At 67.6% G+C, this 222185-nt stretch carries 239 protein-coding genes, 5 tRNA genes and 3 pseudogenes (2 of these 247 running past the window's edge); 145 read left to right on the forward strand and 102 right to left on the reverse strand.

Annotation, left to right across the window (positions count from 1 at the left end; translation table 11 throughout):
* Positions 1–174, forward strand: partial view of a TlpA family protein disulfide reductase gene (locus tag NO930_RS04145; RefSeq protein ID WP_137784136.1) — the end only. 210 nt of this gene lie to the left of the window's left edge; 174 of the gene's 384 nt are visible here — the last part of the coding sequence; its start codon lies beyond the left edge, outside the window; it ends in the stop codon at positions 172–174.
* Between the two features lie 25 nt (positions 175–199).
* Here the strand turns inward: NO930_RS04145 and NO930_RS04150 are convergent, their stop codons facing one another.
* A complete protein-coding gene (locus NO930_RS04150; RefSeq protein WP_256402585.1) occupies positions 200–1183 on the reverse strand; it encodes an NOG1 family protein in 984 nt (327 codons plus the stop codon).
* 227 nt (positions 1184–1410) lie between these two features.
* Between NO930_RS04150 and arcD the strand changes: the two genes are divergently transcribed.
* The 3 genes from arcD (at position 1411) to NO930_RS04165 (ending at position 3912) form a co-directional block, all read left to right on the forward strand.
* Positions 1411–2904: an arginine/ornithine antiporter ArcD gene (arcD, locus tag NO930_RS04155; protein WP_256402586.1), complete on the forward strand. Its 1494-nt coding sequence runs from the start codon at positions 1411–1413 to the stop codon at positions 2902–2904.
* A gap of 85 nt (positions 2905–2989) precedes the next feature.
* A complete protein-coding gene (locus NO930_RS04160) occupies positions 2990–3511 on the forward strand; it encodes a DUF2240 family protein (RefSeq protein WP_256402587.1) in 522 nt (173 codons plus the stop codon).
* Entirely contained in the window at positions 3511–3912 is a 402-nt protein-coding gene (locus NO930_RS04165; RefSeq protein ID WP_256402588.1) for a DUF7993 family protein, read from the forward strand. Before NO930_RS04160 ends, NO930_RS04165 begins: the two co-directional genes overlap by 1 nt.
* Before the next feature lie 32 nt (positions 3913–3944).
* Here the strand turns inward: NO930_RS04165 and NO930_RS04170 are convergent, their stop codons facing one another.
* Positions 3945–5759: a methyl-accepting chemotaxis protein gene (locus NO930_RS04170; protein WP_256402812.1), complete on the reverse strand. Its 1815-nt coding sequence runs from the start codon at positions 5757–5759 to the stop codon at positions 3945–3947.
* A 315-nt stretch (positions 5760–6074) separates the two neighbouring features.
* On the opposite strand from NO930_RS04170, the gene NO930_RS04175 reads away from it, so the two are divergent.
* A complete protein-coding gene (locus tag NO930_RS04175; protein WP_256402589.1) occupies positions 6075–7385 on the forward strand; it encodes a DNA double-strand break repair nuclease NurA in 1311 nt (436 codons plus the stop codon).
* A 63-nt stretch (positions 7386–7448) separates the two neighbouring features.
* On the opposite strand, the gene NO930_RS04180 is transcribed toward NO930_RS04175, so the two are convergent.
* The 4 genes from NO930_RS04180 to NO930_RS04195 all read right to left on the reverse strand — a co-directional run bounded on the left by NO930_RS04180 (position 7449) and on the right by NO930_RS04195 (position 12387).
* Positions 7449–8174: a CPBP family intramembrane glutamic endopeptidase gene (locus tag NO930_RS04180; RefSeq protein WP_256402590.1), complete on the reverse strand. Its 726-nt coding sequence runs from the start codon at positions 8172–8174 to the stop codon at positions 7449–7451.
* A gap of 58 nt (positions 8175–8232) precedes the next feature.
* A complete protein-coding gene (locus NO930_RS04185) occupies positions 8233–9525 on the reverse strand; it encodes a glucose-6-phosphate isomerase (protein ID WP_256402591.1) in 1293 nt (430 codons plus the stop codon).
* Positions 9526–9586: 61 nt separating this feature from the next.
* A complete protein-coding gene (locus NO930_RS04190) occupies positions 9587–10204 on the reverse strand; it encodes a class I SAM-dependent methyltransferase (RefSeq protein ID WP_256402592.1) in 618 nt (205 codons plus the stop codon).
* Between the two features lie 368 nt (positions 10205–10572).
* A complete protein-coding gene (locus NO930_RS04195; RefSeq protein WP_256402593.1) occupies positions 10573–12387 on the reverse strand; it encodes a PAS domain-containing sensor histidine kinase in 1815 nt (604 codons plus the stop codon).
* 514 nt (positions 12388–12901) lie between these two features.
* Here NO930_RS04195 and NO930_RS04200 point away from each other — a divergent pair.
* Positions 12902–13162, forward strand: a complete 261-nt coding sequence (locus tag NO930_RS04200) for a hypothetical protein (protein WP_256402594.1) — start codon at positions 12902–12904, stop codon at positions 13160–13162.
* A 109-nt stretch (positions 13163–13271) separates the two neighbouring features.
* Here the strand turns inward: NO930_RS04200 and NO930_RS04205 are convergent, their stop codons facing one another.
* A complete protein-coding gene (locus NO930_RS04205; RefSeq protein WP_137783745.1) occupies positions 13272–13454 on the reverse strand; it encodes a hypothetical protein in 183 nt (60 codons plus the stop codon).
* A gap of 300 nt (positions 13455–13754) precedes the next feature.
* The gene (locus tag NO930_RS04210; protein WP_256402595.1) at positions 13755–14858 is read right to left on the reverse strand and encodes a hypothetical protein; all 1104 of its coding nucleotides are present in this window, start codon (positions 14856–14858) and stop codon (positions 13755–13757) included.
* A gap of 586 nt (positions 14859–15444) precedes the next feature.
* Between NO930_RS04210 and NO930_RS04215 the strand changes: the two genes are divergently transcribed.
* Positions 15445–15717, forward strand: coding sequence for a DUF433 domain-containing protein (locus tag NO930_RS04215; RefSeq protein ID WP_256402813.1), 273 nt, complete (start codon positions 15445–15447; stop codon positions 15715–15717).
* A 629-nt stretch (positions 15718–16346) separates the two neighbouring features.
* Here the strand turns inward: NO930_RS04215 and NO930_RS04220 are convergent.
* From NO930_RS04220 to NO930_RS14140, 3 genes are all read right to left on the reverse strand, one after another.
* On the reverse strand, positions 16347–17369 hold the full coding sequence (locus tag NO930_RS04220) for a tyrosine-type recombinase/integrase (RefSeq protein WP_256402596.1): 1023 nt from the start codon (positions 17367–17369) through the stop codon (positions 16347–16349).
* 207 nt (positions 17370–17576) lie between these two features.
* Positions 17577–17750 carry a hypothetical protein gene (locus NO930_RS04225; RefSeq protein WP_256402597.1) on the reverse strand — a complete coding sequence of 58 codons (174 nt, stop codon included), beginning with the start codon at positions 17748–17750 and terminating at the stop codon, positions 17577–17579.
* Positions 17747–18004 carry a hypothetical protein gene (locus tag NO930_RS14140; RefSeq protein ID WP_425601439.1) on the reverse strand — a complete coding sequence of 86 codons (258 nt, stop codon included), beginning with the start codon at positions 18002–18004 and terminating at the stop codon, positions 17747–17749. Before NO930_RS14140 ends, NO930_RS04225 begins: the two co-directional genes overlap by 4 nt.
* 404 nt (positions 18005–18408) lie before the next feature.
* Here NO930_RS14140 and NO930_RS04230 point away from each other — a divergent pair, with 404 nt between their 5' ends.
* The gene (locus NO930_RS04230; RefSeq protein WP_256402598.1) at positions 18409–18648 is read left to right on the forward strand and encodes a helix-turn-helix domain-containing protein; all 240 of its coding nucleotides are present in this window, start codon (positions 18409–18411) and stop codon (positions 18646–18648) included.
* Here the strand turns inward: NO930_RS04230 and NO930_RS04235 are convergent.
* Entirely contained in the window at positions 18609–19415 is an 807-nt protein-coding gene (locus NO930_RS04235; protein ID WP_256402599.1) for a hypothetical protein, read from the reverse strand. The two genes, NO930_RS04230 and NO930_RS04235, sit on opposite strands and share 40 nt — an antisense overlap.
* 172 nt (positions 19416–19587) lie before the next feature.
* On the opposite strand from NO930_RS04235, the gene NO930_RS04240 reads away from it, so the two are divergent.
* Positions 19588–20043 carry a type IV pilin domain-containing protein gene (locus NO930_RS04240; RefSeq protein ID WP_256402600.1) on the forward strand — a complete coding sequence of 152 codons (456 nt, stop codon included), beginning with the start codon at positions 19588–19590 and terminating at the stop codon, positions 20041–20043.
* A gap of 13 nt (positions 20044–20056) precedes the next feature.
* Here NO930_RS04240 and NO930_RS04245 read toward each other — a convergent pair whose 3' ends face one another.
* Both NO930_RS04245 and NO930_RS14170 read right to left on the reverse strand, forming a co-directional pair.
* The gene (locus tag NO930_RS04245) at positions 20057–20314 is read right to left on the reverse strand and encodes a DUF7386 family protein (protein ID WP_256402601.1); all 258 of its coding nucleotides are present in this window, start codon (positions 20312–20314) and stop codon (positions 20057–20059) included.
* 241 nt (positions 20315–20555) lie between these two features.
* Positions 20556–20765: a DUF8053 family protein gene (locus NO930_RS14170; RefSeq protein ID WP_486607623.1), complete on the reverse strand. Its 210-nt coding sequence runs from the start codon at positions 20763–20765 to the stop codon at positions 20556–20558.
* 111 nt (positions 20766–20876) lie between these two features.
* Here NO930_RS14170 and NO930_RS04255 point away from each other — a divergent pair, with 111 nt between their 5' ends.
* The 9 genes from NO930_RS04255 to NO930_RS04295 all read left to right on the forward strand — a co-directional run bounded on the left by NO930_RS04255 (position 20877) and on the right by NO930_RS04295 (position 27271).
* Positions 20877–21287 (forward strand): DUF8023 family protein, encoded by a 411-nt coding sequence (locus tag NO930_RS04255; RefSeq protein ID WP_256402603.1) that lies wholly within the window; start codon positions 20877–20879, stop codon positions 21285–21287.
* Entirely contained in the window at positions 21284–21544 is a 261-nt protein-coding gene (locus NO930_RS04260; protein WP_256402604.1) for a DUF378 domain-containing protein, read from the forward strand. The genes NO930_RS04255 and NO930_RS04260 overlap by 4 nt, the downstream gene beginning before the upstream one ends.
* Positions 21541–22065, forward strand: coding sequence for a hypothetical protein (locus tag NO930_RS04265; RefSeq protein ID WP_256402605.1), 525 nt, complete (start codon positions 21541–21543; stop codon positions 22063–22065). Before NO930_RS04260 ends, NO930_RS04265 begins: the two co-directional genes overlap by 4 nt.
* 48 nt (positions 22066–22113) lie before the next feature.
* Positions 22114–23796: an Env/VP5 family phage fusion protein gene (locus NO930_RS04270; protein ID WP_256402606.1), complete on the forward strand. Its 1683-nt coding sequence runs from the start codon at positions 22114–22116 to the stop codon at positions 23794–23796.
* 1 nt (position 23797) lies between these two features.
* Positions 23798–23977: a hypothetical protein gene (locus NO930_RS04275; RefSeq protein ID WP_256402607.1), complete on the forward strand. Its 180-nt coding sequence runs from the start codon at positions 23798–23800 to the stop codon at positions 23975–23977.
* A gap of 32 nt (positions 23978–24009) precedes the next feature.
* A complete protein-coding gene (locus NO930_RS04280) occupies positions 24010–24564 on the forward strand; it encodes a DUF8063 family protein (protein ID WP_256402608.1) in 555 nt (184 codons plus the stop codon).
* Positions 24561–25340, forward strand: a complete 780-nt coding sequence (locus tag NO930_RS04285) for a DUF8125 domain-containing protein (protein ID WP_256402609.1) — start codon at positions 24561–24563, stop codon at positions 25338–25340. Before NO930_RS04280 ends, NO930_RS04285 begins: the two co-directional genes overlap by 4 nt.
* Before the next feature lie 245 nt (positions 25341–25585).
* Positions 25586–26677 carry a hypothetical protein gene (locus NO930_RS04290; RefSeq protein ID WP_256402610.1) on the forward strand — a complete coding sequence of 364 codons (1092 nt, stop codon included), beginning with the start codon at positions 25586–25588 and terminating at the stop codon, positions 26675–26677.
* A 189-nt stretch (positions 26678–26866) separates the two neighbouring features.
* Positions 26867–27271, forward strand: a complete 405-nt coding sequence (locus NO930_RS04295) for a PD-(D/E)XK family putative nuclease (protein WP_256402611.1) — start codon at positions 26867–26869, stop codon at positions 27269–27271.
* Positions 27272–27305: 34 nt separating this feature from the next.
* On the opposite strand, the gene NO930_RS04300 is transcribed toward NO930_RS04295, so the two are convergent.
* From NO930_RS04300 to NO930_RS04325, 6 genes are all read right to left on the reverse strand, one after another.
* On the reverse strand, positions 27306–27911 hold the full coding sequence (locus tag NO930_RS04300; protein ID WP_256402612.1) for a hypothetical protein: 606 nt from the start codon (positions 27909–27911) through the stop codon (positions 27306–27308).
* Between the two features lie 349 nt (positions 27912–28260).
* A complete protein-coding gene (locus NO930_RS04305) occupies positions 28261–29874 on the reverse strand; it encodes a DUF7845 domain-containing protein (protein WP_321169339.1) in 1614 nt (537 codons plus the stop codon).
* A gap of 106 nt (positions 29875–29980) precedes the next feature.
* A complete protein-coding gene (locus NO930_RS14175; RefSeq protein ID WP_486607624.1) occupies positions 29981–30400 on the reverse strand; it encodes a DUF5658 family protein in 420 nt (139 codons plus the stop codon).
* A 112-nt stretch (positions 30401–30512) separates the two neighbouring features.
* Entirely contained in the window at positions 30513–30755 is a 243-nt protein-coding gene (locus NO930_RS04315; RefSeq protein WP_256402615.1) for a DUF7563 family protein, read from the reverse strand.
* A gap of 172 nt (positions 30756–30927) precedes the next feature.
* A tRNA-Ile gene (locus NO930_RS04320) sits at positions 30928–31001 on the reverse strand.
* Positions 31002–31119: 118 nt separating this feature from the next.
* Positions 31120–31779 (reverse strand): FxsA family protein, encoded by a 660-nt coding sequence (locus NO930_RS04325; protein WP_256402616.1) that lies wholly within the window; start codon positions 31777–31779, stop codon positions 31120–31122.
* 88 nt (positions 31780–31867) lie between these two features.
* On the opposite strand from NO930_RS04325, the gene NO930_RS04330 reads away from it, so the two are divergent.
* A complete protein-coding gene (locus NO930_RS04330; protein WP_137783962.1) occupies positions 31868–32554 on the forward strand; it encodes a DUF1405 domain-containing protein in 687 nt (228 codons plus the stop codon).
* A gap of 76 nt (positions 32555–32630) precedes the next feature.
* Positions 32631–33677 (forward strand): enolase-like domain-containing protein, encoded by a 1047-nt coding sequence (locus NO930_RS04335; RefSeq protein WP_137783961.1) that lies wholly within the window; start codon positions 32631–32633, stop codon positions 33675–33677.
* 77 nt (positions 33678–33754) lie between these two features.
* On the opposite strand, the gene NO930_RS04340 is transcribed toward NO930_RS04335, so the two are convergent.
* From NO930_RS04340 to NO930_RS04375, 8 genes are all read right to left on the reverse strand, one after another.
* Positions 33755–34129 carry a 2Fe-2S iron-sulfur cluster-binding protein gene (locus NO930_RS04340; protein ID WP_137783960.1) on the reverse strand — a complete coding sequence of 125 codons (375 nt, stop codon included), beginning with the start codon at positions 34127–34129 and terminating at the stop codon, positions 33755–33757.
* Between the two features lie 75 nt (positions 34130–34204).
* Positions 34205–34918 (reverse strand): TOBE domain-containing protein, encoded by a 714-nt coding sequence (locus tag NO930_RS04345; protein ID WP_256402617.1) that lies wholly within the window; start codon positions 34916–34918, stop codon positions 34205–34207.
* Between the two features lie 45 nt (positions 34919–34963).
* Positions 34964–36304 (reverse strand): glutamyl-tRNA reductase, encoded by a 1341-nt coding sequence (gene hemA / locus NO930_RS04350; RefSeq protein WP_137784330.1) that lies wholly within the window; start codon positions 36302–36304, stop codon positions 34964–34966.
* Entirely contained in the window at positions 36301–37002 is a 702-nt protein-coding gene (locus NO930_RS04355) for a precorrin-2 dehydrogenase/sirohydrochlorin ferrochelatase family protein (protein WP_256402618.1), read from the reverse strand. Before NO930_RS04355 ends, hemA begins: the two co-directional genes overlap by 4 nt.
* Before the next feature lie 7 nt (positions 37003–37009).
* Positions 37010–38095 (reverse strand): siroheme decarboxylase subunit beta, encoded by a 1086-nt coding sequence (ahbB, locus tag NO930_RS04360; RefSeq protein ID WP_137784154.1) that lies wholly within the window; start codon positions 38093–38095, stop codon positions 37010–37012.
* 54 nt (positions 38096–38149) lie between these two features.
* A complete protein-coding gene (locus NO930_RS04365; protein ID WP_256402619.1) occupies positions 38150–38617 on the reverse strand; it encodes a DUF7112 family protein in 468 nt (155 codons plus the stop codon).
* A 10-nt stretch (positions 38618–38627) separates the two neighbouring features.
* Entirely contained in the window at positions 38628–39029 is a 402-nt protein-coding gene (locus NO930_RS04370; protein ID WP_137784152.1) for a 30S ribosomal protein S6e, read from the reverse strand.
* Between the two features lie 197 nt (positions 39030–39226).
* The gene (locus NO930_RS04375; protein ID WP_256402620.1) at positions 39227–39889 is read right to left on the reverse strand and encodes a lipoate--protein ligase family protein; all 663 of its coding nucleotides are present in this window, start codon (positions 39887–39889) and stop codon (positions 39227–39229) included.
* A 91-nt stretch (positions 39890–39980) separates the two neighbouring features.
* Here NO930_RS04375 and NO930_RS04380 point away from each other — a divergent pair, with 91 nt between their 5' ends.
* Together NO930_RS04380 and NO930_RS04385 are read left to right on the forward strand one after the other, a co-directional pair.
* A complete protein-coding gene (locus NO930_RS04380) occupies positions 39981–41690 on the forward strand; it encodes a sensor histidine kinase (RefSeq protein WP_137784005.1) in 1710 nt (569 codons plus the stop codon).
* Positions 41691–41754: 64 nt separating this feature from the next.
* Positions 41755–42645, forward strand: coding sequence for a DUF8155 domain-containing protein (locus NO930_RS04385; RefSeq protein ID WP_256402621.1), 891 nt, complete (start codon positions 41755–41757; stop codon positions 42643–42645).
* A gap of 134 nt (positions 42646–42779) precedes the next feature.
* On the opposite strand, the gene NO930_RS04390 is transcribed toward NO930_RS04385, so the two are convergent.
* The 3 genes from NO930_RS04390 to NO930_RS04400 form a co-directional block, all read right to left on the reverse strand.
* Positions 42780–44825, reverse strand: a complete 2046-nt coding sequence (locus NO930_RS04390; RefSeq protein WP_256402622.1) for a molybdopterin biosynthesis protein — start codon at positions 44823–44825, stop codon at positions 42780–42782.
* Positions 44822–46126, reverse strand: coding sequence for a molybdopterin molybdotransferase MoeA (locus tag NO930_RS04395; RefSeq protein ID WP_256402623.1), 1305 nt, complete (start codon positions 46124–46126; stop codon positions 44822–44824). Before NO930_RS04395 ends, NO930_RS04390 begins: the two co-directional genes overlap by 4 nt.
* Before the next feature lie 125 nt (positions 46127–46251).
* Positions 46252–47142 (reverse strand): CehA/McbA family metallohydrolase, encoded by an 891-nt coding sequence (locus NO930_RS04400; protein ID WP_256402624.1) that lies wholly within the window; start codon positions 47140–47142, stop codon positions 46252–46254.
* A gap of 123 nt (positions 47143–47265) precedes the next feature.
* On the opposite strand from NO930_RS04400, the gene NO930_RS04405 reads away from it, so the two are divergent.
* The 7 genes from NO930_RS04405 to NO930_RS04435 all read left to right on the forward strand — a co-directional run bounded on the left by NO930_RS04405 (position 47266) and on the right by NO930_RS04435 (position 52037).
* Entirely contained in the window at positions 47266–47781 is a 516-nt protein-coding gene (locus tag NO930_RS04405; RefSeq protein WP_137784196.1) for a nucleoside deaminase, read from the forward strand.
* Between the two features lie 116 nt (positions 47782–47897).
* Positions 47898–48344 carry a DUF7969 family protein gene (locus NO930_RS04410; RefSeq protein ID WP_256402625.1) on the forward strand — a complete coding sequence of 149 codons (447 nt, stop codon included), beginning with the start codon at positions 47898–47900 and terminating at the stop codon, positions 48342–48344.
* A 116-nt stretch (positions 48345–48460) separates the two neighbouring features.
* The gene (locus NO930_RS04415; RefSeq protein WP_137784198.1) at positions 48461–48799 is read left to right on the forward strand and encodes a hypothetical protein; all 339 of its coding nucleotides are present in this window, start codon (positions 48461–48463) and stop codon (positions 48797–48799) included.
* Positions 48800–48931: 132 nt separating this feature from the next.
* A complete protein-coding gene (mch, locus tag NO930_RS04420; RefSeq protein ID WP_256402626.1) occupies positions 48932–49870 on the forward strand; it encodes a methenyltetrahydromethanopterin cyclohydrolase in 939 nt (312 codons plus the stop codon).
* A gap of 8 nt (positions 49871–49878) precedes the next feature.
* Positions 49879–50412, forward strand: a complete 534-nt coding sequence (locus NO930_RS04425) for a double winged helix-containing putative transcriptional regulator (protein ID WP_256402627.1) — start codon at positions 49879–49881, stop codon at positions 50410–50412.
* A gap of 69 nt (positions 50413–50481) precedes the next feature.
* Positions 50482–51687: a potassium channel family protein gene (locus NO930_RS04430; RefSeq protein WP_256402628.1), complete on the forward strand. Its 1206-nt coding sequence runs from the start codon at positions 50482–50484 to the stop codon at positions 51685–51687.
* Entirely contained in the window at positions 51684–52037 is a 354-nt protein-coding gene (locus NO930_RS04435) for a nuclear transport factor 2 family protein (protein WP_137784285.1), read from the forward strand. The genes NO930_RS04430 and NO930_RS04435 overlap by 4 nt, the downstream gene beginning before the upstream one ends.
* Before the next feature lie 274 nt (positions 52038–52311).
* On the opposite strand, the gene NO930_RS04440 is transcribed toward NO930_RS04435, so the two are convergent.
* From NO930_RS04440 to pyrB, 3 genes are all read right to left on the reverse strand, one after another.
* The gene (locus NO930_RS04440; RefSeq protein ID WP_256402629.1) at positions 52312–53172 is read right to left on the reverse strand and encodes a family 10 glycosylhydrolase; all 861 of its coding nucleotides are present in this window, start codon (positions 53170–53172) and stop codon (positions 52312–52314) included.
* 289 nt (positions 53173–53461) lie between these two features.
* Positions 53462–53920 carry an aspartate carbamoyltransferase regulatory subunit gene (gene pyrI, locus NO930_RS04445; protein ID WP_256402630.1) on the reverse strand — a complete coding sequence of 153 codons (459 nt, stop codon included), beginning with the start codon at positions 53918–53920 and terminating at the stop codon, positions 53462–53464.
* Positions 53917–54858: an aspartate carbamoyltransferase gene (gene pyrB / locus NO930_RS04450; RefSeq protein WP_137783974.1), complete on the reverse strand. Its 942-nt coding sequence runs from the start codon at positions 54856–54858 to the stop codon at positions 53917–53919. Before pyrB ends, pyrI begins: the two co-directional genes overlap by 4 nt.
* A gap of 174 nt (positions 54859–55032) precedes the next feature.
* Here pyrB and NO930_RS04455 point away from each other — a divergent pair, with 174 nt between their 5' ends.
* From NO930_RS04455 to NO930_RS04470, 4 genes are all read left to right on the forward strand, one after another.
* On the forward strand, positions 55033–55350 hold the full coding sequence (locus NO930_RS04455; RefSeq protein WP_256402631.1) for an ASCH domain-containing protein: 318 nt from the start codon (positions 55033–55035) through the stop codon (positions 55348–55350).
* 626 nt (positions 55351–55976) lie between these two features.
* The gene (locus NO930_RS04460; protein ID WP_256402632.1) at positions 55977–59144 is read left to right on the forward strand and encodes an adenosylcobalamin-dependent ribonucleoside-diphosphate reductase; all 3168 of its coding nucleotides are present in this window, start codon (positions 55977–55979) and stop codon (positions 59142–59144) included.
* A 317-nt stretch (positions 59145–59461) separates the two neighbouring features.
* Positions 59462–59788, forward strand: coding sequence for a hypothetical protein (locus tag NO930_RS04465; RefSeq protein WP_256402633.1), 327 nt, complete (start codon positions 59462–59464; stop codon positions 59786–59788).
* Positions 59721–60335, forward strand: coding sequence for a hypothetical protein (locus NO930_RS04470; RefSeq protein ID WP_137784694.1), 615 nt, complete (start codon positions 59721–59723; stop codon positions 60333–60335). The genes NO930_RS04465 and NO930_RS04470 overlap by 68 nt, the downstream gene beginning before the upstream one ends.
* A 63-nt stretch (positions 60336–60398) precedes the next feature.
* On the opposite strand, the gene eif1A is transcribed toward NO930_RS04470, so the two are convergent.
* On the reverse strand, positions 60399–60683 hold the full coding sequence (eif1A, locus tag NO930_RS04475) for a translation initiation factor eIF-1A (RefSeq protein WP_049983028.1): 285 nt from the start codon (positions 60681–60683) through the stop codon (positions 60399–60401).
* A 236-nt stretch (positions 60684–60919) separates the two neighbouring features.
* Between eif1A and NO930_RS04480 the strand changes: the two genes are divergently transcribed.
* The 3 genes from NO930_RS04480 (at position 60920) to NO930_RS04490 (ending at position 63188) form a co-directional block, all read left to right on the forward strand.
* Positions 60920–61054, forward strand: coding sequence for a hypothetical protein (locus NO930_RS04480; protein ID WP_255511580.1), 135 nt, complete (start codon positions 60920–60922; stop codon positions 61052–61054).
* Positions 61055–61118: 64 nt separating this feature from the next.
* The gene (locus NO930_RS04485; protein WP_137784376.1) at positions 61119–61799 is read left to right on the forward strand and encodes a carbonic anhydrase; all 681 of its coding nucleotides are present in this window, start codon (positions 61119–61121) and stop codon (positions 61797–61799) included.
* A 93-nt stretch (positions 61800–61892) separates the two neighbouring features.
* On the forward strand, positions 61893–63188 hold the full coding sequence (locus NO930_RS04490; protein ID WP_256402634.1) for a PQQ-like beta-propeller repeat protein: 1296 nt from the start codon (positions 61893–61895) through the stop codon (positions 63186–63188).
* A 207-nt stretch (positions 63189–63395) separates the two neighbouring features.
* Here the strand turns inward: NO930_RS04490 and ndk are convergent, their stop codons facing one another.
* From ndk to rpl7ae, 4 genes are read right to left on the reverse strand one after another with little or no spacing between them, the layout of a single operon-like run.
* The gene (gene ndk, locus NO930_RS04495) at positions 63396–63869 is read right to left on the reverse strand and encodes a nucleoside-diphosphate kinase (protein WP_049983025.1); all 474 of its coding nucleotides are present in this window, start codon (positions 63867–63869) and stop codon (positions 63396–63398) included.
* Positions 63870–64058, reverse strand: coding sequence for a 50S ribosomal protein L24e (locus NO930_RS04500; protein WP_049983024.1), 189 nt, complete (start codon positions 64056–64058; stop codon positions 63870–63872).
* 3 nt (positions 64059–64061) lie between these two features.
* Positions 64062–64286, reverse strand: a complete 225-nt coding sequence (locus NO930_RS04505; RefSeq protein WP_004046478.1) for a 30S ribosomal protein S28e — start codon at positions 64284–64286, stop codon at positions 64062–64064.
* Positions 64287–64292: 6 nt separating this feature from the next.
* The gene (gene rpl7ae, locus NO930_RS04510; RefSeq protein WP_049983023.1) at positions 64293–64655 is read right to left on the reverse strand and encodes a 50S ribosomal protein L7Ae; all 363 of its coding nucleotides are present in this window, start codon (positions 64653–64655) and stop codon (positions 64293–64295) included.
* Between the two features lie 219 nt (positions 64656–64874).
* On the opposite strand from rpl7ae, the pseudogene NO930_RS04515 reads away from it, so the two are divergent.
* The 4 genes and pseudogenes from NO930_RS04515 to NO930_RS04530 form a co-directional block, all read left to right on the forward strand.
* A pseudogene (locus tag NO930_RS04515) lies at positions 64875–65111 on the forward strand (bifunctional metallophosphatase/5'-nucleotidase); the annotation flags it as partial.
* A 1286-nt stretch (positions 65112–66397) separates the two neighbouring features.
* Positions 66398–67294, forward strand: coding sequence for a hypothetical protein (locus NO930_RS04520; protein ID WP_256402635.1), 897 nt, complete (start codon positions 66398–66400; stop codon positions 67292–67294).
* Between the two features lie 671 nt (positions 67295–67965).
* Positions 67966–69261 (forward strand): bifunctional DNA primase/polymerase, encoded by a 1296-nt coding sequence (locus NO930_RS04525; RefSeq protein ID WP_256402636.1) that lies wholly within the window; start codon positions 67966–67968, stop codon positions 69259–69261.
* A 119-nt stretch (positions 69262–69380) separates the two neighbouring features.
* Complete coding sequence (locus tag NO930_RS04530; protein WP_256402637.1) at positions 69381–69707, forward strand: hypothetical protein; 327 nt, start codon at positions 69381–69383, stop codon at positions 69705–69707.
* A 364-nt stretch (positions 69708–70071) separates the two neighbouring features.
* Here NO930_RS04530 and NO930_RS04535 read toward each other — a convergent pair whose 3' ends face one another.
* Entirely contained in the window at positions 70072–70677 is a 606-nt protein-coding gene (locus tag NO930_RS04535; protein ID WP_256402638.1) for a hypothetical protein, read from the reverse strand.
* A 720-nt stretch (positions 70678–71397) separates the two neighbouring features.
* Here NO930_RS04535 and NO930_RS04540 point away from each other — a divergent pair.
* Positions 71398–71601 (forward strand): hypothetical protein, encoded by a 204-nt coding sequence (locus tag NO930_RS04540; RefSeq protein WP_256402639.1) that lies wholly within the window; start codon positions 71398–71400, stop codon positions 71599–71601.
* Here NO930_RS04540 and NO930_RS04545 read toward each other — a convergent pair.
* The gene (locus NO930_RS04545) at positions 71595–72908 is read right to left on the reverse strand and encodes a tyrosine-type recombinase/integrase (protein WP_256402640.1); all 1314 of its coding nucleotides are present in this window, start codon (positions 72906–72908) and stop codon (positions 71595–71597) included. The two genes, NO930_RS04540 and NO930_RS04545, sit on opposite strands and share 7 nt — an antisense overlap.
* Here NO930_RS04545 and NO930_RS04550 point away from each other — a divergent pair.
* A complete protein-coding gene (locus NO930_RS04550; RefSeq protein ID WP_256402641.1) occupies positions 72885–74213 on the forward strand; it encodes a bifunctional metallophosphatase/5'-nucleotidase in 1329 nt (442 codons plus the stop codon). The genes NO930_RS04545 and NO930_RS04550 overlap by 24 nt on opposite strands.
* Positions 74214–74244: 31 nt before the next feature.
* Here the strand turns inward: NO930_RS04550 and NO930_RS04555 are convergent, their stop codons facing one another.
* Complete coding sequence (locus NO930_RS04555) at positions 74245–74589, reverse strand: DUF5802 family protein (RefSeq protein WP_137784525.1); 345 nt, start codon at positions 74587–74589, stop codon at positions 74245–74247.
* 137 nt (positions 74590–74726) lie between these two features.
* Here NO930_RS04555 and NO930_RS04560 point away from each other — a divergent pair, with 137 nt between their 5' ends.
* The 4 genes from NO930_RS04560 (at position 74727) to NO930_RS04575 (ending at position 78051) form a co-directional block, all read left to right on the forward strand.
* Positions 74727–75038, forward strand: a complete 312-nt coding sequence (locus NO930_RS04560) for a zinc ribbon domain-containing protein (protein ID WP_256402642.1) — start codon at positions 74727–74729, stop codon at positions 75036–75038.
* A gap of 99 nt (positions 75039–75137) precedes the next feature.
* On the forward strand, positions 75138–75800 hold the full coding sequence (locus NO930_RS04565) for a sensor domain-containing protein (RefSeq protein WP_256402643.1): 663 nt from the start codon (positions 75138–75140) through the stop codon (positions 75798–75800).
* A 99-nt stretch (positions 75801–75899) separates the two neighbouring features.
* Positions 75900–77606, forward strand: coding sequence for a YcaO-like family protein (locus tag NO930_RS04570; RefSeq protein ID WP_256402644.1), 1707 nt, complete (start codon positions 75900–75902; stop codon positions 77604–77606).
* A 106-nt stretch (positions 77607–77712) separates the two neighbouring features.
* Positions 77713–78051: a cupin domain-containing protein gene (locus tag NO930_RS04575; protein WP_256402645.1), complete on the forward strand. Its 339-nt coding sequence runs from the start codon at positions 77713–77715 to the stop codon at positions 78049–78051.
* Between the two features lie 59 nt (positions 78052–78110).
* Here NO930_RS04575 and NO930_RS04580 read toward each other — a convergent pair whose 3' ends face one another.
* On the reverse strand, positions 78111–79283 hold the full coding sequence (locus tag NO930_RS04580; RefSeq protein ID WP_256402646.1) for a tubulin/FtsZ family protein: 1173 nt from the start codon (positions 79281–79283) through the stop codon (positions 78111–78113).
* Positions 79284–79403: 120 nt separating this feature from the next.
* Positions 79404–80612 carry a YeeE/YedE family protein gene (locus tag NO930_RS04585; protein ID WP_256402647.1) on the reverse strand — a complete coding sequence of 403 codons (1209 nt, stop codon included), beginning with the start codon at positions 80610–80612 and terminating at the stop codon, positions 79404–79406.
* A gap of 156 nt (positions 80613–80768) precedes the next feature.
* On the opposite strand from NO930_RS04585, the gene NO930_RS04590 reads away from it, so the two are divergent.
* The 4 genes from NO930_RS04590 (at position 80769) to NO930_RS04605 (ending at position 84779) form a co-directional block, all read left to right on the forward strand.
* Positions 80769–82109 carry a twin-arginine translocation signal domain-containing protein gene (locus tag NO930_RS04590; RefSeq protein ID WP_256402648.1) on the forward strand — a complete coding sequence of 447 codons (1341 nt, stop codon included), beginning with the start codon at positions 80769–80771 and terminating at the stop codon, positions 82107–82109.
* Positions 82106–83197 (forward strand): sulfurtransferase, encoded by a 1092-nt coding sequence (locus NO930_RS04595; RefSeq protein WP_256402649.1) that lies wholly within the window; start codon positions 82106–82108, stop codon positions 83195–83197. The genes NO930_RS04590 and NO930_RS04595 overlap by 4 nt, the downstream gene beginning before the upstream one ends.
* Entirely contained in the window at positions 83194–84294 is a 1101-nt protein-coding gene (locus NO930_RS04600) for a YncE family protein (RefSeq protein ID WP_256402650.1), read from the forward strand. Before NO930_RS04595 ends, NO930_RS04600 begins: the two co-directional genes overlap by 4 nt.
* Before the next feature lie 101 nt (positions 84295–84395).
* Positions 84396–84779, forward strand: a complete 384-nt coding sequence (locus NO930_RS04605; protein WP_137784555.1) for a SaoD/DsrE family protein — start codon at positions 84396–84398, stop codon at positions 84777–84779.
* Positions 84780–84876: 97 nt separating this feature from the next.
* Here NO930_RS04605 and cmk read toward each other — a convergent pair whose 3' ends face one another.
* Together cmk and NO930_RS04615 are read right to left on the reverse strand one after the other, a co-directional pair.
* Entirely contained in the window at positions 84877–85488 is a 612-nt protein-coding gene (gene cmk, locus NO930_RS04610; protein WP_256402651.1) for a (d)CMP kinase, read from the reverse strand.
* Positions 85489–85664: 176 nt separating this feature from the next.
* Positions 85665–86645 (reverse strand): formyltetrahydrofolate deformylase, encoded by a 981-nt coding sequence (locus NO930_RS04615; RefSeq protein ID WP_256402652.1) that lies wholly within the window; start codon positions 86643–86645, stop codon positions 85665–85667.
* A 179-nt stretch (positions 86646–86824) separates the two neighbouring features.
* Here NO930_RS04615 and purS point away from each other — a divergent pair, with 179 nt between their 5' ends.
* Entirely contained in the window at positions 86825–87076 is a 252-nt protein-coding gene (gene purS, locus NO930_RS04620) for a phosphoribosylformylglycinamidine synthase subunit PurS (RefSeq protein WP_137784387.1), read from the forward strand.
* A gap of 76 nt (positions 87077–87152) precedes the next feature.
* A complete protein-coding gene (purQ, locus tag NO930_RS04625; RefSeq protein WP_137784079.1) occupies positions 87153–87830 on the forward strand; it encodes a phosphoribosylformylglycinamidine synthase I in 678 nt (225 codons plus the stop codon).
* A gap of 48 nt (positions 87831–87878) precedes the next feature.
* On the opposite strand, the gene NO930_RS04630 is transcribed toward purQ, so the two are convergent.
* Together NO930_RS04630 and NO930_RS04635 are read right to left on the reverse strand one after the other, a co-directional pair.
* A complete protein-coding gene (locus NO930_RS04630; protein ID WP_256402653.1) occupies positions 87879–88340 on the reverse strand; it encodes an SHOCT domain-containing protein in 462 nt (153 codons plus the stop codon).
* A 97-nt stretch (positions 88341–88437) separates the two neighbouring features.
* Positions 88438–89271, reverse strand: coding sequence for a halocyanin domain-containing protein (locus NO930_RS04635; protein WP_256402654.1), 834 nt, complete (start codon positions 89269–89271; stop codon positions 88438–88440).
* Between the two features lie 362 nt (positions 89272–89633).
* On the opposite strand from NO930_RS04635, the gene NO930_RS04640 reads away from it, so the two are divergent.
* Positions 89634–92753, forward strand: coding sequence for a right-handed parallel beta-helix repeat-containing protein (locus NO930_RS04640; protein ID WP_256402655.1), 3120 nt, complete (start codon positions 89634–89636; stop codon positions 92751–92753).
* A gap of 142 nt (positions 92754–92895) precedes the next feature.
* Positions 92896–94686 carry a dihydroxy-acid dehydratase gene (ilvD, locus tag NO930_RS04645; RefSeq protein ID WP_256402656.1) on the forward strand — a complete coding sequence of 597 codons (1791 nt, stop codon included), beginning with the start codon at positions 92896–92898 and terminating at the stop codon, positions 94684–94686.
* 63 nt (positions 94687–94749) lie between these two features.
* On the opposite strand, the gene NO930_RS04650 is transcribed toward ilvD, so the two are convergent.
* Positions 94750–95001, reverse strand: a complete 252-nt coding sequence (locus tag NO930_RS04650; RefSeq protein ID WP_137784228.1) for a DUF7999 family protein — start codon at positions 94999–95001, stop codon at positions 94750–94752.
* 205 nt (positions 95002–95206) lie between these two features.
* Here NO930_RS04650 and NO930_RS04655 point away from each other — a divergent pair.
* Positions 95207–95707, forward strand: a pseudogene (locus tag NO930_RS04655) (NYN domain-containing protein); the annotation flags it as partial.
* Positions 95708–95829: 122 nt separating this feature from the next.
* On the opposite strand, the gene NO930_RS04660 reads toward NO930_RS04655, so the two are convergent.
* Positions 95830–96483 (reverse strand): S26 family signal peptidase, encoded by a 654-nt coding sequence (locus NO930_RS04660; protein WP_199242235.1) that lies wholly within the window; start codon positions 96481–96483, stop codon positions 95830–95832.
* 164 nt (positions 96484–96647) lie between these two features.
* Here NO930_RS04660 and NO930_RS04665 point away from each other — a divergent pair, with 164 nt between their 5' ends.
* The 3 genes from NO930_RS04665 (at position 96648) to NO930_RS04675 (ending at position 99750) form a co-directional block, all read left to right on the forward strand.
* Positions 96648–97841, forward strand: coding sequence for a glycine cleavage system aminomethyltransferase GcvT (locus tag NO930_RS04665; RefSeq protein WP_256402658.1), 1194 nt, complete (start codon positions 96648–96650; stop codon positions 97839–97841).
* Between the two features lie 88 nt (positions 97842–97929).
* Entirely contained in the window at positions 97930–98799 is an 870-nt protein-coding gene (locus NO930_RS04670) for a CheF family chemotaxis protein (protein WP_137783784.1), read from the forward strand.
* 63 nt (positions 98800–98862) lie between these two features.
* Positions 98863–99750, forward strand: coding sequence for a hypothetical protein (locus tag NO930_RS04675; protein WP_256402659.1), 888 nt, complete (start codon positions 98863–98865; stop codon positions 99748–99750).
* A 7-nt stretch (positions 99751–99757) separates the two neighbouring features.
* Here the strand turns inward: NO930_RS04675 and NO930_RS04680 are convergent, their stop codons facing one another.
* The gene (locus NO930_RS04680; RefSeq protein ID WP_256402660.1) at positions 99758–100633 is read right to left on the reverse strand and encodes an MOSC domain-containing protein; all 876 of its coding nucleotides are present in this window, start codon (positions 100631–100633) and stop codon (positions 99758–99760) included.
* 84 nt (positions 100634–100717) lie between these two features.
* Positions 100718–101476 (reverse strand): archaeal proteasome endopeptidase complex subunit alpha, encoded by a 759-nt coding sequence (gene psmA, locus NO930_RS04685; RefSeq protein WP_256402814.1) that lies wholly within the window; start codon positions 101474–101476, stop codon positions 100718–100720.
* A gap of 180 nt (positions 101477–101656) precedes the next feature.
* On the opposite strand from psmA, the gene NO930_RS04690 reads away from it, so the two are divergent.
* Genes NO930_RS04690 through NO930_RS04700 form a run of 3 tightly spaced genes read left to right on the forward strand, consistent with a single transcriptional unit; the run spans position 101657 to position 105028 of the window.
* A complete protein-coding gene (locus NO930_RS04690; protein WP_256402661.1) occupies positions 101657–103087 on the forward strand; it encodes a CARDB domain-containing protein in 1431 nt (476 codons plus the stop codon).
* On the forward strand, positions 103080–103838 hold the full coding sequence (locus NO930_RS04695; RefSeq protein WP_256402662.1) for an ABC transporter ATP-binding protein: 759 nt from the start codon (positions 103080–103082) through the stop codon (positions 103836–103838). The genes NO930_RS04690 and NO930_RS04695 overlap by 8 nt, the downstream gene beginning before the upstream one ends.
* Positions 103835–105028, forward strand: coding sequence for an ABC transporter permease (locus NO930_RS04700; RefSeq protein ID WP_256402663.1), 1194 nt, complete (start codon positions 103835–103837; stop codon positions 105026–105028). Before NO930_RS04695 ends, NO930_RS04700 begins: the two co-directional genes overlap by 4 nt.
* A 36-nt stretch (positions 105029–105064) precedes the next feature.
* Here NO930_RS04700 and NO930_RS04705 read toward each other — a convergent pair whose 3' ends face one another.
* The 7 genes from NO930_RS04705 to pyrF all read right to left on the reverse strand — a co-directional run bounded on the left by NO930_RS04705 (position 105065) and on the right by pyrF (position 109590).
* Complete coding sequence (locus NO930_RS04705) at positions 105065–105241, reverse strand: DUF7501 family protein (protein ID WP_196219613.1); 177 nt, start codon at positions 105239–105241, stop codon at positions 105065–105067.
* A 131-nt stretch (positions 105242–105372) separates the two neighbouring features.
* Positions 105373–105969, reverse strand: a complete 597-nt coding sequence (locus NO930_RS04710) for a dihydrofolate reductase (protein WP_256402664.1) — start codon at positions 105967–105969, stop codon at positions 105373–105375.
* On the reverse strand, positions 105969–106997 hold the full coding sequence (gene thyA / locus NO930_RS04715) for a thymidylate synthase (RefSeq protein WP_137784212.1): 1029 nt from the start codon (positions 106995–106997) through the stop codon (positions 105969–105971). Before thyA ends, NO930_RS04710 begins: the two co-directional genes overlap by 1 nt.
* A 312-nt stretch (positions 106998–107309) precedes the next feature.
* Positions 107310–107382, reverse strand: a tRNA-Pro gene (locus NO930_RS04720).
* Positions 107383–107475: 93 nt separating this feature from the next.
* Positions 107476–107898, reverse strand: coding sequence for a CHY zinc finger protein (locus NO930_RS04725; protein WP_256402665.1), 423 nt, complete (start codon positions 107896–107898; stop codon positions 107476–107478).
* On the reverse strand, positions 107879–108508 hold the full coding sequence (gene trmY, locus NO930_RS04730) for a tRNA (pseudouridine(54)-N(1))-methyltransferase TrmY (RefSeq protein ID WP_256402666.1): 630 nt from the start codon (positions 108506–108508) through the stop codon (positions 107879–107881). Before trmY ends, NO930_RS04725 begins: the two co-directional genes overlap by 20 nt.
* A gap of 251 nt (positions 108509–108759) precedes the next feature.
* Entirely contained in the window at positions 108760–109590 is an 831-nt protein-coding gene (gene pyrF / locus NO930_RS04735; protein WP_256402667.1) for an orotidine-5'-phosphate decarboxylase, read from the reverse strand.
* 119 nt (positions 109591–109709) lie between these two features.
* Here pyrF and NO930_RS04740 point away from each other — a divergent pair, with 119 nt between their 5' ends.
* The 11 genes and pseudogenes from NO930_RS04740 to NO930_RS04790 all read left to right on the forward strand — a co-directional run bounded on the left by NO930_RS04740 (position 109710) and on the right by NO930_RS04790 (position 116877).
* Positions 109710–110336 carry a DUF7384 family protein gene (locus NO930_RS04740; protein ID WP_256402668.1) on the forward strand — a complete coding sequence of 209 codons (627 nt, stop codon included), beginning with the start codon at positions 109710–109712 and terminating at the stop codon, positions 110334–110336.
* Between the two features lie 25 nt (positions 110337–110361).
* The gene (locus NO930_RS04745) at positions 110362–111333 is read left to right on the forward strand and encodes an HhH-GPD family protein (RefSeq protein WP_256402669.1); all 972 of its coding nucleotides are present in this window, start codon (positions 110362–110364) and stop codon (positions 111331–111333) included.
* 191 nt (positions 111334–111524) lie between these two features.
* Positions 111525–112217, forward strand: a complete 693-nt coding sequence (gene phoU / locus NO930_RS04750; protein WP_137783292.1) for a phosphate signaling complex protein PhoU — start codon at positions 111525–111527, stop codon at positions 112215–112217.
* 99 nt (positions 112218–112316) lie between these two features.
* Entirely contained in the window at positions 112317–112724 is a 408-nt protein-coding gene (locus tag NO930_RS04755; RefSeq protein ID WP_256402670.1) for an acyl-CoA thioesterase, read from the forward strand.
* Positions 112725–112832: 108 nt separating this feature from the next.
* Positions 112833–113072, forward strand: coding sequence for a glutaredoxin family protein (locus NO930_RS04760; RefSeq protein WP_137783290.1), 240 nt, complete (start codon positions 112833–112835; stop codon positions 113070–113072).
* The gene (locus tag NO930_RS04765; protein WP_137783289.1) at positions 113069–113602 is read left to right on the forward strand and encodes a cob(I)yrinic acid a,c-diamide adenosyltransferase; all 534 of its coding nucleotides are present in this window, start codon (positions 113069–113071) and stop codon (positions 113600–113602) included. Before NO930_RS04760 ends, NO930_RS04765 begins: the two co-directional genes overlap by 4 nt.
* Before the next feature lie 107 nt (positions 113603–113709).
* Positions 113710–113991, forward strand: coding sequence for a DUF7553 family protein (locus NO930_RS04770; RefSeq protein ID WP_137783288.1), 282 nt, complete (start codon positions 113710–113712; stop codon positions 113989–113991).
* 101 nt (positions 113992–114092) lie between these two features.
* Positions 114093–114167, forward strand: a tRNA-Val gene (locus NO930_RS04775).
* Positions 114168–114440: 273 nt separating this feature from the next.
* Positions 114441–114713: pseudogene (locus NO930_RS04780) on the forward strand (Htur_1727 family rSAM-partnered candidate RiPP); the annotation flags it as partial.
* Positions 114714–114727: 14 nt separating this feature from the next.
* Positions 114728–115951 carry a TIGR04347 family pseudo-SAM/SPASM protein gene (locus NO930_RS04785; RefSeq protein ID WP_256402671.1) on the forward strand — a complete coding sequence of 408 codons (1224 nt, stop codon included), beginning with the start codon at positions 114728–114730 and terminating at the stop codon, positions 115949–115951.
* Positions 115952–116043: 92 nt separating this feature from the next.
* On the forward strand, positions 116044–116877 hold the full coding sequence (locus NO930_RS04790; RefSeq protein ID WP_256402672.1) for a geranylgeranylglycerol-phosphate geranylgeranyltransferase: 834 nt from the start codon (positions 116044–116046) through the stop codon (positions 116875–116877).
* 88 nt (positions 116878–116965) lie between these two features.
* On the opposite strand, the gene yciH is transcribed toward NO930_RS04790, so the two are convergent.
* The gene (gene yciH / locus NO930_RS04795; RefSeq protein WP_004596695.1) at positions 116966–117259 is read right to left on the reverse strand and encodes a stress response translation initiation inhibitor YciH; all 294 of its coding nucleotides are present in this window, start codon (positions 117257–117259) and stop codon (positions 116966–116968) included.
* Positions 117260–117366: 107 nt separating this feature from the next.
* The gene (locus tag NO930_RS04800) at positions 117367–118695 is read right to left on the reverse strand and encodes a dihydroorotase (RefSeq protein ID WP_256402673.1); all 1329 of its coding nucleotides are present in this window, start codon (positions 118693–118695) and stop codon (positions 117367–117369) included.
* Positions 118696–118865: 170 nt separating this feature from the next.
* Between NO930_RS04800 and NO930_RS04805 the strand changes: the two genes are divergently transcribed.
* From NO930_RS04805 to serS, 3 genes are all read left to right on the forward strand, one after another.
* A complete protein-coding gene (locus NO930_RS04805; RefSeq protein ID WP_256402674.1) occupies positions 118866–119372 on the forward strand; it encodes a DUF8162 family protein in 507 nt (168 codons plus the stop codon).
* 88 nt (positions 119373–119460) lie between these two features.
* Positions 119461–119697, forward strand: coding sequence for a hypothetical protein (locus NO930_RS04810; protein ID WP_137783491.1), 237 nt, complete (start codon positions 119461–119463; stop codon positions 119695–119697).
* A 132-nt stretch (positions 119698–119829) separates the two neighbouring features.
* Complete coding sequence (gene serS / locus NO930_RS04815; RefSeq protein ID WP_256402675.1) at positions 119830–121203, forward strand: serine--tRNA ligase; 1374 nt, start codon at positions 119830–119832, stop codon at positions 121201–121203.
* Between the two features lie 43 nt (positions 121204–121246).
* Here serS and NO930_RS04820 read toward each other — a convergent pair whose 3' ends face one another.
* From NO930_RS04820 to endA, 4 genes are all read right to left on the reverse strand, one after another.
* Entirely contained in the window at positions 121247–121456 is a 210-nt protein-coding gene (locus NO930_RS04820; RefSeq protein ID WP_137783489.1) for a hypothetical protein, read from the reverse strand.
* A 195-nt stretch (positions 121457–121651) separates the two neighbouring features.
* Positions 121652–122254, reverse strand: a complete 603-nt coding sequence (locus NO930_RS04825; protein WP_256402676.1) for an LURP-one-related/scramblase family protein — start codon at positions 122252–122254, stop codon at positions 121652–121654.
* Positions 122255–122339: 85 nt separating this feature from the next.
* Complete coding sequence (locus NO930_RS04830; protein WP_137783487.1) at positions 122340–122834, reverse strand: hypothetical protein; 495 nt, start codon at positions 122832–122834, stop codon at positions 122340–122342.
* 73 nt (positions 122835–122907) lie between these two features.
* Complete coding sequence (endA, locus tag NO930_RS04835; RefSeq protein ID WP_256402677.1) at positions 122908–124110, reverse strand: tRNA-intron lyase; 1203 nt, start codon at positions 124108–124110, stop codon at positions 122908–122910.
* A gap of 142 nt (positions 124111–124252) precedes the next feature.
* On the opposite strand from endA, the gene NO930_RS04840 reads away from it, so the two are divergent.
* The 4 genes from NO930_RS04840 to NO930_RS04855 all read left to right on the forward strand — a co-directional run bounded on the left by NO930_RS04840 (position 124253) and on the right by NO930_RS04855 (position 130245).
* Positions 124253–126532: an AAA family ATPase gene (locus NO930_RS04840; RefSeq protein ID WP_256402678.1), complete on the forward strand. Its 2280-nt coding sequence runs from the start codon at positions 124253–124255 to the stop codon at positions 126530–126532.
* 110 nt (positions 126533–126642) lie between these two features.
* Positions 126643–127398: a coenzyme F420-0:L-glutamate ligase gene (locus tag NO930_RS04845; protein ID WP_256402679.1), complete on the forward strand. Its 756-nt coding sequence runs from the start codon at positions 126643–126645 to the stop codon at positions 127396–127398.
* 9 nt (positions 127399–127407) lie between these two features.
* Positions 127408–128391, forward strand: a complete 984-nt coding sequence (locus tag NO930_RS04850) for a 5,10-methylenetetrahydromethanopterin reductase (RefSeq protein WP_256402680.1) — start codon at positions 127408–127410, stop codon at positions 128389–128391.
* Between the two features lie 180 nt (positions 128392–128571).
* Positions 128572–130245 carry a methyl-accepting chemotaxis protein gene (locus NO930_RS04855; RefSeq protein WP_256402815.1) on the forward strand — a complete coding sequence of 558 codons (1674 nt, stop codon included), beginning with the start codon at positions 128572–128574 and terminating at the stop codon, positions 130243–130245.
* Between the two features lie 10 nt (positions 130246–130255).
* Here the strand turns inward: NO930_RS04855 and NO930_RS04860 are convergent, their stop codons facing one another.
* Positions 130256–130495 (reverse strand): DUF8024 family protein, encoded by a 240-nt coding sequence (locus NO930_RS04860; protein ID WP_049982979.1) that lies wholly within the window; start codon positions 130493–130495, stop codon positions 130256–130258.
* Between the two features lie 203 nt (positions 130496–130698).
* On the opposite strand from NO930_RS04860, the gene NO930_RS04865 reads away from it, so the two are divergent.
* The 5 genes from NO930_RS04865 to NO930_RS04885 all read left to right on the forward strand — a co-directional run bounded on the left by NO930_RS04865 (position 130699) and on the right by NO930_RS04885 (position 135870).
* Positions 130699–132531, forward strand: coding sequence for a site-2 protease family protein (locus tag NO930_RS04865; RefSeq protein ID WP_256402681.1), 1833 nt, complete (start codon positions 130699–130701; stop codon positions 132529–132531).
* A gap of 77 nt (positions 132532–132608) precedes the next feature.
* Positions 132609–133943 (forward strand): ornithine cyclodeaminase family domain, encoded by a 1335-nt coding sequence (locus NO930_RS04870; RefSeq protein WP_256402682.1) that lies wholly within the window; start codon positions 132609–132611, stop codon positions 133941–133943.
* 113 nt (positions 133944–134056) lie between these two features.
* The gene (locus tag NO930_RS04875) at positions 134057–134482 is read left to right on the forward strand and encodes a universal stress protein (RefSeq protein WP_256402683.1); all 426 of its coding nucleotides are present in this window, start codon (positions 134057–134059) and stop codon (positions 134480–134482) included.
* Positions 134483–134622: 140 nt separating this feature from the next.
* A complete protein-coding gene (locus NO930_RS04880) occupies positions 134623–135495 on the forward strand; it encodes a sulfurtransferase (RefSeq protein WP_137784164.1) in 873 nt (290 codons plus the stop codon).
* A 141-nt stretch (positions 135496–135636) separates the two neighbouring features.
* Positions 135637–135870, forward strand: coding sequence for a YgaP family membrane protein (locus tag NO930_RS04885; protein WP_137784163.1), 234 nt, complete (start codon positions 135637–135639; stop codon positions 135868–135870).
* A 38-nt stretch (positions 135871–135908) separates the two neighbouring features.
* Here the strand turns inward: NO930_RS04885 and NO930_RS04890 are convergent, their stop codons facing one another.
* The gene (locus NO930_RS04890) at positions 135909–136244 is read right to left on the reverse strand and encodes a DUF7113 family protein (RefSeq protein ID WP_137784162.1); all 336 of its coding nucleotides are present in this window, start codon (positions 136242–136244) and stop codon (positions 135909–135911) included.
* A 97-nt stretch (positions 136245–136341) separates the two neighbouring features.
* Between NO930_RS04890 and NO930_RS04895 the strand changes: the two genes are divergently transcribed.
* Positions 136342–138207, forward strand: coding sequence for an ATP-binding protein (locus NO930_RS04895; protein ID WP_256402684.1), 1866 nt, complete (start codon positions 136342–136344; stop codon positions 138205–138207).
* Between the two features lie 99 nt (positions 138208–138306).
* The gene (locus NO930_RS04900) at positions 138307–138756 is read left to right on the forward strand and encodes a universal stress protein (protein WP_137784350.1); all 450 of its coding nucleotides are present in this window, start codon (positions 138307–138309) and stop codon (positions 138754–138756) included.
* 38 nt (positions 138757–138794) lie between these two features.
* On the opposite strand, the gene NO930_RS04905 is transcribed toward NO930_RS04900, so the two are convergent.
* Positions 138795–139082: a DUF8072 family protein gene (locus NO930_RS04905; RefSeq protein WP_137784351.1), complete on the reverse strand. Its 288-nt coding sequence runs from the start codon at positions 139080–139082 to the stop codon at positions 138795–138797.
* 162 nt (positions 139083–139244) lie between these two features.
* On the opposite strand from NO930_RS04905, the gene NO930_RS04910 reads away from it, so the two are divergent.
* A complete protein-coding gene (locus NO930_RS04910; RefSeq protein ID WP_256402685.1) occupies positions 139245–139967 on the forward strand; it encodes a DUF4013 domain-containing protein in 723 nt (240 codons plus the stop codon).
* A 43-nt stretch (positions 139968–140010) separates the two neighbouring features.
* Here NO930_RS04910 and NO930_RS04915 read toward each other — a convergent pair whose 3' ends face one another.
* Positions 140011–140487, reverse strand: a complete 477-nt coding sequence (locus tag NO930_RS04915) for a 50S ribosomal protein L11 (protein WP_256402686.1) — start codon at positions 140485–140487, stop codon at positions 140011–140013.
* Between the two features lie 231 nt (positions 140488–140718).
* Positions 140719–140913 (reverse strand): cold-shock protein, encoded by a 195-nt coding sequence (locus NO930_RS04920; protein ID WP_004046659.1) that lies wholly within the window; start codon positions 140911–140913, stop codon positions 140719–140721.
* A gap of 148 nt (positions 140914–141061) precedes the next feature.
* Here NO930_RS04920 and sdhC point away from each other — a divergent pair, with 148 nt between their 5' ends.
* The 6 genes from sdhC to NO930_RS04950 all read left to right on the forward strand — a co-directional run bounded on the left by sdhC (position 141062) and on the right by NO930_RS04950 (position 145808).
* Positions 141062–141487 (forward strand): succinate dehydrogenase, cytochrome b556 subunit, encoded by a 426-nt coding sequence (gene sdhC / locus NO930_RS04925; RefSeq protein WP_049982967.1) that lies wholly within the window; start codon positions 141062–141064, stop codon positions 141485–141487.
* A 1-nt stretch (position 141488) separates the two neighbouring features.
* A complete protein-coding gene (locus NO930_RS04930) occupies positions 141489–141863 on the forward strand; it encodes a succinate dehydrogenase/fumarate reductase transmembrane subunit (RefSeq protein WP_049982966.1) in 375 nt (124 codons plus the stop codon).
* A 9-nt stretch (positions 141864–141872) separates the two neighbouring features.
* Positions 141873–142763 carry a succinate dehydrogenase/fumarate reductase iron-sulfur subunit gene (locus NO930_RS04935; protein ID WP_137784607.1) on the forward strand — a complete coding sequence of 297 codons (891 nt, stop codon included), beginning with the start codon at positions 141873–141875 and terminating at the stop codon, positions 142761–142763.
* Positions 142764–142816: 53 nt separating this feature from the next.
* Positions 142817–144646 (forward strand): FAD-binding protein, encoded by a 1830-nt coding sequence (locus tag NO930_RS04940; RefSeq protein ID WP_256402687.1) that lies wholly within the window; start codon positions 142817–142819, stop codon positions 144644–144646.
* A 213-nt stretch (positions 144647–144859) separates the two neighbouring features.
* A complete protein-coding gene (locus tag NO930_RS04945) occupies positions 144860–145084 on the forward strand; it encodes a TrmB family transcriptional regulator (RefSeq protein ID WP_256402688.1) in 225 nt (74 codons plus the stop codon).
* Between the two features lie 88 nt (positions 145085–145172).
* Complete coding sequence (locus NO930_RS04950) at positions 145173–145808, forward strand: uracil-DNA glycosylase (RefSeq protein WP_256402689.1); 636 nt, start codon at positions 145173–145175, stop codon at positions 145806–145808.
* Positions 145809–145852: 44 nt separating this feature from the next.
* On the opposite strand, the gene NO930_RS04955 is transcribed toward NO930_RS04950, so the two are convergent.
* Positions 145853–147037, reverse strand: coding sequence for an NAD-binding protein (locus NO930_RS04955; protein ID WP_137784218.1), 1185 nt, complete (start codon positions 147035–147037; stop codon positions 145853–145855).
* 135 nt (positions 147038–147172) lie between these two features.
* Between NO930_RS04955 and NO930_RS04960 the strand changes: the two genes are divergently transcribed.
* The 11 genes from NO930_RS04960 (at position 147173) to NO930_RS05010 (ending at position 157757) form a co-directional block, all read left to right on the forward strand.
* Complete coding sequence (locus NO930_RS04960; protein WP_256402690.1) at positions 147173–148447, forward strand: potassium channel family protein; 1275 nt, start codon at positions 147173–147175, stop codon at positions 148445–148447.
* A complete protein-coding gene (locus tag NO930_RS04965; RefSeq protein ID WP_256402691.1) occupies positions 148444–149772 on the forward strand; it encodes a cation:proton antiporter regulatory subunit in 1329 nt (442 codons plus the stop codon). The genes NO930_RS04960 and NO930_RS04965 overlap by 4 nt, the downstream gene beginning before the upstream one ends.
* A 22-nt stretch (positions 149773–149794) precedes the next feature.
* The gene (locus NO930_RS04970; protein ID WP_256402692.1) at positions 149795–150076 is read left to right on the forward strand and encodes a ubiquitin-like small modifier protein 1; all 282 of its coding nucleotides are present in this window, start codon (positions 149795–149797) and stop codon (positions 150074–150076) included.
* Positions 150077–150118: 42 nt separating this feature from the next.
* Positions 150119–151210 carry a deoxyhypusine synthase gene (locus NO930_RS04975; RefSeq protein WP_256402693.1) on the forward strand — a complete coding sequence of 364 codons (1092 nt, stop codon included), beginning with the start codon at positions 150119–150121 and terminating at the stop codon, positions 151208–151210.
* 123 nt (positions 151211–151333) lie between these two features.
* A complete protein-coding gene (locus NO930_RS04980; RefSeq protein ID WP_137784068.1) occupies positions 151334–151921 on the forward strand; it encodes a DUF655 domain-containing protein in 588 nt (195 codons plus the stop codon).
* A gap of 119 nt (positions 151922–152040) precedes the next feature.
* The gene (locus tag NO930_RS04985; protein WP_256402694.1) at positions 152041–152946 is read left to right on the forward strand and encodes a 16S ribosomal RNA methyltransferase A; all 906 of its coding nucleotides are present in this window, start codon (positions 152041–152043) and stop codon (positions 152944–152946) included.
* Positions 152947–152952: 6 nt separating this feature from the next.
* Entirely contained in the window at positions 152953–154182 is a 1230-nt protein-coding gene (locus NO930_RS04990; protein ID WP_256402695.1) for a mechanosensitive ion channel family protein, read from the forward strand.
* Positions 154170–154754, forward strand: a complete 585-nt coding sequence (locus NO930_RS04995; protein WP_425601440.1) for a HemK2/MTQ2 family protein methyltransferase — start codon at positions 154170–154172, stop codon at positions 154752–154754. The genes NO930_RS04990 and NO930_RS04995 overlap by 13 nt, the downstream gene beginning before the upstream one ends.
* 63 nt (positions 154755–154817) lie before the next feature.
* Positions 154818–155828: a 5-methyltetrahydropteroyltriglutamate--homocysteine methyltransferase gene (locus NO930_RS05000; protein ID WP_256402696.1), complete on the forward strand. Its 1011-nt coding sequence runs from the start codon at positions 154818–154820 to the stop codon at positions 155826–155828.
* Complete coding sequence (locus tag NO930_RS05005; RefSeq protein WP_256402697.1) at positions 155828–156901, forward strand: methionine synthase; 1074 nt, start codon at positions 155828–155830, stop codon at positions 156899–156901. The genes NO930_RS05000 and NO930_RS05005 overlap by 1 nt, the downstream gene beginning before the upstream one ends.
* A 106-nt stretch (positions 156902–157007) precedes the next feature.
* Positions 157008–157757, forward strand: a complete 750-nt coding sequence (locus tag NO930_RS05010; protein WP_256402698.1) for a sugar phosphate isomerase/epimerase family protein — start codon at positions 157008–157010, stop codon at positions 157755–157757.
* Between the two features lie 28 nt (positions 157758–157785).
* On the opposite strand, the gene NO930_RS05015 is transcribed toward NO930_RS05010, so the two are convergent.
* On the reverse strand, positions 157786–158601 hold the full coding sequence (locus NO930_RS05015) for a DUF7547 family protein (RefSeq protein WP_256402699.1): 816 nt from the start codon (positions 158599–158601) through the stop codon (positions 157786–157788).
* Between the two features lie 144 nt (positions 158602–158745).
* Between NO930_RS05015 and NO930_RS05020 the strand changes: the two genes are divergently transcribed.
* Positions 158746–159102, forward strand: coding sequence for a DsrE family protein (locus NO930_RS05020; RefSeq protein ID WP_256402700.1), 357 nt, complete (start codon positions 158746–158748; stop codon positions 159100–159102).
* A gap of 31 nt (positions 159103–159133) precedes the next feature.
* Here NO930_RS05020 and NO930_RS05025 read toward each other — a convergent pair whose 3' ends face one another.
* Positions 159134–160237, reverse strand: a complete 1104-nt coding sequence (locus NO930_RS05025; RefSeq protein WP_256402701.1) for an NADH:flavin oxidoreductase/NADH oxidase — start codon at positions 160235–160237, stop codon at positions 159134–159136.
* A gap of 173 nt (positions 160238–160410) precedes the next feature.
* On the opposite strand from NO930_RS05025, the gene NO930_RS05030 reads away from it, so the two are divergent.
* Positions 160411–160572, forward strand: a complete 162-nt coding sequence (locus NO930_RS05030; RefSeq protein ID WP_199242290.1) for a hypothetical protein — start codon at positions 160411–160413, stop codon at positions 160570–160572.
* A gap of 338 nt (positions 160573–160910) precedes the next feature.
* Here the strand turns inward: NO930_RS05030 and NO930_RS05035 are convergent.
* Positions 160911–160981: transfer RNA gene (locus tag NO930_RS05035), tRNA-Gly, on the reverse strand.
* Between the two features lie 108 nt (positions 160982–161089).
* The gene (locus NO930_RS05040; RefSeq protein WP_256402702.1) at positions 161090–161785 is read right to left on the reverse strand and encodes an enoyl-CoA hydratase/isomerase family protein; all 696 of its coding nucleotides are present in this window, start codon (positions 161783–161785) and stop codon (positions 161090–161092) included.
* A 59-nt stretch (positions 161786–161844) separates the two neighbouring features.
* Here NO930_RS05040 and NO930_RS05045 point away from each other — a divergent pair, with 59 nt between their 5' ends.
* The 3 genes from NO930_RS05045 (at position 161845) to NO930_RS05055 (ending at position 164031) form a co-directional block, all read left to right on the forward strand.
* Positions 161845–162510: a DUF7114 family protein gene (locus tag NO930_RS05045; RefSeq protein WP_137784378.1), complete on the forward strand. Its 666-nt coding sequence runs from the start codon at positions 161845–161847 to the stop codon at positions 162508–162510.
* A gap of 105 nt (positions 162511–162615) precedes the next feature.
* A tRNA-Thr gene (locus tag NO930_RS05050) sits at positions 162616–162687 on the forward strand.
* Between the two features lie 123 nt (positions 162688–162810).
* Positions 162811–164031, forward strand: a complete 1221-nt coding sequence (locus tag NO930_RS05055) for a DUF418 domain-containing protein (RefSeq protein ID WP_137784182.1) — start codon at positions 162811–162813, stop codon at positions 164029–164031.
* A 40-nt stretch (positions 164032–164071) separates the two neighbouring features.
* Here NO930_RS05055 and NO930_RS05060 read toward each other — a convergent pair whose 3' ends face one another.
* A complete protein-coding gene (locus tag NO930_RS05060; RefSeq protein ID WP_137784181.1) occupies positions 164072–165055 on the reverse strand; it encodes a nucleoside recognition protein in 984 nt (327 codons plus the stop codon).
* Between the two features lie 164 nt (positions 165056–165219).
* Between NO930_RS05060 and NO930_RS05065 the strand changes: the two genes are divergently transcribed.
* Complete coding sequence (locus tag NO930_RS05065; RefSeq protein ID WP_256402703.1) at positions 165220–166200, forward strand: HVO_0234 family beta-propeller protein; 981 nt, start codon at positions 165220–165222, stop codon at positions 166198–166200.
* A gap of 70 nt (positions 166201–166270) precedes the next feature.
* On the opposite strand, the gene NO930_RS05070 is transcribed toward NO930_RS05065, so the two are convergent.
* Positions 166271–167221, reverse strand: coding sequence for an aminopeptidase (locus NO930_RS05070; RefSeq protein ID WP_256402704.1), 951 nt, complete (start codon positions 167219–167221; stop codon positions 166271–166273).
* Positions 167222–167288: 67 nt separating this feature from the next.
* On the reverse strand, positions 167289–167639 hold the full coding sequence (locus NO930_RS05075; RefSeq protein ID WP_137784958.1) for a DUF5518 domain-containing protein: 351 nt from the start codon (positions 167637–167639) through the stop codon (positions 167289–167291).
* Between the two features lie 241 nt (positions 167640–167880).
* Between NO930_RS05075 and NO930_RS14060 the strand changes: the two genes are divergently transcribed.
* The 7 genes from NO930_RS14060 (at position 167881) to NO930_RS05110 (ending at position 176823) form a co-directional block, all read left to right on the forward strand.
* Entirely contained in the window at positions 167881–168636 is a 756-nt protein-coding gene (locus tag NO930_RS14060) for a hypothetical protein (protein WP_321169336.1), read from the forward strand.
* Between the two features lie 92 nt (positions 168637–168728).
* The gene (locus NO930_RS05085; protein WP_256402705.1) at positions 168729–170744 is read left to right on the forward strand and encodes a DEAD/DEAH box helicase; all 2016 of its coding nucleotides are present in this window, start codon (positions 168729–168731) and stop codon (positions 170742–170744) included.
* Between the two features lie 106 nt (positions 170745–170850).
* Entirely contained in the window at positions 170851–171327 is a 477-nt protein-coding gene (locus NO930_RS05090) for a hypothetical protein (protein ID WP_256402706.1), read from the forward strand.
* Between the two features lie 71 nt (positions 171328–171398).
* Positions 171399–173021, forward strand: a complete 1623-nt coding sequence (locus NO930_RS05095) for an ABC transporter ATP-binding protein (RefSeq protein ID WP_256402707.1) — start codon at positions 171399–171401, stop codon at positions 173019–173021.
* A complete protein-coding gene (locus tag NO930_RS05100; RefSeq protein ID WP_256402708.1) occupies positions 173018–174343 on the forward strand; it encodes an ABC transporter permease in 1326 nt (441 codons plus the stop codon). Before NO930_RS05095 ends, NO930_RS05100 begins: the two co-directional genes overlap by 4 nt.
* The gene (locus NO930_RS05105) at positions 174336–175352 is read left to right on the forward strand and encodes an ABC transporter permease (RefSeq protein ID WP_256402709.1); all 1017 of its coding nucleotides are present in this window, start codon (positions 174336–174338) and stop codon (positions 175350–175352) included. The genes NO930_RS05100 and NO930_RS05105 overlap by 8 nt, the downstream gene beginning before the upstream one ends.
* A 100-nt stretch (positions 175353–175452) precedes the next feature.
* Positions 175453–176823: a geranylgeranyl reductase family protein gene (locus NO930_RS05110; RefSeq protein WP_256402710.1), complete on the forward strand. Its 1371-nt coding sequence runs from the start codon at positions 175453–175455 to the stop codon at positions 176821–176823.
* A 36-nt stretch (positions 176824–176859) separates the two neighbouring features.
* On the opposite strand, the gene NO930_RS05115 is transcribed toward NO930_RS05110, so the two are convergent.
* The 4 genes from NO930_RS05115 to NO930_RS05130 form a co-directional block, all read right to left on the reverse strand.
* On the reverse strand, positions 176860–177162 hold the full coding sequence (locus tag NO930_RS05115; protein ID WP_137783652.1) for a DUF8036 family membrane protein: 303 nt from the start codon (positions 177160–177162) through the stop codon (positions 176860–176862).
* Positions 177163–177214: 52 nt separating this feature from the next.
* A complete protein-coding gene (locus tag NO930_RS05120) occupies positions 177215–177493 on the reverse strand; it encodes a winged helix-turn-helix domain-containing protein (RefSeq protein ID WP_137783651.1) in 279 nt (92 codons plus the stop codon).
* An 81-nt stretch (positions 177494–177574) separates the two neighbouring features.
* Positions 177575–178855: an amidohydrolase gene (locus NO930_RS05125; protein WP_137783650.1), complete on the reverse strand. Its 1281-nt coding sequence runs from the start codon at positions 178853–178855 to the stop codon at positions 177575–177577.
* 154 nt (positions 178856–179009) lie between these two features.
* On the reverse strand, positions 179010–179342 hold the full coding sequence (locus NO930_RS05130) for an uS10/mL48 family ribosomal protein (RefSeq protein WP_256402711.1): 333 nt from the start codon (positions 179340–179342) through the stop codon (positions 179010–179012).
* A gap of 223 nt (positions 179343–179565) precedes the next feature.
* Between NO930_RS05130 and NO930_RS05135 the strand changes: the two genes are divergently transcribed.
* The 3 genes from NO930_RS05135 (at position 179566) to NO930_RS05145 (ending at position 181441) form a co-directional block, all read left to right on the forward strand.
* Positions 179566–180012: a bis(5'-nucleosyl)-tetraphosphatase gene (locus NO930_RS05135; RefSeq protein WP_049982929.1), complete on the forward strand. Its 447-nt coding sequence runs from the start codon at positions 179566–179568 to the stop codon at positions 180010–180012.
* Between the two features lie 129 nt (positions 180013–180141).
* A complete protein-coding gene (locus NO930_RS05140) occupies positions 180142–181194 on the forward strand; it encodes a DUF5787 family protein (protein ID WP_256402712.1) in 1053 nt (350 codons plus the stop codon).
* A gap of 37 nt (positions 181195–181231) precedes the next feature.
* Positions 181232–181441 (forward strand): hypothetical protein, encoded by a 210-nt coding sequence (locus NO930_RS05145; RefSeq protein ID WP_137782695.1) that lies wholly within the window; start codon positions 181232–181234, stop codon positions 181439–181441.
* Between the two features lie 51 nt (positions 181442–181492).
* Here NO930_RS05145 and NO930_RS05150 read toward each other — a convergent pair whose 3' ends face one another.
* Complete coding sequence (locus NO930_RS05150; protein ID WP_256402713.1) at positions 181493–184555, reverse strand: FAD-binding and (Fe-S)-binding domain-containing protein; 3063 nt, start codon at positions 184553–184555, stop codon at positions 181493–181495.
* A gap of 160 nt (positions 184556–184715) precedes the next feature.
* Here NO930_RS05150 and NO930_RS05155 point away from each other — a divergent pair, with 160 nt between their 5' ends.
* The 3 genes from NO930_RS05155 to NO930_RS05165 all read left to right on the forward strand — a co-directional run bounded on the left by NO930_RS05155 (position 184716) and on the right by NO930_RS05165 (position 187914).
* Entirely contained in the window at positions 184716–185264 is a 549-nt protein-coding gene (locus NO930_RS05155; protein WP_256402714.1) for an LUD domain-containing protein, read from the forward strand.
* Positions 185257–187491 (forward strand): LUD domain-containing protein, encoded by a 2235-nt coding sequence (locus NO930_RS05160; protein WP_256402715.1) that lies wholly within the window; start codon positions 185257–185259, stop codon positions 187489–187491. The genes NO930_RS05155 and NO930_RS05160 overlap by 8 nt, the downstream gene beginning before the upstream one ends.
* A 123-nt stretch (positions 187492–187614) precedes the next feature.
* Entirely contained in the window at positions 187615–187914 is a 300-nt protein-coding gene (locus NO930_RS05165; RefSeq protein ID WP_137784373.1) for a PRC-barrel domain-containing protein, read from the forward strand.
* A gap of 23 nt (positions 187915–187937) precedes the next feature.
* On the opposite strand, the gene NO930_RS05170 is transcribed toward NO930_RS05165, so the two are convergent.
* The 6 genes from NO930_RS05170 to NO930_RS05195 form a co-directional block, all read right to left on the reverse strand.
* Positions 187938–188261 carry a DUF5789 family protein gene (locus NO930_RS05170; protein WP_137784372.1) on the reverse strand — a complete coding sequence of 108 codons (324 nt, stop codon included), beginning with the start codon at positions 188259–188261 and terminating at the stop codon, positions 187938–187940.
* Positions 188262–188323: 62 nt separating this feature from the next.
* Entirely contained in the window at positions 188324–188740 is a 417-nt protein-coding gene (locus NO930_RS05175; RefSeq protein WP_256402716.1) for a JAB/MPN domain protein-containing protein, read from the reverse strand.
* Positions 188741–188764: 24 nt separating this feature from the next.
* The gene (locus NO930_RS05180; RefSeq protein ID WP_137784516.1) at positions 188765–189457 is read right to left on the reverse strand and encodes a hypothetical protein; all 693 of its coding nucleotides are present in this window, start codon (positions 189455–189457) and stop codon (positions 188765–188767) included.
* 80 nt (positions 189458–189537) lie between these two features.
* Positions 189538–190107: a DUF7109 family protein gene (locus tag NO930_RS05185; protein ID WP_137784515.1), complete on the reverse strand. Its 570-nt coding sequence runs from the start codon at positions 190105–190107 to the stop codon at positions 189538–189540.
* On the reverse strand, positions 190104–191321 hold the full coding sequence (locus NO930_RS05190; protein WP_256402717.1) for a glycosyltransferase family protein: 1218 nt from the start codon (positions 191319–191321) through the stop codon (positions 190104–190106). The genes NO930_RS05185 and NO930_RS05190 overlap by 4 nt, the downstream gene beginning before the upstream one ends.
* 176 nt (positions 191322–191497) lie before the next feature.
* Positions 191498–192682 (reverse strand): MFS transporter, encoded by a 1185-nt coding sequence (locus tag NO930_RS05195; protein ID WP_256402718.1) that lies wholly within the window; start codon positions 192680–192682, stop codon positions 191498–191500.
* Between the two features lie 168 nt (positions 192683–192850).
* On the opposite strand from NO930_RS05195, the gene NO930_RS05200 reads away from it, so the two are divergent.
* Positions 192851–193021, forward strand: a complete 171-nt coding sequence (locus NO930_RS05200) for an HVO_0758 family zinc finger protein (protein ID WP_196219610.1) — start codon at positions 192851–192853, stop codon at positions 193019–193021.
* Between the two features lie 136 nt (positions 193022–193157).
* On the opposite strand, the gene NO930_RS05205 is transcribed toward NO930_RS05200, so the two are convergent.
* On the reverse strand, positions 193158–194270 hold the full coding sequence (locus NO930_RS05205; RefSeq protein WP_256402719.1) for an aldo/keto reductase: 1113 nt from the start codon (positions 194268–194270) through the stop codon (positions 193158–193160).
* 145 nt (positions 194271–194415) lie between these two features.
* Between NO930_RS05205 and dacZ the strand changes: the two genes are divergently transcribed.
* From dacZ to NO930_RS05230, 5 genes are all read left to right on the forward strand, one after another.
* Positions 194416–195237 (forward strand): diadenylate cyclase DacZ, encoded by an 822-nt coding sequence (dacZ, locus tag NO930_RS05210; protein WP_256402720.1) that lies wholly within the window; start codon positions 194416–194418, stop codon positions 195235–195237.
* A gap of 4 nt (positions 195238–195241) precedes the next feature.
* On the forward strand, positions 195242–196030 hold the full coding sequence (locus tag NO930_RS05215; protein WP_256402721.1) for a mechanosensitive ion channel family protein: 789 nt from the start codon (positions 195242–195244) through the stop codon (positions 196028–196030).
* A gap of 164 nt (positions 196031–196194) precedes the next feature.
* Positions 196195–196524: an ATP-binding protein gene (locus NO930_RS05220; protein ID WP_256402816.1), complete on the forward strand. Its 330-nt coding sequence runs from the start codon at positions 196195–196197 to the stop codon at positions 196522–196524.
* A gap of 91 nt (positions 196525–196615) precedes the next feature.
* Positions 196616–197290: a metal-dependent hydrolase gene (locus tag NO930_RS05225; RefSeq protein WP_256402722.1), complete on the forward strand. Its 675-nt coding sequence runs from the start codon at positions 196616–196618 to the stop codon at positions 197288–197290.
* Positions 197291–197968: a metal-dependent hydrolase gene (locus NO930_RS05230; protein ID WP_256402723.1), complete on the forward strand. Its 678-nt coding sequence runs from the start codon at positions 197291–197293 to the stop codon at positions 197966–197968.
* 58 nt (positions 197969–198026) lie between these two features.
* Here NO930_RS05230 and NO930_RS05235 read toward each other — a convergent pair whose 3' ends face one another.
* Positions 198027–199067 carry an NAD(P)-dependent alcohol dehydrogenase gene (locus NO930_RS05235; RefSeq protein ID WP_256402724.1) on the reverse strand — a complete coding sequence of 347 codons (1041 nt, stop codon included), beginning with the start codon at positions 199065–199067 and terminating at the stop codon, positions 198027–198029.
* Positions 199068–199172: 105 nt separating this feature from the next.
* On the opposite strand from NO930_RS05235, the gene NO930_RS05240 reads away from it, so the two are divergent.
* Both NO930_RS05240 and NO930_RS05245 read left to right on the forward strand, forming a co-directional pair.
* Positions 199173–200234 carry an amidohydrolase family protein gene (locus tag NO930_RS05240; protein WP_256402725.1) on the forward strand — a complete coding sequence of 354 codons (1062 nt, stop codon included), beginning with the start codon at positions 199173–199175 and terminating at the stop codon, positions 200232–200234.
* Positions 200234–201049: an iron-sulfur cluster assembly protein gene (locus NO930_RS05245; RefSeq protein ID WP_256402726.1), complete on the forward strand. Its 816-nt coding sequence runs from the start codon at positions 200234–200236 to the stop codon at positions 201047–201049. The genes NO930_RS05240 and NO930_RS05245 overlap by 1 nt, the downstream gene beginning before the upstream one ends.
* Before the next feature lie 22 nt (positions 201050–201071).
* Here the strand turns inward: NO930_RS05245 and NO930_RS05250 are convergent, their stop codons facing one another.
* The 4 genes from NO930_RS05250 to NO930_RS05265 all read right to left on the reverse strand — a co-directional run bounded on the left by NO930_RS05250 (position 201072) and on the right by NO930_RS05265 (position 203654).
* On the reverse strand, positions 201072–201275 hold the full coding sequence (locus tag NO930_RS05250) for a hypothetical protein (protein WP_137784905.1): 204 nt from the start codon (positions 201273–201275) through the stop codon (positions 201072–201074).
* A 72-nt stretch (positions 201276–201347) separates the two neighbouring features.
* Positions 201348–202067 carry a J domain-containing protein gene (locus NO930_RS05255; protein ID WP_256402727.1) on the reverse strand — a complete coding sequence of 240 codons (720 nt, stop codon included), beginning with the start codon at positions 202065–202067 and terminating at the stop codon, positions 201348–201350.
* A gap of 120 nt (positions 202068–202187) precedes the next feature.
* Positions 202188–202445 (reverse strand): MTH865 family protein, encoded by a 258-nt coding sequence (locus tag NO930_RS05260; RefSeq protein ID WP_049982912.1) that lies wholly within the window; start codon positions 202443–202445, stop codon positions 202188–202190.
* Between the two features lie 129 nt (positions 202446–202574).
* A complete protein-coding gene (locus tag NO930_RS05265; protein ID WP_256402728.1) occupies positions 202575–203654 on the reverse strand; it encodes an NAD(P)/FAD-dependent oxidoreductase in 1080 nt (359 codons plus the stop codon).
* Positions 203655–203994: 340 nt separating this feature from the next.
* On the opposite strand from NO930_RS05265, the gene NO930_RS14065 reads away from it, so the two are divergent.
* Entirely contained in the window at positions 203995–204309 is a 315-nt protein-coding gene (locus NO930_RS14065; protein ID WP_137783406.1) for a hypothetical protein, read from the forward strand.
* Between the two features lie 68 nt (positions 204310–204377).
* Here the strand turns inward: NO930_RS14065 and NO930_RS05275 are convergent, their stop codons facing one another.
* Together NO930_RS05275 and NO930_RS05280 are read right to left on the reverse strand one after the other, a co-directional pair.
* Complete coding sequence (locus NO930_RS05275; protein WP_256402730.1) at positions 204378–205049, reverse strand: metallophosphoesterase family protein; 672 nt, start codon at positions 205047–205049, stop codon at positions 204378–204380.
* A 63-nt stretch (positions 205050–205112) separates the two neighbouring features.
* A complete protein-coding gene (locus NO930_RS05280) occupies positions 205113–205778 on the reverse strand; it encodes an O-methyltransferase (RefSeq protein WP_137783404.1) in 666 nt (221 codons plus the stop codon).
* Between the two features lie 185 nt (positions 205779–205963).
* Between NO930_RS05280 and NO930_RS05285 the strand changes: the two genes are divergently transcribed.
* Positions 205964–207640: an acyl-CoA mutase large subunit family protein gene (locus NO930_RS05285; RefSeq protein WP_256402731.1), complete on the forward strand. Its 1677-nt coding sequence runs from the start codon at positions 205964–205966 to the stop codon at positions 207638–207640.
* A 24-nt stretch (positions 207641–207664) separates the two neighbouring features.
* On the opposite strand, the gene NO930_RS05290 is transcribed toward NO930_RS05285, so the two are convergent.
* Complete coding sequence (locus NO930_RS05290) at positions 207665–208480, reverse strand: formate/nitrite transporter family protein (RefSeq protein ID WP_137783402.1); 816 nt, start codon at positions 208478–208480, stop codon at positions 207665–207667.
* A gap of 124 nt (positions 208481–208604) precedes the next feature.
* On the opposite strand from NO930_RS05290, the gene mce reads away from it, so the two are divergent.
* The 9 genes from mce to NO930_RS05335 all read left to right on the forward strand — a co-directional run bounded on the left by mce (position 208605) and on the right by NO930_RS05335 (position 213840).
* Entirely contained in the window at positions 208605–208991 is a 387-nt protein-coding gene (mce, locus tag NO930_RS05295; protein WP_137783401.1) for a methylmalonyl-CoA epimerase, read from the forward strand.
* A 51-nt stretch (positions 208992–209042) separates the two neighbouring features.
* Positions 209043–209744: a cyclase family protein gene (locus NO930_RS05300; protein WP_256402733.1), complete on the forward strand. Its 702-nt coding sequence runs from the start codon at positions 209043–209045 to the stop codon at positions 209742–209744.
* A gap of 107 nt (positions 209745–209851) precedes the next feature.
* Positions 209852–210133, forward strand: coding sequence for a 50S ribosomal protein L44e (locus NO930_RS05305; protein WP_008004085.1), 282 nt, complete (start codon positions 209852–209854; stop codon positions 210131–210133).
* Positions 210134–210135: 2 nt separating this feature from the next.
* Positions 210136–210309 carry a 30S ribosomal protein S27e gene (locus tag NO930_RS05310; protein WP_137784620.1) on the forward strand — a complete coding sequence of 58 codons (174 nt, stop codon included), beginning with the start codon at positions 210136–210138 and terminating at the stop codon, positions 210307–210309.
* Positions 210310–210327: 18 nt separating this feature from the next.
* Entirely contained in the window at positions 210328–211128 is an 801-nt protein-coding gene (locus NO930_RS05315; protein WP_256402734.1) for a translation initiation factor IF-2 subunit alpha, read from the forward strand.
* Between the two features lie 15 nt (positions 211129–211143).
* Positions 211144–211329, forward strand: coding sequence for an RNA-protein complex protein Nop10 (locus NO930_RS05320; RefSeq protein ID WP_256402735.1), 186 nt, complete (start codon positions 211144–211146; stop codon positions 211327–211329).
* Between the two features lie 88 nt (positions 211330–211417).
* A complete protein-coding gene (locus NO930_RS05325) occupies positions 211418–212170 on the forward strand; it encodes a proteasome assembly chaperone family protein (protein WP_137784353.1) in 753 nt (250 codons plus the stop codon).
* 81 nt (positions 212171–212251) lie between these two features.
* Positions 212252–213418, forward strand: a complete 1167-nt coding sequence (locus NO930_RS05330) for a thiolase domain-containing protein (RefSeq protein WP_256402736.1) — start codon at positions 212252–212254, stop codon at positions 213416–213418.
* Positions 213415–213840 carry a Zn-ribbon domain-containing OB-fold protein gene (locus NO930_RS05335; RefSeq protein WP_137784758.1) on the forward strand — a complete coding sequence of 142 codons (426 nt, stop codon included), beginning with the start codon at positions 213415–213417 and terminating at the stop codon, positions 213838–213840. Before NO930_RS05330 ends, NO930_RS05335 begins: the two co-directional genes overlap by 4 nt.
* Positions 213841–213873: 33 nt before the next feature.
* Here the strand turns inward: NO930_RS05335 and NO930_RS05340 are convergent, their stop codons facing one another.
* Positions 213874–214641, reverse strand: coding sequence for a VOC family protein (locus NO930_RS05340; protein ID WP_256402737.1), 768 nt, complete (start codon positions 214639–214641; stop codon positions 213874–213876).
* Between the two features lie 67 nt (positions 214642–214708).
* Positions 214709–217708: a type IV pilin N-terminal domain-containing protein gene (locus tag NO930_RS05345; RefSeq protein WP_256402738.1), complete on the reverse strand. Its 3000-nt coding sequence runs from the start codon at positions 217706–217708 to the stop codon at positions 214709–214711.
* 129 nt (positions 217709–217837) lie between these two features.
* Between NO930_RS05345 and NO930_RS05350 the strand changes: the two genes are divergently transcribed.
* Both NO930_RS05350 and NO930_RS05355 read left to right on the forward strand, forming a co-directional pair.
* A complete protein-coding gene (locus NO930_RS05350; protein ID WP_256402739.1) occupies positions 217838–218269 on the forward strand; it encodes an EamA family transporter in 432 nt (143 codons plus the stop codon).
* A gap of 66 nt (positions 218270–218335) precedes the next feature.
* Complete coding sequence (locus tag NO930_RS05355) at positions 218336–219838, forward strand: MATE family efflux transporter (RefSeq protein ID WP_256402740.1); 1503 nt, start codon at positions 218336–218338, stop codon at positions 219836–219838.
* Between the two features lie 32 nt (positions 219839–219870).
* Here the strand turns inward: NO930_RS05355 and NO930_RS05360 are convergent, their stop codons facing one another.
* Both NO930_RS05360 and NO930_RS05365 read right to left on the reverse strand, forming a co-directional pair.
* Entirely contained in the window at positions 219871–220056 is a 186-nt protein-coding gene (locus NO930_RS05360; RefSeq protein ID WP_137784723.1) for a multidrug transporter, read from the reverse strand.
* A 64-nt stretch (positions 220057–220120) separates the two neighbouring features.
* Positions 220121–221338 carry an iron-containing alcohol dehydrogenase family protein gene (locus NO930_RS05365; RefSeq protein ID WP_256402741.1) on the reverse strand — a complete coding sequence of 406 codons (1218 nt, stop codon included), beginning with the start codon at positions 221336–221338 and terminating at the stop codon, positions 220121–220123.
* A 183-nt stretch (positions 221339–221521) separates the two neighbouring features.
* On the opposite strand from NO930_RS05365, the gene NO930_RS05370 reads away from it, so the two are divergent.
* Positions 221522–222185, forward strand: partial view of a hypothetical protein gene (locus NO930_RS05370; RefSeq protein WP_256402742.1) — the 5' portion only. It continues 203 nt past the right edge of the window; only the first 664 of its 867 coding nucleotides appear in the window; its start codon is at positions 221522–221524; its stop codon lies off the right edge, out of view.

Consider the following 222185-nt stretch of genomic DNA (forward strand, 5'->3'; position numbering starts at 1 on the left):
GGACCGGACGGGAAGGAGGGACCGCAGGTGGAGGCGTACGGGATCGATCTCATCCCGACGGTCGTCGTCGAGACCGCTGACGGAGAGGAAGTCGCTCGGTTCGTCGAGGAGGCCGAGGGATCGATCGCCGAGGAACTCGCGCGACAGCTCGCGGACGCGCCCGTCTCGCATTAAGCGACTCGGCCGTCACCGGGACGACTTACTCGCCGTCGCGCGTCGGTAGGTCCGGCTCGAAGGCGGCCGCCTCGACGGCCATGTCGAGGACGGTATCGACGTTCTCGTCTTCGGTGACGCTCATCGTCGCGTCGACGGACTCGGCTTTGACCGCGTCGTACCGGTCGTGTTTGTTCGCCACGGTGAGGAACGGGACGGCCTCCCCGAACAGCTCTCGGACCTCCTCGCGCAGTTCGAGCTGCACGTCGAGCGGGTAGCCGCAGTCGCCGGAGGGGTCGAGCACGAAGACGACGACGTCGGCGAGGTGCTCCAAGGCGCTCACGGCCTGTCGTTCGATATCGTTGCGCTCGTCGGCCGGCCGGTCGAGCAGCCCGGGGGTGTCGACGATCTGGTAGCGGATGTGGTTCCGCTCGAAGTGACCGATCTGGACGCCCTTGGTAGTGAACGGGTACTCCGCGATCTCGTTGGACGCGCGGGTGACGCGGTTGACGAACGACGACTTCCCGACGTTGGGGTAGCCGGCGATCACGATGGCGGGCTCGTCGGGCCGGACGTCCGGGAGCACCTTCAGCTGGTCCCGTGAGTCGCCGATGTACCGCAGGTCGTCTTCGATCTGGTCCATAACGTCCGCCATGCGCGCGAACGCCTGTTTGCGGTGTTTCCGCGCGGTGTCGACGTCGGAGTTCCGGATCTTGGAGGTGTACTCGTCGCGCAGGTCCTCGATCTGCCTGCTCGCCCACATCACCTGCGAGAGCGCCTGCCGGAGGCGGTCCACGTCGACGATGGCGTCGGCCAACTCGTAGTAGAAGGGGTCGACGTCGAACCCGAAGTCGGGCCACGAGACGACGACGTTCTCGAGGTTGTCCGAGAGCACGTTGCCGGCGGTCCGCAGCATCGACTCTTGCGCCTCGTGGCCGCGCTTGGCGCGGCCGGCGCGCGCCGCCCGCGAGAACGCCTTGTCGACGAGTTCCTCCGAGCGGGGCGTCGTCGGGAGGCCCTCAAATATCATGTTGGCGGCTCTTGCCCACCGACGCGTATAAGACCGTCCGTTCGTCCACCGGCGCGACACGGCGGCACACGGTCGGACGCGCGAAGAACGGGCTCTGTGCGGCCGCCGGGACGCCCCGGCCGCCAGACCGCGGCCACGGCCTCGATCTGCTGAGACGCATGAACGATTATTATGCTTTTTGAGCATATTTCGAGATATACTTATGCTTCAAAAGAATATATGCGTCTATGACGAACGCGTTTACCCCCACCACGTACGACGACCTCGACCCGGACCGCCGACCGAGTCTCGCGGCGGCGCTGGTTCCGATCGTCGCCGTCGTGGCGTTCCTCGGCGTCGGGTCGGCCGTGTTGGGGCTCGACCCGCACGCCCCGCTGCTCTGGAGTATCGCCGCGGTCGGCGGGTTCGGCCTCTGGCTCGGCTACGACTGGGACGAGCTGTTCGACGGCATCGCGAACGGCCTCGTGATGGGCCTGCAGGCGTTGTTGATCATCTTCACGATCTACGGGCTGATCGCCACGTGGGTCAGCGCCGGTACGATTCCCGGACTGATGTACTACGGACTGGAGATCCTCTCGCCGACGACGTTCCTCCCCGCGGCCGCGATCGTCGCCGCCGTCGTCGCGTTCGCTATCGGGTCGTCGTGGACCACGGTCGGCACGCTCGGCGTCGCCTTCGTGGGAATCGGCGCCGGCCTCGGCGTTCCCGCACCGATGACGGTCGGAGCCGTTCTCTCCGGGGCGTACGCGGGAGACAAGCAGTCGCCGCTCTCGGACACGACGAACCTCGCCGCGGGCGTGACGAACACCGACCTGTACGCGCACATTCGACGGATGCGGACCGGCACGGTCGCCGCCTTCGGGGTCGCAGTGCTCGGATTTCTCGCGCTCGGCCTCCGCGCGAGCGGCGAGATCCCCGTCGGTCGGATCGCAGAAATTCAGGGCGCGCTCGGCGAGACGTACGCGATCACGCTCGTCGCGTTCGTCCCGCTCGCCGTCACCTTCGGACTGGCGCTTCGCGGGCACGCCGCGCTCCCGACGCTCGTCGCGGGCGTCTTCGCCGGCGTGTTCACGACGGTCCTGGTACAGGGAGCCGGGTTCGTCGCCGCGTGGGACACGTTCATGTACGGGACGGCGCCCGAATCGGGCTCCGACCTGGTGAACGACCTGCTCGCGACGGGCGGGCTCACCGGCTCGGCCTGGACGATCACGGTCGTCGTCGCCGCGCTGTCGCTCGGCGGCATACTGGAGCGCACGGGAGTCCTCGCGGTGATCGCCCACGCGTTCACGTCGGCCGTCCGGAGCGCGGGCGTCCTCGTGGCCGGAACGGGGGCCTCGGCGATCGTCATCAACGCGCTCACCGCCCAGCAGTACATGAGCATCGTCCTCCCGAGCGTCACGCTCCGGAACACCTACGACGAGTTCGGCCTCGACAGCGACCAGCTGTCCCGCGCGGTCGAGGCGGCCGGAACGCCGACCGGCGCGCTGTTCCCGTGGCACGCCGGTGCGGTCTACATGACCGGCGTCACCGGCGTCCCGACGCTCGAGTACGCGCCGTACTTCCTGTTCGCGTTCTTGTCGCCGCTCGCACTGTTCGCGATGGCGGCGACCGGCTACACGATCGAGTCGGCGTCGACCGCAGGCGCAGTCGAGACGTCGGTCGAGGACGCGCCCCGATCGGCGGGGACGGGATCCGCCGGAACCGCGACGGACGACGACTGACGGCCCGGACCGGTCGAACCGGCGGGGCGGTCGCCACACCCGCAGTTCGGTAGGTTTACCGCCGTCGCTACACCCCAGTTCGAACATGAGCCTAGAGGTCGCCGTCGCCGCCCCGTTCAAACAGCGAGCGAAAGAGCGGCTGGGCGAGGGCGAGTTCGTGGTCGCGCTGTCGCTCGACCGCGACTGGTTCTCGCCGGACCAAGCGAAGCGGCTCGTCGACGTCGCCGTCGGCCGCGGGCTCCTCGACGCGGTCGACGGCGACCTGGTGACGCAGTTCGACCCCGACGACGTGGTGATTCCGGAGGGGTTCACGCCCGACGAGTCCGTCCTCCGCGAGCAGTCCACCTTCGAGACGGCGCTCGACGCGATCGTCTCCGCCGGTGTCGAAAAACAGCGCGCGGTCGCCGGCATCAACGAGCGCCAGCGGACGCTCGCGGTCACCATCGAGGCCGCCGCGGTGCTGTACGCGAAAGAGCACGGTGCCCCGGTCGAGCGTCTCGTGGCCGACGTCCGAGACGACCTCGCGCGAGGCGGCGGAGGCGGGGACGAGGAGGGAGCGATCGGCGGTACCGAGACCGGATCGGACGAGCCGCCGGAGGGCGCGTGATGGTCTCGGACCGCCTGACCGACGGCGTCCGGATCGCACAGCTTCTCGCCTCCGAGGTCTCGGGCGACGGAGGACGGCTCCGCGACCTCGCGCTCGCGGACGCCGACCCCGACGTGGAGCCGACGGCCGACGGCGCGCTCGCCTATCGGATCGGTCTGGACGCCGGGGACGGACGCGACCGCGCGCCCGTCGCAGACGTGTACGTGCAGCCCGACCGCGTCCGGATAGAGTTCCGGGCGGCCGTCGAGGAAGCGGCCGACGCGGCCGCGGCCGCCGACCTCCGCGTCAGGCCGAAGGCGGTTCGACCGCCGCGGACGCTCGTGTTCGTCGAAGACGGCGCGCAGGTCAAGCGCGCGCTGCCGGTGCTCGCGGCCGCCGTCGACGCGGTTGAAAATCGGTGACGCGCGAGCCGAACCCGCGGCGAGGCGTCTCTTCAGTCCGACTGACCGCCGTCGCCCATCGCGACGGTTCGCGCACCCGACGCCGCCGGGTCGTCGGGGGAGTCCTCGCCGACGTCGAACTTCCGGAGCAGCGCCCGGAGCCGGTCGGCCTGTTCGGCGAGCGACCCGGCCTCGGCGGTGGCCTGTGACATCGCGGCGAGCTGCTCGTCGGCCGCCTCGCTGACGTCGTCGGCCTCGTCCGCGGTCGACCGGCTGATACCAGCCACCTCCTCGACCATCGACACCGTCTCCTCGGTGCTCGCGGCCTGATCGTCCGTCGCCTTGCTGATCTCGCGGATCCCGTCGTCGGTCTCGCTCGCGTTGTCCGCCACCTCGGCGAAGGCGTCCGCGGCGTCCCTGACGGCCTCGGCACCCTCTTCCATGTGCTCCTCGGCGGTCCGAACCTCCTCGACCGTCGCCTGCGTCTGCGCCTGCGTGCCGGCGATGAGCTCTTCGATCTCCTGGGCCGCCTCCTGGGTCTCCTCGGCGAGCTGTTTCACCTCGTCGGCGACGACCGCGAACCCGTCGCTCCCCCCGCCGGTACCGCCGGCGCGGGCGGCCTCGATGTTGGCGTTCAACGCGAGCAGGTTCGTCTGCTCCGCGATGTCGCTTATGAGGTCGACGATCTCGCCGATGTCTTCCATCCGCTCGTCGAGGACTCTGACCTTTTCGGCCGTCTCGTCGATCGCGTCCTGTGACCCGCGGACGCTGTCGATCGCCTCGCTCGCGGTGTCCTGCCCCTCGTCGGCGATCGACGCCGTCTGCTGGGCCGCGTCCGCGACGGTCTCGGTCGAGGACGCGACCTCCTCGATGGTCGCGGAGAGGTTGTTCATCTCCCCCGAGACCTGTTCGAGCATCTCGCGCTGCTCGTCTGCCCCCTCCGCGATCTCCGTGACGGACCGGCTCACGTCCTCGCTGCGCGCCTCGGCCGTGTTCACGCCGTCGACCGTCTTCTCGCTGGCCTCGGACACCTCGCCGGCGAACGACTGGACGTCCTGCATCGTCGCCTCGATCTCGTCCATCATCTCGTTGAACGCGGCACCGATCTGCTCCATGGCCTCGCTCTCGCTTTCGGCCTCCAGTCGGACCGTGAGATCGCCGTCGGACGCGCGGTCCATCATCGCGCTGTAGTCGTCGGCCTTGGCTTCGAGGTGCTGATTGAGCCACTCGACCTCCTCGCGACGCTTTTCGACCTCCGCTTTCGCCTCCTCTACGTCCTGTATCTCCGACTTCTGCTCTGCGACGAGGTCGAGTTGACGCTGTGCCTCCTCGCGCGACTTCTCGATGGAGTACCAGTTGACGATCAGCGCGCCCACGAGCCCGAGGACGAAGAACGCGTGAATGCCGCCCCAGATGATCGGGTTCTCGATCGCCGCGGTGTGGTTGTAGACGAGGCTCGAATCGATCAGGCTGAACGCGCCGTGGCCGATCGCGACGTACGCGACGCCGACGGCGAACGGGACCCAGTCCTCGTACAGCGCGAGCACCGCGACGAACACGAAGAAGCTGAAGTGCGCCTCGATGTAGCCGCCAGACAGCTTCACCAGCGCCATCGAGACGGTCATCAGGCTGAACGCCGTGAGCACCGTCCGCTGTCGGCGGCTGAGCCGGGACACGTTCGCCAGCGCCGCGGAGCCGAGGATGATGGCGACGAAGCCGCCGAGCATCCAAAGCGGCGTTGCGGGGATCTGCGCCCCGGTGATCGATTCGGTCCCGCTGTACAGCCCCAAGGCGACGAGGAACGGCACCTGCACGAGGATCGCCAGCAAGATATTCCGGTGACGGCCCGCCCACATCTCCTCGGGCATCGAGGTGCCGTCCGGGATGTACCGGACGACCTCGCGTACCTTCTCCCCTATCCCCTGCGGTTGGCCGGTCGTCGTTCCCGACGCGACCCCTGACTCTACCATGGGTGACATCGACCGATTCCGGCAAAGAAGGTTCTCCCCCGAATATCTCGTCTGATACTGCTAGAGCCGCTCTCTCGCCGACAGCCGGTCGAACCGCGGCCGCCGAACCGTCCCTCCGTTCGGGGTGTCGTCGTCCGCCGATTTCGTATCGTCCGGCGATTTCCCGCCTCCCTCAGCGAACGATTTTAAGACCGGTCGGGCCGGAGTACGCCCGTGACGCTCGATCCGATCCACGTCGAGAACATCGCGCGGCTCGCGTACGGTATCGCGAGCGACGTGGACACGACCGACCACGACGACCTCGCTGTGCGGGTGTGGGACGAGTGGCTTCCCGGCCTCCGCCGCGACGGCCGCACCGTGATCGAGCCCGTCGGCGACCACGAGCGGCGACGAGCGCCGATCGACGACGCCGCCCTCACCGAGCGCCCCTTCGAGACGGTCCACGGGCTCGACTCCGGGACGATCAACCCCACGACGTTCAAGAACGGGCTCGTCGTCGACGTGGCTCACGCCGCGATGGCGAGCGAGCCGACCGATCTGGAGCTCCACCGCGACCGCACCATCGTCGCGACCGTCCACGCGGGCGACTCGACCGCCGACTTCGACGGGGACTGGGCCGAGCGCGACGAGGGACACACCCGCCAGCGCGTGCTCCACGCGCCGCGGGTGAACCGGTACGCCGAGGGCGTCGTTCACGCGCTCGCGTTGTACCTCGCCGAGGGCTCTCACGCGCTCGACCACGCCGACCGGGTCGACGACCTGCTCGTGCTCGACGGCCCCATCTATCCCAAAGAGCTGTTCACGTGGGACGACCGCAACCCGGAGCTCGGCGCGCTCGCCCGCGAGGCGAAGCCCCGCGCGGTCGTCGAGAACTACGTCCGGCTCGTCGAGCGGTTCGTCGAGCGCGACGTGCCGCTCGTCGGCTTCGTTAAGAACCCCTCCAGCGGGACTATCGTGCGCGCTCTCGCCCGCGAGGGCGTCGAGCCGCCGTGGCCCGACGACACCGCGCTTTTCACCCGGCTGCTGGAGCGGCGCGACGACGCCGGCGGCGGACCGGTGGACGCCAGCGGGAACGGAGCGCCGGGCGAGCCCGACGCGAGCGGTGATTCCGGCGAGCGCGTCGACGACGAACTCACCTTCACCACCTGGTTTCACAGCCGCGGCGGGGCCGACGAGACGATGGCCGCCGACCGCGACGCGCTCGGTATCGACCGCGAATTCGACTCCGAGCTGTACGAGCCGACGTTCATGGTGCTGTACGACCCGCGAACAGACGTGACCTACAAGCTGGAGGCCCCGTACGCGTTCACTCGCGACCGAGACACCCGCGAGCGGCTCACCCGACAGGTGCTCGCCGACGTGGCGGCGTCTCGCGGCCCGCCGGCCGCCGTGGCGAAGGCCGACGAACTGGCGCGGATCGCGGCCACGGAGAAGTCCGCGCTCCGGCGGGCGTTCGAGGACCGATTCGACAGCGAGCAGCAGTCGACCTACGACGACCACCGGTGGGGAAAAACTCCGTTGTGACGCCCTCTCGGCGCGCTCGCACGCCCGCACCGCGGCACGCACTTCATCGCCGCACGCCCCGCGTCACAGCGCGCCCCAGAGGAGCCCCGCGAAGATGATCGCGTTGTACAGCCCGTGGGCGAGCCCGGGAACCAACACGTTCTCCGTCCGCTCGTAGAGCACTCCGAGGACCGCACCGAGGACGATCGTCACGCCCATGTACGCGACCTGCTCTGGAACGGTCCCCTCGACGCTCCCGTGAAGCGCGCCGAACATGACGGCCGCGATCAGGATCGCCGGCGCGGCGTCGAACGACCGCCGGAGTCCGCCTTGGACGACACCGCGAAGCAGCAGCTCCTCCGCCGGGCCGACGAGGAGGATCGAGACGACGATCATCGCGCCGTAGTACGCGACCGGGTCGCCGGCGGCCACCGTCGCCGGGTTCCGTCCGGTTCCGAGTCCGACCGCTCGGAGCCCGAACAACAGCCCGATCTGGAGGCCGTAAAGGAGGACGGCGGCACCGGCAACGATCCCGATCTCGCGAGCCGACGGCCGCGAGACCGAGACGAGCGTCCGCTGGTCCGTGATCACCAGATACCCGAGCACGCCGGGGAGGAACCCGGCGAAGCTCACGGCGGTCTGGAGGAGCGCGAACGCGTTCGTGTCCGCGGTGACGACGCCGACTCGCAGCGCGAGCGACGTGACCAACTGCGTGATCAGGCTGGTGAGGACGAGCGCGAACACGAGCGCGAACACCGCGCTCACCACGTGGACCAGTCGATCCACCGGGACCGGGAGGTCGTCCGTCATTGCCGTCCGTTGGACACACCGCGTGTTAGTCGCTCCGGAACCGCTCGTCCGTGAGCCGTCAGGACCGCTCGATCCGAAGCTCCCGCTTGTCGGCCACGGCGTCGGCCTCCGGGAAGTCGCCTCCACCGAGCAGCCCTCGGGCCGCCTTCTTCCCCCACTCGACCGCCGGCTGCGTGAACGTCGAGACGCTCGCCAGCTCGCCGTAGAGCACGCAGGCTGCCTCCATGCCGTACAGCAGCTCGCCGAGACTCCGTTCGTCGACGCGGTCGATCTCGACGCGGATGTTCGGAACGTCGGCGGCCGCGAGGCTCGCCTCTGTCGCCTCGAACTCCGCGTCGAGCAGGTCGCCGAGCGACGAGCCGCCGAGGTACGCGAGTCCGTCGAGGTCCGTCTCCGGAATCGCCGTCTCCGCCCGCTCCGCGGGGCGGACGAGCGAGACGAGCTTGTCCGGCGGCCCGGCGCGGTACAGCTGCAGCTGCGAGTGCTGGTCGGTCGCGCCGAGCGCGCGAGCCGGCGTCTGCCCGAGTCCGTCCTTCCCCAGACTCTCCGCCCACAGCTGCGCGAACCACTCCGCGAACGTCTCCAGCGACTCGGCGTACGGCATCACGGCGTTCGTGAGCGCGCCGCGCTCGGCCAGCGCGTACGCGGTCGCGCCGTACGCGTACGCGGGAGACTCGTACAGCGAGCCCGCGAGCGCGTCCATCCCGTCTCGACCGCCGGCGAGCACCGCCTCGATGTCGTGGCCCTGCAACGCCGGAACGGTGAGTCCGACCGTCGAGAGCGCAGTGAACCGTCCCGGAACCCCGTCCGGAACGTCGAGCGCCGGCAGGCCGTGCTCGTCGGCCAGAGAACGGAGGTTCCCCTCCTCTCCGGTGGTGACGATGGTCCGTTCGGTCCAGTCGACGCCGGCCTCGGTCATGGCCTCCCGGACGACGAGGAAGTTCGCGAGCGTCTCGGCGGTCGTCCCCGACTTCGACACGACGTTGACGACGGTCTCCGAGAGCGGCAGCTCCGAGAGCAGCGTCTCGACCGCGTCCGGATCCACGTTGTCGAGGAAGTACGCGTCGACGTCGCTCTCCAGCGCGTCCGCGATGGCCGCCGCGCCCAGCGCGCTCCCGCCGATGCCGACCGTGAGCACGGCCGCGGGCCGGTCGAACTGGTCCGCTACCGCGCGGATCGCTCCCGGATCCGTCGTCTCCGGAAGCGTCAGTGCGGCGTATCCGAACTCGTCCGACTCCATGCCGGCCGTGATCCGGTCGTGTGCGTCTGCGACGCGGTCGTCGAGTCGGTCGAGCGTTTCCTTCGTCACTCCCGGTGTCGTCTCTACCGTGTTGCCCAAGTCGACATCCATACCTCACGTGGCGGGCGACCGGGACTTAAGCGTGGGTCTCTCTCGGAAGAACAGCTATCGGCTACTCCGAAACGCGAAACGTTCGCGTGGTGTCTCTGTCGCCACGGACGACGGCGACTTCGACGAGACCCAGCGAGGTGAAGATGCGGTTCCAGTCGCGGTAGTACAGCGGGGTGTCTTCGTCGACGTAGTTCACGTCCGAGTCGGACGACGTATCGCGCACGGGCTCCTCGATCTCCGCCGTGACGAGGACGGAGTCGGTGATTCGAGCCACCTCCTCAAAGACCCACTCGACGTCGGGGTGGAGGTGCTGTAGCGTCTCGACCGAATACACCGCGTCAAACTGTCCGTCGTCGAACTCCTCGATGATCTCCTCTATCGGGCCGCAGTGAAACGTTCCGTCGTCGGCGAGTGTGGGATACGTTTCCCGCATCGTGTCGAACGCCTCGGGGTTGATGTCGACGCCTGAGAGGTCCTCGAAGCCGCCGTCGGCGAGATGCTTGAGATGACGACCGGGCCCACACCCGAGTTCGAGAACGGCCGCGTCTCGGGGGAGGTGCTCGGTGAGAATCTCGCGAACCACCGTACTCGTCTCGTTCGGACCGTAATGAGCGTAGTACGTTGGTGAGTATTCGCCCGCCCGGTCTGCCCACGCGTTTCGGACGGAATTGAGATCCACACGTATCAACACGAGTACCGATGTAAAACGCCGTCGAACGCCTCCTGATGTCCGACGGGTGAACGTGGCGGAACTCGCTCGGACCTGACTCAACGGCGTCAGTCGCTCCGGCGAGCGTGAAATCGGTGCAGCATCACCTCGGCTAACGCAGATCGGGAGACGGCGGGGACTGCCGGGGTAATCCCTGTCCGGACAAGCCACTCGGAGACGCGATACCGGTGTCTCTAGGGACGCAAAACGGCGAAATCGGGTGTCTGGGGAGTCCCAGCCAACCAATCTCGAACGATAGGTGCCCTGACGCGAACACGCACCCGAGGAACCGCATCCGAGCGCTGAGGAGAAGGGCAAGTACAGGTCTGATGTCTAATCTAGAGGGTGCTTTCTGCAGACTCAACACCAGCGACTTCGAAGCGTGCACCTCCCTCGGTCCCGCTCGTAACCCGTATGTCCCATCCATGAGCCTCAGCGATTCGCTGTACGATACTCAGGCCAAATCCAGTTCCCTCTGCATGTGTTGAATATCCCGGTTCGAACACAGACTCACGGTCATCGTCCGAGATCCCTGGACCGTCGTCCTCAATATAGAATCCATCATCCAATCCACCGACTGCTACGGTCACGTCATCTCCACCGTGTTCGACGGCATTTCGAATGAGGTTCTCGAAGAGCTGTTTGAGACGAGACGCGTTGGCTACGACTGTTCGGTCAGCCTCGATAACCAGCGAGGCATCACCCGTCTCAACGGTCTCCCAACACGTTTCGACGACTGGTGCGAGATCAGCGACCTTGGTATTACTCACAGCCTCTCCCTGTCGGGCCAATCGAAGCAAGTCCTCGATGAGAGTCGTCATCCGGCTGTGCGCTTGCTCGATAGCGTCCAAGTGTGGACTCTCACAGGTGTCCTGAGCCAGTTCGAGATGTCCCGTTGCGACGTTCAACGGGTTTCGAAGATCATGTGAGACAATGCTTACAAACTCCTCTAAGCGCTCGTTGGCCCGCTTTACCTCTTCGCGCTCCGTCACATCGATGTACATCGCTACTGTGCCCACGATCTCGTCCGACGCATCCCGACGGGGAACCGCTCGTAGCAACGTTTCGACGACCTCGCCGTCAGTAGCAATCAACTCACGGGGCTCCCTGGTGAACTCGCCTTCCAACGAGCGCTTGTATCCGCCATCGTCGAGCAGTGCCTCCTGAGAGTCAGGCGTGTAATACTCTGCGAGTTCGGTTCCAGTCAGGCGTTCCTTGTCGACCTCGAGCGTGTCTGCGAAGCCAGTGTTGCAATCTTCGATAACGGGCCGACCGTTCTCTGCTCGCGTAACGACCGCCATGACAGGTGCCTCCTCGAACAGCGTCTGGTACTGCCGTTCAAGCTGGGACGTTAGCTCTTCGAGTTCCGCAGTCTTCTGTTCGAGTTCGCGCTGGTACTGCCTCGACTCATCGACGTCAAGGTGAATACCGACAGCCCGGATCGGGTCGTCATCCGTATCCCGTTCGGTGATCTTCCCCACATCTCGAACCCACTTCCACCCCCCGTCCGCAGTTCGCATCCGATGTTCGGTATCGTAGTACTCCGTTCGCTGTCGGATATGCGCGTCAAGCGCAGCTTTGACGTCATCGAGATCATTCGGATGAACGCGCGTTTCCCACGCACGGAGGTGTGGGTCGATCTCGTCGAGAGTGTGACCAAGCATCTCGGCCCACTGGTCGTTGTACTCAACTTCGTCGGTGGTCATATCCCAGTCCCACACACCGATATTTGCCCCTTGGATCGCGAGTTCGAGACGAGTCGTGGTTTGTTCGAGGCGTTCCTCTCGCTCCTTGGTTGCGGTAATTTCGCTCATACTCACGACGTATCCCCCGAGTATGGTCGCCATCTGAGTGCTTCGCCTCGCTTCAAGCCAGATCCACGATCCATCTCCTCGGCGATAGCGAAACTCGGCGGAGACAGTCCCAGCGTCATCGGATCCGGAAGTCTCTGTGAATATGTTACGGACCGTCTGTCGATCCGACGGGTGGACGTGTTCAAACAGATTCTGTTCAATATCGTCACGAAGGATGTATCCAGTAACACGCTGAACCGATGGGTCTTCGTACAGAATCGCTCCCGACTCATCCACGACAAGAACGCTGTCAGGGAGATTCTCCACGAGTCTTTGACATTGTTCTTGTGACAAATCCATTATTGTCAACACAACTCAAGGACTGCTTAAGAATCCTCGCATTCAACGACTGTGAGCGATTCCGCGTCGTTGAGTTGCCGAGCCGGACCGTGCTCGTTCCCGTCGACGACGGCGACGACGAGTATTAGGCGAGTGAGGTGTCGAGCGACACGAAACGACGACCGGCCGAACCGCTTACGAACCTACCACGAGACACGAAACTATGACAGAGACAACCGACGACACGACCGATCAGATCGGAACGGACCGGCTGAACGACCTCGCCGAAGAGCACGGGATCGACTCGAGGCGGTGCGCGAGCTGGTCGAGACCGCGGACTCGGAGTGCTGGGAGTGCGGGCGGAGCACGGACGAGATAGAACCGATCGGCTCTGTTGACATCCTCTGTCAGTGATATGTTCTTGTAGCCACGCTGAATACGGTGTGCGAATGCGGAACAGTCGACCCTCGTGTTGGTCCTCTGGCTAGGTGGACAATCCGACGGTTAATAACTCCGCGTGTAGATGTCTTCTAGCATGTCGTTACCCCCGTTTATCGACCAAGAATCAGGTGAACTGGACCTCGGACAGATTCGAGCAGAGGTCTTCCCACTTGCCGGGCTGATCCTGTTGTTCGGGGGACTCGCGCTGCTCGTGTTTCTACTCACGCTACTGGCCGCTGGAAACTCGATACTCGGTGCATTTCTCGTCGTCGTTACGCAGTTTATTCTCGCCGTCGGCATCGGCATCGTGTCGATGTACGTCGTCGCGCGTGGAATACAACTTGCCGATGGGTAAGAACGATCTCGGCGTTCGGGCCGGTATTTTTGCCGAGGCAGCTCTGTTGAATTCCTTAGAAACTGATGCGAACTGCGTGAGATACGGAGTGTGTAGGCAGCAGAGGGAATCAAACTGAGTCAGTTTGCCAGCCGATGAACTTCTCGAACCCGTATGTGAATCCAAGGAATATCACGGCGAACACGAACCAACGAAAGGCATCGAACGTACCTGTAAACGCGAGGACGTTGAAGATATACGATAACGACGCTCCAACAAACGCCGCTACATACAGGTTACGCCGGTTGTCCATACTGAACGCTCAACAGGACGTGAATTAATTCTTATCCTACCTATGCTAGATCGTAGCAACCCGATCAATTGAGTTTCACCGTCTAGTGCCGTGAGGTATACGCGCTAGCTCTGTTGAAATACTTAAGAACTGTAGAACTGGCGTGCGAGATACAGAGGGGGTATACAGCACAGAGATACTGTTGCAGTAACTCGGGCCGACACCGGGAGTGCCACGGTGCCACACGGAAAATCAGCGTAATTCAAGGTGGAGCCTCCGACCTCAAGGAGCGACTGAAGGGAGCGAGTAGGGTAGGGTAGTTTACCTCACACTCTTTGACAGCTCCGCCCCCGCCTTGAACTTCACATCCTGCGACGCCCGACTCGCACTCATCAAGTGAAGAACCGGTGCATCCACCGCCACATGCGTCACAAACCGATAATTCTCTCCCGACTCATTATCATCCCCAGTCGCCCTCCCGCCCGGCCGCTTCCGAAGGAGAATGTCGTTACCCTGTGACTCCGAAAGCACTCCACGCTGAACCAACTCATCGACCGTTCCAGAATCAATTCGCGCCCCCCGCCAAGCACGCTCACCAGACACCGACCGCTTCACTAAGTCACCGAACCCATCACCATCACTGTCAAAATCGAAACAGCACTCCATACCAATCACCTCCGTCGGACCAGCCATCGACAACACCGTCACCGACTCCTCATACAACGCAGCATCATCGATAACCCACCCACCCGTGTACACGAGTTGGTCGTTGCTCTCACACCGCTGCACGTACAACAACGCAGGAAACGGCTCCGGACACCGCGGCGGCTGCACCATCACCTGAGACACCAACACACCCGTCGACGAACCAGACCCCGTCGTCCGCGCCCACACACCCGGCCCACACGGGTCATCATCCGCAGCAACGCACACCGTCTCAGACGCACCCTCAGCCGCCGGAGGCGTATTGATCACCGTCACCCTCCCATCCTCACCCCGAACGGCCTCAAGACCCCCACCAGTCGCCACCGGCCCCGTCACCTCCGAAACGAAGTGAGGCGTCGTCCCGCACACCGCACCCGGGTACACGCCAGGGTCTGTATCATCACAATCACCACCACCACGCGACTTCGTCGAAACGCTATTCGAGAGCGATTCGGGGGGACCAGAACTGCCCATCAGGTAGTTGATGAGCCGCTCCGGCGTCACCTCCTCACGAATGCTCCCATTCCCACCCGGAACCTCCGCATCAGGCAAACACACCGAGAACCGCTCAGCAACAATCGGTTCACCACCCAGATACGCGACGAGGTCAGCATCCTCCTCAGAACCGTCACCGACACCATCACCATCAGAATCTGAATCCGTATCCCCCGCCTGCGTCTTCCGCTTGTTGCTCCGCGACGAATTGTAGTCCTGAGCCATCACCGCAGAAGACGTAACCCACCCCTCCAACTCGACATCCCCAAGCTGCCCGGCAGACACCGTTGGAGCCAACCGACTCACGTGCGGGCTCCCCGGAGCCATCATAAACGTGACTTCCGTGTCATCATCATTCCAGTCTGTCCCTGCGAACACTGCCGCAGGCGACGAGCCCGTGTTCGTCACTGACGACGCAACTTGATTCAGACAGCCAGCGAGTCCCCCAACTACAATAACCCCGCTCGCTGCGAGTAGTGACCGACGGCTGACGGTCGTACGTGGCACAGTATCTCGGTGGCTGTTGCGTCTCTCTGAACACATAATCAAACAGTAGAGGGCACGCGCTATCATAAATTTTCTTATACTTGTGACTTGTTAACAGGAAATTCGGAGGCCGACTCGCGCTCTGTATTCATCACGGCTCCAGGAACGTATCACCGGTTGAGGATTTCAACAGAGCCTACGCGCTCTATATTCAGCACAACCGAGAGAACATATAACCGATTAAGGAGGTCAACAGGGCCGCTGAGGCGATGTTTTAACACCCTGTCGTCCTACCGGATGGGGTATGGCGTAGTCATCTATCCGGATCGCGACGGATCTTCACGCCGAGCCGCATATCGAGGGGCAACGCGTGACCGTTCGACGAATCCAAGGGCTCGTCGAGGAAGCAGGACGCCCCGCCGAGGAAGTGGCCGGGCAGTTAGACCTCGATGCCGCCGAAGTCTACGGTGCCCTCCAATACTACCACAGCCATCCGGATGAGATGCGCGAAGCCGAGCGCGAGCAAGCCGAACGAGAGCAGCAGGCCCGAGAGGACGGCGCGAAGACACTCGCCGAACTCAAAGAAGAGCGTGCGTAGACCGGATGGAGTATCGGATTCTCGTCGACATCTCGACGCCGACAAGCGCGGGTCGATACCGGTACTGTACTACGGCGACGACACGATGGACACGTACGAGATCGCGGACCGCGTCGACGAGCTGATTACGTGGGTTCCCGATCCCGAGGATCTTCCGCCGGTTACGAGTTTGACAGAGTGGGAGTAGCCGGCGTCGCACGTGAGGCGACCTGACAAGCTTCCTTCTCGGGGTACCGTCCACGCCCATTCCGTGTTCTATCGGCGAAGAGGGTGCCCTACGGCCATCCTATAGGTTCCACGTGCGGAGCGATTACAGAAGAACTCGCGCTCCTTCTCGGCGGTGAAGGTCCCGGAGTAACCGAGGCTCACGCGCCGACACCTCCGGCTCCGCACGCCGCTGTACGGGACGGACCCGCGTTCGGTGACCTGTTCGGATTACGATTTAGGTCCTCCTTCTCAGGAGTGTTAGAATACCGAAATTGGGTGGCTGGGGAGTCCCAGCCCACCAATTCCGCACGGCCAGAGATCGTGCGTGCAGTAGGTGGGCCAACACGGGTAGCGGCTGAATGATCGGCGATGCCCCTCTTCGGTCGGAATCGAATTTGTCTCGTCGAAAGTCGCGTTCATGGTCAGAAATCCTCCGGCAAGTAGTCGGTCCGGCGGTACATCCGTTCGCGCTTGCTCGCCTTGTCGTAGTGCGTTTCCATCGTCTTCTCAGTCATGTCGACCCGGTCGCCAAGGACCGCTTTCGGCGTTCCCTCGTCGAGATAGGCCGTGACCGATCCTGTCCGGATCGCGTGCGGCGACCGCGAGGATGGACACTTACTCGCTTTGCGCGCCTCGGTCGCCTCGCACTCGTCAGGGTCGCGATCGTGGGGACACTCGACCCCGTACATACAGGGCCGGGTGATCCGGTACATATCCTGTTTCACTGTTCCGCGGGCGACGCGGCCGTGCGTCGTCGTCAGGATCGGAGCGCGATCGTAGTCGTCGACCACATCCTTCCGCGGGCCTTCGATGTACGCGATCAACGCGTCTCGGACCGAGTCATGAATCTGAACATCGCGCTCCGACCACTCGCCGTTTTTCAGCGGTGTCCCACTCTCAGGCCGGTGACGAACTTCGAGAACCGACTCTTCGCGATCGAAGTCGCCCAAGTCGAGCGCCCGGAGCCCACCGCGTCGCATCGACGTGCGCCATAGGAGTAGCAGCTCGACGTGCTCCCGCGAGGCGTACTGATACTGCCCCAGGTATTCGATTGCGGCCTCGGCTGCTCCCTTCTCTAGCAGATCGTCGTTCGACTGTTCCGACTTCGGGACGCTCGGGAGGATGATCTTCTCGTGAAGCCCCTCCTCGACGGCCTCGACGTTCGCACAAACACGGAGGAACTGCCGGAGCGTCGAGAGTTGACCCTGAAGAGAGATCGTTTTGAGCCCATCCTCTTCGCGGCGCTTGATTCGGTAGTTGTGGAGATCGAGCCCATCCAGCTCCGCCATGCTCCGTATCCCATTGTCTTCGCACCACTCGACGAACTGATCGACACGATATCGATGAGATTTGAGCGTCGACGTGCTCACTTCCTCGCGTCGCTGATCGAGGTAGAGATCTCGCGCGACCGACGGCGGTATCTCTTGAAGACCGTCGTCGCTCACTCTGATCCCTCCGTTTTGTCGTCATCCTTGTTATCGCACATCGCAAGCTGCTCTGCGATCCGACGTGCGTGTCCGCGATTCTTGTCGGTCATTCGTTCCTCCAACACCGCTGATTTCCACGGTGTTTCTGAAGGCCGCGAGCCGTCCGCCAAACCGTACCACACGAACACACGAATCGGCCTTCCCACCGGGTAAGACGTGTCTGACTCATGCGGGGTCCATCCATCCCGCAGTGAGTCGATCCCAGCAGTCGACGTGAAGTGCGTACGAGTCGATCCGAGTGAACGACTCTCGTCCGGGCTTCTCTTCTGCGTCGACCCATCTGTGATAGTCGTCCGGCTCGAATCGACCGCCACAGATCGCACAGTAGAGGGTCATCATGACGTTCCCTCATCATCGAGATCGCGGTCGTAGGGACCGAGCGGCGTCACGAGCCGAACTCGCTCACGAGATAAGAGCGCACCCGTCTTGCGATCGCTCAGTGCGTAGAAAACGCCGTCGGCGTCGTCGCTCGACGCGCATTTCTGACACCAGAAATGGTGATTCGTGGGTTCCCACGAGCGGTGTCCGCGAGGGCACACGTATCGCCACCTGTCCTGCCGGTCTTCGATCCGCACGACTTCTTTCGGGACCATCGACTCAGGCCGACGGACGGTCGTTAAAAAGAGCCGATCCTGACGCGCGGAGTGAAACTGAAAGTGGTCGCCTCCGCTGCTTGTGTTGCGGTTCCTCGATCGATCGGGGATTTCAAGCCCCCGTGCGTTGTGTCCGAGCATGGCTTTCGTGGCCTAGACACGGAAGCCCACGCGGACCCGCTGTCTCCAGCAGCGGGGTCCGCTTTTGCGAACAACGGGACCCATCGAGGAGCGACGGGCCCGCGAGAGTGCTTCCGTATCAGACACTCACGGATACAGGGTATTTAATTTTGATGCTGTTCTCTATCAGTACCAAATGAGAAGTCAATCAAACACCGGAGATTACCACACAACTAAGACCTGCCTGACGGTATTTTCAGGCCATGAGGCCCGTGGTGAGTTGGATGACTAAGTCCGATGATGCTATCCTAGAGCTTCTCGACGAGTGCGGGATAGCGATCCCTCCCCGGGCGATCGCGTTCAACATCGAAAACGTGTCACGACCCACAATCGACAGACGGCTTCCGAAACTGGAAGCAGCGGATCTGGTCGAACGATACGACGATCCACAGGGATACACGCGGATCACGGACCGCGGGCATGCCTACCTCGCGGGTGAACTCGACGGCACCGAGCTAGAGTGATCCGACTCCGCGAGCCGGCGAGCAGCTGCCGCAGAGATCGTCACTCGGCCGTCGCCGACGCTCACGGGTTCGCCGGTCACATCAGTTAATACATCACGAAGGTCGTCCAGATACGCGCGTGACCGGTCTTCCTGAATGACTCGCGTGTCTTTCGTCTCGTACGTGAGCGCGCGGTGACTGACGTAGATTCGGGCGAACGATTCACGAACTGGTTTCGGTACGTCCCACACGATCTGCGGGAACGAGTCGAGCCCCGCCTTCTCTCCGACCGGGGCACCGATCGCGACGAGACAGCGACCGAGCACCGACGCGTCGCCGGCCGGAACCACCTCCGTCGCGCGGTTGTCTACGTCGGAGTTGCGGGTGAGAATACCGATATCGAGCGTCTCGAAGACCGAGCGCACCTCATCGGTCGTTACCGAGTCGTCGACGGCTATCGCGGGGACGAACGTGTCGTTGATGCTGCCGCCCGCGAGGACGTGCGCGAGGAGGTCGACGAACGCGGCAGTGGTCGCCTCGTCCGGATCGAGCCAGCCGTGACCGATCGCCGTCTGGATACCTCGAACAGAATCTGGCGTGCTACCGTCGAGCCATCCTCGAACGCGACCGGGAGGAAGGTCGAGGGCGTTTCCGACGCGTGTTCGGCCGTGTTTCGGGTGTTCTGCGGCGTACTCGCGGACGCGGCGATAGTCGAGGACTTTCTGCCACGGGTCGGGGTACTCGCGGTCGCTGTAGGTCCGAGCGAGGGCCTGCGCCGTGGGTGACATACCCACGAGTCAGGGCAGAAACACCTTGAACGTAGCGGGATAGTTTTCAACGCTGAGATTTTGATCAACACGTACATATACCAGATTCGCGTAGTATCAAGTAGCCAGCAACCCGACGGACGCGACCGCGGTAGGTCGTACTCGCGTCTTCGGCCGACGCTGGGTGCAAACCATGAAACTATTCAACCAAAACACAGCGGACGACCGCGCCGTGAGTCCTGTTATAGGGGTTATACTTATGGTCGCAATCACCGTCATCCTCGCGGCCGTTATCGGGACCTTCGTTCTCGGACTCGGCGATCAGCTAGGCGACACTGCGCCGCAGGCGAGCTTTGATGTCGACGAGGCTACTGCCAACACAGCTGATGGCAATGTTAGTCTCACTCTCACGAAAACCGGTGGACAAGACCTAGATGCAAGAGACTTAGTATTGAGTGTTGACGGCACACGGTCCAACAACAGTGTCGAATCTGGACTGAGTTCGAATACGTGGCAGACTGGCCAAGCAGTGAGGTTCACTGACGAGGGTGACGCTACGAGCTACAATTCAGGTGAGAGGGTCACGGTCAGATTGATCCACGACCCATCCGGAAACGCGATTTACTCGACGACGCTCACAGCCGAGTAACTCGCGTCTGAATTCACCGCCACCGGCTTTCTATTTGAGTCCTGTACCGCAACCCAAGCACATCGGTGTTGAACTGCTGGATCGTCGCGGGGGCCAGTTCATCGCGGGCGGTGCAGATGTTTTCTTCTGACTGAATCAGGTGTGCGAGAGCTGCATCAATAACGACACTCATCGGTGGATCGTCGTCGGGACCACTCGCCACGATCTCGCTCGCTTTTTCGAGTTGACGCTCGCGTTCGTCAGTGAGCTTGAGACTTGTTCGACGGCTCATTCATAACTCTCCGTATGCACGGGGGTCACTATCCCGATGATCTGCGGTGACTGAACCCCTTCGCGTTCAAATAGTGGGGAGTGATCACCGGAATGATCACTATGCGAACCCCGCCCGACCCACCTCGGTTTGATGCACCTCTTTCGGTTGGTACCGCTCGCGAGGTGCATAGATCGAGGATCGTGAATACATCTGCGTCGAACCCCACGGGGTCGGTCTGAGATCACCACTGCACGGGGATTCATCCGTGAACACGCTCCGGGAGTTCCGGGATTCCGTCATCGTCGATAGCGCGGACCACATACACGCCGCGACCGAGTCGCTGGACGTGCATATGCTGGTCCGTCGGTATCTCTCCGTCGTCGAGAACTCCGTCCAGGTCTAGCTCGCCCTTGTCGAGTGTCACTCGGGGCGTTCCGTCGCAGTCTACGAGCTTTCTCAAGGCAGACATGGCCGTCGCAGGCACGGTGGGGTACAAAACAGTACCGGCGTATCCACCGCGTGCATACGGGATACCCACAAAACTCGGGTATAAACGTCCCGCCGTGGCCGTCTCGCGCGCATGGCGAAACTGCAATTCGACGCGCTCGACGCTTCCCTCCTCGTTACGGGAATCGCGAGCGCGTTCATGCTCGTCGGTATCGCGACGTTCAACCTATTCGACGTGGACTTCGCCGCGACGGTGTTCGCTCCGGCCGGTCTCCCGCTATCGACAGCGTGGGTGCTCGGCTACGGAAGCATCGTCGGGACGATCGTCACTAACGAAAACACCGAGTTCAACACTCTGAGCGACGACATTCAGGGTCTACAGGGGTACTACCTCATCGCGGCCGTCGCGACGCTCGCACTTCCTATCGCGTTCGTCGTCTTCCCTGACTCCGTCGGGGCGTTCTTCGAGAGCAAGGACCTGTGGGGCGTGCTCTACGTCGTCGTGGTCACGAGCGGTCAGGCCGCGCTGGGGTGGATGCTATGAGTTCGATCTGGGACGGAGAGGATACGATCGCTGGCGCGATCTGGATTCTCACGTCGATCGGCGCGGTCAACTGGGGCCTCGTGGAGTTCGGAGACTACAATGCGGTTGCCGAGCTGGGCGCGGCCGTCGGCGAACCCGCCGTCGCGACCGGCGTCTACGCGGTCGTGGCTATCGCGGGCGTGATCACGCTCGCCGACCACATGGGTGTCTACGACGTGACGGACGTCGTCGACAGCTTCCGGGGTGATGACTCGTGAACCGCAACACAAGCGCACGGCTCGCGGTCGCGCTCGTCGTACTCGTAGCCGGGCTCGGGCTCGGAATCGCGGGCGTCGCCGCACAAGACGACTCGACGACGCTCGTCGACGAACCGATCGATCCGACGAACGAAACACAGTCGATCTATCTCGACGCGACCGGCGTTGAGGACATGAACGGGAGTTCGCCGGTGAACGTGACCGTGACCGTCGAAGGGCTCACAGAGAACGAGACCGCGGGCAACGGGACGCAGATCGACACGGCGACGCTCTCGGTCGCGAACGGCTCGACCGAATCGTACGATTACGCGCTCGCTGAGTCGGATCGTGACTACGACGAGCTGCGACTGACCGCTGAGACGGCGACCGTCGACGACGCGGATCTCATCGCGTCGACGGACTGGGGGACGCTCGAACGAGTGAGCGGCGGCGCGGGGCTCGGTCTCGGCGGTGGCTCCTCGACTGGGCTCCTCGTCGCGATCGTCGCGATCGTCGGCTTCCTCTACTTCCGTGAGGACTGATTCATGACCGCAACACAAGCAGATCGGCGGATGACTCGACGGGGGGTAATGCGAGCGACGGCCGTCGGGATCGGCGCGGCGGCAGGAATGGGCGCGGTCGGATCGACGGCGGGGACGGTCGAAGCGATCGACTGGAAAGACGCGGGAACAATCGCGGCGAGTGGACTCCTCGGCGGTCCGGTTGGGCTCGCGTGGGCAATTCGTGAGGTGACGGTTTCTAACTCGGAGCCGCTCGATGAGGGCCTTACTCCCGATGCGTACAAGCAGGCAGTCCTTGAGGCAGGGAAAGCCGCTCAAAGCCGAAATGCGTCGACGATTATAGACAACCAAAATCTACTGTCGGGCGCAGAGAATATCGCATACACCGAAGGCAAAATAGCGGCTCTCGAAGCATTGAACAATCAAAAAAGCGAATCTGAGGTATTGTCTGCGGCCACTACCGCGGTCGATTCTCACGCGACAATTGTTAAGAAGAATCTGTTAAAATCGTGGAACGAATCGGTCAATCAGGTTGAATCTCTGAATAGTCGCGCGTCCGAATTCACCGATGTTGATCCGCCTCTAACCTTACGCTGGTCGATTGATGGGGGTTCCGCTGGTACCAGACCAATCCTGCACAATACTGTTTCCCATACGCTCCCGGATGGCTCTACGTTCGACCTAGAGCAGATCGAGGGTGAAGATGAAGGATACAAACTGAGTCCTGTGTCTGCTTCGTCTGAATCCGTCGGAGTTGTGTTCGTAGGAGCCAGTGGTATCGATCTTCTCTATCTGGAATTTGCTGATTGGGGTTCTATATTCGACTCCATGACGAGCACGTTCGAAAACGTTCGATCTGGTATCTCCACATGGGTCAGCAGCGTTTACGGCGACGTTCAGAGTGGAGAGATAGAAATATCGGAACTGATCACTCCACAAGATCGCGCGGCGATGCTTTCAGAAGAGGAATCGGAAGCGCAAGCGATCGCAGATCTGGCCGCGCTGAATATCCCAGTTGACTCCGAGCGCGAGGCAACGGTAACGGTCTCAGAGACGGGAGCAACGCTCACGGGGACGCTCGGGCTGACGGACTCGTCGGATGGACCGATCGAAGCGGGAACGACGTACGATCCGAGCACCTTCGCGGGCGACGTGTATCTGACGGCCGACGTGAGTCAAATAACGGGGACGTGGGACGCCTTCGAGACGGGCGTCGACGGCGGGACGATCACTCTCACGAGCGAACCCTACGAGGGGACGGTTCTGGACGTGACGACAACGGCAGGCGAGACCATCTCGATCCCGGCGAGCGACTGGACCGACAACGGGGACGGGACGTACTCGTACGACGCGAGCGGCGACCTAGAGACGGCCATCACCGAGGTTCAGTCAGTCGGGTATGCGTCCGCGTCGAGTGAGACAAACTACGAGACGATCGAACTCTCCAAGACGTTCACCGTCGACGCGCTCACGAACCGAGAGACCGGCGAGGAGGAATCGACGGCGACGTTCGACTCGTCAGAGCCGCAGACCGACTCGAACTACATCACTCAGGAGGAGTGGGACCAGCTCGAAGCACAGAATCAGGAACTCATAGACAAATACGAGGAGTCACAGAACGACGGCGGCGGGGGCGGAGCCGGTGCGGGCTTCTTCGATGGAGGCTCACCGGACATCGGTCTCATCGCCGCGGTGCTCGGCGGGCTCGGCGTGGTGTACGCGTTGTTCGTCGACGGCGGAGGTGGGTCGTAGCATGGTCAACCCGCTGACGCCGTACCTGTCGATTGTCTCGTTCGCGGTTGAGCCCGTCCTGAAGCTCGGCTTCGCCGCGGTCGTCGTCGGAATCGTGATGATAGCGTTCGGCTACGATCCGATCGGGCTCGCGTTCAGCGCGATCGAGTCGGCCGTTCGCTCGGCGATACCGGGTATCTGACCATGCGCCGAATTCTGATTCTTTGTGTTGCGGTGAGCCTCACAGCCGCTTGTGTTGCGGTCGGCGGAGCGGCCGCGCAGGGGACGAACGAGAGTGACGCCGATCCCGGTCTCGAAACGAACACGTCGGTCAACGTCGCGGAGCCCGAGACGTACGCCCAGGAGATCGACGCACAGACGCGTCTCGTCTCGTGGGAGTACGATTACGACCGCGACGGCTTCACGCTGTTATTCGAGACAGACGACTCGACACGTATCACGCTTACTGAAGCGGTCCAGTTCGGTGAAGGGTCCGGTTCCGGCCGGATCTACCAGCATCGACTCCCGGAGGGTCAGACCGAGGTGTTCGTCGCGGTCCCGCTCCGAGCGGGGCAGGCGGCCGTGACCATGACCACGCCCGGATCGATAGCGAACAACCGGTTCAGCTACGTCTCGACGGGACAGACGAGTCCGAACCGTCCGCCGATCGACTACGAGCGAGCGCAGTTACTCGTTATCTTGTCGGCGTTCGGCGGAGCCGGCCTCACGTATCGCGTCGTGAAGTACCGTCGCGAGGACGAACAGAAGGAGGTCGAGCAGATCCTATGAACGTCGACAACGCGAGCGGATGGCTCCGTGAGAACAAGATCCTCGTCGCCGGGCTTGTGTTGCTGTACGTCGCGGGAGCGGAACAACTGGGGTACGCGTACGTGTGGGAGATCGACGGCTTCGGCGTCGTCGCGACCGCGGGCGTCGTGGTCGCCGTCGCAGGATACATCGCCGGTGGCTACGTCGCCAATCTCCTTCCCGACGAGGAGGGAATCTATCTCGTCGCGTTCGACGCGAGCGACGACACCGGCGGCTCAGTCTACGAACTCAGCGAAGACCAGTTCGCGGACATGGAGGTGTTCGCGGGGACGCTGTTCGAGTGGCCGGTCGCCAAGCGCGTGTACGAGGTTCGCGAGTATCGACCCGAGGATAACGTCGCGGTCGCCAACTGGCGGGAGTCGGTCGCCGGTTCACAGCTGGCCGGCGACGTGAACGTGGCCGACGCGTTCGACCAGATCGCGGAACTCCGCGACGAGTTCGAGCGGGACGCGCGTCGAGGGCGACGTATCAAGCGACGGCTCCGGTCGATCACGCGGACGATCGACCGCCGTCGGCTCGAAGACCAAGAGGCGATACTCGATCCGACGCTGACGCCGTCGTTCGACGACGAGGAGGCGACGATCTCGGCGGTTATCGCCGACGAGCTACCCGAGGACCTGAAACCCGAGAGCATGAAAGCCGGAGACACTCCGAACACCGAGACGAACGGCCACGGCGAGACGATCGGCTTCGAGCTGCTAGACGAGGCCGAGGCGCTGGAGGTGGACGATGTCTAGGTTCCAACCCCGCCGGAGCGACCCGTACGGCCCATCCGATGATTCCAACTGGCAGGTGTTCTTTATCACCCTCTCACACGGCCTACTGGTGATTATCGGGTGGTCCGTTATGTCGGGAACGCCAGAAGGGTCGGCACTCAGTACCACCGCCGGCCTGCTGCTGATCGTCGCGATGGTCAACGGAGTCGGGTGGCTAATGGAACTGTTCAATCGATCCATGCTGAGAGTCGAAACGAGGGGGTACGATGAGCGATAAGTCGTCGGCGTACGCGGCGGCTGAACTCGGCTCGAAGCTCCGCGGCGAGGACCCGGGCGAGCACGTCCGCTCGTACGCGGGACTCATCGACGACCGGCAGACGCTCCGCGTGCTCAACTACTACGACGGGCTCCTCGACGAGCCGATCGAGGAAACGCGGATCGGCCGGCTCATCATCTCGAACGCGGCGACCGAGACGATCGACGGTGCGGTGCGCCACGGCTCGGTGTCGCAGATGAAGTCGGCGACCGGGCTCACGGGCCAAGAGCGCGAGGGCGGCGACCTGTACCGCGACGCCGCGGAGGAACTCTCACACGAGGGAGCGATCGGGCTCGTCTTCGGCGCTCCGGGAAGCGGGAAGACCGCGACGACGCTGGACGTGGCGATGGCGTGGAAGATTCGAACGGGCGGCGCGCTCATCGGAAACACGTCGTGGGATGGCTTCGACCGCGTCGTGCGCTCCGACCGCGAGATGCTCGAAGCGATGGCGTCGATCAAAGGCCCGGTGCTCGCGATCCTCGATGAGATCGCACAGGAACTCTCGGGGTTCGGCTCGGGGAACAAGGCGGCCGAGCAGTTCTCTGATTCGTTGCTTTTCATCCGCAAGAAGGAGGCGAAACACGGTCCGCATCCGAAACGCGGGAGCGTGCTGCTCGTCGGGCACACGCGGACGAAAACGGCGAAATCGATTCGTCGAGTCGCGTCGCTCGCGATCGAAAAGCCGTCGCGCTCCGATCCCGGCCGGGCTCGGCTCTTGGAGAGCGAGGGCGGCAAGGACGTATGGGACGATGCGGCCGACTACAAGGGTCTGACCGACACCGCAGAAGACTACCCGGAACACGAGCCCAGCGAGTTCGAGATCGAACTCGTCGACGACGGCGACGACGGTGAGGCGGTCGACGCCGATTCGGTCCGGCGCGAGGAAGCCGTGAGCAAAGCGATCCGCGCGGTGGAGAATCACGGCATGACGTACGCCGAGGCGGGCGATCTCGTGGGATACTCCGCGGCGTGGGTGTCGGACCGCATGGCTGAATACAGGAACGGCGACCACGGCGAGGTGGTGAACGATGCTGTCGCGTGAATCGACAGACGCGACGGCGGTTCACTCGTTCATTCAGACGCCCGCCCCGGCGCATACCTCTGTTTATACGCGTGCGATCCGGGCGGGGTGTGTGTATCCGCGGGGGCCCGCGCGGCCGGGGTTCGATCGATTTTCGATCGCCGACGCCGATCATCTCGACATCCAACCGCAACCCAAACGAGGATCGTCGTGAGCTACGATCCGGCGATCGTCGGTCGGTACGGGAAGCTCGTCGAGCTGTGGGCGACGAATCGCTACCCGCTGACGTTGGATTATCCGGTCGTGGACGGGCTCAAGTTCGACGCGAGCGACGAGGACGGCCGCCCGTGGGATGTGAAGGGCTCGATGACGAACGGCGTCCGACCGACGTTCAAGTTCTGGGAGGACCAACACGAGACGCTCGCGGACGCTGACGGTGGGTATGCGCTCGTGTGGTACCGAGCGGAGGGACGAGAGATAACCGTCGTGTCGTCGCGGACGATTCGCGCTCGGGATTTAGAAATCACGAACTGGACAAACCCCGGCGAAACGCACTATCGGAGTCACTCGCGGGAAGCGCAGATCCCTTCCAAACGACTTCGAGATGCTAAATAAGAGCAATTCTAGTATTTGAGTGGGTTGAGTATAGCTATGATTCTGTTTCTATATCTTTCCCAACATCTACACCTTTGATATATGCAAATCCTATTATAAGAAGAACCATGATTAATGCAAACCCGAGTGGTATTCCGTTTTCGCTTGGTAGATCCAATGACAGTAAAAATTTCAATATACTTGATATTACAAGGAATGCTGTTGTAGCCGGTCCAGCGAAAACAGTCATAATCTTGGTAAAATCTTCGTCATTCGGGATGGCCGGAGAAAGATGCATAACAAGCGCGAAGAGGGCAGTGATAATAACAATCACTGGATAGGGCAACAAGATACCAATCTCTCCTAGTGACACCCCTTGCTCAAACGTGAAGAAGATCGATTGTGAGAATATCCCTATGAAAAATCCTGTTGCGAAATTTATATGTATGCTGTTCTGCTCCCTCAGAGACCGCCCAATATAGTGGCCCGTTCCCAAACCGGCAGCTGCTAGTGTGAATGGCTGGATATACTGATTGAATAATTGTGTCTCAGACACAGTGCCCTGAATAGCTATTCCGATTACTGTAGCCACTAAAACTAGTAGGAATCCGCCAACAATCAATAAAACTCGATCAAAGATGGATAGGTTCTTTTCAGACATATCTCACATCAGGTAATCATATGGTATAAATCATGTCATGGAGACAGTACAAATCCGTGATTCAAAACCTGTCGAATTTTACAGCGGTTCTTGTTCTGTAGCCGATTGGGTTTCTGTGATCTTCGTGGAAACGGTGCAGGTACCTTAGCTGTGTGGCCTTAGCCACACCCCTAACTGTCGACCGACCCCCCGGTGTCGGTTCGGCGGCGACGAGCAGCTCGTCGAGCCCAGATCTGCGCTTGTGTTGCGGTCGAGATCGTCGCGAAGCCGTCGGTCGAGAGGGTCGATCGAGGCGGAAACGGCCGCAAAAAGAGGTGCAGAGTAGTGTTGCCACTCACGAGAGGCCGCGCTACCGGAGGGTTTGGCCCCTCCCCCACGCGCCTCGCGCCGGCCGGATCTTCGGTCCCGCGTCGTCGCGGTAGTGCGTCACCGCCTCTTTCAGCCGCTCCGGATCGCGACCCGCGTCGGTCCAGTACCGCTTGAGCCGAGTGACAAGTTCCGACCACGATTCATCCGCGAGGTTCCCCATCCGCACCCGGAGGTTCGCCTCGCGCTCGTCGATGTGAATCCCGTTCGACTGGCAAAACGCGATGAGTTCGTCCGTGCGGTCATCGAGCGACGCACGCTGCGCGTTTTCGACCGCGTGCGCCGCCGTGCTCACGGCGTTTCTGACGCCCTCACGTGCGTCGTCAACCGCCTCGACAACCTGCTCGGCGACGTAGTGCGACCGCAACGCGACCGAGCCCTGCTCGCGCACGACCATGTCCTCGATCCGCCGGAGCCCCCGCCGCACGCTGTCGGGGTGCCAGTCGTGTTCGTCCGCGATATCCGTGGGCGACACGTCGCCGCCGTCGGAGACGAGCGTTTTCAGCGAATCCCATTCGACCGGCGAGAAGCCGTCGGCGAGCTGGCGCACGACGACGTTCCGCTGGTCGCTCTCGACGCGTTCGAGGTTCAGCGGAAGCACGCGAGACCGGTCGACCGTCGCCGGCTCGAAATACTCGTCCTCGACGAACGTTCGACCGCCCGAGTCATCGTCGAGCGGCTGGGTCGGGAGTCCCGCCTCGTTGAGCGTCGCGAGGACCGCCTCTTCGAGTTCCGTCGAGATCTCGTCGTGGTCGATCGGCCGGAGCGTCTCGTCCCATCGTTTCACTTGATACGCCGCTTCGACCTTCGGGTGCGCGAGCGGGTGATCGTCGGGAAGCGACTCCGCTTGTCGAGAGTAGTAGTGTTTGATCTCCTTCGGTATCCGGTGGTCCGGGAAGCACTCGCGCGTCCGCCTCGGTCCGAGCGTCACCGTGTGCATATACCCGGATCGCTCCGTGTCGTCCTGTTTCAGTTCGCGGTATCCCGACCGGTCGCTTTCGAGGAGATGGCCCATCCGCGCGAGCGGTCCCTCGCGGGCGTGAACCGGTCCAGACACGTCTCTGTGGAGACGGACGTACCGCGCGGCGTCGAGCACGACGCTGTACTCTTCGCGACGGTTCGCGAAGTGCATCGGATCGAGCGTCACCGCGCCGGCCGCGCGGTGGATGATCGTCTCGATCATGTCGAACTCGACGTTCGCCGCGTTCACGCGGACGTTGACCGCGTCGCCGAGATCCCAGAGCGGCCGAGCGACGCTTTTCCCGCTCTTGGATTCAAGCCCGCGCCACCGCGGCTGAATGTGTGCTTTCACCTTGCGCTCGCCGATCTCGTCGTCTGCGGCGACGGCGTTCAGCCGGAACTCACGAAGGGTGTCGAACTCGACGGGCGTCCCGTCGGGTGTCTCGCCGCCGTCGGGCGGGGCGAGCCCGGATTCTTGGTACGACAGCGTGACCTGCCACCGCTCGCCGTCGAGCTGGAAGCTCCCGCGTCGGCTCCCGGTCGCGTCACAGAGGCGCGCCGCACCGAACCACGCGCTGAGTCCGCTATAGACGTAGTTCGCCATGTACTCGTGCGGGGCAGTCTCGACGGCCTTCATCGCGATGGCACCTCTCTGTCGAGATAGCATCCGGCACACTCGGCTCGGTCTTCGGAGCGGACTCGAACGGAGGGGCGAACGCGCCCGCACGTCTCGCACGCACGGCTCACGCGAGCACCATCACGAGATTGACCGCGGCGACGAGCGCGCCGATCGTGGCGAGTCCGAACCCGATCCACGCGGGGGCGTCGACGGCGTCGGCGGCTGTCGGCCACGCGGCGGCCGCGACCGCAACACAAGCACAAATACCGACGACGGCCGCGAGGTCGCCGAACGCGAGCAACTCCCGAACGATCGGGTTCGCTTCCGCATTGGGACCGACCGCTCTCGCTGCAAGGACCGTCGTTACCCCGTCGAGGACGCCGTGCGACGTGAAGATCGCGGCCGCTTCCCCTGTGCGAGAGTCACACCCGATCGAAAGACAGTTTTCACGGCTGCCTGCTATTTCTTTACTGCCGGGGTACGAGGTGTGACTTGTCAGAGGCGCACTGGTCTGCCCGATTCTTTCGTTCCGGTCGGAACTCACGGGGACCGCCCCCGTTTGGCGTCGCGTTCCCAGCGGAGCCGAGCCGCGTCACACACGGAGTTACGCGGACCGCGAGCCGGATCGTACAGCTGGCTCGCGCGAACGAACGGCGTCATCCGGAGAGCCCTCCGTTCCACGGCTCGCCCGCGTTTCGGGACGGGCTCGTTTGTGGATCCGGCGTTGGCACGTCCTTCCCGGCGGCACTCCCCTCACAGATCCGCACCCACGAGTCGCACTCGGGACACCGGTGGGCACGATCGTCGTCGTCACCGTGAACGCGAGCGAAATTCGGCGGGAGGTGTGCGTCACAAGCGAGGCAGTTGCTCCGGCCACTGTGAGATCGGAGCAACATCATGCCGACACCACCTCGGCCAACGCAGATCGGGAGACGGTGGTGACTACCGGCTTAATTCTTGCCCGGACAAGACACGCTAGCGGTGCCTCTAGGGGTGTGAAACGACGAAATTGGGTGGCTGGGGAGTCCCAGCCCACCAATTCATTCGGGCGGAGCCCGAATTCAATTAAGGTGGGCCAACACGGATTTGAACCGTGGACCTCCCGGTTATCAGCCGAGCGCTCAACCTGACTGAGCTATTGGCCCAGGTGAGCGCATTCAGTCGTTGCGCGGGTAGGATTTTAAGGGTTTCCTTTCGATCGTCACCCTGCCGTCTCGCGTTTTCGGCCGGAAGCTGTCGCGCCGTTTCTCGCACGTAGAGCCGTCAGTCGGTCCGCTTCGACCCGTCGTCTTCGACGGTGTAGTCCACGTCGACGACGTCGTCGGCGTCGTCGTCGTGCGTCTCGTGTCCGTCGTCGGGACCGCCCGATCCGCCACCCGCCGCGTCGCGACCGGTCGGGTCAGTCGATCCGGCGACCTCGTCGGCGCCGAACCCGCCGCTACCGCCGCTGTCGCCGAACCCGCCGCCGAAGCTCCCACCCATCGTGAATCCGCCGCCGTCGCCGGGGAACCCTCCCACGTAGACGTTCCCGGTGGTGAAACCGCCGGTCTCGCTGTCGAGGTACGGGACCACGACGTATTTTTTTAGTGCCACGCGGAGCGGGACCCGCGAGAGCGGGAACGCGAGCAGGAAGCCGACCGCGTCGGTGACGAGTCCCGGTGTGAGCAGGAACGCACCGGCGGCGATGAGCAGCCCGCCGTCGAGCAGTTCGTCCGTCGGCGGCTCCCCGCGGGCGAGCTTCCGTTGGACTCGCGCAAGCGTCGCGCGTCCCTCAGCGCGTAAGAGCAGCATTCCGAGCACGGCCGTCAACACGACGAGCGCGACGGTGGTCGGCCAGCCGAACTGCTCCGCCACGACGATCAAAAAGAGGGCGTCCACGAGTGGGACGACGAGTAGCAGCGCGAGCAGCGTTCGCGGGCGCATACCACGGCGTTCCCGCCGGGGACTCATAGCCCTTTTCGTCCTCACTCCCGACCGCCACGGCTTTGAGCGCCCGGTCCGACCCGAACGTATGAATCTCGTCGGCGCGCTCGGGCGCGACCCCCCGGATCGGGAGTCGTTGCCCGGGTGGCTCGCGCCGCTTCCGACGGCGCTCGAAGACGTCGCCTTCCGGTTCGTCTGGGTCATCGTCGCGATCAACCTCGCCGGAACCGCGTTCGGCTTCTGGTACTATCGGTTCCAGTTTCGAGCGCTTCCGGCCGAGATGTGGCTGTTCATCCCCGACAGCCCCGGTGCGACGCTGCTCATCGCCGCCGCGCTCGCGGCGTGGGCCGTCGGTCGGTCGAGCGACACCCTCGCCGCGCTCGCCTTCTTCGGGAACGTCAAGCTCGGGCTGTGGACGCCGTACGTGCTCGCCGTCTTCTATCCGCAGTTCCTCGCGAACTCGGGGCCGGCCATGTACGCGTTCCTCTTCGTGAGCCACCTCGGGATGGTCGTGCAGGCGTTCGTCCTCCACCGGATCACCGACTTTCCGCTGAAGTCGGTCGGCGTCGCGACCGCATGGTACACGATAGATCTACTCATGGACTACTTCGTTCCCGTGACCGGCGGCGTGACGCACACGTCGCTGCCGTACGCCGACTCGATGCCGTGGTTCACGACGACCGTTCTCCAGGTCGCGGCCGGCGGCGCGGTCGTGTTGACCGTCGTGCCGCTGTACTGGGCGCTGGCGACGCGGGTCGCGACGCTCCGGCGGTGACGGACCGCGAACCGAACCCACCCCTCGTGAACCGCGTCGGTCCCCGTTTAAGTTCGTTCGGGACCTCATGGGCGACATGAGCGTCTACGAGCGGATCGCCGAGGTGACGGTGACGATCGAGTCGGTCGGTCGCCGCCAATACGTCAGCGACACGACGAGCGGCTTCGAACGGACGACCACGGAGTTTCGGCTCGCGGGAGACGGGGTCGTCGGCCGCGGCGAGGACGTGACCTACGAGGCCGAAGACCACGACGCGCTCGCCGGGTCCGACCCGATCGACCTCGAAGGCGAGTGGACGATAGACGAGCTGTCGACGCACCTCGACGACGTCGACCTCTTCCCGTCTCGCCCGCCGACGCAGCCGCACTTCCGGCACTACCGACGCTGGGCGGTCGAGAGCGCCGCACTCGATCTGGCGCTGCGCCAGCGCGACGAGTCGCTCGGCGAGCTCCTCGGGATCGAGCCGGACCCCGTCCGGTTCGTGGTTTCGACCCGTCTCGGTGACCCGCCGACGACCGACCGCGTCGAGGAACTGCTGGCGCTCGACGAGGACTTGGAGTTCAAGCTCGACCCGACTCCGGAGTGGCCGGACGAGGTGTTCGTCGCCCTTCGCGAGACGGACGCCGTGCGAATCCTCGACCTGAAGGGCTGGTACGAGGGGACGGACGTCGACGTCGAGGCCGATCCGGAGCTGTACCGCGACGTCTTCGCCGCCTTCCCGACCGCCGTCGTCGAAGACGCCGCCGTGACGCCGGAGACGCGAGCGCTCGTGGAGCCACAGGCGGACCGACTCTCGTTCGATTACCCCGTCGACGGCGTCGAGAGTCTGCGCGGGCTGCCCGTCGAGCCGGGGTGGTGTAACATTAAGCCCTCGCGGTTCGGCACGCTCGAATCGCTGTTCGAGACGATCGACTACTGTTTAGAGAACGACATCCGGCTGTACGGGGGCGGGCAGTTCGAACTGGCGAGCGGCCGGACCGCGATCCAGACGCTTGCCGCGCTGTTTTACCCGGACGCGCCGAACGATGTCGCTCCCGGGGCGTTCAACGACCCCGAGGCGTCGCCGCCGTACCCGACGAGTCCGATCAAACCGCGGTCCGACGCCGTCGGCTTGGAGTTCTGACTCGGGGCGGCAGTCGGCGCAGGGGGAGAGAGGTCGTCGGCAGCGAGGAGATCGCCGACGGCGCGAGACCGCTCCGATCAGTCGTCGTCCGCGGCCGCGTCGTCGACGCCGCCCGTCGCCGCGCCGTCTCCCGACCCGTCGCCGTCGGCCGCGGTCGCCGCGTCGTCCTCGATGCTCGGCGGGTACTGCCCGCGGTCGAGTTTGAGGTCGGATTGCGGCCGCGCCATGCAGGTGAGCGCGTACGCTTCCGCTTCCTCGTCGGTGAGCCCGCGCGCGGCCGGTTGCGTCACCTCGCCTTCGAGTATCTCCGCAGAACAGGCCAGACACATCCCGACGCGACAGGAGTACTCCTGTGCGATCCCCGCTTCGATACACGACTGGAGGATCGTCTCCGTATCGGCCACCTCGATCGTCTCACCGGTGCCGACGAACTCGACGGTGTACTCGGTCATGCAGCGGAGTACCCACCGACCCATCAAAAAGGGATCCCCTCGATCTCGTCGGCGGCGTGGTGACGAACGCGTTCGTCAGCGCGTGTCGGATCCACTCGTCTGACCCACCAGCCGCGTCGCGGTCGCTTTCCAGCGGATTGCCACCTCGTCACCGGGGGTCAGACCCAGCCGCTCCGCGCTCTCCTCGGTCATCAGCACGCGGAAGACCACGCCGTCGACACCGACCCGCGCCGTCGCCACCGTCTCTCCGGTCTCGGTTCCGAGCACCTCCGCGCGCAACCGGTTTCGAGCGCTCGTCTCGTCCGGATCGACTCGACCGTCACCCGCGTACACGGTCACCGCGTCCGCGCCGACACGGACCTGTACCGAGTCACCGGTCTCCACCCCGTCGTGGAGACCCCGAACCGCACCGACGGCGGTGGCGACGGTGGCCAACTCGCCGTCGACGCTCCGCACGGTTCCGTCGATCACCGTTTCGGGGACGGTCGCGGTCGCCGCGAGCACGGCCTGCAGCCGATCGTACCGATCGAGAAGCCTCCTGCCGGCGGTCGTGAGCCGACTCCCGCCGCCGCCTGACCCGCCGCGCGTTCGATCGACGAGCGTACCGAACGCGTCCTCCAACGCCTCGATCCGCGAGAGCGCCCGGGCTCGCGACCGACCCAGATCTGACGCGGCCGCCGCGACGGACCCCGTTTCGTGGATCGCGCCGAGCAGCGCGGCGTCACGGCCGTCGAACTCGACGTCGTCCTCGATGAGCGCCGCTCGGCCTTGTCCGGTCGTCCCGCTCATAGAAGGGTGATCGCCCCGCGGGGTGTTGGCGTTTTCCCTCCCCGCTCAGTCGTCGAGCTCTTCGGTGACCGAATCGGGCGGTGCGTCGAACTCGGCGGCCGCGTCGTGGTTCGGCGCGAACGCCCCGGGCCGGTCGGGAATGGTGTCGAACTCGGGGTCGAAAAGCCGGAGCGCCGTTCGGATGGTCTCCCAGTCGTCCTCGCCGGCGGCGTCGCGCAGCGATCGCGTGGGGGCCGCGAGCAGCTGTCCGACCAGCGCGTCGGCCATGTCCTCGACGGTCTCGCGCTGGGCGTCGGTGAGTTCGCCCTGCGACTCCAGCTTCGAAACGGCGCGGTCGACCTCGCGGGCTTTCACCCGGTCCGCGCCCGCGTACATGGCCGAGATCGCGTCGTCGGCGCGCTTTCGCTTGTACGCCTGGAGGATCCTGTCGAGTTCCTCGTCGATGATCTCCTCGACCGTCCGCGCCTCCGCCTCGCGGCTCTCGCGCGTCCGCCGGGTGACGTCTTCGAGCGCGTCGATGTCGTAGAGCGTCACGCCAGGACGGTCGCCCGCCGCGGGGTCGATGTCTCGCGGCTGTGCGATGTCGATACAGACAGTCCGGCCCGCGTCAGCGAGGTGGTCGGGGTCGACCACCGGTTCCGTGCTCCCAGTCGCAGAGATCACGAGGTCGGCGTCGGGTATCACGGCCGGAAGGTCGGCCAGCGATACCGCATCGGCCGGCGTGTCGACCTCCTCCGCGAGGAACTCCGCGTTCGGCACCGTACGGTTCGCAACCACGATATCGGAGACCGGCGTGTCGTCGAGCGTCCGAGCGGCGAGCATCCCCATCTCGCCGGCACCGATCACGACGGCGGACCCGCCCGTCAAGTCGATCTCGGTCGCGGCCAGCCGGACCGCCGCCGATCCGAGCGAGACGACGCCCTCGTTGATCGACGTCTCGTTGCGGGCGCGTTCGCCGACGTGGAGCGCCTTCGTCACCGCGTCTTTCAGCACGGGACCGATCCCGCCGGCGGACTTCGACTCCTCGTACGCCTCGCGGAGCTGTCCGATGATCTGGTCTTCGCCGAGCACGAGCGATTCGAGACCAGACGCGACCCGCATCAGGTGCTCTAAGCTCTCTTCGTGGTCGAGGCGGCGGACCGCGCCGCCGCGTACCTCCGGCGCGAACGACTCCAGCGCGACCGCTCCGTCGATGGTCCGATCGGTGACGACGAACGCCTCCGAGCGGTTACACGTCTGGAGCGCGAACGCTTCTTCGACGCCGTCGCGCGCGAGCAGGTCAGAGACGGTGGCGCGGACGCCGTCGCCGCCCGCGGCCTCGATCTCGTCGACCGTCGCGCGGGAGTGGGCGACGCTGACGCCGGTGATGGCTCCCGTCTCGTTCATCGGTTGAGTACCTCCTCGATCACGGAATCTGCCTCTTTCCGACCGTAGGATCTCCCCTTTTGTAAAGCCTTCCAAACCCCGTCGGATCGCACGACTCGACGGATCGCCTCCCGTCGCGTTTCGGGGGCGATGTCCCGCCGTTTGAGCTCCGTCCGAAGCTCCCCAGACAGCGACGCCATGGCTCCCGCACCCTCGATCTCCGTCTCGATCCGCTCTCGGAGCGCCTTCGCGAGCGCCGGGCTCGCGCCGCCGGTCGAGAGAGCGACCCGAACGGGACCGTCCTCGACCGTCGCGGGGACGACAACGCTGTTCGCGTCGCGGGCGGTATCGGGCTCGGTCGAGACGTCCGTTCGGTTGACCATGATGTCGCGCTCGTCGGCAGCCGTCTCGACGGCCGCGTTGACGGTCTCGTCGTCGGTGGCGGCTACGGCGAGCACCGGATCGAGCCGGTCGATCCAGTCGCCGACCGCGTCGGCGTCGGGCGCGGCGCGGACGAGTTCGACGCCGGGACGATCGGCGTCGGGACGACCGGCGTCGTCGGTACCCCTCGCGAGCGTGACCAGCCGATCGGCGAACGCGGGACTCACGACGACGACGCGCGCTTCGTCCGCGAACCGCGACGCCTTCCGCGCGCCGACGGAGCCGCCGCCGATCACCAGAACCGTCTCGCCGGCGAGGTCGTGATACAGGGGGATCACGACGCGATCACGCCGTGTTGCTGTCCGCGCGGTCGGCGATGCGAATTCCCGTCTTCTTCAGGATGCGCGTCGAAAACAGCGTGTCCCAGTCGTCCTCGCTCACGTCCCAGTATTCCGCCATCAGGTCTCTGACCTCCGCGATCCGACGCTCGCTCTCGGCCTCCGTCCGTCCGTGCGTCATCGCGAAGAAGTTGTACTCCCAGACCCCGGCGTGACGCGGGCGCTCGTAGCAGTGGGTGACGAATGGCAGATCCGCGATCGCCGGGCCGACCTCGTCGAGGGCGTCTTCGGGCACGTCCCAGACGGTCATGCCGTTTTCCGTGTAACCGAGCGCGTAGTGGTTCGGGATGACGCCGACCCGCCGGACTTTCCCCTCCTGTTCGAACCGTCGTATCGTCTCTATCACCCAGTCGACGTCGGCGTCGATCGCGGCCGCCACGTCGGCGTACGGGGTCTCCGTGATCGGGAGCCCGCCCTGAATCTCGACGACGAGATCGCGTTCGGCGGGAGTCAGCGTCGTCCGATCGGTCGGGGACACGTCCGGCCCGAGCCCCGACAGGTCGACGTCCCCGTCGGCGACCGGCCCGTCGACGAGGAACTTCGCGCCGACGTGGAACTCCCGGAGCTTGGGGAGGTTGTACGTCTCCTGACCGGTCGCCGCCTCGATCTCCGCGAGCACCTCCTCGACCCGGTCGGAGCCGTCCTTGTCCGGGTCCGGGTGGTCGGCGACGCTCACGACGAACCACATGTTGAGGTGCGGGTGCTCGCGCTCGTAGTTGTGCGCGACCGCGGTGAACTCGTTTACCGTCTCCGCGACCGCCTCGTAGCGCTCTTCCGGCGCGTGCATCGCGACGAGGGACGCCGCGCCGCCGATCGCCTCGGCGTTTACGAGCGCGCCGAACCGCGACAAGATCCCCTCCGCGTCGAGGTCGCGGACGCGCTCGCACAGCTCCGCCCCCGTCACGTCGACGCCGCGCTCTCTGAGCGCCGCCGCGGCCGGCTCGAAGGGCCGTTCCGTCACCGGAAACCCTCCCTGGAAGGCGTTGATGATCCCGCGGTCGAGCGTCGTCAGGTCCGCGTCGACCTCTCTCATGTCTCCGGATCGGAGCCGAGCGAGAATAAGCGATCCGACCGCCGGGCCCGGTAGTCAGCCGTCGAGGTTCCGTGCGATGTCCGACAGCGATGACCTCGGTCCGCGGTTCGCGTCGTAGACGGCGCGCTCTCCCGGAATCCGGAGCCCGTACAGCTCGCCGGGGACCACGACGTCGAGGACGACGCTCTCGCCCGGATCGCGGCCGTTGGCGTCGAGCCACGCGACGAGGCGGTTGTCTCCCTCGCCCGGTTCGCGCGCGAGCCGCCGGTTGTCGTACGCGCCGCGGATCAGCCGGCCGCGGCCGTCCGCTCGCACGAGCGCGTACCGCTCCTCGCGGTCGAAGACGAGCCGGACGACGTCGCCGTCGGAGAGATCGAGCGACTCGCAGGTGCCGGACTCGACCCGTCCGGCGAGCGCGTCGTCGTCCGGGAGACGGACGCAGGGACGGCGAGTGCCGCCGCTGCGCGCGAGCGAGACGCGTATCGAAGCGACGCCCTCGTCGTCGGAGGGAACGCGGGGCATCCGCTGGACGTTACTCGTCGTCCGCCGCGTCGTCGTCGCCCTCGCCGAGCGCCGCCGCGACGTCGCCGCCGTCGACGACAGAGACGTTGATCTGTGCGACGTCGTCGTCGATCTCGCGGCCCCGGACCGTGATCCGCTTGCGCTCTCCCTCGCGGGACGGCTTGAACCCCACGCCGCCCTCCAAGAGCAGTTCCTTCAGGCGGGTGCCGGAGACGTCCTCGCGCATCGGCCGCCCGGTCTCGTCGGAGCCGCCCGTGATCTCGACGGTGTGATCCGAGAGTCCGACGGCGTCGCCGCCGATCTCGTCGCCGAGCTCGCGTCCGAGGAATCGGTTCGCGTCCTGTCCGTCGACTTCGCGCTGGAACGTCTCGCCGGTCGCGGGGTCGGCGATGACGACTTTGAATTCGGCCATGCGCGAACCGAGACCCCCACGAATAAAAAGCACGTCGAAACCGTGATCGAAGGGAGAACGCCTCGGAACCGTCACTCGACGCGTGAGACCACTCGATCCGAGCCCGGCCCTCTCCCGGCGACGCGACCGTCACTGAAGTCGTGACTCGACCGTCACCGACCGTCGGAAACCCGTCCGGTCCGACGCCGGCCGTTCCCTCACCGCCCGTCGACGAACGCGTCTTCGACGGCACGTCCGACCACCTCGGGGTCCGCCGGACCGCCCGCGGCCGCGACGCTGCCGACGCTCGCCGGGTCGAACCGAACCGAGAGGGCGTCGTAGACCGGTTCCGTGACGGCGGCGATCGCGTCGGCGTCGGTCGAGGTGACGACGACGCACCCGGAAACGAGCGCGGCGTCGGCGCGAACCCGCTGGGCGAGTCCGGCGAGTTTCCCCCCCTCGGCGACTCGGATCGAGTGCTCCCCGGGACAGAACGACGCATCCGGTTCGCCGGCGACGACGTCCGCCCCGAGTCCGCTGAGCGCGCCGATCACCGCCTCCGTCGCCCGCTCGTAGCGATCGGTTATCGACGCCGAAGCGTCGGCTGTCGGAACCGCGTGCGAGAACGCCAGCGTCTCGCCCGGGTACGCGACCGCCCGGCCGCCGACCTCCCGTTCGATCGGCTCGAACCCCCGAGATTCGGCTATCCCCGCCGCGCGGCCGAATCCGTCGTCTCGGGCGTCGCGGCGTCCGAACGCCATCACGCCGGAGGGGCGCCACACGGAAACCGCGGGAGTGCCGCTCGCCGCGCTCGCGAGCAGGTCATCAGCCGGCGAGCGAGCGGCAACCGGAGGGTCGGCGCGGCTCCGAAACACGTCCATACCCTCCGATACCCGCTGGCACCTGAAACGCGTTGCGGGGGGACGCCGTATGACGCAAGGGTTTTGCTGGGGTCGTCCGAGTCATCAACGGATGAGCGATCTCGGCGCGCTACCGGTACAGGCGTACCTCGTCGCCTGCCTGCTCGCCGGAGTCATCGGCCTCTATCTCGGTCGCGTGGCGTGGCGCGACCGCAGTGAGCCGGGCGGAACCGAGGTCGCACTCTACCTGTGGTGTAGCGGGGGTATCTCACTGTTGTACGCCCTGCTTGTGGCGAGCGGGAGCGAGCTGGTGATGGTGGTCGCGCTCAACCTCGCGACGCCGCTCGTCGCGGCGATCCCCGGCATCTGGATGGGGTTCGTCCTCGCGTTCTCCGGCCGGGACCGCTGGCGGACGGACGATCGGATCGTCGCGGTCGCGGCACCGGCGTTCGTCTGGGTGCTGACCGTGTGGTCGAGCGCGACTCACGGGCTCTCCCGACGGTCCCTCCGCTCCGTGGTCGAGGGCCCCTTCACGCTCTTGGGCTTCGGGCTCGGCCCCGCAGACTGGGCGTTCGTGCTGTACGCCTACGGGCTGTGTCTCGCCGGCGCGCTGGTCGTGGTCGACCTGTACCACCGGACCGGCAACCGGTACCGACTCCAGACGTTCGTCATCCTGCTCGGTACCGTGTTCCCGTTCCTCGCGGGGGCTGTCACGGTGGTCGACGTCGGGAGCTACGCGAACTTGGCGTGGTTCCCGTCCGCGCTCGTCGTCCACGGCGTCTTCCTGTACGGCACCGTCTTCTGGCTCGGCACCCTCGACGCCGCGGTCGTCGCCCGCGATACCGCCGTTGAAGTCATGCAGGATCCCGTCGTCGTCACCGGATCTGACGGACGGATTCGCGACCGCAACCCCGCGGCGGAGGAGATCCTCCCTCCCGACGCGCTCGGCGGATCGCTGTCGACCGTGTTCCCCGACCTGGAGATCGGCGTCGAACACCCGATCACGATCGACGGCAGGCAGTTCGATATCCAAGAGAACCCGATCACGGACCCCCGCGGGACCGACCGCGGACACGTCTTTCTGTTTCGCGACGTGACCGAACGCGAGCGGCGCCAGACGGAGCTCGAACAGCGCGAAGCGGAGCTGCAACGGCAGAACGAGCGGCTCGAAGATTTCGCCGGCGTCGTCTCACACGACCTCCGGAACCCGCTTGCGGCGGCGACCGCGGCCGTGGAACTCGCCAGACACGGCGGGGGAGACACCGACGCGGCGCTCGACCGGGCGGCGGACGCTCACGAGCGGATGGACGATTTGATCGAGGGACTACTGTCGCTCGCGACGGCGGGAGAAGCCGTCGACACGCTCGATCAGGTGTCGCTCGACGCCGTAGTCCGGCGAGTCTGGTCCCGGCTCGAAACCGCGGAGGCGACGCTTTCGGTCGAGGGTGCGGACCCGACAGTGCTCGCCGACCGCGACCGCCTCGAACAGCTCCTCGCCAACCTGTTCCGGAACGCGATCGACCACGCCGGCGACGACGTCTCCGTGCGCGTCACCATCGAGCGGGGAGCCGACGGCGTGACGCTGGCCGTCGGCGACGACGGTCCGGGCGTCCCCCCCGATCGTCGCGAACGCGTGCTCGATCGCGGCGTCTCGCTCGACGGCGGAACGGGACTCGGGCTGGCGATCGTCGCCGACATCGCCGATGCACACGGGTGGGACCTCGCCGTCGAGGCGTCGAACGCCGGCGGCGCTCGGTTCGTGATATCCGGCGTCGAACCGGCAGACTGGGCTGATCGCGCGGATCCAGACCGGAGCGGCTGACGATCCGATCCCGGCCGTCGGTTCCGACGCGTACTTGCCGCTCGGACCCCACGTCGGGACGACGATGGCGATCTCTCTCGCACCGGGTGCCCTCGGCAGATACCGTCGGTTCTCCCGGTTCAACTCCCCGTACCGCGCTCACGACGACGGGAGCGCGATCGACCTCTATCCCGTCGGAGCCACCGCGCCGTCGCCCGTCTCCGGCGTCGTGCGCGAGACGCGGACCGTCGGCTGTCCGGATCGGACGTACGCGGCCGACGAGGACCACCTGATCGTCGTCGATCTCGGCGAGGCGTGGTGCGAGAGGGCAGGAGCGACGCCCGGAACCGTCGCTCGGATCCTCCACGTGGTCCCGGCGGTCGAGGCGGGTGACCGCCTCGCCGTCGGCGATCGGCTCGGCGATCTGACGCGGTCGGGCTTTTTCGGTCGGTGGGTGGACGACCACGTTCATCTCGGGTTCCGATCGCCGGAAGCGAATCCGATCAGGGCGAGCGGGTCGCTCCCGGTGACGGCCGCCGTCGACGTGGAACCGGTCGCGTGGGACGGCACCGGCGTCGTCGCAGAGCGCGGACCGACGCACGTGGTCCTCGACGAGCCCTCACACCCCGCACCCGGAGAGCGGTTCGCGGCGATCGCGAGCGACGAGGGAGTTCCGCTCGACGGCGGACTGACGCACTACGCGGGCGGGGGCGCGTTCGGCGAGCAGCCGCTCGGTGACGGGACGACGCTGTCGCTCCGTGGCAGCCGAGTCGGCGTCGCTCGCGGACGGGGCATCGAGTGGGACGACGTGGCGATCGTCGCGAACGGAGAGCGCGTGACGGGGCTATCGCTTTTCGCCGCGCGCGACGGCGTCGGCGCGAAGGTCGTCTGGCGAGACCCCCCGGTCGGCGTGGGAGACGACGTGCGGATCGAGATCACGCCGGACGACGATCCGGTCCGGCTCGGCGGTCGGTGATGGCGAACAGCCGGCGCGGCCGCTGTCTCGCGGCGGTGCGCCGGGCGACCGTCTCGGCCGCCGCGAGCGGGACGTCAGGTCACGGGACGCGTGGCCGCGGCATGGGATATAGAACATCGCTCTCGTCGCGCCCGTCAGGCGTCGGTCGAGCGGTCCCACGAGTAGCCGGCGAGCGCGCCGACGGGATCGTCCGTGCCGGGGTCGTCTAGGACCGCCGCGAGCGCCTGCACCGCCTCGCGCTCGACGCGGTCGGGCGCGGCGCGAACGACAACCGACTGCGCGCCGAGGCTGACGAACTCACAACCCAACCGGTCCGCCGTCTCTCGGAGGCCGATCCCCGCGTCGGCGTCGCCAGCCATCACCCGTCTGGCCGGGCTCTCGAAGGCGCGGACCGCGCGCTCGTACCCGTCTATCCGCGACGTGAGATCCGCTCGCGATTCCGACCGCTCCGCCGCGAGTTCGCCGAGCGCGTCGTCGAGAGTCCGCCGGAGCCCGGAGTCGGGCGGGCGGTTCACGAACCGGAGATCCTCCTCGACGAGCGAGGCGAGCCCGTCGACGTTCGCGGGGTTCCCCTCGGGGACGACGAGTCCCCACTCGCGGGACCAGCCGCCGAGTTCGACCGAATCGACCTCGCGGTCCGTCGGCCCGGCGACGACGGCGACGTCCGGGACGCCGTCGCGCAGCCGGCGCAGTCCCTCTCTGGAGCCGACGGGGAGGTACCGCGGCGCGTCGAGTCGGTCGAGCAGCCGGTTGAGCGCGGGGTCGTCCTCGCCCGCGCCGAGCAGCGACGGCGGGCGAACGTCGGGCGAGAACAACTGGACCTCGACGGTCTCTCCATCGCCGAGGACCTCGGTGTCGGGGTCGACCGCGACGACGCCGTCGGCCTCGACGAGGCTCGTCGTCGCGCCCGATCCCTTGTCGACCGGGTAGACGAGCGGCAGGTCTCCCGAATCGAGGTCGAGCAGTCCGACGGGCATCAGCCGGAGTCGGCCTTCGCCGTAGCGCTCCGCGACGCCCATCCGTCCCTCGATCGTCGCCGTGGCGGGCTCGGGCTGGCCGGCGGCCTCGCGGATCGCGGGCGCGACGAACGTCCGGAAGATCGTGAGCGCGGAGACGGGATAGCCGGGAAGCCCGACGTACGCGGACTCGCCGGCGTCGCGTCCGTCGTTCGAACCGGTACCGTCGGCGTCGACGTCGGAAGTATCGGTGTCGAGAGCGTCGGCCTCCGACCCGCCGCGGTCGATCCGTCCGATCAGCATCGGCTTGCCGGGCTTGACCGCGACGCCGTGGAGGAGCAGGTCGCCGCGCGCCTCGATCACGCGGTAGATCACGTCGACGGCGCTGGCGGAGGTAGACCCGGAGGAGAGCACGAGGTCGCACTCGTCGGCCGCCCGCCTGAGGAGGCGTTCCATCTCGTCGTAGTCGTCGCCGGCGTGCGGGTAGAGGACGGGCTCGCCGCCGGCCTCCGCGACCCCCGCGGCGATCGTCGTGGAGTTCACGTCGTAGATCTCGCCGCGGTCGGAGTCGATCTCGTCGCCGGGGCGCACGAGTTCGTCGCCCGTCGAGACGATCCCCACCCGCGGTTTCCCCTCGACCGGGACCTCGTCGACGCCGAGCGCCGACAGCAAGCCGATCTCGCGGGGAGTCAGTCGCGTCCCCGGACCGAGCGCGCGCGCGCCGGCGGCGATGTCCGCACCGGCGCTCATCACGTTGTCCCCCGGGGCGACCGCGGTTCGGACCGCGATTCGGTCGGGCGAGGCGTCGCCGTCGTCGCTCCCCGCGTCGCCGTCGCTCCTCCGCACCTCGTCGGTCCGCTCGACCATTACCACGGCGTCGGCCCCGTCGGGCATCACCGCGCCCGTCGAGATCTCCGCGCAGGTCCCGGGCTCGACGGTCACGTCGGGGGCTACCCCGGCGTGGACCGCACCGACGAGGTCGAGTTCGCCCGGATCGACCTCGTCCGCGCCGAACGTGTCGCGGGCGCGGACCGCGTACCCGTCGACCGACGCCCGGTCGAATCCAGGCACGTCGATGGCGGCGTCGATCCGCTCGGCGAGGACCCGCCCGCGGGCGTCCGACAGCGGGACCGCCTCCGACTCGGGCGTGAGATCCAGCGACTCGATCGCCTCGCGGGCGGCCTCGGGAGTGGCGAGATCGCGGAACTCGCGGCGGTCGCTCACGGCGTCACCTCCCAGAGCTGCACGTCGACGGTCGCTCCCGCTTCGATCCCCTCGCGCGGTTCGGGGACGACGACCCAGCCGTCCGCGAGCGCGACGCTGGAGAGTATCCCCGAGCCGCTGGCGCGGGTCGGCGTGGCGACGGGGAGATCGGCGTCTGCGTCCTCCCCGTCCGCGGCGTTAGCGTCGCTCTCGCCGGGCGAGAGGCCGCCGTCGCCGTCCTCGATCGACACGCGCGCGAACGTCCGCGTACCGGGCTCGCTCGGGACTTTCCGCGCGAGTCGAGCACGCCGGGTCGGGAACGGGTCCGCCGTCGTCCCGCCGATCTGCTTTTGAATCGGCCGGAGGAACTGCGCGGCGTTGACGATACAGGCGACCGGATATCCCGGGAGCGACACTACCGGCGTGTCCTCTGCTCGTCCGAGACAGACGGGGTGGCCGGGCTTGAGCGCGACGCCGTGGACGAGCACCTCGCCGATCCCGGCGACGACCTCTGGAAGCAGGTCGCGCTCGCCGACCGACGACCCGCCCGTCGTGACGACGACGTCGGCGTCGAGGTCGCGTTCGACGGCGGCCGCGAGCGCGTCCTCGTCGTCGGTGACGATCTCGCGGTAGCGCGCCTCGCCGCCCCAACGCTCGACGAGCCGCGAGACGGTAAGTCCGTTCGTCTCGATCACCTCTCCCGGGCCGGGGTCCGACTGCACCAGCTCCTCGCCGGTCGGGATCACGGCGACGGTCGGCCGCTCGTAGACCGAGACCGAGTCGATACCCACCGACTTCAACAGCCCCAAATCGGAGGGACGGAGCGTGTGGCCGGCGTCGAAGAGCCGTTGTCCGGCGGCGACGTCCTCGCCGACTTCGCCGACGTTCTCCCCGACCGCGACGGCGTCGAACGCCTCGATCTCGTCGCCGACCGTCTCGGCCTGCTCGACCATCAGGACCGCGTCTGCCCCCTCGGGGACGGCGCTGCCGGTGTGGACTCGCGCGGCCTCTCCCGGTCCGATCGCAGCGACGTCTCCCGGCTCCGCGGTCCCGTCGCCGGCCGTCCGCAGCACCGCCGGCGATCGAGACGACGCGCCGAACGTGTCCTCGGCGCGGACCGCGTAGCCGTCCATCGCCGCCCGTTCGTAGCTCGGGACCGGGGCCGGAGCGTCGACCGGCTCCGCGACCACTCGCCCGTCGGCCGAGGGGAGGGGGACCGACTCGGTCCGGCCGTGCGGCGAGACGGCGTCGAGAAGCGTCGATCGCGCGTCCGCCACCCGGGTCCGCCGCTTGAACCCGGACTCGCGTCTGTCGTGGCTCATGTCGTGTCGTTTCGGGCCCGCGTGCAAAAACCCCGCTCTCCGGGCGGGTTCGTCTCGCGTCGCGGTGGTCCTCCGGGCGTCGCGGCGGTCGCGTCGACGCACGCCGCGTCGGTTTCGGCGGCCCTTCAGGTCACCCACGAGAGCACCCGCGCGGCGCGGTGGGCCCCCTGAGCGACCGCGACGCGGACCGTCGAGACGAGGTCGGCGGCACCCCGCGCCGCGGCGGCCGCGCCTCGGCTCGCGCCGGTCGCGGCGTAGTACCCGGTCTTGCGACCGGCCGCGCCGACGTAGTGTTTCGCGGCCATCCGGATCGGCGCGCGTCGGCCGTCGACGGTCGTCGTCCCGTCGCGGATCGCGTCGAGCACGTCGTCGGCCGTGACCGCGGTGACCGAGTCGCGGTCGGCTATCTCGACGTCGGTGTACGCCCGCCCGACGTACTCCAGGTGATGGGCGTCGCTGGCGGCCACGCCGGGGTAGTCGTGGTCGGCGGCGAACCGCCGCGCGCGCCGGTTTCTGTACCCCGTGAACAGCCACGCGTTGAACACCTCGACTGCGTCGACCTCGTCGACGCCGCCGGCCCCGTCTCCGATCGCGACGCCGTCACCGGCCCTCGCCGCCGAGTCGCCGGCGTCGTCGGGGACGGGGATGTTGCGCTGTCGCACGCCGTGGCGCGACCGCTGGAAGGGGTGCGGGACGATCGCGACGCCGCCGTGCTCGTGGATCCACGCGACCGTCTCGGCGTACGGCTTCCGGCGCGGCGGCATCCGCTCCACTCCGATCGCGAGGAGGTGGCCGTGCGCCGTCGACACCTCGACTCCGGGTATCCCGATCAGCCCGTACTCGTCGGCGATCTCGGCGGCGCGCTTCGACTCGCCGATCACGTCGTGGTCGGTGATCACGACCGCGTCGAGGCCGATCTCCGACGCGTGTTCCAAGATCAGCTCTACTGGCTCGTGGCCGTCGTAGCTGTCGTCGGAGTGGACGTGCGGGTCGATCGAGACGGTGACGCCAGACACGTCGCCCCGTAGCGCGCGGAGGTATATAAAATCGGGAACGCGGCTCGCGTCGACCGCCGACGGGCGGTCCGACCCTCTCGACTCGGTGGGAACCGTTAGGTGTTCCCGGCCGAACACGGACCTATGACCGATCCGACCGACGCGGGTGCGAACGCGACGAGCGGGGAAAACGCGGACGGAGCCCCCGACGACCGCGCGTACGTCGAGCGCGCTATCGGCCTCGCCGAGGAGGCGGTCGCGGCCGGCGACACGCCGTTCGGCGCGCTGCTCGTCGTCGACGGCGAGGTCGTCGCCGAGGACCGCAACCGGACGCGGAGCGACGACGACGTCACCGCCCACCCGGAGCTGTCGCTCGCACGCCGGGCCGCCCGCGAGCTGTCGCCCGACGAGCGGGCGCGCTGTACGATGTACGCGAGCACCGAGCCGTGCCCGATGTGTTCGACCGCGGTCCACTACGCCGGGATCGACCGCGTCGTCTTCGGCGTCGCGGGCGCGACCCTGAGCGAACTCTCCGGGGACGTGGTCGAGATCTCCTGCGAGGAGGTGATCCGACGCGCCGGCGGCGAGACGACGGTGGAGGGCCCGATCGCGGAAGACGCGGCGATGGCCGTCCACGAGTCGTTCTTCGGCGGGAGGTAGCGCTGGACGCACCGACCGCCGGCGGACGGTCCCGTCGACACGGCCGCCACCGACGCGGCGCGTCGGGACCGGTCACCGGCCGCTTATATCGCCGGCGGCCGTACCAGAGCGAGGAGATGAGCTACCCGGTCACCTACTACTGCCCGCGCTGCGGGACCCTCGTCGAACTCGACCGCGACGGCTACCTCGCGGACAAGTCGGTGACGCCGTACCCCTTGGAGGGGTGGGGGTACGTCGCGCCGACGGAGCCGTTCGAGGACGCGGCGGACGCCGACGGCGTCAGGTTCGTCTGCGGCGAGAGCGACGGCGTCGTCTGGGACCCGCACGACGGCGTTCGGGGGACCGACGCCGGCGGCGACGAGCCGGACCGAGAGCCGCGCGAGGACGCGGTCGGCTGCGGCGAGCCGTTCTACCTCTCCTTCGTCCGCTACGAGGAGGGCCGCGAGGTCGACCCGCGCGCCGAGACGGAACTCGTCGAGATCGATCCCGATCCGCGACCGAGCGGACCGCGCGGTCCGGGCGGTCCCGGGCGGGCGAGGGACTCCGACGGCGGCTTCTGGTGATCGAATCGAACCGCGGCTCTCGGCGGCGAACTCCGCGTGGTGTGCCGCACCGGACCGAGAGATCGGACCGCCGGACCGCCCGTAGCGTTATCCCGATGACCCGCGTTTGTGTACGCATGCCGGACACCAAGTCGGGTCGGGAGAAGCAGGCGCGAAAGGCCGAACGGCGACGAGCACGACAGGACATCGCGGAGGCTCGCGAGCGCGCCGACGAGACGGAGCCCCCGGACGACGCGCCGACGGCGTGTTACCGCCGGGGGTGCGACGAACCGGCCGCCTTCTCCGTCACCGAGCGGTATCTGGAGGACACGGGAAAGGGTGCCGTCGAATCGACCGCGCTGCTCTGTGTCGACCACACGGTCGCGGAGGGGCCCGCGAACCTGGACCGCGCCTATGACGAGTACCTGTTCGAAATCGAACCGATCCCGGGCGTCGACGTCGAGGACGTCGCCTGATCGGGAGCTAGTCGTCTGATCGGGAGTCCGTCGACAGGTCGAACGATCGTCGAGATCGTCGAGATTTCCGTCCCGCATCCGCCGGCGGCGACGACAGACAAACCCCTTAATGGGCGAGCGAGAAGGGGCGGTATGGAAAGCATCAACCGGACCGCGATCGAGCTCGTCGACGAGGCGCTCGACTTCTCCGGCGAACTCGACGTCGTCGGCTACGAACTCGACAACGGCGCGACAGTCGTCGATTTCGGCGTCGACGCCGCCGGCGGCATCGAGGCGGGACTGCTCCTCGCAGAGATCCAGACCGCCGGGCTCGCGAACCTGCGGACGCGCATGGGAGAGGTCGCCGACGCGCCGCGCCAGTACGTCGAACTCTCGACGGACCACCCGGCGATCGCGCTGCTCTGCTCGCAGAAGGCCGGCTGGGAACTCGCCACCGACGACGGCTTCGAGGGACTCGGCTCCGGTCCCGCCCGGGCGCTCGTCGGCCGCGAGACGGAGTTCGAGCGCGTGGGGTACTACGACTCCTCCGAGTTCGCGACGCTCGCGGTCGAGTCGACCGCGCTTCCGACGGAGTCCGTCGCAGAACACGTCGCCGACCTCGCAGAGGTCGACCCGGAGGGGGTCTTCCTCCCCGCGTACGCCACCGGCTCGACCGCGGGATCGGTCGCGACCGCCGCGCGCGCGGCGGAACTCGCCGTCTTCCGACTGCTCGAAGTGGGGTACGAGCCCACCGACGTGCTCCACGCCTCCGGCTCCGCGCCGATGGCTCCGGCCACCCGCGACGAGGACCTCGCGATGGGACGGACGAACGACGCGCTGGCGTACGGCGGCGAGGTGCACCTGCAGGTCGCCCGCGACGACGACCGCTTCGAACAGATCGTCTCGACCGCCCGCGACGAGTACGGCACGCCCTTCGTCGAGGTGTTCGAGGAGGCCGACTGGGACTTCTACGAGGTTGACGAGCGCGTCTTCGCGCCCGCGAAGGTCACGGTCGACGTCCTCGACGGGCCGGTGTACACGGTCGGCGAGACGGACGAGGAGCTGTTGGCCGCGTCGTTCGGCTACCGCTGACCCCGGCGATGCGCCTCAAGCCGGTCCCCGAACCGCCCGACTCGCTCGACGTCCTCCGCGAGTACCAGCGCGCGGTTCCGCTCGTGCCGGGCAGCACGGACGACTGCTGTGCGCGCCTCCGCGACCGCTGCGGCCTCCGCGACCGCCAGACCGCGAACGACTGGCTGGCGTTCCTGCGGGCGCTCGGGCTGGTCGAAGAGACGCCGCGGGGGTTCGTCCGGACCGACGCCGAGCCGACCGCGAAGCGCGTCCGCGAGGGGCTTCGCGACGGCGTCCTCCTCGTTCCGGAGGCGCTGTCGGCCCTGAAAGCGGCCTCGCCAGCGGACCCGCTCACGCCCGACGACCTGTTCGCGGCGACCCGGGAGTCGGTCCCGCGTCACGACCGCGCCCGCGACCCGGCGTGGGAGGCGACGTGGCGCGAGCGCGCCGACCGGCTCTTGGGCTGGCTCGCGCTCGTCGATCTGGCCGAGCCGGCCGCGGCCGCCGAGAGTCCGCACGGAGGGGACGACGCGACCGCGTACCTCGCCGGCGACGCGGGCTGACGCGCCGGTTCGAGTCGGACAGCGTCGGTCCGTGACAAGCCTTTTACTCGGAGCCGGAGAGGATGTCGCATGGGACGATTCGACGAGCGGGAGTCGCCGCTCTCGGTCCGCTACGAGCCGGCGAGCGTGAAGGACCTGCTCGTGGAGATGAAAGACACCGCCGAGCTGCTGATCGACCTGTCGTACTCCGCGGTCCTCCACGGGAGCCCGACGGTCGCACACGAGGTCGTCGAGCTCGAACACCGGATGGACGTGCTCCAGATGCGCGCGCGGATGAGCCTCATGCTCGCCGCCCGGAGCCCCGACGAGGCCGAGACGCTCGCGCCGGTGCTCGGCGTGGTCGGCGCGGCCGACAAGATCTCCGACGCCGCCGGCGACATCGCGAAGATCGTCACGGAGGAGATCGGGCTCCCGGACGCGATGCGCGGCGCGCTCACCGAGGGCGTCGAGACGCTGGTCCGGGGAACCGTCGCGGACGATTCCGGCTACGCGGGGCGGACGCTGAAAGACATCGACCTGGAGTCCGTGACCGGCGTGCGCGTCATCGCGATTCGCCGCGAGGACGACTGGATCCTCAACCCCGGTCCGGAGACCCGCCTCGAAGCCGGCGACGTGACGCTCCTCCGCGGGCCGGAGACGGGGGTCGCCGAGGCGTACCCCGAACTGGCCCGAGAGCCGTTCGAGCCGGACGAACCGGTCGAGCCGGCGATCGACGACTTGGAGCGCGCGGTCGACTCGATCGTGTTGATGAAGAACCTCTCCGAGCTGGCGGTCGATCTCGCGTACGGCTCCGTGCTGTTCGACAACGCGGCGCTCGCAGACGAGGTGAACAACTTAGAGATCGAGGTCGACGCTCTCCAGTCGCGGTTCGAGGCGTGGACGCTTCGGGCCGCCCGCGAGGCCGAGGACCCCGTCTCGCTCCGCGGGCTGATCCACCTCGGCGTCGCGACCGAGGAGATCTCGGACGCCGCCTTGGAGATCACGGAGGGCGTCGCCCGCGACATCGGGGTCCATCCCGTCGTGGAGATGGCGGTCCAGGAGTCGGACGAGATCATCACCCGAACCGTGGTCGAGGCCGGCAGCGCCCTCGAAGGGACGCGGATCGAGGAGGGGATCCCGGCGACAGACATCTCGACGAGCGTCATCGCGCTCCGGCGGCCAGAGGAGGGGTGGCTTGTGGGCCACGACATCGACACGACGCTCCGCGCCGGCGACGTGGTGCTCTCGAAGGGGACGCGCACCTCGGCGGCTGAGTTCGAGGCGCTCGCGGCGTGAGCGACCCGGAACCCGCGGAGGGGACGCGGCTCGTCCGCGCGTACTACGACGCGCTCGACGCGGGCGAGTACGACCGGCTCGCGGGGCTGCTCGCGCCGGCGTTCGTCCAGCGGCGCCCCGACCGCACCTTCGAGGGACGCGAGCGCTTCGTGACGTTCATGCGCGACGAGCGGCCGATGACGGACACGACCCACGCCGTCGACCGGGTCTACCCCGCGGGCCCCGGCGTCGCCGTTCGCGGCCGGCTGCTCGACGCCGACGGAGGGACGTTGTTCTCCTTCGTCGACGTCTTCGACGTCGCGGACGGCCGGATCACGGCACTGGAGACGTACGCGGCGACGGACGAGTAGCGGGCGGTCCTCGGCGAGTAGCGCTCGCTCCTCGATTCGGCGGGCGCTCTTCTGTCGGACCGAATATGACGTGGCCGCGGCTAGACGTTGTAGAGCGACCGCCGCTACGGCGCGGACGTTGAAAGGCGACCGCCTCGCGCGAACGCGAGACGACCGGTGTGTCGCACGCCGGCGGCCGGTCACGTGAGTCTCGGCCGTGCCGGTATATAAGCCCTCGTTCACGCGACCGGGGATTCCCGGCCGGCGAGCGGTATCCGGCCGAGTCCGGACTCGATCAGTCGGGCCGGTGGACCTCGCCGTCGCGCGAGTCGGCGTCCTTCCGGCGGAGCGCGGCGGCCGCGTTGTTGGCGTCGTAGCCGAAGAACACGTCCTTCGCGTACGTCTCAGCGACCTCGGCGGCGTGGATCAGGTCGTCGACGTCGACTTCGACCGCGTACAGTTCGAGCGAGAACGGCGTCTCCGGCGGCGCGCCGTGCACGTCGTAGTCGCCCCCGAGCCGCGACCGGAAGCCGCGAGCGATCGTCTCCAGCCAGTAGGTCGTCGCGTACTCGGTGTCGTACAGCGGGACGACGAACTCGTCGACGTGCTCCGCGAGGCGGTCGGCGTCGAGCCCCGCACGCGCCCGGAGGTGGCCCGGATACGGGTCGGGATACAGCGTGAGGAGCAGCCGGCCGGGAACCAGCTCGGCCGCGTCGGCGACGAACTCGGTGATGACGTCGGCGCGCCAGTCGGCCCACGCCTCGCGGTCGCTCTCGGCGAACAGCCGCTCGCAGCGGTCACAGCGACAGAACCCCTCGCGCGGGAACCCCACGTCGTCGAGGCGCACGTCGTCGTTCTCGGCGGCGCAGTCCTCGATGATCTCCAACAGGCCCTCGCGGTACTCCGGGTGCGTCGGGCAGATGTACGCCCAGTCGAAGTAGTCGCGGTCGCGGGTCGCCGGCTCGCCGCGCTCGTCGACGGGGACGAGGTCCGGATTCTCGCTCGCTGCGGCGTTGTCGCCGAAACACGACACCATGTTCACGGCGTTCGGGAGCGGCGCGGCCGCCCGGCCCGTGACGTCTTTCACCTCGTAGAAGCCGAGGTCGAACGGCTCCATCTCGACCTCGTCGGCGTTTCGCGTGACGACCCCGTACATGGGCACGGCTACGCGGTTGCGGGGTAAAAGCGGCGGGTATCCGCCCGCCGGAGGGAGTCGGACACCGATGCGGCCGAGCGGGTCTGCGAAAAGCGGTGCGAGCGCGTCAGACCTCGACCGGCTCTTTATCGCCGGCGAAGAGGAAGTAGGCGAGCGCGACGAGCGACAGCACGAGGACGAGCTTCAGTTTCTTGCTCATACACCGATCATCGAACGGGGGTCGCTAAAATCTACCGGCGTCGGCCGCGACCCGGCGGACAAACCGGTCGACCGGCGCGGCCGGAACGAACTAGACGTCGATGTGTTCGGCGATGTCCGTCCGCAGGATCGTCGAGCAGTAGTCACACCGGACGCCGTCGGCGACGACGTCGAACCGGGTCTCGACGGGCTCGCCGGCGTTGGTGATGCAGTTGCGGTTCGGACACGAGAGCACGCCGGTCACGCTGTCGGGCCGGGTGACGCGGTTCTTCTCTGCAACCTCGAACTCGCGGATGATGTTGATCGTCGCCTCAGGCGCGATGAGCGAGAGCACGTCGACTTCCGACTGCGAGAGTTCGCGGTCCTCGACTTTCACCACGTCTTTTCGCCCGAGCCGGTCGGAAGGGACGTTCATCACGACCGAGACGCCGAGCCCCTCGGAGCCGTCGATGCCGAGGATGGCGAGCACGTTGAGCGCCTGCCCGCCCTCGACGTGGTCGATGACGGTGCCGTTGCGGATCTTGGAGACGCGTAACTCGTGGTCGCTCATCGGTCCACCTCCGGACCCTCTGGGGCCTCCGCGTTCTCGATCAGGGTGTCTAAAAGCGCCATTCGCACCGGGATCCCGTTGTGCGCCTGCTCGAAGTATCGGGCGTGGTCGGTCCCGTCGATCTCGGGTGCGATCTCGTCGACCCGCGGGAGCGGGTGCATCACGGAGAGGTCCTCCGCGGCGTCTTCGAGCGTCTCGGCGTCGATCCGGTACTCGCCTGCGACCCGGTGGTACTCGTTCTCGTCGGGGAACCGCTCCTTCTGGATTCGCGTGACGTACAGCACGTCGAGATCGGGGAGGACCCCGTCGAGGTCGGTGTGCTCGCGTATCTGCGCGCCCGTCTCGTGGAGGTCGAACCGGACCGAGCGCGGAAGTCGAAGCGACTCGGGGCTGATGAAGTGCTGATTCGCGTCGAACTCGGTGAGCGCGGCCGCGAGCGAGTGGACCGTGCGCCCGTACTTCAGGTCGCCCATGATCCCGACGGTGAGGTCGTCGAGCCCGTGGTTCTCGCGGATCGTGTGGAGGTCGAGGAGGGTCTGTGAAGGGTGTTGACCCGCGCCGTCACCCGCGTTGACGACGGGCGTCTCGACGTGTTCGGCCGCCAGCGTGGCCGCGCCCTCGCTGGGGTGTCGGAGCACCAAGGCGTCCGCGTAGCCCTCGATGACGCGGACGGTGTCCGCCAGCGATTCGCCCTTCGAGACGGAAGAAGAGTCGACGTCGCCCATGTCGATCGTGTTCATCCCGAGGCGCTTCGCCGCGCTGTCGAAACTCATCCGGGTGCGCGTGCTCGGCTCGAAAAAGCAGAGCGCGAGCACGCGTCCGGCGTGCCGGTCCGCGTAGGCGGCGGGGTCGTCGGCGACCGCCCGGGCCCGGTCGAGCACCGCCTCGATGTCATCCCGCGAGAGCTGTTTCGCGGTGATGAGGTGGTCCTGACGCATCGTCGAAGAAGGGGATGGGCACGCTCTTGAATCTCCCGGCTCGGACCGCGACGAGGCTGCCCACGTCCGTGCGGATCGGGTGACCGCGGGGCTTCGAGATTCGAAAGGAGAGGGGCAGACGTCGCCGACGCCGTCGGCCGGACACCTAAGCCCGTCCGGTCCCAAGGCCGTCACATGTCCGAGAACGACCCGGCCGATCTGCTGCCGAACGACCGCGTGAAACAGGCCGCCGTCGACGGCGACGTGACTCAACTTCATCGCGGGAATCAGTACGGCGAGGCGGGCGACACCTTCGCGGTCGACGGCGTGACTTTCGAGTTGACCGAAGTGACGGAGCGCACGCTCGGAGACATGACGGACGAAGACGCGAAACGCGAGGGATCGCCGTCGCTCGACGCCTACGAGGAACGGATGGTCAGCGCGCACGGCGGACACTTCGAGTGGGACGACGACGCCGACGTGGTGCGCCATCGGTTCGAGCGCGTGGACTGACATCTCGCACCGCCTGCGGTGGTACCGCTGGTGGCCCGCGTTGTGACCGCGTCTGTGTGACCGTATTGTGACTGCGTCTGTGTGACCCGTATTTTGATCGCATCGGTGAGCAACTGCCGAATCGAGTTCGCGCGTCGGTGCGCCGGTCGACGTCGAGCCGGACCGCTCAGCGGTCCCACCGCCTCACATTTCGGTCTCGTCTGAACACCGCCCGTATTTTATCATTAGAATGTGACACGTGTGCGAAAGGAGGGGGAACCGGCTTCACAGGCGGTCGTCGATTTGCGCGGCCGACACGGAGCGTCGATCGCCGATAGCGCGGTTCGATGGTGCCAATCAATCCCCCCTTCTGTTCCAGTGAAATAGCGCCACAGTGCCGCGATTTTCTCGATATTGAATCAGTTTCACCCCGGTCTGACTACGCTTATGTGTGCAGAACCCGTTCGTTACCGACGAACCCGATCCAAGCGTCAGACGCGCGGAACCGATTTGCATAACTGAACAGACACGTATCCACCGAAACACCTGTCGGGTTCGGACATCCGAACGTACAAGAGTCCGCCTCGCCAGTACACCAACACTACGATGATTCATATCCCACACCGACCGATCGGGGTGACCGTCGAATGAGCAGCGACGGCGTCGCCGCCGACGAACTCGAACTGCCGATCAAACGAACCACGGGCGAGACGATGGAAGAACGCCTCACGGCCAACGCCTACCACAACATCCTCCCCGCCCGCTACCTCCGGAAGAACGCCGACGGCGAAGCGATCGAGGACCCCGAAGAGCTGTTCGACCGCGTCGCGCGAAACGTCGCGCTCGCGGAGGCGGTCTTCGAGGCCGAAAAACAGGGCGTCGAGATCACCGTCACGCCCGATCAGCTGAAGCCCGACCACCCGCGGCGCGACGAGCTCGCCGAGGACGTCTTCGGCGCGGGCGTCACGGCAGACGACGAGGCGGAGACGACGCTCACCGCGCACAACGTCAACAAGTTCGCGTACGACACGGTCGTCCCCGAGCTCCCCGACAGCGTGCGCGACCACGTCGAGGCGACCGCGGACCGGTTCCGCGACGGGATGGAGTCGCTCTCGTTCATGCCGAACTCGCCGACGCTGATGAACGCGGGCGACGAGCTACAGCAGCTCTCCGCGTGTTTCGTCGACTCCCCCGGCGACGACATCACGGACATCCACCAGACCGCCAAGGAGGCGGCCGAGGTGTTCCAGTCCGGCGGCGGTATGGGATACGCGTTCTGGAAGCTGCGCCCCTACGGCGACTCCGTCGGCTCCACGGGCGGGATCGCCTCCGGCCCGATCACGTTCATGCGGACGTTCGACCAGATGTGCGAGACGATCGCACAGGGCGGCGCGCGCCGCGGTGCGCAGATGGGCGTCATGCGCGTCTCACACCCCGACGTCATCCAGTTCATTCACTCGAAGAACAAAGACGTCTCGCTGGCCCACTCGCTGCGGCTCAACGACCCCGACGACTTCACGCACAACTCTTTCGCGGACGCCCTAGAGGAGGCGCGCGAACTCATCGACGAGGACGGCCGCGTCCCCGAACACCTCCGGAACGCGGTCGAGGGGCACCTCTCGAACTTCAACATCAGCGTCGGCGTCACGGACGACTTCATGGAGGCGCTGTACAACGACGAGGAGTTCACCTTCACCAACCCCCGCACGGAGGAGCCGCACGTCGCCACCCCCGAGACGAAGGAGATCTACGACATGTTCGGCCTCGGCGAGCACGTCGAGGTCGGCGAGGAGCTTTCGATCCCCGCACAGGAGCTGTGGGACGACATGATCGAGGGCGCACACGAGAACGGTGAGCCCGGCGTCATCTACCTCGAACGGGTGAACAAGGAGCACTCGTTCGACGTCGAAGAGTACCCGGACCACCGCATCCTCGCGACGAACCCGTGCGGCGAGCAGCCGCTCGAAGAGTACGAGGCCTGTAACCTCGGCCACATCAACCTCTCGACGCTCGCGGCACAGGACGCGCCGGACTGGCGCGTCTGGTCCGACGAACACGCCGACGAGTACGACTCGCGGGAGGCTGCGATGTCGGCGTTCTTACAGGAGGCGATCGACTTCGAGGAGTTCGACGAGCGGATCGACTACGGCACCCGGTTCTTGGAGAACGTCGTCACGATGTCGGACTTCCCGGTCGACAAGATCGAAGAGAAGGTCCGGGACATGCGAAAGATCGGACTGGGGGTCATGGGGCTCGCCCAGCTGTACATCCAGCTCGGTATCCGGTACGGCACCGAGGAGGGCAACGAGGTCGCCCGCCAGCTGATGACCCACATCAACCACGCGTCGAAACAGACCTCCCACGAGCTCGCGACGGAGCGCGGGACGTTCAACGACTGGGAGGAGTCGAAGTACGCGAACCCCACCGAACACCGCGATTGGTTCGAACACTACACCGGACTCGACGCCGACGAGTGGGAAGACGGGTTCCCGATCCGCAACCACAACACGACGACGATCGCGCCCACGGGCACGACGTCGATGATCGGCAACACCACCGGCGGCTGCGAGCCCATCTACAACGTCGCCTACTACAAGAACGTCTCCGACGACGTGCAGGGCGACGAGATGCTCGTCGAGTTCGACGACTACTTCCTCCGAACCTTAGAGGAGAACGACGTCGACGTCGACGCGGTGAAGCAGGAGGCGCAGGCGCAGATGGCCGAAAACGAGTTCGACGGCGTGGACGGGCTCGACACCGTGCCGGACGCCATCGGCGAGCTGTTCGTCGTCACCGGCGACCTCTCGGGCAAACAGCACGCGGCCGTCCAGTGCGCCTGTCAGCAGGGCGTCGACTCCGCCATCTCGAAGACGTGTAACTTCCCGAACGACGCCACCGCCGAGGAGATGGAAGAGGTGTACCGCTACATCTACGACCACGGCGGGAAGGGCGTCACCGTCTACCGCGACGGCACCCGCTCGAAGCAGGTGCTCACGACGCGCGCGAAGAACACGGAGTTCGCCGACGAGAGCGAGGCGGCGGAGACGATCGTCGAACAGATCGGCGAGGTGTTCGGCGGTATCGAGGCGTTCCTCGACAACGAGGACGTGCAGGCGGCGATCGACACGGAGATCGCGGACCTGCTCGAAGCCAGCGAGCAGCCGCAGATCGACTACAGCGAGCGCAGTCCCCGTCCGGACTCGCTGTCGGGCGTGACCCAGCGCGTCGAGACGGGCTACGGCAAGCTGTACGTCACCATCAACGAGGACGAGAACGGCCGACCGTTCGAGCTGTTCGCGAACATCGGCCACTCCGGCGGCTACACCAACTCCTTCACGGAGGCGCTCGCGAAGGTCATCTCGACGGCGCTCCGCTCGGGCGTCGACCCCGAGGAGATCGTCGACGAGCTCCAGGGCACTCGGAGCCCGAAGGTCGCGTGGGACAAAGGCGAGCAGATCCAGTCGATCCCCGACGCGATCGGTACCGCGCTCCGGCGGTATCTCGACGACGACGTGGACAAGGGAATTCCCCAACAGCAGAGCCTCGACGACGTCGGGACCGACGCCGCCACCGAGCCGCCGAGCCAGACCGACGGCGGCGCAGTCGACGCCGGGCCGACGGTCGACGACGCCGGGCCGACGGGGACCGCGGTCCCGGACGGACCGAGTTCCGACAGGGCGGACGAGTCCGACGACGCGATGCAGGAGCTGATCGCCGCGGGCGAATCACCCGAATGTCCCGACTGTGGCGGCATGAACCTCTACTACTCCGAGGGCTGCAAGACGTGCGAGTCGTGCGGCTGGTCTGAGTGTTGATTTCGTCGCCGCCGACACGATAATCCGGCGGCGGCCGCCGGGTTCTCGCGGGCGAGAATCGAGACGCGACCGCGGAGACACTGGCGTTTTGACTGGTGAACTGCGAAACGGTTTTTTTATCGGTGAAAACGGGTGGCCTCTGCACTCATAGGGGTCGTCATCGCTGGTGCCGAGGCAGCTCGGGGCGGTGCATCGTCATCGGCCGGTCGCACGTAGCCGCTCTCCGGATAAAAGGGTATTCGGCCCCGTGTCAGTCGCCGCCGTGACAGGAGCCGGCGTAGGCGTTCCAGCGGTCGGTCCCGTTCGGGAGTCGGACCGTGCTCGACGGATCGAACATCGCTGCCGCCGTCCCCGTGTTCGTCGTCTCGGCCGTCTCGTCGGTCGTCGCGCGCGTGCTCGGTAACTCGGGCCCGCCGGTCGGGTTCGACTCCGAGCTTGCGTTAATCGTGTACTACGGGTGGCACACTCTCCCCGACGAACTGCTATGTAATAATTGTTTATGTTCGTTTATCCGGGAGGCGGCGGGGGCGCTCCCCGGCCTCGCGCTTATACTCTCAGACCACGAAGCGCGTGTCGATGCCCGAAGAGCCCTCCCGTGGCGGGCAGTCAGTCGAGCGATCGGACGGTCGCGACGCCGGCGGTGAAGACGTCGACCACGCCGGCGTTCGGACCGGCGAGGCCGACGGATCCGGTGGAACCGCCGTCACGTCATCGCCGGTCGACGAGTCGGTGCAGCGCCGCCTGCGCGAGGCGTACCTCAACGACGAGGCGGGCGTGTTGGTCGTGACCGAGGTTCGATCCGCCGGCTCCGAGGTTCACGTGGAGTTTCGGCCTCCACACGGCGGGTCGGCGCACGTCGAGCGATTTCCAGCCCCGCGAGACGGCTCGCTGACGGAATCGGCGGCGTTCCTCGAGTTTCTCGAGTCGGCTGGCGTCTCGCCGCTCGGCGTCGACGAGATTGTCGGCACTCGCGTCCCGGCGACCTACGACCCCGACGACGGGTGGCAGATCGACCGACGCTACGGTGGAGACCGAACTGCGACCGAACCGCGGTCGCTCCGGCGGTCGCTGACGGCCGTTCGGGCCCGAGCCGCGTCGTGGGTGTGGCGGTATCGGTACTGGCTGTTCGCGTTGCTGCTAGTTGGCGGAGAGATACTGTTCGTCGTGGTCGTCGTGCTCCTGTACACCTGACCGGTCGCCCGGCCGGTCGGCACGTGACGGCTTCGACAGACGCCTCGGCCCGCGTCAGCGGGATTACTGGATGTGACCTTCGCGACGGAGTTGGTCGGCGTCCTCCTCCGTGTAGCGCCACTCGACGTTCGCCTTCTCGTCCTGCCAGTCCCACGGTTCTGCGAGCACGACGTCGCCCTCGCTGATCCACGTGCGGTATTTCATGCGGCCGGGTATCCGGCCCATACGGGTCTCGCCGTCGACACAGCGCAGTCGGACGTGGTTCCCGCCGAGGTGCTCCGTCACCACGGCGAACACTTCGTCGTCGTTGGGCATTCGGAGGTTCCGACGCCCGGATTCTTCGCTCATACAGTGAGTAAGACGGTCGACCGTATAAGTCATGGGAGACGCGTGTGCGCGTTCCTCATGTGGTACACAGACGCGCGGTCGTTCGCGGTCCGAGCGTCGCCTCCGACCGCAGCGCGCGCGAGTCGACGGCTCCGGCGGACCAGTCTCACCGCGGTCGCTCGACTGCGCGCCGTTGGACCATTCCGTGCGGAGAGACGAGCGAAGCGTTCAAACCGCGCGGCACCGATCCCCTTCGCATGAAAGATATGGAGTCCATCGTCCTCGACGACAACGAGGAGGCCCTCGCTCCCGCGGTCGTGATCGCGACGGTCGCCCTGCTGGCCGTCTTCGCCGTCGGATTCGTGATCCAAGCCGTCGGTCTCGTGGTGTGACGCCTCGCCGCCGCGTCTCGCTCCGGCCCGGCCGCTTTTCACTCACGACCGCGAGTCGGTCCGCATGAGTCGTCGGGTTCTCGTCGACCTACTCGACCGCAACGACGACCACGTCGCGTCACTCGGCGCCGACGCACTCTCGGTACACCGTGACGGGCAGCGCCCGCCCGTCGTCTCCGTTTGCTGTTCCGATTCCCGAGTCTCACAGGAGGGGATGTGGGAGGCGGCTCCCGGCTATCTCTTCACCGTTGGTAACATCGGGAACCGCGTGACCGCCGTCGTCGACGGAGAGCGGGTGCTCTCCGGCAGCCTCGCGTATCCCCTCCGTCACACCGACACGGACGTCGTCGCCGTCGTCGGACACACCGGATGCGGGGCCGTCGGGGCGGCCCTCGACGCGGCGAGAGGTGGAACGCTTCCGGCCGATCCCGGCGTCCGATCCGACGTCGAGGACCTCCTCCCGATCGTCCAGCGGGGACTCGACGCGGCGGTGTCCGAGACCGCCGCCGCCAGCGTCAGAAACCAACTGGTCGAGTACAACGTCCACGAGCAGGTCGCACTCGTCGGCGGAAGCGACGCGGCCGGCGACGCCGACGTGTACGGGTTCGTCTACGACTTCCACGGCGCGTACGGTGACCGAGATGGGACGACTTACCTCGTGAACGCCAACGGCACTGGTGGGGTCGATCGGCTTCGCGGTCTCGTCGACGACTCGCACGCGGACCGCGTCTCCACCCTATTGTGAGCGGCCGGATCCCGCCTCGAAGTTTCACACCGGCGGTCCGACGGAGCGTCGCATCCGACAGCCGTATGCCGCCGCCGCTCGAACCCCACTCCAATGGACCGGCGCGTGCTCTTCGCGAGTCTCATCTTGTTCGCCGGCGGTGCGGCCGGCGTCGGCGTCGCGCTCTTCGCGTTCGTCGGCGTCGACGACGGCGCGACAGAAGCCGAGGTGATCTGGGAATCGGACCCCGTGGCCGGTGACGACGGCAGCGGCGCAGTCGTCGCCACCATGGACGGCGACCCGCTCGTGTTGCAGTCGGTCGCCGTGAACGGCACTCGGTCGGTGCGGGCCACCGCCGTCGGCGGCGGCGTGGAGTGGACGTCGCCGGTCGGGGCCGGAACCGGGGGCGGCGCGGTATCTGCGGACGGTGACGGCGGCGAGGCCGTCGAGGCGATCGAGACGAGCGGGCTCGTTACGGGTACGCTCGGCGGCGAACAGATCGTCGCGCTCACCACGGATTCGGGGTCGCTCGTCGTTTTCAACGCCGGTGACGGCTCCGAGCGGTTCGCCGTGGACGTCGGCGGCCGGAGCGGGGCCCGTCCCGCGATCGGCGACGTGGACGCCGACGGCGACGCCGAGGTCGTCGCCGTCTCGACGAGCGGCGGCGTCCTCGTCGTCGACGACGGCGGCGATCCGGTCTTCGAGACGGACGTCGGCGCGCCGATCGAGCGCCGACCGCTGGCCATCGACTTCGGCGGGAACGGCGCGAGCGGCGACGGTGCGACGAACGGCGTCGCCGTCGCCACCGCCGGCGGCGAGGAGAACTCGGTCAGACTGCTCGACGCCGACGGCGACGTGCAGTGGACGGCCACACCGGGCGTCACGCCGCTGAGCTGGCGGCAGGCGGACAGTCAGAACGGCCCGGTCCTCGCGCTCGGCGGAACGAACGGCAATCTGGAGACGCTGTCGGTCGCCGACGGCTCGACTCGGTACGAGATCGGGCTTCAGGACCTCCCGGTCGCGGTGGGGGACGCCGGGCCGGGACGCGTCTACGTCAGCGGCTCCGGCAGCGTCTGGGCGGTCAGTCTCCTCGACGGCGAAGTATCGTGGAAACAGCAGTACGGAGGCGACACCCGCGTGAACGCGCCGTCTCTGGGCGCGGTCGACGGCGACGACGAGGCCGACCCAGCGGCGATAAACCGCGAGGGGGAACTGCTCGTGTTGAACCGGAACGGCGGCGTCACCGCTCGGGGAAGCGTCGATGCGGTGGTGTACGCGAGCCCGCAGTTCGCCGACGTGACGGACGACGGAACCGACGAACTCGTCGTCGTGACGGAGACCGGGAAGGCGGTCGCAGTCGACGTGAGCGACAGATCGGCCGGCGCACGGAACGCGCTCCGGCTTCCGTGAGTGTGGAGGAGGGGACGCTGGTGAGGTGTGGAGGAGGCAGACGAGAGAGTGAAGTGTGGTCTTTTTAACCGATCACAGATGGCAGATCCGGTGACCGCGTAGGATAGACGATGATAATTCACCGGAAATACGGTGTGTTATCGCTGCGATACCTCTCGGTATGCGGTCGAGGCGTTCGAAAATCGAACCGGTCGAACGGTCGCCGCGTTACTCGTCCTCGTACACCCACGCGGCGGTGTCGAGGCCGTAATCGACGAGTTCGTCCTCGTCGAAGAACAGGTCGATCTCGCGTTCGTTCGCGCCCTCGTCCTCGTGGTCCGACGCGTGGATCACGTTGTGGCCGAGGTCGAGTCCGAAGTCGCCGCGGATCGTTCCCGGGGCGGACTCGGCGGGGTCGGTCTCTCCGACCATCGCACGGACCTGTCGAGTCGCGTCTGCGCCCTCCCAGACCATCGCGAAGACCGGTCCGGAGGTGATAAATTCGACGAGGCCGTCGAAGAACGGCTTGTCCTCGTGCTCGCCGTAGTGGTCGTGCGCGAGGTCCTCGTCGATCTGCATGAACTTCCCGCCGACGAGCTTCAGCCCGCGGTCCTCGAACCGCGAGACGACCTCGCCGATGAGACCGCGCTGCACGCCGTCCGGCTTCACCATCACGAAGGTGCGCTCGTCGTGGTGGCTCATCTACTCGCCACCCTGATTGTGTCCTTCCTCGGTCCACTCGAGGTCTCGGGCCTCGCGGCCGAGGAGGTAGTTCTTCTCCGCCTTCGAGTCGACGAAGTGGAGGATCTGGCCGTCCTTCTTGACGTACATCGTGCCCGTGCCGGGCTCGATCTCTTCGCCGGTGTAGTCGCAGGTGCGTGTCTCGACCATTGGTTATCGGCCTCCGATGGAGTCTGCGTCGCGCTGGGTCTCCCGGAGCTGGAGCACGTCGCCCATGCGGACGGGGCCCAGGACGTTCCGGGTGATGATCCGGCCCTGGTTCGATCCCTCTTGGATGCGGCACTTGACCTGCATGGCCTCGCCGTGCATCCCGGTCTTGCCGACGACCTCGATCACCTCGGCGGTGGTGGAGTCGCCGGTGCCCTCTTCTGCGCTCATGGGTGACTATCGAAGCTCCGCGACCTTCTCGCCGATGTCCTCGACGTCGTCGTCGGCGTCGCCGGCGTCGACGACGGCGGCGGCGGCCGAGCCGACCTCGAGGCCGGCAGCCTGTCCGACCTCGTCTTGGGTGTCGACGAAGACGACCGGAATACCTTTCTCGTCGGCGAGTTCGGGGAGGTGCATCACGATCTCCTCGGGGGAGACGTCCTCGGCGACGACGACGAGGTCGGCGTTGCCGCGCTCGACGGCTTTCGTGGTCTCGTTGGTTCCTTTCTTCACGGTACCGGTGTCTCGGGCGACCTCGAGCGCCTCAAGGGATCGCTCGGCGAGGTCGGCTGGGGTTTCGTAGTCTACGTAAACGGGCATATGTTGGTCTCCTCTCCTCCGTGTGGGCTCGCGTGTCCGTCCCGTGGTCGGTCCCTAACGGAACGGCACATCATCAACCCCACAGAGGCTGTGACCCGACGTAATCCGGACATCCATAAAAGCGCTTTCAATATCTCGCGGGTGTGCGACCGGGGATCACCCTCCGTTCGCCGGCTCCGCGCTTTTTAAGCGCCGCTCTCCCTTTCGCTCGATCAGCGAATGGCTCGTCTCGTCCACTACTCCGACATCGAGAACGTCTTCGACGTCCCCGAGCGAGCGGCCCGCCTCGCCGGACGGATCCGCGCGCTCTCGGGCCCCGACGCCGCGGTCGTCGCGACCGGCGACACGACTGCGCCCGGCGTCCTCTCGCTCGTCGCGACCGGCCGGCAGATCATCGACTTCTACGCCGCGACCGACACGGCGCTCGACACGTTCGGCAATCACGAGATAGGTCACACTACCCGTTCGGAAAACAGAATACCCCCTGAATGGCTCTGCTAATAATGTCCTTTCTCAAAGGACAAGATACGATATAGACCACAATTCTAGATAATACTTGGAATCTAGGATTGTAGGATGGTTTTCGGTTTCACCCTAAAATCACCATACGGCGGGGGGATTATGGTTATATCTATACTTTGTTAACCGAAAAATAGCCTACAAGATATGAGGATAGTATAATATTTCAGAGAGTTAGGATAATTACGTCTGTTGTGTTGATAAGGATAACACAAGATAGGGTGATTAGCTCAAAGTCGGTCGAACCCTGTTTGATGCAATTGGAGGGTAGGGTAGGAGGGGATAGATCGTTATCCAGCTACAATCAGACTCATTTCTCATTCTGAACCTAGCTGATAGACTCATTTCTCTTCTATCCTCATACAAAGCACATAGCAGTAACAATTAGAGACTCTTCTATTCTGTAAGTGGTTTGTATCCTCTTAGGGTAAGAATCGCTTAGAAGACACAGAGCTTTGTTCTCTAAGAGATTGAGAGGATCGTTAAGAGATAGGAGACTAAGACAATAGCAGAGAGTGAGACAATTATTAGACAATTTATCAATTCTTTTGCTTATTGATTAACTTCTTCAAAGTATTAGCAGAACTTTACTAACTTTGTCCATAAGTTGATGACTTTGATTATTTTCAGCTATCTTATGTCAAATATTAGGAGCAAAAGGGGCGGATATTTGAAGCTCAAAATCACCCTGAAAGACTGTATATATCAACTTGTGAACGATAAGCCGACTTAACACCCTTTAGAGGCTCTGTATTAGGCAAATTCAAAAATGGACTTTCAAAGTTTGTCGAAATATTGCATTGCAATAAAACCGGCAAAAACCTCTGCTAAAATTTATGAGAAAAATATCTGTGAACACAAAAGCCGGGACCGTATGCCTCTGACATTCTGTAACATCATCTGATTGATTTAATTGTTACTCATAGTATATTTTTACCTTTTTGCCCAAATAAACAATATAGAAATCCTGTATCTCCAAACTGTAGGGGTTCAGAGTTTAGAATCCTCAAATATATTCGGATTAATTATAAAGATTTAAACCTTTGTAGATACTAAATTACGTTGTAAGCATGGCTGAATCATATACGGCGGTTTCGGTAAAACCCGATACTAGACAAGAGCTACAGATTCTCAAGGCCAAATTAGGCCATAGTAGCTATGACTCTCTGGTTAAAGAGGAATTGTTAGATAAGCAAAATGAAGTAAATGAGGATTGATTTAATATGACGACACAAGGAGCGGGATTTTGTAAGGCAGAGAGAACCGGACGAAATAACAATATCATTACTCCCGAAGGTAGCAGTAACGGACGATCCACGGGAGTAGCAGAGCTTAGTTCGCACGAGGATTTAGAAGAGGCTCAACTTTCAGAGGATGAGGTAGTAGTAGAACTTGAAGAAGGTGGGAAGATTCGGGAGTTAGATGAAGAAGAGCGATTTATCAAAGTAAAGACGGATTCTTTATCTTCGGATCGGCTTGAAAAGTTCTTTACAGATGAGGAAATTGAAGAGCTACAGGAAAAGAAGAGAACCTTAACGGGCGATTCAGAGCCTGAAAAGGACATAGATGAGGTATGGGAAAATATCCGCGAAGGTGTGCGAAAGCATAACAAAGAAGTCGCTAAGAACAAGAAGGAGCTAGAAAAGAAACGGCTCAAGGAGGCATACCGTGATCCGGCGCTAGACAAGAAAATGAAGAACATGACCGGTGAACAAATGCAGAGGGTAATGTCGGACGACTCTAGTTCTACAGTCGATGAAGAAGAGCTTCAAAAATCGTTAGCAGAGGTGGATAAGAAGTATGAATCAATGCTGAATGAGTCTGAACCCGAGATTAACGATCCTTCTAATGAAATTGAAGAGCTTGATAAGGGACTTGAGGCTTGGAGAGAGAAAGGAGAATCTAAGCCATACTGGTACGATTTTGTTGAGGATTTAGAGCAAAGTCGTGAAGATACAATGTATGAGAGTGTCGGACCAAACTCAAAGCGGGTAACGACCCAAGATTCAGAGCTTAAACAGGCTCTTCGTAATCCAGAGGATGAACCCAATTGGACCGGATCGGTTGAACTTGTCGAAGATTCAGGTTCGACAGTTATAGCGGTTGTTAGTGAGGATTGAATCATGGCTGATTGTCCAAGATGCCAGACTGATATTGAGGTGACTAACGACGATCTTAATCTCTCTTTTCTTGGAGACGCTAAGATATGTATGACAATCGTAACTGATTGTCCAAGTTGTGACTTCAATCGCGGCTTTAAAAATTATCTAACAAAATGAGCATAGTTACCACAGACTCCTACTTTACATCGACTGTAGACGACTCTCACTTAGATGAGATAAAGGAGGATCTAAAGAGCGATAAGGAGCTTATTGGATACTCTCACAACGACTTGGAGGGAACCGTTACGGTGATTGTCGATATATCACAATTTGGAGAGGATACCGACTTACGGTATTACCACTAGGATATGAATGAAAGTGACCCACCGGGCAATTTGGTTTTTATTAAGTGGGTCATGTTCATCTAAACAGCCAAATAAGTTAAAACTTTTGATTTATCTTCAATAAAATTGGTCATTTGACGATGAGATAATATATTCACTAATGTACACGATCCTTCATCGGAGAGTATTTCTACCCAATATTGTATTATCGTCTTTAAAAAGCTTTATTAAGTTGAAGATACAAATTAATATACGTAAGCTCTGAACGAATGTTTGAATGCGGTCGAAGTATCTAACGATATTTTGTAAATTAAAACGGATTGTGGTACCAACACAATCCGGGAGATGGAAGTTATGGAAACTTACAATTCATATTTATCTACCTGTAAAGAAAAAGGTTTCGGTGTTAATCGGCGCATTGATTCACAAATACAGAAATATCTAGAAATATTCGGTGAAACCCCGGTATTCAATTCAGTAAGACCGGGCGAAAAAGCCGGGTTCAAGAATTGGGATAATTCTGATAAGCTCAAATCAGCAAATGAGATCGGCTTTCTGTTATCTCGACATCGTAATATCGGTATCAGATTAGGGATTGAGACTGAACGAGGCTATACTGTTTGTTTCGACAAGGAGAGTTACGGTGATATACCTGATAATCTTCTACAGTCAATCTCGAAACTAGCAGTAGCTTCTTGGGATAGTCAATCGGGCGGAGACAATAATCTGCTAACAGTCACACAAGATGCGTATGAGCATTTGGACCAATTCAAACAAAAAGTGACATTTGAAGGTGAAAAACACGATCTTGAGCTTCTTACGTCGGGATATGCTTTGGTTCCACCTTCAAAGATTGACGACAATCACCAATACGATGAATTAGAGACTAACCCCGAAGCTCCTACAGTCGGGATTGATAGTGTAAAACAGCTATTGACCCATATACCCGTTTCTGAAAAGAGTGAGAGTGATAGCACTAACCAGAGCGAAAACGCTCCTACAGCTGTAGAAATCGATACTATACCCGACTCTTTCGATCACAGAGAATACTTTGAGAACAATATACCGGGTAACGACTCTTACCTAGAACGACTGGATACCATGCTACAGAATGAAGAGGTAGCAGAGCTATGGTATGGAAACTATGAAGATCGCTCTAAGGGTGAACTACAGTTACGCTCTTACGTCGCATGGTATTTCCATGCTGATACGAAAATGGTTCAGTATATTTTTGAAAACGAATTACCCAATTGGCGCGAAGAGCCTTTGAAATACGAATTGAACAAACACCATGCGAAAGACGTGATAACAGATATTGAAGATTATATCAATAGACCATACTATACGACGGGTATTTCTTTCACACTATGGAACCAATTAGCAAAACAAATCCATGAGAACGAAACTGTTACTGTAAATGAATTACAGGGAAGATTAGTAAAAGCCGAAAGTGATTCGGTGGATTCTTATAAAGAACGAACGATCCAACACGCTTTACAAACATTAGTTCAGAAAGATATAATTAATAGAAAGTCCAATTGTGTGTATGAGAATAAGAGAATCGATAAAGAATATCTGGATACACTTAACGAATTGATTGATAACTATGAACCTACTAAGTTAGTGTATAATAATGTATAGTATAAGTAAACACTATAATACATGTCCCATAATGTTGCGCTTTTTTCTAAAGTGCTTAGAGAAAGCGTCTATCGGTCGTTTAGAGAGAACAATTTTCGACCCTTTATATACCCCCTATCATGAGTGAACTAGATTACCGTGAAGTAGCTAAAGAAATCGATGAGGATCGACCGGACGGGTTCAGCGTATCAGCTATTCACGTCAATTTTGAAATCATGGACTTGGATATTCAGGATAGGGTAAGAGAGAGGGTATGTGATAGGCTGAAAGATACTGCTACCTACTACCTCAATGACGACTTAGAGATTGTTCAGGATAGCAGTATAGACGACAAATGGACTTACGATATTGTCCATCAATGTGGTACTGAACCCATGTTTGACGCAAAGAACGACGAATATTATTGTCCTATCTGTAAGGACGAACAATCTGTATTTGATTACTAATGAGTTTATCAGTAAACAATAACGACGATGGAACCGACATTAAACTAATTCGCTGTGCTATTCAGGATGAGGATCTTATTGATTCTTTTGAGGATTATACTTACGACAAAAATTATAATGAGAAAATGCTAGTTGAGGTAGCACTTGGCAAATTCTTGGAGGATGAGGGGTATCTATGATTGTATCAGCATTATCTTCTATCGGCTTTGGACTTGGAGCGACTTTGCTATTATTCGGTTCAATACTCTGCTATACCGTGTTTTTCGGTGATAGGGATTTTGGTAATAGTCTGATACCTATGGCTCTGAGCTTCGGATTTTTGAGTATTGGATTAAGTCTGTTATATGGTGTAGTGATCTAGGCACTACAACCTGTCAAAAAACGATTTACACCGTTCGTATATATCTGAATTACTTTTCTTGGCGTATTTTTTGAAGGGGGTTCTATGCTCCGGAGAGAGATTAGGGCTGCTAAACAGAATTGGTGTTATATTTTCAGGGTCCGGGATACGGGTAGTGACTATAGTATTTGTTCGCTCTACACTCAAATCTGAAATATCTTGTTCGACATTTGATTGATAAATGCTAAGATTATCGTAAATATGGTTTAGATTGTATTCTGTGGGTGTAAAACATAACTCAAATGTAGTATGGTGATACGGTTCATAAGATTCGTCTTTGAAAAAATATTCTCTCATTTTATTGAATTGTCGTATAATCTCATTAGCCCCTGTAGATCCACGAATAGCAGATTCAGACTTAATTTCATACACAAAACAACTCCCGTCGCCAAGTTCAGATTTTGTTTCAATATATAAATCCGCAACTCCACGATTTCCGTAGTGATTATAATGCGCTTCGGGATATACTTTACATTTATAATCAATATCTTCCGTATTATCTAACTCTTCGGTTGATTGTTTGTGATATTCAATTAACGCAGATACAATCTCATCCTCTGAAATAGTCATGTAGGTAACTAAGATTAATCACTACTAAAATACTATGGCTTCAAAAGCGCAACATTATTGCCAAAATCGCATGAAGAGAGCCTGATAACACAATGGGGGTTCGTTTGGTATGCTCTCCGGATATTTTTACGTTTCAGAGCTTCTATCTGCTATATTCTATTTTAATTACTATTCGTTATTTTTCTATTTCAGAATATAGATCCGTACTGTTAGGGGATTCAAAGTGTTGTTATCGTTATTATTGGGTTTTATTAATGGGTAATAATTTGTAAAAATGGCGGGTTGACTCTCTGAAACAGTCATTTTCAGGGGATATAGAATACCCTACCCCAAAATCCACCGGAGCGACGTATCGCCTCAATCCCCCTTTAAATACTATCTTTAGACTTATTTAAGCCAAAAATCAGATATATCAAAATCTCAAAACGAAATGAAGGGAGTTAGAAGTGCCTTTTTGTCCAAAAATATCCAAAAGAAATGAACAAATACTTAAGTTAGCAGGTACAAAATGGTGCAAGGGCAAGATTTCTGTCCTTTCGTCCGAACACTCGGGCGATAAAACAAGCCTCTTCCCTCTCTTCAAGCCGGCTTAGACATGACCCAAGGCCTTGGGGGATAATACAAGGCCCATGTTAGGTAGGAGGGTCTTGGCGTCTTTTTCTGTTTTGGTAACACGACTCACGAAAGCCATTTATTTAGTATGCTCGAAGGCGCAAATAGATGAGTGATTTAGAAGAGAAAGCAAAGGAGTATGAAGAGGATCTTCGGGTTGTAGCTAATGCTGATTGTAGTGCATCATGGATAGCACAGACGATCTTAGAGCGTTTCGACATGGACAAAGGGGATACAACGAATGAGCCGAAAGAATCGATTAGCGGTATCTCTGAACCGTCAGAAACAAAAGAGAGTGTATTTGCTTATTGATCCTTAACCTCCTTTGCTAACGCTTTCATTAGTTCAGGATCACTCGTGATTTCTTCAAGCATTTGCTCTTTAACAGTATCTAACGATTCTTCTTCTTCATTTTCCACCTCTCCTTTCGCTTCATACATTGATTCCTCTATTTGTTCTTGGGTAGCCTTTGCGTCCGGTGTATACATCATACCACAGACTGAACAAGCCACATCGTCGTTTTCTAACGGTTCACCGCATATGGTACAAACCGGCGGTGTTAATGGACTATCCTCTTCTTCGGGTTCACGGTATCCAGAATCAATTTCTACAGTCTTTATCCGATCGTCGTCAGTCAAATGGCTGTATGTCGATTCCATAACTGAACTATCCGGTCCATGTCCGATTAGCCAGCGAATTTGATCGTTATCTAACCCATATCGTTTCTTAGCGATAGTAACAAAATAATGTCGGAAATTATGCGGATTCATGGGTTTACTGATTTCAGCATTTTCACCGATTTTCTTAAGTCGTCGTCTAAGCGTCCCCCTATGGAGCATATCACCGGGTTCAGTATCTGGATTATGATTATGGATATTAGTTAGCAGATAAGCGTCCGGATCGTTCGGACATGGGTGATAGTCCATATACCTTCTTACAGAGGCTTTCGCTCCAAGGAGGGGACGTTTACCCTCTGCGTGTTTCAAACCGTCTACAGAATCATTCAGGTAGAATATACCCTCTTCAAGATTCACGTCTTTTATTCGGAGAGTTTGGATCGCTCTGATTCTTTGTCCGGTGTTAATCAGTAGTTCTAGAAGACATCTATCACGAGGGTTCGGACAATTTTCTCTAAGCTCTTGAATTTCGTCCGACGTGAACATATCCCGTTCGTCTACTTTGCTATCCGGTGAATCGATTAAGGTGATTTCCTCTGGTTCGACGTTAAGATCCTCGTGGTAGTTGTATAAGCTTCTCAAGGCCGATTGATACAATCTTACTGTAGAATCAGCATATCCGCCGTCTTTGATTTCAGGATTATCGCCGGACAAGTGTTGAGACATTAGCTCATTTATTTGTTCAGTAGTAGCCTCTGCTAACGTCGAATCTTGGAGCCTAACTGAACTCCATGTGAATCTACTACAATACGATTTCAAAGTAGACGGCTCTTTGCTAGACTCTCCCGCCGGTGGGCTATGGCTCTGAACCTGATTGTCGAAAGCGTCTAGAAATTCAATTATTAGCTCATAGTCCTTTGTAGGTAGTTTACCCTCTTCTTTGCGTTTCGTTAGCCTCTCGCGGGCTACCTCATAGTCATGTCGCGGGCTATCGTTAGCCATATTGTCCATTCTAAGCGCGAATTAGATATATTTTCCGAACGTGTTACTCAACATATTCACGAGTTCGATTACGGGCCCGACGCGCTCCGCGGACTCGTCGCCGACGCCCCTGCCACCTTCGTCTCCGCGAACGTCCGCGACGAGGACGGGGAGCCGTTCGGCCGACGCGAGGGGGCCGTCCCGTGGACGACGCTCGCGGTCGGAGACGCGACGATCGGGTTCGTCGGCGTCACCGACCCCGCGACGAGTTCGCTGAACCCGATGGCCGCCGACCTGTCCTTCGACGATCCCGTGACCGCCGCCCGCGACGCGATCGCCGAGATGCGAGCGGCGATCGCCGACGACAGGGACGGACCGGTCGCCGACGGCGAGGACGGCGCGGCTGCACCCCCGATCGATCACGCGGTCGTCCTCTCGCACCTCGGTGCGGGCGACGACGACCTCGCCCGCGAACTCGACGTCGACGCGGTCCTCGGCGGCCACGTCCACAGCCGCCGCAACGAGGTCGTCGCGGGCACGCGGTTGGTCCGCCCCGGCGTCAACGGCGAGTCGGTCGCGGAAGTCGAGTTCGGGAACGGCGGCACCGCGACCGGCGTTCCGACCGCGACGCTCCACGAACCGGACGGCGCGGACCCGGTCGAGGGGCTCGCGGCCGCCCTCGAAGAGCGGATGGCCGCGGCCGACCTCGGCGAGGTGGTCGACCGTGTGAACGAGCCGATAGAGCGGTCCGGACCGGTCGTCCACGGCGGGGAGTGCCGGGCCGGAAACTTCGTCGCCGACGCGTTCCGATGGGCGCTCGACGCCGACGTGGGTCTGTCGAACGCCGGCGGGCTCCGGCAGGGAGACCCGCTCGCGGACGCGGTGACGAAGGCCGACCTGATCAGCCTGATCCCGTTCGAGGAGCCGGTCGTACTCGCCTCCGTGACGGGCGCGGAGCTTCACGACGTGTTCCGCGAGATGGCCGCGCCGGACGTCGACTTCGGCGAGGACGACTGGTGGCACGGGCACGTCGCCAACGCGCGCGTGGTCTGGGACGCCGACGCCGACCTGGTTCTGGAGGCGACCGTCGGCGGCGAGCCGATCGACCCCGAGCGGCGGTACACGGTGGCCGTCTCGGAGTATCTGCTGCACTCCGAACACGAGTTCCCGACGCTCGCGCAGCGCCACCGAGTCGACGAGGGCCCGATCCAGTACGAGGCGCTCGCCGCGTACGCCAGAGCGGAGGGGATCGACCCCGCCATCGAGGGTCGGATCGAGATCCGCGGTCGGCGGCCGGCGTCGGCGATCACCGGCGGGGACCGGTAGCGAGCGGGGGCGTCGTGACGGGGTTCCGAGCTCACGCGTTCGCGAACGGCTCCCAACCCTCCCACCGGAGCAGCGTTTCTGCGCGGTCGGCGTCGGCCAAGAGCACGTTCCGACGGTCCGGGAGGGCCTCGTCGGCGAGCTCTCGCGGGAGCGCGAGCGTCCCGCTCGGCACGTCGTCGTCTCCGGTGACCGGTATGTGGCCGCCGTCGAGTTTCATCACGAGCGGCGCGTCGAGTCGCTCTACTCCCTCGCCGTCGGCGTACAGCTGCTCGTTGACGCGCTCGTGGTCGACCCGCTGGATGACGGCCCGCTCGCCGTCGTGGGGCTCCACGTACAGTTCCCCCAGGTAGTAGCCGCTCGAAAATCGCTCGAACATTCTATGCATGGTAACGTCTGGCACGATGCGTAATAAGTGTTGCCGGGCTCGACGCGGCGACGGTCGAGTCGCGGTTCCGCGCCGCGTCACACGAGCGGTCACAAGAGGTTTATCCGTGGCCGGAGAGGCACCCGACGATGCCCTCCCAGAACGACGACGACGAGACGGAGTACTCCGTCTTCGGCAACGACGCGGAGAACGCGATCGATCAGTCCGACGACCGGGCCGACCCGGAGGCCGCGGGACTCGGCGACGGCACGAGCGGCTGTCCGAAGTGCGGCGGCGCGGAGACCGAGGTCGACGAGATCGCGACGAGCGGCACCGGACTCACCAAGATGTTCGACGTACAGAACCGCAAGTTCCAGGTCGTCTCGTGTGCGAACTGCGGCTACTCGGAGCTGTACAAGGGACAGTCGACGGGGAACGCCATCGACTTTTTCATCGGCTGAGACGCCTTCTCGACGCGGTGGACGCGGCCGCCGCGCGCCGCCGCGCCGTCGCTTCGGCCGACCGATTTATCCCGCTCCCCGATGCGATTCCGACCGTCTATGGTCTCCCTCCGACCCCTCTCTACGGTCCCGGTGATCGGCGTCGCCGCCGACGGCAAGACGTATCGGAACCTCCTGTACCTCCTGATCGCGGTCCCGCTCGGGTTCGTTTACTCGGCGCTCGTGACCGTCGGCGTCGGGTTCGGGCTCGTGCTTTCGGTCGTCCTGGTCGGATTCGCGCTCCTGTTCGCGACGCTGATCGGGGCTCGGCTGCTCGCCGGCGTCGAGCGGTCTCTCGCGAACGCGCTCTTGGGGACCGACCTGCCGCGCCCAGACGACCTCTCGGACGGCGGGGGTGGGACGCTCGCGGGACTCAGGCGGTACGTCGACGCGCCGTCGACGTGGCGGAGCCTGGGCTTTCTCTCGCTGAAGTTCTGGCTCGCCCTGCTCGCGTTCGCGCCGGTGTACCTCCTCGCGAACGCCCTCCCGCTCGTGGCCGCACCGCTCCGGTATCCGTACGACGTCGAGTTCGGCGAGGTGAACGGCGAGCCCGTCACGTGGGCGATCGACACGCTCCCCGAGGCCCTGATCGCGGTGCCGCTCGGAGCGGTCGGCGTGCTCGTCGCGCTCCACGTCGCGAACGTCATCGCGTACGCGGCCCGCCGGATGGCGGTCGCGCTGCTCGGCGATCAGCGCCGGTCCACGGCGGGCGAGGCGGCGTGACCGCGCGGGATCGTCCCGTCCCGCGCCCGCTCGTCCGGTCCCCAGCACCACTCCGGAACCACCCGCGGCTTTTTTTCTCCCTGTCGCGTCGGGGCAGGTATGGACATCGGACTGGTCGGCGAGGGGCCGGCGGTCGACGCGGTCGAGGCCGCGCTCGGCGACGTCGACGTGAACGTGATGCCCGTCGAGGCGGGCCTGCTGGACGGGTTCGACCTCGCCGTCGTCGTCGACACCGCGGGGTCTGAGACGTTCGCGGCTGCGAACGCCCGTCTCGATCGGTGGGTCGCGGTGGAGGTCGGCGGCGTCGGCGGCGTTCCGCTCGACGCGGTCGACGCCGCGGTGACCGTCTTCGAGACGACCTGCTACGACTGCCTCCGTGCGCGCGTGGCGAGCGGCGACGCCGAGCCGGCGACAGAGACGCGCGGAACGCGGTCGGCCGTCCGGTACGCCGGGGCGCTGGCGGGCCGCCGCGTCGTCCGCCGGCTCTCCGGGGACCCGGTCGCGGACACGGTCGTCGAGGTGTCGGGCGGGGAGGCGTCCGGCGGCGAGCGGACGCTCCTGCCCGTCCCCGGATGCGACTGTGGCGACGATCCGGGCGACGCGCTCCCGCGGGAGGGCGAGGGGCGGTCGCTCTCGGCCGCGCTCGACGCCGCCGAGCGCGCGGTCGATTCCAGGGTCGGGCCGATCGCTGACGTGGGAGAACAGGCGTCGTTCCCGGTCCCGTACTACGTCGCTCGCGTCGCCGACACGACCCCGTTCTCAGACGAACGCGCGGCCGAGTTCGGCGGGGGCGTCGCAGCGGGCTGGGACGCCGCGTTCATGAAGGCGCTCGGCGAGGGGCTGGAGCGCTACGCCGCCGGGGTCTACCGCGAGGAGGCGTTCACGCGCGCCGCCGCCGCGAACGTCCCGAACCCCGTCTCCCCGGACGCGTTCGTCCGCCCCGAGGACGCGGCCGAATACGCCCGCGACGACTGGCTCCCGTGGGCGATCGGCGAGCACCTCTCGACGGGCGAGACGGCGAGCCTCCCGGCGGAGTTCGTCCACTTTCCTCCCCCGGAGAACCGATACCGCCCGGCGATCACGACCGGACTGGGACTCGGGAACACCGGCCCCGAGGCGGCGCTGTCGGGGCTCTACGAGGTGATAGAGCGCGACGCGACGATGACCAGTTGGTACTCGACGGCCGACCCGCTGGGACTGGCGGTCGACGACGACGAGTTCGCGGAACTCGAGAAGCGCGCCCGCGCCGAGTCGCTCGCCGTGACGCCGCTCCTCGTGACGACCGACGTCGACGTGCCCGTCGTCGCCGTGGGGGTCCACCGCGAGGGCGACTGGCCGCGGTTCGCCGCCGGCTCCGGAGCCGACCTCGACCCGGCCGCCGCCGCGCGGAGCGCGCTCGCGGAGGCGCTCCAGAACTGGACCGAACTCCGGTCGATGGGCGAGGAGACCGCCGCCGAGCAGGGAGCAGCAATCGGCCGGCACGCCGACTTCCCAGCGGAGACGCGGGCGTTCTTCGACCCGGAGACGACCGTCCCGGCCGCGTCGATCGGGGAGGAGACGGCGTCGGGGGAGGCGGAGCTGTCGGCCGTCGTCGAGCGCGTCGAGGCGGTCGGCCTCGACCCGTACGTCGCGCGCGTCACCACGCGCGACCTGGCCGCGCTCGGATTCGAGGCGGTCCGCGTGCTCGTCCCCGGGGCACAGCCGCTCTTCACGGGAGAGCCGTTCTTCGGTGACCGCGCGAGCGACGTCCCGCGGTCGATGGGGTTCGAGCCGGATCTCGACAACGAGTACCATCCGTTCCCGTGAGGCGGGCGGGGATCGGATGGCGGCGTTTCTCCTCCTCACGGCTTGCCCCATCCCCACAGCTTGCCCCATCCCCCCGGTTTAAGCCGCTCGCGGTCGCCCGGAAACCATGGACGTCATACCAGACGCGGACGTCGAGGCGACCGAGGCCGTGAAGGGTGTCTTCCTCACGCAGGGGGCCGTCGGCGAGGAGACGAGCATCCAGCGGTTCGTGATCGAGCCGGGCGAGAAGGTGCCCGAGCACGACCACCACCACGAGCAGATCGGCGTGGTCACCGAGGGAACGGCCACGTTCGTCGTCGACGGCGAGGACCTCGTCGTCGAGCCCGGCGACACGTACGTCATCCCGGGCGGCGAGCCGCACGCCGCGCTCAACCGCGGCGACGAGACCGTCGTCGGCTACGACATCTTCGCGCCGCCGCGGGCGAACCCCGACTGGCAGGAGTGACTCGGCCGCGTCGCCCGCGGGGCGACCACGAGACGGGACGGGACGAGACGGGCTCGACATCAAAACAGCGACTCCAACTCTCCGTCGCTGTCCAGCAACGCCGCGAGACGGGTATCGCTGTCGTGGGTGATCTCACCGATATTCTGCTGGGCCTCGATCGCGACTTGCTGGAGTTCTTTCACCCGCGGGACGTTCGTGACGCCGCCGAGTAGCACGACCGCCGCGACGGTCCCCCTCCCCCGCCGGGGGTAATCCCCGCCGCGAACCTCCATCGATCCGGTCTGTTCTTCGAGCCACTTGCGGCCGTGCTCGATTCCCTTCCGGTTGAGGTATTCCGGCGGGCCAGCGACGACGAGGAGGGCCCGCTCCGTCCCGTTCACCTCGCACGGGAGGGTGAGTCGGCCGAGCGTCGCCTTTCGAACGAGGCTCGTGATGCGGGTGAGCGTCTCCGTGCTATCGACGTCGTCGGCGGCGTCACCCCGCAGCCGGGAGAGCAGTCCGTTCCGTTCCGGCTCGTCCACCTCGACCTCGGCGTACCCCACCGAGGATATGCCACCGCCCTTGAGCGTGTTGATGATCTCCGAGGAGTCGACGACGCTCTCTGCGACGTCGCTCCCCTTGGTCACCTCACCGGCACTGAAGAGAACGCCGAACCGCTGCACCAACTCCTCGTTGATCGCGTCGAACCCCTCACCGACGGACTCTCCCGACGTTCGCCACGCGTCGTTGTCGAACAGCATGAGGTTGTCCACCTCGTCGACGAACGTCTTGAGCGACCGCGCGGCGTTCAGGCTGTATATCCCTCCCTCGTCGCTTCCGGGTAAAATTCCCAACCCGTAGACGGGCTCGGTGTAGATCTGCTTGAGGTGCTTTGCGATCACCGGCGCACCCCCCGACCCCGTTCCCCCGCCGAGCCCCGCGACGACGAGGAACGCGTCGATCTCGTGGACCGGAACCGAGTCTAGGGCCCCTTGAATCTCGCCGATGTCCTCGTCGGCGACCTCGGCACCCAGTTCGTTATCCGCGCCGACGCCGTGGCCCTTCACGCGCGATTGCCCGATGAGGATCCGTCGCTCCTCGGGAAGCGTCTCGATCCCCCCGAGATCCGACGTCGCCGTGTTGACGGCGATCGCCCCGCGAACGATGTCCGCGCCCGTCCGGGCGTCGTACGCCAGAAACGCATCGAGTACCTTCCCACCTGCCTGTCCGACCCCGATCAATGCGAGTTTCATGTGAACATACCGCATTTCGATACGCGTCGCAGTCTGATAAAGGGTAGAACGGTGAACTACCTTATCGGGCGGTGGCCGTTCGCGGTACACTCAGATCGCGCAGCCGACTTCGCGGTACACTCAGATCGCGCAGCCGACCTCGCGGTACATGTAGTGAGTCATCGCGTAGACGCCGAGGATGATCCCCGCGCCGGCCAGAAAGGAGTGGACGGACAACAGCGCGACCCCCGAAAAGAGGTTCGCGATGTTACAGCCGGCCGCGAGCCGCGAGCCGACGCCCATCAGGAGCCCGCCGACTGCGTAGTTCGGGACGCGGTTCAGCTTCGGCTTCCGCACCCGGAAGTCGCCGGAGGCGTACGCGGCGACGAAGGAGCCGACGACGAGAGAGGCGATCATCACCATGTCGATGGTGACGGAGATGTTGCCGTCGCGGAACAGCACGGAGCCCCAGTAGTCGACGCTCGCGACGTCGTAGCCGACGGCCGACAGGAGATACCCCGCCCAGCGCGCCTCGCTGCCGGTGATCGCCCAGTGGCCGTGGACGACGAACCAGAGGCTCGCGACGAGCGCCATCGCCACGCCCGCGGTCCGGGCGTCCCACGAGTCGCGCAGGCGGACCTTCACGGGTCGGTCGTCCTCGTGGAACCCGCGGAGGTACGCGACGGTGCCGTCGGCGATACCGCGAAGACCGAGCGCCACCGACGAGAGCAGGCGCGAGCCGCCGACCGACGCCTGCGCTCGCGCGTCGGACGCGACGCCCGAGCCGCCGGACGGGTCGTCGGGGAGCTGACTTCGCCCCTTCACGAACGCGTACGCCAGCGTACCGACGGCGACGGCGAGCGCGCCGGTAACGGCCGGCGGGAGCGGCGACGAGAGGTACAGCGTTCGTCCGTCGAACGGGTTCAGCGTCTGGAAGTAGTACGTCTCGGCGACGGGGAACGCGAACGCGAAGAGGACGTAGCCGACGAACATGAACAGGAGCACGAGCCAGAACTGGAGGTATCCCTGTCCGGCGCGGTACAACGTCCCGGACGCACAGCCGCCGGCGAGGGTCATCCCGAGGCCGAAGACGAACCCCCCGAACAGCGAGCCGAGCCCCCACGCTGGCGTCCAGAAACCGCGGAAGTAGCCGAACGTGGCCTGCAGGCTCCAGAACACGGTCATCACCGCGATTCCGGCGAGCAACCCCTTCAGAACCCGCGTGTCTTTGAACGCGACGAAATCGCGGAAGGCGCTGACGAAGCAGAACCGCGCCTTCTGTAACAGGACGCCGAACGAGAGCCCAACCGCGACCGAGACGGCGACGTAGGCGACGGGCGAGAGCAGCATTACCCGAGCACACCGGTCCCGCACGTAAAGCGACGCTGGACACGGTGAATCCCCCCTCGAATCGGAGTTGGAGGCAAAAACCACTGGTTTTCCTCACACGGGGCAACGACGGGGGCGTTCGGGGGTGCTTTAGGCCTGTACCGCGTGGTGATGGGTATGACCGACGACTGCGGATGCGGGACCACCGGCGCGGCCGCGCGTTCGTCGGAGCCCCGCCCCTCGAAGGGGGGCGACCTGGCCAACGACGACCGAACGAACCCGTTCGCCGACGGGGTCGACCGCCGCCGGCTGCTCCAGACGACCGGCGCGGTCGGCGCGGCGACGGCCCTCGCCGGCTGTTCCGGCGACGGCGCGGGCGGCGACGGGCCGGCTCCGACGGTGTTCGTGTTCAACAACGGCGACCGCACCGTCAGCGTGATCGACGCGGCGGCCGACGAGCTTCTCACGACGTCGTTCCTCGGTACGACCGCCTCCTTCCCGGCCAACCAGTACTCGACGGGCACCGACGCCGACTACGACGTGTCGTGGCTGAACGTCTCCGGCGGCGTCCGGGCGTTCGACCAGCGCACGTTGGAGGAAGTCGCGTACGTCGAGACGGGATACGGTCCGAACTACCCGAACCTGACGCCAGACGGCGACCACCTGCTGATCGCCTCCGGCGGCACGACGGGGATGGACCCCGAGGGCGACGCGAACCACGCGATGTTCCGCGTCGACGCCGACCGCGACAGCGACACCTTCGGCGAGGTGACCGCCGAGATCGAGACCGGCTACGTGGGTCCGTGTGACATGACGCTCGGTCCGAACGGCGACTACGCGTTCGTCGTCGACGTCGCCGACGAGGCGATCCGCGTGCTGAGCGTCGACCCCTTCGAGACCGTGACCCGCGTCGACGCCGGCGAGCCGGTCACGGAGGGGAACGTCCTCCCGTTCATGTGTACCGCCTCCTTCGACGGGGAGCTCCTCCTCGTCGAGAACGGCGAGGGGACGCTCGGCGGCGATCCCGAGGTGCCCCGCGAGGGCTCCGAGAGCGTCTGGGACGTCTCCGACCCCGAGAACCCGGAGGAGATCGCGAAGATAACCCGCGACGACGGCCTGCCCGGCGCGCCGATCACGAGCGAAGTCGCCCCGGACAACACGGCGGCGTACCTCCTCATCCCCGGCGAGGGCGTCGGCGTGATCGACCTGGAGGCGAACGCCTACGAGACGACGATCGACGTCGGCGGCAGCGCCATCTCCGCGGCCTGGGGACCGAGCCGAGAGAAGCTGTACGTCCCGGTGCAAGACGCCAATCAGGTCGCCGTGATCGACCACGCCAGCCGCGACGTCGTCGCGACGGTCGAGACCGGACAGGCGCCCACCGGGGCGGTCGCCGGGACCGTTCGTCCGGAGGGCGACGCGGTGGAGAGCATCCGGGCGTCGCTCGCCTCGCTCGGGATCGCGTTCGGCGACATGGAGGCGACGTACTGCATGGACGACCACTGCTACTGCGGATGACCCGAGACACCGACCCCGCCGCCGACCGACCTGCGGACGCCGACGGCCCGCCCGCGGACACCACCCGGCGCGGGCTCCTGCGGGCCGCGGCCGGAGCGACGGTCGCGGGCGCGGCGAGCACGGCGGGCTGTCTCGGCGTCACCACGCCGGCGAACGTCGCCGCGCAGTACGAGGTCTCGGGGAACGTCGCCCACTTCGTCGGTCCCGAGTGGCTGGCGGACAACCGCGAGGACGCCGTCGTCCTCGACGCGAGAAGCGCGGAGCGGTTCCGGACGGAGCGGATCTACGGTGCCCGACGGGTTCCCTTCGACGCGATAACGAGCCGAACGCAGACCGATGCCGGCGCGGTTCCCGACACCGACGCGATCGCGGCCGCGTTCGGCGAGGCCGGCGTCGCGCCCGACGACGACGTGCTCGTCTACGGCGCGAGCGTCGGGTCGCGGGTGACCCGCACCGCGTTCGCGCTCGCCGCCGCGGGCCACGTCGGCGACATCAAGGTCCTCAACGGCGGGCTCTCCGGCTGGAACGGCCGGATCGGAACCGGCTCCCGGGGCGCGCCGACCGCGACCGACTACGCGCCCGACCCGGCGGCAGAGACGTGGGTCACCCGCGACTGGCTCGCGGAGCGCGTCGGGGCGACCGACGGCGACGGACCTGGGCTCGTCGACACCCGCGTGCCCGAGGCGTACCTCGGCGCGCCCGGGTCCGACGCGCTCGATCCCGACCACGACCGGCACGGCCACCTCCCGGGCGCGCTCAACGTCAACTGGGTGGGGAACGTCGCGGGGAACCGAATGACCGAACCCGGACGGCTGGTCCGGCTGTACGAGGTCGACGCGGAGCTCGACAGGGACGCCACCGTCGTCGTGTACGGCGACGAGAACGTCGATCCGACGTCGACGTGGCTCACCCTCCGGGCGATCGGCTTCGAGGACGTGCGGCTGTACGACGGCGGGTTCGGCGAGTGGGCGAACGCGGACGGCGACCGCGGCCGCTACCCGGTCGAGACCGCCACGAGCGTCGTGATCGAGACGGAGGGGAGCGTCGGCGGCGGCGACGACAGCGGCGACTTCTCCTGTACCGGATGACCGACGAGGGCGGGCCGGTCGCCGACGGCGACCGCGCTCCCGACGCGGCCGACGACGACCGCGCTCCAGACGCGGACGCTGCCCGTGAGCGCGGCCGATCGGGGCGTATCGCCGCCGTCGCCTGCGAGGGCGCGGACGCGCTCGCGCTGTTCGCGCTCGACACCGGCGAGCGGCTCGGGACGGTGCCAGTCGGCAGTCACCCCGTCCACGCGGCCACCGCCGCCGGGCGAACGATCGTCGCGACCATGGGCGAGCGCGCCGTCACCGCGGTCGGTCCGGACGGCGCGGTGACCCGGATCGAGACGGGGGTGCTCGGTCCCTCGCACTTCGCCGCCGCGGACGGCCTGCTCTTCGTCTCCTGTTCGGCCGGAGACGCGCTCGCCGCGGTCGACCCCGTCGAGTCCGCGCTCGTCGGCCGCGTCGCCGTCGGCGGCGAGCCCCACGAGGTCGCCGTCGACCCCGCCGGCGAGTACCTCTACGCCGGCAGCCGCCGAGACGGCGTCGTCGACGTCGTGGACGCCGCGGCCCGCGAGCGGGTCGCGTCAGTCGACGTCGGCGAGGAGGCGCGCGTTCAGGGCGTCGCGCTCTCGCCCGACGGACGCCGCGGGTACGCGATCGACCAGCGCGGGGCCCGAGTCGTCGCGTTCGACCCGGCGGCCGCGGCGGATGACGGGGGCGACTCCGGCCGTGATCCCGCGCCCGACGCGGTCGTCCGAGGAGCGGCCGTCGGCGACGACCCCTACGACCTCGTCGCGACCGACGACCGCGTGCTGGTCCCCGGCCGCGAGGCGGGGACGGTCCACGAGTTCGGTCCAAACCTCGCACTGACCGCGGTTCACGAGGGGTTCTCGCGGCCGGTCGACGCGTTCCGGATCGGCGGCGACTGGTGGGTGCTCGACGCGGCCGATTCTCAGCTTCGCTCGCTCGACGGCGACGCCGGCGCGACCCCGGCACCTGGCCTCGTCGCGACCCGCGTCGGCGACCGGCTGCTCGTCTCCCACTACGACGACGACCTGGTCTCGCTCGTCGACGTCGAGACCGGTCCCGTGTGGACCGCCGAGTCGCCGGCGTACCCCTTCGGTTCGGTCGTGATCTGACGCCCGGAAGCGACCCCGACGGCCACGCGCAGAGCGTCACAGACGTCGGGAAACGCTGCCGGTGTCCGGGGAACGATCACCGCACCGCCCGTGCCCCGGATATGAAGGTTGCGTACGTCTTCGCGACGGCCGGACAGACCATCGACTACGTGCTCGGCGACATGATCCTCCCGCAGCTCGAGGCCGGCGCTCACGGTGCAGACGTCGTCGGCATGTTCTTTTTCCACGACAACACGTACGCGCTCCGGGAGGACGACCCGCTGGGGCAACGGCTCGCGGACGTGGCGGCCGAACGGGAGATGCTCCTCATGCTGTGTGACCAGTGTGCGACGCGGCGGGGGCTCGCGGAGTTCGATCACACGGACGAGCACGGGCGCGACCACTACGAGGCGACGAACACGGTGGAGGGCGCGACGGTCGGCTGCTTCCCGGACCTGTACGAGGCGCTCGGCGAGGTCGGCGTCGACCAGGTCATCACGCTGTGAAGGCGGGGATCGATCGGGCCGTCACGCCGTGAGGGCGGCGACGGCGGACCGTCACGCCGTGAGGGCGGCGACGGCGGACCGTCCCGCGGCGTCGGCCTCAGATCTCGAAGTCGGGCGTGTCGAACGCCCCCTCGTCCGCCCCGATGTCGTACCCGTCGATCGCGGCGAGCGCGATGTCGAGCGTCGTCTCGGCGTCCCAGCGTCCCGTGTTGATCGCGAGGTCGTAGATGGACCGGTCCGACAGGTCGATCCCGTAGTACGACTTGTAGCGCGTCTCCTCTATCACTTCGCGAACCTGCATCTCGGAGGTCATCTCCTCGCGGCTCGCGGTGCGGTCGGCTCGCACCTCGTCGGGGGCGTCGAGCCAGATCCGGACGTCGGCGCGGTTGCCGGCGATCCAGCCGGCGAGCCGCGATTCCAGTACGAACGGCTTGTTCGAGGCACCCCACTTCTCGGCTATCGTCCGGAGCCGCCGGTCGAGCGCGCGGTCGATCTCCTCGGACTCGCCGGTCTTCGCGATCAGCTGTGAGAGGCTCATGTCCCGCTCGGCCGCGATCTCGCGGAACAGTTCGCCGCCGGAGACGTACCCGCAGTCGAGCGCCGCCGCGATCCCCTCGACGAGGGTCGTCGCCCCGCAACCCGGCGGCCCCGAGACGGTGACGAACAGGTTCCCATCGATCTCGCGGTCCACTCCCGGGGTTCCACTCATACACGCGCCGTGACGGCGGGCGGGCGGATAAACCGGGCGGTTCACGCAGTCGTGCGTGCCGAACGGTACCATTCCGCGACGGCGGGCGGCGTCGCGGCGGGCCGTGCCGCGGTGTGTGAGCCGTGCCAGGGTGGACGGCTCGCAGCACGTCCCGAACGCGAGCGGCGGACCCCGCGTCAGTCGTCGCCGGTCTTCGCGGGCTCCGGTCGCGAGAGCGGTTCCCCGTCGACCGGCTCGTCGGGGTTCGCGTCGATCGCCGCGGGCGAGAGCCCGAGCTGGGCGTCGACGTCGACGTCCTCGCGGACGTGGACCGTGCCGCGGTGGATCGCGATGGCGTCGGCGAGGTGGAGCCGAACCGCGTCGAGAAGCACGTCGGCTTCGAGCGGCTGTCCGCGACGCTTGATGTCGTCGACGCTCGCCCCGGCGGGGACGTCGAAGGCGCGCTGAGCGATGACCGGCCCCTGATCGAGGTCGGTCGTCACGTAGTGCGCGGTGACGCCGGCGATCCGGACGCCCGCGTCCTTCGCCTGTCGGTACGCCTCCGCGCCGGGGAACGCCGGTAACAGCGAGGGGTGGACGTTGATGATCCGGCCCTCGTATCGGAAGACGACCTCGGGCGATAAGATGCGCATGTAGCGGGCCAGCGCGATGAGATCGACGTCGTACTCGGCCAACAGATCGAGCAGGCGCTCCTCGTCGGTGTTTCCGTTGCCGTCGCCGACGTCGTAGAAGGGCTTGTCGTACCGCTCCGCGAGCGTCCGGAGATCCCCGCGGTTGCCGATGACGACGGGGATCTCCGCCTCGCCGTCGTCGGCCAGTTCGCCGTTGGCCTCGGCCTCCAAGAGGGCCTCGGGCGCGTGCGTCTCCTTGGTGACCAAAAGCGCGATCCGGCGGGCGTCGCGGTCGCTCGGGAACCGCACCTGGATATCGACGTCGAGCTCGCGGCCGAGCTCGGCGAGCGCCCGGCGGAGCTCGCCGCGCGACGTCTCCAGTTCCGAGGCGTCGACGCGGGTCGTCATCCGGAAGACGCCCTCTCGGACCGCCTGGTCTAAGTCCTCGATGTTGATTCCCCGCTCGAACAGCAGGGAGGTGACCCGCGCGATGAGTCCGGTCTTGTCTCCTCCGACGACCGTGATCTCGGTCAGTTCGCGGGTCATGCGACGATCACCTCCGCGGGTTCGAACGGCTGCATACACCCCCACCAGCGGCCGGAGAGGGTTGTCCCTTTCGCTCCGGACCGGCCGAGGACACGCACGAACGACCGGAATAGATCCACGAATATGTATATAAAAGCCGTTCCAAAACGGTTTTTACACACGACTCCGCACTACCGATAATGACGGCATACACCGCGACGGTGACGGTGCGGCTGAAGCGGGGCGTCCTCGATCCGGAGGCTGAGACGACCCGAAAGGCCCTCGAACGCCTCGGTTTCGAGCTGTCGGACCTCCGGTCTGCGGACCGGTTCGAGCTCGATTTAGACGCCGCCGACGCCGACGAGGCGGCCGACCGCGCCGGCGAGATGGCCGAGCGACTGCTCGCGAACCCGACGATCCACGACTACGACGTCGCGGTCGCGGAGCGATGACGGTCGCCGTCGGCGGGACGACGCCGCTCGTCACCGACGCGGACGCGGTCGCGGCCGCCCACGCGGGGTGGTCGGCGTGACGGTCGCCGTCGTCCAGTTCGGCGGCTCGAACTGCGACCGCGACGCGGTCCGCGCGCTCGCGCACCTCGGCGTCGACGCCGAGCGCGTCTGGCACGCGGACGGCCTCCCGACTGACGCGACGGGTATCGTCCTCCCGGGCGGATTCTCCTACGGCGACTACCTCCGCGCCGGCGCGATGGCCGCCCGCGATCCGATCATGGAGGCGGTCCGCGAGGCCGCCGCCGACGGCGTCCCCGTGATCGGGATCTGCAACGGAGCGCAGATCGGCTCGGAGTCCGGACTCACGCCCGGCGCGTTCACCACGAACGCCTCTGCGCGCTTCCAGTGTGAGCCCGTGTACCTCAGAGTCGAGCGCGCCGACACGCCGTGGACCGCCGCCTATGACGAGGGACAGGTGATCGAGGTGCCCATCGCGCACGGCGAGGGCCGCTTCGAAGTGAGCGAGGACGCCCACGACGACCTCGTCGCAGACGACCGCGTCCTCTTCCGCTACTGCGACGCCGACGGCGAGACCACGGACGCCGCCAACCCCAACGGGTCGACGGACAACATCGCCGGCGTCCTCGGCGACAGAGAACACGTCGCGGTCCTCATGCCGCACCCGGAGCGCGCGACGCTCCCCGACCTCGGCCGGAGCACGGACGGGGCGGGCATTCTGGAAGCCTTCGCCTGATCCGTCCGATCTGGACTTGGCCGGCCGATCTGCGCCCGTCCGAATCGATCAGCGCTCTGCGCTCTGCTCCGACCGCGCGGGTATCGTCTCGCCGTCGTCGTCATCGTCGTCGCCGCCGCTTTTCGTCGTTTGTTCCAGTTCTCGATCCAGCGCGCGCTCGAACTCCGCCTCGGAGAGTTCGCCCTCGGCGTACCGCCGCTTGAGGCGCTCGATCGGGTCCTCTTCCGGTGTGGCCGCCGCGTCACCTCCGTCTTCGTCGGCCGAACGCTGCCGAACGGCGACGTACGCGATCACGAGGAGCGCCGCGACCGTCAGCAGCACCAACGGGAGCGTCGTCATCCACATACCGCCCATTCTGCCCATACCACCCATACCGCCCATTCCGCCCATTCCGCCCATACCACTCATACCACCCGTCATTCCGGCGAGGCCGCCTATCGCGCCGAGCCCCGCTGTGCCGGCGGACTGTCTCTCCGTGAGTCCGCCGTCATCGATAGTCCCACCGGTCATACGCGAGCGTTCGTCGCCCGCGCTCAAATACTCGCCGCAGATTCCCGGATGATCGCACTCCGGAGTGGATTCGTCGGTCTGACGGACGGACCCGAACCTACGTGACGACGATCGCCCCTCGCTGACCGATGCCACGGTGGGGCCGGCAGGCGTATCGGTACACGCCCGGCTCGCCGAACGTGTGCTCGAAGTGGACGCCCGGTGCGACGCTGATCGAGTCCGTGCTGACGTCGACGTCCTCGAACGCGATATCGTGTCCGCCGCCGTTCCCGGTCCACCGCCAGCGGACGGTGGTGTCCGGCGATATCTGCACCGCGTGCGGGTCGAAGGCGAAGTGCCCGCCGTTGCCGTCAGCCCCGGTCGCGATCTCGACGAGCGTCTCGCCCGTTCGGTCCGTGATAGTTCCGTCGTACTCGTTCGTGTCCGCCAGCCACTCGTCGACTGCCGGATACTCGCTGGACGGGACCGGTTCGGCGACGACGACGCCTTTCATTCCCGCGTCGGCCTCCGGTTCGCTCACGTACCGATAGGTCCCCGCCGTCTCGAACGTGTGTTCGAACGTCGTTCCCGCGCCGCTGACGGGCGAGCCGCTGTCGAACGTTCCGTCGGCGGCGACGACGTTGTGCTCGCGATCCTCGGTCGTCCACTCCCACGTCACCGTCGTCTCCGGTTCGATTTTGATCGCCGGAGGCGAGAACGACTTCGAGCCCGACACGTCCAGGTACACGGTCGGCGGGTCGTCGAACCGGAAGTCGCGCACCGTCGGCGTATGCGGGTCGTTGGCGGTGACGAGCCACTCGTCGAGCGACTGGTCGGGGTCGATCGTCTCAGCTACTGCGTCGCCGGATCGGACGTTCCCGAAGCCGACGAGCGCACCGAGACCGACGGCGGTGCTCGCTCCGAGGAACGTTCGTCGGTTGCTGGAGGGCATGTGCACGTGACCGTTGGACACACGTATAATAAAAAGCGATTCCTGTTTTATCTCAGTAAAAATCGCTGATACGATCCGCTCACACCGCCGTCCGTCGCCGTTCTGAAACTCACACGTCGGTCGAGCCTTACCCGCATAGATGGGTCAGGCCTGTTCGAATACACGCGGGGGGTTCTTCGAGATACGCTCTCGTCTCGGGTCGGCTCGGGTACTTTCGGCCGCAGACGGAACGCGAGTCGACCGGACGACTACGGGTCACCCGAAGCAAGCGACGGTCGTCAAAATATCGCGCTGGCTCACTTGCAACCAAACGACTAAGTCGCCTACTCGCTAACGCGAATCATATTCGCAAAGTGATATCTGTGTGTGACACTCGGCTCCGGTGGGCGGCGACGATACTCGTCGGTATCGCTCTCCTCGGAGGCGTCGCGGCCGCGCCGGCCAGCGCCGCGGCCCCGGACGTCACCTTCGTCGAGTCGAACGTCGAGACCGATACGACCTGGACGCCCGCGGACGGGCCGTATCGGATCGTCCGGTCCGTCGAGGTCGAGCCGGGCGCGACGCTCGCGATCGAACCGGGGACCGAGGTGCAGCTCGCGGAGGGCGTCACGGTCACCGTCAGCGGCTCGCTGCGGGCCGACGGCACGGCCGCCCGTCCGGTGACCTTCGGGCGGACCGCCGGAGCGGATCCGGACCGCCGGTGGGACGGCCTCCGCTACAACGGGACGGACGACTCGCGTCTCACGCTTCACAACACCACGCTTCGGGGCGGCACCACGGGGATCGCCGCCGCGAGCGACGCGGGCGAGGTACGGATCGTCGACTCGACGGTCCGCGACTTCACGACGGCGGGGGTGGGCGTCGCGGACGCGACGCTGACCGCGCCGCGGATCGCCCTCGTGCGGTCGACGGTCCGCGACGTCGACGGCCACGCGCTCGCCGTGACTCCCGCGGACGGGGCGACGGAGCGCGTCGAACTCACCGCGGCCAACCCGACGCGAGCGGAGACGACGCGGAACACGCTCGCGCTCGACCCGGGCGTCGGGGTCTCGATGGACGCGCTCCGGCTGCGGTATCCCTCCGACGGCTCGGTCCAAGGGGTCAGCGCCGAGACGCTCGGACGCATCGGCCTCGATGCGGACCGCGACGGCGAGATCGACCGGTCGCTCGGCGGAGCGGTCGCGGGCGTTTCGACCGACGGCCGGCAGATGGAGATCGCGTTCTCGCGGACGGTCCGGGTCTCCAGTAGAGACCGGTTCCTCGTCGAGTACGACGGCGTCGTAAACCCGAGTACGCGAGGCGTGTATCCCGTCGACGTGCGTCCGCTCGACGACGGTGTCCCACAGTTCTCCGACGGCGCACGTGCGGCGTACGTCGTCGGCGAGGACGTGGAGCCCTACGCGTCCGAACCGAGCGCGCCGACGCGCGTCAGCAGCCTCACCGTCGCCGAGTCCACGCTCCGAGACGTCGAGGGTGCGGGCGTCTTCGCCGCCGCCGACACGGTCACTGGGATACGGGTCACTGAGACGCGGATGACCGGAGTCGGCGGCGACGGCGTCGCCGTTCGGGGCGCACAGAGCGAGCTCCGCGTCCGCGACTCCGACTTTCGAGTCACCGACGCGGGCGTTCAGGTCGACGCTCGCACGCAGACGTCGGTCCACGCGGTCGGCAACCGGGTGACGCAGTCGACGAGCGGGATCCGGATACGGCAGTCCGAACGGCGCGAGCGCGTGTCGACGCAGGTGACGCTCCGGTCGAACGTCCTCTCGGAGAACGCCCGCAGCGGCTTCGACGTGCGTTCGACTACGAGTCAGGGCGACCTCCACGTCGAGAACAACACCGCCCGCGGGAACGGACGCGACGGGTTGCACCTCGGCACGTGGGCCGTCCGTACGGGCGAGATAGCGGGCAACGACGTGCGCGACAACGGCGACGACGGGATCGCGGTCGAGAGCAGCGTCGTGACCGACCTCGCGGTGTCGGACAACGAGGTCGTCGGGAGCGACGCCGCGGGTATCGCCGTCCGGACGCGCGGCGGGGCACACGACCTCGCTGTCGGCGACAACACGGTCGCCGACAGCGGCGGACACGGCGTCGCCGTGACGACCGATCTGCTGATCGATTCGGTCGGCGTCGCCGGCAACCGCCTCGCGAACAACGGCGGTGCCGGCCTCCTCGTGTCGAGTCCGATCACACATAACGGGACGCTCGACGTGACCGAGAACGTCGTCGCCGCGAACGCCTACGGGGTCGCGACACGCGGCGTGGTCGACGCCACGATCGCCCGCAACGACATCGTGTTCAACACCAACGCCCACGCCGAGCCGGTCGCGATCGACGGCGTCGACCCCGGCACGGGCGTGTACGTGGCCGAGGGCGACCGGGGTGCGATCCTCGACACCAACGGGTTCGCGGGACGGATCGAAGACCGCGTCGCGAACCAGCGAGTCCGTCGCCAGATCGAGTTCGCGCGGTTCTGGAGCGAGGACACGGTCGTCGTGCTTCGGACCGACGGCGTCAGCCACACCCGTGCGGCGGAGGCGGGCGCGCTCGACGTTCGACGCGTCACCGACGCGCTCCCGACCGCCATCGGCCTCACCGGCACCGAGTCCGCGGGCGCGGGCGTCGCCGTCGTCGACAACGACATTCACGGCCAGCGTCGGGGTCTGACGGTCGACGTCGAGCCGCTCATCGCCGCGAACGCCACCGCTCGGTTCGTCACCGACGCGGTCCGCACCGTCGACGCGGAGTCGAACTACTGGGGCGACGACACCGGCCCCTACCACGCCTCGATCCTCCCCGAGGGAGGCGGCGACACGGTCGTGACCGCGGCGGGCTGGGTCGACGTCGTCCCGTTCAGCGAGACGCCGAGCGGTCGGCGCTACGTCCGCCCGACGCCGCGGCTCGATGCGCCGGAGCGCGCGGCTCCTTCGGCGCGTTTCGAGGTGTCAGGCGCGGGTTCGACGATCGACACGGGGCGCATCGGACGGTACCACTTTTTCACCGACGGGACGGCCACGGATCCGCAACCGACGCCGACGCGCCGCCTCGTGATGCCCGACGACCCGCTCACGGTGGGTCTCGGGGTCGAGAGCGAGCTGGGCATCGACAGCGCGTCGACGGCGACGGCCGAGGTCGCGGTGGCGACGACCGGGACGGCACTCTCAGACGGGTCGCCGGCATCGTCGCCCGAGTCGCTCCTCTCTGCGCTCGGATCGCCGCTCGGAGTGCTCGGTGCCATCAGCTACGTCCTGGCGCTGTTGTTCGGCGGGCACGGACTGGTGCGGACGTTCGGGAGGCGGCGGCCCCCGCTCGACGGCAGGAAGGTTCAAGCGCTCGCGCTCGCCGGCGTGGCGATCTGGCTCGTCGCCGGCGTGCTCGGCTCGCCGCCGCTCGTGACGCTCGGGGTCGTCGCGGCAGTGCTCTGGGCGGGCCTCACGGGCGTCTCGTACCTCGTGGTGAGTCAGTTCTTCGCACAGTAGACCTGCCGTCGTCGACGGACTGGCAAGCCGAGGGGACTCGGCGGCTACGGTCGAGCGAACTCCGGAGGTATCTGTCCCGCGTCGATCCGGAGCAACTTGTTCCGGTGCGTCAGTTTAAGACCCCCGAGCGATAGGGGCGAGTATGAGCGAGCAGCAATCCCGACCCGACGAGGACGCGGCCTCGCGGGGACGCGGCGACGCGGACCGATTCGCGGGCAAGAAAGACGCCGACCTCCGGAGCAAAGACGTCACCGAGGGCGCGGAGCGGGCCCCGCACCGCTCGATGTTCCGGGCGATGGGGTTCGACGACGAGGACCTCTCCTCGCCCATCGTCGGCGTCCCGAACCCCGCGGCCGACATCACGCCGTGTAACGTTCACCTCGACGACGTCGCGGAGTCGGCGCTCGACGGCATCGACGCCGCCGGCGGCATGCCGATCGAGTTCGGCACGATCACCATTAGCGACGCCATCTCGATGGGGACGGAGGGGATGAAGGCGTCGCTTATCTCGCGGGAAGTGATAGCCGACAGCGTCGAACTCGTCTCCTTCGGCGAACGCATGGACGCGCTGGTGACGGTCGCGGGCTGTGACAAGAACCTCCCGGGAATGCTGATGGCGTCGATCCGCACCGACCTCCCGAGCGTGTTCCTCTACGGCGGGTCGATCATGCCCGGTCAGCACAACGGCCGCGACGTGACCATCGTGCAGGTGTTCGAGGGCGTCGGCGCGTACGCCGAAGGCGACATGAGCGGCGAGGAACTCGACGAACTCGAACGGCACGCGTGCCCCGGCGCGGGCTCCTGTGGCGGGATGTTCACGGCGAACACGATGGCGTCCATCTCCGAGGCGCTCGGGATGGCCCCGCTCGGCTCCGCCTCCGCGCCCGCCGAAGATCAGGAGCGCTACGACGTGGCCGAGCGCGCGGGCGAGCTCGTCGTCGAGTGCATCGAAGAGGACCGCCGCCCCTCCGACATCCTCTCGCGGAAGTCCTTCGAGAACGCGATCGCCTTACAGACCGCGATCGGCGGCTCGACGAACGGCGTCCTCCACCTGCTCGCGCTCGCGGGCGAGGCCGACGTGGACCTCTCGATCGAAGACTTCGACGAGATATCGCGGCGCACGCCGAAGATCGCCGACCTCCAGCCGGGCGGCAACAGCGTGATGAACGACCTCCACGAGGTCGGCGGCGTCCCCGTGGTGCTCCGTCGCCTGCTCGAGGCGGACCTGCTCCACGGCGACGCGGAGACCGTCACGGGCCGGACGCTCGCCGAGGAGATCGAAGAGTTGGAGGCACAAGGGAAGCTCCCGGACGACTCGGAGATCGACGCGGACTTCCTCTACACGGTCGACGAGCCGAAGGAGGCCGAGGGCGCGATCAAGATCCTCACGGGCAACCTCGCGCCCGAGGGATCGGTGCTCAAGGTGACCGGCGACGACGCGTTCCACCACGAGGGACCGGCGCGCGTGTTCACGAACGAGGAGGACGCGATGGAGTACGTCCAGTCCGGCGAGATCGAGTCCGGCGACGTGATCGTGATCCACAACGAGGGACCGACCGGCGGCCCCGGCATGCGCGAGATGCTCGGCGTCACCGCCGCCGTCGTCGGCGCGGGCCACGAGGACGACGTGGCCCTGCTGACCGACGGGCGGTTCTCCGGCGCGACCCGCGGCCCGATGATCGGACACGTGGCTCCCGAGGCTGCCGTTGGGGGCCCGATCGGTCTCATCGAGGACGGCGACGTGATCACCGTCGACATCCCGGAGCGTGACCTCTCCGTCGACCTCTCCGAAGAAGAGCTGGCCGAGCGCCGCGAGGCGTTCGAGGCACCCGAGCCGCAGTACGAGGGCGGGATCCTCGCGAAGTACGGCCGCGACTTCGCCTCCGCGTCCGAGGGCGCGGTGACGAATCCGCGGCTCACGCGAGACCTGTAGCGGCGACAAACGCGTCCACCTGCGCGATGCGTCGCGACCGCGACGCGTGGAACGCGCCCGTTCTCACTCCGCGGTACCGCCGTCGGTCCGTGCGGTCCGGACCGACTCGGCGCGCCAGACGTTGCTCCGGCGGCCGGCGCGCGACAGTTCCATCTTCACCACCGACCCGACCGGCAGGTCCGCGACGCGCTCGCGGGCGTCCTCGTCGGCGTAGTCGACGATGTGGTACGTCTCGTTCCGTGGATGTGCACGTACGGTGGTGCATTCGTGATCGTTCTGTTCGGAAATGACGGTGTACGCGTTTGACTTCGACATCATACTCCGTAATAATTGGAAATACTATTTCAAAACTTCGTATATTCACTACGTGTATCGATCAAGATCTAATACGGATATAAGGTCGTTATATTCCGATCCGACGTGGAGTTCGGCGGCGACCGACGAACGGCGGGCTCCCGGCCTCGCGTCGCGCGCCGCCGGCAATCACCATCCATATCTTCGCGGGTCTCGAATCTGAGCCATGGATCAAGGCGGCGAGACGGACGCGGACGCCGGCGGCGTGGCGCTGTTCGTCGACGGACCGAACGTACTGCGCGAGGAGTTCGACGTGGATTTAGACGACGTGCGGCGCGCGGCCGAAGCCGAGGGGCCGCTCGTCACGACCCGGTTGTACCTCGACGAGCACGCGACGCCGGGGCTGATTCAGGCCGCGGAGGCGCGCGGCTTCGAGGTCGTGGTCACGAGCGGGGACGTCGACGTGAAACTCGCGGTCGACGCGGCTCGGTTCGCCGCCGAGGGTCGGATGGCGACGCTCGCTATCGCCTCGCGCGACACGGACTTCAAACCCGTCGTCGAGACGGCGAACGGGTTCGGTATCCGGACGCTCGCGATCGCGCCCGGCGAGTTCGGCCGATCGGACGCCCTGCGAAACGCCGCGAACGGGTCCGTGACTCTCGACGGCGACGTGGAGTTCGGGACCGACGCGGCCGCGGAGACCGTGGGGACTCCGGAGACCGACGCAGCTGCAGAGGCAGACGCGACCGCGGAGGCCGAAGAGCGTGATGCGACTAGAGGGGGCGACGCAGCCGAGGGACCGGGCGTGGGCGGAACGATCCACGAGGACCGAACCCGCTAGCGACGCGGTCAGACCCGACGTTCAGAGCGGATCCGACCGAGGAGCACCGCGCCGATCCCGCCCGTGGCGGCGGCGACGCCGCCGAGTCCGATCGCGGTCGGAACGAGCCCGATGCGGGCGATCGCGGCGTCGACGGCGAGGCGGAACCATCCGAGCTCGGGCACGGCGATCACCGCCTTGGCGCGTATCCACTCCTCGCGGACGACCGGCGCTATCCCCGCGCTCTGGTCGTACTCCCCGTTGGCGTCGCCGTAGGTGATGTACCCGTCGTGCGGGGCGGGACAGGCGTCGAGTTCGGCGCAGTCGCCGTCCAGAAGCGCCGGATCGGCGCGGTCCGTCCAGTCCTCGCCGGCCGAAACCGGGAACGCGACGCGGTGGAGGATCGGCCCGAGACCGTCCCCGGGCGGGTCGAAGACGACCACGTCGCCCGCGTCGCCGAGCCGGGTCGGCGCGCCGGGAGCGACGTGTCCAGTGACGCCGTCCCACGGGAAGCGGTCGGTCGCCGTGACGACGACGAGGTCACCGCGCTCGACTTGCGGGGCCATGCTCCCGCTCTCGACGGCGACGAGCGGGGGCCACGCGCCGACGACCGCGGCCGAGACGAGCGCGACGACGAGGACCGCGACGGCTGGACCGAACGGTCCCGATCGGTCTCCCTGCACGTCGCTATCGGAGGGACCGGTCGGCTTTGAGGCTGTCGGCGGCGTGAGCCGGACGCGTCACCGTCGCCGGACCCGATCTGCGGTGTCCCGCCCGCTCACGGTCCGCCGACGCGGCGCGCCCCGAGGCCACTGGGTTAAAGAGACGTGCCGGCGAGTGTGTTCGCATGACGGACCGACAGCCGCCCCTCCACGGGACGCACGACGCGCGCGGCGCGAAGTTCACCGACTTCGGCGGGTGGCAGATGCCCGTCGAGTTCGACTCGATCCGCGAGGAACACGCCGCAGTGCGGGAGTCGGTCGGCGTCTTCGACGTCTCTCACATGGGCGAGATCGAGGTCTCGGGCCCGGACGCGGCCGCCCTGCTCGACCGCCTGACGACGAACGACGTGACCGCGCTCGACCCCGGCGACTCCCAGTACGCCGCGATCACGAACACAGAGGGGATCATGCTCGACGACACGGTCGTCTACCGGCTCCCCGACGGTATCGAGGCGGGGGCCGCCACCTCGGCGCTCGCCGACGTCGCTGCGGATCCCGACCCCGACCTCGACGACACCTCCGGCGATCCCGCGTACCTCTTCGTACCGAACGCGGGTCACGACGACCAGATGTACGACCGCTGGGTCGCCCACCGCGACGAGTGGGGACTGGACGCGGCCGTCGCGAACGCGACCGACGACTGGGCCATGCTCGCGGTGCAAGGTCCGGAGGCGGCGGCCGCGCTCGACGACGCGACCGGCGGGGGCGCAGTCACGGGCCTCTCGAAGTTCGAGGCGACGGCGGCGGCGGTCGCCGACGCGCCGAGTTGGGTCGCACGGACCGGCTACACCGGCGAGGACGGCTTCGAGATCATGTGCCCGGCCGCCGACGCCGCGGCGGTCTGGGAGGCGTTCGTCGGGGGGGAGGCGAGCGACGGACCGGCACAGCCGTGCGGGCTCGGCTCGCGCGACACCCTCCGCATGGAGATGGGCTACCTGCTCTCCGGGCAGGACTTCGACCCCGAAGGCGAGCCGCGGACGCCCTACGAGGCCGACATCGGATTCGTCGTCGACCTCGACACGGAGTTCGTCGGCCGCGACGCGCTCGCGGCACAGCGCGAGGCCGGCGTCGACGAGCGGTTCGTCGGGGTGCGCCTCCTCGACCGCGGCGTTCCGCGCGGCGGCTACGCGGTCACCGACGGCGACCTCACGCGGATCGGACGGCTGACCTCCGGCACGATGAGCCCGACGCTCGACGAGCCGATCGGCCTCGGCTACCTCCACGAGAGCTTCATCGAAGCGGGGGCGGAGGTGAGCGTCGTCGTCCGCGGCGACGAGAAGCGCGCCGAGATAGTCGTCCCGCCCTTCCTCGACCGGTAGTCGGAACCGCCGGGGGTGAGCGTCGCCCCGTTCGCGTCCCGGCCGCCGAGGGTAACAGTGAATAGCGAACGGCTGATAGGAGCACTCGATGGAAGAGTCCGTCGTCGCCGACTTCGTCGGCCGCGTGCACGCCACCGACTTCGGGAGCGGCGATCCGGTGAGCGGTCGCGTCCTGTTGAGCCAGCGCCGACTCGTGCTCGCGACGGACGACGGGAAGGCGACGATCCCGCTGTCGTCCGTGTTCGACATCGTGGTCGGCACGGTGCCGGGCGACCTACAGTCGTTTTTCAAAGACAGCGTCACCGTCGCGTACGAGCGGAACGGCGCTCGGAAGAGCGCCCTCGTCGAGGGAGAGCCGGACGACATGGATCGGTTCACGCGGCTGCTTTTCACCGCCCTGCTGCGGAACGTGACCGTCACGGTTCGCCACCCGGCGCAGATCGGCGGGCGCGTCACCGACGCCGAGGACCACACGGCGTCCGTCTCGCTGTCGCCGGGCGCGATCGGGTTCACGAACTGTCCGGAGCCGTTTCGGGTCGACCTCTCGACGGTCATCGACTACGAGCGCACGGACCGGACGCTCGGCGGGACGCGGCGGCCGGCGCTCGTGTTTCGACACGTCCCGGACACGCAGACGGTCACGTCGATCGCGACGGTCCCGAACGGGCGGACGCTGAACATCCTCGGCCGGTACATCAAGTTGGAGTACGAGGAGGTGAAAGAGGACGTCGAGTCGTTCGATCCGACGGAAGAGCAGCTGGAGATACTCGTCTCGATCTACTCGGCCGGCGGCGAAGCGAACATCTCGGACGTGGTGACCGGCGACGTGGCCCAGACGTCGATGATCTTGGAGACGCTCCGCGAGGAGTCGCTCGTCGTCGACGGGGAGTCCGGTGCCGCGCTCACTCGCAAGGGAAAGATGATCGTCACGTCGTATCTCGAGTCGGTCAACTCCTGAACGACGCGCGTCCGCGCCGACACAGGGGCAACGTTCAAGCTACTGGGGACGAAGGTGATTCACATGCCAGCCGACCGCCGCAGGCACCGAACGAAACTCGACGCCGCGGCCCGCGACCGTGGGATCGATCCTTCCGGGATCGACGCCCGCGCAGACGCGTCCGGACGATCGCCCGGGCCGCGAGTCGCGCGCGTGCCGGAAGCGCACGACCACGACACGTTCGCCGTCGACGGGATCGACACCGACCGGAGAGAGCGACTCCTCGAGGCCGTCCTCGCGGACCGCGAGCGCGTGAGCGCCGTCTCCGCCACGGCCCGAAACGGTACCGTCGGGATCCACCACGCCCCGTCGCTCTCGCGCGACGATCTCAGAGAGACGCTCGAATCGCTCGGCTTCGTCGTGAGCCCCGGCGACGCGGCCTTCGAGACGCGCCGGGCCTCGCAGTTCGCGTCCGCGAGGGTCGCGGTCGCGGTGCTTTTCGGACTGATGGTCGCGACGCCGTACATCGCGGTGTTGTACCCGACCCGCGCCGAGTGGCTGTTTTACGATCCGGTGACCGTCCAGTACCTGCAGTCGATCCTCGACTCGCAGATGGCGACGCACTTCTTCGTCAACCTCGGCGCGCTCTCCGGAATCGCGTTCCTCGTCGCATGCGGCCCCCGTATCCGCCGGGCGATCGGCGCGCTCGCGGCGGGCCGGGTCACGAACGACGCGGCGTTCGTCGGCGGCGTGACCGCGCTGTTCGGCTACAGCACCCTCGCCGCCTTCACCGGCTTCGAGGGAACCGTCCACTACGATCTCGTCGCCTACGCGGTCGTCGCCGTCACCCTCTGGACGCACTTCGGCGTCGACGAACCCGCCACCGACCCGACGGCTTCCGAAGAACCGGCCCCCGAGGTCGCGAGCGAGGCCGACGAGGAGCCGATCGCCTTGACCGACGGCGGGCGATAGGCTCGCGTCACGCCTCGTCGACTCGTACCACGTCTCCGACCGCGATCGTGTCCCCGACAGCGACGGTGTCGCCCCACGACGTCTCGGGGACGACGGTGTTGACCATCAGCCGGAACGCGTGGTCGAACCGGTCGCCGTCGAGCCACGCCGGGCGCGTCTCGCGGCGCTTGCGGACGAACCGCCCGCGGAAGCCGTCGATCTCCGTGCCCGTGTCCGGGTCCCGAGACGGCACGACGCAGCGCTGACAGGGATTGACGCCGAGGAGTTCGGTCTCGCCGGCGGTGAACCGGACGCCCTCGCCGCGGTCCGCGAAGAGCCGGTCCTCGAAGAAGGCGGGACAGTCGGCGAGCACCACGTTCGGGCGGAGCCGGCGGCGCATCTCGGTCGGGTCGGCGACCTCCTCGAACCATCCGGTGACCGTCTCTAGGGTCGCCCGCGAGACGACGGTCGGGCCGGGCGCGGCGCGGTCGTCGGGGAGTCCGCCGTCCGGCTCGCGAACGAGATCGACCGGATATCCGAGGTACTCGCCGACCCACGCCGCGAGCGCCTCGCCGTCGTCTGGGAGGGCGAACCGTCGCTCGGCGGCGGCGACGCCCGTCTCCGGTCGCGCGGGCCGGTCGAGCGTGACCGCCGTCGGCGTCGCGTCGGGCCCGTCGGCCAGCTCGTAGCTCGCGTTGAGCCCGTGGACGGCGGGCTCGCGCTTCCCGTTGACGTAGCCGCCGTCGCCGCCGACCGAGGCCTCGTGAGGATCGACTCCGGCCTCGACGAGCGCGTACGAACGGTCGCCGCGAAGCGCCCCCTTCGGGCCGAGTTCGGCCCGGTCGATCGAGACGCCGTCTACAGACTTCAGCGGATACGCGACGAGTTCGCCGATACGCACCATGCGCCGGCTTCACGCCAGCAACGCAAAAAGGGTGGGTCCGATCGGGCTCGCCGTCGGCCGGCGATTTCCGGCGGGCTAGGCGGGCTACTCCTCGTCGCCCGCTACGTCGTCGTCTGCCGCGTCGTCGGCCAGTCCGGTGGCCTCGAACGCTTCGGTGACTTCGCCGCCGGGAACGGTCCGGTACCCGTCCTCTGCGGTGATCGTCGCGACCGCGAGGTCGGAGGGGTCGAGATCATCTTCGTGGGCCGCGAGCGCGGCGATCCCGAGTTCGACGCCCTCTCGGAGCGAGAGGTCCTCGCTCCACTCGTCTTCGAGGTGCTCTTGGATCGTCTGGCGGCCGCCGCCGATCACGGTCGCCTTCCACTCGTTCGGCGTGCCGGAGGGGTCGGCCGCGAACAGGCGCGGCTCGCCGTTGTCGATTCCCCCGATGAGCAGCGCCGCGCCGTACGGACGCGTGCCGCCGCGCTGGGTGTTCTCCTGGATGTGGTCGGTGACGAACTTCGTCAGCGTCTCGACGCCGACCGACTCGCCGTACCGGAGGCGGTTCCCCTGTGACTGGCGGCGCGCGAGGTCGATCAGCTGGCGAGCGTCGGCGACGTGGCCCGCGCTCGCGGTGCCGAGGTGGTCGTCGAGCTTGTGGAGCTTCTCGATGCTCTCCGCCTCCATCAGCGTCGACGACGCCCGAGACATCGCGACGAAGACCACGCCGTCCGTGGTCCGGACGCCGACGCTCGGCGCGCCGCGAGAGACGGCCTCGCGGGCGTACTCGACCTGGTAGATACGGCCGTCGGGCGAGAACAGCGACGTGCCGCGGTCGTACGCCTGCTGGTCGTTACCACCCATCATCGTCGATCACCCGCTCTCGCGGTGTCACGCTGGCTCATTACCTCCCATTACGTCGGACGACTGAAAAAGCATCCGTAACCGGTACGTCCGACGCGGGGCCGAGCAGGTACGTCAGATTCGGTTTGAACGTCGGCGGCGGCCGACGCGCTGCGTCCGATCCCCGGCTACGACGGATATATGCCGGTCGGTCCCGTAACAGGGACGACATTGACTCCCACACGAACGACAGCCGCGCTCGTGGCCCTCCTCGCCGTGGTCGGAGCCGTCGGCGGAGCCGCGGCGGTGCCCGACGCTCGGATCACGATCGACGCGGTCGACGCGAGTTCGAACGAGCCCGCGGTCGGCGAGCGGACGACGCTGAACGTGTCGATTTCGAACTCCGGGGGGAGCCCGGCGGCGGCGGACGTGACGAGCGTTCGGCTCCGCGACGCGGACGGCCCCGCCGATGTCCGAGACGAGGCGACCGGTGTCGGCGCGCTCTCCGCCGGCGACGCGACGGACGTCGAGCTTCGGACCACGTTCGAGGAGCCCGGCGAGCACCGACTCACGGTCGAGGTCGTCGCCGATCAGGAGGCGGTCGACGGCGAGGACTCGGCGGAGAGCGTCACCGTCTCCCGCGACGTCGTCGTCGACGTGCAGCCGGCCGCGGTCGACCTCGCCGTTCGCGCTCGCGCGCTCGATCCCGACGACCTCCGGTCCGACGAGAGCGATCAGGCCGGGAGCGGCGGCGTGAGCGTCGGCGGTATCGAAGGCGTCTTCGGCGGCGGTGGCGACCTCGACGCGGGCGAGAACGCGGAGTCGGAGCCGCTCGCGTCGGCCGAGTCGCCGATCGAGGTCACGGTCGTCAACACCGGGACGTCGACCGCAGACCGCGTGAGCCTGACGGCGGTCGGCACGGCGGTGGACGCTCCACCGGGCGGTGATGACGCGTCGAACGACGCCGAAGACGCCACCGTGGAAGCCGGACCGTACGCGATCGACCCCGTCGCGCCCGGCGAGGAACGCCGCGTCGTCGTCGACCTCGGGCCGCTCGACCGCCGGTCCGACGTGACGATCACGGCCGCGTTCCGGTCGGGGACAGACGCGCGAGACGGGGTCGGCGCGGAGCGGACCGCCGAGTCGACGGTCCGCTACCCGACTCGGGGCGGGAGTCCGACGGTGACCGACGCGACCGTCCAGACCGGCCCAGACGGGACCGTCGCCGTCGACGCCAACCTCGCGAACGCCGGGACCGGAGAGATCGAAGGCGTCGTCGTCTCGGTCGCCGGCGCGGACGGCGTCTCGCCGACGCCCGCCGGAGAGGAGTACTTCGTCGGCACGGTCGGTGCGAGCGACTTCGTCGCCTTCGATCTGGAGACGACGGCGAACGCCTCCGTCGCCGACGCCGTCCCGATCCGGATCGCGTACACGGAGCGTGGCGTGCGCTACACCGAAACCGCGGCCGTCGCCCTTCCGGAGTCGGCGGGGAGCGGAACCGAAAGCGGCGGTGACAGTGGCGCGGTCGGGACGCTCGGGTCGCTCGGCGTCGGCGGGATCGGCGCGATAGGCGTCGCCGGGATCGCCGGACTGGCCGTCGTCGGGGGCGTGGCACGCCGACGCGATGTATAGCCTCGAACTGCGCGACGTGGTCAAGCGGTATTCGAGTGGCGGCGAGCCGGTCGTCGCGCTCGATCACGTCGACTTCGCGGTCTCGCCCGGTGAGTTCGTCGCCGTCGTCGGCCCGAGCGGCTCCGGGAAGTCGACGCTTCTCAACGTGCTCGGGTTGCTGGATGACCCCACCGACGGGCAGCGGCTGTTGAACGGGACCGACGTGACGAACCTGTCCGTCGCCGAGCGCACGACGGCGCGAAAGGAGTCGATCGGGTTCGTCTTTCAGGACTTCCACCTCCTCCCGACGCTCTCTGCGGTCGAGAACGTCGCGCTGCCGACCGCGTTCGACCCCGGCGACGCGCGCGACCGCGCGGCGTCGCTCCTCGACCGGTTCGGCCTCGGCGATCGGCTCGACCACGGGCCGTCTGAACTCTCCGGCGGACAGAAACAGCGCGTCGCGATCGCCCGGTCGCTCATCAACGACCCCGCCGTGCTTCTCGCGGACGAGCCGACCGGAAACCTCGACACCGAGACCGGATCGGCGATCCTCGCCGAGTTCGAGCGCGTGAAGTCGGAGGGCGTCGCCGTCGTGGCGGTCACACACGACCCGCTCGTGGAGGAGTACGCCGACAGAGTCGTCGAACTCACGGACGGCGTCGTGGTCGGCGGCGTCCCTGCCGAGGCCGACGCCGACGTCGGCGGTCCCGGCGATGACGGCGTCGACGACGCGAGACGGATCCGTCGTTCGACGGCCTCGGGTGATCGATGAGCGACGCCGGCAGATCGCCGCGCGGCGCCGACCGATCGGGGTGGGTTCGCGGCTGGCGGCCCGCCGTCTCGATGGCCGCGCGGAACCTCCGACGGAACCGAACGCGGACCGTCCTCGCCGTGCTCGGGGTGTGTATCGGCGTCCTCGCGGTGGCCGCGCTCGGGATATTCGGCAACGTGCTCGCGCTCGGCGCGGACGACGCGATCGGTGACATCGGGACGCAAGTCGTCGTCTCGCCGAACGCCGACGCGGGCGTTCAGTCGCTCTCTGAGGCCGACGTGACCGCGATCCGCCGGGCGGTGGACGATCCGTCCGTCGGCGATCCCGCGGTCGTCCCGCTCTACTCGGACAACGCCGTCGTCGCGGGACAGAGCGCACAGACGTTCGCGACGGTCTACGGCGTCTCCGAGCCCGGGCTCGCGTTCGAGGCCGCCGAGGGAGAGCTTCCGGAGCGCCACAGACAGGGCGCGATAGTCGGCGCGGGCGTCGCCGAAGAGTTAGCGGTCGAGCCGGGCGACACCGTCGAGATCGCCGGGTCGCAGGTCAGAGTCGTCGCGGTGCTCGCAGAGAGCCAGACGTTCAGTCCGGTCGCGCCCGACGACGCAGTCTTCCTCCCGGAATCGGCGTTCGCCGCGGACGGGTACGCGCAGGCGCTCGTCGTCTCCGAGTCGGGCGCGACGGCGCAGGCCGCCGCCGACGCGATCCGCGAGGACGTCAACGCCCGCGAGGAGCGCGTCGACCTGTTCGAACTCGCCGCCGTCGTCGACGAGATCAACGGCTTCTTCGACCTGTTGAGCACGTTCCTGCTCGGTCTGGGGGGCATCTCGCTCGTCGTCGCCGGCGTCTCGATCCTCAACGTCATGCTGATGAGTACCGTCGAGCGCCGGCAGGAGATCGGCGTGATGCGCGCGGTCGGCGTGACGCGGCGGGACGTGTTGCGCGTGCTGCTCGCGGAGGCCGGGCTCATCGGCGCGGCGGGCGCGGCCGCGGGAACGCTCCTCACCGTGGTGCTCGTCGCCGGCCTCGTCGCGTCGACGCCCGCGGTCGACGCGTCGCTCGTGCTCGATCCGACGAACGGCTACTACCTGCTGCTCGCGCTCGCGTTCGGTGTCGGCGTCGGGATCGTCAGCGGCGCGTACCCCGCGTGGAAGGCCGCGAACGAGCGCCCCGTCGAGGCACTGCGGAGCTGATCGGGGTTCGCGAAGCCCGGTGCGGCGGCGCTCCCCTCAGCCCGCCCAGCCGCCGCGCATGTCGTCCGTCACGCGGTCGCGCCACGTCTCGAACGCGTCGCGGCAGTCGGGCGCGTCCTCGACGTGGCGGACGAACCCCGCGCCGGGAGACGCGAGCTCCGCGCCACAGAACGGACACCGTCTTGGCTCGATATCGGTCTCTGCCGAAGCCATGGTATGTTGTATCACACCATGGAACAAAAGTGTTGTCTCGATCAGCATTGATCGAAGATAGCACCGATCTGTTCACCGCCTCGCCGAGAGACAGAGCAAATACGCATCCCTATCCTGAGAACGCGCCGCCCTCAGTCCGCGGTCCGTTCGTAGGTGACGAACGCGAGGCCGTCACCGTCGGCAGCAGCGTCGCCGGTCGCGGCGACCTCCCGGTCGACCGCCGCCCACTCGTCCGCGTCCCAGTCCGGGAAGCGCGTGTCGCCCTCGGGTCGCTCCGGGACCTCCGTCAGCACCATCCGATCGGCGCGGTCGAGGAACTGCTCGTAGACGGTCGCGCCGCCGATCACGTACACTGCGTCGACGCCGCGGTCCGCGGCGTCGGCGGCCGCGCGGGCGACCGCCTCGTCGATGTCGTTCGCGACAACGACGCCCTCGGGGAGGTCGCCGTCGTCGAGGTCGCGCGTCGTCAACACGACGCTGGTGCGGTCGGGGAGCGGCCCGCCGATCCGATCGGCGATGCTCTCGTAGGTCGCGCGGCCGACGATCACGGGGTGACCCGTCGTCAGTCGCTTGAAGTGAGCGAGGTCGGCGGGGTAGTGCCACGGCATTCCGCCGTCGTCGCCGATGACGCCGTTGTCGGCGACCGCGGCGACGAGGACGATGTCGAGAGCGGCGGCGGCCGCATCCACGTCGTCGTCGCCGCTCTCGTCGGCGGCGTCGTCCCCCATCACTCTGCGACCGCGAACGAGATACCGTCCGCGGAGTCGTAGTCGACGACCCGCACGTCGTCGTGCGTCAGTTCGTCGAGCGGCTTGTCCGCGATCTCGATCCGCGGGCGCGAGCGCGGTTCCCGCGAGAGCTGTTCGAGCAGTCCCGGAACGTGGTCGTATCCCTCCTCGCCGTCGGCCTCGTCGGGTGCGGTCCGTTCGACCCAGCTCTTCACGTCGAGGTAGTCCGCCTTGCTCTCGACGGCCGCGAGGCGGTCTTGAACGTATTTTAGGTTGTTCGCGTACCACGTGCCGCGCTCCCCGCGGCCGCAGTAGACGTGGGCGTCGACGACGGTGTGCCCGAACTCGCCGACTTCGAAACCGGTCCGCTGGGCGAGCGCGTTCGCCAGCAGCGCGTACGCTGCGATGTTAAACGGGACGCCGAGCGCGATGTCACCGGAGCGCTGCGTGAGATGGAGGTTGAGCCGGTCGTCTTGTACGTTCACGACGAACGTGTAGTGACACGGCGGCAGCGTCGAGGTCGCGGCGTTGGCCGGGTGCCACGCGTTCACCACCATCCGGCGAGAGCGAGGGCTCTCTTCGAGCGTGTCGAGGACGTACTGGATCTGGTCGAACGTCCGGCGCTCGGTCCCGTCCGGAGCCTCCTCGACGGTCACCCACCGATGGGCATCCTCGGGCCACGTCTCGCCGGGCAGTGCGGCGTCGTCGTCCGGAATCGGATACCGACGCCAGAAGCGGCCGTACGCGGTGTCGAGGCGTCCCTCGTCGTCCGCCCACGCGTTCCATATCTTCGTCTCCTCGCGGAGGTTCCGGACGTGTTCTTCGCCGGAGAGGTACCAGAGAACCTCGTGGATGAGCGAGTTCCAGCGATAGCCGTCCATCTTCTTCGTCGTCAAAAGCGGGAAGCCCTCCGCGAGGTCGACGGTGTACTGCCCGCTGAACGAGGCGATGGTGTCGACGCCGGTTCGGTTCGGCTTGTACGTGCCCGTCGAGAGCGTGTCGTCGACGAGGTCGAGATACTGTTGCATGATGTGTCGGGTCGTCTCGATACGGATACCGCCGCGGTACCCCGAGACGGCTGGCTCTGACGACCGAACGTTCGGTGGTGTACTAATACCTTCGAGACGCCCTCAGTCATCGTTCGAACCAGCCTCTGAGTCGAGTATTCTGACGCGTCTCTGTCCTCGTTGTATGTCGAATGCGGGAGAAGTGGGCCGGCACGAATATTGAATCACGGTCGCAAATCGGAGATTTGCTCCCTGATTCAAATTCGCACCCAGCAGTTTCACGCCCACTACGGACTCCTCGCTAGCGCTCGTCGTTGCGAAGTGGGGTGAAAATGGGCCGGCACGAATTTGAATCGTGGTTACGGCCACCCGAAGGCCGAAGGATACCAAGCTACCCCACCGGCCCGCACTCGTGAGAAGGCCGTTGGACGGTTTAATCTTTCCGAAAGTCGGGAACCGCCGGCGGCCGTGCGGGACCAGACCGCTCACGTCTCGTCGCTCAGACCTCGAAGTACCGGTCCACGTGCGCCCGACAGCCGGGGTTGAACGCGACGCCGCAGCGCGGGCAGGCGTCGTCCGCGTCGAGGAACACCCGCGCGGGTAGCGTCGCACGACAGCGTCCGCAAAGCGCCGCGGATTCGTCGAACCGGTCGCGCGGCCACGGCTCGGCCTCGTGGTTCGTCACCGCGTCGTGGCAGGCGTCACAGGGGTAGTACGCCTCACAACAGCCGAACCGGAGCGCGACGACGTCGACGGGCGAGTCCCAGTGAGCACACCGCGTCTCGGAGTCGACAGCCACGCCCCGGAGCGGGACGACGAACCGCCCGTCTGTGTCAGGGATACGCGTCGTCCGCCGGTCACTGTCACCGGTGTCGTCCGCGGTGATATCTCGGCCGTCGGTCTCAGTACGATTCGTATCCATCGGTGTCGAGCCAATTGTGCGCGACGGCGATCGTGTCGTCGGCGTGGAGCAGTTCCGGCCCGACGCGGACTCGCCGGTCCGCGACGTCCGCGATCAGCGTGGCTTCCCCGTCGGTGAAGTCCCGATGGTCGGAGAGCACGAACACGGGGTCGGCAGGGGGAGAGGCGTCGACGAGCGGGTCGCCGTCCTCGTGAAGCTGCACGACCGTCCCGCCGTGGCCCACCCCGTCGGATTTCGTCTCGCGGTCGCCCGCGATCCTGTCGAGGGTCGCGTCGAGTCCCATCCGCCGGAGCTCGACGCCCGGTGAGACGTCGGCCGGCATGTGTCCGATCGCGTCCGGCTTGGCGGCGAGCGCGTCTCGAACGCGCGCGGCGACGTTGCGCTCGTCGGGATGGAGGTGCCGGAGGGTGTCGGCGTCGAAGGTGACGGTAAGCTCGTCGGCGACGACGAGGTGGACTCGAACGTTCTCGCGGATCCCGTGCGAGAGGAAGACGCCCGTCGAGACGCACCGGCACAGCAGATCGAGTCGGCCCGCACCGGGGATGTCGGACAGCGAGATCGCGTCCGGATCGGTCGGAACCTCGTGGCCGACGACGACGAACTGGCGCATACGCGGGAGTCGTCACCGATATTCATAAGCGGTGCGACCCGACGGCCGCTATGAGCGTCACCGGAGTGTGTCAGATATGTGAGGCCGCCCCCGCGAGACACGGCTGTCCGCGCTGCGGCCGCGCCGTCTGCGATGACCACTGGATCGCGGAGGTGAGCGCGTGCACTGCGTGTGCGGCGGGAAGACAGCAGTAGCGCGAGACGGGCCGACAGCGGTGAGGTCCACGTGCAGCGAATCCCGAGTGACGTTACCTACCGATGCCGGTTCAGCCGCTTTTTGAGCCGCTTCGCCGCGTCACCGGCGGCTCCGACGTACGTCCCCTCGTCGTCCGGGCGGCTCGACTCCTCGCCGGCGAAGATGATCCCGCGCGACGAGTTCACCAGCCCGACGTCGACGGACGCGTCCCGACGGGCGGCGAGCCCGTGTTCGACCGCGGCCTCGGCGTCGCCGCCCTGCGCGCCCACGCCGGGAACGAGGAACGGGATGTCGGGGACGATCTCGCGGACCTCGGCGAGCTCTGCGGGAGCGGTCGCGCCGACCACGAGACCGACGTTGTCGTTGCCGTTCCACACGTCGGCGAGCGCCGCGACGCGCTCGTAGAGGGGTTCTCCGGAGGCGAGTTCGAGGTCTTGGAGGTCTTCGCCGCCGGGATTCGACGTGCGACAGAGCACGAACACGCCCTTGTCGGCGCGGTCGAGGAACGGCTGGAGTGAGTCGCGGCCGAGGTAGGGATTCACCGTGATCGCGTCCGCGTCGTCGAGCGCCGCGGCGTAGCGACGCGTGGTGTTGCCGATGTCGGCTCGCTTGGCGTCCAAGAGCACGGGGACGCCTTTGCCGTGGGCGTAGGCGATGGTCTCTTCGAGCGCGCGCCAGCCGTCGGCGTCCTCGTAGAAGGCCGCGTTCGGCTTGTAACAAGCGGCGTGCTCGTGGGTCGCGTCGATGATCCGGCGGTTGAACGCCCACCGCGGGAGGTCGGCGTCGGCGACGAACTCGGGAAGCCGGTTCGGGTCGGGGTCGAGTCCGACCGAGACGACGCTGTCGGCGGCCGCGATCCGGTCCGCGAGCGTCTCGAAGAAGCTCATGTTCGGTGGTGCGGGCGGGGAGGCGCTAAGCGTTGTGTTCCGCTCGTCGCGGGCGAGGCCTCCCGGGAGACGGGACCGACAGCCGCAACGCCGATACCGGTGGGCGACCACGACCCAACATGAGCTTCGGCGAGTGTTTCGGGCGGGCCGCCGGTCGCGGCGTGACCACGGAATCGATACGCACGGCGGTCGAGGACCACCGATCAGGCGGAGCGGAGCGAAGCGACGGTGCCGACGCCGACGGGGACGCCGAGTCGGCCGACCCCGAACCGAGTCCCGCCCGCGTTGTGGCCGACGCCGACGTGCTGGCGGCCGATCTCCTCGCCGGGGGCGACGCGCGGGAGTCGCTCGATCGGTTGCGGTCGCACTCGTGGACGACGCTCGTCGCGAGCGATCCGCTGCTCGACGACGCGACGGCGGTGATCGGCGACCTCGCGGACGCGGACCTCGCGAGCGACTGGCGGGCCGCGGTCGAGTCGTGGCGCGAGCCGGTCGCGCATCCCGCGGGCGACCACCCGGCGCTGGCGTCGGCCTACCGCGGCGGGGCGATGCAGGTCGTGAGCCTCGATCCGTCACTCACGAACCCGCAGGCCGCCGCGGGCCTGCGCGACCGGATGCCGGTGAGCGTCAGGGAGCCGCGGGCGTTCGCGGCCGTCTTCTCGCCCGATCGGCTCTACCCCGAGGTCGTCGGCGGGGAGTATCCCGGTCCCGACCGCGACCCGCGGTCGCTCGAACCGGTACAATGAAACGAGGCCCCCTCCGAGCGTGCCCATGAGCGACACGGACGCTCCCTCGTCGTCGACGGACGGGTCCCCGTCGGCGCTTCGCGAGGGCGACGCTCCCCATCTCCCCGCCGATCTCGACGCGGTCCGGGAGGCCCTCGTCGAGTGGTACCGGACGGACCACCGCGCCTTTCCGTGGCGGCGCACCGAGGACCCGTACCCGATCCTCGTCAGCGAGGTGATGAGCCAGCAGACGCAACTCGATCGCGTCGTCCCGGCGTGGGAAGACTTTCTCGACCGGTGGCCGACGCCGGCCGACCTCGCCGACGCCGATCGCGCCGACGTGGTCGCGTTCTGGTCGGCTCACTCGCTCGGCTACAACAACCGCGCGACGTACCTCCATGAGGCCGCAGGACAGATCGAATCCGAGTACGACGGCTCGTTCCCCGAGACACCGGAGGAGCTACAGGAGCTGATGGGGGTCGGCCCGTACACCGCCAACGCGGTCGCTTCGTTCGCGTTCAACAACGGTGACGCGGTCGTCGACACCAACGTGAAGCGGGTGCTTCACCGCGCGTTCGACGTCCCGGACGACGATCCGGCGTTCGAACGAGTCGCGTCGCACGCGATGCCGACAGGCGAGTCACGCGTGTGGAACAACGCGATCATGGAACTCGGCGGCGTCGCCTGCGGGAAGAAACCGCGGTGTGACGAGGTCGGCTGCCCGTGGCGCGAGTGGTGTCACGCCTATCAGACGGGGGATTTCACCGCGCCGGACGTTCCCACCCAACCGAGCTTCGACGGGAGCCGTCGGCAGTTCCGGGGGCGGATCGTCAGGCTGCTCGGCGAGCACGACGAGATGGCACTGGATGCTCTCGGCCACCGGATCCGCGTGGACTACGCTCCGGACGGCGAGTACGGACGCGAGTGGCTCCGTGGACTGCTCTCGGATCTGGCTGACGACGGGTTGCTTGCGGTTGAGGAGACCGGGGAGGAGACTACCGTCCGCCTTCGGCGATAGCCGCGAGGCGCTCTGTAAGTCGCCGGAGCCGACAGCGTCCGGCGAGTGTCGCGTGGCCCGACAGGTTCCGCCCGTGTTTCGACTATATTGGGCTATGATCTCATGCCCGCGTCTCCCAATTTCCCGTCTTCAGCGGTCCGATCTGCGGCGACGTGTTTTTGTACGTCCGGCGTGCGAACTACGCTAACACGATGCCACGCGAACAGTATCAGACGAAGTTAGAGGAGCTCCGCGACGACGTGCTCTACATGAGCGAGGTCGTCGCCGAGCGGCTCCGGATGGGCCTCGATGCGCTCGAACAGCAGGACGCCGAGCTTGGCGAGAAAGTCATCACCGGCGACGCCGAGATCAACGACCTCTATCTCGAATTAGAGGGACAGTGCACGGACCTGATCGCGCTCCAACAGCCGGTCGCGGGCGACCTGCGATTCATCGCGGCCTCGTTCAAGATCATCACCGACCTCGAACGCATCGCCGATCTGGCGACGAATCTCGGCGAGTACGCGAAAGCCGCCGACCGCGAGGTGTTCCCCGACGTCGACGTTCAGCGGATCGGCGACGACACGCTCGACATGCTCGAGGAGGCGATGGCCGCGTACGCGGAGTCCGACCCCGACCAGTGTTACGCGGTCGCCGAGGCGGACGACGAGATCGACGCCGCCTGCGAAGCCGCGAGCGACCTCGTCGTCCGCGACCTCATCGAGCGCGACGACCTCCGGGCGGCGGGCGACGGCGACAACGACGACGACACCGAAGCCACGATGCAGAACGTCTCTCGGCTCCTGTTGACGATCCGCGACCTCGAACGCGTCGGCGACCACGCGGTCAACATCGCCGCGCGCTCGCTGTACATGATCGAGAACGACGACGAACTGCTGTACTGACGGCGCAGACGAGTTCCCCGCTCTCCCGTCCGCTCGATCCCCGCCATCGCGGCCTGCCAATCTCGACGGCTACATATTCCGCCCCGCGTAGGATCGCGTATGCCCGTCCACTCCACGGAGATCGAGGTTCGGTTCCGCGACATCGACGCGCTCGGCCACGTCAACAACGCCGTGTACGCGACGTACATCGAGCAGGCCCGAACGGCGTACTTCCGCGACGTGCTCGACGCAGACCTCTCGCAGGCGTCGACCGTGCTCGCGTCGACGTCGTTCGACTTTCGGCAGTCGGTCGAACTCACCGACGAGACGGTGACCGTGCTGAGCGACGTCGACGAGATCGGGCGATCCAGCGTCTCGATGAGCTACGAGATCCGCGTCGGAGGCGACGACGGCGATCTCGCCGCCGAAGCGGAGGCGACGATCGTCAGCCTCGATCCGGAGACCCGGGAGCCGACGCCGGTCCCCGAGCCGATGCGCTCGAAGCTGACCGCGTACCACGGGCTCTGAGTCGTACACTGCGTGGGATCTTTTCGGTCGAAAGATCCCGAACAGAACGGCGTACCGCGCGGCCCGCGTGACACCCACCTTCTTGACTCCCGGCACCGATCTACTCGTATGTCCATCCGACTGTACGCACTCGACGGGTGTCCGTGGTGCGAGAAGGCGGCCGACGCGCTCGACGACGCGGACGTCGAGTACGAGACCGAGTGGGTCGACGCGCTTCACTCCGACCGGAACGAGGTCAAGCGGGTCAGCGGTCAGCGCGGCGTCCCCGTCATCGTCGACGAGAAGCGCGGCGTGACCATGTCAGAGAGCGCGAACATCGTCGAGTACGTCGAAAAGAGCCTCGAATGACGATCTACACCGGCCGCGGCGACGAGGGCGAAACCGACCTCAGAGACATGAGCCGCGTCTCGAAGGCCAGCCCGCGGATCGAGGCGTACGGGACCGTCGACGAGGCGAACGCGCTGATCGGCACGGTGCGTCCGACCGGCCACGACGACCTCGACGAACTGCTGGAGACGGTGCAGAACCACCTCCACGTGGTGCAAGCCGACCTCGCGAACCCCGACCCGGACCCCGACGACCCGGCAGTGACGAGCGATCTCGTCGAGACGCTCGAAGCCCGGATCGACGCGTTCGACGAGGAACTTGAGCCGCTACGGTCGTTCATTCTTCCCGGCGGCGGCGAAGTCGGCGCGCGGCTCCACCATGCGCGGACCGTGACCCGCCGCGCTGAGCGTCGGACGGTCGAACTCGCTCGCTCGGAGCCGATAAACGAGACGGTCGTCACGTACCTCAACCGACTCTCCGACCTCTTGTTCACGCTCGGACGGGTCGCCAACGCCCGCGACGGAGAGCCCGAGGAGTCGCCCTCGTACTGAGCGACCGCGCTGATCTCGCCGTCACCGCAGTTGTGAACACTCTGAACCGCGTTCGACCCCGGCCGCACGCCACAAGGGATTTATCTGTCCTTCACCAAAGGGCAGATATGAGCAAACACTTCGAAGACGCACGATACTACCTCGGCCGGGCTGCCGAACACGCGAAAGAAGGTGTCAAAGAGGAACTGGAGCCGGTCGAAGCGCGAGTGAAAGAGCTGGTGGGTCGAGAGGAAGACGAGCCGGAGCCCGAGCCGTCGCGGCTCGATCGGATACAGGCGGATCTCAAGGAGCTAGAGGAGCGTGCGGAGGGCGAAGCCCGCGAAGCGGTCGCGTCGGCGCGCAAGCGCGTTAAAGAGTACCGTGGACACGACGCGGCAGCAGACGAGTAAGGCGTACTCTGCGGAAACTCTCACCGAACGATCCTCTCGCGGCGCGTAATACCCGTATAAAGTAACCCTTAAGTCGCGAGGTCGGATACCTCGACACGAGCGGGTTGGTGGTCTAGCCAGGTTATGACGGCTCCTTCACACGGAGCAGGTCGGCGGTTCGAATCCGCCCCAACCCATACGCTCACTTCGTTTGTGTGAAGTAGTAAACCGCCAGACAGCGGCACGGAGGTCTCTACCCCTGATTCCAACCCACCAAGTCTGCGGTCAGTGGTGTCCAAACTGCTGGATGTGTTTGGCTTCAGTAAGAAGTAGTGCACGCGCCGGTTCGAGAACCGAGCGTACCGAGACGACCGTTCGCACGTTTGACGTCCCCACAAACGTGTTCGGCCGCGTTGCATGGGTGTGGGAACCTGCGAAACGCGTTCGGGTAGTGGATCGTAGATCGCTGTATGGCCAAGAAGACGGACCGGGCTCCCGAGAATGGATCGCGTTCGACGGACGGCCGGCGGTTCGAGGTCTTCGTCCGCGAGGCGGAGGCCGACCCGCTTCGGCACGTCGGCACCGTCGAGGCACCGACGCCGGACGCCGCCCACGAGGAGGCGGGTGCGCTGTTCGCGCGGTACGCCCGCGACATCTGGGTGTGTCCCGCAGACGAGACGCATCGGTACGCCGCCGAGTCGCTCGCCGACCGTTGCGGTGACATCGGCGACAACGCGCCCGACGCGGGGGGACGGCGATGATCTCCGTCAGCAAACTGCTCTGCGGGCTCGACGCCGAGAGCGACGGGCTTCGGTACGACGCCGCCGCCGACTCCTCGAAGCCGCAGATCACGGCGGACAAACAGCGGCGGCCGGTCGTGGTGTGGAACACGACGAAGCGGTGTAACCTTTACTGTGAGCACTGTTACGCCGCGGCCGACTGCGAAGGCGCGTCGAACGAACTGTCGACCGCCGAGGGGAAGGCGATCATCGACGACCTCGCCGAGTTCGGGGCTCCCGTTCTCCTCTTTTCGGGCGGCGAGCCGCTCGTTCGCGAGGATCTCCCGGAACTCGTCGCGCACGCGGCCGACCGCGGGATCCGCCCGGTGCTCTCGACGAACGGGACGCTTCTCACCCGCGAGCGCGCCCGAGAACTCAAGCGGGCGGGACTGCAGTACGCCGGCGTCTCCGTCGACGGGCTCCCCGAGCGCAACGACCGCATCCGCGGGGAGGACGGCGCGTTCGACGCCGCGGTCCGCGGGATCGAAGCGTGTCTCGACGTGGGTCTGAAGACGGGGCTCCGGTACACGATCACCGAACACAACGTCGCGGATCTCGCCGGCGTGGTCGACCTCCTCGTCGACGTGGGCGTCGACCGCTTCTGTTTCTATCACCTCGATTACGGCGGCCGAGGCGCGGACATCTCGGACGTCGACCTCTCGCCGGACGCGACCCGCCGGGCGGTCTCCGACCTGTGTGACCTCACGCGCGAGTACCACGACGCGGGCGAGGAGATCGAGACGCTCCTCGTCGGGAACTACGCCGACGCGGGGTATCTCGTCGAGTACGCCGACCGCGAGCTGGGGACCGACCGCGCCCGCCTGATCTATCGCTATCTCGAACGTAACGGCGGGGATCCGACCGGCGAGCGCGTCGCCGACGTCGACCCCGTCGGCAACGTCCACCTCACGCAGTTCTGGCAGGGCTACTCGCTCGGGAACGTCCGGGACCGCTCGTTCGGCGCGATCTGGTCCGACGAGTCGAACCCGCTTCTCTCGGCGCTCCGCGAGCGCGAAGAGCACCTCTCCGGGCGCTGTGCCGACTGCGCGTACCAGTCCATCTGTCGCGGCGGGTCGCGCCTGCGCGCGCTCGCCGCACACGACGACCCGTTCGCGCCGGACCCGAAGTGCTACCTGACGGAACGCGAGCGCGAGGGCGCGGCGGCCGCGAGCCGGCTCGGCGACGAGTCGCCCGCAGACTGAGCGGGGGTCGGCGGCGTGGGGAGCTAGGGACGGTCCCCGTACGACCGGATCCCGCGTCGTTTATGTGCCGGCCGGCGGTGGTCGGAGACGACGTGCACGACACAGCGCGCGGGGTCGCCGAGCTCGCACGCCCGGGCAACTGCGTCGCGGCCGCGGTCCTCACGGGGACCGGTGCGTTCGTCGCCGGGATCGACGCGGCGGTCGGCCCGACCGCGGTCGCGATGGTCGTCACCGCGGCCGCCGTCGCCGCGGGCAACGCGATAAACGACTACTTCGACCGCGAGATCGACGCGATCAACCGTCCCGATCGTCCGATTCCGCGCGGTGCGGTGTCCCCGCGGGGGGCGCTCGCCGTCTCTGCGGGGTGGTTCGCGCTCGCCGTCGCGCTCGCGGCGCTTCTCCCACCGCTTTCGATACTCATCGCCGCCGTCAACCTCGTCGCTCTCGTCACATACACGACCGTGTTCAAGGGGACGCCGGGGCTCGGCAACGTCTTGGTCTCGTATCTCGTCGGCTCGACGTTCCTGTTCGGCGGCGCGGCGGTCGGCAGACCGACCGAAGTCGCCGTGCTCGCGCTCTTGGCCGGCCTCTCCACGTTCGCCCGCGAAGTGATAAAAGACGTCGAGGACGTGGCGGGCGACCGCGAGGAGGGACTCTCGACGCTCCCGATAGCGATCGGCGAACGACGGGCCCTGTGGCTCGCGACGGGCGCGCTCACCGTCGCGGTCGCCGTCAGTCCGGTTCCGTACCTCACGGGGACGTTCGGCGGCGTTTACCTCCTCGGCGTCGCCGTCGCCGACGCGGTCATGCTGTTCGCCTGTTACGAGAGCTTCGCAGATCCCGCGGCGGCACAGCGGCGATTCAAGTACGGAACCCTCCTCGCGACCGTCGCGTTCGTCGCCGGCCGCGCCGTCGTTCTGCTCTGAGTCGACCGGCGGCGCTCGACGGCGGCAGCGCCGCCGCTCTGCGAACGAGTACGAGAGAAACGCTCGACGGCGGACGGTTAGGTGACGGTCACGCGACGTTGAAGCCCTTGTCGCGGAGGAAGTCCTCCACGCGACCCGAGTGGTTCCCCTGCAGTTCGATGGCACCGTCCTCGACGGTACCGCCGCAGGCGAACTTCGACTTGAGGTCCGACGAGAGCGAACTCAGGTCGACGTCTTTCGGATCGAATCCTTCGATGACCGTTACCTCCTTACCGTACCTGCGCTCGTCGATGCGGATGCTGATCTGCTGGGACTCTTTCGCGACGTCCTCGCAGACGCAGAGTTCCTGGGGCAGTCCGCACGTCGAGCAGACTTCCGACATTACGGTCGAAGGTACATGGTGCCCGTATTAAATAGTGTCGGGAGGGTCAGGGGTGGTGGACCACGGCTCGTCCCGAACGCACGGACGGATCCCGGCTCACGCCCCGATCACGCCTCGCGGACGTTGCGACCGACCGGATCGCCGAACGACTCCGCGCCAGTGACGGGATCGCGCTCGTAGACGACCGATCCCCGGACGACGGTGAGCTCCGGGAACACGCCGCGAAGCCCCTCGAACGGCGTCCAGCCGCAGGCGCTGTGGAGCGCGCCGGCCTCTATCTCCCGCGGGTCGGCCATGTCGACCAACACGAGGTCGGCGTCGGCCCCCTCGGCGATCTGCCCCTTCGAGGGGAGGCCGAATATCGACGCGGGGTTGGCGGCGACGACGTCGCGAACGCGCTCCATCGACAGCTCGCCGTTGCGCACCGATTCGAGGAGCAGCGGGTACAGCGTCTCCACTCCCGGGACGCCGCTCGGCGCGTCCGCGAGCCCCTGCCGCTTCTCCGCGACCGTGTGCGGCGCGTGGTCGGTCGCGACCACGTCCACGTCGCCGTCACGGAGCCGCTCGAAGGCCGCGGTGCGCCGCCTCTCGGAGCGAAGCGGGGGGTTCATCCGGCCGAACGTGCCGAGACGGCCGGCGTTCTCTCGGGACAAGAAGAGGTGGTGCGGGGTGACCTCACAGGTCGCCGCCGCGCCGGACTCGCGGGCGTCGACGACGGCGTCGATCGCCTCCGGCGTCGACGTGTGTGCGACGTGAACCTGCGCTCCGGTTCCGGCCGCGGCGTCGAGCGCGCGCTCGACGGCGGCGATCTCGGCGTCTGCGGTCCGATAGGCCGACCACGCGTCGGCGGTCGCAGCGGTCCCCGCGCCGCCGAGGTCGCCGTCGAGGGCGGCCGCGTCGAACAGCGTCTCGTCTTCGGCGTGGACCGTGACGGGAACGCCGCGGCCGGCGGCCTCCGCGAGCGCGTCCTCGAACAGGTCCGGCGCGATCCCCATGTCGCCGGTCGAGTCCGCGAGGAACACCTCCCCGAGCGCGAACAGGGGGCGCTGAAAGAGGCTCTCGGGGTCCCAATTTCCGGTGACGCCGCCGTTGATCCCGTAGTCGACGAGCGACGCCGCGGCGAGGTCGGCCTTCTCGTCGAAGGCGTCACCGTCGACGGTCGGCGGCGAGGTGTTCGGCTGGTCGACGACGCAGGTGACCCCGCCCGCGGCCGCGCTCTCGGAGCCCGACCGCCAGGTCTCCTTGTGGCTCCCGCCCGGCTCGCGGAAGTGGACGTGGACGTCGATCGCGCCGGGCAGGATGTGGCGACCGCGGGCCTCGACGACGCGTTCGCCCGCCGCGGCGTCGAGTCCGGTCGCGACCGACTCGATCGTTCCGTCTCGGATCCGGACGTCGCGCACGCGCCCGTCCGCCAGCTCCGCGCCCGTGATGAGCATGCGTAGGCGCTCGCGTCGGGGTACATAAACCGTGGCGGTTCGGAACCGGTCGAGGTCGCCGTGACCGGAGCCGAAGCCGGCCGACCGTCCGGGCCGTCGACGACTCGGTTCCGAACCGCGCCGACAGACACCCAAAACGGTTTGTCGCGCGCGCGACCCAGTGTCTGGATATGGTCCCTCCCACGCTCGCCGTCGGCCCCACGCTCGCCGTCGACACCGCACTCGGCTGGCTCTCCGCGCTCGCGCTGTTCGCGGCACCGGGCGTCGCCGCCGCCGTCCTCTGGTCGCCCTTCCTGCTCGCGTCGCGGTTCCGCGCGCTGTTCCGTGCGCTGCCGCCCACGGGTCGGTTCGCGTCCTCGTACCTCGCCGTCGCGCTCGGGCTCTCCGTGCCGTACCTCGCCGGCGTCCTGCTCACCGCCGGACTCGTCGACTCCGCGGGGGCGGGCTGGAGCAACGCCCTCGTGGAGACCGCGATCGTCGGCGGGCTCTGTACCGTCGTCGTCGCGCCCGTCGTCGCCGTCGTCGGGCTCCCCCGGCTCGGGATCGACTGGGACCCGACCGGCTACGGCCCGTCGACGTGGGCGCTCGTCGTGGCCGCCGGACTCTGGTACGCCGCGGTCGCCGCGGTCCCGCTCTTCGCGCTCGCGGTCGTCTTCGCCCTTCCGGGCGGGTACTGACGACGGTGCGCTCTCGGAGCCGGTTCAGGATTCCGCGGGGCGCCCGGCACCGTAACGTTTTGTTGACTCGCGCGAGGACCGCCCGGGTATGCTCCCCGCACCCGTTCGATTGTTCTTCGTCGTCGTGCCCCTCCTCGTCGCCGCGGGCGCGCTGGCGATGGCCGCGTTCCCCCGGCGGCTGACCCGGTGGCAGACGCGCGGTCCGGACGGGACGACGCGGGTCGAACTCGGACGAACGCGTCTCCTGCTCATGCGCGTCGCGGGCGTCGTCGTCGCCGCGATAGCGCTCCTCACGGCGTTCGCCACCGTCGCGGTCATCCCCTGAAACGGCGGGGAAGCGGTCCCCGATCTGTCCGTTCGTCTTCGCACGACCGCCGGGGCGCGCGTTCGACGTTTCACAGCGGCTGCTGCCGACGCTCCGATACGGTTTTGGGGCGGCCGACGGAACCCACGGTAGATGCTGTCTCGACAGTTCGTCCGGGAGAACCCCGAGGTCGTCCGCGAGGCGCTCGACAACAAGGGCGTCGACGTGGACTTGGACCGAATACTCGATGTCGACGAGGAGTGGCGAGAGCTGAAAGGGCGCGGCGACGACCTGCGCCACGAGCGCAACGAGGTCTCCTCGACGATCGGCGAACTGAAACAGGCCGGCGACGAGGAGGCGGCCCAAGAGGCTATCGAGCGCTCACAGGACCTCAAAGCGGAGCTACAGGCGATAGAAGAGCGCGCCGACGAGCTTGAGGCCGAACTGGAAGAGGCCCTGCTCGAACTCCCGCAGGTTCCCCAAGAGGACGTGCCGGTCGGCGCCGACGAGTCCGAGAACGTCGAGGTGCGCCGCGAGGGGTTCGACGACCTGCGGAGCCTCCCGGACGCGGTCGACCCGCACTACGACCTCGGCGAGGAGCTCGAGATCCTCGACTTCGAGCGCGGCGCGAAGGTCGCCGGCGGCGGCTTCTACGTCGCGAAGGGCGACGGCGCGCGCCTCGAACACGCCCTGATCCAGTTCATGCTCGACGTGCACCGCGAGCAGGGGTACGAGGACGTGTTCCCGCCGATACCCGTCAACTCCGCGTCGATGCGGGGCACCGGCCAGCTGCCGAAGTTCACCGAGGACGCCTACCGCGTCGAGGGGACGAACGCCGAGGAGTACGACGACGACGACCTCTGGCTGCTCCCGACCGCGGAGGTCCCCGTGACGAACCTCCACCGCGACGAGATCCTGCTCGGCGAGGACCTGCCGCTCAAATATCAGGCGTACACGCCGAACTTCAGACAGGAGGCCGGCGAGCACGGGACAGAGACTCGCGGGATCGTCCGCGTCCACCAGTTCAACAAGGTGGAGATGGTGAACTTCGTCCGCCCCGAGGAGAGCGACGAGCGCTTCCACGGGCTCGTCGACGAGGCCGAGGAAGTGCTCCGTCGTCTGGAGCTACCGTACCGCATTCTGGAGATGTGTACCGGCGACCTGGGGTTCACGCAGGCGAAGAAATACGACATCGAGGTGTGGGCCCCGGCCGACGACATGGACGAGGGCCCCGAGGCGGGCGGTCGCTGGCTGGAGGTCTCCTCAGTCTCCAACTTCGAGGACTTCCAGGCGCGCCGCGCGCAGATCCGGTACCGCGAGGAGCACCACGAGTCCGCGGAGTTCCTCCACACGCTCAACGGCTCGGGGCTCGCGGTCCCGCGGATCGTCGTCGCGATCTTGGAGTACTACCAGAACGACGACGGGACCGTCACGGTCCCCGAAGCGCTACGGCCGTACATGGGCGGGACAGAACGCATCGAGGGACACGACCCCGTCGGCGAGTCGAAACTGGGCGACGGCGCGTGACGACAGCGGCGGCGACCGCCGACGTCTCGGCCGCGACGGCCGGTCAGTCCGCGTCTGCGGGCACGCCGAGTTCCCCCTTCCACGTATAAAACGCGATCACGACCGACGCCATGACGAAGCCGGTTCCGACGCCGAGGAGGATGCTCCCGCCGGTGGCGTACGAGACGGCCGCGAACACCGCACAGAACGCCACGAGGTACACGGCCGACTGACGGGCCGCAATCGACCGGTCGAACGTCTCGGGCAACACCATGCGCGAAGCTTGATCCGTTTCTGTATAGCTCTTTCCTCTCTAGACAGCAGCCAGCGCGGCCGACGTAATCCCGCCATCGACGCGACTCCGCCATCGACGCGACTCCGCCATCGACGCGACTCCGCCATCGACGCGGCGGACGACGAGGACCGAGCGCCCACGGCGGGCGTACGCCGACCGACTCCGGCGGGCGACCTACTTGTTCTCTAGGGCGTCGAGGATGCACGCGGCGGCGACGACGGCCTCCTTCGGAACGTCGCTCGCGTCGTCGATGGTGACGGTGTAGGCGTCGCGCAGCGAGAACTTCCCCTCGATGTCGCCGACGTGCCCGCCGTCGGCGTCGAATATCTCGTACTTGTTCGGGACGAGGTTCGCGAGGCCGACGAGGTGCCGGAGCGCCGAGAGCAGCTTGTTCTTCGATCGGATGGTCGCGAGCGGCGCTCCCGTCTCGGGGTCCCGGACCGTCCAGTTCTCGACGAACAGCGAGAACTCCTCGTCCAAGACGACGACCTCCTCGCCGGTGCCCGCGTCTCTGATCGCGTAGCTGCCGGCGACGTCCATGATCCCGCCGGCCTTCACGGTAAACGCGTCTTCGCCGTCGCCGGTGACGAACGGGAACTCCTCTTTCAGCTTGAACATCTTCTGTTTCCCGCGCAAGACGACGTCTCCGGCGCTGTCGCGGACGGCGTACTTGTTTCGGATCGCCGATTGTTTCACCTCGTACCGGTCGTCGGCGAGGTCGACCGTGGAGATGTCGTAGGCGTCCGAATCGGACGGGAACACGGAGGACTCTGTCATGGCCGCGACGACGGCGAGCGGTTGGAAAAGGCTTCTGCTGGGCTCCGAGTTCGACGCCCGCGGATGCCGCCGCGTTGAGCGCGCGTCACCCCTCAACGGCGTCGGTCGTCTCCGTCGCTCGGCGGCCGCGGCGTCGGTGGCGGACGTACTCCGTCAGGGTCCGGACGAGGCTCGTCACGAGGACTGTGACGCCGAGCCCGGAGAAGACGAACAGGAGACCGACCGCCCCCGGACCGGCCATCTGTCCACCAGAGACGACCGCGAACACCGCGACGAACCCCACCGTCGCGAGGATTGCGACCGCGGCTTCGAGGAGTCGAGCGCCCGTGTACGCCGGGTCGGCCGAGAGGCGGTCGCCCATCGGTTCGTCGGCGCGGCGGACCCGAACGGCCGCGAGGAGCGTTTCGACCGCGACCACGAGCGCCAGACAGAGTCCGACGAACGAGACGAGAAGCAGCGCCGTGAGCTGCTGATCGGGGACGAGCCGTGCGAAACCGAGCCCCCCGAATCCGAGCGTGCCGAGGGTCACGACGGTTTTGCCGGCCTGGAGGGGACGAGAGAGCGGGAACGAGCGGGGCATGCCAGCCGAAACGTGTCCGCGTCTCGGTATAACGGTTTATGCCGAGAGCCGTCTCGCCGCCCGACCGCTCGACTCACGGCGTCAGCCGACCGATCGAGAGCCACTCCACGTCGGCGTCGGCGATGTCGTTTCCGTCTCTCCTTCCGTCTCCGTTCCCGTTCTCGTCTCCGTTTCTGCTTCCGTCGATGCCGCCGCCCTCCACCGCCGTCAGCGCGAACACCATCTCCTTGCGGACGCCGCCGGCGAGCCGCACGTCGAGCGAGAGCTCGCGCGGCGAGAACCGGTGGTCCGGCTCGACGACGCGCACGAGGTGTTCGGAGTGCGGGAGGTCGTCGACGCTCTCCACGTCCAGATAGGTCCGGAAGTCGGCCCCGAACTTGAACCCGGTCTTCGGGACCGCGTCGGCCCCGCGCAGGGACCGGTAGACCGCGAGCCGGCGGTCGAACCGCGCGCCCTCAACGTCGCGGCCGCGCGCGACGACGGCGGCCGCCGGGTCGTCCGGGACCGGTTGGGGCGTGTCGCTGCCGGCGGCGTCGACGGACGCCGACAGCACCAGGCGGTCGTCGGCCGCCAGCGCAGCGGCCTCGACGAGCGATAACTGGAGCGCGCCGTCCACCGCGGCCGCGCGGCCCGTGAGCGGCTGGCCGTAGAAGCCGCGCTCGTAGAGGTCAGCGGGCGCGTCCCAGACGACGACGCGGTCGGCGAGAAGCACGCCGGTCACTCGCTCCGGCGGCTCGTACGCCGTCTCGCCTTCGATCGCGCCGTCGTCCGCCGCGAAGTAGGTGATGTCCGACTCCTCGTCGACGACCGCGAGGGTGCGCCCCGCGAGCCCCGCCGCCGGGAGCGACTCGCGCTCGCCGACGACCTGGACGGGGTACTTCACGTCCCCGGTGTCGGGCGTCGATCCGCGCTCGTAGGCGACGAAGTCGACCGCGTCGGCGACGGCGGCGTCCCCCCCGGGCCACGGCTCGCGGGCGGGCGAGAGGTAGAAGCCGCGGTCGCGGAGGTCGGCGTAGACGAGATACCGCACCGCGAACCGATCGGCGGCGGCCGCGCTCTCGACGAAGAAGCGCTCGAAGCCGACGGAGTCTCCGCCTTCGGTGAGCGAGATCCCGGACAGGTCGCCGCGGAAGAGCAGGTGAGCGGCCTCGACGCGCGAGAGCGCGATCTCGTCGCCGGAGAGCGGGCGGCCGTACCCCCGAGAGTCGTAGAATCGCTGGCGGGCGTCGCCTCCGACGTGCACGGACTCGCCGCGGAGATGCCCCGTGGGTTGCATGCTCGACAGCGGGAGCGGCTGAGGGAAGGCGGTTGCGGTCGGCGGTCTGCGGTCGGCGCTCGGCGGTCTGCGGTCGGCAGTCTGGGGTCTGCGGTCGACCCCACCGGACAGAGATAAGGGTGCGGCGGCCGCACCGACTGGTATGAACGAGACAGCCGGCCTCCGGCTCACGGTCCGCGCGGCCGAGAAGCGCGACGCGGGCCGGGGGATCGCTCGGCTCCCTGAGTCCGCCCGGCAGCGGCTCGGCCTCCTCAGCGGCGACACCGTCGAGATACGCGGCGACCGCACCGCCGTCGCGAAGGTGTGGCCCGGCGGCCCGGACGCCGCCGACGGCTCCGTCCTCATCGACGCCGACACCCGGGCGAACGCGGGCGTGAAGGTCGGCGACACCGTCACCGTCGGAGCGGTCGACGTCGAGGACGCCCGGCGCGTCGTGCTCGCCGCGCCCGCCGAACTCGCCGAGGTCGACGTGCGCCGCGAGGTCGTCGAGCGCGCGCTCGCCCGGGACCTTCGCGACCGACCCGTCACCGAAGACGAGGCCGTCCACGTCGAGCGACTCGGCGGGATACGGTTCGTCGTCGCCGAGACGGAGCCGGCGGGCACGGTCCGCGTCACGGACCGCACTACGGTGTCGGTGTCGTACGGCGAGGGCGGAGTCGACGGAGCCGCGGACGGCGAGTCCGACGCGGACGGCGCCGGCCGAGGGACCGGCGACGCGTCCGCCGGAGCCGACCGCCCCGGCGACTCCCGCGATCGGGCCGCCCCATCCGGGAGCGACCGCCGACCCGGGAAAGCCGATACCGCCCCCCCTGAGAAGCACGCGGCCGGTGCGACCTACGAGGACATCGGCGGACTCGACGAGGAGCTTGAGTTGGTCCGCGAGACGATCGAACTGCCGCTCTCGGAGCCGGAGGTGTTCACTCGGCTCGGCGTCGACCCGCCGAAGGGCGTCCTGTTACACGGCCCGCCGGGCACCGGAAAGACGCTCATCGCGCGCGCGGTGGCCAACGAGGTCGACGCGACGTTCATCACGGTCGACGGCCCGGAGATCATGTCGAAGTACAAAGGCGAGTCGGAGGAGCGGCTTCGCGAGGTGTTCGAGCGCGCGAGCGAGGACGCGCCGGCGATCGTCTTCTTCGACGAGATCGACTCGATCGCGGGGAAACGCGACGACGGGGGCGACGTGGAGAACCGCGTCGTCGGGCAGCTGCTCTCGCTCATGGACGGGCTCGACGCCCGCGGCGACGTGATTGTCATCGGCGCGACGAACCGCGTCGACACGCTCGACCCCGCGCTCCGTCGCGGCGGGCGGTTCGACCGCGAGATCGAGGTCGGCGTCCCCGGCGAGAGCGGACGCCGACAGATACTCGACGTCCACACTCGCCGGATGCCGCTCGCGGACGACGTGGACTTAGACCGGATCGCGAGCCGGACGCACGGCTTCGTGGGTGCCGACATCGAGGGGCTCGCCCAGGAGGCGGCGATGACCGCGCTTCGGCGCGCCCGGACGACCGACGCGGCCGCGCTCGACGACGTGACCGTGACGAAGGCGGACTTCGAGGCGGCCCACTCCGCAGTCGAGCCGAGCGCGATGCGCGAGTACGTCGCCGAACAGCCGACCACCGACTTCGCCGACGTGGGCGGGCTCGACGAGGCCAAAGAGAAGCTGGAGCGCGCGGTGACGTGGCCGCTCTCGTACGGTCCGCTGTTCGAGGCGGCCGACGCCGCCCCCCCGACGGGCGTCCTGTTACACGGCCCGCCGGGCACCGGGAAGACGCTTCTCGCGCGTGCTATCGCGGGCGAGAGCGGCGTCAACTTCATTCAGGTCGCCGGGCCCGAACTGCTCGACCGGTACGTCGGCGAGTCCGAGAAGGCGGTCCGCGAGCTGTTCGACCGCGCGCGACAGGCGGCTCCGGCGATCGTCTTCTTCGACGAGATCGACGCGATCGCGGCCGACCGCGACGGCTCCGGCGGCGACGGCTCCGGCGTCGGCGAGCGCGTCGTCTCACAGCTCCTCACCGAACTGGATCGCGCGGGAGACAACCCGAACCTCGTCGTGCTCGCGGCGACGAACCGGCGGAACGCGCTCGATCCCGCGCTCCTCCGACCGGGGCGGCTGGAGACGCACGTCGAGGTCCCCGCCCCGGACCGCGACGCGCGGCGGAAGATACTGTCGGTTCACACGGACGCGAAGCCGCTCACCGACGGCGTCGACCTCGACGCGCTCGCCGACGAGACGGAGGGGTATTCCGGCGCGGAGATCGCGGCGCTGTGTCGCGAGGCGGCGCTCGTCGCCATCGAGCGCGTCGCCGACGAGCACGGCGCGGCCGCGAACGACCACGCCGACGACGTCGCGATCACGCGGGCGGACTTCGACGCCGCGCTGGCGTCGGTCCGCCCGGCCGACGGCACGCGGTCGTGAGCGACGCCGACTCGACCGCTGCCGCCGCGCCGCTGTGACGGCCCCCGTCACTACCGTCAAACCGTCCCGGTACCGGCGGGGTTTTTCGTCGCCGAGGCGCAGTGACGTGTATGGAGCTGTTCGCGGTGCCCGACCTCCCGGAGATCCGGGAGGGTGACGACCTCGCGGCCATGATCGGCGAGCGCGTCGACCTCCGTGAAGACGACGTGGTCGTCGTCGCCAGCACCGTCGTCTCCAAGGCCGAAGGTCGCGTCTTCGACCTCGAAGACTTCCCTCCGAGCCCGCGGGCGACCGAGGTGGCCGACCGGCTCGCAGAGATCGCCGGCGAGGAGAGAGACCCGCGGTTCGCGCAGGCCGTCATCGAGGAGTCGACGGAGCTGATCATGGAGTCCCCGTTCCTCCTCACGGCGACCCGGTTCGGTCACGTCGGCGTCAACGCCGGCATCGACCGGTCGAACGTCCCCGACGGCGACCTGCTTCTCCTCCCCGAGCGCCCCTCGGAGAGCGCGGCGCGGATCCGCGAGGGGCTGGCGGCCGACCGCGTGGTCGTCAGCGACACCTGCGGTCGGCCGTTCCGCCACGGCCAGCGCGGCGTCGCGATCGGCTGGGCGGGGCTGCCGGCGAGCCGCGACTGGCGCGGCGAGCGCGACCGCGACGGCCGCGAGATGGGCGTCACCGTCCAGAACGTGATCGACGAGCTGGCCGCGGCCGCCAACCTCGTCGCCGGCGAGGGCGCGGGCGGCACCCCGGTCGTCGTCGTCCGCGACTGGGCGTTCGGCGACCACGACGGCTCGGAGAGCCACTTCCGCGAGGTCGAGGGCGACTTCGTCCGGCAGGCGCTTCGCGAGTGGCAGTTTCAGGCGTAATCACCAACCATGCTCGGAATCGAACTCACCCCCGAACACGACCTGCATCGCCTCGTCGACCTCGGCGTCCGCGCCGAGGCGGCCGGCTACGACGCCGTTTACTCGACGTGTCACTACAACAACCGCGACCCGTGGGCGTTCCTCTCGCAGCTCGCGACGGCCACGGAGACCGTCCGGCTCGGGCCGGGCGTCGCCAACCCCTACGAGACGCACCCCGTCACGCTCGCCTCGCGGGTCGCCACCCTCGACGAGCTCTCGGAGGGACGCGCCGTGTTCGGCCTCGGCCCCGGCGACCCCTCGACGCTGCGGAACCTCGGGCTCGAAGATCAGCGCGGGCTCCGCCCCGTGTTGGAGGCGTTCAAGACGGCCCAGCGGCTGTGGGCCGGCGAGCGCGTCGACCACGACGGGACCTTCGACGCGAGCGAGGCCGGGCTCAACTACGAGCCGCCGCAGGGCGCGTCGATTCCGGTCCACGTCGGCGGCGAGGGGCCGCACATGTGCCGGATGGCGGCGAAACACGCCGACGGCCTGCTGTACAACGGCTCGCACCCGAAGGATCTGGCGTGGGCCCGCGATCAGGTCGACGACGGACTCGACGACCGCCCGGAGAGCCGCGGCGAGTTCGACCTGATCGCGTACGCCGCGGTCTCTATCGACGAGGACGGCGCAGCCGCTCGCGAGGCCGCCCGGCCGCCGGTCGCGTTCATCGCCGGCGGCGCGGCTCCGCCCGTGCTGGACCGTCACGACATCGACGCCGACGCCGCCGCGGAGATCGGCGAGCACGTCTCCGCGGGCGAGTTCTCCGCCGCCTTCGAGCGCGTGACGCCCGCGATGATCGACGCGTTCTGTCTGGCCGGCACCCCCGAGACCGTCCGCGAGCGCGCCGAGTCGCTCGCCGAGCACGCGGACGGCCTCGTCGTCGGGTCGCCGCTCGGCCCCGACCTGGAGGCCGCCGTCGACCTTGCCGCCGAGGCGGTCGACGGGGCGTTCTGACCGTCTCAGCCTATCGATCGCGCACCCGGGAGGATTCTCACCGCGTAGGAATCGAGAATCGATCCTGAGAACTCCGCCACGACATTCATTACCCGCGTTCGCGGAGCCTCCGGTATGTCGACCACACGACAGCGACGTCCGGGGCTCCGCGGGCGATACGAGTCCGCGCTGTGGCGGACGATGGACCTCCTCGGCGTCGACGAGTCGATAGAGCGGAAGGTCGTCGCGGCGGTGGGGATCCAGTTCCTCGTCACCGTCGGGATCTTCCTCGCGCCGTTCGCGCTCTCGGGGACCGCCCTGTACGTCGTCTCGGGCGGGCTCTTCGTGGGCGCGGTCGTCGCGATCTACAACACGCTCCTCATCGTTCGCCGCGACTTCGTCGCGCCGATACGCCGGCTCGACGCCGGAGCCGACGCGATCGCCGCGGGCGACGTGCACGCGCTCGAATCTGACGGCGAAGGCGCCAACGCGGGCGGCCGCACGCTCGTCGGCGGCGACCAGCCGGACGAGATCGGCAACCTCGTGAACTCCTTTTCGGAGGTGCAGGCGTACCTCACGACCGTCTCGGCGCAGGCGGAGGCGCTCGCCGCGCAGTCGTTCGACGACCCCGCGCTCGACGAGGAGGTGCCGGGCGCGTTCGGCGAGTCGCTCTCGCTCATGGCGACGAACCTGGAGTCGTACACGACGGAGCTGGAGTCGCTCGTCGACGCGTTCGACGACGCCACGGAACGCGCCCGCGACGGCGACCTCACGGCGACGATCGACGGCGACGCGCTGGCGACGGACGAGGACCGGTACGCCGAGCTCGTCGAGAACTACAACCGGCTCGTCGCCACGCTCGGCGGCACCGTCGGCGAGGTCCAGTCGTTCACGGGCGACGTGGCCGCCACGAGCGACGAGGTGCGCGCGAGCATGGACGAGGTCGACGGCGCGAGCGAGGAGGTGGCGCGGTCGGTCCAAGAGATCTCCGACGGCGCGGCCGACCAGACGGCGCAGTTGGAGTCCGTCTCCGGCGAGATGAGCACGCTCTCCGCGACGGTCGAGGAGATCGCGGCCTCGGCCGACGACGCGGCGCGGACCGCCCGAAACGCCGCCGAGCGCGGTCAGGCGGGCCGCGAGGAGGCGGCCGAGGCCATCGAGGAACTAGAGACGCTCGAAGCCCGGATCGGCGAGACCGCGACGGCGGTGGAGAATCTCGTCGACCGAGTCGGCGAGATCGACGAGATCGCGGCCGTGATCGACGGCATCGCGGAGGAGACCAACCTGCTCGCGTTGAACGCCTCCATCGAGGCGGCGCGGGCCGACGGCTCCGGCGACGGGTTCGCGGTCGTCGCGGACGAGGTGAAGGCGCTCGCCGAGGAGACGCGCGCCGAGGCGGCCGAGATATCCGGACGGATCGACGAGGTGCAGGAGGCGTCCGCCGGGACCGCCCGCGACGTGGACGCGATGGAGTCGCAGGTGTCGGCGTCGGTCGAGACGATAGAGGAGACGCTCCGCGAGTTCGAGGGGGTCGTCGAAGACGTGACGACCGTCGACGAGACGGTCCAAGAGATAAGCGACGCGACCGACGACCAGGCGCGGACGACGCAGGAGGTCGTCGACATGGTCGACGAGATCGCGGCCGTCAGTCGGCAGACGGCCACCGAGTCCGAGAACGTGGCCGCGGCCGCGGAAGAACAGACCGCGACCGTCTCCGAGGTGACCCGCCGCGTCCACGCGCTCTCCGACCAGTCGGACGAGCTGCGGGCGACGCTCGACGGGTTCGAGGTGCCGAACGCGTCCGAGGTGCCGGACGCGGGCGACCCGTCCGCGAGCGCGACCGGCGGACCCTCCCCAGCGGACGCCGACGACTGACTCCGGGCCGTTACTCCGCCGGGCCGCGCCCGCCGAGCGACGGGAGCGTGACGCCGATCTCGCCGAGGAGCGCGCCGACCGCGGCGTATCCGAGCACGGCCACGGACGAGACGAGAAGCACCTGTCCGACGACGACGAGGAGCGCCGAGATCGGGTCGCCGGCACCCAGGATGAGGTCGTTCAGGAAGATGTCCACGAACCGTCCGACGTCGCCGACGAGCCGGGAGACGAAGTCAACGAGCGCTAGCATATCCGGCCGTTGATCCGCCGGGTACTTGGGTGTTGAGTTCGCGGCCGAATATCGACGGGGCGAGTCCCCGGTCGCGTCCTCAGGGGCGTAGTCTCACTCTCGGGACCGGCTCCCGGTCGCGACCTCTCGGCTATGCCGACCAGCGCTCCGCCGGATGTCGGTAACCGAACGCCTTACACCCGACCGACACGGATCAACTCGGCATGAACACGCTGTTTTGGGTCCTCACGGGGGTCCTCGCGTACTCCGCGGCCATGCTGTGGCTCGACGAGCGGGGGGTCCTCCCCGACTCGATCCGCGTCTCCGGTCCGATACTGACCCTTCGCACCCTCCGCGGGCGGATATTCCTCGACCGACTCGCCCGCCCGAAGCGGCTCTGGCGGGCGGTCGCGAACCTCGGGCTCGGCGGCGCGCTCGTCGCGATGGTCGGCTCGTTCGTGCTCATCATCAACTCCGCGCGCACGACGCTCGACACCGCTCAGCCGGCCGCGATCCAACAGCCCCAGAACTTCCTCATCATCCCCGGCGTCAACGAGTTCCTCCCGCTGTCCGTCGCCCCGGAGATCGTCGCCGGCCTCGCTATCGCGATGGTCGTCCACGAAGGGGCACACGGGCTCCTCTGTCGTGTCGAGGGGATCGACATCGAGTCGATGGGGCTCGTGTTCTTCGCCCTGTTACCCGTCGGTGCGTTCGTCGAACCCGACGAGGAGGCGACGCAGGAGGCCTCTCGCGGCGCTCGGGCTCGGATGTTCGCCGCGGGCGTCACTGCCAACACGGTCGTGACTATCTTGGCGTTCGCGCTGCTCTTCGGTCCGGTCGTCGGTGCCGTCTCCCCGGCCCCCGGCTACGCCGTCGGCGAGGTGAACCCGGGCTCGCCGGCGGCCGCGGCCGACATCGCGCAGGGCGACCGACTCGTCGAGGTCGCCGGAACGCCGGTCGACACCGCCGAGGAGTTCGAGGCCGCCCTCGCCGACGCCGGCGAGACGGTGACGGTGACCGCCGACGACGGCGACGGAGAGCGGACGGTCGAAGTCGATCGGAACCTCCAGATCGTCGGCACCGCCGGCGGGAACCCCCTCGGGATCACCGTCGAGACGGAACCGTACACCGTCGAGTCGGTGAACGGACAACCGGTGGCGACCGAGGGCGCGTTCGTCGAGGCGGTCGGCGACGACGAGCGCGCGACCGTGACGGTCACCGGCGGCAACGAGAGCGGTCCGGTGACCGCCGAGATACCGATCGGGGCGTACGCGCTCGCGGCCCAGGCGGACGGTCCCATCGCCGATGCGGGCGCGACGGTCGGCGAACCGATGACCGTCGTCGCCATCGACGGCGAGCGCGTCCACGACGACGGCGCGCTCTCCTCGGTGCTCTCGGAGCGTGACCCCGGAGAGAGCGTCGAGGTCGTCGCGTACGACGCCGACGGCGAGCGCGAGACGTACGACGTCGAACTCGACCCGCACCCGAACCGCGACGGCGGATTCATCGGCGTCTCGGTGTTCCCCGGTGCGAGCGGACTCGCGCTCGACGACTTCGGCGTCTCCGAGTACCCGGCGGGCGCGTACCTCGAACTGCTCGGCGGCGACGGCGGCGAGGCGGGATCCGACGGGGTCCCGATCGGCGGACTGAGCGGCTCTCCGCTCGGGCTCGCGTTCGTCGCGCTGCTTCTCCCGCTCGGGAGCCTGTTCGGACTCCCGTACAACTTCGCGGGGTTCACGGGGCACCTGACCAACTTCTACGTCGTCGACGGCGCGTTCGCGGTCCTCGGCGGCGGGACGTTCCTCCTGGCGAACGTGCTGTTCTGGACCGGCTGGATCAACGTCCAGCTCGCGCTTTTCAACTGCCTGCCGGCGTTCCCGCTCGACGGCGGGCGGATACTCCGGATGGTCGCAGAGGCGGTCGTCAGCCGGACGCCCGTCTCGAACCGCCACGCCGCGGTCCGCACGATCACGGTCTCCTCGGGACTGGTGATGCTCGCCGGGCTGGTCGCGATGATCTTCGGCAACCAGATCCTCTCGGCGCTCGGGCTGGCCTGATCGGCCTCGGTGCGGGCCGAACGAGTCCGAGACTCCGAGGGGGAAACCGGTTTCTCTCCGGGGCGAGACGGGGGCGTATGACCCACTCGCGAACCGTCGAACTGGAGGGCCACATCATCGACAGCGGGACGCTCCAGCGCTGCTTCGGCGCGGTGATGGATCTGGGCGGCTCCTTCGACGTCGAGCAGTTCGACGTGGGGAAACACGAGACCGAGGTGTCGTACTGTCGGCTGACAGTCACGGCCGACGACGCGGAGACGCTGCGGGCCATCCTCCACGAACTACACCAGAACGGCGCGGTCCTCGAAGATCCGAGCGACGTCGAACTCGTCGCCGCGCCGGCCGACAGGGTCGTCCCGCCGAACTTCTACTCCACGACGAACCACCCGACCGAGGTGCTGTACGACGGCGAGTGGATCGAGGTCGAGCGCATCGAGATGGACTGCGCGCTCGTGGTGGAGCCAGAACCGGACGCGGGCGGGAGAGATGCGGACGCGAGCGAGGAGGACCGAGAAGACGGTGCCGCAGACGGCCCGCGGGCGTACACGAAGGTCCTCAACGCGGTCGAGGAGGGGGACCTCGTCGCGACCGACCAGTCCGGAATCCGCGTTCGACCCCCAGAGCGTCCCCGGAGCGGAGGCGGCGCGTTCGGGTTCATGCAGGGCGGGGTCTCCGCCGAGCGGCCCTCGGAGTCCACGATCCGAGAGGTCGCGGAGGAACTGCGGGAGGTGAGCGAGCGCGGCGGGAACGTGATGGTCGTCGCCGGTCCCGCGGTGATCCACTCGGGCGCGGGCGACGCGCTCGCCGACCTCGTCGAGGCGGGCTACGTCGACGCGCTCTCGGCCGGCAACGGCTTCGCCACGCACGACATCGAGCGGTCGCTGTACGGCACCTCGCTCGGGATGGACGTCGAGACGCTCGAACACCCGCGGAAGGGGCACAAACACCACATCTGGACGATATCGGAGATCATCCGCGCCGGCGGGATCGCCGCCGCCGTCGACGAGGGGACACTCACGGAGGGCGTGATGTACCAGTGCGTCGAAAACGACGTCGACACCGTGCTCGCGGGGTCGATCCGCGACGACGGGCCGCTTCCCGACACGATCACCGACGCGATAGAGGCGCAGAACGCGATCCGCGAACAGGCTCACGAAGCGGACATCGTGATCATGCTCGCGACGCTGCTGCACTCCGTCGCGGTCGGGAACTGCCTCCCGTCGACGACGAAGACCGTCTGCGTCGACATCAACCCCGCGACGGTAACGCAGCTCCTCGACCGCGGCTCGGCGCAGGCGGTCGGCATGGTCACCGACATCGGGACGTTCGTCCCCACCCTCGCGGAGTACGTGTTGGAGGGCGCAGACGACACCGAGAGCGCGGCGTGCGACGACGCGGCGGAAGACGCCTGAGTCACCGCCGCCCGCAACCGGAGCGATCGACACTCGAAACCGTCCCACGCAGAGTCCCCGCGGCGCGAGAACGCCCGACAGGAGTTTTGTGTCTCCCGGGCGCACAGTCGAACATGAGCTATCTGGTCGCGACCGACGGATCGACAGAGGGAGACGAGGCCGTCAGATACGCGGCTCGGCAGGCGGTCGCGTTCTACGAGACGCTGGAGATCGTCCACGTGCTGACGCCGGAGTCGGAGCTCGTCGACGGCACGATCGTTCTCCCCGGCGAGGAGGCGGCCGTCGCGTCCGGTGAAGACGTCCTCGACAACGCTCGCGCCGTCGCGGAGGCGGCCGTCGGCGACGAGCCCATCGACATCGAGACACGACTGCTCACCGGCCGCCCGGCCACGGCGATCACCGAGTACGCCGACGAGTCCCCGGTTGACGCCATCTACGTCGGTCACCGGGGGCTCACCGAGGAGCGCGAGCAGGTCGTCGGCAGCGTCGCGAAGAGCGTCGTCGACAAAGCCGACGTTCCCGTGACGGTGATTCGATAGCCTACTCCGGTAAAACCGCCGCGAAGAGCCTCGAAACGCCTCTGTCCGGCCAGTTCGACGCCGACCCGGCGCGTCACAGCCGGCGGCAACGACCACCATTACCGTTCGTTCAAAGTCCGTGGGGTTCGTAGGAGAGAGCGATGACAGACGACGTACTCGTCACGGCGGACTGGGTCGAAGACAACCTCGACGCGTTCCAGGACGACGATTCGGACCTCCGGCTCGTCGAGATCAACAACCCGACCGTCACCGACGACTCGGACTACACGCCCTACGACGAGGGGCACGTCCCCGGCGCGCTGAACTTCCCGTGGGACGAGGTGTTCACCGACCCGACCGAGCGCGACATCGTCTCGAAAGAGGCGTTCGCGGAGCGAAACGGCGAGGCCGGCATCGACGCCGACACGACCGTCGTGGTGTACGGCGGCGGCCGCGTCCCCAACTGGTTCGCGCTGTTCGGCTACTGGATCTACAAGTACTACGGCCACGAGGACGTGCGCGTGATCGACGGCGGGAAGGGGTACTGGGTCGACAACGACTATCCGCTCTCGACCGACGAGCCCGAGTTCACGCCGCGCGAGTACGAGGCTCGCGGTCCCTTCGAGAGCGTCCGCGCGTACAAAGACGACATCGACAACGCGATCGAGGACGGCCTTCCGATGGTCGACGTCCGCTCGCCCGAGGAGTTCTCCGGCGAGGTCATCGCGCCCGAAGGGCTCAACGAGACCGCCCAGCGCGGTGGCCACATCCCCGGTGCGAGCAGCGTCCCGATCGGCACCACCCTGAACGAGGACGGGACGTTCAAGAGCGCCGAGGAGCTTCGCGAGCTGTACGCCGAGGCCGGCGTCGACGGCGACGAGTCGACGATCACCTACTGCCGCGTCGGCGAGCGCTCGTCGATCGAGTGGTTCCTCCTGCACGAACTGCTCGGTTACGACGACGTTCGCAACTACGACGGCTCGTGGACCGAGTGGGGCAACCTCGTCGGCGCGCCGATCGAGACGGGCGAGTAACCGCCGACTGAGCGACGTTCGCCTCACAGACGACCCCTTCTTTGCGACACCGCCGACACTGTCGACGTCGCCAGCGACCGCGACCCCCCGCGCGAGCCCGCTGTGCAAACGTATTTACTGTTGTGTGCTGTATTGTATCGTATGGAACAGAACGTCGGATCCGCGGACAAACGCGTCAGAACGGCACTCGGTGCGGTCCTCGGAATCGTCTCGCTGGGCACGCTCGCAAACGTCGTCCCGCTGCCCGATATCGCCGCGCTCGTCTTCGGCGTCGCCGCGATCATGATGCTCGGCACCGCCGCCACCGGGATCTGCGGGCTCTACGCGCTTCTCGGCGTCGACACGTGTCCGGCGTCTGCGGGCAGAAGGCGCTGAGCGGCCGACGAAGACGTCGCGTCGCCGTACCGGCCGATTCACGCCGGGTCGGCCTTCGTGACCTCGATCGCGACCTCGTCCGGATCGACGCCGATCCGGGCGAACTGCGTCCGGACGTGTTCTTTCGCCGCGTCGATCGCCGCGGACTTGGTGTCGAACCCGCGCGGCATCGGCTCTTCGAAGGCGACGCGGATCTCCTCGCCGTCGACGCGCAGCGCGGACCCGCCGCTCTCGACCTGATAGAAGGAGTCGCACACCCAGACGTACGGCGCGTCCTCGTCGGGCGCGCCCTTGTACGTCGGCGGGTCCTCGCCGCGCTCGAACACCGTCCCGGTGAGATCGGTCCCGCCGCCGCTGCCGCGAACGAGTATCATGTCACCGGTAGGGTCCCGACACTGAAAAGGACCCCCGCTCTCCCCCGCGGCCGGCGGTGGCGGAAACGCTTTCGGCGTGGCCGGCGGTGGGTGTCACATGACGCTGGAGGATTTCACCGAGTTCGCCGACGAGGACGACGAGGCCGCATCCTCGGGACGTGACGACGATCCGTCGACCGCCGTCGGCGACGCAGATGCCGACGCGGACGCGGCCCCGGACCGCTCCGCCGACGAGCCGGACTCCGACGCGGACAGCGGTTCGTTCGCGGCCTACGACGTCGAGCCCGCCGGCGACGACCGCGGGCTCGGCGTCGTCTCCGTCTCGCAGGGGCTTCGGGTCGCAGAAGAAGACGACGAGACGACGCTGAAGGCGTTCGTCACGACGGGCAACCGCGAAGCGGTCAGACTCGGAACGTACCTGTTGGTTCCGTATCCGGACGGCGAGCGACTGTTCTGTCGGATCACGGGACTGGAGTACGCACAGGAGTTCCAGTCCGACGACGCGACGGAGATCCACGCGCGCCGCCAGATGCGTCGCGACGACTTCACCGAGCGCGACTACAAGTTCATGGCCGAACTGGAGCCGATGTCCGTGATCTACGGCGACGGCGACGACATGAAACGCCGGATGACGGACCGGGTCCCGAAACCCGGCGCGATAGTCGAGGAGGCGGCCGACGACGCCGAGATCAAGACCGGACTCAAGATCCCCGACGAGGGCGTCTTCCTCGGCCACCTCTCGGTCGGCGGCGAGAAGGTGCGGACGGCGGCGGAGCCGCCCACGGTCGACTACCGCGTGAAAGACGACTACGCCGACGGCGACCCGCTCGTGTTCCGGCACACGCTCGTCGCCGGCGGCACCGGTTCCGGGAAGACCCACGCGTCGAAGAACGTCCTTCGGCAGTACCTCGATTCGGACCGTACCTACCCGACCGGCGACGGCCGGGAGTCGCAGATGGCGGTCGTCCAGTTCGACCCCCAAGACGAGTACTCGCAGATGCACGACGACAACCCCGCGATCGACGCCGACACCGCCCGTCGGCTGGAGCGCGAGGGGATCGCGCACGGCGGTCACGACGACACCGTCGCCCTCGTGCCCCGGGTCGCGAACGCGACGTATCCCGGTGAGGGCCACCGCGCCGAGCGCGTCGAGTTCACGATCCCCTTCTCGCTCGCGCGCGACATGCCGTGGCTCGTCGCCGGCTCCGGGCTCAACGAGAATCAGTACCCGGCGCTCTTGACGCTCCTCAAGCGCTTCTTCCGCGATTACGGCGACTCGGGCACGTACAGTCAGTTCCTCTCGTACCTCGACGACCCGGCGCTCAAAGAGGAGCTCGACGAGAGCGGCCGCGTCCACGAGGCGACGTTCGACGCGGTGAAACGGCGCGTCCGCGGGATTCCCGGCGGCGTGTTCGACCAGGACGCGAAGCCGATCACGGAGCTGGACCACACGCTCGTCCGCCCCGGCGGACTCTCCGTGATCCCGACGTACCACCTGCCGACCTCGCGACAGAAGGAGATCGTCGTGCTCGCGGTCGCGGGACTGCTCGTCGACGACAAGCTCTCGAACGACCCGAAAAGCGCTCGGATCGAGGAGACGCCGCTTCTCATCGGGATGGACGAGGCCCACAACTTCCTCTCCGACGCCGACAACGTGCAGGCGCGGAAGGTCGTCCAGACGTTCACGGAGGCCGCAAAACAAGGGCGAAAGGAGCGACTCGGCCTCTTCTTGATCACCCAAGACCCGCAGGACATCGCCGAGTCCGTGTTCAAACAGGTGAACACGAAGATCGTCCTCAATCTCGGCGACGAGGACGCTATCCAGAGCGTCAACATCCCGTCGAACCTCGCCGGGAAGGTGCCGTACATGGAGAAGGGCCAGATGGTCGTCTACTCGCCGGACAACTCCGAGCCGGTCGAGCTGATCGGCCTCTCGACGTGCGTGACCCGTCACGGACGCTGAGCGGAGACCGGTGTCGCGGCGGCGCTCTCGGAGCGTCACCGTTGCCACCGGCTCGGATCCGGCGGCATCCTTTTTGAGGCGACCGGACGAACCGCCCCCATGACCAAGCGAATCCTCGTTGCAATCGACGGATCGGATGAGGCGGTCGAGGCCCTGTCGTTCGCGGCCACGGAGTGGACAGACGCCGACCTGACGGCGCTCCACGTGATCAACCCCGCGGACTCGACGACCGGCGCGGAGGGCGGGTTCCCCGGTGCGGTCGACCAGTGGTACGACAGCGCCACCCAGCGCGGCGAGCGTATCTTGCGGGAGGCGACCGACGCCGTCGACCGCGCCGTCGACACCAGACTGGAGGTCGGCCGACCGACCGCGACCATCCTCGCCGTCGCCGGGGGCGAACAGTCGGTCGGAGACGACGAAGAACCGGAGCCGTTCGACCACATCGTTCTCGCGAGTCAGGGACGGACCGGGCTCTCGCGGGTGCTCCTCGGAAGCGTCGCCGAGGGCGTCGTTCGTCGCGCCGAGGTGCCGGTCACGGTCGTGCGATAAGTGGCGACGCCGTCTCCGGTCACTGACACCGGCCTCACCTAGTCGCCGGCTCGCTCGGCGGCGACGACCTCGCCCACCATGGTCCAGCCGTCGTCGTCGGGCCCGGACCGGCCGAGCAGAATCCGCTCGTAATCCTCCGAAGAGATCAGTCGGAAATCGGCCTCCACGTCCGCGTCCGTCCGTATCCCCTCGCCGCGGAACTCCCGCTGGAAGAACTCCGTCGAGGTGAACTCGAAGACGCCGGCGTCACCGTCGGCGAGTTCCAGTCGAACCGGGCGCGGCTGGACGTTGTGGATCCGCTTCGCGACGGGGTTGAGGTCGGGCATGATACCGGATCGGCGCGGTTCGGAAATAAACCCGCGGTCGCGCGCGGCGCGCCTTCTCACTGGCCTCCCGCACAAACAGCGTCGTCACGAGCGGCCTCGCGAGGGCCCAACGCCACCGTACGTGCTTAAGCCCTCTCGACGCGTCTGTATATGGGATCACCAATGATAGCCGAGTCACTCGATTACCTGCGCGACGGCGACAACGCCATCGTAACCGTCCTGATCGGCGGGGCGCTCCTGCTCGCGAGCCCGCTCGTCGTCCCGTCGATCCTCGTGCTCGGCTACGTCTCCCGCGTCCTTCGGCGGACGGCCGACGGCGACGATACTCCCCCGGTGTTCGACGCGTGGGGCGACCTTCTCATAGAGGGGACGAAAGGGTTCGTCGTCGCCCTCGTCTACTCGCTGGTTCCGCTCGCGGTGTTCGCCGTCGCGGCCGTCTTCGGAGTTGGGGCGGCCGTCATCGGATCGGGGGGCGGAAGCGGGAGCCTGTTCGGCGGCCTGATCGGCGGGGCGCTCGCGGTGCTGCTCGCGCTCGCCGCGCTCGCCGTCTCGCTCGTCGGACTGTACGTGACGCCCGCGGCATTGGCCGCCGTCGCCGACTCCGGACGGATCGGCGACGGGTTCGCGGTCGGGACGCTCTGGACCGTGGTCACGAAGCGGGCGTACGCGATCGGCTGGCTCACCGCCGCCGCGGTCGTCCTCGCCGGCGTGCTGGCCGTCGGCGTGCTCTCGGTGGTACCGGTTCTCGGGACGATCGCGGGGCTTTTCGTCCAGTTCTACGCGCTCGTCGCCGCGGCCGCCGTCATCGGTTGGACGTGGACCGAGGTGCGGCCCGTCGCGGCCGATTCGACGGACACCGAGCCGGCAGAGCGGCCCGCAGTCTAGCGGATTCAAACAGCGAACGGAACGAACGACAGAAGGAACCGCGCTACGCGTCGAGGACGTCGTCGTAGTCGCCGGCGTCGACGCGGTCGTCGAACGTCCGGGCGTCCTCGCCCTCGATGGTCACGCCGAGGGAGGCGCAGGTGCCGCCGACCTCCTTGGCGGCGTTTTTCGTGTCGTACGCGAGCAGGTCGCTCGACTTCTGCTCTGCGACCTTCTTCACCTGCTCGACCGACATGTCCGCGACGAAGTCCTTCTGCGGCTCGCCGGAGCCGGTCTCGAAGCCGGCTTCGTCTTTGACGAGTTCCGCGGTCGGCGGGACGCCGACCTCGATCGTGAACGAGCCGTCGTCGTCGTACTCGATCGTGACGGGGACTTCCATCCCGTCGAACGCGGCGGTCTCGTCGTTGATCTGGGACACGACGTCCTGTACGTCCACCGGCGTCGGTCCGAGCTCGGGACCGAGCGGCGGGCCGGGGTTGGCCTGCCCGCCAGGGACGAGCGCTTCGATAGTTCCAGCCATGTCCGTACGAACCCGGTGACGACTTTTAACGGTTGTTCTTTCGGGCAGCGGGCGATAGCGGTTCGCACACGCCCGTCGCCCGCGCTGCCGCCGGTCGCGCAGCCGCAAGCGAACTCGCCTTCCGCGTACTGATCGCTGGTACTGATCGCTGGCGCGGAGGCGCTAGCTGTCGCTCGCGAGGATAGAACAGTCAAAAAGCCGATACAACCTATCGAACGCCGCTGTCAGCGGTTACAGACGGGTGACGTTCGTCGCGCGCGGACCCTTGTCCGCTTCTTCGATGTCGAACTCGACTTCCTGACCTTCTTCGAGGTCCGGGCCGCCGACGTCCTCCATGTGGAAGAACACGTCCTCGTCTGCGTCGTCAGTCTCGATAAATCCGTAGCCGCCAGTGTCGTTGAAGAAGTCAACTTCGCCTTTCGCCATTGCGTCTGTATACGCGAGTGGACCACATAAAAGCCTTCCGCGAACACCTCCTGTGTGAGAGGCACACTCACGGTATCGACACACACGAAAACGCGTGAGCCCGCCGTGTTAGTAACTACTATACCACCCCAGTACCGAACCGTTAGATATGAGTCAGTCGTACAATCGAGGCCTCATCGAGGACTTCAGCCGCTGGCGGGAGTTCGAGGCCGGAATGTGGGCGTGGATCTTTCACAAGTTCACGGGATGGGTGCTCATCGGCTACCTGTTCACCCACATCGCCGTGTTGAGTACCGGAATTCCAGCAGCGGGCGCAAGCGAGGCCGTGCTAATGGCGGGTGAAGACGTGTACACGCAGACGATCGTCAGCCTGGAGGGGCTGCTCTTGGTGCGGATCCTCGAAGTCGGCCTCCTCGCTGTCGCCGTCTTCCACATGCTCAACGGAGCCCGACTCCTCCTCGTCGATCTGGGCGTCGGTCTCGACGCACAGGACAAGAGCTTCTACGCCTCCCTGATCTTGACGGGAGCGATCACCGTCGCGTCGGTGCCGACGTTCATCGGGGGTGCGTTCTGAGATGGCAGAGCGCTACTCCTCGTTCCAGTCCGGCGGGCGGATGTGGCTGCTTCAGCGCGTCACGGCGGCGTTCCTGCTCGTCGTGTTGGCGTTCCACTTCTTCCTGCTCCACTTCGTCCACCACGCCGACGAGGTCTCGTTCCTCGCGAGTTCGGCGCGGATGGAGACGCTGAGCTACTACTCCCTGATGATCCTGTTCCTCGTGACGGCGACGTTCCACGGAGTCAACGGCGTGTACAACGCGCTCGTCAACCAGGGACTCACCGGCACCAAACGGACCGTGATCAAGTGGACGCTCGTGGCCGCGAGCGCCGTGTTAGTGTTCCAGGGGATTCGGACCGCGAACGCGTGGGCGGGCGGCTTCCCACTCTTGTAAGGTAAGACAATGAGTACGCAGATACCACAACAGACGGACGAATCGAGCGAGACCGAGACCGAACCGGAGGCCGCCTCCAAAGGCGAGGAGCGACGAGCCGAAAAGCGTCGCCGGGCGGCCGAAGAGCGCGAGCGCAGACAGGCCGAGGAGGCCGAGAAGGCCGCCGCAGACGAGGAGACGGTCGAGCTGAAGGTGTTCCGGTACGACCCCGAGATCGAGGGGAAACAGGAGCCGCGGTTCGACACCTTCCACGTCCCGTTCACCAAGGGGATGACCGTTCTCGACGCGCTGATGTACTCGCGTGACACGTACGACTCCTCTCTCACCTTTCGGCACTCCTGTCGGCAGGCCGTCTGCGGCTCCGACGCGATGTTCGTCAACGGCGGACAGAAGCTCGCGTGTAAGACCCAGATCGCCGACCTCGAACAGCCGGTCCGCGTTGAGCCGCTCCCGCACGCGGACGTTCGGAAGGACCTGGTCGTCGACATGGAGCACTTCTACGAGCAGATGGAGGCGGTCGAACCGTACTTCCAGACGAACGAGTACCCCGACGGTGAACTCGAAGAACAGCGGCAGACGCGAGAGAACCGCGAGAAGGTGAAGATGTCCACGCGCTGTATCTGGTGTAGCGCGTGTATGTCCTCGTGTAACATCGCCGCCGGCGACAACGAGTACCTCGGTCCCGCCGCGATCAACAAGGCGTACCGGTTCGCCATGGACGAGCGCGAAGGCGAGGAGATCAAACAGAAGCGACTGGAGATAATCGAGCAGGAACACGGCGTGTGGCGGTGTCAGACCCAGTTCTCCTGTACGGAGGTCTGTCCGAAAGACATCCCGCTGACCGAGCACATCCAGGAGCTGAAACGCGAAGCGGTCAAGAACAATCTGAAGTTCTGGTGACACCGAGAGACACGCTCAAGGGACTCCGGAACTAATCACCGATCATATTACCAATGTACGAACACGACGTCATCGTGGTCGGCGCTGGGGGGGCTGGACTCCGGGCGGCGATCGCGGCACAGGAAGCGGGGGCCGACGTGGCCATGGTCTCGAAACTCCACCCGGTCCGCTCTCACACGGGAGCGGCAGAGGGAGGCATCAACGCGGCGCTGCGCGACGCCGACTCGTGGGAGGACCACGCGTACGACACGATGAAGGGGTCGGACTACCTCGGCGACGCGCCGGCCGTCGAGGCGCTCTGTCGAGAGAGCCCCGAGGAGGTCATCCGCCTCGAACACTGGGGGATGCCGTTCTCGCGCGAGGACGACGGGCGCGTCTCGCAGCGACCGTTCGGCGGCCTCTCGTTCCCCCGGACGACGTACGCCGGCGCAGAGACCGGCCACCAGATGCTCCACACGATGTACGAGCAGGTGGTCAAACGCGGGATCACGGTGTACGACGAGTGGCACGTGATGGACCTGGCCGTCACCGACGAGGACGACCCGGCCGACCGGACCTGCCACGGCGTCGTCGGCTACGACATCCAGACCGGCGAGGTCAGCGGCTTCCGCGCCGAGAACGGCGTCATCCTCGCGACCGGCGGGATGGGTCAGGTGTTCGATCACACCACCAACGCGGTCGCGAACACCGGCGACGGCGTCGCGATGGCGTATCGTGCGGGCGTCCCGATGGAAGACATGGAGTTCATCCAGTTCCATCCGACGACGCTGCCGTCCACCGGCGTCCTGATCTCCGAGGGCGTCCGCGGCGAGGGCGGAATCTTATACAACAGCGAGGGCGAGCGGTTCATGTTCGAACACGGCTACGCCAACAACGACGGCGAGCTCGCCTCCCGCGACGTGGTCTCGCGCGCCGAGCTGACCGAGGTCAACGAGGGACGCGGGATCGAAGACGAGTACGTTCACCTCGACATGCGCCACCTCGGCGAGGAGCGCATCCTCGACCGCTTGGAGAACATTCTCCACCTCGCGGAGGACTTCGAGGGCGCGGACGGGCTGACGGAGCCGATGCCGGTCAAGCCCGGCCAGCACTACGCGATGGGCGGCATCGAGACGAACGAGCACGGCGAGACCGTCATCGACGGGCTGTACGCGGCCGGCGAGTGCGCCTGCGCGTCCGTCCACGGCGCGAACCGCCTCGGCGGCAACGCGTTGCCAGAACTCATCGTCTTCGGCAAGCGCGCCGGTCGCCACGCGGCCGGCGAGGACATGGGCGAAGCCGAGATCGAGACCGGCCGGTCCGGCGACTGGGAGCCCGCGGACTACGAGTTCGAGGTCGAGGTCGGCGAGACGGGCGGACGCGGTCCGGCCGCCGCCGACGGCGGTGCCGTGGCGACGGACGCGGACGGCGTCCTCGCGGCCGCGGTCGACCGCGCACAGGAGCGAGTCGAGACGCTGCTCGCGCGGAGCGGCCGCAACCACGCCGAGATTCGCTCGAAGGTCCAGAAGACGATGACGGACAACGTCAACGTGTTCCGCGAGGAGCCGGGGCTCAAAGAGACGCTCTCCGACCTCCGTGAGGCCCGCGAGGAGTATCAGGACGTCGCCGTCTCGGACCCCTCTCGGACGTTCAACACGGACCTCATTCACACGATGGAGACCCGGAACATCCTCGACATCGCCGAGGCGCTCACGATGGGTGCGCTCGCGCGTCGGGAGTTCCGGGGCGCACACTGGCGCAAGGAGAACCAGATCCGCGACGACGAGAACTGGCTGAAACACACGCTCGTCTCGTGGAACGACGGCGAGCCCGAGCTCTGGTACAAGCCGGTCATCCTCGAAGGCGAGAACAAAGAGTACGAGCCGAAGAACCGCTCGTACTGACCGTCACGGTCGACGGCGATCCATCACGGTTCTTTCTGCGTCGTCGGTCGAAATTCCACGCTTGCACACGTGCCGATAGGTGTGTTTTCTGCTCGGTCTCGGCCCGAGATCGACGTGTTCTGTGCCAGACACGCCGGATCTCTACCGTCCGCAGTATTTCGACAATCGTTGAATAGGGGATTTATTATCGTCGAACTGTTTGTCCCGAGTAAGATGATGAAGACAGAACCGGCCCGCGCGGCTCCGGCGCTGCCGACGGACCTGCAGTCGCCCCGCGCGAAGCTCGTGTACCTGTACCTGACGACGAACGGCGACGCGACGGTCTCGGAGATGGGCGACTCGCTCGGCATGAAGAAGCTCTCTCTGTACAGCATCCTCAAGACCCTCCGTCAGGAGGGCATGGTGGACTGCGACGGCGACACGTACGCGTTGAACTAGCTCGCCGCGATCGGACGTGTCCCGCTTTCTGACCGACTAGTTCCTCTTCCAGCGGAGCGTTTAGGAGGACCGAGGACGCAGGGCGAGCGTGGACGCGAACCAACAGGAGTTCCGGAACCCGTTCGGGATGGACGTGGCGTGCGAGAACTGTCCCGAGCTGTGTGACGCACGCGACCGCGTCGTGCACGGGTACGGCGACGTCGGCGCGGAGTTCCTCGTCGTCGGCACGCGACCGACGGCGGCCGCCGAGGCCAACGGCGTCCCCTTCACCGGCGCGGGCGGCGGCGAGGCCGTCCAGTCGATCTTCGCCGACCTCGGATTCGTCCGCTCGCCGCCGGACGCGACCGAGCCGGACGTGCAGAACGTCTTTTTCACGGCGCTCACGCGGTGTCGCCATCCGGACCGCGAACCGAGCGATCGCGAGGTGGACACCTGTGAACCCTTCTTGAACGCCGAGATCCGCATGATCAACCCGCAGATCATCGTCCCGGTGGGCGAGCGACCGCTTCGGGAGCTGGCCGTCGAATACACGACCCGCCGACCGGACTCCTTCGACATCGAGGCCGAACACGCGACGACGATCCGCGGTCGGGGCTTCGAACTGGTGCCGATGAAAGAGCCGACCGAGATGACCGACGACGAGGCCGACGCGTTCACGACGCATTTGCGTCAGAACGTCCTGAGCCGCGACTATCGCCAGACGAAGGGCAGACAGAGCCGATAGAACCGGTCGAACGGTGTCGCCAGTGACAGACCGTCTGTGACAACTCAGTCTCCGGTGTCTTCGGGAGTGAGATCACCGAGGAGGCTGGTGGTCGCGTCGTCGCTGTCGGCTCCGAACGCGCAGTCGATGAGGATGTGTCCGCCGAGCAGCGCCGGAGAGATGACCTGGTCTGCTCCCGCCCGCCTGAGCTTGTTGACGTTCTCTCGCTGCGTCGCGGCGGCGACGATCCTGATCTCGGGGTTGAGCTGTCGCGCGGTGAGGATAGCGAGCGCGTCGCGGGCGTCGTCTTCGGTCGCGACGACGACCGCGCGAGCGCCAGAGATGTTGACCCGTTCGAGGGGCTCGACGTCGCTCGGGTCCGCGGTCGACACGGGAATGTCCCGGTCGGAGAGCCGTCGGGCCGCGGTCTCGTCCGTCGTCACCACCGCGAACTCGACGCCGCCGCGCTCGGTGAGTTCTTCGAGAATCGGTTCCGTCAGGTCCCCGTATCCTAACACGAGGACGTGGTCGTCGAGGAGGTCGATCTGTTTGTCAGTCATCTTTCCGAGTGCCTTGGAGAGTTGCGCCTCGATGGCGGGCGTGAGCAGGACCCCGAGCGCCACCGCGAACGCGGCGACGTTCATCACGAGCGAGGAGAGCACGAACAGCTGTGCGATGTCGGACTCGGGTCCTGCGCCGGGGTGAACGTCGCCGTAGCCGACCGTCGAGGCGGTGACGACGGTGAAGTAGAACGCGTCGACGATCGTTTCGATCCCCTCGAAGTCGTCGCGCAGCGCGTACGAGCCGACCGTTCCGTACGCGACGGCGCTCACGAGCGCCGCGCCCGCGGCGAGCTGCGTCGGCGACGGGGAGTATGGGCGGTCGAACCGACCGCGGTTGATCACGAGCGCCGGCACCGAGAGCACCGACAGGGCGACGAGCGGGAACGAGAGCACCGACGCCTGCATCAGGCCCTGAACCGCCGTCAAGGGGAGCAGTACCGCGGTCGAGTACCAGCCGACGCGGTAGCCGCTTCGGAGCGCGAATCCGCTACCGAGCATCGCGAAGCCGGTGATGGTTCCGGTGAACCCGACGGTCTGTCGGATCACGGCAGGCACGTGCCTAGCGAGCGGCCCGTCGACGCCGAGGCCGCCGATCTGAGCGAGCCCGGCGAGGATCGAAAGCAGCGCGACCGCGAACGTCAACGCGATCGACGCGCGTACGGTCACCCAGTCCCGGGTCAGCTCCATGTCCGCCCATCGCCGAGGCCGGACTTAAGTTTCGCGAGCCGCGCTCGTCGGCGCGTCGCGGCGATGTCCGAGCCGAGACCGCGCTCGACCCGCTCGCGGCGACACACGTTTAACGGCCGCGTCGGTTGGGTCGGTATGGCACTTCCCGTCGAGATCCTCTTCGGTATCTACCTCGGGGTCATCACGGGGATCGTCCCCGCGCTGGTGGCCGGCGTTCTCGGGTTCATATTCAAGTACGTCACCGACGTGACGATCCCCGGGCTCGGGGTCGTCGTCCTCTCGCTCGCCATCGCCGGCATCAACGGCGGGCTGCTCGCGCTCAACGACGAGACGATCCGCTCGTCGGAGCACGCGCCCGCGTTGCTCACGGCGATCGTCGTCGTCCTGATGATCTCTCTGTACGCCCACGCACAGGGCGACAAGCTCGGGGCCAGCGTCCCGAAGCGGATCTCTCTCAAGCAGCTTCGGGATCGCACCCTCTCTTCGGACGTGATCGAGCTAGTCGGCGGGCGCGGTCGCGTCACGGTCGAAATCACGGGGGAAGTGAACGACATGGAGGGGTACCCCTCGCTCCCGGCCGAGACCCGGCGCGAGATCGTCGAGGGCGAGTGGACGTTCCCCGCCGACCTCCCGCTCGTCGAGTTGGAAGACAGGCTCGCAGAGCGGCTCCAGACGGAGCTTCACCTCGCGGACGTGGCCGTTCGGATCGACGAGCAGGCGCGTGCGACGGTCGCCGCCGCGCCGCCCACCGGCGCGCTCTCGAAGCGGATCCCCGCGGGGAAACGCGCCGTGTCGGTCCCGGCTCTCGTCCCGACCGGGATCGCCCGCGGCGACCTCGTTCGCGTGGTCGCTCCCGACCTCACGGCCGAGGGAACGGTGTTGGCGGCGCGCTCCAGCGGAGCGGTGGACGCGAAGACGTCGGCGAGCGCGACCGCCGCCGCATCGGACGCGGACATCGGAGACGGGAGCGACGACGCGCGGACCGACGGGGGAGAATCGACCGCGGCGACCCCGGCTCCGGTTCCGGCGACCGCGCCGACGACGACCGGCGGGGAGGGTCGCGTGACCGTCGCCGTCGATCGAGCGGTGGCGACGAAGCTCGTGGGTGCCGACCGCGGGCGCGTTCTCGTGCTCTCGCGCGGCACGCGGCGGGAGTACGAACTGACGAGCCTCCTCCGCCGCGCTGGCAAGCGGTTCCGCAAGCTGTCCGTCGTCGCCGACGGCCCGCTCGACGGACACACGATCGGCGAACTCGAGATCCGCGAGACGTACGGCGTGGCCGTCCTCGCGGCGCGGCACGGCTCGTGGACGGTCGCACCGAGCGGGTCGCAGTCGCTGTCGGCCGGTGACGACCTGTTCGTCGTCGGGAGCCGCGACGCCATCGACGGGTTCGGGGAGGTCGCGCGATGATCCGCTCCGTCATCGTGCGGCTCGCAGTCCTCGTCGTCGACGGGCCGGCCATCGAGGTCGGGTTCGCCAGACCGCGACAGGCCGCCGTCGCGCTCGTCACGTTCGCGCTCCTCGCGGCTCTCGTCGCCGGCGCGGCCGCGTTGACGTATCGGTGGTACTTCCGCGACGCGATCCCCGAGGGCGTCGCCGCGCTTCTCGGCGTCGCCGTCGTGGCGCTGTACCTCAACACGACCTCGCTCGGGGCGATAGCAGCCGGAGAGAGCCCGGCGCTCTTCGAGCCGGAGAGCGCGTTCTTCAACGTCGTCGCGCTCGGCAGTGCGGCGGTCACCGCCCCGGTCGGTCGGTACGCGGGCGACCGGCTGGCGGTCGACGTGTTCGCGCTCTCGGGCGCGAGGCAGTTGGACGGCGAACTGAGCGGCGTGGTTCGGGCGGTCGGGCGGTTCACCGCCGTCACGCTGCCGGCGGCGGCCGACATCGATGACATCGACACGTACGACCCCGTCTCACCGGAAAAGAAGGACGAGTTGGCCGAGAAGACGCTGCTTTTCCCGAGGAAACTCCCCGTCGAGGCGCTCCGCGAGCGGCTCGTTTCCCGGATCAAAAGCGAGTACGGCGTCGGATACGTCGACGTCGACGTCGACGCGGACGGGACCGTCGAGTACTTCGCGGTCGGCTCTCGGGCCGCCGGGCTCGGGCCGACGCTCGCTCCCGGGTCGGCCGCGATCGCGATCGCGGCCGACCCGCCGAACAACGCCACGGCCGGCGACACGGTACAGGTGTGGGCGACGGAGCCGGAGCCGAAACGCCTCGCGACGGGGGAGTTACGCGGCGTCGCCGGCGACGCCGTGACGGTCGCGCTCGACGAGTCCGACGCGGAGGCGCTGACCGCGGAGTCGGGCTACCGACTCGTGACGCTCCCTGCGGAGCCGCAGGCCGACCGCGAGTTCGCGTCGCTGCTGCGGAACGCCGACGAGACGATGGCCGCGGTCACCGTCGCGGCCGGGAGCCAGCTCTCCGGCCGCACCGTTGGCGACGTCGAGACGGTCGTCGCCGCGGTCCGACCGGCCGCGGGCACCGTACAGCCGATCCCGCCCCGGTCGTACGCCTTCGACGCCGGAGACACGGTGTACCTCGTCGGCCGTCCGGACGCTCTCCGCCGGATCGAAGCCGACGCGGCCGCGCCCGGCGACGGAAGTGACGGCGATGGCGGTTCCGACACCGACGGCGGAGCCGAGGCGGCCGCATCCGGCGAGGACGGAGCCGCCGGCACGGCCGAAGACGGACGGACCGACGACGTCTCGGAGGGCGGGACGCAACGCTCTTGAGGCGTCCGCACGCGGTGTCCGTATGGAGTGGAAGCTGTTCGCTGACCTCGCGGAGATCGCCGGCGACCGCGTGATCCCGGTGGACGCGACCGCGGGCGACACCGTCGGCGACGCGCTCGACGACTTGCTCGACGCACATCCCGCGCTTCGAGAGCGCGTGATCGAGGACGACGCGGTCGCGGACCACATAAACGTCCTCCGGAACGGTCGGAGCGTCTACCACGACGAGGGGCTCTCGACGACCCTCGACGACGGCGACGAACTCGCGCTCTTTCCCCCCGTCAGCGGCGGCTGCGCCGACTGACGAACCGGTCGTTTCAAACGGTCGCCCGACACATTCTGACCCATGAGCGATAGCGACGCCGAGGGCGACGGGGCGGACGGCAGCGCGGCGGACGACGGCGCGGAGGCCGGCGGAGGCCGCGAGGAGCCGCCCCGCGAGGAGTTCCACGAGGACCCGGTCGGACACACCCGCGCGGCGGCGGGGATGACCGTCGGCGAACTCGTCGACGGGTACGGCGACGCGGGGATCGGCGCGGCGTCGGTCAACGAGGCCGGCGACGTGCTCGCGGAGATGCTCGGCGACGACGACTGCACCGTGTTCTGCTCGCTCGCGGGCGCGATGGTCCCCGCGGGGATGCGTCGGATCGTCGCCGACCTGATCCGCGACGGCTACGTCGACGCGCTGGTGACGACGGGCGCGAACCTCACGCACGACGCCATCGAGGCGATCGGCGGGAAACACCACCACGGACGCACCCACGACCCCGAGAAGACCGCCCGCGAGCACGACGAGGGGCTCCGCGACGAGGGCGTCGACCGCATCTACAACGTCTACCTCCCGCAGGAGCACTTCGCCGCGTTCGAAGGTCACCTGCGCGAGGAGGTGTTCCCGGCGCTGGAGGGAGACGGAGAGGGGGGAAGCGACCCAGTCTCCATCGCCGAGCTCACGCGCGAGCTCGGCCGCGCGAACGCGGCCGTCAACGAGCGCGACGACGTCGACGAGGGACCGGGCGTCGCCGCCGCCGCCTACGAGTGCGACGTGCCGATCTACTGTCCCGCCGTGCAGGACTCCGTGCTCGGTCTGCAGGCGTGGATGTACGCGCAGACTGCCGACTTCACGCTCGACGCGCTCGCCGACATGACCGAGCTGACCGACCTCGCGTTCGAGGCCGACGACGCCGGGTGCCTGCTCGTCGGCGGGGGCGTCCCGAAGAACTTCACGCTGCAGACGATGCTCGTCACGCCGCGGGCGTACGACTACGCGGTCCAGATCACGATGGACCCGGAGGCGACCGGCGGGCTCTCGGGCGCGACGTTAGAGGAGGCCCGCTCGTGGGGGAAACTGGAGAAAGACGCGCGCAACGCCTCCGTGTACGGCGACGCGACGGTGATGCTTCCGATGCTCGTCGCGGCCGCCCGCGAACGGATCGAGTGACTGCCGGTCGCGTCGAAGCCGCGGGGGAAGACACGCCTAGGCCCCGCTCGTGCGGGCGATCGCGTCCCCGATCTCCAGTCCGATCGCCAGCGGTTTTTTCCCCGTTCGGAGCGACCGATGGGTATGAGCGATCCCGAAACCGACGCGTCCGAGACGGGAGACGGCGACCCCGGACCGACCGTCGTCCTCCTCGACGTGTTGCCCAACGGGCGGCCGGACGACGACCGCCCGGCACACCGGAAGTCGCCGGTCGCGTACGGGCTCGGAACGGACGACTTCCGGCTGTACGAGCTCGCTCTGTCGGAATCGGCGGACGCCTCCGTGAGCGATCGGCTCGGTCTCGACGGGCCGGCGGTCGGTCGCTACCGCGAGGTCGAGTTCGACGATATCACGCGGAACGCGGCCGCCGAGATCGAGTACGCGGTAGACGACGTCGTCGACGCCGAGGAGCGCCGGTTCGTCGACTTCTACAACGACGCCGGACCGATCACGCTCCGGCTCCACCGGCTCAACCTCCTGCCCGGGATCGGCAAGAAGCTGCGGAACAACTTGCTCGACGAGCGGAAGCGCGGGCCGTTCGAGACCTTCGAGGAGGTCTCGGAGCGCGTCTCCGGGCTGCATCGTCCCCGAGAGGTGATAGTCGAGCGGATCGTCGAGGAGATCCGCGAGGACGACCTGAAATACCGCACGTTCGTCGGCACCGAGGAGTGAGGCGGTCGGGACCGAGCCGCGACGACGGTCCGAAAACGATTCGCGACGACGCGCCGGAAGCGGCTCGCGACGACGCCCCGAAACGGGACTTTTACCCGGAACGGCGGAGTAACGCGGCTATGACCGACACATCGGCGGGGCCGGAGGCGACGTACGGGGACCGAGACCCCGACGCGCTCGCGCGTCGCGCCGGGGAGCGGGCGAACCCCGACCGCGACCAGCACTTCCTCGTCGACGACCGCGTCCTCGACCGGATCCCCGGGTACCTCCCGGGCGACGCCGACACCGATCACGTACTGGAGATCGGCGGCGGCGCGGGCGCGCTCACCGACCGCCTGCTAGCCCTGATCGCCCGCGGCGGGAGCGACGGCGCAGCGCCCGGGTTCCTCTCGGTGATCGAACGCGACGCGACCTTCGCCGACTTCCTCCGCGAAGAGTTCGCGAGCGCCGTCGACGACGGGCTCCTCGACGTCGTCGAGGGCGACGCGCTCGACGTCGATCTTCCTCCCTTCACCGCCTGCGTCGCCAACCTCCCGTACGGCGTCTCCTCCGAGATCGCCTTCCGGCTGCTCCCCGAAAAGAAGCCGCTCGTCCTGATGTTTCAGGCGGAGTTCGCGGACCGGATGGTCGCGTCGGCGGGCGAGTCGGCGTACGGTCGGCTCTCCGTGTCCGCACAGCACTACGCCGACGTGGAGATAGCAGAGCGCGTCCCGAAGGAGGCGTTCGACCCCCAGCCGGCCGTCGAGAGCGCCGTCGTCCGGTGTACGCCGCGAGACCCCGACTACGCCGTCGGCGACGAGGCGTTCTTCCTCCGGTTCGTGAAGGCGCTTTTCACTCAGCGGCGGAAGACGGTCCGGAACGCGATCCGCAACACCGGCCACATCTCCGGACTGGACGAGCCCGAGGCCGTCGTCGACGCCGCCGAGGAGGACCTGCTCCGACAGCGGCCCGGAAACTTGGAGCCGGCGGCGTTCGCGGCGCTGGCGGAACTGGCCCGTGAACACGGGTCGCCGACGGAGGCGTGAGGACGGATGACGGTCGGCACCTCCGGACTCGCGACCGACCCGCAGAGCGTCCTCGCGGGCAACGTCGAGCGGCTCGCGGTGTCTGCGCTGATCGTCGCCGTCGTGCTCGCCGCGCGGTACCTCACCCGGCGGCTGAAGCGGCGTGACGACGAGCTGTCGTCGACCCGTCGCCTGCTGTTGTCGACGAGCGTCGCCGCCGTCACGGCCGCCGGTGCGATCGCGCTGATCGGGGTGTGGAACCGGAGCGGGGCGCTCCTCGAAGCCGTCCGGTCGGCGGCGATCGCAGACCAGCTGTCGAACGTCGTGCTCGCGGTCGTGCTCCTCGCCATCGCGTACGCGGTCACGGACTTCCTCGGCGGCGTCATCCGCGAGGTCGCGGCCGAGAGCGCGTCGATCTCCGACCATCAGCAGGAGGTGATCCTCCGGCTCACGCAGCTTTCGGTGTACACGGCCGCGCTGCTCGTGGTCGTCGGGCTGTTCACCGACAACGTCGGCGGGCTCCTCGTCGGCGCGGGCTTTCTCGGGATCGTGGTCGGGATGGCGGCCAGACAGACCCTCGGAGCGGTGTTGGCCGGATTCGTGCTGATGTTCTCTCGACCGTTCGAGGTCGGCGACTGGGTCGAGGTCGGCGACCACGAGGGCACGGTCACCGAGATATCCATCATGAGCACCCGGCTCCGCTCGTTCGACGGCGAGGTGATCACGCTGCCGAACGACGACGTGCGCGCCGGATCGATCGTCGACCGGTCGCGGCGGAACCGCCTGCGGATCGAGATCGAGGTCGGCGTCGACTACGACACCGATATCGACCGGGCGTCGGAGATAGTCGAGAATGCGGTCGCAGGCGTGGAGGACGTCGCCGAGATGCCGGAGCCGAACGCCGTGACGAAGCGCTTCGCCGACTCCGCGGTCGTCCTCGGACTCCGTTACTGGATCCGCAACCCGAGCATGCGGAAGCGCTGGCGCACGCAGACCGCGGCGATGAGCGCCATGAAGTCCGCCCTAGAGGAGGCGGGAATCGTGATCCCCTTCCCGCAGCAGACGCTATCCGCGCGCGCCGAGGGCGCGACTGGGCCCCAGCTCGACGCCTCGGTCGAGGGGCGCGCGGCGGTGCGGGACGGCGACGGTGCGAGTGACGCGGGCGGCACGGCCGAGGGCGACGGTGCGAGTGACGCGGACAACGACGGGACCGACAACTCGGGCGACGCGGCCGACGACGGGGGATCCGACCGGTGACCGACCTCGCCGAGCGGCGCGGGCTCGACGACGCCGCCGTCTACCAGCCGGCCGAGGACTCCGGGCTGCTCGCGGAGGCGGCGCTCGCGGAGGCGAAGGGCCGCGTATTAGAGGTGGGGACCGGGTCTGGATGGGTCGCGGCGCAGATCGCAGACGAGCACGACCGCGACGTGATCGGCAGCGACCTCAACCCCCACGCGGCGCGGCAGGCCCGCGACCGGGGCGTCGAGGCCGTCGTCGCCGACCTCCTCTCGCCGTTTCAGCCCGAGGCGTTCGACACGGTGTGTTTCAATCCGCCGTACCTCCCGACTGACCCGGACAACGAGTGGGACGACTGGATGGAACACGCGCTCTCGGGCGGTGAGTCCGGGCGAGAGCTCATCGAGCCGTTCCTCGACGACGTGGGGCGCGTGCTCGCGCCGGACGGCGTCGTTCTCCTCTTGGTCTCCTCGCTGACCGGCTACGACGAGGTGCTCTCGCTGGTCGAGGAGGCGGGATTCGAGCACGCCGTCGCAGTCGAGGAGTCGTTCCCCTTCGAGACGCTCACCGTGCTCGCGCTCCGCCGCCCGTAGAATTACCATTAAACATAAATCGCATTAGCAAATATTATACGGCGGCATATCGAACCGACGATGATGACCGAACGAGTCGCGGCCACGCCGGGGTTGTATCCGCTCCCGGACTGGGCGAAAGAGACGCTTTCGGACCTCAAAGGCCACCAGAAGGGTGACCTGTTGAGCGGCGACGAGAGCGAGGCGATAGTCGAGCAGTACGACGAGGTTCGCGCGGAGTACGTCGACGACCAGTTGGACGCCGGCCTCGACCTGATCTCGGAGGGGCAAGGTCGCTGGGACGACATGATCGCGCACCCGCTGACGGTCCACGACGGCGTCGAGACCGGCGGGATCGTCCGGTACTACGACAACAACAACTTCTACCGCGACCCGCGCGTGGTCGACGACCTCGGCTTCTCCGGTGACGTCGCCCGCGAACTGGAGTCGGCACGGGATCTGGTCGCCGGCGGCGCGGCCGACGCATCGCTCGCGGCGACGCTCCCCGGCCCGTACTCGCTCGCCGCGCTCGCGACCGACGAACACTACGGCGACGAGGCCGAGTTCCAGGCCGCGATCGCCGAGTTCCTCGCCGACGAGGTGGAGGCGTTCCCCGCCCACGACACGCTGTTCCTCCTCGAACCGTCGCTGGTGACGGAGCCGCCCGCTGAGGGCGACGAGTCGACCGCGACGGACGCGATCGCGACGGTCGCCGACGCGACCGACGCCGACGTCGTCGTCCAGACGTACTACGGCGCGCTCGGCGAGAAGCTGTACGCGCACCTCGTCGACGAGGCGGGCGCGGACGCGCTCGGGCTCGATCTGGTCGCCGGTGACCGCGACGACACCGTCTACAACGTCCAGGAGTTCGGCTCGACCGACTCGCTGTCGCTCGGGCTCGTCGACGGGCAGAACACGCTCGTCGAGGAGGCCGAGACGATCGCGGAACGCGTCGAGTGGTTCGAGTCGCAGATCCCGGCCGAAGGATTCGACCGGACGTACCTGACGCCGAACACCGAGCTGTTCTACCTGCCAGCCAACAAGTACCGCGAGAAGCTTTCCGCCCTCGCCGCCGCCGCTGAGGTGCTCGAATAATGGCCCGAAACCCGTCTGCAAACCGCGAACAGTTCCGCCCGAACGACCACCCGAACGACGCGTTCCTCCTCTCGACCGTCGTCGGCTCGTACCCGAAGCCCAAGTGGCTGAACCGCGCGGACGAGCTCGTCTCCGACCCCGACTCGAAGTTCGACGAGTCGGACCTCGCGGAGGCACACGACGACGCCTGTCGGCTCATCACCCACGAGCACGAGCGCTCCGGGCTCGACACGGTCGTCGACGGCGAGATGCGCCGCAACGAGATGGTCGAGTTCTTCGCCGACCGCATCGACGGCTACGAGTTCAACGGTCCCGTGAAGGTGTGGGGCCACAACTACTTCGACAAGCCGTCGGTCGTCGAGGAGGTCGAGTACGACGAGCCGTGGCTCGTCGACGAGTTCGAGTTCACCTCGAACGTCGCCGAGAAACCGGTGAAAGTCCCGATCACGGGGCCGTACACCCTCGGCTTCTGGGCGTTCAACGAGGCGTACCCGTCCACCGAGGACCTCGTCTACGACCTTGCGGACCTCGTGAACGAGGAGGTCGAGAAGCTCGTCGAGGCCGGCGCGCGCTACATCCAGATCGACGAGCCCGCGCTGGCGACGACGCCCGAAGACCACGCCATCGTGGGCGAGGCGCTCGAACGCATCGTCTCGGGCATCGACGAGGAGGTCCGGATCGGCCTCCACGTCTGTTACGGCGATTACTCGCGTATCTATCCCGAGATCAACGACTACCCGATCGACGAGTTCGACGTGGAGCTGTGTAACGGCGACTTCGAGCAGATTCCGACGTTCACCGACCCCGAGTTCGAGCCCGACCTCGCGCTCGGCGTCGTCGACGCCCACACCGCCGAAATCGAGCCCGTCGAGGAGATCAAAGCGAACATCCGGCAGGGCCTCCGCGTCGTCCCGCCAGAGAAGCTCACCATCTCGCCCGACTGCGGACTGAAGCTTCTCCCCCGCGAGATCGCCTACGGCAAGACCGAGAACATGGTCACCGCGGTCCGCGAGGTCGAAGCCGAGATCGACGCCGGCGAGATCGATCTCGACAATCCGCTCGCAGACGACTGAGGCGGCGACTCGCTCGCGGCCGTCGACCGCGCCCCGCCGAGAGCGCTCTCGGCGACCGCGGGGATCGTGACACCATTTATACAAGCCCCTAGACCGCATCGCCGCTATGGACATCGGAATCACCGTCGGCGACGACCTCGACCGGCTCGCTGCGTCGTCCGATCGGTTCGACTTCTGTGAACTCGGACTCGGCGAGCCGACCCTCGTACCGGAGGATGCGGATCCGGACCGGGTCGCCGACGCGCTCTGCGGCCGCGACCTGTGCGTTCACCTGCCGTACAGTCAGCGGCTCGCGAGCTACGCGCCCGAGATCAACGACGCGATAGTCGCGTACCAGCGGCGGCTCTTGGACGGGGCCGGTGACCTCGGCGCGTCGAAGGCCGTCCTCCACGCCACGTCCGCCGACCGCGACGACGTGGAATTCCGCGAGGTCGCCGCCGATCAGCTCCGCCGCGTCGCCGACGCCGGCCGCGACGCCGGCGTCGAGGTCGTCGTCGAGAACGTCGGCCACCAGCACGAGGGGCTCCAGTTGTCCGTGCTCGCGGAGATCGCCGAGGACGCCGACGTACCGATCTGTTTCGACGTCGGCCACGCCTACATGGAGGGCGGGAACAAGGCGATCGAGCGGTTCCTCCGCCGCCACGGCGACCGCGTCTCGCACCTCCACTGCCACGACGTGCGCCGCCGCGGCGACACCCACCTTCCGGTCGGCGCGGGCGAGGTCGACTACGGCCTCGTCGAGACGCATCTCCCGGAGTTCGACGGCACCGTCGCGCTGGAGGTGTTCACCGACGACGAGACGCTCCTTCTCGACTCCGCAGAGCGCGTCGCGACCCGGCTCGGCGCGGAGTTTTAACCCCGCTGACCCCGGCGGTGAGTCCGAATTAGTCCGCCCCGCTCTCGCCCTCGCCCTCGCCGGTCTCTTCGCGATCGGTCCCGGAACCGTGGCCGTCACCAGTGTCCTCGTCGCCCGCGTCGTCGGCTCCCTCCTCGTCGCCCGTGTCGGAGGCGTCTTCCTCGCCGACCCGCCGCTTGATCGACTCCAGTTCGGACTCCACGTCGACCTCGGGGCTCGTCGATACGTCTTCGGCCGCGTCGCGGCTGTCTGCGTCTTCACCCTCGGCGTCCGGGTCGGTCACGTCGATCTGGACCGCGCCGTCGGTGTCGCTCTCGGCGTCGTCTCCGCGTCGGTTCCCGTCGCTCGGCGATGCCCTCTCCGCGTCGGCGGCGCGTCGAGTCTCGTCGATCCGCGATTCGATCTCCGCGGTGAGGTCGCGCGCGTCGGCGACGATCGACTTCGAGGCCGCGTCCTCGGGGAGATCCACCTCCGAGAGCGCCGTCCGTAGCTCCGCGAGCGACCGCGAGAGCCCGGCGGTCGCCCCGTCGCGTACAGTAGCGAGGCGGTCGCCGGCCGACGCCGCCCCCTCGGCGACGCTTCGCTCCGGATCGGCCAGCCGCAGGGTTCCCTGAAGCAGTTCCAGAGAGGTGATAGTCGTCTCCAGCAGGGCGATGATCGTCGGGATGGTGTACTGTTCGGTGAACCGCACGAGTTCGGACAGCCGGGGGGGACGCGGCGCTCCCGGTGGTCCGCGCCGGTCGCGCTCGGTTTCGCGGAGGTCTCGACGGAGGTCCGACAGGACGTCCTCAAGCTCGTCGAGCCGGTCTTCGAGGTCGTCGTCTCGGCGGTCGCGGGCACTCATACCCGCTCGTAGGCGGCGAATGACCAAAAACCCCGGCTGGGCGCGGAGCGCGGTCGGACGCGTATATAACCTTGCGCCGTGGCCGCGCTCTGTGCGCACGACCGCACGATCACTATACGAGCGAGGCCGCTACCGGCTGTCGTAATGGCAAACGCAGCGATAGTCGTCTTGGCTGGTACGGAAGGTCACGAGAGTCTCGGCCGCGTCGTGAACGCGCTTCAGGCCGCGACGGAGTTCGCCGAGAACGACGAGGACGAACTCGAACTGATATTCGACGGCGCGGGAACGACGTGGATCCCGGAACTGGAAGACGAGTCTCACGACTACCACGCCCTCTATCGGTCGCTCCGCGACGAGGTGTCCGTCTGTGACTACTGTTCCGGCGCGTTCGGCGTCGAAGACGCCGTCGACGACGCCGGCGTGTCGACGCTCGACGACCACGACGGCCACCCGAGCATTCGAGACTTGGTCGACGAGGACTACGAGGTCATCACCTTCTGAGCGACCCGCCTGACGCTGACGGCCGCCGGGATCAGTCGAAGCGACCCCGCCGGTACTGCACCGGCCACTCGACGTCCGCGCCGAGTTCGTGAGCCGCTTCGAGCGTCCAGTACGGGTGTCGGAGCAGCTCCCGACCGAGCGCGACGAGGTCGGCTCGGTCGTTTCGCACCAAGGCGTCGGCGTGGGTCGGCTCGGTTACCCCTCCGACCGCGGCCACTGGTACGTCCGTCTCCTCGCGGATCGCCTCTGCGTAGGGGACTTGGTAGCCCGGACCGGTGTTCGGCAACTGCTGGGCCGGGTGAATCCCGCCGCCGGAGACGTCGATGAGGTCCGCCCCCGCGTCGGCGAGCAGCGGTGCCAGTCGGACCGAGTCGTCGACGTCCCACGAGTCGCGCTCGTCGAGCCAGTCCGTCGCGGAGATCCGGACGAATACGGGCTTGTCGTCGGGCCAAACGTCGCGGACGGCAGAGACGACCTCCCGGACCAGTCGGGCTCGGTTCTCGAAGCTCCCGCCGTACGCGTCGGCGCGGTCGTTGGTGACCGGCGAGAGGAACTGGTGGAGGAGATACCCGTGTGCGGCGTGGATCTCGGCGATCTCGAAGCCGGCGTCGAGCGACCGCGACGCGGCGTCGGCGAACGCGTCGACCACGTCGGGGATCTCGTCTGTCGAGAGACGTCGGGTCGCGGCCGGTCCGTTCGACTCGCTCCGGTCACCGTCCGGGTACGGGTCGTCGGTCGCGGAGACGGTCTCCCAGCCGTCCGCGTCGTCGGCCGGGATCGGCGTTCCTCCCTCCGAAGGCGGGCGGTGTGACGCTTTTCGGCCGGCGTGTGCCAACTGGATCCCCGGGGTCGCTCCCTGCGAGCGGACGAACTCGACCGTCGGCGCGAGCGCTTCGGCGTGCTCGTCGGACCAGATCCCGAGACAGCCCGGCGTGATCCGGCCCCGCTCCTCGACGGCGGTCGCCTCGGTCATCACGACGCCCGCTCCGCCGACCGCGCGGCTCCCGAGGTGGACCCGGTGCCAGTCGTTCGCGAACCCGCCGTCCGCGGAGTATTGGCACATCGGAGACATCATCACGCGGTTCCGGAACTCGGTTTCGCGCAGCGAAAACGGCGTGAAAAGCGACTGCGTCATGTCCGACCGAACGGTCAGCGTCGGGTAATATGCTCCGATCACACCGGCGGATGGCTGCTTTCGAAGGAAATAGAACCCGTGTCGGCACGCGCCGTCCCCGTCTTGAGACGTCGCTTCCTCCCTCTTTAGGCCGACCGAAACCTATATCTCCGGGGGTCGCTGACAGACTGCCAATGAGTACCGGAGATCGGATCGGGCGCAGCGGCGACGGGCCGGCTGACGAGCGACCGGCCGTCGCGGCGAGCCGCTCGTCTCCCGACAGGACCGTCTTCACAGAGCAGGGAAACACCGACGCGTGGATCGCGACCGACCTGACGGTCGAACTCGAACGCTGACGGAACGCGGCGATGAGAACTGACATCCGGCCGGCTTCGCTCGCCGCTGCGCCTTTCTGAGTTCGAGCTCTCGGTGATCGCTCTCACCGCGTTCGAGAAATGAACCGGCCGAGATTCCCGTGACCGAAGCGAACGGGAGTACGGGCGGTGCGCGACCGTAGGGAGTGCACCGGCCGAGATTTGAACTAGGGAAAGACGGTCGGCTCGCTTCGCTCGCCGCTACGCCTTTCTGAGTTCAAACTCTCGGTGATTTCTCTCACCACGTTCGAGAAATGAACCGGCCGAGATTCCCGTGACCGAAGCGAACGGGAGTACGGGCGGTGCGCGACCGTAGGGAGTGCACCGGCCGAGATTTGAACTCGGGTTGCAACCATGGCAAGGTTGCGTGATACCACTACACTACCGGTGCGTGCTTCGCATCTACCGATTGGCCGGTGTGTTACTTAAACCTGTCACATTCGACCGACGGCACGCAGTCACCGGCCACAGAGTGACGTCTCGTCGCCCGGTTCGGCGGTCAGTCTCCGCGGCTCGCGGCGATCTCCTCGCGGTGCGTGGCGACGAGGTCGGCGAAGGCCGCCGCCTCCGCGCGCTCCTGCGTTCCGTCTTCCCGGCGGTCGCGCATGCGGCGCTTGATCGTTCGCAGCGCGTCCGGCTTGCCGGAGGCGATCTCGGTGGCGACCGCGCGAGGGTCGTCGACGACGCGGGAGACGAGCCCGGCCTGACGCGCCTCCTCGGCGTCGAGGACGCGTCCGGACAGGGCGAACTCCAGCGCGTCACCCTCACGCATCACTCGGGGGAGCCGGACGGTCCCGCCCCACGCACCGAACAGCCCGAACGAGACTCCCGGTTCGCCGAAGGTCGCGTCCGGGGTCGCGACGCGGACGTCCGACGCCAGTGCCATCTCGACCCCGCCGCCCCGAGCGGCTCCGTCGATACCGCAGACGACGACGGTGTCGGCGTCTGCGAGCGCCGACGCCGTCCGCTGGCCGCGACGCGCGAACTCGCTCGGGTCGTCCAGCGCGGCGACGGCGTCGAGATCGGCCCCGGCACAGAAGGCGCTGCCCGCTCCCCGGAGGTACGTCACCGGCGTCTCGGCGTCGGCGACGGCGACTCGGAGTTCGTCGAGATCGTCCGGCCGTAACGCGTTTCGGCTGTCGGGACGGTCGAGCGTTACGGTGCGGATGTCGTCGTCGTCTCGGACGCGGATCATGACCTCTCGTCTCGTTCGTTTCCAAAGGTCTTTGCCCCTCGCTCGACTACCGTACGGTGATGGACGATGCCTCGCGAGCGCGTGACGCAGCCCGCGAAGCGCTCGCGGACGTCGAGCCTGACCAGCTTCGCGAGGCCCTCGAAGACCGGATCCTCGACGCCGCCGTGACACCCGGAGTGCTGGCGCTTATCACCGCTCGTGCGATCGATCCCGACGTCGTCCTCGACGACGTCCTCGACCGCGCCGCCGGCGTCCAGCTCATCTACGAGGGACTCCGTCTCACTCGCGCGGTAGCGCACGAGGAGCCGTGGGTGACCGAACCGACACGGTCGTCGGACATCGACGCAGACATGGACGTTCTCACCGCCGACGTGCTCGTCTCGCGAGGGTTCTCGCTTCTGGCCTGCACCGACGCGGCGGGCGCGGCCGTGGAAGTCGTGCGCGCGTTCGGCCGCGACCAGACGCTCAGAGACCGCGAGGGGACGGACCCGGCGGCCGCGACCGCGCTCGATCGGAATCTGGAGGTCGACGCCCTCGAACTCGCCGTCGTCGCCGGCACTACCGCCGTCGGCGGCGAGACGCCCGAAGAGCTGCTGGCGTACGCTCGGGAGCTGGCAGCCGACTACGACGGCGAGTTTCCCCCGCCGGGACGCGCGCTCCCCGAGGCGACCGCGGACCGAATCGCCGACATCTCCGACCGTACGGTGAGCGCGACGGACCGGTGAGTCCGTGACGTATCCCCGTCGGTCTACGTCCGGGTTCAGATCCGGGGACGCGTCGCCGACGGATCGAAACCCCTAAAGTCGAATCGAAGCAACGACTGATTGCGCGCCTGGGTAGCTTAGCGGTAAAGCGCGTCCTTGGTAAGGACGAGAGCCCGGGTTCAAATCCCGGCCTAGGCTCTTTCTGCCGTACACTCCTCGTACATACACTTTTCCGGCTGCGCTCGTCTGAACGAAATCCGTTCAAGATTCGCTCGCTACCAGAACCTATTCGGTCCTGTGGGTCCTCCGCAGAGCTAACTCGTGACACGCGACGCCGGCCCGACGCCGCCCTCCGAACGGATCGTCAGCCTCGACGCGCTCAGAGGGTTCGCCCTGCTCGGGATCTTCCTCATCAACGTCTGGGTGTTCGCGATGCCGGAGTCGACGCTTCTCAACCCGAACATCTACGCCGATTCGGCCGTCTACGGCGAGTTCTCCGGCGCGAACTACTGGGCGTGGTTCGCCGGCCACGTGTTCGCCCAGTCGAAGTTCATCACGCTCTTCTCGGCGCTCTTCGGCGCGGGCGTCCTGCTTTTCATCGAGAGCAAAGCCGAAAAGGGCCAAGACGCGGTGCGGCTCCACTACCGTCGGACGGCGATCCTCATCGCGATCGGACTCGCGCACGCGTACCTCCTCTGGTACGGCGACATCCTCGTCGCGTACGGCCTCACCGGGCTGTTCGTGGTCACGCTGCGCGACTGGGACGCGAAACAGCTCGCCGGGCTTGCCGCGGTGTTTCTCGCCTTTGTCCCCGCGCTAGAGCTGTTCGCCGCCGTCACCGTGGGCGGCGAGGCGATCGCCGGCCAGTGGACGCCGCCCGAGGCTGCGCTCCGTCAGGAGGTGGCCACGTACCGGAGCGGCTGGATCGAACAGATGAGCCACCGCGTCTCCTCCTCGTTCCAGCGACAGACCACCGGCTTCATCGGGTCGAGCTTCTGGCGGATCGGAGGCGTCATGCTGCTCGGCATGGCGCTGTACCGGAACGGCGTGTTGACCGGCGAGCGCTCCGATCGGCTCTACCGGCTGCTCGTCGCCGGCGGCGGCGTCGGCGTCGCGCTCGTCATCGCCGGCGTCGCCTACATCGAGGCCAACGGGTGGAGCGCCGGAGCGGCGCTGTACTGGCGACAGTTCAACTACGTCGGGAGCCTCCTCCTCGCCGGCGGCTACCTCGGCGCCGTCACGCTCTACACCCGACGACGACCAGACGGTCCGGTGACGAACGCGCTCGCCGCGGTCGGTCGGACCGCGTTCACGAACTACCTGCTCCAGACCGTGATCGCGACCACCGTCTTCTACGGACACGGTCTCGGGCTGTTCGGGTCCGTGAACCGCGTCGAGCAGTACGCGCTGGTCCTCGTCGTGTGGGCGGTCCAGATCGCGCTCTCGGTGCTCTGGCTGCGCCGCTACCGCTTCGGCCCCGTCGAGTGGGTCTGGCGGACGCTCACCTACGGCGAGACGCAGCCGATGCGGAAGTCGGGGTAGGTCCTCGACGGCGAGGGCGTGCGTACCGCGGCGACCGCGGTCACCACACCGGCGCGAGAAGCAGTGCGACGGTGAGCGAAATGAAGAGCAGTTTCAACGCGGTGTTGACGGCGATCACTTTCGTGCCGAACTCGGCACCCCAGATCCCGTACTGGAAGGGGATCGACCGCCGGAACGTCGAGACGGCAAAGGAGAGGATTCCGCCGATGAGAAGCGTCGCCACGGCGGTTCGAGTCGTGAACGTCCCCGGCTCCGTCCCGGCGATGGTCACGGCACCGGCGGTCGTATCGAGCGTGTAGACGGCGATGACGGGAACGGCCTCGCCGGGGAGTCCGAGCACCCCGGTGATCGGCTCGGCGACGCTCGTCAGCGAGTCGACGTCGTAGTTGGTGACCAATCCGATCACGACGACGTACACGACCGCGAGCCGCGGGACGATCCGCCGGAGGGTCGACCACGACTTCTCCGCGGCGTCGCGGACGCGCTCGCGGGGCCCGCGGTCGTCGTCTTCGGGTCCGCCGGCGTCGACGTCCGCGAGGGCGGCGCGGTCCACGTTGCGCTCGGAGAGGAACAGCCCGCCCAACGCCACGCCCGTGATCGTGATCGCGAGGGCGATCCCGGCGCGCGCGGAGACGTACACCACGCCCACCTCGGTGCCGAGGATCGGGATCATCACGGGGACGTAGTAGGTGAACACGTGCTGGACGAACCCGAAGAACGTGTTGATGACCACGGCGACGAGCGTCGCCCGGTCGTCGAGCAGCCCCGACTCCCGGTACTCGGCGAGCGTCGCGTAGCCGGCCGTCGTCGACGCCGCGGTCGTCAGTATCGCCGTGCCGACCTCGTTCGGGAGGTTAGCGGGCCGGGTGAGCCACCCCGCGAGCCCGGCGACGTAGCGGACGAGTCCGAACGCGACCGCGACGTTCGCGGCGAAGACGCCGGCCGCGATGAACGCCGAGATCCGCGCCAGCCGCGGGGCGACCTCGGCGAGGAGCGAGAGGAGTTCGGCGACGACCGGTTGCACGGGTGTGTCCACGCGACCGGCGGTCAAATGGCCATCGGAACGGTCGGTCGCCGCGACTCCCGCGCGGGCGGCGTCGGCCGTCCGGCTCGCCGCGAACCGGGGCTCGCACGCCGGAGACGCCGCCCGCGCGGGGCTTATGAGTCCCCCCGCCGAATCGGCTCCCAATGGCACCCGCGGAAGACGACATCTCGATCGAAGAAAAGCGCGTGTACGCCGGGAACGCCGGGCGAACCGACGCGTATGTCGCTACGGAGACCGGGATCGTGAGAGTCGCGTTCTCGGCCGACAAGGTCGGCGCGTTCGACATGGTGACGCGCGATCCCGCTCGCGACGCCGCCGTCCTCCCTCGCGAGGCCGCGCCCTCCCTCCTCGGTGTCGCGTCTCCCGACGGGCTCCGCGTCTCCCCCGTCGGCGACGAGATCGACCCCGTCGGTGTCACCGACGAGCCAGCGGTCGCGATCGGCGTCGACGGAGGAACGATCGGCGACGGCGCGAGCGCCGGTGGCGACGCGTTCTACGTCGCCACAGCGGACGGGAGTGTCGACCGCGTCGCGGTCGAGACAACGGCGGATACGGACGCGGCGGACGACGGGTCACTCCCCGCGTTCACTGTAACGTCGACGCGGATCGGCGAGGTCGCCGAGCCGCGTGCGGTCGACGGTCCGCTCGTCGCGGCCGCGGACGGGGTCCATCGCATCACGGCCGACTCCGCCGCCGACTCTGGGTGGTCGCTCGCGTCGGTCGGGCTCGACGACGCGCACGACGTGGCGGGCGCGGGGATGCCGCTCGCAGCGACCGCGACCGGCCTCTACTGGCTCGGCAACGGCTGGATGACGGCGCGGGCCGGCGACGCGTCGGCCGTCGCGGCCGACGGCGACGGCCACGCGACGGCGGTCGTCGACGGCGACCTGCTCGTCCGAGACGACCGAAACAACTCCGACACCGGCGACGGCTGGGGCCCCGACGCGTGGCGCGAGTCGGAGCTTCCGGTCGACGAGGTGGCGGTCGCGCTCGGGTACGGTCCGGGCGTCGCAGTGGCGGTCACGGCGGCCGGCACGCTCTGTGTCGACGCGGGCGACGGCTGGCGACATCAGGTCATCGGAGTCCGCGACGTGACGGGCGTCGCGCTCGCGGAGCGGCAGTGACCGAGTCGCGCTCGCGGGCGGGGTTCCCGATGCGACACGCGCGTGTCGTGGCAGCGAACCGATCGACCGATCACGCCGTCGGCAGGTCGATCTCGTCGCCGTCGGCGTAGACGGTCGGGTCGCGGAGTATCCCGTCGAGGTGGATCGGCGCGTCGGTTTCCCCGCCGATCCCCGCGTTGTCGCCGATCGCGATGTGGACGGTGCCGGCCGCCTTCTCGTCTAAGAGGACGGAGCCGACCAGTTCCTCCACGCCGACGTTGGTCCCGATCCCGAGTTCGGCGAGCGTGTAGGCGGCGTCGCCGACGGACCCCGCCGCGGTCTCGACCTCGGCTCTGACCGCGTCGTCGTCGATGGCCGTGACGCGGCCGTCGTCGACCTCGAACCGCAGCGTCTGGCCCGCGTCGAGCAGACCGTGTGGCATCATCGTCCCGTCGACGACGAACGTCCCGGTCGCCGTCTCGGGGGCGACGAACACCTCACCGGCCGGGAGGTTCGAGAAGTCGCCCGGCTCGCGGACCGATCCGGTGTCCGCGAGCCACTCGCGGTCGTCGATCCCGACGGTGATGTCGGTGCCAGCCGGCGAGGTGACGCGGACCTCCGCGGCGTCGCCGACCTGCGCCAGCATCTCGTCGCAGGCGGCGTCGATCGCGTCGTAGTCGGCGTCGAGTCCGGTCGTGAACACGTCCTCTGTGATTCCGGGGAGCGTCGCGCCGCGCGAGCCGGCGTCGCACGCCGCGCCCCGAGCGCGGGTGTGGCTCAGGCTCTTCGTGGTCGGCGCGAGGAACGCGTCGCTCTCGGCCATCGCGGCCGCGACCGGTGCTGGCGGCTCGGTCCCGTGTTGCTCGGCGGGCGGATATCGGAGGATCGTCGCGTCGTCGGTGACGGCCGCCGCGGCCGCGTACAGCGCCTCGCCGATCGCCTCGCGCCGGTCGTCCGTGACCACGACGACGGACTCGCCTGCTTCGACGTTCAGACACTGTTCGACGGCCGTCTCCGCAGCCGGTTTGAGATCCGCTGGCATGCGTCCGGCTCGGTGACCGTCGGCGTTAGTCCTTGCCATCGGACGGCGGGGTCGCCGGTGCGCGTGCCTACGCGTTCTCCTTCAGGTACGCCCCGATGAGGCCGCCGAGCGCGCTCAACGCGACGGTGAAGCCGACGCCGATCGCGACGACGACGAACACGAGGACGAAGCCGCCGACGGCGACGCCGATATCACCGGTTAGCGGGAGGAAGACGAGCGCGGCGACGAGAATCACGGCCACGGGAAGCGAGGCGATCAGCCCGGAGAGCGCGCCGATCCGAATCCCGTCGCTGCTCTCGCCGCCTTCGAGGTACGCCGCGAGCGCACCGCCGATCACGGGCGAGACGCCGAGAAACGAGAGGCCGATCGTCGCGACCGCGCCGATGACCGCGTTGAGGAGGGTGTTGTCGGTGTTCACGTCCCTTCGGTCTCGCGGCGGCGACATACGCTTTGCGGGACGGCGAGTGGCGAAATGGAGAGCGGCGCGGGCGGAGAGTGTGCGGGACGGCGAGTGGAAGAATGGCGCTGTTCTGGACGGGGCGGTGCGGGACACGGGGACGCGGAACGACAGAGATCGGCCGCCTGCGACGGCGCGCCGAGGACACGCGAGTCGTGTGTCGCCGTAACACACTTAAGACCGGGCTCTGTACGGACACTCAGTGGCATCCCGACAGGGCGGGTCGGGGGACGCGGAGCCCCTCGGGCCCGGATCGACGGATCGTCGGACCGCTTCCACGGCCGCTCCCGCGGCTCCCGACACGCGACGGGACGACTCGGGAGCGCGCTCCCGGCCGGGCGTACCTCCTCGGCGTCGGTCTCGCTCTCAGCCGTATCCTGATCGCTCTCGCTCCTCGGGAGCGACCGAGACGCGGAGAGACGCGGTCGCCAGAACGCCCGAGGACCCGCCGCTGCGGGACCCGGGCCTGTACGCGCTGACGGATCACTTCCGCGAACGGCTCGAACAGCCGGGCCGGTACGTGTCGACGCGAACCGTGAGCGACGCGATCCGCCGCGGACAGCTCCGGTGGAACCGCACCGACGGCTGGCGGTTCGCGCTGGTCGACGGCGGGATCCGATTCGTCGTGGTCGTGGGCGATACCGAGACGAACTCGCCGGTCGTCGTCACCGGCTGGACCGAGGTGGCGGACCGCGAGGACGCCCTCGACGCCGCACGGTGGGACGCGGTCGACGTCGACACCATCGCCGTGCGGGCCGCGCTGAGCGAGTCCGCGTCGACGCCCATCCCCGACCGGATCCGGCCGCGCGTCGTGACACGCCCCTTCGTGGTGGGCGATCACCGACTCGAAACCGCCCCCGGCGAACCGTTCGTCCGCTGTACCGCCTGCGGTTGCCGATTCCGCTCGAAGGAGGCGATCACGTCTCGTCGGTGTCGGGATCGGGAGGCGGGGCGGTAGGCGGCGAGCGCCGCCGGCCGCACGCGCCTGACCCGTGTCGTGCTCCGGTCGGTGACGCTACCCATTTCCGCCTCGCGACCGAAGCGACGGCGATGACCGACGATTCCGGCGACGACGCCGGCGACGAGTCTACCGACGACGCCCCCTCTGAGAACGCGGATCCCGACGCTGACACGGATCCCTCAGACGACGCGGCCGTCCCCGCCGCTGCCGACCTCTCGCTCGCTCGTTTTCACGAGGCGCTCGAAGCCGAGGAGCGACCCGTCGCGACCGCGAGCGAGGTCGCGAGACGGCTGGGAACCACCCAGGCGGCCGCCCGCGACGCGCTCGCCGCGCTCGTCGACCGCGGAGACGTCGACCGGATCGACGTGGAGTCGGACCCGGTCGTCTTCTACCCGTCCGACTGGGGGCGATTGGCGACCCGCGAGCGCGTGGTGGCGTTCCCGGACCGGCGCGAGATCGTCGTCGACCGGCCGACGCAGTTCACCCGCGCTCGGCTCTCGCAGTTCGCGTACCTGGTCGACACGACGGGCACCGAGCCCGGCACCCGCGGGTACCTCTACCGGATCCGACAGGAGGACGTCTGGGCCGCGCCGTTCGAGGACGCCGACGCGCTGATAGCGAGCCTCCGCTCCGTGCTCCCCCGGCGGTACGAGCACCTCGAAGCGTGGGTCCGAGACCAGTGGCGGCGCGCGCACCGCTTCCGGCTGTACACCCACGAGGACGGCTACGTCGTGCTCGAAGCCGCGAGCGAGAACCTGATGGGGAACGTCGCCGACCAGCACCTCGACGACGACCACCTCCGCGCGCCGATCTCCGAGACCGAGGCGTGGGTGAACGAGTCGGCCGTCGCCGCGGTCAAGCGCACGCTCTACGACGCCGGCTATCCGGTCGAGGACGACCGCGACTTAGAGACCGGCGACCCCGTCGACGTCGACCTCACGACCGACCTCAGAGAGTATCAGGAGACGTGGGTCGAGACGTTCCTCGAACGCAAGTCGGGGGTGTACGTCGGGCCGCCGGGGTCGGGCAAGACCGTCGCCGCCATCGCGACGATCGCTGCCGTCGGCGGCGAGACGCTGATACTGGTGCCATCTCGCGAACTGGCGAGCCAGTGGCGCGAGGAGCTTCTGGCACACTCCACGGTCGACCCCGAAGACGTCGGCGTGTACCACGGCGGGACGAAGGAGATCCGGCCGATCACGATCGCGACCTACCAGATAGCCGGTATGGACCGCCATCGGAGCCTGTTCGACTCCCGGAAGTGGGGGCTGATCTGCTTCGACGAGGCACACCACATCACCGCGCCGGTGTTCTCGCGGTCGGCCGAGCTCCAGAGCAAACATCGCCTCGGGCTGTCGGCGACTCCGGTTCGTGAATCCGGCTCCGAAGAGGAGATTTACACCCTGATCGGCCAGCCGATCGGCGCGGACTGGGACGCCCTGTTCGACGCCGGCTTCGTGCAGGAGCCCGAAGTCGAGATCCGGTACGTCCCGTGGCGCGACGAGTTCGCACAAAACGAGTACGCCGCCGCCGACGGTCGCGAGCGCCGCCGAGCCGCAGCCGAGAACCCGGCGAAGGTCGACGAGATCCGATCGCTGCTCGCGACCCACCGCGGCGCGAACGCCCTCGTCTTCGTCGAGTACCTCGATCAGGGCGAGGCGATCGCCGACGCGCTCGACGCGCCGTTCGTCAGCGGCGAGACGCCCCACCACGAACGGCGAGCGCTGTTCCGGCGGTTCCGCGCGGACGGTGACGACGCCGACGCCGATCCGAGCGGTGCGGACGCCGACGCCGGGACGGACGGGGAGAGCGCCGACACCGGGACGGGCGGGGAGAGCGCCGACCTCGACGTCCTCGTCGTCTCCCGCGTCGGCGACGAGGGCATCGACCTTCCGAACGCCGGACTGGCGATCGTCGCGAGCGGGCTCGGCGGGTCCCGCCGACAGGGGTCACAGCGCGCCGGTCGGACCATGCGCCCCTCCGGCTCGGCGCTCGTCTACGTCCTCGCGACCCGCGGGTCGAGCGAGGAGGAGTTCGCCCAGCGACAGATGCGGCACCTCGCGCGCAAAGGCGTCCGCGTGCGAGAGACGAACGTCGCGGAGTGACGAACCGCGCCGGTGCCCGACCTCGCGCGTGGCGCGTGGACGCCGCCGCAGGTGCGTTTCACATCGCTGCAACGAACTCTTTATGTCCGGGCGAACGACGTGTCGTATGCGCAATCCGTGGGTTCACGACGACGTTCCCGACGCGGCCGGTAGCGGATACGACGGCAACGTCCGGCTCCTCGCGGGCGTCGTCTGGGGGGTGCTCGCGGTCGCGGTGGGCGGGTTCGTGCTCCTCTCGGCCGGCGGCGTCGTCGACGTCGGGACCGGGGGTGCCGAGCTACAGACGGCGGTCACGGCCGTCGTCGCGGGCGTCGCGTTCGTGCTTCTCGTTCCGCTACTGTTGAAGCTCCTCACTGTCTCGCGGCTGCTGGCGACGGTCGCGTTCGTCGCGTCGACGGCAGCGCTGGGTCGGTTCGTGTGGGAGCGCGAGGCGGGACGGATCGAACGGCTCGCGGCGACCAGCGACGCGCTCGCCGGCTCGGATGCGGTCGGCGGCTCGGCCGCGAGCGGCGCTTCCGCGGCGGCGACCGAACGGCTCGTCGACGCCCTCGACGTGCTGTTCGGACTGATCGGCGTCGTGTGAACGCCGGCGGGGATCGGTAGTTCCACTGTGGATCCGCGCGCTTTTTGCCTCCGGCACGGAGTTACGGGTGAATGAACCCGGCGGTCCACCTGGACGGCATCACGAAGCGATTCCCCGGGGTCGTCGCGAACGACGACGTTGATCTCACGGTCGAGCGGGGCAGCGTTCACGCCCTGCTCGGCGAGAACGGGGCCGGCAAGACGACGCTGATGAACGTGTTGTACGGCCTCTACGAGCCGACCGAGGGAACCGTCGTCCTCGACGGGGAGCCGCAGTCGTTCGACTCGCCGCGTGACGCCATCGACGCCGGTGTCGGAATGATCCACCAGCACTTCATGCTGGTCGATCCGATGACAGTCTGGGAGAACGTCGTCTTAGGCAACGAGCCGAAGGCGTGGGGGGGCCTCCGAGTCGACAAGACCGCGGCCCGCGACGCCGTTACCGAACTGAGCGAGCGGTACGGGTTCGACGTGGATCCCGACGCGACGATCGCGGACATCTCCGTCGGCGAACAGCAGCGCGTCGAGATCCTGAAGGCGCTGTACCGCGGGGCCGACGTGCTCATCATGGACGAGCCGACAGCGGTGCTCACGCCGCAGGAAGTCGAGGAGCTGTACGGGGTCTTCGAGGAACTCACGGACCAGGGGAAGACCATCATCTTCATCTCACACAAGCTCGGCGAGGCGCTCTCCGCCGCCGACGACATCACGGTCCTCCGGGACGGACTCAACGTCGGAACCGTCTCGGCCGCGGACGTGACCCGCGAGGACCTCGCGGAGATGATGGTCGGCCGCGAGGTGTTGATGGAGCCCGCGGCGTCCCCGCAGCCTCCGGGCGACTCGGTGCTCGAAGTGACCGGGCTGTGCGTCGACGACGACCGCGGCGTCGAGGCCGTCTCCGACCTCTCGTTCGAACTCAGGGCCGGCGAGGTGCTCGGCGTCGCCGGCGTCGACGGCAACGGTCAGTCACAGCTCGTCGAGGCAGTCACGGGCCTCCGAGAGGCGGCGAGCGGTGAGATCCGCTACCGCGGCGAGTCGATTCTCGGGACGACCCGTCGCGAACGGATCGACGGCGGCATGGCGTTCGTCCCGGAGGACAGACACGAGCGCGGGCTGGTGATGTCGTACGACCTCACCGAGAACGGGATCCTCGGGAGCCAACACGACCCGCCGTTCGCACGGGGCGGACGGCTCGACTGGCGGGCCTCGCGCGACCACGCCGAGTCCGTCATCGAGCAGTACGACGTGCGGCCGCCGGACGCGGAGGCGACCGCCGAGTCGCTGTCGGGCGGGAACCAACAGAAGTTCATCGTCGGCCGCGAGTTCGAGCGCGACCCCGACCTCGTCGTCGCGATGCACCCGACTCGCGGGGTCGACATCGGCTCCACGGAGTTCCTCCACGACCGCCTGCTCGACCTGCGCGCCGAGGGGAAAGCCGTGTTGCTGGTCTCCTCGAAGCTCGACGAGGTGCAGGGGCTCTCGGACCGGCTCGCGGTGATGCACGAGGGGTCGTTCTCGGGCGTCGTCGACCCCGCGACCGTGACCGAAGAGGAGATCGGTCTCTTGATGGCGGGGGAACCGCTCGACGACGACTCGGTCGAGCGCGCGGCCGTCCACGGCGACGCCGACCCGACGGACGGGGGTCCCGATGAGGATCCGATGGACGGGACCGCGGGCGAGGGGGTGGACGCGTGAGCGACTCCGGGCCCGGCTCCGGAACCGATCCGGACCGAGTGCCGTCGCTCGCGCGTCGGGTGCTCGCTCCGTTCGCCGACCGGAGCGTCGCGGAGCGGCTCGTGATAAGCCTCGCCGCGATCGTGTTGTCGATCGCCGTCGGCTTCGTTATCGTGCTCGTCTCCGGTCGCGTCGCCGAGTGCACCACCGCGGCGTGGACGATGCCGGTGACGGGCATGGGGTTCTGTTACGATCCGGTCGAGGTGTACGTCGTCCTGTTCAACGGCGCGCTCGGGTACCCCTTCGCGGTCGGCGAGCCGGGACTCCTGAACCCGACCTGGTCGCCGTTCAACCTCTCGTTCGGCCTGACCCTCTCGGAGACGACGCTCCTGATCTTCACCGGGCTCTCCGTCGCCGTCGCGTTCCGCGCCGGCCTGTTCAACATCGGGACGCAGGGCCAGTTGGTCGTGGGAGCGCTCGCGACCGCGCTGACCGTCCTCGCGGCCGCGCCGCTGTTGCCCGAGGGACCGGCGGCCGGGGTCGTCCTGATACTCGTCGGCACCGCGGCGGGAGCGGTCGGCGGGGGGTTCTGGGGCGCGATTCCGGGCGCGCTGAAGGCGTACGCCGACGCCAACGAGGTGATCACGACGATCATGCTCAACTTCGTGGCGGCGAACGTCGCGTACGTCCTCGTGTTAGAGGTGTTCCGCGCCGAGGGCTCGTCGGTCGTCGCGACGCGGTACGTCCCGGAGTACGCACAGATACGCCCGTGGCTGTTCTCTGACAGCAGCGACTTCGCCCTCGTGGCGCTCGCCGCGGGCGTCGTCTGCATCGCCGGGCTCTATTACCTGCTCGAACACACGCCGTTCGGGTACGACCTCCGAACGAGCGGGGTGCAGGCGGCGGCCGCCGAGTACGGCGGCGTGAACGCGAAGCTCACGACCGTCAGGGCGATGACGCTCTCCGGAGCCATCGGCGGTATCGGCGGATCGGTGTGGGTACTGATGTCCGAGGGTCGCTGGATGGCGTCGGTCCCGGACCTCGGCTTCGACGGGATCACGGTCTCGATCCTCGCGGGCAACAACCCGATCGGCGTGCTGCCGGCGGCGTTCCTCTTCGGCCTGCTGAAAGGCGGTGCCTTGGAGATCGGCTTCCAGACGGACGTCCCGACCGAACTCGTCGGCGTGTTACGCGGGCTCATCATCCTCTTCGTCGCGATGCCGGAGTTCTTCCGGATGATCGGCCGGTTCGTCGGGATGGGGTCCGGTGGGACCGGCGGCGTCGCGGCGACGTCGTCGGAGGCGGGCGAGGCCGCCACCGAGGGAGGTGAGACCGATGCGTAACGTGATTCAGTCCGACTACGTGCGGTCGCTCGTCGTCGGAACCGTCGCCGTGCTCGGGCTTCTCGGCGTCGCCGGACTGGCGTTTCCCGAGTCGGTCGCCGGCGACCTCGCCGGGATCGTCTTCTCCGCGAGTACGGCCACGTCGACGGCGCGGCTCGCGGCACCGATCGTGCTTGCCGGGCTCGGCGGCATCTTCGCCGAGAAGTCCGGCGTCATCAACATCGGGCTGGAGGGACTGCTGATCATCTCGGCGTTCGCGTCGGTGTACGTCGCGTCGCTCGTCGGGATCGGAAACGCCCTCTTCGGCATCCCCGGGATCTGGGTCGGATTCCTCGCCGGGATCGCCGCCTCGACGGCGCTTTCCGGCGTCTTCGGGATCGTCTGCATCGAGTTCAAAGCCGACCAGATCATCGCCGGACTCGCCGTGTGGCTCATCGCGTTGGGGCTCGCGCCGTTCATGTCGACGGTGTTCTTCGGCGGCGTCAACACCCCGAACCTCGGCGCGAACGTCGGCTGGCGGTACTCGACGGCGATGGTCGCGCTCGCGACGCTCGCCTCGTGGTGGACGCTCAACCGCACCGCGTTCGGCAAACACCTCCGTGCGGCCGGAGAGAATCCGCAGGCGCTCGACACCGTCGGCGTCTCGGTCTCGAGAGTTCGGCACGCCGGAGTGCTCCTGTCCGGCGTGCTCTCGGGCGTCGGCGGGTCGGCGCTGGCGCTGTCGATCGGTCAGTTCGTCGGCTCGGGCGAGACGATGGTCCAGGGGAAGGGGTTCATCGCCATCGTGGCGTACCTGTTCGGCAACTACAACCCGATCGGCACGCTCGGCGCGGGCGTGTTGTTCGCCGGCCTCGACGCGGTTCAGGTCCGCCTCCAACAGCTCGGGTACGCCGTCCCCGACACGCTAGTCCAGACGATCCCGTACGTCGTGGTGATCGTCGTGCTCGCTTTGGTCGGCCGGACGCGGATCCCGGAGGCGGCCGGCGAGCACTACGAGACCGAGGAGTGAGCCCAGGGGCGTCGGAATCGTCGCGGGGCGGTCGTGTCGCTGCCGAGGCGACCGAATCGGGAACAAAGAGTTTTGCCACCGGGGCGACCACGCACGTGGTATGAGCATCGACGAGTACGACGTCGTCGTGGCGGGTGCCGGCACCGCCGGCTGTTACGCGGCCGCGACGATCGCGAACGAGGGGCTCGACGTCGTGATCGTCGAGCGGAAGGACGCCGAGGAGGCGGGCCACATCGCCTGCGGCGACGCGCTCAAGGGCGCGGACGCCTTCCCGGAGGCGATCCCGAAATCGCAGTTGGAACCGGCCTTTACCAACACCGGCGTCGACCACGGGCGCTTCGAGATCCCGCAGGAGGACACCGTTCTCGAGATCCCCGTACCCGGCGAACTCGCAGTCATCGACCGCTGGGAGTACGGTCGACGGATCATCGAAGGCGCGGAGAACGCCGGCGTCGACTTCCACTACGACACCGTCATCAACGACGTGGTTCAAGCCGAGGGCGGTCGGGTCACCGGGCTGCGGGCCAAGCGGAAGGGCGACCAACGGACGTACGAGGCGGACGTGGTCATCGACGGTGCGGGGTCGCTGTCGCTGCTTCAGGACAAAGCCGACTTCGAGGGGACCACCTTCGACACGAACGTGCGGTACTCGCAGTTCTGTTCGGCCTACCGCGAGATAGTCGAGGTGCCGGAGCCGGTCGAGTGGGACGACGCGCTGGTGTTCAAGGCGACCGACCGCGCCGCGGGCTACCTCTGGTACTTCCCGCGGACCGCGACCGAGATCAACGTCGGGCTCGGCTTCCAGATGAACGAGGAGCCGATGCAGCTCGTCGAGGCGCTGAAACGCGACCTCCGGAACCGCCCCGAGTTCGAGGGCGCGGAGGTCCGCGACAAGCTCGGGGCCGCCCTCCCGACCCGCCGCCCGTACGACTCCGCGGTCGCGCCGGGGTACATGGCGGTCGGCGACGCGGCGGGCCACGTCAACCCCACCACCGGCGGCGGCATCGCCGGCGCGGCGTACGCGGGCAAGTACGCCGGCGAGCAGGCGGTGAAGGCGATAAGCGACGGCGACGTGAGCGAGGAGAACCTCTGGCGATACAACACCCGCGTCATGGACCACTTCGGCGGCCGGTACGCCGGTCTCGACGTGTACAACGTCCTCTCGACCGCGGTCGACGTCGACGACCTGATGGGGCTTCTCGCGTCGCTGCCGGGCGAGAAGCTCGCCGAGGCGCTGTACGAGGGGTCGACGTCGATGTCGTTCGGGCTGAAAGTGAAGGCCGCGATCCAGAGCTTCGGCTACTGGGGGACCATCCGGAACTTCTACCAGACGAAGTCGCTGGCGGACGAACTGCTCGACCACTACGACGCATATCCGACCAGTCCGGCCGCGATGGCGAACTGGACCAGCGAGCGCGACGCGATCATGGACCGCGTGTACGAGACGACCGGCGCGGACGCGAAGTACTGAAGGCGGTCGCGGCCGGACGGAGCGGGGCGGTTCCGCTCAGTCCCACGTCACCCATAACAGGAACGCGAGCGCGAGCGTCTGGAGCACGTGGACGACGACTCCCGCCCGCCACGCGAGCGGCGGCATGTCGGTTGCGAACCAGCCGGACAACACCGGGTGGAACGAGTAGATGTACACCGAAAGCGCGTTCTGTGCGAGCAGGAGCGCACCGAACACCGCCAGCCCGGCGGCGTGTTTCGAGCGTATCGCGAGGTAGTTGCGCGCCCAGATCCACGTGAGCGCGAACAGCATGGCAACGTTGAGCGCGACGCTGGCCCGCGCGACGTCTATCCAGGGCATCGGGGTAGTCGCCTCCGCTGCGGGAGCCCCGCTCCGATCGCGGGCGGGCCGATCATAACGGTCTGCCCTCTGCGATCTCCTCGACTAAGTCCCAGTGGCGCTGTGTCCCCTCTGTCGGGTAGTACACCGTTCCGTAGCCGTCGCCGGTGCGTTTCACCACGTCGTGGTCGCGGAGCACGTCCAAGTGGTGTCGCACCGTCGTGTAGTCCAGATCGAGTCGGTCTGCGAGCTGATTCGCGTTCCGGGGGCGCTCGTCTATCGCCCGGAGAATGCGGACTCGATTCGGGCCGCCGCGGGTCCCGGTGAGCACGTACCAGAGGACGGCCTCCATACCCGAACAGAAGGGGCTCGCGACGCCTAAACCTACCGCCAGCCCAGAAGAACCGGCGTCGGAACATGAGCGGTTTTCGGCTCATATTTCCCCCGCACCGACCCGTCGGATCGCGCCGGCGAGCACGTCGACGCCGACCGAGATGTCGTCTTCGACCACGTCGAATTCGCCCGTGTGGTGCCCGCCCGGATGGTCGGTCCCGATCCCCACGTAACAGGCGAGTCCGCCGCGGTCTTGCACCCGCTGCATCAGGTAGGTGGCGTCCTCGGAGCCGCCGAGGTCGCCGCGGTCGCGGATGGACGTGACGCCGTCGACGCCGGCGGCGACCGATCCGACGACGTCGGCGAGCGCGCCGTCGCTTTTCGCGCTCGGGGCCTCGCCCTTCGTGGCGATCTCTACGTCGCAGTCGCACATTGCGGCGGCCGAGGTGAGGATCCGGTCGGCGTGTTCGGACGCGTAGTCGGCAAGCTCCGTCGTCGCGCCGCGGACCTCGCCCTCGATGAACGACTCCTCCGGGATGACGTTCGTCGCCGTGCCGCCGCCGACGACGCCGGCGTTCACCCGCGTCGGGCCGTCCGCGTGCCGCGGAATCGCGTAGAGGTTCTGTATCGCGACCGCCATCGCCTGCACCGCGTTGCGACCCGCCTCGGGCCGCGCGCCGGCGTGGGCCGACTCGCCCGTGAACTCCGCGCGGAAGTGGCGAACCGCGAGGAACCCGTCGATCCCGCAGACGACCTCGCCGGAGGGATGGTCGAGGCCGACGTGGACCGCGAAGAGGTACTCCACGTCGTCGAGGTGGCCGGATTCGGCCATCGGTCTCCCGCCAGCGACCTGCTCTTCGCCGGGCTGGAAGAACACCTTCAGCGTGCCCGCGAAGTCGGAATCGAGCACCGCATCGAGCGTCGCGAGTCCGATCGTCGCGTGGGCGTCGTGTCCACAGGCGTGCATGTACCCCTCGTTCTCGGAGCGGAACCCCTCGGCCACCGGGACGTGGTCGGGCGAATCGGACTCGGCGATCGGAAGCGCGTCGATGTCGACGCGCAGTCCGATCACGGGACCGTCACCCCGCTCGGCGACGGCGACGCAGCCGGTGTACCCGCCGGACAGGTGGTCGACGACCTCCGGGTCCGCACCCGCCTCGCGGGCTCGCGCTTCCCACTCGGCGAGTTCGTCGTCGCCGGGGACGTTCATCCGATCGGCGGCCGCGAGCGCGTCGGGCCCGACGTGGAGCGCCGTCAGGTCGCGCTCGCGGAGCGCAGAGACGATTCGAGCGGTCGTGTAGAACTCACACCACGCGGGCTCCGGATGGCGATGGAGGTCGCGACGGAGCGCGCGGTACTCGGTACTACCGTGGTCTGCCATACCAACCCGGTCGCGGGGCTGGGGCTTAAATTCCAGAGGAGGATGTCGCCCGTGGTACCCTGATCAAACGTCGACCCGTCTGCGTCCGGCAGGCCTCCGTCACGGGTGACCGGAAGTCCGGTAGCGTCGCTTCGGCGGGTGTCTGAGAGGCCGATCAGTCCCGGCGATGTCCGAGCGGCTTCTTCTGGTCGACTTCGACTTCGACGTGGATCGAGTCCGGGAAGTCGCGCGCGACGACGTCGCGCGCGATGTCGTCCGAGCCGTGGATCTCCATCGAGCGCTTGTACACGTCGTAGCTCCACGGCGAGAACTCGTCGCCGGCGCGGAGCCGTTTGTAGAGGGGGACGCGAACCGTCTCGGCGGGCGTAGCGTGGGGGCCCTTACACTCCGCGCCCTTGCGTTCGAGGGTCGACTTCAGCTCTTGGACGGTCTCTGCGAGCACGTCGCGGTCGCCGGACGCGAACGAGAGTTTCGTGACGAAGGTCATCTGGGGGTCGTGCGTGTGTGGTGGCCCGAAGAGTAAAAGCGCACCTACCTGTCCGGCGGTCCGCGACGTTCCCGCGCGGTTCCGGCCGATCCGCCGGGATGCGTACAAAAACGGGTGCGTGTCACCGGCTGCCCGCCGCGCAGATCCGCCGACGGCGGCTGAAACGCCCGGTGCGTTGATGAGTCCGACACCCTCTTTAGGGGTGGTTGCTTACCTGACGCTAATGACGGTCGAAGCGACAAGCGCTGGAGCCATCCTCTTCCGCGATACCCGCGGCGAACGGGAGTACTTGCTCCTGAAGAGCCGTCCGGGGGACTGGGAGTTCCCCAAAGGCGGGGTCGAGGGGGACGAGGAACTCCAGCAGACGGCGATACGAGAGGTCTCCGAGGAGGCCGGGATCGAGGATTTCCGGCTGATCGACGGCTTCCGGAAGGAGTACGACTACGTGTTCGAGGCGAACGGAAACACCATCCACAAGACGGTTCACCTGTTCATCGCCCGCTCGTTCGAGGCGAGCGCCGAGATATCGAACGAACACCGCGACCTGCAGTGGCGCGACTACGACCAGGCGATAAACACGATCACCCAAGACGGCCCCCGTGACATCCTCGAAGACGCACACGAGTACCTCGACGAGCGGAAAGACGAGGAGACGGACGAATATATCTGAGACGGCGCGATCGCCCGGAGTGATTCGGTCAGTGGGTCACAGACGGTTCTCCCGTCCTCGTCCGGAGCAAAGCGCCGGCGGTGTCTCCGAGCAGACCGTTTTTTGTCGACCGGCACCGAGCCCCGAGTCGTGACTCCCGACGCCGAGTTCGGCTACGAGCTCCTCGTCTGTCGGTACGCCGAACTGGCGTGGCACCCCGGCGACGGCCCGCGGCCGGTGATCGTCTCCCGCCAGCTCGGCACCCGCGAGCGCCGGTGGGACACGGTGGTGATCGAGGTCGATCCGGCGGCGTTCGCGGCGCGGCGGGCCTTCGGCGACCGGGCGATCGGCTCGGACCTCCTCCACGTCGTCCGGAACGCGCCCGCCGAGTGGGCGTGGTACCGCGACGCGCTCCCCGATCCCGGCTACCCGTGGCGCTACGTCCGCGAGGCGATCCATCGGGCCGCCGACCGAAATCTGATCGAGACGCGCCGGAACGGTAACCGGATACAGACCCGCCGGAAGCGACCGTACCCGGACTGGGTCCGACGGATCGTCGCGGTCGAGAACAAACCCGACCTGGACCGGTCCGCCGCCGATCGGCTCGCCGACCAGCTCTCACACGACGTCGAGACCTCCCTCGCGGACGAGGCCTGGCTCGCGACCGAGACGACGGGCGATCGGATCGAGCGCGCCCTGCTGCGCGAGATGCCCGTCGAGGTCGGCGTCCTCGCGACCGACTTCTCCGACGGCGTCGACGGCGCGAGCGGTGACGTCGCGTGGCACCCGAGCGACCTGTCGCCGGCCGGCGGCGACCGCGATCCCGACGCGGAGACCCGACGGCTGGAGATCGCAGAGCGGGCGTACGGGAAGGGGTGGCGGTCGTTCCACGACACGATGCGACCCGACTGCCGCCACTTCGAACTCCGCCGCGAAGGCAGGGCGCTCGTGCCGAACTGCGCAGCGAAGTCAACGCTCCCGACCGCGCGGGAGTGCTCGGGGTCGTGTCCCCAGTTCTCGCCCGAGCCGCCCCAGTGGCGAACGCGGGGGTGGCCGATCGGCGGCGGCCCCGGAAAGGGGATTCAGTGGCTTCTGGACCGCCGCCGGGAGCGCGAGCGCGACGGGATCTCGGGCGACGACGCGGTCGGTCGCGGCGGCGCGGGAGGAGATCGGGGCTCGGCCGAGCCCGACCGCGACGCCTGACGGAACGATTCAAGTGCGTATCGACGCGATCGGAGGTATGCGGTTCCCGAACCCGCCGCTCTCCGAGTACGCCACGACGACGGTGATCGTGGTCGCCACCCTCGCCGTCCTCCAGTACACCGGTCTCCTCGCCGACGGTTCGGGCGAGTTCGACCCGGTGTTCCTCGTCGTGGTCGCCGTGACGTTCCCGGTGTTCTCGTACCTGATCGCCGCCCTCGCCGCGAACGTTCGGTGGCTCCCCGAGTGAGCGTCGCGAGGTACGGAGCGCGCGCCGGTGGGGCGCCCGCGTCAGCGCCGCCTACGCCAGCGCCGCAGCCAGCTTCTCGACCGGGTGCGGCGGCTCCGGCGCGCTCGCGTCGCGCTCTTTCAGCTGCGTCCGACAGGAGGCACCGGGTGCGACGACCTCGTCCCCGTCGCTCGCGTCGACCTGATCGAAGAGCGTCTCGCCGATGGCCTTGCTCATGGAGTAGTGTTCGGCCTCGTAGCCGAACGACCCGGCCATGCCGCAACACGAGGAGTCGAGGGGGTCGACGCCGTAGCCGGCACGGCGGAGCACGCCGACCGCGTGGTGGTCCTTCTTCGTCGCCTTCTGATGACAGTGTCCGTGGTACGTGAGCGCCTCCGTGGGCGCGTCGAGACCCATCGTCTCGTCGAGGCGGTGCGCGTCGACGTACTCCATGATTCCGTAGGTGTTCTCCGAGACGGCCGCCACGTCGGCGTCGGGGACCGAACTGGCGTCGCCGTCGAGCAGGTCGTGATAGTCGGACTGGAGCATGACGGCGTCCGTCGGCTCGACGACGACCACGTCTTTCCCCTCTCGAACCTCGGGCGCGAGCGTCTCGACGGCGTCTCTCGCCGTCGCTCGCGACTTCTCTAGTAACCCCTTCGAGTGCGGGGGCCGACCGCTGCCGTCGACGTCCGGAATCCGCACGTGGCAGTTCGCGGCCTCCAACACCCGGACCGCGGCCTTGCCGGCACCGGGGTTCGTGTAGGTCGTGTACACGTCGGGGAACAACAACACCTCGCGGTCGGCCTCGGCTCGCGGGATTCCCGCGCCGCCGCGCGCGTCGAACCAGTCGGTGAGGCTCTCCGACCGGAACGCCGGGAGGTCGCGTTCCTTGGCGATCCCGAGGAGCTTCTCGCCGAGGAGCCCCGCGCCGGGCAGCTTGTTCGGGAGGTTCGACAGCGGCGCGAGCTTCGACCCGAGCGGGGCGAGCGACTCGAAGCTCCCCAGAAGACGGGTGCGGAGGTCGACGCCGTGTTCCTCGTGGTGGGCGTGTTCGACCTCGGCTTTCAGCTTCGCCATGTCGACGCCGCTCGGGCAGTCGACCTTACAGCCCTTACAGCCGACACACAGGTCCATCACCTCGGTGACGAACTCGTCGTCGGTGGGATCCTCCGGAAGCTCTCCGCTCATCGCTCCGCGGAGCATGTTGGCGCGCCCGCGCGTCGCTTGAATCTCCTCGTCTGCGGCGCGGTAGGTCGGACACATCACGCCGCCGGTCGTCTCCTGTCGCCCCCGACAGCCGCCGCAGCCGTGACAGAGTTCGACCATCCCCTGCATGCCGTTGTCGACCGCCCACTCCAGAGCGGGGTCGAACTCGGCGTCGTACTCGTACTCGGAGTCGAATCGCAGGTCCTCGCTCATGTCGTGGTCGCCGCAGACGTTCCCGGGGTTGAGAAGCCAGTCCGGGTCGAACGCGGTCTTCAGATCGCGGAAGGCGTCCCACAGGTCGTCGCCGTAGAGCTTCCGGTTCCACTGCGTCCGCGCGTGTCCGTCCCCGTGCTCGCCCGACACCGACCCGCCGAGCCGGACGACGGCGTCGGTGACCCGGTCCGCGATGTCGACCATCGCGTCCACCTCCTCGACGTTCTTCGTGTTGATCAGCGGGCGGATGTGGAGCACGCCCGGACCGGCGTGCGCGTAGAACGTCGCGAAGGTGTCGTTGTCTTCGAGGATCTCCTGGAACTCGCGGGTGTACTCGGGGAGGTGCTCCGGCGGGATCGCGCAGTCCTCGATGAAGGAGATGTGCTTCTCGTCCGTGGTGCGCGAGAGCAGGATCGGGAGCCCGGACTTGCGCATCTTCCAGAAGCGCTCGCGGTCGTCGGGGTCGTGCGCCTCCATCGCGTCGACGGCGCGGCGCGGCTGGCTCGTCGTCTCGGCGGCTCCGTCGTCCGGGGTCTCGATCGTCTCCGGGCCGCCCTCGGCCTCGGGCCCGACGCGGTCGGCGACCAGATCGGCGACCTTCTGTCGCCCCTCTTCGTCGCTCTCGGCGTAGAACTCGACTAAGAGGACGGAGTCGGTTCCGTCCGGCAGCATGCCGACCACGTCGGCGAACTCGGGCGTGTCCGCCGCGAGTCCGAGAAGCACGTCGTCCATCACCTCGACCGCCGAGGGGTCGTGTTCGAGGATCGGAGCCACGTCCTCCATCGCGTCGAGCAGGTCGTCGTAGGTGAGAAGCGCCACCGCCTTCGTCTCGGGGATCTCGACGAGCGAGACGGTCGCCTCCGTGACCGTCGCGAGCGTTCCCTCGCTGCCGGCCATGAGCCGACCGAGGTTGACGACGCCCTCCTCGCCGTACTCCCCGCGGTACTCCGCGAGCAGCCGGTCGAGGTTGTAGCCGGAGACGTTGCGTTTCATCTCCGGGAATCGCTCGTCTATCTCCGCGGCCTCCTCGTCCAGAATGCGGACGATCTCGGCGTGGATCCGGTCGAGGAGGTCGTCGCTGTCGGCGTCGGCGGACTCGCGCAGGTCCGAGACGCGCTCTTCTCCGAAGGTCGTCACGGTGCCGTCCGCGAGCACGACCTCCAGTTCCTCGACGTAGTGGTCCGTCTTGCCGTACTTCAGCGAGTGCGACCCGGTGGAGTTGTTGCCGATCGCGCCGCCGACCGCGGACTTGTCGCGCCACGCCGGGTCGGGCGCGAACTTCAGTCCGTCCGACTCGACGGCGGCGTTGAGGTCGCCGACGTACGCCCCGGCCTGCACCCGCGCCGTCGCCGCGTCGGGATCCGCCTCGAGAACCGCGTCCATCTCGCCGGTGAGATCGAGGACGACCGCCTCGTTGACGGTCTGCCCCGCGAGCGACGTGCCGCCGCCGCGCGGGAGCACCGGGACCCCCTCCTCGAAGCAGTACTCGTGGACCGCGGCGACGTCCGCGGTCGACTCGGGGATGACCACGCCGATCGGCGTCACCTCGTACGCCGAGGCGTCCGTCGCGTACATTCGCTTCGAGTACTCGTCGAACCGTACGTCGCCGTCGACCCGGCGGTCCAGCGCGTCGACGAGGTCCGGCCGATCGACCGCTCCCCCGGTGTAATCGAAGTTCCCCCCGTCCCGCGGGTCCGGCGTGTTGGTTGCCATGTGAGACTGTCACGGTCGAACGGTCAAAAACCTCCTGACGTCGGCGAGGGTGACGGGCGCGCTGTCGGCGGCCCTGCCCGCGGCGAGTGACGGGGAACGCGGCGAGACTCTCACGAACGATCGGCACAACACCCATATGCGTCCCCCCGAATCGTCCGATATGTCACTCGCCGACCGATCGACGTTCAAACGTCGGCTCGACGATCTCGGAGTCACCGTCAGCGAGGGCCCCGAGAGCGCGTGCCGCGATCTGATAGCCGAGGCCGCGGGCGACCCCGCCGTAGGCGTCTCGGACGCCCCGCTTCCCGACCGGGTCGAGACGGCCCCGACGACGGCCGACCTGCGGGCGGCCCACACCGGCGTCACCGACGCCGAACTCGGCGTCGCGGAGTACGGCAGCGTCGCGATCGAGGCCGACGCCGCCGGCACGGAGCCGGTGAGCCTCTTCGTCGACCGCCACGTCGTCGTCCTCCGCGAGCGCGACCTCGTTCCCGACATGCCGGACGCGTTCGACTGGCTCGGCCCGAAGACCCGCGAGGGGTCCGTCGACGTCGTGTTCGCGACCGGTCCGAGCGCGACCGCCGACATGGGCGGGCTCGTCCACGGCGCGCACGGTCCGAAGGAGGTCCACGTGGTGCTGCTTCGCGAGGACGGGGAGACGGAAGACGGCGGACCGGCGGGGACCGAAGGGGGAGACCGCGATGAGTAGCGACGCCGCGAAGGCCGACCGGATCCGCGAACTGATGGCGACCGAGGGCGACGCGGTCGCAGAGAACACCCGCGGGTTCAACGAGGGTCGGTACGAGTCGACGTCGCGGCTCGACGACTACGAGGAGCTGAAAGGCGAGGCGCGCTCGATAAAGGAGGACGCGATCGCCCGGCTCCCGGAGCTTATCGAGGAGGTGAAAGAGACCGTCGAGGCCAACGGCGGCACCGTCTACGTCGCCGACGACGCCGACGACGCGAACCGGTACATCACGGAGCTGACCGCCGAGGAGCGCGACGCCGACCGGCTGGTGAAATCGAAGTCGATGACCTCCGAGGAGATCGAGGTCAACGAGGCGCTCGAAGCCGAGGGCGTCGACGTGGTCGAGACCGACCTCGGCGAGTGGGTGCTTCAAGTGGCCGACGAGGCCCCGTCGCACATCGTCGCGCCGGCGATCCACAAGTCCCGCGAGGGGATAGCGGAGCTGTTCGAAGAGCGGTTCGACCCCGAGGACCCCCCGGAGACCGCGGAGGAGCTGACGATGTTCGCCCGCGAGCGGCTCGGCGAGCTGATCGAGGACGCGGACGTGGGGATGACGGGCGCGAACTTCATCGCCGCGGACTCGGGCACGATGATGCTCGTCACGAGCGAGGGGAACGCCCGGAAGACGGTGACGGCGACCGATACCCACGTCGCGGTCGCCGGCGTCGAGAAGATCGTCCCGAGCGCCGAGGAGTTCGCCCCCTTCGTCGAGCTGATCGGCCGGTCGGGTACCGGACAGGACGTGACCTCCTACATCTCGACGCTCACGCCGCCGGTCGATTCACCGGTCCCGGACTTCGAAGACGACGACGAGCCGCTCGCCGACGGCTCCGGCGACGACCGCGACTTCCATCTCGTTCTGATCGACAACGGCCGGCTGGCGATGCGCGAGGACGAGGAGCTGAAAGAGACGCTGTACTGCATCCGCTGTTCGGCCTGCTCGAACTCCTGCGGGAACTTCCAGAGCGTGGGCGGCCACGCCTTCGGCGGCGAGACGTACTCCGGCGGCATCGCCACCGGCTGGGAGGCGGGAATCGAGGGGCTCGACACCGCCGCCGAGTTCAACGACCTCTGTACCGGCTGCTCGCGCTGCGTGCCGGCGTGTCCCGTCGAGATCGACATCCCGTGGATCAACACGGTCGTGCGTGACCGGATCAACCGCGGCGAGGCCGATCCCGGCCAGACGGACTGGATGTTCGAGGAGCTGGTGCCGGACGAGGAGCCCGCGGGCCTCGACCTCGGCACTCGGATCGTCGGCAACTACGAGACGCTCGCGAAGTGGGGGAGCCGGACCGCACCGATAGCGAACCGCCTCGCCGACGTCGGGCCGCTCCGCGCGCTCGGCGAGCGCGTGGCGGGGATCGACCGCCGACGCGACCTCCCCGACTTCGCGAGCCAGTCGCTCGTCGACTGGTTCGAGGCCCGCGGCGGGGCCGCGGTGTCGCCCGAGAACGCGAGCCGCGAGGCCGTGCTCTACCCGGACACCGCGACCAACTACGTCGACGTCGACCGCGGGAAGGCGGCCGTGCGCGCGTTGGAGGCGATGGACGTGCACGTCAGGGTCCCCGACCTGCCGGGGAGCGGACGACCCCCGCTCTCGCAGGGTATGGTCTCGACGGCCGCGGCGAAGGCCGAGGACGTGTACGCCGGACTCGCGACCCACGTCGACGCCGGCCGCGACGTGGTCGTGATCGAGCCGAGCGACCTCGGGATGTTCCGCCGCGAGTACGAGAAGTTCCTCCCCGAGGCGTCTCACGAGCGCCTCGCCGACGCCAGCTACGACGTGATGGAGTACCTGTTCGGACTCTTGGAGAACGGCGGCGACCCGGCCGGTCTGCGCGCGCCGACCGCGGGGACCGGCCCCGTCGCGTCCGGGACGCGCGTCGCGTACCACCCGCACTGTCAGGCCCGGACGATCGGCGTCGGCGAGCACGCGACAGCCGTGATGGAGCGACTCGGCTACGACGTGCGGACCTCCGACACCGAGTGCTGCGGGATGGCCGGCTCCTTCGGCTACAAACACGACTACTACGAGCTGAGCATGGACGTGGGCGAACCCATCCGCGAGCAGTTCGGCGACACGGACCGGACGGTCGTCGCCGCCGGCACGTCGTGTACCGAGCAGATCGACGCGCTGCTCGGAGACGCGCCGATGCACCCGGTCCAGCTGGTCGCCCCGCGGGAGTGACCCCGCCGTCACCGGCCCGATCCGAGCCACACGCTCGGCCGGTCCGCCGGTCGAGCGCGCACCGTCTGACGGGCGTCGTTCGACAACGAACGCTTATTAGGCGCGCTCGTGACCGTATCGGATATGAACGCGGCTCCACAGGAGATCACGTCGCTCGTCGGTCGTGAGGTCTACTCGAACAACGGGGTTTTCGTCGGTGAGATCGAGGACGTGCGCCTCGATCTGGACGCGCAGGCGGTGACCGGGCTCGCGCTCGCCGAACTCAACCACGAGCTGTTCGCGGGGCGTGTCGAGCGGAACACGGGCGTTATCGTCCCGTACCGCTGGGTGCGCGCCGTCGGCGACGTGGTGTTGGTCAACGACGTCATCGAGCGGTTCGACACAGGGTCCGACGAGGAGGAGGCCGACCAGCCGCCGCGGTGAATACGCCCTCAGGCCGAACGGTCTCAGAACGGTAACGCGTCGCGAAGGGTCGATAAGACGCCGCCGCTCGTCCGCCGCTTCTCGTCGAACACGGGGTACACCGCGTCGAGGAGTTCCGTCTCGTTCTCGAACCGACGCTGAGGAAGCTCGTCGAGCACCGCGGCGAGCGAGACCGTTCGACCCGCGGCGTCGTACGGGATCTCCGGGTCGTCGAGCGCGCCGACGATCTCCTCGCTCGTCGCGGGGAACGACACGCCAGCTTCCTCGATCCGGGCGTCGAGCACGGCGATCCCGAACTCGATCGCCTCGGGTTCCGAGGATCCGCCGCCGGGTGGGCGTGCTGCCATCGAGACGGCTTACTCGCCCCGAACGCTTGAAACCCATGCTCTTTCGCGGGCGGGTCGCTTTCTCACTCGGGTACCGACTCCTCCGGCGGCGCGGCGTCGAGCACGGCGAGTTCGACCCCGTCGCCGGCGCGGTCGAACGCGGCGACGGCGTCGTCGTCGTACGGCGGGACGGCGACGAGCACGACCGCGGCGAGGTCGTCCGTCTTCGAGACGCCGAGAAACCCCTTCGGATGCGAGAGGAACCGCGCGCCGCCTCGCCCGACGGGCGTCCCGAGGTCGACGCCGAACACGGCGTTCACCGCGCCGCCGACGCCCGCCGGCGTGAAGTGTGTCAGCACCGGCGTCTCCGGATCGAGTCCGGTGGGTTCCTCGAAGTCGCCGGCGGGAGTCGACGAGAGGCGGAGGTTCGTCGCGGTCGGGTCGCGGTCGGCGGCGTGGTCGAGCAAGACCGTCAACAGGCCGCGCGTGACGTGGATCACGGCGAGGCGAGTCCGGCCATCGGATCAGATACCGATCGCGTCGCGGAGCGTCTTCGCGTACAGCCCCGGCGCTTTGCATCTGGACCCGGAAAGCGCGTCCTCGACCGCGATCGCGGCCCGCTCGTGGACGCCGACGCCGTGACCGACTAACACGCGGTCCGGGTCGCGTCCGGACAGCGCCGTCGTCGGGGGCGTGAGCCGGAGCATCGGGTGGACGCCGAGCCGCTCGCGGTCGCCCCGGAAGTACGACGCGGAGCCGAGCGACTCGGGAACGACGAGCGTCTCGCCGTCGAAGAACCCGACCTCCTGCCACGGCGGCACGGCGGTGTCGCGGACCCGGAACGTCTCGAATCCGGTGTCGGCCAGCCGAGATCCGAACCGCTCGACCGGCGCGTCGAGGTCGTCCGCGACCCCGGTCATCCAGTCGGCGACGTAGACGGGAACGTCGTGACGGTTCGCGATCGCCGCCGCGTCGCGCTTGTGGCGGTCGAGCCCGACGACGACGCCGGCGACGGTGCCGAGTTCTGCGATGAGGTCGTCGACGCCCGGCGCGTCGACCGGGTCGAACACCCACACGTCGCTCTCTCCCGTCTCGTCGTTCGAGACCGCGACGGCGTGGCTCGCGCGCTCCATCGTCTCGTTCGGATAGGCGATCCAGCCGACGCCGCCGTCGTATCTGTCGATCTCGTGGAGGTCGGCCTCGCCGTCCGCTTTCATTCCCATACCCGTCGTTCGGGCCGAACCCCTTTCAACCCGTCTCCGGCGGAAGGAGTCGAGGAACCGACGGGCCGCGGTCCCTACGCCTCCGTCTCGGCGACGAGCCGCTCGCGGATGTCGGTCGCGTCGACCGCAGCCCACGCCTCGACGTCGTACGTCACGTCCGCGAGCGTTTCCAGTCGGTCGGCGTCACCGCTCTTGATTGCCGCGACCGCGTCCGCGGAGAGCCGATCGAGCACCGCCGTAGAGAGCGCCTCGCGGTCGACGCTCCGCTCCGGCACGTCGAGGATGTGCGGGAGGTCCTCGGCGTCGGGCGGGAGCGACGGGAAGGCGGCGGGACCGACCGCGAGCGCGACGCGGTCCGACGAATCGACCGTCGTACCGGCGTCGTTCGCGTCCGGCGGCGCAACCGACTCCGGCGTCGACCCGGACTCCGCGAGCGCGTCCGGCGGCGCGGGGACGAGCGCGTACTCCGCGACGGCGACGTCGATGGCGGCCGCGATGGCCTCCTCGTCGACCGCCGCGCGCTGTTTGAACGCGAGCTCTGCGAGCGCCCGAGAGAGTTCCGCGCGCGTGAGCCACTCGAAGAGGTCGACGACTCCGGCGAGATCGTCGCGGGCCGCCACGCTCGGCGCGTCCTCCGCCGTCACGTCTCGTCACCCGGAGCTGTGTCGGGTGCGGTGTCCTCCGGCGTTCGATGGCCGTTCCGGCGCCGGCGTACGTCCTCGGCCGTCGCCCGTTCCGCGGCGGGAGCGGCCGTTGCGGAATCAGTGACGTCTGCGATATCGGTGCTCGCCGCCTCGGCGACGTCGGCGGGCGATATCGGCGCGTCCCTCCACGCCGGGAGCCGCGTGTCCGGCCCCGGCGGCGCGAGCGCGTCGGCGTACGTCTCGACCTGTGCGCGCTCGTCCTCCCGGTCGAACGCGAGCCCGTTGAACGCGGCGTCGGTCTCGTAGCCGCGGATCAGGTCTGCAGCCGCCTCGCGATAGCGGCTCGCGAGCGTGTCGTACGCGACCGAGACGCCGGCGTTCTCGACGGCCCGGAGCGTCGCCGCCCCGACGGCTCGGCTCATGTCCGCGAGCCCGGTCGGCCCGTCGACGGAGCGGTGGTCGTGCTCGTACCGCCCGAGGTCGACCTGCGCGCTGTCCGCGAATCCGGCGTGCTCGAACGCCTCGCCGAGCGTCCCGACCTCCAACCCCCACCCGCGCTGGAGCCGGAGCCGGGAGACGAGGTCGCTCGTCGCCGCGAACTCGCCCGCGAGCGCGTAGCGGAACGCGTCGAGGTACGCCACGACCTCCTCGTCGCCCTCGGCGTCGTCGGCGATCGCTCGCACGAGCGGGCGGAAGAACAGCCGGAAGAGCCGCCCGTACAGCGACCCGTCCTCGACGCGCGCGTAGTACCCCTTCGAGAACTCGTGGCCCCGGGCGAGCGGGAACAGCAGCCGGTCGACGAACGCGGGCGAGTACGTCTTCGTGTCGGCGTCGTGGACGACGACGTACTCCGAACCGAGCGCGCGGCCGAGCCCGAGCCACACGTCGCGTCCCTTCCCGCGGCTGCCGTCGAGCCCGTGGTCGCGGAGCAGGTCAGAGAGACGGGGGCCGCCACACCAGAGCGTCTCCACGTCGACGTCGAACCCGTCGAGCCAGCGGACGAAGGGCGCCACGCGTTCGGCGGGGGCGCGGAGGGGAACGATCACGCGGGCCGGCGCGACGGTTTCGAGCGCGGTCAGGACGCGCTCGGCCGCGAGCGTCCCGTACTCGCGTTCCGTCATCGGGACCACGACCGCCGCCCGGCCGGTGGGGGCGTCCGGCCGGTGGTCGGTCAACGCGTGCAGTGTCGTCACGCGCTCTTGGACGTACTCCATTGGAAGGAGACAGGGGCGCGACACCCTAAATAGGTGCGATACCCGCGGTGCGTTCCGGTCCCGGTCGACGCCGGATCCCGCGCCCTGCGACACGGTGTCGACGCCGGTCGGCCTCAGTCGACGCCGGTCAGCCTCGGACGACACTGGTCGACGCCGGTCGACTCCGGTCGTCGCTCTCAGGCCGCCGACTCCGCGCCGGCCGCGCCGCCCGGCACGCGGCCCGCTCGATCGAGGACCGCGTAGACGGCGACGAGGGCGACGAGCCCGCCGGCGAGCGCGAGGAAGACGGCGTCGTAGCTCACGCCGGCCTCGATCGCCTCGCCGACGACCCACGACCCGGCCGCCTGCGTGGACATCATCCCGGCCGAGAACACGGCGTACGCCGAGGCCCGCGACTCGTCCGGCAGCGACGCGAGGAGGTAGGTGTCGCCCGCGGGAAACAGCATGTGGATCGCGAACCCCACGACGACGCTCGCGGCGACCACGGTGACGACCCCCGACGCGAAGACGACGAACACGACGCCGACGATGAACGTCGAGACGATCCCGAGGAGGTACGGGACGTGCGGGAGCCGGTCGGCGAGGTCGCCGGAGACGAGGAACGCGGGGACGCCGGCGGCGAAGATCACCGTGAGCAGGTTGCGCGCGGTCGCCGTCGGAAGCCCCTTGTCGATCATGTACAGCTCGTAGAAGTTGAACAGCCCCTGCCAGACGAAGCTCGTGAGGCCCATCAACACGACGCCCGCGAGGATCAGCCTCCACTCGCCGCGCGCGGCGCCGAGGAAGTCCGTGTCCCGCGCGCCGGCCTCCGGGAGGTCGGTCCGGTTCGCGAGCGCGACGAAGACGAGCGTGGTCGCGGCGGCGACCGCGGCGAGCCCGTAGAAGGCCGCGCGCCAGTCGTACCACAGCGCGACGGTGACGATTGGCGCGGCGGCGACCGCGGCGAGCTGGCTCGCCATCCCGTGGACGCCCATCACCCGACCGACGCGGTCGGGGAACAGCTCCGCGACGAACGGGTTCGCGGCCACGAAGTAGACGCCCGAGGCGCAGCCGATGGCGAACGCGGCGACCATCAGCGTCGGCACACCGGGGGCCACCGCGACGCCGAGCGCGCCGAGCGTCACCACCGCACCGGAGACGCAGACGACGACCTGCCGCGAGATGCGGGTGAGCGCCCATCCGGCCGGGACGCGCGGGGCGGCCGACCCCAGCCACGCGAGCGTGACGATGAGTCCGGCGGTCCCCTCGCCGATCCCGAACTCGCCGATGAACTCACCCACGAGCGGGGCGAACACCACCCGCGCGAAGTTCACGAGGAAGACGAGGGCACAGAGCGAGCCGAACAGGCGAGTCCGTGACACGAGCGGCCTTTCTCGCGGTGTGAGACAAACGTTCCGAAAGGCCGCGACGCGTCGAGCTGGGTCGAGACGCGCGGGCGTCCGATCGAGCGGCAACGGGTCGCCACCGCCCGCACCGTCCGACCGACGTCGTACGGGGTTTTTATACAGCCACGCGATCAACGAGGATTCATGAAATCGACACGGAAGGGACTGCGGGACGGCGACCTGTTCAAGGACACATACGAGCGGCTCAACTGCGCCGAGTGCGAGATGGTCTTGAAAAAGAAGAACGATCCCGACGAAGTGTTCGCGGTCCGCGTCTGCCCGGAGTGCGGAGCGACGTACAAGGAACTCCGGTAACGGTCCCCGTCCCCGGATCGGTCGTCACCGCCGATCGCGACCCCGCCTTTGCGGCGGGAATCGGTCTCTCCCTCCCCTCGCCGTCACCGCTTTTCTCTCGAGCCCGGAACGCGTCTCGCAGCTTCACCGCCGCGATCTACTCGAACACCGCGTCGAACGCCGACGCGCCGAGCGGATCGAACGTGCCGGCCGCGACGTTCTCGCGGACGTGACGGAGGTCGGCCGTTCCGACGAGCGACGACGTGACGCCGGGCGCGCTCCGCGCGAAGTTGAGCGCGCGTTGAGCCGGCGTCTCGCCCGAGAGCGTCGCGTCGACGTCGTCCGGGATCGCGCCCTCGACCGCGAGGTCGCCCTGTCCGATGCTCGCGCTCGTCACCACCGAGAGACCGGCCTCGTGGGCGAATTCGAGCGCCGAGAGCGGACCGTCGGCGTCGGAACCGGGCGGGGTCGGCTGGTTCGCCCGCGTGAACGCGTCGGCCATCGCGACGTTGAAGGGGAGTTGGACCGCCTCGAAGCCGTGGTCGTCGTCCGGGCCGACGGCCGCGCCGGCGGCCTCGGCCCGCGAGAGCACCTCGGCGAGCGAGAGGTACCCCTCCGCGCCGGCGGGCACGCGGAACGCGTCCCACGTCGCGACGCCGTACGCGCCGACGTCCCCCGCGGCTCGCCGCCGCTCCAACAGCTCGAAGGCGGCCTCCAGCTGGTCGTACACCTCGTCTCTGGAGCGGGCCGCGAGCTGCGTCTCCGGGTTGTGCACGTAAAAGTAGTCGACCGCGTCGAGCCCGAGCCGCTCCAGCGACCGGTCGAGCGACCACGACAGGAACGCCGGTGCGATCGCGTGCGCGCCGTTCGCGAGGTGAGCCCGGTCGACGATACCCGGATCGAGGAACCGCTCGCGGACGTACGCGCCCGGGTCGTCGGGACGCTCGCCGTCGAACGGGAGGAACCCGCCCTTCGTCGCCACGACGACCGCCTCTCGGTCCGTCGGCGAGCGGCGGACCGCCTCGCCGACGACGCGCTCCGCGCGCCCGGCCCGGTAGTTGCTCGCGGTGTCGACGTGGTTCGCGCCGGACCGGAGCGCGAGTTCGATCGCCGCCCGGGAGGCATCGTCGACCGCGGCCGTCGGCTCGCCGAGGTACGTCCCGATCCCCACGCTCGCGGCCACGCCGGGGCCGAACCGCCTGAAGTACGTCCGGCCGAAGGCGTCGCCGAACGCGTCGCGGTAGTTCCAGAGGGCTTCGCGGGTCGCCATGCGTGTGGGTCCGGCCGTCGAAGACATAAGGTGCGTGCACGCGGTCGGTCGCCGTTCGGATGGGTCTCTGAACCGGAAATCCGGCGTCAGACGCGTGCAAGACGGCGACACAACGATTATACGTTATCCGAGAGTTCGTGAAACAATGGCCTCGCTCACCGACCACCTGTCCGACCTCGTCGAGGACGCGGACGCCGCGCTGCTGTTCTCGCCGACCAGTTCCTTCCACGACCGGTTCGTCGACGACGGCGGGGGCGACGACCCCGACGTCGTCGTCGTCGCGCCCGACAACGACGTCGACGCCGAGGTGTTCGTCGAGTTACCCCTCCCCTTCGACAACGTCAAAGACCGGATCCGGTTCGGCATCGAGGGCGCGATGGACGCCGACCTCGTGGCCGAGGGCGACGCGGTCGTCTGCATAGCGTCGGTGTTCGACGGCGGCTCCGACGCGGTGGTCCGCGTCACCGCCGACGAGACGATCCACACCGGCATCTACGACCTGTTCGTCAACTCCCGGGCCGAGCCGAGCGTCATTCGCGACGTCTTCGAGGTCGCCATCGAACTCGGAAAGAAGGGACAGAAGGGGAAGCCGGTCGGCGCGCTGTTCGTCGTCGGCGACGCGGGGAAGGTGATGAACAAGTCGCGGCCGCTCTCGTACAACCCCTTCGAGAAGTCGCACGTCCACGTCGGCGACCCCATCGTCAACGTGATGTTGAAGGAGTTCTCGCGGCTCGACGGCGCGTTCGTCGTCTCCGACTCCGGGAAGATCGTCTCCGCGTACCGCTACCTCGAACCGGGCGCGGAGGGCGTCGACATCCCGAAGGGGCTCGGCGCGCGCCACATGGCCGGCGGTGCGATCACCCGCGACACGAACGCGACCGCGATCGTGCTCTCCGAGTCCGACGGGCTCGTGCGAGCGTTCAAGGCCGGCGAACTCGTCTTAGAGATCGACCCGGAGGAGTACTGAACCGATGTCCACGGTCACGAGCGCGCTCGCCGGGGCGGTCGCGGCCGTCCCCGACCGGCTCTGGCTCGCCCTGTTCGTGCTCGCGTTCGGGCTCGTCGCGGCGTACGTCGTCGGCGTGATCAACCGCCGGCTGTTGACGAGAGCCGGGATCCCCGAAGTCATCGAGGGGACCGCCTTCGAGCGGACCGCCCGCGAGTTCGACACCTCCACGGTCCACATCCTCGCGCAACTGTCGAGTTACTTCATCGTCGCCGTCACGGTCATCGTCGCGCTCACGGTCGCCGACGTGAACTACCTCGAACAGTTCTGGTCCGGCGTCGCGGCCTTCCTTCCCCGCGTGTTCGTCGCCGTCATCGTCCTCATCGTCGGGATCGTCGTCGGCGACAAGGCGGAACTGCTCGTCGCCGAGCGGCTCCGAGGAATCAAGCTCCCGGAACTCGGCGTGTTCCCGCCGCTCGTCAAATACAGCGTGGTGTACGTCGCCGCGCTCGTCGCCCTCGGACAGGTCGGCGTCCAGACGCTCGCGCTCGTCGTGCTGCTGGCGGCGTTCGCGCTGGCGATCGTGTTGTTCGCCGCGCTGGCGACGAAGGACCTCGTCGCATCCGCCGCCGCGGGCGTCTTCCTCCTGTTGCGACAGCCGTACGGGGTCGGCGACGAGGTCCGCGTCGCCGGCGAGCGCGGGATCGTCCAAGAGGTCGACCTGTTCGTCACGCGCATCGAGGCCGACGGCGAGGAGCACGTGCTCCCGAATCACTCCGTGTTCCGCGACGGGATCGTGCTGATCCGAGAGTGACTGGCGCGAGGAGACGACCGGATGCGAGGAGCGAACCGAGACGCGTCGAGACGGTGGTCACGAGACGTGCCGTGTGATCCGTTCATACGGACCGTATGTTTATATATCTCTTTTCGTATTGGTCGTACGTTACCTCAATAGGCATATATACTTAAATAATTAAGATCGACCACGCGCTCCGGAACGCGGTCGACCACAACGATCGTGAGTCGCCGTCAGTCACCGTCTCAGTGGTCGACGAGGGGGAGACCGCGCAGGGAACGGTCCGTATCGCCGATGACGGGCCGTCGATTCCGAAGACGGAGATCGACGTCCTCTTGGAGGACGTCGAGACCAGCAGCACCTTTCACGGTACGAGCGTCGGTCTGTGGGTGATGCAGTGGTGCGTCGAGTCTCTCGGCGGCGAGTTGACGTTCGAGGAGAACTCCCCCCGCGGGAACGTCGTCTCCATCTCGCTTCCGAAGGTATCGGAGCCGCCGACAGACGACGGGTAATCGGAGACGGCGGCGCGGTCACGGCGCTCGGACGACAGGACGACGCCCGATCCCCGGTGCGCTTATCGCCGTGCGACCGTCAGGGTCGCGTATGGCACCGACGCTGGTCAGCGCCGCCGTCGGCGCGCTGCTCGCGGCGGCCTTGCTCGGGTCCGCCTTCGACCGCCGATCGGTCGCGATCGTCGTCGCGGCCGCGGCGGCTCCCGACCTCGACGCGGTCGCGAGCCTCGCCGTTCCGGGGGCGACGAACGCGCTCTTTCACGCGCTCTGGATCCCGCTCGCAGTCGGGGTCGCGCTCCGGTGGGACACGGCACACCGCGAGCGGTCGTGGCTCCGCGAGCGCGCGGTCGGGGCGACGGGCGACCGCGCCGTCCGGGTCGCGTGGGTGGCGCTGGCGTCGTTCGTCGTCGCCGGGATCGGGCCCGACCTGTTCTGGCGGGCGGGAGTGAACCCCTTGTATCCGGTCCACGACGCCTACTACCTCGTCTCCGGACGGCTCGTGTTCTCGACACAGGAGGGGATAGTCCAGACGTTCGTGACGCTCGGCAGAGAGGGCCCGGGCGTGCTCCCGATCGAACGGCTCGGTACGAGCGCGACCCACGCCGTTCCGACGTGGGTGAACCCGGACGGCCGACCGGGGCTCTCGCTCGACGCCGAGCGGGAAATCGCGCTCGTCCGGACCGGCTGGCAGCTGATCGTCGTCGCGAGCGCGGTCGCGATGCTCGCGGTCCGGTTCCGGGAGACGGACGCGGAGGTGACGCGCTGAATGCCCTCGACGGTCGTCCACGCCGGCTTCGCGCTCCTGTTGGCCGCCGGTCTCCTCGGAAGGCACTACGACCGGCGGGCGCTCGCGGCGCTGCTCGTGATCGTCGTGGTCCCCGAGGTGGACAGCTTCCTCGGCCCGTTCATGCCCGGCGCACACCGGACGGTCGGCCACACCCTCGTGTTCCCCGCCCTCGCCGCGGGGCTCCTCTACTACGACACCCGAATTCGGGACCGATCGCTCGTCCGGAGCCGACTCGACGACTTCGAGCGCGCGGACCGGTGGATCGCCGTCGCGTGGGTCGCGCTGTTCGCCCACGCGTTCGCGCACGTCGGCCTCGATTGGACGCATCTCGACGGCGTCAACGTCGCCTGGCCGCTCGTCGACCGGTTCGTCCACCTCGACGGGGAGGTCGTCTTCTCGACCGCCGAGGGGTTCACGCAGACGTTCGTGGAGGTGCAGGTAGATCCCGAAACGGGGCGGCGGGCGGTCGACGCCGGCGTGACCGGAACCACAGAGACGGTCCACGTGAACAACCCCGTCGAGCCACGGGACCCCGACGAGGTCACCGAGGAGCCGGTCGACCGCCGGTTCCCGGTCGCGAACGCGGGCTGGCGGCTCTACCTGATCGGACTCGGGCTGTTCACGCTCGCGGCGCGGCGGCTGCAAGGCGACGTGTGAACCCGCAAGCTGTGAAAATCGGCGCGAGGTTCGTCCGTCCGCGGCGCAGCGGCGTCGCCTACGGCGTGATCACGGCGCGGCCGTCGATCTCACCGTGTTCGAGCTTTTCTGCGACGGTGTTCACGTCGCCGAGGTCGTACCGGCTGGTGTGTAGATCCACGTCGCCCTGCTCGACGAGCGCGACGAGCTCCTGTAGCTCGGCGTACCGCCCGACGATGTTGCCGACGAACGAGAACTCGCCGTTCACCAAGGCCTGCGCCGGCTCGTGGATGTGTCCGCCGTAGCCGATGATGTGGTGGTCGCCGCCGGCGGCGGTGACGTCGGGCGCGTAGGCGGTCGTCTGGTCCGCGCCGACGAAGTCGAGCACCTGCGCGGCACCCGTCCCGTCGGTGATGGACTCGACTTCGGCGGGCACGTCGGCCTCCGTCGGGTTGACGAGGTGGTCGGCGCCGTACCGGTCCGCGAGGTCGAGCGCGGCGTTTTTCACGTCGACCGCGGTGATCCGCGCCGCGCTCATCGCGTCGAGACACTGGAGCCCGATGTGGCCGAGCCCACCGATGCCGATGACGACCGCGTGGTCGCCGGGGTTCAGTTCGCCGACCGCCTTCTTCGCCGCGTGGTACGCCGTGATGCCGGCGTCGGCGTGCGGCGCGATGTCGACCGGATCGACGCCGCCCGGCAGCGGGATCACGGAGCGCTCGCTGGTGTGGAGGTAGTCGGCGAAGCCGCCGTCGGTCGTCAGCCCGTTGAACGCGTCGTTCTCGCAGTACATCGTCTCGCCGAGCCGGCAGGGCCGACAGGTGCCACAGGTCTGTACGGGGTGACAGATCACCGCGTCCCCCTCGGAGACGATCTCGACGTCGTCGCCCGTCTCGACGACGGTCCCCGCGTTCTCGTGGCCCAAGGTCATCGGGAGGTCCTGCGGGACGTACTCCTCCCACATCCCCTCGATGATGTGATTGTCGGTCTGACACCAGCCCGCGCCCTCGACCTCGACTATCACGTCGCTGGCTCCGGTCGCGTGCGGCCGATCGACCTCGTCGATCTGCAGCCCCTCGGTCATGTCGTCCGTGTACTCGTGGAGTCGGGCAGCTTGCATGTGAGACACTGTCTCGTTTCCTCCTGCATAAACGTTCGTTATAGTCTTGTAATTATACTGAACGATCCTTATTGTTATGTGTGGTCGGACCACACACAGAAACGCATGTACGAGATGGACGGTGAGGAGATCTTCGTCATCGACGGGCACGTCCACCTGTGGGACGCTCGCACGGAGAACATCACGCACGAGGGGGGCGAGCAGTTCATCCAGTGTTTCTACGATTATCACACGGGATTCACGCCGGAGGAGAAGCAGTGGGACATGGAGGAGTACCGTCACTACGGCGCAGACCGGATGGCGACCGACCTGTTCGGGAACGCGGCGGCCGACATGGCGATCTTCCAGCCCACGTACCTCACGGAGTTCTACGACGAGGGGTTCAACACGACCGAACAGAACGCCGAGTTGGCCGAGGAGTACCCGGAGCGGTTCGTGTTGAACGGGAGCTTCGACCCCCGTGACGGCGAGGAGGGGCTCCGTTACCTCGAACACCTCAAAGAGGAGTACGACATCCCCGGCGTGAAGCTGTACACGGCTGCGTGGCGCGACGACTCGAAGGGGTGGCGGCTCGACAGCGACGACGCCTTCGAGTTCTTAGAGAAGTGCGCCGACCTCGGGATCGAGAACATCAACGCCCACAAGGGACCGACGATCCGCCCGCTCAACCGCGACGCCTTCGACGTGAAGGACGTCGACGACGCCGCGTCGTCGTTCCCCGAACTCAACTTCATCGTCAACCACGTCGGGCTCCCGCGGCTCGACGACTTCTGTTGGATCGCGGCTCAGGAGCCGAACGTCTACGGCGGCCTCGCGGTCGCGTCGGCGATGTCGACGAACCGGAAGCGGAAGTTCGGCGAGATCATGGGCGAGCTGCTCTACTGGCTCGGCGAAGACCGCATCCTGTTCGGCTCCGACTACGCGCTGTGGAACCCCGACTGGCTCGTCGATCAGGTGATGAACGCCGAACTCACCGACGAGCAGCGCGACGAGTACGGCGTCGAACTCGACGTCGACACGATGAAGAAAGTCATGGGCGAGAACGCCGCCCGGCTGTACGATATCGACATCGAAGAGAAGAAACGCCAGTTCCGAGACGACGCCGTCACCGAACGGTTCGACCTCGCCGACCACTACGGCGGCGACGCGGGGGCCGCGGCGGACTGATGTCTGGGAGCCGCACGGACCCCGGCGGCGACGCCGGTTCCGCCGACACCGGCGACACCGCCGACGCCGCGGAGCTGACAGACGGTCCGCGCGTCGTGGCGGTTCGCGACAGGCTCGACCGCGTCGAGGACCCCGAGCTGGCCCGGTCGATCGTCGAACTCGACTACGTCGACGCGATCGATATCGACGGCGGACGCGTGCTCGTGCAGTTCACCCTCCCGACCGCGTGGTGTTCGCCGGCGTTCGCGTGGATGATGGCGGTCGACGCCCGCGACGAGGTCGAGTCGCTCGCGTGGGTCGACACGGCGCGGATCGAGCTGTGCGACCACATGCACGACGAGGAGATCACGACGGGCGTCAACGCCCGCGACACCTTCGGCGAGACGTTCCCAGACGCCGACGGCGGCGTCGCCGAAGTCAGGGCCGCCATCGCCGACAAGGCCCGGGTCTCGCGACAGCGCGAGGCGATCTCGACGCTGCTCGACGCCGGCGTCGATCCGGCGCAGATCGTCGCGCTCGACCGCGACGACGTGACGTTCGACGGCGAGGCCGCGCACGTCGAACTCGACGGGCTCTCCGTCGTCGTCGACCGCGACCCGATCGAGACGTACGTGAACCGGGCGGCCGCGAGCGGCCACGTCACCGACGCCGGTGACACGCTGTTTCTGACGCCAGAGGGCGATCAGATCGCGCCCGACCGGCTCGACCGGGTCCAGAAGCGCGCCCGCCTCGCCGACGTCAACATGAGCGGACAGGGCGCGGTGTGCGACGCGCTCCACAGGGCTCGCCACGGGTCGGACGACGAGAGCGGGTAAGCGCGTCTCGGCTCCGCCCCGGTCACCGTATCGGGCCGAGCCCGCCGAGTCCGCCCCCGGCCGCGCCGGAACGACCGTCTTCGTCGGGCTCGCCGTGGCCGTCTTTTTGCAGGCCGTGTCGACCGCGGTCGGCCCACTCGTCGCGGCTCCAGCCGCACGCCGGACAGTCGCCGTCTCCCCAGTCGAACGGTTCGCCACAGCCGAGACAGGCGGTGTCAGTGTTCACAGGTCGCGATACGTTCCGAACGACAAAAGCGTTCACCGCGAGTTGGTCGACCGGCTTCGACGCGAACCGACGTCACCGCCCGAATCCGGTCGGCGGCTCGGCGTGACGGGAGCGGCGGCCTCGTCCCCGTCGGCTCGCCGCGTCGGCCTCCCGGGGCGTGCCGCTTCGGTCACTCCGTTCGCCGACGTGGTTGCGAGCCGTCGCGTACGCCTCCCGGACGCGTCGGAACGACTCCTCGTCGCCGCCCTGATCGGGATGCGTCTCCTTGACGCGCTCGCGGTACGCGCGTTTCACCTCGTCGCCGTCGGCGCCGCGGGGGACGTCGAGCTCGTCGAACGCGGCGGCGACCGGATCGGGGGCCGACGTGGCGGCACCTCCCCGCGTCCCCCAGTCGGGCTCGGTCACGTCGAAGGGCAACCGCCGGCCGAGCCCGCGTCCGGGCATCTCGTGTTCACAGAGCACCGTGTACACGCCTTCTCCCTCCAGTCTGAAGTAGTCGTGCGCGTCGAACGTGATGGCGACGTCTCGCTCGGGTAGATAAAAGGGAACGCCGACCTCGCCGAGGGCGTGGTCCTCGGTGAATCGGACGTCCGTCGCCGTCAGGTAGTCTCGGATCTCGCGGCGGCGGCGCTCGTCGCCCGTGTGCCGTCTGCCGTCGCTCGCCGTTCCGCCGGGAGCGATGAGTCTGTCGCCGAGGTAGAAGACGAGCGCGACGACGCCGGAGGCGACGATGCCGGCCGCGACCCCGAGGAGTACCCACGTCGGCAGCGCGGTGACGGATTCGACGACCACGACGCTAGTTGCGGCTCGCCGCGTATCAACCTCTCGCCCGGTCCGGGTCTGGACAGCCGCAACGACGCGGGCGAGAGGCGGCGAACAGCGCTCAGCGTCGGCGGTGGGCGGTCGGTCCGATCAGATCAGGCCCTTCGCTTCGAGCCCGTCGAGGATGTCGTCGACGAGCGCCTCCGCCGACTCGTACGGGAACTCCTGTTCGCCGCCGAGCTTCGAGGCGAGCTCCATCGCGGTGACGCGCACGTCTCCGGCCTCGAACGTCGTCGTCGGACCGTCGGGGAGCACCGGGACGAGGTCCATCTGGGATTCGACCGGGTAGTCCGCGCCGTCGAAGGCGTCCAGGAACTGTTCGCGAAGCTCAGATCTCACGTCGCTCATACACCCCAGTCCCGTGAGTGACCGCAAAAGCGTTGCGACACACAGAGCGGGCGTCTGCGAGGACTCAGTCGCCGGGGCGTCGTCCGCGCCCTCGCCGCGCTTCGGTCGTCGTCGGAACGCCGAGCCGCTTCAGTCGTCGTCGGCCCGCGGCGTCTCGGCGGCCGCCTCTCGGTTCGCTTCCTCTCGCGGCCCGCCCGCGTGCCCCTCGTGGGCGACGGCGGTCGCCATGAGTTCGGGCGAGATGGCGGGCACCTCGTCGTCGGCGACGGGGCCGTCTCGGGCGACGGACTCCTTCGAGCGGGGGAACTCGCGAAGTTCCTTGTGGATCGCGAGTCCGGCTTTCGCGCCCTGACCCATCGCGACGGGCACCTGATTGTGTCCGGGCGTCACGTCTCCGACGGCGTACACGCCCTCGACGCTCGTACGGCCGTGGTCGTCGACGTCGACCGTGCCGTCGTCGGTGAGGTCACAGCCGAGCCCCTTCGCGAGGCCGGTGTTGTAGTCGGAGCCGTACATGGGGAAGCCGCCGCGGTACTCGCGGGTCGTCCCGTCCTCGAACTCTAAGGCGTCGAGCCAGCCGGAGTCCGGATCGTTCTCGACGCCGACCACGTCCTCGTGAACGACGTCGACCGGGTGGGCCTCCAGCTGGGCGGCGGTCTCGTCGCTCCACGTCGGCTCCGCGCCGCGGGTCAGGAGGTCCACCTCGTCGGTGACGTTGAGCATGATCATCGCGACGTGGGCGGCCGCCTCGCCGTGGCCCATCACGTACACCGGCTCGTCGACGAACATGTAGGCGTCACAGTGGAGACAGTAGTGCAGTCCCTTGCCGGTCCGCGGGAGCGGCGGGTCGGGACGCTCGTCGGAGAACCCGGTCGCGAGCACGACGCGGTCGGCGCGAAGCTCGTCGTCGCCGACCGAGAGACGGAACCGACCGTCGTCGTCGCGGTCGATGTCGGTGACGAACCCGCGCTCGAACGTGCCGCCGTACGACTGCACCTGCTCGCGACCGATCGCGAGGAACTCGTTGCCGGAGGTCTCCTCGGTGACGCCGATCACGTTATGGGTGTCTGCCATCATCGCCGCTCGGCCCCCGCCGCGGTCGACGAGCACCGTGTCGTGACCCAGTCGCGTACCGTACAGCGCGGTCGTCAGCCCGGCCGGGCCGCCGCCGACCACCGCGATATCGTAGTCGTCGTCGGACGAACTCATTACCGCTAGTTGGGCGTCCTCCGGTTTAAATGGCGTCGTGCTGTGCGCGCGCCGCGACCAGCCCGCGGTCACGGTCGGTGGCAGTCGCGTCGAGATCCTGCCCGTCTTCGGTCCGAACGGAGGCCGTGCGGCGTACGAGACGTGGACGGCGTACGTGGCCCCGGCCACTCCGCCCGCGCCCGTCGGGCCGACGCCGTTCGGCTGGTTCCTCCTCGGCTGGGTCGCCGTCGTCGCGCTCGGCCTCCTGCTCGGCTGGGGGGAACACCGACTGCGGAGATCGCGCGCCGCGACCGCTCCGCGCCCCGGAAACTTATTTGCGCGCGCCGCGTTCGGTCGCTCAGTGCCCTCCCGTCTCGCTCTCGCCGCGGTCCTCCTCGTCGTCGGCACCCTCGCCGACGTGGGGTCCACGTACCTCGCCATCACCACCGGCGAGTACGTCGAGGGGTCGCCGGTCGGCGGCGCGCTCATCACCCTGTTCGGTCCGCTCCGCGGGATGGTGATCACCAAGGCCGTCGGCATGGTGCTCATCGGCGTCCCGGTCGCGATCGCGGGCGGCTCCCGCCGGCTCGTCGCCACGCTGATGTGCGGCGGCGTCGGGCTGCTCTCGATTCTCGCGGCCGCGCGGAACCTCCTGATGCTCGCCGGGGTCTGGTGACCCCGCTTCGTGATGCTCGCCGGGGTTGGTGACCGCGCTTCGAGCCTCGGACGAGAGCGACCGTGCGGTCACTTCCCCTGATAGAGCCGCTCTGCGGTCCGCTCCGGGAGCCCGGCGTCAGCGGCCGCCTCGGCGACGCGATCGACGTCGTAACCGACCCGTCGGAGGTCCGCTTCGTCGCTCGCGGCGTCGAGGACGGCGTAGGCGGCGTCGGGGTCGCCGTCGCGGGGCTGACCGACGCTACCGGGGTTGACCACGACGCCGCCACCGACCGAGCGCGCCCCCTGTACGTGGGTGTGCCCGAGCACGATCCCGTCGTACTCGCCCATGTGGCGGTCGAGCGATCCGAACTCCTCCGGGTAGACGTAGGCGTCCTCGCGCTCCGCCGCGGGGTGTGAGTGGACCAGCAGGTACCGCCCGCCCGCGACCTCTGCGGACCGCGGGAGCCCGCGGATCCACGCGAGCTGATCGTCGGACAGCGACGTCTTCGCGTGTTCGAGCCCCGCCTCGGCCATTCGGTTCGCCCGATAGCGCTCGGGCGTCTCGACCGTCCGATCGTGGTTGCCGCGAACCGTCGCCGCCGCGACGTCGCGAACGCGCTCGACGCACTCGGCCGGCCACGGGTTGTAGCCGACCACGTCGCCGGCACAGACGATCCGGTCGACGGCTGGCATGTCGTCGAGGACGGCCTCGAGCGCTGGCAGGTTCGCGTGAACGTCCGAGATGAGCCCCACCTTCATCGAGACGGGGTTCGCCGCCGAGGCCCGAAGAAGTTCGGGTCACCGGGTGAGAACGCGGGGTCATCAGCGCACCTTCGTCGACACCGTGATTCCGGAGCCGACCGGGAGGACCGCGGTCTCGACCGCGTCGTCGGAGCAGACGGTACCGACGTACTCGCCGATGCCGCGCGTCTCGGCGTCGACTTCGGCGTCCGGGAGCGGCGCGCCGTCCTCGAAGTGCGCCACGAGGTCGGCGAACTCGATGGGGCCGCGCGTGACGTTGTCCGCGACGATCACGCCGCCGGCCCGGACCTTCGAGAGGACCGCTCGATAGGCGTCGGCGTACCGGTGTTTCTGGTGGTCGATCAGGACGAGGTCGAAGGGGCCGTCGTAACGCGTTATCGTCTCCATCGCGTCGCCTACTTCGAACGTCACCCTATCGGCGTAGCCGCCCTCGGCCGCGAACTGCACGCCGCGTTCGGCCTCCTCCTCGTCGAATTCGGTGCAGACCACGGCGTCCGCGCCGCCGCGGAGGAACCAACTCGCGGAGTAGCCGAACCCGGAGCCGAACTCGAAGACGCGCTCGGCGTCGGTCAGCCGGGCGAGGAGCCGGAGCACCGCGCCAGCTTCCGGCCCGATGGTCGGAAACCCCCAGTCGTCGGCGAGGTCGGCCATCTCCGCCTGTATCGGCGTGTGGTCGGGCGCGGTCGCGGCGAGGAACCGCTCGACGGCGTCTGCGCGTGCGTCCATGCGTGCGAATCTACCGCACGATACTTGAAACCGGGCGACCGCTCGTCCCCCGCGTGCTCCGCCGTCTGCTCGCGGGCGAGCGACGCGCGACCTCGGCGCGCCTCGTGGACGTCGGAAGGGACGACGTCCGTCGATGAACGAGATTCTGAAAACTGTTAAGTCGCGTTCGCCACTCTGTCTCACTAATGTACGATCCTGACGAACTGGACGCCATCCGGGAGGCCAAAGAGTCGTGGGAAGAGGGGACCTACGGCGAGACCGTCGACCGGTTCGGCGAGCGGAAGGAGTCGTTCACCACCGACACGGGCGGTCAGGAGGTCGATCCGCTGTATACGCCCGCCGACATCCCGGACAACGACTACCGCGAGGACCTCGGGAACCCGGGCGAGGAGCCGTACACGCGCGGCGTCTACTCGACGATGCACCGCGGACGGCTCTGGACGATGCGCCAGTACGCCGGGATGGGGACCGCGGCGGAAACGAACGAGCGGTTCAACTACCTCATCGACCAGGGTTCGTCGGGGCTCTCGATGGCGTTCGACCTCCCGACGCAGATGGGGTACGACTCCGACGCCGCGATGGCCGAGGGCGAGGTGGGACGCTCGGGCGTCGCCATCGACACCCTCGACGACTTCGAGACCGTCTTCGGCGGGATCCCCTTAGACGAGGTGTCGACGTCGATGACGATCAACGCTCCCGCCGGAGTCCTCCTCGCGATGTACGTCGCGATGGGCGACAAGCAGGGCGTCCCCCGCGAACAGCTCCGCGGGACGATCCAGAACGACATCATGAAGGAGTACATCGCGCGGAACCTCTATATTTACCCGCCCGAGCACTCGATGCGGCTCATCACGGACATCTTCGAGTTCTGTGCCGCCGAGACCCCGAGTTTCAACACGATCTCCATCTCGGGGTATCACATCCGCGAGGCCGGCTCGACCGCGGCCCAAGAGGTCGCGTTCACGCTCGGAAACGGCATCGAGTACGTGCAGGCCGCCATCGACGCCGGGCTCGACGTCGACGACTTCGCCCCGCAGCTCTCCTTCTTCTTTAACGCGCACAACAACATCTTCGAGGAGGCCGCGAAGTTCCGCGCCGCGCGCCGGATGTGGGCGCAGATAATGGAAGAGCGGTTCGGAGCCGAGAATCCCAAATCCAAGCAGCTCAAGTTCCACACGCAGACCGGCGGCTCCACGCTGACCGCCCAACAGATCGAGAACAACGTCGTCCGCGTCGCGTACCAGGCGCTCGCGGCGGTGCTCGGCGGCACCCAGAGCCTCCACACCAACGGCAAAGACGAGGCGCTCGCGCTCCCCACCGAGCAGTCGGTCCGGACCGCGCTCCGGACCCAGCAGATCCTCGCCCACGAGTCGGGCGCGGCGGACACGATCGACCCGCTGGCCGGCTCCTACTACGTCGAGAACCTCACCGACGGGATCGAGGAGGACGCCTTCGAGATACTGGACGAGGTCGACCGCCGCGGCGGCATGCTGGAGGCGGTCAAGAGCCAGTGGGTCCAGCGGCAGATCCAGGACGTCGCCTTCGACCGGCAGGAGGAGATCGAGGAGGGCGAGCGGATCATCGTCGGCGTCAACGAGTACGAGGTCGACGAGGAGCCCGAGATGGACCTAGAGGAGGTCGATCCGGAACAGGAGCAGGCACAGCGCGAGCGCCTCCAAGAAGTGAAAGCCGACCGCGACGACGACGCCGTCGACGACGCGCTCGGATCGCTGCGCGAGGCCGCACGGGGATCGGAGAACGTCATGCCCCACATCGTCGACGCCGTGAAGGCGTACGCGACGGTCCAAGAGATAAGCGACGTGCTCCGCGAGGAGTTCGGGGAGTACAAGCCGGGACGGTGATCCGACCCGGGTCGGGGTTCGCCGTCAGTCCGCACCGCGGACGACGTGGCCGTACTTCAGCGTCGCGACGAACACCGAGCCGCCGACCGCGTTGCCGACCGTCGCGAGCGCGAGGAACGTCAGGTAGTCGGCCACGGTGATCGCGGGGGAGACGAACAGCCCGAAGAGCACCTCCACGTTGCCCGCGATCGAGTGCGGCAGGTGGAGCAGACCGATGGTCCCCGTCACGACGACGACCAGAATGAGTCGGCTCGTCGTCTCTTGGGCCGCCGCGATGAGCCACGCCAACAGTCCCATCAGCCATCCGGCGAACAGCCCGCCGACGAACAGCCACGGCAGGTCGTGGGTGACGAGTTTGAGCGCGATTTCCTCGAAGGCGGACGCCTCGACGACGCCCAGTCCGGGAGTCAAAAGCACCGCGAGCAGGGTGAAACACAGCCCGCCGACGAGGTTGCCGACGTACACCAACCCCCAGAGCCGCCCCAGCTCTCCCCACGACGCCTGCCGGTCGAGGACGGGGATCACCGCGAGCATGGTGTGTTCCGTGAACAGCTCCGACCGTCCGAGGATCACGAACACGAAGCCGACGGAGTAGACGGTCGCGAGGAGCAGTTCGGTCGTGAGGTCGCCGTACCCGCCCGGTGAGAGCGTCAGCACCACGGCCATCACCAGCGGTCCGAACCCGATGTCGAGCCCCGCGGAGAACCCCGACAACAGCAGGCCGGACCGCTCCCGATGGATCTCGTTGAGCGCGCTGTCGATGATCGAATCGAGGATGTTCCGAGACGTCGGCGTCGACGACCCGTCAGGGACGTCCGCGTCGGTGGTAGTGTCGTTCACGACGAGTCCGGTTCCCGGTTGCGGCCGTCGGCACCCAAGCCTTTCGTCCGTACTACAGGTGCGATGACCCGCGTTCGGCGGGCCTCTCGTTGCTTTTTATACGGTGGCCGCGGGATCCGCGACAATGCGATTCGACCACGTCGGGGTCGCCACGCGCGATGCGGCCGACCTCGCCGACCTGTTCGACGGTCTGTTCGACGCCCCGATCGCTCACGAGGAGACGTTCGACGGGATGTCTCTCGTCTTCCTCGAACTCGACGACGGCGGATATTTCGAGCTGTTGGAGCCGGCCGAAGCCGGGACGATAGCCGACTACTTGGAGCGCGAGGGTCCGGGGATTCATCACGTCGCGCTCGCGACGGACGACCTCCCGACGGCGCTCGACCGCGCCCGTACCCTCGGCGTCGATCTCATCGACGAGGAACCGCGGCCGGGCGCGTGGGGCCACGAGGTCGCCTTCTTGCACCCGGGCTCGACGGGCGGCGTGCTCGTGGAGTTCGTCGAGCACTGACCGCGACGCCTCGGACGACGACTTTTATCCGATACGGGGTCATCTCCGACCATGTTCCGCGACCTCTCGCGGCCGATCGAGACGGGAATGCCGACCTACCCCGGCGACCCCGAGGTGACGCTGTCGCCGGACGCGACACACGCGGAAGACGGCTACGCGACGAGCGAGCTGCGGGCCGGGAGCCACGCCGGCACCCACGTCGACGCGCCCCGACACACGCTGGCCGACGGAGAGCCGGTAGACGCGGTCGACGCGGGCTCGTTCGCGCTCGACGCCCGCCTCGTCGACCTCTCGGACGCCCTCGGCGAGCGCGAGCCGATCGCGGCCGAGACGCTACCCGGGTCGGTCCGCGACGAGTGCGACCTCCTCGTCGTTCACACGGGGTGGGCGGACCGCTGGGGAACCGACAGCTACCGCGACCACCCCCACCTGACCGAGGCGTCCGCGGAGCGCTGTCGAGACTTGGGCGTGGGGGTCGGCCTCGACACGTTCGGGCCGGACCCGACGCCCCCGGCTCCGACGGCGTCGAAGTCGGGCGATCCGTCTACCGGCGAGCCGACCGGCACGCCCGCAGGCGACGAGCCGACCGGCACGCCCGCCCACGACGCGTTGTTGGGAGCCGGACTGCCGATAGTCGAGAACCTCTGCTCTCTCGCCCGCCTGCCGGATCGATTCCGGCTGTACGCGTTTCCGCTCCGCCTCCGCGACGGCGACGGATCGCCGGTGCGGGCGGTCGCGGAGTGGGAGGCGTGACGCTCGACGCCGGACTGGGACCCGCCTCGCACGGGCGTCCCCGGGTGCGAGACAGACCAAACCCGTTTTAAGCGTCGGCGACGAACCGCGATTCAAGGTCGATATACATGGAGATGCCACGTCGTTTCAACACGTACTGTCCCAACTGTGACTCCCATCAGGAGCACGAAGTGGAGAAGGTTCGATCGGGTCGGGCGACCGGGATGAAACGCGACGCGCGCCAGCGACGCCGCGCGCTCGCGACGATCGGCAACGCCGGCGGGTACTCGAAGGTGCCCGGTGGCGACAAGCCGACGAAGAAGACCCACCTGAAGTACCGCTGCGGCGACTGCGGCAAAGCGCACATGCGCGAGGGCTGGCGCGCCGGTCGGCTCACGTTCCAGGAGTAAGCATGGCAGGAAGCTTCCACCGCGTCGCCTGCGGCGACTGCGAGAACGAACAGGTCGTCTTCGGCAAAGCCTCCTCCACGGTGTCGTGTGCGGTCTGCGGCACGACGCTCGCGACCCCGACCGGCGGGGAGGCCGAGTTCCACGGCGAGATCGTCGAGACCGTTGAGGCACGGTAACCGCCTCACTACCTCCGTATGAAGTACAGCGGCTGGCCCGAACCCGGCGAGTTGGTCGTCGGCGACGTCGACGAGATCGCCGACTTCGGCGTGTTCGTCGACCTCGACGAGTACGAGGACAAGCGCGGGCTCTGTCACATAAGCGAGGTCGCCTCCGGCTGGATCAAGAACGTCCGCGACCACGTCCGCGAGGGACAGACGGTCGTCGCGAAGGTGCTGGAGGTCGACGAGTCTGCGAACCAGATCGATCTGTCGATCAAAGACGTCAACGAGCACCAGCGGAAAGACAAGATACAGGCCTGGAAGAACTCGCAGAAGGCCGACAACTGGATGCTCATCGCGCTCGGTGAAGACGTCGACGACGACCGCTACACCGAGGTCGCCAACGCGCTCTTAGCGGAGTACGACACGCTCTACGACGCCTTCGAGTCGGCCGCGATCAGCGGGAGCGAGGCCCTCGACGCGGTCGACGTCGACGACGCGGCCGCGGAGTCGATAGTCGAGGCGGCCCGCGACAACGTCTCCGTCCCCTACGTCGACGTGACCGGATACGTGGATCTCGAATCCGCGGCGTCAGACGGCGTCGACGACGTGAAGGCGGCGCTCGAAGCGGCCGAAGGCAACGGCGAGATCCCCGACGGCGTCGACCTCGAAGTCGGCTACGTCGGCTCGCCGGAGTACCGGATCAAGGTTCGCGCGCCCGACTACAAGACGGCCGAGGACCAGCTCGAAGCCGCGGCCGACCGCGCCCGCGAAGCGATCGAGGCCGCGGGCGGTACCGGCGAGTACCACCGCGAGCGCCGCGAAGACGACGAGTAACTTCTCCGTTTTTCCGTGAAATCCGACATCCGCGTCTGTGCGAGTTGGGAGACCGCCCACGACCGACCGGTGTACGCGCTCGGCGACCGCTGTCCGGAGTGCGACGGGCCGACAGAGAACAGCGCGCCCGCGCCGTTCAGCCCCGAGGATCCGTACGGCGAGTACCGCCGCCGCGTTCGGCGGCGGGCGGCCGACCGGTAGCGGCGACACCCACTTTGCCGCCCGCGACCCCCCGCTCCGTCCGGACGAATAGCCACCCTCTTGTGAACGCCGCCCGGAGGGACTGGACATGGACGACATCGAGATCGACGCGGTCGCGACGCCGGAGCTCGACGATCCGGTGCTCATCGAGGGACTACCGGGCGTCGGCCACGTGGGGAAGCTCGCGGCCGAACACCTCCTCGAAGAGTTCGAAAGCGAGCTCGTCCGACGCGTGTACACCACCGAGTTCCCGCCGCAGGTGAACGTCGACAGTGACGGCGTCGCCGAGTTGACCTGTGCTGAGTTCCACGCGATCGAGACCGACGGCGCGGACCTGCTGGTGTTGACCGGCGACCACCAGGCCGGTTCGAACGCGGGACACTACAGGCTCACCACGACGTTTCTCGACATCGCCGAGGAGTTCGGCGCGAGCCGCGCGTACGCGCTCGGCGGCGTGCCGACCGGCGAACTCGTCGAGGAGTACACCGTGCTCGGTGCGGTCTCGGACGGCGACCTCATCGAGGGGCTCGAAGACGCCGGCGTCGAGTTCCGCCCGGACGAGCCGGCCGGCGGCATCGTCGGCGTCTCGGGGCTCGTGCTCGGGCTCGGCGAGCGTCGCGGCTTCGACGCCGCCTGCCTGATGGGCGAGACGAGCGGCTACCTCGTCGACCCCAAGAGCGCGCGCACCGTCTTGGAGACGCTCGAAACCCTGCTCGACTTCTCCGTCGACTACGAGACGCTGGAAGAGCGCGCCGAGGAGATGGAGGAGGTCGTCGGAAAGATCCGCGAGATGCAGGACGGGCCGGCGGTCCCCGACGACGACCTCCGATATATCGGCTGATCGGCCGTCGTCTGTGGCTCGCGCGTATCGATTCTCACCGATTCCGGCAGGGATAAACCCGATCCGGATCATCGTTCGTGTATGACAGACGTACGCGTCGCGGGAGTCGGGCTCACGCGCTTCGGGAACCACCCGGAGCGGACGGGGCGTGACCTCTTCGCGACCGCCGCGCTCCGCGCGTTCGAGGACGCCGGCGTCCCCCGCGAGGACGTCGAGGAACTGAACTACGGCAACTTCATGGGCGCGCTCGCCGAGCACCAGGGCCATCAGGCTCCGCTGATGGCGGAAGCGGCCGGCGTTCGCTGTCCGGCGACCCGATACGAGTCGGCGTGCGCCTCGGCCGGCGTCGCCGTTCGCGAGGCGGTCAGAACGGTCCGCGCGGGCGACGCCGACGTGGTGTTGGCCGGCGGGATGGAGCGCATGACGAACCTCCCGACTGCGGAGGTGACGGAGGGGCTCGCCATCGCGGCCGACGACCTCTTCGAGGTCCGCGAGGGCGTGACGTTCCCCGGCGCGTACGCGCTGATGGCGAACGCGTACTTCGACGCGTACGGCGGGGAACGCGAGGACCTCGCGCATATCGCCTCGAAGAACCACGCGAACGCGGTCCCGAACGAGTACGCCCAGTTCCGCTCGGAGGTGTCCGTCGAGGAGGCGATGGACGCGCCGCCGGTCGCGGAGCCGCTACACCTCTACGACGCCTGTCCGATCACCGACGGCGCGAGCGCGCTGGTGATCGTCTCCGAGGAGTACGCCGCAGACCACGACGTGGACGCGCCGGTGGCGGTGACGGGCGTCGGGCAGGGGACGGATCGGCTGGCGCTCGCTGACCGCGAGCACGTCGCGCGGACGCCCGCCGCGGACGACGCGGCGGAGACGGCGTACGCGGCCGCCGGCGTGGAGCCCGCCGACGTTGACGTGGCCGAGGTCCACGACTGTTTCACCATCGCCGAGGTGCTCGCGATCGAGTCGCTCGGTATCGCGCCCCGCGGCGAGGGGATCACGGCCGCCCGCGACGGACGCACCACCGCCGACGGCGACGTGCCGGTGAACCTCTCCGGCGGGCTGAAGGCGAAGGGACACCCCGTCGGCGCGACCGGCGGGTCACAGATAGCGGAACTGACCCGACTCCTCCGGGGCGACCACCCGAACAGCGAGCACGTCGCCGACGCGGAGGTCGGCGTCGCGCACAACGCCGGCGGGACGGTGGCGAGCGCCGTCGTGCACGTCCTGGAGGTGGCCGAATGAGCGACGATACGGCGGACGGCGGGTCGGTGCCGGCGACGAACGCCGGCTACGACGAGTGGCTCGACGCGGTCGCCGACGGCGAAGGGTACGCGCTCGTCTGTCCGGACGGCCACGGGTCGCTCCCGCCGCGCCGGGTGTGTCCCGAGTGCGGGTCGACGGAACTCTCCCGCGAGCCGCTCGCTGCGACGGGGACGGTCGAGACGCAGAGCGTCGTGCACGTTCCCTCGCCGCGCTTCGCCGAGGACGCGCCGTACGTGACCGCGATCGCCGACTTCGGACCGGTCCGAGTCACGGGCGTCGTGCGGGGGATCGACCCGGAGCCGGACGCGATCGAGGCCGGCGACGAGCTCGAAGCGTCCGTCGGGACGCGCGAAACGGACGGCGAGCGTATCGTCGTGTTTCGGCCGACGGACGAGGCGTGAGGCGTCGCGGGACGGCAGAGAAGGGAAGGAGGACTACTCGGTGACGAGCAGTTCGACCTCGTGGCCGTCCTGATCTTTCGTGAACGCGTAGCGGTTGTCACAGGACTCGGGGTCGCGGTAGTCCGGTGCTTCGCGGGTCATGAGCGTCTCCCACGCCTCGTCGAGGTCGTCGACGCGGACGCAGACGTGTCCCCAGCCGTCGCCCATCGTGTATTCGCGGCCGTCGTAGTTGTACGTCAGTTCTAGCTTCATCGCCTCCTGCGGGGCGTCGTCGGGTGCCACGAAGTAGTTCGCGAAGGAGTCGGCTTCCCAGCGGCCGGGGACCTCCGTGTGCTCGAACTTGCGGGTCCAGTAGCCGAGCGCCTCGTCGGCGTCCTCGACGCGGATCATCGTGTGGTCGATGCTCCACTTCGCGCCGTAGTCGCGCTTGACGATCTCGATCTCGTGGCCGTCGGGGTCTTTCACGAACGCGTAGCGGTTGTCACAGGACTCGGGGTCGCGGTAGTCGTCGACGCCCTCCTCCATCAGTTGGTCGTACGACTCCTGTAAGGCGTCCTCCGGCACGCGAACGGCGATGTGTCCCCACGCGTCGCCGATCTCGTAGGTGTGGTCGCCGTGGTTGTAGGTGAGCTCCAGGGTCGCCCCGTCCTCGTGCATGTCTTCGGGACCGAGATAGACGTTGGTGAACGTGTCTGCCTCCCATCGGTCCTTCTCCTCGTAGTTCAGGTGCGTCTGGTACCAGTCGAGGCTCTCCTCTAAGTCCTCGACGCGGATCATCACGTGGTCGAAGGTTCCGTCCATACGCCCTGATATCGGTCGCTCGCCTCAAAAGCGTACTGAAGCCGCGGACCGCGGAGGACCGACGCGGCTACGACCCGCGGTCGAACCGCTCTTGGTGGAGCGACTCGCTGTCGTTGAAAACGACGACACCCACGTGCGGCTCCTCGTCGACCGCGACGGTCGTCTCGTCGCCGGCCGTCACCTCGCCGCCGTCGGCGTCCCACGGGCGGAGCCCGTCGCTTCCGGGCTCGACGACTACGTCGATCTGTTCGGCCGAGACGGCGTCGCCGCCGGCGTGCGTGAACGTAACGTCCCCGCCGTCGCCGTCCGCGGCGGGATCGTACGCCACGTCGAACGTCGCCTGCGGCGGGATCACGTGTTCGGTCACGGTCCGAGTCCGGTCGCCGGCGGTCCACTCCACGGCGACCGTCGTTCCGGCCGACAGACCGCCGAGCGTGAGCGTTTCGCCGCCGGTCAACCGATCCGTCACGTCGGACGGCTGCACCTCGGCCGGCTCGCCGTCGACGAGGACCCGAAACGCGTCGGAATCGCGGTGGACCTCGCCGAGGTAGCGCAGGGTCGTCCCCGAAGCGCTCTCCCCGCCTTCGGCGCTTTCGCCGCCCGTTCCGTCCGCACCGCCCGCGGCGCGTCCCCCGTCTTCGACGACGAACCCGCGGCGGGGCGTCGCCGGGAAGTGTCCCACGGAGCTGGACGCCGCGCCGTTCTCGAACTCGGTGTGGACGCTGACGACCACGGTGTCGTCGCCGGCGACGCCGTCGACGGTGACCGCGTCGCCGGCCGTCAGCTCGTCGTGTTCGGCCGCGAACCGCGACTCGCGCTCGCTCTCTCGCCCTCGCGGCCCGTTCGAGCCGGTAACTGAGAGGCGCAGTCGGCTCGGATCGACCGGTCGGTCGCCGACGTACTCCACGGTCATCTCTTCTGCGGCGGCGTCGTACCGCGCGATCACGGCGTCGCGTGCCGTCGTCGTCCCGCCGAGGTGGTGCTCGCGCTCGCCGCCGACCCACACGAGCCGCACCCGCGAGAGGGGCGGAACGGGGGCGGTGAACGCGTCGTCGGGGCCGAACTCGTCCAGCTCGTCGGCGGGCTGTACCCCGGTCGGCTCCCGGCCGGCCTGTAGCTCTAGCTCCGACGCGGGGAGCGTTCGCCCGCCGCGGTGGCGCACCGTGACCTCTCCGGCGTCCGGGTCGTACTCGATCTCAGCGCGGGTGTTCGGGACGACCTCCTGCTCGGCGACGACGACCGGCTCGTCGGGCTCGCGCCACTCGACCGCGACGGCGCTTCCAAGCCGAAGCTCTCCGAGGACCAGTTCGTCCCCGTCCGAGAGAGAGTCGTGTTCGTCGGCGAACTGCGCGTCGGTCGGCTCCCCGTCGACCAGCGTCACGAACGCGTCCGCGGGGCGAGACTCCTCGCCGGCGTACCGTACGGTCGTACCCTCCTCGGCGCGCGAGTGGATCCAGACGTGCGGCGGCGACGCGCGGTAGTGCGCGAGCGACCCTCTCCCGACGCCCGGCGGGGTCTCCACGTCGAACTCCAGCCGCACGCTGTCGCCGATACTCACGTCGTCGACGACGACCTCGTCGCCCGGTTCGAGCGTGGCGTCGGTGAACTCCTCGCCGACCGTTCGGGCACCGCTCTCCCCGCGGTGGACCAGCCGGAGGTCGCTCGGGTCGGCCGCGCGCTCGCCCTCGTAGGTCAGCTCCAGCGTCTCGGCGTCCATGTCGTACGAGAAGGAGAACGCCTCGCGGTCGACGCGCTCGCTGGCGTACGTGTAGTAGGCGTTCTCGGCGGCGTCGAACCACCGCAGCGTGACGGTTCCGATCCGGCCGGTGTCGACGGTGAGCGCGTCGCCCGCCTCGAACGTCCCGCCGTCGAGGACGGCGTCGCTCACATCTTCGCCGTCGTGCCACACCTCGAGCTCGTCGGCGGGCACCGCCTCGCCTCCGCGGTGTTCGAACGTCACCGTGCCTTCCTCGCGGTCGAACCGCGAGCGAACGTCCGCGTCCGGGGCCGCCTCGCGGTCCAGTTCCGGCGGTGCTTCGACCGTGACGTCGACGAGTATCAGCCCGTCCGCCCGCGAGACGTCCGTCTCGACCGGTTCGGCGGGATCGACCGCGCGAACGAACCGTTCGACCGCGTCGTCGTCGGGCGACGCTCCCCCGGACCCGGTGCCGGACGCGTCGTCCGCAGTGCGGATGACGTAGGCGTTCTCGGCGGTTCCGTCCAGCTCGCGCAGGTCCGCCGGAGCCGTCTCGAAGCCGGCGGCGAACGCGTCGACGCCGCCCGGAACTCGCGACGGGAACGGCCCTCCGTCGGCGTCGGGGACGAGGAGCACCGTCTCGAACCCGCCGAGCCGCGGGAGCGCCGCCTCGCCGATCGCCGACTCCGCGAGCCGATCGACCTCGCCTGTGGCGGTGCGGCCGGCGATTCGAGCGGTCTCGATCCGTCGATCGGCCTCGTCCCCGCTCGCATCCGCCGCGCCGGAGGCGGCTGGAACAGCGGCGGCGGTGGCCGCCGCCACGCCTTCACCGGCGACGACGGCGGTGTCGCCGTCGTCGGCGAGCCGCCAGCCTGCGGGGAGTTCGTCCGTCGTCTCGGCGTCCGTCGCGGGGCCGGAACTCCCGCCGCGATCACCGTCGACGACGCTGCCAGCGTCACCGCTCTCGCCGACCGCGATCGTCTCCCCGAGTTCGACCCGGTCGAACGATCCCGCGGCGGTCAGCAGGCGGACTCCGCGGTCTGACGGCGTGACCGAGACCGTCGCCGACAGCGCGTCCGCGTCCACGCCGAGCGTCTCGGTCGCGGACCGAGCGCGATACGACAGGTCCTCGGTCGCGTCCGCGTCGACCCGGTCGGCGATGACGGTCGCGTACGTCGTCGACAGCGCCTCAGCCGCCGGCACGGGGAGGAAGGCGTCTGCGAACGGCGCGGGAACGTCGACGTCGAGGTCGGCCGGTGTGCCGTCCGGTGAGCGTTCGTCTCCGTCGACCTCCGGGTCGACGAAGCCGGTCAGCGCGGCGAGCGTCAGGGCGCTTCCACCGAGGAAGTCCCGACGGGAGGGGCGTACCATGATCGGCGGTACAGACGCGCGGTGCAAAAGGGTACGGGAGGGACAAATCGGCGTCGTAGTTATCGCGACCCGCTCGCCTCTCCGTCCGCTTTCGGCAGGCACTTCGCGCGGGAGTGCGACGTTCGGCGTGTGAACACTGGATACCTCTCGTACGCGCTGCTCGCGATGGGGGCGTACGCGTTCGTCCCGCCGCTCATGCGCGTCGCAACGACGGGTCCGAATGCGGTTCCGAGCGACGTCGCGGTCGTCCTCTCGAACACGCTTCTCGTCGCGATGGCGCTCGGCGTGCTGGCGTACACCGGTCAGGGATTCTCGACGCATCTCGGTTCGCCGAAGATCCCCTACGTCCTCGCAGCCGGACTGTTCTTGGGGATCGGTATCCTGGCGCTGTACCGCGCGCTCTCGCTCGGGCCGGTGAGCGTCGTGACGCCCGTCTTCGCGATGTTCCTCGCGTTCTCCTCCGTGATCGGGTTCTTCGTCTTGGGCGAGTCGTTCACCGCGCGCAAGGCGTTCGGGATAGCGCTCGCGGCCGCGTCGGTGTATCTCGTGTCCGGGACGTGACGACACCCCGTACGACGCCCGTGACGAAATCCCTATACTTCGCACGGAGGTAGCGTCACCCCCGCAGTGACCCGCCTCCCGAACCCGTTTCGTGCCGCGATCGTCTACATCGGTCTGGCCCTCGCCCGCGTCGGCCTGATCGACCGCCACCGTGTGGTCCGGACGGCGGACCTCGCGTGGCCGCGGATCGTCACGGGGATCGCCCGCATGTCGAAGAACGCCGTCGACGTGGCCATGGTCGGCGTCGCCGTCGGCACCAGCGCGGTCGCCGGCGTCGGCTTCGCCGGCCCGTACTGGGGGCTCGCGTTCGCGATCGGCGGCGGCGTCGCGGGCGGTACCATCGCCTTAGTCTCACAGCGGTACAGCGCCGAGGCGTTCGCGGAGCTCGGCGACGCCGTCCGGGCGAGCGTCCTCCTCGTCGTGGCCGTCACCGTCCCCGTCTCCGTGACCTTCTGGACGCAGTCGGCCGCGCTCATCGACGTCCTCAGTAGCAACGAGGCGGCGATCGCGTACGGCTCCGCGTACCTCCGGATCGTCGGCCTCGGCGTCCCGTTCGCCGCGTTGAACCTCGTCGGGAGCCGCGCGCTCGTCGGCTGTGACGACGCCTACACCGCGATGCAGGTCCGCGCCGGCGGCGCGCTCGCGAACATCGTCCTCAGCGCCGCGTTCATCTTCGGGCTCGGCTGGGGCGTCGAGGGGGCCGCCGTCGGAACGGTGCTCTCGAACGTCGTCGCGGCGAGCGCCTTCGCCGTCGGCCTCGTCCGCGGCAGCGTACCGGGTATCGGCGCGTTCCCGGTGTCTATCGACCCGTTCGGGTCGTACGTGAACCCGGACATGCTCAGCGACCTCGTCTCGATCGGGCTCCCCGTCGGCGCGCGCAACCTCGTGTGGACCGTCGCGGAGTTCCCGATGCTGGCCATCCTGGACGTGTTCGGCGAGAACACCGTCGCGGCGTTCGTCATCGCGCGGCGCATCTGGGGGATCATGAACACGCCGGGATGGGGGTTCGGGCTCGCCTCCTCCAGTCTCGTCGGACAGGAACTGGGCGTCGAGCGCGTCGCCGAGGCCGAGGCGTACGCCCGCGACATCATTCGCTTCTCCGTGGCGACGTACGTCGTCTTCGCGGCGCTTACGGCCGTCTTCGCGACCGACATCGTCACGCTGTTCGCGGAGAGCCCGGACAGCCCCGAGATACCGATCGCCGTGACCCTCGTGTACGCGGCCTGCGTCGCCGTCGTCTTTCAGGGCGTCTCGGGCGGGGCCGCGGGGCCGCTCGACGCCGCCGGCGACACGAAGATCCCCTTCGCGAGCCAGTTCATCGGGATGTTCTGCGTCTCGATCCCGCTCGCGTACGTCGGCGCACACGACGCCACGCCCGCGATCGACGTGCCGCTCGTCGGCGTGACGGTCCCCGAGATCGCGCTGCCCGCGATCGGGTTGTGGGGCCTCTATCTCGCGTTCCTCGCCGAGACGACGATCCCCGCCGCGATCAACTACTGGCGGTTCCGCTCCGGCAAGTGGAAGAAGATAAGCGAGGCGTACAGGCCCGACGCGCCTGCGGACGACTAGCAGAACCGGACGGTTACCCCGCGGAACCGCCGTCAGAGCCGCCGATAGAGCGTCCATCCGACCGCGAGGAGGGCAGCGGCGACGCCGAGGGCGAACGGTACGGAGCCGGTAGGTGCGCCGAACTGCCAGTCGAACTGGGCGGATCCGACGATCGCGACGATCGCGGCGATCACTCCGACGTACCGGAGGAGCGCGGACTGCGAGGACCGTCCGGGCATACGTTCCCGTTCCGTTGGGATCCAGTAAGTAGCTTGTCCCGCGCTACGCGGCTCGCGTCTCGCATCACCACGCGGCGCGCAACACGTCCTCGACCTCCTCGGGCGTGGCGTCGAGGCCGTCGGGGGCGCGGTCCATACACCAGTCGTCGACGACGTACTCGGCGACGGCCGGCAGGTCCGCCTCGCTCGTCTCCGGGAGGTCGCGAAGCCGCGAGGGGACGGCGAGGTCGTCGCGGACCGCGGCGACCGCCTCGACGACGCCCTCGGCGACCGCCTCGTCGGACCGCCCCTGGGCGTCGACGTTCAGTCCGGCCGCGAGCGCCCGTCGACTGCCGTCGACCTCCTCGAAGAGGTACGCGAGGACGTGGGGCGCGACGACGGCGTGGACGGCCCCCTGTTGGACGTCGTACCGGCGGGCGAACCCGTGACCGACCGCGTGGATCACGCTTATCTTGCGGTCGATCTGGACGAGCAGCGCGCCGACCACGGCGCGGTCCATCGCGGCTTCGGGGTCGAGATGAGCGCGATCGCCCGCGACGGCCGGCAGCGAGTCGGCGAGAAGCCGTAGGCCGTGGACCGCGGCCGCGTCGCTCACGGGCGTCGCGTCGGCGGCGTAGGGCGTCTCGATACCCTTGTCGAAGCCGTTCATCGCCGACCCCGCGAGCACCGACTCGGGGCTGGTCTCGAACAGCGCCGGGTCCGCTAAGTCCGCGATCGGCATCGGGGCGTCGCCGCTGACGGTGATCGGCTGCCCGGTCGGCGAGGCGTCGGCGGAGCGCACAACGAGCGACCCGCCGGTCGAGAGGTCGGCCCCCGCGAACGTCGTCGGGATCACGACGACCGGGAACGCGGGATCGGCGTCGAGCGCGAGCGGGCCGAGGTCTCCCGGCGACTCCTCCGCGGCCGCACGGATCCGGTCGAGGTCGCGGCCGTCCGCGGCGAGCATCGGGGCCTGACGCGCCGTGTCGAGGCTGCTCCCGCCGCCGACGGCGACGAGGACGTCCGCGCCCGCGGCCGCCCGCTCGTCGAGGAGCGCGTACGCGTCCTCGATCCGCTTGTCGGGGGTCGTGCCGTCGAAGACGCCGGCGAACCGGTCGCCGAGTCCCTCGCGGATCGGCTCCATGAGGTCGTCGTTCGCGCCCACGTTCGAGCCGCAGACGACGAGCGCGTCGTCGAGTCCCCGGTCGCCGAGGAACGCGCCGAGGTCCGCGGCGCGCCCGCGGCCGTACAGGATCTCACAGCCGTGATACCCGTGCTCGAACGAGTCCGCGATCGGTAGCATGGACGGTGGGTGGTCGGGCGTCGGCTTGTAGCTGTGGGAGTTCGATCGCCGGCGCGAGTCGGGGATCGGACGTGTCGGGAGCGGATCGGGCACCCCGGGACGGGCCCGCCGGTGGCGGTCGCGTCCGCCGCGTCCCAAAGAGCCAACCCGCTCGGGGCCGCACGCTTCGAGACAGCACCCCGCATGCACTCGTTTCCCCCGCTTCCGGACCTCACGGGTCCGAACGCGCCCGACGACCTCCTCGACGGCCACCTCTGGGTGCTCGAACTGATCGACGGGACGGGGCTCCGCTTCCGGATGGAGGAGTCGGGACTGCTCCGGTTCGGCGGTCCGGAGACGACGTACGCCGACGACGAGGACGTTCCGCTCGCGCTCCGCCCCGCGGTCCGTCACGTCCGCGAGGCGTTCGATCGGGAGGCGCTCCGGTCCGCGGCCGACGACCCCGCGAGCGTCACGTTCCTCGGCGTCGCGACCCACCGCCGCGGGACCGACTACGACTGGGGCCGCCTCCCGCCGTTCCTCGGGACCGACGTCCACTCGGCGGACGCGAACGCGTTCCGCCCCCCGGACGCCGTCGCGGCGATCTTCGACGGCGTGGGACTCACCGCCGTCAACGCCGTCGATCGCGAGGTTCGCGCCCGCGACTTCGACCCGACCGACTACCCGATCCCGCGATCGGCGTGGCGCGACGGTCGCGCGGCCGGCGTCGTGGTCCGAAACAAGCGCGGCGGGCGCGGGAAGCTCGCGAGCGTCGACCGTGACCACCGACCCGAGGAGACTCCCGCCGGTGACCTCGACGCCGACGCGCTCGCGGAGGCCCACGCGACGCCGGACCGGTTCGACCGCG

This window comes from Halorubrum salinum (assembly GCF_024494575.1).
Taxonomy (GTDB): Archaea; Halobacteriota; Halobacteria; order Halobacteriales; family Haloferacaceae; genus Halorubrum; species Halorubrum salinum.

Coding starts and splice junctions, on each gene's coding strand:
- NO930_RS04725 (WP_256402665.1), bottom strand. CDS start 107,898: ATGGATACGAATCGTACTGAGACCGACGGCCGAGATATCACCGCGGAC.
- NO930_RS04315 (WP_256402615.1), bottom strand. CDS start 30,755: ATGATGTTGCTCCGATCTCACAGTGGCCGGAGCAACTGCCTCGCTTGT.
- NO930_RS04485 (WP_137784376.1), top strand. CDS start 61,119: ATGAGTCGTCGGGTTCTCGTCGACCTACTCGACCGCAACGACGACCAC.
- NO930_RS04590 (WP_256402648.1), top strand. CDS start 80,769: ATGACCGACGACTGCGGATGCGGGACCACCGGCGCGGCCGCGCGTTCG.
- NO930_RS05135 (WP_049982929.1), top strand. CDS start 179,566: ATGACGGTCGAAGCGACAAGCGCTGGAGCCATCCTCTTCCGCGATACC.
- NO930_RS04160 (WP_256402587.1), top strand. CDS start 2,990: ATGAGCCTAGAGGTCGCCGTCGCCGCCCCGTTCAAACAGCGAGCGAAA.
- NO930_RS04945 (WP_256402688.1), top strand. CDS start 144,860: ATGATGAAGACAGAACCGGCCCGCGCGGCTCCGGCGCTGCCGACGGAC.
- NO930_RS04710 (WP_256402664.1), bottom strand. CDS start 105,969: ATGGGGGACGACGCCGCCGACGAGAGCGGCGACGACGACGTGGATGCG.
- NO930_RS04375 (WP_256402620.1), bottom strand. CDS start 39,889: ATGGACGTGTTTCGGAGCCGCGCCGACCCTCCGGTTGCCGCTCGCTCG.
- NO930_RS05275 (WP_256402730.1), bottom strand. CDS start 205,049: ATGAAGGTGGGGCTCATCTCGGACGTTCACGCGAACCTGCCAGCGCTC.
- NO930_RS05115 (WP_137783652.1), bottom strand. CDS start 177,162: ATGCCCTGGATAGACGTCGCGCGGGCCAGCGTCGCGCTCAACGTTGCC.
- NO930_RS04760 (WP_137783290.1), top strand. CDS start 112,833: ATGTCCATCCGACTGTACGCACTCGACGGGTGTCCGTGGTGCGAGAAG.
- NO930_RS04915 (WP_256402686.1), bottom strand. CDS start 140,487: ATGGCTGGAACTATCGAAGCGCTCGTCCCTGGCGGGCAGGCCAACCCC.
- NO930_RS04380 (WP_137784005.1), top strand. CDS start 39,981: ATGAGCGATCTCGGCGCGCTACCGGTACAGGCGTACCTCGTCGCCTGC.
- ndk (WP_049983025.1), bottom strand. CDS start 63,869: ATGAGCCACCACGACGAGCGCACCTTCGTGATGGTGAAGCCGGACGGC.
- NO930_RS04955 (WP_137784218.1), bottom strand. CDS start 147,037: ATGGAGCTGACCCGGGACTGGGTGACCGTACGCGCGTCGATCGCGTTG.
- NO930_RS04535 (WP_256402638.1), bottom strand. CDS start 70,677: ATGACTATTTCAGAGGATGAGATTGTATCTGCGTTAATTGAATATCAC.
- NO930_RS14170 (WP_486607623.1), bottom strand. CDS start 20,765: ATGTCTGCCTTGAGAAAGCTCGTAGACTGCGACGGAACGCCCCGAGTG.
- psmA (WP_256402814.1), bottom strand. CDS start 101,476: ATGGGTGGTAACGACCAGCAGGCGTACGACCGCGGCACGTCGCTGTTC.
- NO930_RS04180 (WP_256402590.1), bottom strand. CDS start 8,174: ATGACGGACGACCTCCCGGTCCCGGTGGATCGACTGGTCCACGTGGTG.
- NO930_RS04650 (WP_137784228.1), bottom strand. CDS start 95,001: ATGTCGAAGTCAAACGCGTACACCGTCATTTCCGAACAGAACGATCAC.
- NO930_RS04665 (WP_256402658.1), top strand. CDS start 96,648: ATGACGGACCGACAGCCGCCCCTCCACGGGACGCACGACGCGCGCGGC.
- NO930_RS04395 (WP_256402623.1), bottom strand. CDS start 46,126: ATGAGCCACGACAGACGCGAGTCCGGGTTCAAGCGGCGGACCCGGGTG.
- NO930_RS05240 (WP_256402725.1), top strand. CDS start 199,173: ATGTACGAGATGGACGGTGAGGAGATCTTCGTCATCGACGGGCACGTC.
- NO930_RS04255 (WP_256402603.1), top strand. CDS start 20,877: ATGGCGAAACTGCAATTCGACGCGCTCGACGCTTCCCTCCTCGTTACG.
- NO930_RS05260 (WP_049982912.1), bottom strand. CDS start 202,445: ATGAGCGACGTGAGATCTGAGCTTCGCGAACAGTTCCTGGACGCCTTC.
- NO930_RS04405 (WP_137784196.1), top strand. CDS start 47,266: ATGACCGATCCGACCGACGCGGGTGCGAACGCGACGAGCGGGGAAAAC.
- NO930_RS05095 (WP_256402707.1), top strand. CDS start 171,399: ATGAACCCGGCGGTCCACCTGGACGGCATCACGAAGCGATTCCCCGGG.
- NO930_RS04165 (WP_256402588.1), top strand. CDS start 3,511: ATGGTCTCGGACCGCCTGACCGACGGCGTCCGGATCGCACAGCTTCTC.
- NO930_RS04930 (WP_049982966.1), top strand. CDS start 141,489: ATGGCAGAGCGCTACTCCTCGTTCCAGTCCGGCGGGCGGATGTGGCTG.
- NO930_RS04430 (WP_256402628.1), top strand. CDS start 50,482: ATGGGACGATTCGACGAGCGGGAGTCGCCGCTCTCGGTCCGCTACGAG.
- NO930_RS04240 (WP_256402600.1), top strand. CDS start 19,588: ATGAAACTATTCAACCAAAACACAGCGGACGACCGCGCCGTGAGTCCT.
- NO930_RS04520 (WP_256402635.1), top strand. CDS start 66,398: ATGACGACACAAGGAGCGGGATTTTGTAAGGCAGAGAGAACCGGACGA.
- NO930_RS05340 (WP_256402737.1), bottom strand. CDS start 214,641: ATGGACGGAACCTTCGACCACGTGATGATCCGCGTCGAGGACTTAGAG.
- NO930_RS05145 (WP_137782695.1), top strand. CDS start 181,232: ATGCGGTTCCCGAACCCGCCGCTCTCCGAGTACGCCACGACGACGGTG.
- NO930_RS04880 (WP_137784164.1), top strand. CDS start 134,623: ATGACAGACGACGTACTCGTCACGGCGGACTGGGTCGAAGACAACCTC.
- NO930_RS04525 (WP_256402636.1), top strand. CDS start 67,966: ATGGAAGTTATGGAAACTTACAATTCATATTTATCTACCTGTAAAGAA.
- NO930_RS04605 (WP_137784555.1), top strand. CDS start 84,396: ATGAAGGTTGCGTACGTCTTCGCGACGGCCGGACAGACCATCGACTAC.
- NO930_RS04845 (WP_256402679.1), top strand. CDS start 126,643: ATGGAGCTGTTCGCGGTGCCCGACCTCCCGGAGATCCGGGAGGGTGAC.
- NO930_RS05245 (WP_256402726.1), top strand. CDS start 200,234: ATGTCTGGGAGCCGCACGGACCCCGGCGGCGACGCCGGTTCCGCCGAC.
- NO930_RS04770 (WP_137783288.1), top strand. CDS start 113,710: ATGAGCAAACACTTCGAAGACGCACGATACTACCTCGGCCGGGCTGCC.
- NO930_RS04745 (WP_256402669.1), top strand. CDS start 110,362: ATGAGCGACACGGACGCTCCCTCGTCGTCGACGGACGGGTCCCCGTCG.
- NO930_RS04560 (WP_256402642.1), top strand. CDS start 74,727: ATGCCCTCCCAGAACGACGACGACGAGACGGAGTACTCCGTCTTCGGC.
- NO930_RS05280 (WP_137783404.1), bottom strand. CDS start 205,778: ATGGACGCACGCGCAGACGCCGTCGAGCGGTTCCTCGCCGCGACCGCG.
- NO930_RS05265 (WP_256402728.1), bottom strand. CDS start 203,654: ATGAGTTCGTCCGACGACGACTACGATATCGCGGTGGTCGGCGGCGGC.
- NO930_RS05105 (WP_256402709.1), top strand. CDS start 174,336: ATGCGTAACGTGATTCAGTCCGACTACGTGCGGTCGCTCGTCGTCGGA.
- NO930_RS04595 (WP_256402649.1), top strand. CDS start 82,106: ATGACCCGAGACACCGACCCCGCCGCCGACCGACCTGCGGACGCCGAC.
- NO930_RS04385 (WP_256402621.1), top strand. CDS start 41,755: ATGGCGATCTCTCTCGCACCGGGTGCCCTCGGCAGATACCGTCGGTTC.
- NO930_RS04700 (WP_256402663.1), top strand. CDS start 103,835: ATGAGCGACGCCGGCAGATCGCCGCGCGGCGCCGACCGATCGGGGTGG.
- NO930_RS05015 (WP_256402699.1), bottom strand. CDS start 158,601: ATGAGTGCCCGCGACCGCCGAGACGACGACCTCGAAGACCGGCTCGAC.
- NO930_RS04670 (WP_137783784.1), top strand. CDS start 97,930: ATGGAAGAGTCCGTCGTCGCCGACTTCGTCGGCCGCGTGCACGCCACC.
- NO930_RS05180 (WP_137784516.1), bottom strand. CDS start 189,457: ATGAAAGCGGACGGCGAGGCCGACCTCCACGAGATCGACAGATACGAC.
- NO930_RS04470 (WP_137784694.1), top strand. CDS start 59,721: ATGCCCGAAGAGCCCTCCCGTGGCGGGCAGTCAGTCGAGCGATCGGAC.
- NO930_RS04875 (WP_256402683.1), top strand. CDS start 134,057: ATGAGCTATCTGGTCGCGACCGACGGATCGACAGAGGGAGACGAGGCC.
- eif1A (WP_049983028.1), bottom strand. CDS start 60,683: ATGAGCGAAGAATCCGGGCGTCGGAACCTCCGAATGCCCAACGACGAC.
- NO930_RS05010 (WP_256402698.1), top strand. CDS start 157,008: ATGGACATCGGAATCACCGTCGGCGACGACCTCGACCGGCTCGCTGCG.
- NO930_RS05215 (WP_256402721.1), top strand. CDS start 195,242: ATGTCCACGGTCACGAGCGCGCTCGCCGGGGCGGTCGCGGCCGTCCCC.
- NO930_RS04820 (WP_137783489.1), bottom strand. CDS start 121,456: ATGGTGTTGCCCGAGACGTTCGACCGGTCGATTGCGGCCCGTCAGTCG.
- NO930_RS04365 (WP_256402619.1), bottom strand. CDS start 38,617: ATGCCCCGCGTTCCCTCCGACGACGAGGGCGTCGCTTCGATACGCGTC.
- phoU (WP_137783292.1), top strand. CDS start 111,525: ATGCCACGCGAACAGTATCAGACGAAGTTAGAGGAGCTCCGCGACGAC.
- NO930_RS04920 (WP_004046659.1), bottom strand. CDS start 140,913: ATGGCGAAAGGCGAAGTTGACTTCTTCAACGACACTGGCGGCTACGGA.
- NO930_RS04990 (WP_256402695.1), top strand. CDS start 152,953: ATGACGGTCGGCACCTCCGGACTCGCGACCGACCCGCAGAGCGTCCTC.
- NO930_RS05045 (WP_137784378.1), top strand. CDS start 161,845: ATGGACGATGCCTCGCGAGCGCGTGACGCAGCCCGCGAAGCGCTCGCG.
- NO930_RS04810 (WP_137783491.1), top strand. CDS start 119,461: ATGCTCCCCGCACCCGTTCGATTGTTCTTCGTCGTCGTGCCCCTCCTC.
- NO930_RS04695 (WP_256402662.1), top strand. CDS start 103,080: ATGTATAGCCTCGAACTGCGCGACGTGGTCAAGCGGTATTCGAGTGGC.
- NO930_RS04305 (WP_321169339.1), bottom strand. CDS start 29,874: ATGAAGGCCGTCGAGACTGCCCCGCACGAGTACATGGCGAACTACGTC.
- NO930_RS05085 (WP_256402705.1), top strand. CDS start 168,729: ATGACCGACGATTCCGGCGACGACGCCGGCGACGAGTCTACCGACGAC.
- NO930_RS05040 (WP_256402702.1), bottom strand. CDS start 161,785: ATGATCCGCGTCCGAGACGACGACGACATCCGCACCGTAACGCTCGAC.
- NO930_RS05030 (WP_199242290.1), top strand. CDS start 160,411: ATGAGTACCGGAGATCGGATCGGGCGCAGCGGCGACGGGCCGGCTGAC.
- NO930_RS04885 (WP_137784163.1), top strand. CDS start 135,637: ATGGAACAGAACGTCGGATCCGCGGACAAACGCGTCAGAACGGCACTC.
- pyrI (WP_256402630.1), bottom strand. CDS start 53,920: ATGAGCGACCACGAGTTACGCGTCTCCAAGATCCGCAACGGCACCGTC.
- NO930_RS04455 (WP_256402631.1), top strand. CDS start 55,033: ATGTCCGAGAACGACCCGGCCGATCTGCTGCCGAACGACCGCGTGAAA.
- NO930_RS04855 (WP_256402815.1), top strand. CDS start 128,572: ATGGACCTCCTCGGCGTCGACGAGTCGATAGAGCGGAAGGTCGTCGCG.
- NO930_RS05170 (WP_137784372.1), bottom strand. CDS start 188,261: ATGGCAGCACGCCCACCCGGCGGCGGATCCTCGGAACCCGAGGCGATC.
- NO930_RS04410 (WP_256402625.1), top strand. CDS start 47,898: ATGAGCTACCCGGTCACCTACTACTGCCCGCGCTGCGGGACCCTCGTC.
- NO930_RS04805 (WP_256402674.1), top strand. CDS start 118,866: ATGGTCCCTCCCACGCTCGCCGTCGGCCCCACGCTCGCCGTCGACACC.
- NO930_RS04680 (WP_256402660.1), bottom strand. CDS start 100,633: ATGGTGCGTATCGGCGAACTCGTCGCGTATCCGCTGAAGTCTGTAGAC.
- NO930_RS05090 (WP_256402706.1), top strand. CDS start 170,851: ATGCGCAATCCGTGGGTTCACGACGACGTTCCCGACGCGGCCGGTAGC.
- NO930_RS04615 (WP_256402652.1), bottom strand. CDS start 86,645: ATGACCCGCGAACTGACCGAGATCACGGTCGTCGGAGGAGACAAGACC.
- NO930_RS04235 (WP_256402599.1), bottom strand. CDS start 19,415: ATGTCACCCACGGCGCAGGCCCTCGCTCGGACCTACAGCGACCGCGAG.
- NO930_RS04850 (WP_256402680.1), top strand. CDS start 127,408: ATGCTCGGAATCGAACTCACCCCCGAACACGACCTGCATCGCCTCGTC.
- arcD (WP_256402586.1), top strand. CDS start 1,411: ATGACGAACGCGTTTACCCCCACCACGTACGACGACCTCGACCCGGAC.
- NO930_RS05120 (WP_137783651.1), bottom strand. CDS start 177,493: ATGGAGGCCGTCCTCTGGTACGTGCTCACCGGGACCCGCGGCGGCCCG.
- NO930_RS05205 (WP_256402719.1), bottom strand. CDS start 194,270: ATGGCGACCCGCGAAGCCCTCTGGAACTACCGCGACGCGTTCGGCGAC.
- NO930_RS04765 (WP_137783289.1), top strand. CDS start 113,069: ATGACGATCTACACCGGCCGCGGCGACGAGGGCGAAACCGACCTCAGA.
- NO930_RS04335 (WP_137783961.1), top strand. CDS start 32,631: ATGAGCGTCTACGAGCGGATCGCCGAGGTGACGGTGACGATCGAGTCG.
- NO930_RS04690 (WP_256402661.1), top strand. CDS start 101,657: ATGCCGGTCGGTCCCGTAACAGGGACGACATTGACTCCCACACGAACG.
- NO930_RS05305 (WP_008004085.1), top strand. CDS start 209,852: ATGGAGATGCCACGTCGTTTCAACACGTACTGTCCCAACTGTGACTCC.
- mch (WP_256402626.1), top strand. CDS start 48,932: ATGGAAAGCATCAACCGGACCGCGATCGAGCTCGTCGACGAGGCGCTC.
- NO930_RS04340 (WP_137783960.1), bottom strand. CDS start 34,129: ATGACCGAGTACACCGTCGAGTTCGTCGGCACCGGTGAGACGATCGAG.
- NO930_RS05325 (WP_137784353.1), top strand. CDS start 211,418: ATGGACGACATCGAGATCGACGCGGTCGCGACGCCGGAGCTCGACGAT.
- NO930_RS04900 (WP_137784350.1), top strand. CDS start 138,307: ATGACCAAGCGAATCCTCGTTGCAATCGACGGATCGGATGAGGCGGTC.
- NO930_RS05005 (WP_256402697.1), top strand. CDS start 155,828: ATGGCCCGAAACCCGTCTGCAAACCGCGAACAGTTCCGCCCGAACGAC.
- NO930_RS04565 (WP_256402643.1), top strand. CDS start 75,138: ATGGTCTCCCTCCGACCCCTCTCTACGGTCCCGGTGATCGGCGTCGCC.
- thyA (WP_137784212.1), bottom strand. CDS start 106,997: ATGCAACAGTATCTCGACCTCGTCGACGACACGCTCTCGACGGGCACG.
- NO930_RS05285 (WP_256402731.1), top strand. CDS start 205,964: ATGTACGATCCTGACGAACTGGACGCCATCCGGGAGGCCAAAGAGTCG.
- NO930_RS04940 (WP_256402687.1), top strand. CDS start 142,817: ATGTACGAACACGACGTCATCGTGGTCGGCGCTGGGGGGGCTGGACTC.
- NO930_RS04585 (WP_256402647.1), bottom strand. CDS start 80,612: ATGCTGCTCTCGCCCGTCGCCTACGTCGCCGTCTCGGTCGCGGTTGGG.
- trmY (WP_256402666.1), bottom strand. CDS start 108,508: ATGCGCCAGTTCGTCGTCGTCGGCCACGAGGTTCCGACCGATCCGGAC.
- NO930_RS04500 (WP_049983024.1), bottom strand. CDS start 64,058: ATGGTCGAGACACGCACCTGCGACTACACCGGCGAAGAGATCGAGCCC.
- NO930_RS05155 (WP_256402714.1), top strand. CDS start 184,716: ATGTCACTCGCCGACCGATCGACGTTCAAACGTCGGCTCGACGATCTC.
- NO930_RS04555 (WP_137784525.1), bottom strand. CDS start 74,589: ATGTTCGAGCGATTTTCGAGCGGCTACTACCTGGGGGAACTGTACGTG.
- NO930_RS04245 (WP_256402601.1), bottom strand. CDS start 20,314: ATGAGCCGTCGAACAAGTCTCAAGCTCACTGACGAACGCGAGCGTCAA.
- NO930_RS04325 (WP_256402616.1), bottom strand. CDS start 31,779: ATGCGCCCGCGAACGCTGCTCGCGCTGCTACTCGTCGTCCCACTCGTG.
- NO930_RS04740 (WP_256402668.1), top strand. CDS start 109,710: ATGAGCTTCGGCGAGTGTTTCGGGCGGGCCGCCGGTCGCGGCGTGACC.
- NO930_RS05000 (WP_256402696.1), top strand. CDS start 154,818: ATGACCGAACGAGTCGCGGCCACGCCGGGGTTGTATCCGCTCCCGGAC.
- NO930_RS04860 (WP_049982979.1), bottom strand. CDS start 130,495: ATGCTAGCGCTCGTTGACTTCGTCTCCCGGCTCGTCGGCGACGTCGGA.
- sdhC (WP_049982967.1), top strand. CDS start 141,062: ATGAGTCAGTCGTACAATCGAGGCCTCATCGAGGACTTCAGCCGCTGG.
- NO930_RS05130 (WP_256402711.1), bottom strand. CDS start 179,342: ATGACCTTCGTCACGAAACTCTCGTTCGCGTCCGGCGACCGCGACGTG.
- NO930_RS04440 (WP_256402629.1), bottom strand. CDS start 53,172: ATGTACGGGGTCGTCACGCGAAACGCCGACGAGGTCGAGATGGAGCCG.
- NO930_RS05235 (WP_256402724.1), bottom strand. CDS start 199,067: ATGCAAGCTGCCCGACTCCACGAGTACACGGACGACATGACCGAGGGG.
- pyrF (WP_256402667.1), bottom strand. CDS start 109,590: ATGAGCTTCTTCGAGACGCTCGCGGACCGGATCGCGGCCGCCGACAGC.
- NO930_RS04935 (WP_137784607.1), top strand. CDS start 141,873: ATGAGTACGCAGATACCACAACAGACGGACGAATCGAGCGAGACCGAG.
- NO930_RS04330 (WP_137783962.1), top strand. CDS start 31,868: ATGAATCTCGTCGGCGCGCTCGGGCGCGACCCCCCGGATCGGGAGTCG.
- NO930_RS04870 (WP_256402682.1), top strand. CDS start 132,609: ATGACCCACTCGCGAACCGTCGAACTGGAGGGCCACATCATCGACAGC.
- NO930_RS05110 (WP_256402710.1), top strand. CDS start 175,453: ATGAGCATCGACGAGTACGACGTCGTCGTGGCGGGTGCCGGCACCGCC.
- NO930_RS05335 (WP_137784758.1), top strand. CDS start 213,415: ATGAGCGACGATACGGCGGACGGCGGGTCGGTGCCGGCGACGAACGCC.
- NO930_RS04425 (WP_256402627.1), top strand. CDS start 49,879: ATGCGCCTCAAGCCGGTCCCCGAACCGCCCGACTCGCTCGACGTCCTC.
- NO930_RS05200 (WP_196219610.1), top strand. CDS start 192,851: ATGAAATCGACACGGAAGGGACTGCGGGACGGCGACCTGTTCAAGGAC.
- NO930_RS05070 (WP_256402704.1), bottom strand. CDS start 167,221: ATGCCAGCGGATCTCAAACCGGCTGCGGAGACGGCCGTCGAACAGTGT.
- NO930_RS04275 (WP_256402607.1), top strand. CDS start 23,798: ATGGTCAACCCGCTGACGCCGTACCTGTCGATTGTCTCGTTCGCGGTT.
- NO930_RS04825 (WP_256402676.1), bottom strand. CDS start 122,254: ATGACAGAGTCCTCCGTGTTCCCGTCCGATTCGGACGCCTACGACATC.
- NO930_RS04170 (WP_256402812.1), bottom strand. CDS start 5,759: ATGCCCGAGGAGATGTGGGCGGGCCGTCACCGGAATATCTTGCTGGCG.
- NO930_RS04530 (WP_256402637.1), top strand. CDS start 69,381: ATGAGTGAACTAGATTACCGTGAAGTAGCTAAAGAAATCGATGAGGAT.
- NO930_RS04415 (WP_137784198.1), top strand. CDS start 48,461: ATGCCGGACACCAAGTCGGGTCGGGAGAAGCAGGCGCGAAAGGCCGAA.
- NO930_RS04260 (WP_256402604.1), top strand. CDS start 21,284: ATGAGTTCGATCTGGGACGGAGAGGATACGATCGCTGGCGCGATCTGG.
- NO930_RS05225 (WP_256402722.1), top strand. CDS start 196,616: ATGGCACCGACGCTGGTCAGCGCCGCCGTCGGCGCGCTGCTCGCGGCG.
- NO930_RS04895 (WP_256402684.1), top strand. CDS start 136,342: ATGACGCTGGAGGATTTCACCGAGTTCGCCGACGAGGACGACGAGGCC.
- NO930_RS04205 (WP_137783745.1), bottom strand. CDS start 13,454: ATGGACAACCGGCGTAACCTGTATGTAGCGGCGTTTGTTGGAGCGTCG.
- NO930_RS04185 (WP_256402591.1), bottom strand. CDS start 9,525: ATGGATGTCGACTTGGGCAACACGGTAGAGACGACACCGGGAGTGACG.
- NO930_RS04630 (WP_256402653.1), bottom strand. CDS start 88,340: ATGACCGGTGGGACTATCGATGACGGCGGACTCACGGAGAGACAGTCC.
- NO930_RS05165 (WP_137784373.1), top strand. CDS start 187,615: ATGAACGCGGCTCCACAGGAGATCACGTCGCTCGTCGGTCGTGAGGTC.
- NO930_RS04705 (WP_196219613.1), bottom strand. CDS start 105,241: ATGGCTTCGGCAGAGACCGATATCGAGCCAAGACGGTGTCCGTTCTGT.
- NO930_RS05190 (WP_256402717.1), bottom strand. CDS start 191,321: ATGGAGTACGTCCAAGAGCGCGTGACGACACTGCACGCGTTGACCGAC.
- NO930_RS04570 (WP_256402644.1), top strand. CDS start 75,900: ATGGACATCGGACTGGTCGGCGAGGGGCCGGCGGTCGACGCGGTCGAG.
- endA (WP_256402677.1), bottom strand. CDS start 124,110: ATGCAACCCACGGGGCATCTCCGCGGCGAGTCCGTGCACGTCGGAGGC.
- NO930_RS04460 (WP_256402632.1), top strand. CDS start 55,977: ATGAGCAGCGACGGCGTCGCCGCCGACGAACTCGAACTGCCGATCAAA.
- NO930_RS04480 (WP_255511580.1), top strand. CDS start 60,920: ATGAAAGATATGGAGTCCATCGTCCTCGACGACAACGAGGAGGCCCTC.
- NO930_RS05160 (WP_256402715.1), top strand. CDS start 185,257: ATGAGTAGCGACGCCGCGAAGGCCGACCGGATCCGCGAACTGATGGCG.
- NO930_RS04545 (WP_256402640.1), bottom strand. CDS start 72,908: ATGGCTAACGATAGCCCGCGACATGACTATGAGGTAGCCCGCGAGAGG.
- NO930_RS04830 (WP_137783487.1), bottom strand. CDS start 122,834: ATGCCCCGCTCGTTCCCGCTCTCTCGTCCCCTCCAGGCCGGCAAAACC.
- NO930_RS04965 (WP_256402691.1), top strand. CDS start 148,444: ATGATCCGCTCCGTCATCGTGCGGCTCGCAGTCCTCGTCGTCGACGGG.
- purS (WP_137784387.1), top strand. CDS start 86,825: ATGACGGCATACACCGCGACGGTGACGGTGCGGCTGAAGCGGGGCGTC.
- NO930_RS04785 (WP_256402671.1), top strand. CDS start 114,728: ATGATCTCCGTCAGCAAACTGCTCTGCGGGCTCGACGCCGAGAGCGAC.
- serS (WP_256402675.1), top strand. CDS start 119,830: ATGCTGTCTCGACAGTTCGTCCGGGAGAACCCCGAGGTCGTCCGCGAG.
- NO930_RS04980 (WP_137784068.1), top strand. CDS start 151,334: ATGAGCGATCCCGAAACCGACGCGTCCGAGACGGGAGACGGCGACCCC.
- NO930_RS04200 (WP_256402594.1), top strand. CDS start 12,902: ATGTCGTTACCCCCGTTTATCGACCAAGAATCAGGTGAACTGGACCTC.
- NO930_RS05065 (WP_256402703.1), top strand. CDS start 165,220: ATGGCACCCGCGGAAGACGACATCTCGATCGAAGAAAAGCGCGTGTAC.
- NO930_RS05365 (WP_256402741.1), bottom strand. CDS start 221,338: ATGCTACCGATCGCGGACTCGTTCGAGCACGGGTATCACGGCTGTGAG.
- NO930_RS05150 (WP_256402713.1), bottom strand. CDS start 184,555: ATGGCAACCAACACGCCGGACCCGCGGGACGGGGGGAACTTCGATTAC.
- NO930_RS04800 (WP_256402673.1), bottom strand. CDS start 118,695: ATGCTCATCACGGGCGCGGAGCTGGCGGACGGGCGCGTGCGCGACGTC.
- NO930_RS05020 (WP_256402700.1), top strand. CDS start 158,746: ATGGCAAACGCAGCGATAGTCGTCTTGGCTGGTACGGAAGGTCACGAG.
- NO930_RS04540 (WP_256402639.1), top strand. CDS start 71,398: ATGAGTGATTTAGAAGAGAAAGCAAAGGAGTATGAAGAGGATCTTCGG.
- ilvD (WP_256402656.1), top strand. CDS start 92,896: ATGAGCGAGCAGCAATCCCGACCCGACGAGGACGCGGCCTCGCGGGGA.
- rpl7ae (WP_049983023.1), bottom strand. CDS start 64,655: ATGCCCGTTTACGTAGACTACGAAACCCCAGCCGACCTCGCCGAGCGA.
- NO930_RS04370 (WP_137784152.1), bottom strand. CDS start 39,029: ATGGCCGAATTCAAAGTCGTCATCGCCGACCCCGCGACCGGCGAGACG.
- ahbB (WP_137784154.1), bottom strand. CDS start 38,095: ATGAGAGAGGTCGACGCGGACCTGACGACGCTCGACCGCGGGATCATC.
- cmk (WP_256402651.1), bottom strand. CDS start 85,488: ATGAGTGGAACCCCGGGAGTGGACCGCGAGATCGATGGGAACCTGTTC.
- NO930_RS04150 (WP_256402585.1), bottom strand. CDS start 1,183: ATGATATTTGAGGGCCTCCCGACGACGCCCCGCTCGGAGGAACTCGTC.
- NO930_RS04285 (WP_256402609.1), top strand. CDS start 24,561: ATGAACGTCGACAACGCGAGCGGATGGCTCCGTGAGAACAAGATCCTC.
- NO930_RS04970 (WP_256402692.1), top strand. CDS start 149,795: ATGGAGTGGAAGCTGTTCGCTGACCTCGCGGAGATCGCCGGCGACCGC.
- NO930_RS05125 (WP_137783650.1), bottom strand. CDS start 178,855: ATGGCAGACCACGGTAGTACCGAGTACCGCGCGCTCCGTCGCGACCTC.
- dacZ (WP_256402720.1), top strand. CDS start 194,416: ATGGCCTCGCTCACCGACCACCTGTCCGACCTCGTCGAGGACGCGGAC.
- NO930_RS04505 (WP_004046478.1), bottom strand. CDS start 64,286: ATGAGCGCAGAAGAGGGCACCGGCGACTCCACCACCGCCGAGGTGATC.
- NO930_RS04195 (WP_256402593.1), bottom strand. CDS start 12,387: ATGGATTTGTCACAAGAACAATGTCAAAGACTCGTGGAGAATCTCCCT.
- NO930_RS05025 (WP_256402701.1), bottom strand. CDS start 160,237: ATGACGCAGTCGCTTTTCACGCCGTTTTCGCTGCGCGAAACCGAGTTC.
- NO930_RS04865 (WP_256402681.1), top strand. CDS start 130,699: ATGAACACGCTGTTTTGGGTCCTCACGGGGGTCCTCGCGTACTCCGCG.
- NO930_RS04755 (WP_256402670.1), top strand. CDS start 112,317: ATGCCCGTCCACTCCACGGAGATCGAGGTTCGGTTCCGCGACATCGAC.
- NO930_RS04270 (WP_256402606.1), top strand. CDS start 22,114: ATGCGAGCGACGGCCGTCGGGATCGGCGCGGCGGCAGGAATGGGCGCG.
- NO930_RS05330 (WP_256402736.1), top strand. CDS start 212,252: ATGACAGACGTACGCGTCGCGGGAGTCGGGCTCACGCGCTTCGGGAAC.
- NO930_RS04840 (WP_256402678.1), top strand. CDS start 124,253: ATGAACGAGACAGCCGGCCTCCGGCTCACGGTCCGCGCGGCCGAGAAG.
- NO930_RS04910 (WP_256402685.1), top strand. CDS start 139,245: ATGATAGCCGAGTCACTCGATTACCTGCGCGACGGCGACAACGCCATC.
- NO930_RS05310 (WP_137784620.1), top strand. CDS start 210,136: ATGGCAGGAAGCTTCCACCGCGTCGCCTGCGGCGACTGCGAGAACGAA.
- NO930_RS14140 (WP_425601439.1), bottom strand. CDS start 18,004: ATGGTCCCGAAAGAAGTCGTGCGGATCGAAGACCGGCAGGACAGGTGG.
- NO930_RS04985 (WP_256402694.1), top strand. CDS start 152,041: ATGACCGACACATCGGCGGGGCCGGAGGCGACGTACGGGGACCGAGAC.
- NO930_RS05230 (WP_256402723.1), top strand. CDS start 197,291: ATGCCCTCGACGGTCGTCCACGCCGGCTTCGCGCTCCTGTTGGCCGCC.
- NO930_RS04960 (WP_256402690.1), top strand. CDS start 147,173: ATGGCACTTCCCGTCGAGATCCTCTTCGGTATCTACCTCGGGGTCATC.
- NO930_RS04230 (WP_256402598.1), top strand. CDS start 18,409: ATGACTAAGTCCGATGATGCTATCCTAGAGCTTCTCGACGAGTGCGGG.
- NO930_RS04975 (WP_256402693.1), top strand. CDS start 150,119: ATGAGCGATAGCGACGCCGAGGGCGACGGGGCGGACGGCAGCGCGGCG.
- NO930_RS04635 (WP_256402654.1), bottom strand. CDS start 89,271: ATGCCCTCCAGCAACCGACGAACGTTCCTCGGAGCGAGCACCGCCGTC.
- NO930_RS05300 (WP_256402733.1), top strand. CDS start 209,043: ATGTTCCGCGACCTCTCGCGGCCGATCGAGACGGGAATGCCGACCTAC.
- NO930_RS04225 (WP_256402597.1), bottom strand. CDS start 17,750: ATGATGACCCTCTACTGTGCGATCTGTGGCGGTCGATTCGAGCCGGAC.
- NO930_RS04490 (WP_256402634.1), top strand. CDS start 61,893: ATGGACCGGCGCGTGCTCTTCGCGAGTCTCATCTTGTTCGCCGGCGGT.
- NO930_RS04550 (WP_256402641.1), top strand. CDS start 72,885: ATGTCGCGGGCTATCGTTAGCCATATTGTCCATTCTAAGCGCGAATTA.
- pyrB (WP_137783974.1), bottom strand. CDS start 54,858: ATGCGTCAGGACCACCTCATCACCGCGAAACAGCTCTCGCGGGATGAC.
- NO930_RS04290 (WP_256402610.1), top strand. CDS start 25,586: ATGAGCGATAAGTCGTCGGCGTACGCGGCGGCTGAACTCGGCTCGAAG.
- NO930_RS04580 (WP_256402646.1), bottom strand. CDS start 79,283: ATGAAACTCGCATTGATCGGGGTCGGACAGGCAGGTGGGAAGGTACTC.
- NO930_RS05315 (WP_256402734.1), top strand. CDS start 210,328: ATGAAGTACAGCGGCTGGCCCGAACCCGGCGAGTTGGTCGTCGGCGAC.
- NO930_RS04210 (WP_256402595.1), bottom strand. CDS start 14,858: ATGGCTCAGGACTACAATTCGTCGCGGAGCAACAAGCGGAAGACGCAG.
- NO930_RS04675 (WP_256402659.1), top strand. CDS start 98,863: ATGCCAGCCGACCGCCGCAGGCACCGAACGAAACTCGACGCCGCGGCC.
- NO930_RS05345 (WP_256402738.1), bottom strand. CDS start 217,708: ATGGTACGCCCCTCCCGTCGGGACTTCCTCGGTGGAAGCGCCCTGACG.
- NO930_RS04600 (WP_256402650.1), top strand. CDS start 83,194: ATGACCGACGAGGGCGGGCCGGTCGCCGACGGCGACCGCGCTCCCGAC.
- NO930_RS04345 (WP_256402617.1), bottom strand. CDS start 34,918: ATGAGCGGGACGACCGGACAAGGCCGAGCGGCGCTCATCGAGGACGAC.
- hemA (WP_137784330.1), bottom strand. CDS start 36,304: ATGAACGAGACGGGAGCCATCACCGGCGTCAGCGTCGCCCACTCCCGC.
- yciH (WP_004596695.1), bottom strand. CDS start 117,259: ATGTCGGAAGTCTGCTCGACGTGCGGACTGCCCCAGGAACTCTGCGTC.
- NO930_RS04575 (WP_256402645.1), top strand. CDS start 77,713: ATGGACGTCATACCAGACGCGGACGTCGAGGCGACCGAGGCCGTGAAG.
- mce (WP_137783401.1), top strand. CDS start 208,605: ATGCGATTCGACCACGTCGGGGTCGCCACGCGCGATGCGGCCGACCTC.
- NO930_RS04890 (WP_137784162.1), bottom strand. CDS start 136,244: ATGATACTCGTTCGCGGCAGCGGCGGCGGGACCGATCTCACCGGGACG.
- NO930_RS05360 (WP_137784723.1), bottom strand. CDS start 220,056: ATGCCCGGACGGTCCTCGCAGTCCGCGCTCCTCCGGTACGTCGGAGTG.
- NO930_RS04300 (WP_256402612.1), bottom strand. CDS start 27,911: ATGTCTGAAAAGAACCTATCCATCTTTGATCGAGTTTTATTGATTGTT.
- NO930_RS04905 (WP_137784351.1), bottom strand. CDS start 139,082: ATGCCCGACCTCAACCCCGTCGCGAAGCGGATCCACAACGTCCAGCCG.